General features: G+C 71.6%; 201 protein-coding genes, 3 tRNA genes and 2 pseudogenes (2 of these 206 running past the window's edge). 48 read left to right on the forward strand and 158 right to left on the reverse strand.

Going from position 1 to position 230,686, the window contains the following annotated elements:
• The 7 genes from DEI81_RS03145 to DEI81_RS03175 form a co-directional block, all read right to left on the reverse strand.
• On the reverse strand, positions 1 to 2,121 hold the 5' portion of the coding sequence (locus tag DEI81_RS03145; protein ID WP_111009063.1) for an RNA helicase. 378 nt of this gene lie to the left of the window's left edge; only the first 2,121 of its 2,499 coding nucleotides appear in the window; the start codon lies at positions 2,119 to 2,121; its stop codon lies off the left edge, out of view.
• Positions 2,118 to 2,873, reverse strand: a complete 756-nt coding sequence (gene tatC / locus DEI81_RS03150; RefSeq protein ID WP_111009341.1) for a twin-arginine translocase subunit TatC — start codon at positions 2,871 to 2,873, stop codon at positions 2,118 to 2,120. The genes DEI81_RS03145 and tatC overlap by 4 nt, the downstream gene beginning before the upstream one ends.
• Before the next feature lie 129 nt (positions 2,874 to 3,002).
• A complete protein-coding gene (locus tag DEI81_RS03155) occupies positions 3,003 to 3,971 on the reverse strand; it encodes a YafY family protein (RefSeq protein WP_111009064.1) in 969 nt (322 codons plus the stop codon).
• A complete protein-coding gene (locus DEI81_RS03160) occupies positions 3,964 to 5,010 on the reverse strand; it encodes a YafY family protein (RefSeq protein ID WP_111009065.1) in 1,047 nt (348 codons plus the stop codon). The genes DEI81_RS03155 and DEI81_RS03160 overlap by 8 nt, the downstream gene beginning before the upstream one ends.
• 35 nt (positions 5,011 to 5,045) lie before the next feature.
• Positions 5,046 to 5,957, reverse strand: coding sequence for an FKBP-type peptidyl-prolyl cis-trans isomerase (locus DEI81_RS03165; protein ID WP_111009066.1), 912 nt, complete (start codon positions 5,955 to 5,957; stop codon positions 5,046 to 5,048).
• A gap of 63 nt (positions 5,958 to 6,020) precedes the next feature.
• Complete coding sequence (locus DEI81_RS03170) at positions 6,021 to 7,034, reverse strand: tRNA (adenine-N1)-methyltransferase (protein ID WP_111009067.1); 1,014 nt, start codon at positions 7,032 to 7,034, stop codon at positions 6,021 to 6,023.
• Positions 7,031 to 7,768, reverse strand: coding sequence for an HAD family phosphatase (locus tag DEI81_RS03175; protein WP_111009068.1), 738 nt, complete (start codon positions 7,766 to 7,768; stop codon positions 7,031 to 7,033). The genes DEI81_RS03170 and DEI81_RS03175 overlap by 4 nt, the downstream gene beginning before the upstream one ends.
• Before the next feature lie 158 nt (positions 7,769 to 7,926).
• Here DEI81_RS03175 and DEI81_RS03180 point away from each other — a divergent pair, with 158 nt between their 5' ends.
• Entirely contained in the window at positions 7,927 to 8,862 is a 936-nt protein-coding gene (locus tag DEI81_RS03180) for a proteasome assembly chaperone family protein (RefSeq protein WP_111009342.1), read from the forward strand.
• Between the two features lie 46 nt (positions 8,863 to 8,908).
• Here DEI81_RS03180 and mshC read toward each other — a convergent pair whose 3' ends face one another.
• Both mshC and DEI81_RS03190 read right to left on the reverse strand, forming a co-directional pair.
• Positions 8,909 to 10,174: a cysteine--1-D-myo-inosityl 2-amino-2-deoxy-alpha-D-glucopyranoside ligase gene (gene mshC / locus DEI81_RS03185; protein ID WP_111009069.1), complete on the reverse strand. Its 1,266-nt coding sequence runs from the start codon at positions 10,172 to 10,174 to the stop codon at positions 8,909 to 8,911.
• The gene (locus DEI81_RS03190; protein ID WP_111009070.1) at positions 10,174 to 11,499 is read right to left on the reverse strand and encodes a M20/M25/M40 family metallo-hydrolase; all 1,326 of its coding nucleotides are present in this window, start codon (positions 11,497 to 11,499) and stop codon (positions 10,174 to 10,176) included. Before DEI81_RS03190 ends, mshC begins: the two co-directional genes overlap by 1 nt.
• A 168-nt stretch (positions 11,500 to 11,667) precedes the next feature.
• Here DEI81_RS03190 and DEI81_RS03195 point away from each other — a divergent pair.
• Positions 11,668 to 11,753, forward strand: a tRNA-Leu gene (locus DEI81_RS03195).
• Between the two features lie 99 nt (positions 11,754 to 11,852).
• On the opposite strand, the gene DEI81_RS03200 is transcribed toward DEI81_RS03195, so the two are convergent.
• The 8 genes from DEI81_RS03200 to DEI81_RS03235 form a co-directional block, all read right to left on the reverse strand.
• Positions 11,853 to 12,440, reverse strand: a complete 588-nt coding sequence (locus tag DEI81_RS03200) for a hypothetical protein (RefSeq protein WP_111009071.1) — start codon at positions 12,438 to 12,440, stop codon at positions 11,853 to 11,855.
• A gap of 40 nt (positions 12,441 to 12,480) precedes the next feature.
• A complete protein-coding gene (locus tag DEI81_RS03205; RefSeq protein ID WP_111009072.1) occupies positions 12,481 to 13,629 on the reverse strand; it encodes a zinc-dependent alcohol dehydrogenase in 1,149 nt (382 codons plus the stop codon).
• 257 nt (positions 13,630 to 13,886) lie between these two features.
• On the reverse strand, positions 13,887 to 15,215 hold the full coding sequence (locus DEI81_RS03210; RefSeq protein ID WP_111009073.1) for an NAD(P)/FAD-dependent oxidoreductase: 1,329 nt from the start codon (positions 15,213 to 15,215) through the stop codon (positions 13,887 to 13,889).
• Positions 15,216 to 15,335: 120 nt separating this feature from the next.
• On the reverse strand, positions 15,336 to 15,539 hold the full coding sequence (locus DEI81_RS03215; protein WP_111009074.1) for a hypothetical protein: 204 nt from the start codon (positions 15,537 to 15,539) through the stop codon (positions 15,336 to 15,338).
• The gene (locus DEI81_RS03220; protein WP_111009075.1) at positions 15,536 to 17,341 is read right to left on the reverse strand and encodes a DEAD/DEAH box helicase; all 1,806 of its coding nucleotides are present in this window, start codon (positions 17,339 to 17,341) and stop codon (positions 15,536 to 15,538) included. The genes DEI81_RS03215 and DEI81_RS03220 overlap by 4 nt, the downstream gene beginning before the upstream one ends.
• Before the next feature lie 26 nt (positions 17,342 to 17,367).
• Positions 17,368 to 18,621, reverse strand: coding sequence for a DNA polymerase IV (gene dinB / locus DEI81_RS03225; protein ID WP_111009076.1), 1,254 nt, complete (start codon positions 18,619 to 18,621; stop codon positions 17,368 to 17,370).
• A 90-nt stretch (positions 18,622 to 18,711) separates the two neighbouring features.
• On the reverse strand, positions 18,712 to 21,093 hold the full coding sequence (locus tag DEI81_RS03230) for an FUSC family protein (protein ID WP_111009077.1): 2,382 nt from the start codon (positions 21,091 to 21,093) through the stop codon (positions 18,712 to 18,714).
• 55 nt (positions 21,094 to 21,148) lie between these two features.
• Complete coding sequence (locus DEI81_RS03235; protein ID WP_111009078.1) at positions 21,149 to 22,324, reverse strand: acyl-CoA dehydrogenase family protein; 1,176 nt, start codon at positions 22,322 to 22,324, stop codon at positions 21,149 to 21,151.
• Between the two features lie 23 nt (positions 22,325 to 22,347).
• Here DEI81_RS03235 and DEI81_RS03240 point away from each other — a divergent pair, with 23 nt between their 5' ends.
• Positions 22,348 to 23,142 (forward strand): SGNH/GDSL hydrolase family protein, encoded by a 795-nt coding sequence (locus DEI81_RS03240; protein ID WP_111009343.1) that lies wholly within the window; start codon positions 22,348 to 22,350, stop codon positions 23,140 to 23,142.
• Positions 23,143 to 23,155: 13 nt separating this feature from the next.
• On the opposite strand, the gene DEI81_RS03245 is transcribed toward DEI81_RS03240, so the two are convergent.
• Together DEI81_RS03245 and DEI81_RS03250 are read right to left on the reverse strand one after the other, a co-directional pair.
• The gene (locus tag DEI81_RS03245; protein WP_181435313.1) at positions 23,156 to 24,388 is read right to left on the reverse strand and encodes a D-alanyl-D-alanine carboxypeptidase family protein; all 1,233 of its coding nucleotides are present in this window, start codon (positions 24,386 to 24,388) and stop codon (positions 23,156 to 23,158) included.
• 32 nt (positions 24,389 to 24,420) lie between these two features.
• A complete protein-coding gene (locus DEI81_RS03250) occupies positions 24,421 to 25,242 on the reverse strand; it encodes an RNA methyltransferase (protein WP_111009080.1) in 822 nt (273 codons plus the stop codon).
• 58 nt (positions 25,243 to 25,300) lie between these two features.
• Here DEI81_RS03250 and DEI81_RS03255 point away from each other — a divergent pair, with 58 nt between their 5' ends.
• Both DEI81_RS03255 and DEI81_RS03260 read left to right on the forward strand, forming a co-directional pair.
• Positions 25,301 to 26,161 carry a Sir2 family NAD-dependent protein deacetylase gene (locus DEI81_RS03255; protein ID WP_111009081.1) on the forward strand — a complete coding sequence of 287 codons (861 nt, stop codon included), beginning with the start codon at positions 25,301 to 25,303 and terminating at the stop codon, positions 26,159 to 26,161.
• 52 nt (positions 26,162 to 26,213) lie between these two features.
• A complete protein-coding gene (locus tag DEI81_RS03260; RefSeq protein ID WP_111009082.1) occupies positions 26,214 to 26,855 on the forward strand; it encodes a histidine phosphatase family protein in 642 nt (213 codons plus the stop codon).
• Positions 26,856 to 26,928: 73 nt separating this feature from the next.
• Here the strand turns inward: DEI81_RS03260 and DEI81_RS03265 are convergent, their stop codons facing one another.
• Positions 26,929 to 28,020, reverse strand: coding sequence for a glycosyltransferase family 1 protein (locus tag DEI81_RS03265; protein WP_111009083.1), 1,092 nt, complete (start codon positions 28,018 to 28,020; stop codon positions 26,929 to 26,931).
• Positions 28,017 to 28,934 carry an alpha/beta fold hydrolase gene (locus DEI81_RS03270; RefSeq protein WP_111009344.1) on the reverse strand — a complete coding sequence of 306 codons (918 nt, stop codon included), beginning with the start codon at positions 28,932 to 28,934 and terminating at the stop codon, positions 28,017 to 28,019. Before DEI81_RS03270 ends, DEI81_RS03265 begins: the two co-directional genes overlap by 4 nt.
• A 130-nt stretch (positions 28,935 to 29,064) precedes the next feature.
• On the opposite strand from DEI81_RS03270, the gene treS reads away from it, so the two are divergent.
• Complete coding sequence (gene treS / locus DEI81_RS03275; protein WP_181434796.1) at positions 29,065 to 30,813, forward strand: maltose alpha-D-glucosyltransferase; 1,749 nt, start codon at positions 29,065 to 29,067, stop codon at positions 30,811 to 30,813.
• Between the two features lie 210 nt (positions 30,814 to 31,023).
• Complete coding sequence (locus DEI81_RS03280; protein ID WP_111009345.1) at positions 31,024 to 31,764, forward strand: exonuclease domain-containing protein; 741 nt, start codon at positions 31,024 to 31,026, stop codon at positions 31,762 to 31,764.
• Between the two features lie 217 nt (positions 31,765 to 31,981).
• Here DEI81_RS03280 and DEI81_RS03285 read toward each other — a convergent pair whose 3' ends face one another.
• The 3 genes from DEI81_RS03285 to glgA all read right to left on the reverse strand — a co-directional run bounded on the left by DEI81_RS03285 (position 31,982) and on the right by glgA (position 34,427).
• The gene (locus DEI81_RS03285; RefSeq protein ID WP_111009085.1) at positions 31,982 to 32,230 is read right to left on the reverse strand and encodes a type B 50S ribosomal protein L31; all 249 of its coding nucleotides are present in this window, start codon (positions 32,228 to 32,230) and stop codon (positions 31,982 to 31,984) included.
• 143 nt (positions 32,231 to 32,373) lie between these two features.
• Complete coding sequence (locus tag DEI81_RS03290) at positions 32,374 to 33,156, reverse strand: ABC transporter ATP-binding protein (RefSeq protein ID WP_111009086.1); 783 nt, start codon at positions 33,154 to 33,156, stop codon at positions 32,374 to 32,376.
• A gap of 74 nt (positions 33,157 to 33,230) precedes the next feature.
• Positions 33,231 to 34,427, reverse strand: a complete 1,197-nt coding sequence (gene glgA, locus DEI81_RS03295) for a glycogen synthase (protein ID WP_111009087.1) — start codon at positions 34,425 to 34,427, stop codon at positions 33,231 to 33,233.
• A gap of 47 nt (positions 34,428 to 34,474) precedes the next feature.
• Here glgA and DEI81_RS03300 point away from each other — a divergent pair, with 47 nt between their 5' ends.
• Both DEI81_RS03300 and serB read left to right on the forward strand, forming a co-directional pair.
• The gene (locus DEI81_RS03300; RefSeq protein ID WP_111009088.1) at positions 34,475 to 35,716 is read left to right on the forward strand and encodes a glucose-1-phosphate adenylyltransferase; all 1,242 of its coding nucleotides are present in this window, start codon (positions 34,475 to 34,477) and stop codon (positions 35,714 to 35,716) included.
• A 64-nt stretch (positions 35,717 to 35,780) separates the two neighbouring features.
• Complete coding sequence (gene serB / locus DEI81_RS03305) at positions 35,781 to 36,431, forward strand: phosphoserine phosphatase SerB (protein ID WP_111009089.1); 651 nt, start codon at positions 35,781 to 35,783, stop codon at positions 36,429 to 36,431.
• Between the two features lie 37 nt (positions 36,432 to 36,468).
• On the opposite strand, the gene fabG is transcribed toward serB, so the two are convergent.
• Entirely contained in the window at positions 36,469 to 37,182 is a 714-nt protein-coding gene (gene fabG / locus DEI81_RS03310; protein ID WP_111009090.1) for a 3-oxoacyl-ACP reductase FabG, read from the reverse strand.
• 132 nt (positions 37,183 to 37,314) lie between these two features.
• On the opposite strand from fabG, the gene DEI81_RS03315 reads away from it, so the two are divergent.
• From DEI81_RS03315 to DEI81_RS03325, 3 genes are read left to right on the forward strand one after another with little or no spacing between them, the layout of a single operon-like run.
• Positions 37,315 to 37,716, forward strand: a complete 402-nt coding sequence (locus tag DEI81_RS03315; RefSeq protein WP_111009091.1) for a DUF3099 domain-containing protein — start codon at positions 37,315 to 37,317, stop codon at positions 37,714 to 37,716.
• Positions 37,716 to 38,003: a hypothetical protein gene (locus DEI81_RS03320; protein ID WP_111009092.1), complete on the forward strand. Its 288-nt coding sequence runs from the start codon at positions 37,716 to 37,718 to the stop codon at positions 38,001 to 38,003. The genes DEI81_RS03315 and DEI81_RS03320 overlap by 1 nt, the downstream gene beginning before the upstream one ends.
• Complete coding sequence (locus tag DEI81_RS03325; RefSeq protein WP_111009093.1) at positions 38,000 to 39,052, forward strand: SURF1 family protein; 1,053 nt, start codon at positions 38,000 to 38,002, stop codon at positions 39,050 to 39,052. The genes DEI81_RS03320 and DEI81_RS03325 overlap by 4 nt, the downstream gene beginning before the upstream one ends.
• Positions 39,053 to 39,093: 41 nt before the next feature.
• Here DEI81_RS03325 and DEI81_RS03330 read toward each other — a convergent pair whose 3' ends face one another.
• Complete coding sequence (locus tag DEI81_RS03330) at positions 39,094 to 40,692, reverse strand: ABC-F family ATP-binding cassette domain-containing protein (RefSeq protein WP_111009094.1); 1,599 nt, start codon at positions 40,690 to 40,692, stop codon at positions 39,094 to 39,096.
• A 203-nt stretch (positions 40,693 to 40,895) separates the two neighbouring features.
• Between DEI81_RS03330 and DEI81_RS16370 the strand changes: the two genes are divergently transcribed.
• Entirely contained in the window at positions 40,896 to 41,432 is a 537-nt protein-coding gene (locus tag DEI81_RS16370) for a hypothetical protein (RefSeq protein WP_220035622.1), read from the forward strand.
• Here DEI81_RS16370 and DEI81_RS16480 read toward each other — a convergent pair.
• The 10 genes and pseudogenes from DEI81_RS16480 to DEI81_RS03380 form a co-directional block, all read right to left on the reverse strand.
• Positions 41,401 to 41,595: pseudogene (locus tag DEI81_RS16480) on the reverse strand (IS3 family transposase); the annotation flags it as partial. The gene DEI81_RS16370 and the pseudogene DEI81_RS16480 sit on opposite strands and share 32 nt — an antisense overlap.
• Before the next feature lie 15 nt (positions 41,596 to 41,610).
• Positions 41,611 to 42,453: a LacI family DNA-binding transcriptional regulator gene (locus tag DEI81_RS03340; protein ID WP_181435314.1), complete on the reverse strand. Its 843-nt coding sequence runs from the start codon at positions 42,451 to 42,453 to the stop codon at positions 41,611 to 41,613.
• A 19-nt stretch (positions 42,454 to 42,472) separates the two neighbouring features.
• Complete coding sequence (locus DEI81_RS03345; RefSeq protein ID WP_111009097.1) at positions 42,473 to 44,305, reverse strand: glycoside hydrolase family 2 protein; 1,833 nt, start codon at positions 44,303 to 44,305, stop codon at positions 42,473 to 42,475.
• A complete protein-coding gene (locus DEI81_RS03350; protein WP_111009098.1) occupies positions 44,305 to 45,378 on the reverse strand; it encodes a Gfo/Idh/MocA family protein in 1,074 nt (357 codons plus the stop codon). Before DEI81_RS03350 ends, DEI81_RS03345 begins: the two co-directional genes overlap by 1 nt.
• Entirely contained in the window at positions 45,375 to 46,394 is a 1,020-nt protein-coding gene (locus tag DEI81_RS03355; RefSeq protein WP_111009099.1) for an alcohol dehydrogenase catalytic domain-containing protein, read from the reverse strand. Before DEI81_RS03355 ends, DEI81_RS03350 begins: the two co-directional genes overlap by 4 nt.
• 61 nt (positions 46,395 to 46,455) lie before the next feature.
• Positions 46,456 to 47,361: a carbohydrate ABC transporter permease gene (locus DEI81_RS03360; protein WP_111009100.1), complete on the reverse strand. Its 906-nt coding sequence runs from the start codon at positions 47,359 to 47,361 to the stop codon at positions 46,456 to 46,458.
• A complete protein-coding gene (locus DEI81_RS03365) occupies positions 47,358 to 48,296 on the reverse strand; it encodes a carbohydrate ABC transporter permease (protein WP_111009101.1) in 939 nt (312 codons plus the stop codon). Before DEI81_RS03365 ends, DEI81_RS03360 begins: the two co-directional genes overlap by 4 nt.
• Positions 48,297 to 48,320: 24 nt before the next feature.
• Complete coding sequence (locus tag DEI81_RS03370; protein ID WP_111009346.1) at positions 48,321 to 49,664, reverse strand: extracellular solute-binding protein; 1,344 nt, start codon at positions 49,662 to 49,664, stop codon at positions 48,321 to 48,323.
• Positions 49,665 to 49,793: 129 nt separating this feature from the next.
• The gene (locus tag DEI81_RS03375; RefSeq protein ID WP_220035623.1) at positions 49,794 to 50,789 is read right to left on the reverse strand and encodes a LacI family DNA-binding transcriptional regulator; all 996 of its coding nucleotides are present in this window, start codon (positions 50,787 to 50,789) and stop codon (positions 49,794 to 49,796) included.
• Between the two features lie 340 nt (positions 50,790 to 51,129).
• Positions 51,130 to 51,318 (reverse strand): hypothetical protein, encoded by a 189-nt coding sequence (locus tag DEI81_RS03380; RefSeq protein WP_111009103.1) that lies wholly within the window; start codon positions 51,316 to 51,318, stop codon positions 51,130 to 51,132.
• Between the two features lie 200 nt (positions 51,319 to 51,518).
• Between DEI81_RS03380 and DEI81_RS03385 the strand changes: the two genes are divergently transcribed.
• Positions 51,519 to 52,139 carry a biotin transporter BioY gene (locus tag DEI81_RS03385; RefSeq protein WP_111009104.1) on the forward strand — a complete coding sequence of 207 codons (621 nt, stop codon included), beginning with the start codon at positions 51,519 to 51,521 and terminating at the stop codon, positions 52,137 to 52,139.
• Between the two features lie 77 nt (positions 52,140 to 52,216).
• Here the strand turns inward: DEI81_RS03385 and DEI81_RS03390 are convergent, their stop codons facing one another.
• From DEI81_RS03390 to sufB, 5 genes are read right to left on the reverse strand one after another with little or no spacing between them, the layout of a single operon-like run.
• Entirely contained in the window at positions 52,217 to 52,546 is a 330-nt protein-coding gene (locus DEI81_RS03390) for a metal-sulfur cluster assembly factor (protein ID WP_111009105.1), read from the reverse strand.
• Positions 52,546 to 53,310 carry a Fe-S cluster assembly ATPase SufC gene (gene sufC / locus DEI81_RS03395; RefSeq protein ID WP_111009106.1) on the reverse strand — a complete coding sequence of 255 codons (765 nt, stop codon included), beginning with the start codon at positions 53,308 to 53,310 and terminating at the stop codon, positions 52,546 to 52,548. Before sufC ends, DEI81_RS03390 begins: the two co-directional genes overlap by 1 nt.
• 17 nt (positions 53,311 to 53,327) lie before the next feature.
• Positions 53,328 to 53,654, reverse strand: a complete 327-nt coding sequence (locus tag DEI81_RS03400; protein WP_111009107.1) for a non-heme iron oxygenase ferredoxin subunit — start codon at positions 53,652 to 53,654, stop codon at positions 53,328 to 53,330.
• Positions 53,654 to 54,907, reverse strand: coding sequence for a Fe-S cluster assembly protein SufD (gene sufD, locus DEI81_RS03405; protein WP_111009108.1), 1,254 nt, complete (start codon positions 54,905 to 54,907; stop codon positions 53,654 to 53,656). The genes DEI81_RS03400 and sufD overlap by 1 nt, the downstream gene beginning before the upstream one ends.
• Complete coding sequence (gene sufB, locus DEI81_RS03410; protein WP_111009109.1) at positions 54,908 to 56,326, reverse strand: Fe-S cluster assembly protein SufB; 1,419 nt, start codon at positions 56,324 to 56,326, stop codon at positions 54,908 to 54,910.
• 303 nt (positions 56,327 to 56,629) lie between these two features.
• Between sufB and DEI81_RS03415 the strand changes: the two genes are divergently transcribed.
• Positions 56,630 to 57,589, forward strand: a complete 960-nt coding sequence (locus DEI81_RS03415) for a heme A synthase (protein WP_111009110.1) — start codon at positions 56,630 to 56,632, stop codon at positions 57,587 to 57,589.
• A gap of 269 nt (positions 57,590 to 57,858) precedes the next feature.
• On the opposite strand, the gene DEI81_RS03420 is transcribed toward DEI81_RS03415, so the two are convergent.
• Complete coding sequence (locus DEI81_RS03420) at positions 57,859 to 58,794, reverse strand: heme o synthase (protein ID WP_111009111.1); 936 nt, start codon at positions 58,792 to 58,794, stop codon at positions 57,859 to 57,861.
• A 319-nt stretch (positions 58,795 to 59,113) separates the two neighbouring features.
• Here DEI81_RS03420 and tkt point away from each other — a divergent pair, with 319 nt between their 5' ends.
• The 6 genes from tkt (at position 59,114) to pgl (ending at position 66,492) form a co-directional block, all read left to right on the forward strand.
• Positions 59,114 to 61,207, forward strand: a complete 2,094-nt coding sequence (gene tkt / locus DEI81_RS03425) for a transketolase (RefSeq protein WP_111009112.1) — start codon at positions 59,114 to 59,116, stop codon at positions 61,205 to 61,207.
• A 127-nt stretch (positions 61,208 to 61,334) separates the two neighbouring features.
• The gene (gene tal / locus DEI81_RS03430) at positions 61,335 to 62,447 is read left to right on the forward strand and encodes a transaldolase (protein ID WP_111009113.1); all 1,113 of its coding nucleotides are present in this window, start codon (positions 61,335 to 61,337) and stop codon (positions 62,445 to 62,447) included.
• Positions 62,444 to 63,118, forward strand: a complete 675-nt coding sequence (locus DEI81_RS15940) for a hypothetical protein (protein WP_146244006.1) — start codon at positions 62,444 to 62,446, stop codon at positions 63,116 to 63,118. The genes tal and DEI81_RS15940 overlap by 4 nt, the downstream gene beginning before the upstream one ends.
• A gap of 86 nt (positions 63,119 to 63,204) precedes the next feature.
• A complete protein-coding gene (gene zwf, locus DEI81_RS03440; protein ID WP_111009347.1) occupies positions 63,205 to 64,746 on the forward strand; it encodes a glucose-6-phosphate dehydrogenase in 1,542 nt (513 codons plus the stop codon).
• A complete protein-coding gene (locus DEI81_RS03445; RefSeq protein WP_111009115.1) occupies positions 64,743 to 65,687 on the forward strand; it encodes a glucose-6-phosphate dehydrogenase assembly protein OpcA in 945 nt (314 codons plus the stop codon). Before zwf ends, DEI81_RS03445 begins: the two co-directional genes overlap by 4 nt.
• 34 nt (positions 65,688 to 65,721) lie before the next feature.
• Complete coding sequence (gene pgl, locus DEI81_RS03450; protein WP_111009116.1) at positions 65,722 to 66,492, forward strand: 6-phosphogluconolactonase; 771 nt, start codon at positions 65,722 to 65,724, stop codon at positions 66,490 to 66,492.
• A gap of 199 nt (positions 66,493 to 66,691) precedes the next feature.
• On the opposite strand, the gene DEI81_RS03455 is transcribed toward pgl, so the two are convergent.
• From DEI81_RS03455 to uvrB, 11 genes are all read right to left on the reverse strand, one after another.
• Positions 66,692 to 67,057, reverse strand: coding sequence for an RNA polymerase-binding protein RbpA (locus DEI81_RS03455; protein ID WP_111009117.1), 366 nt, complete (start codon positions 67,055 to 67,057; stop codon positions 66,692 to 66,694).
• Positions 67,058 to 67,061: 4 nt separating this feature from the next.
• The gene (gene secG, locus DEI81_RS03460) at positions 67,062 to 67,313 is read right to left on the reverse strand and encodes a preprotein translocase subunit SecG (protein WP_111009118.1); all 252 of its coding nucleotides are present in this window, start codon (positions 67,311 to 67,313) and stop codon (positions 67,062 to 67,064) included.
• Positions 67,314 to 67,531: 218 nt separating this feature from the next.
• A complete protein-coding gene (gene tpiA, locus DEI81_RS03465) occupies positions 67,532 to 68,311 on the reverse strand; it encodes a triose-phosphate isomerase (protein ID WP_111009348.1) in 780 nt (259 codons plus the stop codon).
• Positions 68,308 to 69,525 carry a phosphoglycerate kinase gene (locus DEI81_RS03470; protein ID WP_111009119.1) on the reverse strand — a complete coding sequence of 406 codons (1,218 nt, stop codon included), beginning with the start codon at positions 69,523 to 69,525 and terminating at the stop codon, positions 68,308 to 68,310. Before DEI81_RS03470 ends, tpiA begins: the two co-directional genes overlap by 4 nt.
• A 3-nt stretch (positions 69,526 to 69,528) precedes the next feature.
• The gene (gene gap / locus DEI81_RS03475) at positions 69,529 to 70,533 is read right to left on the reverse strand and encodes a type I glyceraldehyde-3-phosphate dehydrogenase (RefSeq protein ID WP_111009120.1); all 1,005 of its coding nucleotides are present in this window, start codon (positions 70,531 to 70,533) and stop codon (positions 69,529 to 69,531) included.
• 198 nt (positions 70,534 to 70,731) lie between these two features.
• Entirely contained in the window at positions 70,732 to 71,712 is a 981-nt protein-coding gene (gene whiA / locus DEI81_RS03480; RefSeq protein ID WP_111009121.1) for a DNA-binding protein WhiA, read from the reverse strand.
• Between the two features lie 45 nt (positions 71,713 to 71,757).
• On the reverse strand, positions 71,758 to 72,642 hold the full coding sequence (gene rapZ, locus DEI81_RS03485; protein WP_111009122.1) for an RNase adapter RapZ: 885 nt from the start codon (positions 72,640 to 72,642) through the stop codon (positions 71,758 to 71,760).
• Positions 72,643 to 72,702: 60 nt separating this feature from the next.
• Complete coding sequence (gene uvrC, locus DEI81_RS03490) at positions 72,703 to 74,697, reverse strand: excinuclease ABC subunit UvrC (protein WP_111009123.1); 1,995 nt, start codon at positions 74,695 to 74,697, stop codon at positions 72,703 to 72,705.
• Positions 74,698 to 77,727, reverse strand: coding sequence for an excinuclease ABC subunit UvrA (uvrA, locus tag DEI81_RS03495; protein WP_258368471.1), 3,030 nt, complete (start codon positions 77,725 to 77,727; stop codon positions 74,698 to 74,700). It abuts the gene before it with no gap.
• 103 nt (positions 77,728 to 77,830) lie between these two features.
• Entirely contained in the window at positions 77,831 to 78,745 is a 915-nt protein-coding gene (locus DEI81_RS03500; RefSeq protein ID WP_111009124.1) for an SDR family NAD(P)-dependent oxidoreductase, read from the reverse strand.
• Positions 78,735 to 80,819 carry an excinuclease ABC subunit UvrB gene (gene uvrB / locus DEI81_RS03505; RefSeq protein WP_181434794.1) on the reverse strand — a complete coding sequence of 695 codons (2,085 nt, stop codon included), beginning with the start codon at positions 80,817 to 80,819 and terminating at the stop codon, positions 78,735 to 78,737. Before uvrB ends, DEI81_RS03500 begins: the two co-directional genes overlap by 11 nt.
• Before the next feature lie 193 nt (positions 80,820 to 81,012).
• Between uvrB and DEI81_RS03510 the strand changes: the two genes are divergently transcribed.
• Positions 81,013 to 82,347 (forward strand): MFS transporter, encoded by a 1,335-nt coding sequence (locus DEI81_RS03510; protein WP_111009125.1) that lies wholly within the window; start codon positions 81,013 to 81,015, stop codon positions 82,345 to 82,347.
• A 50-nt stretch (positions 82,348 to 82,397) separates the two neighbouring features.
• Here DEI81_RS03510 and DEI81_RS03515 read toward each other — a convergent pair whose 3' ends face one another.
• The 7 genes from DEI81_RS03515 to polA all read right to left on the reverse strand — a co-directional run bounded on the left by DEI81_RS03515 (position 82,398) and on the right by polA (position 93,324).
• Complete coding sequence (locus DEI81_RS03515) at positions 82,398 to 83,723, reverse strand: acyltransferase (protein WP_111009126.1); 1,326 nt, start codon at positions 83,721 to 83,723, stop codon at positions 82,398 to 82,400.
• A 46-nt stretch (positions 83,724 to 83,769) separates the two neighbouring features.
• Positions 83,770 to 85,248, reverse strand: a complete 1,479-nt coding sequence (locus DEI81_RS03520; protein ID WP_146244007.1) for a class I adenylate-forming enzyme family protein — start codon at positions 85,246 to 85,248, stop codon at positions 83,770 to 83,772.
• A gap of 112 nt (positions 85,249 to 85,360) precedes the next feature.
• Positions 85,361 to 86,452 carry a hypothetical protein gene (locus tag DEI81_RS03525; protein WP_111009128.1) on the reverse strand — a complete coding sequence of 364 codons (1,092 nt, stop codon included), beginning with the start codon at positions 86,450 to 86,452 and terminating at the stop codon, positions 85,361 to 85,363.
• 63 nt (positions 86,453 to 86,515) lie between these two features.
• Positions 86,516 to 87,130 carry a dephospho-CoA kinase gene (gene coaE, locus DEI81_RS03530; protein ID WP_111009351.1) on the reverse strand — a complete coding sequence of 205 codons (615 nt, stop codon included), beginning with the start codon at positions 87,128 to 87,130 and terminating at the stop codon, positions 86,516 to 86,518.
• 69 nt (positions 87,131 to 87,199) lie between these two features.
• Positions 87,200 to 88,657 carry a 30S ribosomal protein S1 gene (gene rpsA / locus DEI81_RS03535; protein ID WP_111009129.1) on the reverse strand — a complete coding sequence of 486 codons (1,458 nt, stop codon included), beginning with the start codon at positions 88,655 to 88,657 and terminating at the stop codon, positions 87,200 to 87,202.
• A 225-nt stretch (positions 88,658 to 88,882) separates the two neighbouring features.
• Complete coding sequence (locus DEI81_RS03540; RefSeq protein WP_111009130.1) at positions 88,883 to 90,571, reverse strand: DUF885 domain-containing protein; 1,689 nt, start codon at positions 90,569 to 90,571, stop codon at positions 88,883 to 88,885.
• Positions 90,572 to 90,654: 83 nt separating this feature from the next.
• Entirely contained in the window at positions 90,655 to 93,324 is a 2,670-nt protein-coding gene (gene polA, locus DEI81_RS03545; protein WP_111009131.1) for a DNA polymerase I, read from the reverse strand.
• A 128-nt stretch (positions 93,325 to 93,452) separates the two neighbouring features.
• Here polA and DEI81_RS03550 point away from each other — a divergent pair, with 128 nt between their 5' ends.
• Complete coding sequence (locus tag DEI81_RS03550; RefSeq protein ID WP_111009352.1) at positions 93,453 to 93,797, forward strand: PaaI family thioesterase; 345 nt, start codon at positions 93,453 to 93,455, stop codon at positions 93,795 to 93,797.
• A gap of 27 nt (positions 93,798 to 93,824) precedes the next feature.
• Here the strand turns inward: DEI81_RS03550 and DEI81_RS03555 are convergent, their stop codons facing one another.
• Positions 93,825 to 94,430 carry an ANTAR domain-containing response regulator gene (locus DEI81_RS03555; protein WP_111009132.1) on the reverse strand — a complete coding sequence of 202 codons (606 nt, stop codon included), beginning with the start codon at positions 94,428 to 94,430 and terminating at the stop codon, positions 93,825 to 93,827.
• Between the two features lie 100 nt (positions 94,431 to 94,530).
• A tRNA-Leu gene (locus DEI81_RS03560) sits at positions 94,531 to 94,612 on the reverse strand.
• A gap of 94 nt (positions 94,613 to 94,706) precedes the next feature.
• Between DEI81_RS03560 and DEI81_RS03565 the strand changes: the two genes are divergently transcribed.
• The gene (locus DEI81_RS03565; protein ID WP_111009353.1) at positions 94,707 to 95,435 is read left to right on the forward strand and encodes a VIT1/CCC1 transporter family protein; all 729 of its coding nucleotides are present in this window, start codon (positions 94,707 to 94,709) and stop codon (positions 95,433 to 95,435) included.
• A gap of 149 nt (positions 95,436 to 95,584) precedes the next feature.
• Positions 95,585 to 96,124: an HdeD family acid-resistance protein gene (locus tag DEI81_RS03570; protein WP_181435315.1), complete on the forward strand. Its 540-nt coding sequence runs from the start codon at positions 95,585 to 95,587 to the stop codon at positions 96,122 to 96,124.
• A 73-nt stretch (positions 96,125 to 96,197) separates the two neighbouring features.
• On the opposite strand, the gene DEI81_RS03575 is transcribed toward DEI81_RS03570, so the two are convergent.
• From DEI81_RS03575 to DEI81_RS03770, 40 genes and pseudogenes are all read right to left on the reverse strand, one after another.
• Positions 96,198 to 97,286 (reverse strand): VIT1/CCC1 family protein, encoded by a 1,089-nt coding sequence (locus DEI81_RS03575; RefSeq protein ID WP_111009134.1) that lies wholly within the window; start codon positions 97,284 to 97,286, stop codon positions 96,198 to 96,200.
• Positions 97,287 to 97,315: 29 nt separating this feature from the next.
• Entirely contained in the window at positions 97,316 to 98,761 is a 1,446-nt protein-coding gene (gene pyk / locus DEI81_RS03580) for a pyruvate kinase (protein ID WP_111009135.1), read from the reverse strand.
• Between the two features lie 102 nt (positions 98,762 to 98,863).
• A complete protein-coding gene (locus DEI81_RS03585; protein WP_111009136.1) occupies positions 98,864 to 100,321 on the reverse strand; it encodes a glutamate synthase subunit beta in 1,458 nt (485 codons plus the stop codon).
• An 80-nt stretch (positions 100,322 to 100,401) separates the two neighbouring features.
• Complete coding sequence (gene gltB / locus DEI81_RS03590; protein WP_111009137.1) at positions 100,402 to 104,976, reverse strand: glutamate synthase large subunit; 4,575 nt, start codon at positions 104,974 to 104,976, stop codon at positions 100,402 to 100,404.
• A 268-nt stretch (positions 104,977 to 105,244) separates the two neighbouring features.
• A complete protein-coding gene (lgt, locus tag DEI81_RS03595; RefSeq protein WP_111009138.1) occupies positions 105,245 to 106,237 on the reverse strand; it encodes a prolipoprotein diacylglyceryl transferase in 993 nt (330 codons plus the stop codon).
• 31 nt (positions 106,238 to 106,268) lie between these two features.
• The gene (gene trpA / locus DEI81_RS03600; RefSeq protein ID WP_111009139.1) at positions 106,269 to 107,099 is read right to left on the reverse strand and encodes a tryptophan synthase subunit alpha; all 831 of its coding nucleotides are present in this window, start codon (positions 107,097 to 107,099) and stop codon (positions 106,269 to 106,271) included.
• On the reverse strand, positions 107,096 to 108,310 hold the full coding sequence (gene trpB / locus DEI81_RS03605; protein ID WP_111009140.1) for a tryptophan synthase subunit beta: 1,215 nt from the start codon (positions 108,308 to 108,310) through the stop codon (positions 107,096 to 107,098). Before trpB ends, trpA begins: the two co-directional genes overlap by 4 nt.
• A gap of 46 nt (positions 108,311 to 108,356) precedes the next feature.
• Positions 108,357 to 109,130: an indole-3-glycerol phosphate synthase TrpC gene (gene trpC / locus DEI81_RS03610; protein ID WP_111009354.1), complete on the reverse strand. Its 774-nt coding sequence runs from the start codon at positions 109,128 to 109,130 to the stop codon at positions 108,357 to 108,359.
• Between the two features lie 28 nt (positions 109,131 to 109,158).
• Positions 109,159 to 109,395, reverse strand: a complete 237-nt coding sequence (locus DEI81_RS03615) for a DUF6704 family protein (protein ID WP_111009141.1) — start codon at positions 109,393 to 109,395, stop codon at positions 109,159 to 109,161.
• Positions 109,382 to 110,092 (reverse strand): Trp biosynthesis-associated membrane protein, encoded by a 711-nt coding sequence (locus DEI81_RS03620; RefSeq protein WP_111009142.1) that lies wholly within the window; start codon positions 110,090 to 110,092, stop codon positions 109,382 to 109,384. The genes DEI81_RS03615 and DEI81_RS03620 overlap by 14 nt, the downstream gene beginning before the upstream one ends.
• On the reverse strand, positions 110,089 to 111,573 hold the full coding sequence (locus DEI81_RS03625) for an anthranilate synthase component I (RefSeq protein ID WP_111009355.1): 1,485 nt from the start codon (positions 111,571 to 111,573) through the stop codon (positions 110,089 to 110,091). The genes DEI81_RS03620 and DEI81_RS03625 overlap by 4 nt, the downstream gene beginning before the upstream one ends.
• A 193-nt stretch (positions 111,574 to 111,766) precedes the next feature.
• A pseudogene (gene hisI, locus DEI81_RS03630) lies at positions 111,767 to 112,150 on the reverse strand (phosphoribosyl-AMP cyclohydrolase); the annotation flags it as partial.
• An 8-nt stretch (positions 112,151 to 112,158) separates the two neighbouring features.
• Positions 112,159 to 112,920: an imidazole glycerol phosphate synthase subunit HisF gene (hisF, locus tag DEI81_RS03635; RefSeq protein WP_111009143.1), complete on the reverse strand. Its 762-nt coding sequence runs from the start codon at positions 112,918 to 112,920 to the stop codon at positions 112,159 to 112,161.
• 14 nt (positions 112,921 to 112,934) lie between these two features.
• Positions 112,935 to 113,774 carry an ATP phosphoribosyltransferase gene (gene hisG, locus DEI81_RS03640; protein WP_111009144.1) on the reverse strand — a complete coding sequence of 280 codons (840 nt, stop codon included), beginning with the start codon at positions 113,772 to 113,774 and terminating at the stop codon, positions 112,935 to 112,937.
• A 66-nt stretch (positions 113,775 to 113,840) separates the two neighbouring features.
• Positions 113,841 to 114,104, reverse strand: a complete 264-nt coding sequence (locus DEI81_RS03645; RefSeq protein ID WP_111009145.1) for a phosphoribosyl-ATP diphosphatase — start codon at positions 114,102 to 114,104, stop codon at positions 113,841 to 113,843.
• A gap of 5 nt (positions 114,105 to 114,109) precedes the next feature.
• Positions 114,110 to 114,766 carry a ribulose-phosphate 3-epimerase gene (rpe, locus tag DEI81_RS03650; RefSeq protein ID WP_111009146.1) on the reverse strand — a complete coding sequence of 219 codons (657 nt, stop codon included), beginning with the start codon at positions 114,764 to 114,766 and terminating at the stop codon, positions 114,110 to 114,112.
• 60 nt (positions 114,767 to 114,826) lie between these two features.
• Positions 114,827 to 116,251, reverse strand: coding sequence for an RsmB/NOP family class I SAM-dependent RNA methyltransferase (locus DEI81_RS03655; RefSeq protein ID WP_258368472.1), 1,425 nt, complete (start codon positions 116,249 to 116,251; stop codon positions 114,827 to 114,829).
• Positions 116,248 to 117,198, reverse strand: coding sequence for a methionyl-tRNA formyltransferase (locus DEI81_RS03660; protein WP_111009148.1), 951 nt, complete (start codon positions 117,196 to 117,198; stop codon positions 116,248 to 116,250). Before DEI81_RS03660 ends, DEI81_RS03655 begins: the two co-directional genes overlap by 4 nt.
• Positions 117,199 to 117,228: 30 nt before the next feature.
• Positions 117,229 to 119,259 (reverse strand): primosomal protein N', encoded by a 2,031-nt coding sequence (locus tag DEI81_RS03665; RefSeq protein WP_111009149.1) that lies wholly within the window; start codon positions 119,257 to 119,259, stop codon positions 117,229 to 117,231.
• 93 nt (positions 119,260 to 119,352) lie between these two features.
• Positions 119,353 to 120,561 carry a methionine adenosyltransferase gene (metK, locus tag DEI81_RS03670; RefSeq protein ID WP_111009150.1) on the reverse strand — a complete coding sequence of 403 codons (1,209 nt, stop codon included), beginning with the start codon at positions 120,559 to 120,561 and terminating at the stop codon, positions 119,353 to 119,355.
• Positions 120,562 to 120,564: 3 nt separating this feature from the next.
• Positions 120,565 to 120,828, reverse strand: a complete 264-nt coding sequence (rpoZ, locus tag DEI81_RS03675; RefSeq protein ID WP_111009151.1) for a DNA-directed RNA polymerase subunit omega — start codon at positions 120,826 to 120,828, stop codon at positions 120,565 to 120,567.
• Positions 120,829 to 120,860: 32 nt separating this feature from the next.
• The gene (gene gmk / locus DEI81_RS03680; RefSeq protein WP_111009357.1) at positions 120,861 to 121,802 is read right to left on the reverse strand and encodes a guanylate kinase; all 942 of its coding nucleotides are present in this window, start codon (positions 121,800 to 121,802) and stop codon (positions 120,861 to 120,863) included.
• A 2-nt stretch (positions 121,803 to 121,804) separates the two neighbouring features.
• Entirely contained in the window at positions 121,805 to 122,716 is a 912-nt protein-coding gene (gene pyrF, locus DEI81_RS03685) for an orotidine-5'-phosphate decarboxylase (protein WP_258368473.1), read from the reverse strand.
• Positions 122,713 to 125,985, reverse strand: coding sequence for a carbamoyl-phosphate synthase large subunit (gene carB, locus DEI81_RS03690; protein WP_111009152.1), 3,273 nt, complete (start codon positions 125,983 to 125,985; stop codon positions 122,713 to 122,715). The genes pyrF and carB overlap by 4 nt, the downstream gene beginning before the upstream one ends.
• Positions 125,985 to 127,226 (reverse strand): glutamine-hydrolyzing carbamoyl-phosphate synthase small subunit, encoded by a 1,242-nt coding sequence (gene carA, locus DEI81_RS03695; protein ID WP_111009153.1) that lies wholly within the window; start codon positions 127,224 to 127,226, stop codon positions 125,985 to 125,987. The genes carB and carA overlap by 1 nt, the downstream gene beginning before the upstream one ends.
• Positions 127,223 to 127,774 (reverse strand): hypothetical protein, encoded by a 552-nt coding sequence (locus DEI81_RS03700; protein ID WP_111009154.1) that lies wholly within the window; start codon positions 127,772 to 127,774, stop codon positions 127,223 to 127,225. The genes carA and DEI81_RS03700 overlap by 4 nt, the downstream gene beginning before the upstream one ends.
• Positions 127,771 to 129,132 (reverse strand): dihydroorotase, encoded by a 1,362-nt coding sequence (locus DEI81_RS03705; protein ID WP_111009155.1) that lies wholly within the window; start codon positions 129,130 to 129,132, stop codon positions 127,771 to 127,773. Before DEI81_RS03705 ends, DEI81_RS03700 begins: the two co-directional genes overlap by 4 nt.
• Complete coding sequence (locus tag DEI81_RS03710) at positions 129,129 to 130,121, reverse strand: aspartate carbamoyltransferase catalytic subunit (RefSeq protein WP_111009156.1); 993 nt, start codon at positions 130,119 to 130,121, stop codon at positions 129,129 to 129,131. The genes DEI81_RS03705 and DEI81_RS03710 overlap by 4 nt, the downstream gene beginning before the upstream one ends.
• Positions 130,118 to 130,678, reverse strand: a complete 561-nt coding sequence (gene pyrR, locus DEI81_RS03715) for a bifunctional pyr operon transcriptional regulator/uracil phosphoribosyltransferase PyrR (protein WP_181434791.1) — start codon at positions 130,676 to 130,678, stop codon at positions 130,118 to 130,120. The genes DEI81_RS03710 and pyrR overlap by 4 nt, the downstream gene beginning before the upstream one ends.
• A 57-nt stretch (positions 130,679 to 130,735) precedes the next feature.
• Entirely contained in the window at positions 130,736 to 131,209 is a 474-nt protein-coding gene (gene nusB / locus DEI81_RS03720; RefSeq protein WP_111009158.1) for a transcription antitermination factor NusB, read from the reverse strand.
• A gap of 12 nt (positions 131,210 to 131,221) precedes the next feature.
• Positions 131,222 to 131,785 carry an elongation factor P gene (efp, locus tag DEI81_RS03725; RefSeq protein ID WP_111009159.1) on the reverse strand — a complete coding sequence of 188 codons (564 nt, stop codon included), beginning with the start codon at positions 131,783 to 131,785 and terminating at the stop codon, positions 131,222 to 131,224.
• A 114-nt stretch (positions 131,786 to 131,899) separates the two neighbouring features.
• Positions 131,900 to 133,000, reverse strand: a complete 1,101-nt coding sequence (aroB, locus tag DEI81_RS03730; RefSeq protein WP_258368474.1) for a 3-dehydroquinate synthase — start codon at positions 132,998 to 133,000, stop codon at positions 131,900 to 131,902.
• Positions 132,997 to 133,554, reverse strand: coding sequence for a shikimate kinase (locus tag DEI81_RS03735; protein ID WP_111009360.1), 558 nt, complete (start codon positions 133,552 to 133,554; stop codon positions 132,997 to 132,999). The genes aroB and DEI81_RS03735 overlap by 4 nt, the downstream gene beginning before the upstream one ends.
• A 77-nt stretch (positions 133,555 to 133,631) precedes the next feature.
• The gene (gene aroC, locus DEI81_RS03740) at positions 133,632 to 134,864 is read right to left on the reverse strand and encodes a chorismate synthase (protein WP_111009160.1); all 1,233 of its coding nucleotides are present in this window, start codon (positions 134,862 to 134,864) and stop codon (positions 133,632 to 133,634) included.
• A 45-nt stretch (positions 134,865 to 134,909) separates the two neighbouring features.
• Positions 134,910 to 136,421 (reverse strand): endolytic transglycosylase MltG, encoded by a 1,512-nt coding sequence (gene mltG / locus DEI81_RS03745; protein ID WP_258368475.1) that lies wholly within the window; start codon positions 136,419 to 136,421, stop codon positions 134,910 to 134,912.
• A 55-nt stretch (positions 136,422 to 136,476) separates the two neighbouring features.
• Positions 136,477 to 136,920 carry a Holliday junction resolvase RuvX gene (gene ruvX, locus DEI81_RS03750; RefSeq protein WP_181435103.1) on the reverse strand — a complete coding sequence of 148 codons (444 nt, stop codon included), beginning with the start codon at positions 136,918 to 136,920 and terminating at the stop codon, positions 136,477 to 136,479.
• Between the two features lie 5 nt (positions 136,921 to 136,925).
• The gene (gene alaS / locus DEI81_RS03755; RefSeq protein ID WP_111009161.1) at positions 136,926 to 139,583 is read right to left on the reverse strand and encodes an alanine--tRNA ligase; all 2,658 of its coding nucleotides are present in this window, start codon (positions 139,581 to 139,583) and stop codon (positions 136,926 to 136,928) included.
• 84 nt (positions 139,584 to 139,667) lie between these two features.
• Entirely contained in the window at positions 139,668 to 139,862 is a 195-nt protein-coding gene (locus tag DEI81_RS03760) for a hypothetical protein (protein WP_111009162.1), read from the reverse strand.
• 117 nt (positions 139,863 to 139,979) lie between these two features.
• Positions 139,980 to 140,609 carry a 30S ribosomal protein S4 gene (gene rpsD, locus DEI81_RS03765; protein WP_111009163.1) on the reverse strand — a complete coding sequence of 210 codons (630 nt, stop codon included), beginning with the start codon at positions 140,607 to 140,609 and terminating at the stop codon, positions 139,980 to 139,982.
• A 257-nt stretch (positions 140,610 to 140,866) separates the two neighbouring features.
• The gene (locus DEI81_RS03770; RefSeq protein WP_111009363.1) at positions 140,867 to 142,228 is read right to left on the reverse strand and encodes a replication-associated recombination protein A; all 1,362 of its coding nucleotides are present in this window, start codon (positions 142,226 to 142,228) and stop codon (positions 140,867 to 140,869) included.
• Positions 142,229 to 142,503: 275 nt separating this feature from the next.
• Here DEI81_RS03770 and DEI81_RS03775 point away from each other — a divergent pair, with 275 nt between their 5' ends.
• Positions 142,504 to 143,205 (forward strand): peptidylprolyl isomerase, encoded by a 702-nt coding sequence (locus DEI81_RS03775; RefSeq protein ID WP_258368476.1) that lies wholly within the window; start codon positions 142,504 to 142,506, stop codon positions 143,203 to 143,205.
• A gap of 170 nt (positions 143,206 to 143,375) precedes the next feature.
• The gene (locus DEI81_RS03780) at positions 143,376 to 144,605 is read left to right on the forward strand and encodes a DUF349 domain-containing protein (RefSeq protein ID WP_181435316.1); all 1,230 of its coding nucleotides are present in this window, start codon (positions 143,376 to 143,378) and stop codon (positions 144,603 to 144,605) included.
• Positions 144,606 to 144,681: 76 nt separating this feature from the next.
• On the opposite strand, the gene DEI81_RS03785 is transcribed toward DEI81_RS03780, so the two are convergent.
• Genes DEI81_RS03785 through DEI81_RS03805 form a run of 5 tightly spaced genes read right to left on the reverse strand, consistent with a single transcriptional unit; the run spans position 144,682 to position 148,020 of the window.
• Positions 144,682 to 145,635 carry a bifunctional riboflavin kinase/FAD synthetase gene (locus tag DEI81_RS03785; protein WP_111009364.1) on the reverse strand — a complete coding sequence of 318 codons (954 nt, stop codon included), beginning with the start codon at positions 145,633 to 145,635 and terminating at the stop codon, positions 144,682 to 144,684.
• Positions 145,636 to 145,637: 2 nt separating this feature from the next.
• Positions 145,638 to 146,141: a hypothetical protein gene (locus tag DEI81_RS03790; protein ID WP_111009166.1), complete on the reverse strand. Its 504-nt coding sequence runs from the start codon at positions 146,139 to 146,141 to the stop codon at positions 145,638 to 145,640.
• 50 nt (positions 146,142 to 146,191) lie between these two features.
• Complete coding sequence (locus tag DEI81_RS03795; protein WP_111009167.1) at positions 146,192 to 146,557, reverse strand: hypothetical protein; 366 nt, start codon at positions 146,555 to 146,557, stop codon at positions 146,192 to 146,194.
• Positions 146,554 to 147,489, reverse strand: coding sequence for a tRNA pseudouridine(55) synthase TruB (gene truB / locus DEI81_RS03800; RefSeq protein ID WP_111009168.1), 936 nt, complete (start codon positions 147,487 to 147,489; stop codon positions 146,554 to 146,556). The genes DEI81_RS03795 and truB overlap by 4 nt, the downstream gene beginning before the upstream one ends.
• Positions 147,490 to 147,543: 54 nt before the next feature.
• Positions 147,544 to 148,020: a hypothetical protein gene (locus tag DEI81_RS03805; protein ID WP_111009169.1), complete on the reverse strand. Its 477-nt coding sequence runs from the start codon at positions 148,018 to 148,020 to the stop codon at positions 147,544 to 147,546.
• A gap of 103 nt (positions 148,021 to 148,123) precedes the next feature.
• Here DEI81_RS03805 and DEI81_RS03810 point away from each other — a divergent pair, with 103 nt between their 5' ends.
• On the forward strand, positions 148,124 to 148,993 hold the full coding sequence (locus DEI81_RS03810; protein WP_220035627.1) for an A/G-specific adenine glycosylase: 870 nt from the start codon (positions 148,124 to 148,126) through the stop codon (positions 148,991 to 148,993).
• Here DEI81_RS03810 and rbfA read toward each other — a convergent pair.
• From rbfA to DEI81_RS03860, 10 genes are all read right to left on the reverse strand, one after another.
• On the reverse strand, positions 148,969 to 149,448 hold the full coding sequence (rbfA, locus tag DEI81_RS03815; RefSeq protein ID WP_111009171.1) for a 30S ribosome-binding factor RbfA: 480 nt from the start codon (positions 149,446 to 149,448) through the stop codon (positions 148,969 to 148,971). The two genes, DEI81_RS03810 and rbfA, sit on opposite strands and share 25 nt — an antisense overlap.
• An 87-nt stretch (positions 149,449 to 149,535) precedes the next feature.
• Positions 149,536 to 152,298 (reverse strand): translation initiation factor IF-2, encoded by a 2,763-nt coding sequence (infB, locus tag DEI81_RS03820; protein ID WP_111009172.1) that lies wholly within the window; start codon positions 152,296 to 152,298, stop codon positions 149,536 to 149,538.
• Positions 152,299 to 152,370: 72 nt separating this feature from the next.
• Positions 152,371 to 152,721: a YlxR family protein gene (locus tag DEI81_RS03825; RefSeq protein ID WP_309146663.1), complete on the reverse strand. Its 351-nt coding sequence runs from the start codon at positions 152,719 to 152,721 to the stop codon at positions 152,371 to 152,373.
• Between the two features lie 53 nt (positions 152,722 to 152,774).
• Positions 152,775 to 153,767: a transcription termination factor NusA gene (nusA, locus tag DEI81_RS03830; protein WP_111009174.1), complete on the reverse strand. Its 993-nt coding sequence runs from the start codon at positions 153,765 to 153,767 to the stop codon at positions 152,775 to 152,777.
• A 170-nt stretch (positions 153,768 to 153,937) separates the two neighbouring features.
• Positions 153,938 to 155,749, reverse strand: a complete 1,812-nt coding sequence (locus tag DEI81_RS03835) for a proline--tRNA ligase (RefSeq protein ID WP_111009175.1) — start codon at positions 155,747 to 155,749, stop codon at positions 153,938 to 153,940.
• Positions 155,750 to 155,827: 78 nt separating this feature from the next.
• Positions 155,828 to 156,976, reverse strand: coding sequence for a flavodoxin-dependent (E)-4-hydroxy-3-methylbut-2-enyl-diphosphate synthase (gene ispG, locus DEI81_RS03840; protein WP_181434785.1), 1,149 nt, complete (start codon positions 156,974 to 156,976; stop codon positions 155,828 to 155,830).
• Positions 156,977 to 157,096: 120 nt separating this feature from the next.
• Entirely contained in the window at positions 157,097 to 158,425 is a 1,329-nt protein-coding gene (locus DEI81_RS03845) for an RIP metalloprotease (protein ID WP_258368477.1), read from the reverse strand.
• A gap of 140 nt (positions 158,426 to 158,565) precedes the next feature.
• Positions 158,566 to 159,678, reverse strand: coding sequence for a 1-deoxy-D-xylulose-5-phosphate reductoisomerase (locus DEI81_RS03850; protein WP_111009178.1), 1,113 nt, complete (start codon positions 159,676 to 159,678; stop codon positions 158,566 to 158,568).
• 2 nt (positions 159,679 to 159,680) lie between these two features.
• Positions 159,681 to 160,637, reverse strand: coding sequence for an FKBP-type peptidyl-prolyl cis-trans isomerase (locus DEI81_RS03855; protein WP_146244008.1), 957 nt, complete (start codon positions 160,635 to 160,637; stop codon positions 159,681 to 159,683).
• 88 nt (positions 160,638 to 160,725) lie between these two features.
• A complete protein-coding gene (locus DEI81_RS03860) occupies positions 160,726 to 161,193 on the reverse strand; it encodes an OsmC family protein (RefSeq protein ID WP_111009180.1) in 468 nt (155 codons plus the stop codon).
• Positions 161,194 to 161,240: 47 nt separating this feature from the next.
• On the opposite strand from DEI81_RS03860, the gene DEI81_RS03865 reads away from it, so the two are divergent.
• Positions 161,241 to 162,236 (forward strand): asparaginase, encoded by a 996-nt coding sequence (locus tag DEI81_RS03865; RefSeq protein ID WP_111009181.1) that lies wholly within the window; start codon positions 161,241 to 161,243, stop codon positions 162,234 to 162,236.
• A gap of 1,385 nt (positions 162,237 to 163,621) precedes the next feature.
• Here the strand turns inward: DEI81_RS03865 and DEI81_RS03870 are convergent.
• The 20 genes from DEI81_RS03870 to DEI81_RS03965 all read right to left on the reverse strand — a co-directional run bounded on the left by DEI81_RS03870 (position 163,622) and on the right by DEI81_RS03965 (position 189,749).
• Positions 163,622 to 165,595, reverse strand: a complete 1,974-nt coding sequence (locus DEI81_RS03870; protein WP_146244009.1) for an FHA domain-containing protein — start codon at positions 165,593 to 165,595, stop codon at positions 163,622 to 163,624.
• A 107-nt stretch (positions 165,596 to 165,702) separates the two neighbouring features.
• Entirely contained in the window at positions 165,703 to 168,087 is a 2,385-nt protein-coding gene (locus DEI81_RS03875; RefSeq protein WP_111009183.1) for a transglutaminase domain-containing protein, read from the reverse strand.
• Positions 168,084 to 169,502 carry a DUF58 domain-containing protein gene (locus tag DEI81_RS03880; protein ID WP_111009184.1) on the reverse strand — a complete coding sequence of 473 codons (1,419 nt, stop codon included), beginning with the start codon at positions 169,500 to 169,502 and terminating at the stop codon, positions 168,084 to 168,086. Before DEI81_RS03880 ends, DEI81_RS03875 begins: the two co-directional genes overlap by 4 nt.
• Positions 169,499 to 170,470 carry a MoxR family ATPase gene (locus DEI81_RS03885; RefSeq protein WP_111009185.1) on the reverse strand — a complete coding sequence of 324 codons (972 nt, stop codon included), beginning with the start codon at positions 170,468 to 170,470 and terminating at the stop codon, positions 169,499 to 169,501. The genes DEI81_RS03880 and DEI81_RS03885 overlap by 4 nt, the downstream gene beginning before the upstream one ends.
• Positions 170,471 to 170,517: 47 nt before the next feature.
• Complete coding sequence (locus DEI81_RS03890) at positions 170,518 to 176,361, reverse strand: Ig-like domain-containing protein (RefSeq protein WP_111009186.1); 5,844 nt, start codon at positions 176,359 to 176,361, stop codon at positions 170,518 to 170,520.
• Positions 176,362 to 177,768, reverse strand: coding sequence for a serine/threonine-protein kinase (locus DEI81_RS03895; protein WP_111009187.1), 1,407 nt, complete (start codon positions 177,766 to 177,768; stop codon positions 176,362 to 176,364).
• Positions 177,769 to 177,913: 145 nt separating this feature from the next.
• Positions 177,914 to 178,741 carry a PP2C family serine/threonine-protein phosphatase gene (locus DEI81_RS03900; protein ID WP_111009188.1) on the reverse strand — a complete coding sequence of 276 codons (828 nt, stop codon included), beginning with the start codon at positions 178,739 to 178,741 and terminating at the stop codon, positions 177,914 to 177,916.
• 13 nt (positions 178,742 to 178,754) lie between these two features.
• Entirely contained in the window at positions 178,755 to 179,336 is a 582-nt protein-coding gene (locus DEI81_RS03905) for an FHA domain-containing protein (RefSeq protein ID WP_111025662.1), read from the reverse strand.
• A 70-nt stretch (positions 179,337 to 179,406) separates the two neighbouring features.
• Positions 179,407 to 180,180, reverse strand: coding sequence for a YaaA family protein (locus DEI81_RS03910; RefSeq protein ID WP_111009365.1), 774 nt, complete (start codon positions 180,178 to 180,180; stop codon positions 179,407 to 179,409).
• Complete coding sequence (locus DEI81_RS03915) at positions 180,177 to 180,455, reverse strand: F0F1 ATP synthase subunit epsilon (RefSeq protein ID WP_111009190.1); 279 nt, start codon at positions 180,453 to 180,455, stop codon at positions 180,177 to 180,179. The genes DEI81_RS03910 and DEI81_RS03915 overlap by 4 nt, the downstream gene beginning before the upstream one ends.
• A gap of 2 nt (positions 180,456 to 180,457) precedes the next feature.
• On the reverse strand, positions 180,458 to 181,918 hold the full coding sequence (atpD, locus tag DEI81_RS03920) for a F0F1 ATP synthase subunit beta (protein WP_111009191.1): 1,461 nt from the start codon (positions 181,916 to 181,918) through the stop codon (positions 180,458 to 180,460).
• 41 nt (positions 181,919 to 181,959) lie between these two features.
• Positions 181,960 to 182,862 (reverse strand): F0F1 ATP synthase subunit gamma, encoded by a 903-nt coding sequence (locus DEI81_RS03925; RefSeq protein WP_111009192.1) that lies wholly within the window; start codon positions 182,860 to 182,862, stop codon positions 181,960 to 181,962.
• A gap of 55 nt (positions 182,863 to 182,917) precedes the next feature.
• Positions 182,918 to 184,555, reverse strand: coding sequence for a F0F1 ATP synthase subunit alpha (gene atpA / locus DEI81_RS03930; RefSeq protein ID WP_111009193.1), 1,638 nt, complete (start codon positions 184,553 to 184,555; stop codon positions 182,918 to 182,920).
• Positions 184,556 to 184,706: 151 nt separating this feature from the next.
• Positions 184,707 to 185,501 (reverse strand): F0F1 ATP synthase subunit delta, encoded by a 795-nt coding sequence (locus tag DEI81_RS03935; protein WP_111009194.1) that lies wholly within the window; start codon positions 185,499 to 185,501, stop codon positions 184,707 to 184,709.
• 2 nt (positions 185,502 to 185,503) lie between these two features.
• Positions 185,504 to 186,064: a F0F1 ATP synthase subunit B gene (locus tag DEI81_RS03940; RefSeq protein ID WP_111009195.1), complete on the reverse strand. Its 561-nt coding sequence runs from the start codon at positions 186,062 to 186,064 to the stop codon at positions 185,504 to 185,506.
• Between the two features lie 8 nt (positions 186,065 to 186,072).
• Positions 186,073 to 186,306, reverse strand: a complete 234-nt coding sequence (gene atpE / locus DEI81_RS03945; RefSeq protein ID WP_092096151.1) for an ATP synthase F0 subunit C — start codon at positions 186,304 to 186,306, stop codon at positions 186,073 to 186,075.
• A 56-nt stretch (positions 186,307 to 186,362) separates the two neighbouring features.
• Positions 186,363 to 187,223 carry a F0F1 ATP synthase subunit A gene (gene atpB / locus DEI81_RS03950; RefSeq protein ID WP_111009366.1) on the reverse strand — a complete coding sequence of 287 codons (861 nt, stop codon included), beginning with the start codon at positions 187,221 to 187,223 and terminating at the stop codon, positions 186,363 to 186,365.
• 104 nt (positions 187,224 to 187,327) lie between these two features.
• Entirely contained in the window at positions 187,328 to 187,807 is a 480-nt protein-coding gene (locus DEI81_RS03955; RefSeq protein WP_111009196.1) for a hypothetical protein, read from the reverse strand.
• Positions 187,807 to 189,078 carry an MraY family glycosyltransferase gene (locus DEI81_RS03960; RefSeq protein WP_111009197.1) on the reverse strand — a complete coding sequence of 424 codons (1,272 nt, stop codon included), beginning with the start codon at positions 189,076 to 189,078 and terminating at the stop codon, positions 187,807 to 187,809. The genes DEI81_RS03955 and DEI81_RS03960 overlap by 1 nt, the downstream gene beginning before the upstream one ends.
• The gene (locus DEI81_RS03965; RefSeq protein WP_111009198.1) at positions 189,075 to 189,749 is read right to left on the reverse strand and encodes an L-threonylcarbamoyladenylate synthase; all 675 of its coding nucleotides are present in this window, start codon (positions 189,747 to 189,749) and stop codon (positions 189,075 to 189,077) included. The genes DEI81_RS03960 and DEI81_RS03965 overlap by 4 nt, the downstream gene beginning before the upstream one ends.
• A 36-nt stretch (positions 189,750 to 189,785) precedes the next feature.
• Between DEI81_RS03965 and DEI81_RS03970 the strand changes: the two genes are divergently transcribed.
• Positions 189,786 to 190,481 (forward strand): HAD family phosphatase, encoded by a 696-nt coding sequence (locus DEI81_RS03970; RefSeq protein WP_258368478.1) that lies wholly within the window; start codon positions 189,786 to 189,788, stop codon positions 190,479 to 190,481.
• Here the strand turns inward: DEI81_RS03970 and prmC are convergent.
• The 9 genes from prmC to argS form a co-directional block, all read right to left on the reverse strand.
• Positions 190,478 to 191,290, reverse strand: coding sequence for a peptide chain release factor N(5)-glutamine methyltransferase (gene prmC, locus DEI81_RS03975; protein ID WP_258368502.1), 813 nt, complete (start codon positions 191,288 to 191,290; stop codon positions 190,478 to 190,480). The two genes, DEI81_RS03970 and prmC, sit on opposite strands and share 4 nt — an antisense overlap.
• A 98-nt stretch (positions 191,291 to 191,388) precedes the next feature.
• Entirely contained in the window at positions 191,389 to 192,471 is a 1,083-nt protein-coding gene (gene prfA / locus DEI81_RS03980) for a peptide chain release factor 1 (protein WP_111009201.1), read from the reverse strand.
• A gap of 3 nt (positions 192,472 to 192,474) precedes the next feature.
• Entirely contained in the window at positions 192,475 to 194,799 is a 2,325-nt protein-coding gene (gene rho / locus DEI81_RS03985) for a transcription termination factor Rho (protein WP_111009202.1), read from the reverse strand.
• 176 nt (positions 194,800 to 194,975) lie between these two features.
• On the reverse strand, positions 194,976 to 196,004 hold the full coding sequence (thrB, locus tag DEI81_RS03990; RefSeq protein ID WP_111009203.1) for a homoserine kinase: 1,029 nt from the start codon (positions 196,002 to 196,004) through the stop codon (positions 194,976 to 194,978).
• Entirely contained in the window at positions 196,001 to 197,083 is a 1,083-nt protein-coding gene (thrC, locus tag DEI81_RS03995; protein ID WP_111009204.1) for a threonine synthase, read from the reverse strand. The genes thrB and thrC overlap by 4 nt, the downstream gene beginning before the upstream one ends.
• Positions 197,083 to 198,414, reverse strand: a complete 1,332-nt coding sequence (locus tag DEI81_RS04000) for a homoserine dehydrogenase (RefSeq protein ID WP_111009205.1) — start codon at positions 198,412 to 198,414, stop codon at positions 197,083 to 197,085. The genes thrC and DEI81_RS04000 overlap by 1 nt, the downstream gene beginning before the upstream one ends.
• A gap of 41 nt (positions 198,415 to 198,455) precedes the next feature.
• The gene (locus tag DEI81_RS04005; RefSeq protein ID WP_111009206.1) at positions 198,456 to 200,006 is read right to left on the reverse strand and encodes an alanine racemase; all 1,551 of its coding nucleotides are present in this window, start codon (positions 200,004 to 200,006) and stop codon (positions 198,456 to 198,458) included.
• A gap of 117 nt (positions 200,007 to 200,123) precedes the next feature.
• Positions 200,124 to 200,894, reverse strand: coding sequence for an LmeA family phospholipid-binding protein (locus DEI81_RS04010; protein ID WP_111009207.1), 771 nt, complete (start codon positions 200,892 to 200,894; stop codon positions 200,124 to 200,126).
• A gap of 3 nt (positions 200,895 to 200,897) precedes the next feature.
• A complete protein-coding gene (gene argS / locus DEI81_RS04015) occupies positions 200,898 to 202,562 on the reverse strand; it encodes an arginine--tRNA ligase (protein ID WP_111009208.1) in 1,665 nt (554 codons plus the stop codon).
• Between the two features lie 115 nt (positions 202,563 to 202,677).
• Between argS and DEI81_RS04020 the strand changes: the two genes are divergently transcribed.
• Positions 202,678 to 203,280 (forward strand): hypothetical protein, encoded by a 603-nt coding sequence (locus tag DEI81_RS04020; protein WP_111009209.1) that lies wholly within the window; start codon positions 202,678 to 202,680, stop codon positions 203,278 to 203,280.
• 219 nt (positions 203,281 to 203,499) lie between these two features.
• A tRNA-Arg gene (locus DEI81_RS04025) sits at positions 203,500 to 203,574 on the forward strand.
• A 70-nt stretch (positions 203,575 to 203,644) separates the two neighbouring features.
• On the opposite strand, the gene DEI81_RS04030 is transcribed toward DEI81_RS04025, so the two are convergent.
• Positions 203,645 to 204,607: a zinc-binding alcohol dehydrogenase family protein gene (locus DEI81_RS04030; RefSeq protein WP_258368480.1), complete on the reverse strand. Its 963-nt coding sequence runs from the start codon at positions 204,605 to 204,607 to the stop codon at positions 203,645 to 203,647.
• An 86-nt stretch (positions 204,608 to 204,693) separates the two neighbouring features.
• On the opposite strand from DEI81_RS04030, the gene DEI81_RS04035 reads away from it, so the two are divergent.
• Together DEI81_RS04035 and DEI81_RS04040 are read left to right on the forward strand one after the other, a co-directional pair.
• Positions 204,694 to 205,164, forward strand: coding sequence for a MarR family winged helix-turn-helix transcriptional regulator (locus tag DEI81_RS04035; RefSeq protein ID WP_111009210.1), 471 nt, complete (start codon positions 204,694 to 204,696; stop codon positions 205,162 to 205,164).
• 9 nt (positions 205,165 to 205,173) lie between these two features.
• Positions 205,174 to 206,196 (forward strand): Gfo/Idh/MocA family protein, encoded by a 1,023-nt coding sequence (locus DEI81_RS04040; protein ID WP_111009211.1) that lies wholly within the window; start codon positions 205,174 to 205,176, stop codon positions 206,194 to 206,196.
• A 189-nt stretch (positions 206,197 to 206,385) separates the two neighbouring features.
• Here the strand turns inward: DEI81_RS04040 and DEI81_RS15945 are convergent, their stop codons facing one another.
• Positions 206,386 to 206,589 carry a hypothetical protein gene (locus DEI81_RS15945; protein ID WP_111013770.1) on the reverse strand — a complete coding sequence of 68 codons (204 nt, stop codon included), beginning with the start codon at positions 206,587 to 206,589 and terminating at the stop codon, positions 206,386 to 206,388.
• Positions 206,590 to 206,834: 245 nt separating this feature from the next.
• On the opposite strand from DEI81_RS15945, the gene DEI81_RS04045 reads away from it, so the two are divergent.
• The 5 genes from DEI81_RS04045 to DEI81_RS04065 all read left to right on the forward strand — a co-directional run bounded on the left by DEI81_RS04045 (position 206,835) and on the right by DEI81_RS04065 (position 212,714).
• A complete protein-coding gene (locus DEI81_RS04045; RefSeq protein WP_111009212.1) occupies positions 206,835 to 208,748 on the forward strand; it encodes a YgcG family protein in 1,914 nt (637 codons plus the stop codon).
• A gap of 65 nt (positions 208,749 to 208,813) precedes the next feature.
• Positions 208,814 to 209,527, forward strand: coding sequence for a PspA/IM30 family protein (locus DEI81_RS04050; RefSeq protein WP_111009213.1), 714 nt, complete (start codon positions 208,814 to 208,816; stop codon positions 209,525 to 209,527).
• A gap of 53 nt (positions 209,528 to 209,580) precedes the next feature.
• Positions 209,581 to 210,402: an arginase family protein gene (locus tag DEI81_RS04055; protein ID WP_111009214.1), complete on the forward strand. Its 822-nt coding sequence runs from the start codon at positions 209,581 to 209,583 to the stop codon at positions 210,400 to 210,402.
• Between the two features lie 64 nt (positions 210,403 to 210,466).
• Complete coding sequence (locus DEI81_RS04060; RefSeq protein WP_111009215.1) at positions 210,467 to 211,867, forward strand: NAD(P)/FAD-dependent oxidoreductase; 1,401 nt, start codon at positions 210,467 to 210,469, stop codon at positions 211,865 to 211,867.
• Positions 211,868 to 211,886: 19 nt separating this feature from the next.
• Complete coding sequence (locus DEI81_RS04065; RefSeq protein WP_111009216.1) at positions 211,887 to 212,714, forward strand: SDR family NAD(P)-dependent oxidoreductase; 828 nt, start codon at positions 211,887 to 211,889, stop codon at positions 212,712 to 212,714.
• Between the two features lie 6 nt (positions 212,715 to 212,720).
• On the opposite strand, the gene DEI81_RS04070 is transcribed toward DEI81_RS04065, so the two are convergent.
• Positions 212,721 to 213,632: an ABC transporter ATP-binding protein gene (locus tag DEI81_RS04070; protein WP_375334758.1), complete on the reverse strand. Its 912-nt coding sequence runs from the start codon at positions 213,630 to 213,632 to the stop codon at positions 212,721 to 212,723.
• Positions 213,629 to 214,552 (reverse strand): siderophore-interacting protein, encoded by a 924-nt coding sequence (locus DEI81_RS04075; protein WP_258368482.1) that lies wholly within the window; start codon positions 214,550 to 214,552, stop codon positions 213,629 to 213,631. The genes DEI81_RS04070 and DEI81_RS04075 overlap by 4 nt, the downstream gene beginning before the upstream one ends.
• A 77-nt stretch (positions 214,553 to 214,629) precedes the next feature.
• Between DEI81_RS04075 and DEI81_RS04080 the strand changes: the two genes are divergently transcribed.
• The 6 genes from DEI81_RS04080 to DEI81_RS04105 all read left to right on the forward strand — a co-directional run bounded on the left by DEI81_RS04080 (position 214,630) and on the right by DEI81_RS04105 (position 220,774).
• Positions 214,630 to 215,547 carry an alpha/beta fold hydrolase gene (locus DEI81_RS04080; protein ID WP_111009219.1) on the forward strand — a complete coding sequence of 306 codons (918 nt, stop codon included), beginning with the start codon at positions 214,630 to 214,632 and terminating at the stop codon, positions 215,545 to 215,547.
• Positions 215,548 to 215,619: 72 nt separating this feature from the next.
• A complete protein-coding gene (locus DEI81_RS04085; RefSeq protein WP_111009220.1) occupies positions 215,620 to 217,137 on the forward strand; it encodes an ABC transporter substrate-binding protein in 1,518 nt (505 codons plus the stop codon).
• A 22-nt stretch (positions 217,138 to 217,159) separates the two neighbouring features.
• Positions 217,160 to 218,110 (forward strand): ABC transporter permease, encoded by a 951-nt coding sequence (locus DEI81_RS04090; protein ID WP_111009221.1) that lies wholly within the window; start codon positions 217,160 to 217,162, stop codon positions 218,108 to 218,110.
• On the forward strand, positions 218,107 to 219,096 hold the full coding sequence (locus tag DEI81_RS04095; RefSeq protein WP_111009222.1) for an ABC transporter permease: 990 nt from the start codon (positions 218,107 to 218,109) through the stop codon (positions 219,094 to 219,096). Before DEI81_RS04090 ends, DEI81_RS04095 begins: the two co-directional genes overlap by 4 nt.
• Positions 219,093 to 219,920, forward strand: a complete 828-nt coding sequence (locus DEI81_RS04100; RefSeq protein WP_111009223.1) for an ABC transporter ATP-binding protein — start codon at positions 219,093 to 219,095, stop codon at positions 219,918 to 219,920. The genes DEI81_RS04095 and DEI81_RS04100 overlap by 4 nt, the downstream gene beginning before the upstream one ends.
• 92 nt (positions 219,921 to 220,012) lie before the next feature.
• Positions 220,013 to 220,774: an ABC transporter ATP-binding protein gene (locus DEI81_RS04105; RefSeq protein ID WP_111009368.1), complete on the forward strand. Its 762-nt coding sequence runs from the start codon at positions 220,013 to 220,015 to the stop codon at positions 220,772 to 220,774.
• A 72-nt stretch (positions 220,775 to 220,846) separates the two neighbouring features.
• On the opposite strand, the gene DEI81_RS04110 is transcribed toward DEI81_RS04105, so the two are convergent.
• From DEI81_RS04110 to DEI81_RS04135, 6 genes are all read right to left on the reverse strand, one after another.
• Positions 220,847 to 222,271, reverse strand: a complete 1,425-nt coding sequence (locus DEI81_RS04110) for an amidase (RefSeq protein ID WP_111009224.1) — start codon at positions 222,269 to 222,271, stop codon at positions 220,847 to 220,849.
• 67 nt (positions 222,272 to 222,338) lie between these two features.
• The gene (locus DEI81_RS04115; RefSeq protein WP_111009225.1) at positions 222,339 to 222,944 is read right to left on the reverse strand and encodes a GNAT family N-acetyltransferase; all 606 of its coding nucleotides are present in this window, start codon (positions 222,942 to 222,944) and stop codon (positions 222,339 to 222,341) included.
• Positions 222,945 to 223,019: 75 nt separating this feature from the next.
• Positions 223,020 to 223,718 (reverse strand): uracil-DNA glycosylase, encoded by a 699-nt coding sequence (locus DEI81_RS04120; protein ID WP_111009226.1) that lies wholly within the window; start codon positions 223,716 to 223,718, stop codon positions 223,020 to 223,022.
• On the reverse strand, positions 223,715 to 224,440 hold the full coding sequence (locus DEI81_RS04125; protein ID WP_111009227.1) for a Type 1 glutamine amidotransferase-like domain-containing protein: 726 nt from the start codon (positions 224,438 to 224,440) through the stop codon (positions 223,715 to 223,717). Before DEI81_RS04125 ends, DEI81_RS04120 begins: the two co-directional genes overlap by 4 nt.
• A complete protein-coding gene (locus DEI81_RS04130) occupies positions 224,437 to 225,000 on the reverse strand; it encodes a phosphoribosyltransferase (RefSeq protein ID WP_111009228.1) in 564 nt (187 codons plus the stop codon). Before DEI81_RS04130 ends, DEI81_RS04125 begins: the two co-directional genes overlap by 4 nt.
• 34 nt (positions 225,001 to 225,034) lie before the next feature.
• On the reverse strand, positions 225,035 to 225,808 hold the full coding sequence (locus DEI81_RS04135) for an SDR family oxidoreductase (protein WP_111009229.1): 774 nt from the start codon (positions 225,806 to 225,808) through the stop codon (positions 225,035 to 225,037).
• Between the two features lie 111 nt (positions 225,809 to 225,919).
• On the opposite strand from DEI81_RS04135, the gene DEI81_RS04140 reads away from it, so the two are divergent.
• Positions 225,920 to 227,047 (forward strand): acyltransferase family protein, encoded by a 1,128-nt coding sequence (locus DEI81_RS04140; protein ID WP_111009230.1) that lies wholly within the window; start codon positions 225,920 to 225,922, stop codon positions 227,045 to 227,047.
• Between the two features lie 193 nt (positions 227,048 to 227,240).
• Complete coding sequence (locus DEI81_RS04145; RefSeq protein ID WP_111009231.1) at positions 227,241 to 228,575, forward strand: bifunctional o-acetylhomoserine/o-acetylserine sulfhydrylase; 1,335 nt, start codon at positions 227,241 to 227,243, stop codon at positions 228,573 to 228,575.
• A gap of 189 nt (positions 228,576 to 228,764) precedes the next feature.
• Here DEI81_RS04145 and DEI81_RS04150 read toward each other — a convergent pair whose 3' ends face one another.
• Together DEI81_RS04150 and DEI81_RS04155 are read right to left on the reverse strand one after the other, a co-directional pair.
• Positions 228,765 to 229,181 (reverse strand): hypothetical protein, encoded by a 417-nt coding sequence (locus DEI81_RS04150; protein ID WP_111009232.1) that lies wholly within the window; start codon positions 229,179 to 229,181, stop codon positions 228,765 to 228,767.
• Complete coding sequence (locus DEI81_RS04155) at positions 229,178 to 230,185, reverse strand: SDR family oxidoreductase (RefSeq protein WP_111009233.1); 1,008 nt, start codon at positions 230,183 to 230,185, stop codon at positions 229,178 to 229,180. Before DEI81_RS04155 ends, DEI81_RS04150 begins: the two co-directional genes overlap by 4 nt.
• Positions 230,186 to 230,416: 231 nt before the next feature.
• On the opposite strand from DEI81_RS04155, the gene DEI81_RS04160 reads away from it, so the two are divergent.
• Positions 230,417 to 230,686: the beginning of a homoserine O-acetyltransferase gene (locus DEI81_RS04160; RefSeq protein ID WP_111009234.1), read on the forward strand. 951 nt of this gene lie beyond the right edge of the window; 270 of the gene's 1,221 nt are visible here — the first part of the coding sequence; its start codon is at positions 230,417 to 230,419; its stop codon lies beyond the right edge, outside the window.

A 230,686-nucleotide genomic window follows, 5' to 3' on the forward strand; every position in this document is an offset into this window, starting at 1 on the left:
CGTCGCCGCCATCGCCGCGAGCTGCGCCGGTGTCAACTCGTCCCAGACGTGCGCCTCGATGCACTCCGCGACGAGCAGGTCGCGGTCGCCGTAGATGCGCTGCAACCGGCGCCCACCGGCGGCGACGCGCACCTCGTCCCGTCGGGCCCCCGCGGACTCGGACGTCGGCACCGGGACGCCGTCCACGTCCTCCGGCGCGTCGCGGGTCAGGTAGCCGAGAGCCAGGAGGACGTCGGTCACCCGGTCGAACACGATCGCCACCGCACCGGTGCGCGAGCGGATCTGCGCGAGCAGCTTGTCGGTGGAGCGGGACAGGCGGTACCAACGCTCGGCCCAGCGCGCGTGCGCCTCGCGGTCGGGACACGCGTGGCAGGGATGCCGCTGCATGCGTCGCCGGACCTCGCTGATCGCGGCCTGCCGCTCCTGGCGTGCACCGTGTGAGGACTCGCGGCCGCCCGGGATCGTCGACCGCTCCAGGTCGGAGAGCTCGCGTCGGAGCGCCGCGTACTCCGTGAAGTCCCCGAGGTGGCACTCCATGGACCGGCGGTAGCCGTCGAGCGACTCCTGCTGCGATCGGGCCTTCCGGGCGAGATCGACGACCGAGCGGTCCGCCTGGAACTGCGCGAACGACGTCTCGAGGACCTCGCGCGTCCGCTCCCGCCCGAACTGCTCGATGAGGTTGACGGCCATGTTGTACGTCGGCTTGAACGCGGAGTTCAGCGGGTAGGTCCGGCGAGAGGCGAGCGACGCCACCGCCTGTGGTTCGAGGCCGTCGGTCCACTGGATGACCGCATGGCCCTCGACGTCGATCCCGCGGCGACCGGCGCGGCCGGTCAGCTGCGTGTACTCCCCCGGCGTGATCGGGACGCGCGCCTCGCCGTTGAACTTCTCGAGCTTCTCGAGCACCACCGTGCGAGCCGGCATGTTGACCCCGAGCGCCAGGGTCTCGGTGGCGAGCACGACCTTGAGCAGCTTGCGCTGGAACAGGTCCTCGACGACCTCCTTGAACGCCGGCAGCAGACCCGCGTGGTGCGCCGCGACGCCCCGCTCGAGGCCCTCGAGCCACTCCCAGTAGCCGAGCACCGCGAGGTCCTCGTCGAGCAGCGTGCGGCAGTGGTACTCGGCGGTCTCGCGGATCTCGCGGCGCTCAGCGGCGGTCGTCAGCGAGATCCCGGAGCGGAGGACCTGGCGCACGCCCTGGTCGCATCCGTTCCGGCTGAACACGAAGAAGATGGCCGGCAGCAACCGCCGCTCGTCGAGCATGTGGACGATGCCCTCGCGGTGCATGCGTTCCTGGCGCGGCCCGCGATGGTCGTACGCCGGACCGCGTCCGCGGCCGCGGCCTCGACCGCCGTTGCGGTCGCCACCCCGCGAGGCCCCACCGACCAGTCGCATGAGCTCCGGGTTGACACGGTTGGTCGCCGCCGCACCCGACGAGTCGAACAGGTCGACGAGCTTCGGACCGACGAGCACGTGCTGCTCGAGCGGCACCGGACGCTCCTCCGACACGATGACGTCCGTGTCCCCGCGCACCGCCTGCAGCCAGTCGCCGAACTCCTCGGCGTTCGACACGGTCGCCGACAGGGAGACGAGCCGGACCTCGCTCGGCAGGTGCAGGATCACCTCTTCCCACACCGGCCCGCGGAACCGGTCGGCGAGGTAGTGGACCTCGTCGAGCACGACGTAGGCCAGGTCGTCGAGCAGGTCGGACTCCGCGTAGATCATGTTGCGGAGCACCTCGGTCGTCATCACGACCACGCGCGCCCTCGGGTTGACGTTGGTGTCGCCCGTGAGCAGCCCGACCTCCGACTCGCCGTACGCGTCGACGAGTTCGCCGTACTTCTGGTTCGACAGCGCCTTGATCGGCGTGGTGTAGAACACCTTCGCCGTCGGGGAACGCATCGCGAGCCACACCGCGAACTCGGCGACGACCGTCTTGCCGGCACCGGTGGGCGCGGCGACGAGCACGCTGCGGCCCTCGTCGAGCGCCAGGCACGACGCCATCTGGAACGGGTCGAGGTCGAATCGGAGCTCGGTGCGGAACAGCTCGAGGTTCCGTGACCGCGCCCGCGCGCGGGCGGCGGCGAACCGGGCGGCCGGGGTCAGTCCCGTGTCGGTCACAGGCCGTACTCCGCGTCCACCGCTGCCTGACGTCGCGCTGCGCGCCGGTCGTGGAACCACGAGACCGCGCAGGCAGCGATGTACAGCACGACCATCGGCACGGCGAGCAGGAACATCGAGATGACGTCGGCCGACGGCGTGACCAGGGCGGTGAACACGAGGATGCAGAGGATCGCGATGCGCCAGGAGCCGATGATGGCCGCGGCGGAGAGCACCCCGACGAAGTTGAGGAGCACGAGGAACACCGGGAGCACGAACGCGATGCCGATGGCGAGGACGAGCTTGATGACGAAGTCGTAGTAGGTCTTGGCGTCCACGATCGAGGCGTCCTCGTGCGACACGAAGCTGCCGAGGATCCCGACGATGTGCGGCAGGACGTACCACCCGCAGAAGCAGCCGCCGAGGAAGAGCGGGATCGCCGAGCCGAAGAAGCCGATGACGTAGAGCTTCTCGCGGCGGACCAGCGCCGGCACGATGAAGGCCCACACCTGGTAGAGCCACACGGGGCTCGAGATGACGATGCCGATCGTGATCGCGATCTGCAGACGGAGGTCGAACGCACCGGTGATCACCGGGAAGTTCAGCTCGGCGACGTGCCCGCCGCCGGCACGGGCCAGGTTGCGGACCGGCGCGCGGAGGGCGTCGAGCACCCACGGCGTGAGGAACCACCCCGCCACGGCACACACGGCGATGGCGAGCACGGCGCGGAACAGGCGCTTGCGGAGCTCGACGAGGTGCTGTCCGAGGGACATCCGCCCCTCGGGGTCCTTCTTCGGCATCCCCGGGCGAGGCTGGCGTCCGCGCGCAGTCGTCGAGGCCATGGCTGTGATCCTACGTCCTCTCCGCCGTGGACCGACATGGCGGACGACGCTGGGGGCGGCTCAGTCCGCGGGGGCGAGCGCTGCCGCGGCGAAGGCGCGGAGGGCCGCGCGCGCGGCGGGTGGGTGCAGCACGACCGCACGGCCGGGCAGCCCGGCGACGAGGCGGACGACGCCGTCGAACCCGGTCGCGGCGAGCCGGATGCGGACGCGGCCCTGGTCGTCCGGGTCGTCCGCGGTGTCGGCGAGGTAATCCGCGACGAGCGGCAGGGACGAGGAGTCGAGCTCCACGGTGACGATCGTGTCCTCGGGCCCACGTTGGAACAACGTGTCGGGGATCTCGACGTCCTCGATCCGTTTCGTCGCCGGACGGTCGTCCACGGCGACGCCCGACATGCGGTCGAGTCGGAAGGTCCGGAGCGCATCGCGATCGAGGTCCCAGGCGCGCAGGTACCAGTCGGTGTCGATGGACTCGACCCGGAGCGGGTCCACGCGGCGTTCACCACGGGGCGCCCGCGGCCCCGCGTAGTCGAACCGGAGGCCCCGACCGGCCGACATCGCCCGCCGGATCACCTCGAGGGTGACGTCGTGCGCGTCCTGCCCGACCGCGACCGAACTGGAGGCGCCACCCGCCCCACGGGACAGCTTCGCGATGAGCGCGTGGATCGCCTCGGGGTCCCCGGCCTCGGGTAGCGCCGACAGGTACTGCAGGCCGGCGATGAGCGCCGAGGCCTCGCGGGCCGAGAGCCGCGGGGAGTCGTCGATCGCGACGAGGTTGGTCAACACGATCATGTCGTTCTGCTCGAAGTCGTCCCAGGCGATGTCGAACAGGTCACCGTGTTGGTACTGCATGGTCTCGCCCGGGACCCCCGACACGGCGATGAGCTCGACGGCGCGGCGGATCCGAGCCGCGGGGACCCCGAAGTGTCGTGCTGCCTCGGTGACCGACACGCGCTCGCGGTCGATGAGGTACGGCACGAGCGACAGGAGGAACGCGAGCTTGTCCTGCGCCTGGAGCGGCTGCTCAGCCACGGGCAGCCTCCCCCGCGGTGTCGTCGTGGTCCTGCACGAGTCGCTCGAGACGGGCACACACGAGGTCCCGCACGGCCGACGGCTCCACGACACGGACCTCCGGCCCGAAGGCGGCGAGCTCCTCGGCCAGGATCTGGGGATCCACGAAGTGCAGGACGAGCCGACCGTCGGCGTCCGTGGTGGTGCCGCGTCGGCGGGCGAGTCGCCGCTCGGCGTCACTGCCCGTGGCGACCTCGATCGTGGCGGTCCGGTTCGCCCAGACCCGGTCGAGTTCCGCGAGGGCACGCTCCCCGGCGTCCGCCGGCGCCTCGTGCTGGCCGACCTCGTACGTCGTGACCGGACCGACGACGCGGGAGAGCAGGTAGTTCTTGTCGGAGTCGGTCGCGAACTCGTGCGCGGCGAGCATCCAGCGTCCGCCGTGCTGCACGAGTGCCAGTGGCGCGACCTGCCGGGTCCGAGCCTTGGTGCTGCCCGGTGTGATGTAGTCGAACCGGACGGCGGCGGCGCGGTCGAGCGCGGCGCGCAGTGGTTCGAACGCGGCGTCCCTGGCCCGGAGCCGAGGAGCGTAGGCGTCCACGGCGCGGCCGTCCGCGAGCGCGTCCTCGCCGTCGTCGTCGGTACCGCCGACGGACCGCAGCTTGAGCAGGGCGCGACGGGAGTCGGCGGAGAGCGCGCCCTCACGCCAGGCCATCGCCGCCAGGGACAGCAGCGCGGACTCGTCCGGGGTGAACCGGACGTCCTCGGGCAGGTCGTACTCGCCCTTCGGGATCCGGTAGCGCAGCGTCTGGTTGTTGCCGGTCGCACCGGGCGTCTCGATGGTCTCGAGCGGGACACCGAGTTCGCGGACGTCGTCCTTGTCGCGCTCGAACTGACGCTCGAGCGAGGCGTTGTCACCACCCGGCGTGTACCGCTGGCGGTATCCCTGCACGTTCGCGAGGATCTCGCCCTTCGTGAGCCCCGACTCCGTCGACAGGAGCGCGAGCACGAGGCTGAACAGCCGTTCCTCCGCCGGGACACGCGGGGATCGGGTCGCTGGCACGCCCCGATCCTACGGCAGCGGGCGTACCCCCGGGATCAGCGTGGCATCACGCCGAGCAGGTCGAACACGTACGCGTACGTCGTGCCGTTCTGCTTGACGACGGCGAGCACCTGGTCGCCGACCTGCTTGCCGATCAGGGCCTTGCGGATCGATGCCGCGATCTGGTTGCCGGGCGCCAGCGGGACCGTCACGGCACCCGATCCGTCGGTCCAGCTCGACCCGGCGACAGTCGAGTTCGTGCCCCAGTTGACCGCGGTGTACTTGACCACTGCCGTGTCCTTCGCGGTGATCTCGCGGCCGGACCCCTTGCGGAGCAGGTGCACCTGGTCAGTCGACGGTGCAGCGGTGGCGGGCACGGTGATCCCGGGCGCACCGTTCGGGGCGAGCACGACGGCCGGCATGCCGTCGGCGGCGACCTGTGGCCGTCCGTCGGCACGCGAGGCGAAGCCGTCCACGACGTCCGCAACGACGACCGCGGCGTCCTGTTGGACCTTCGCCGTGGTGGTGCTGCCGTTCTGGAGCGCCTTCTTCGACACCACGATCGCGAGGCGGTCACCGACCCGCGCGCACTCGAGCGCGTTGCCCAGTGCACCGCCGTTCGTCGACCCGACGGTGATGGGACTCGTCGTCCCCTTGTACCCGCTCGTCTGCAGGGTCTTGCCGGTCGCGCCGTCCACCACCGTGTACTCGATGACCGCCGGGGAACCCTCGCCGAGGACACGGCCGGACCCCTGGTGGAGCACGGAGACCTCGGTCCGCTTCGTGGTGAGCGGCGACGGGACGTGGACCGTCGGCTTCGCACCGATCGCGCCGGACGCCGACACGGCCTCGGACGCGTTGCCGGGCGCGGGTGCCGTGCATCCCCCCGCGGACGCCGAGCCCGACGCGCACGCTGTGAGCGACGCGACGAGGCCGACCGTGACCAGGAGTGCGGGGATGGTGCGCACGGACCCTCTTTCCACTCGTTCGGGGGTTCGCGCCCGGATGACGCCGGACGACTCCGGTAGAGCTTAGCGGTCGTCCGCTGGCGCCTCGTCCGCCCGGGGCCCGTCCGCCGCGGCGACCTTCCGGGCCTGCGCGGCCGCCTGCCGGGCGACCTTCCGGAGCTTCTTGTCGCTCGTCGCCCGCTCGCCCACGGCGCCGGGCGTCCACAGCTCGACGTCCTCGTCGGCGAACTCGGGCTTGCGACGGCGCCGGTGGTCGGGCAGCACGACGCCGTCCGCGAGCCGTCGGGCCGTCACCAGGAACCCGGTGTGGCCGACCATCCGGTGGTCGGGACGCACGGCGAGTCCGTCGACGTGCCAGGTGCGGACGAGCGTCTCGCTCGGCTCCGGCTCGGTGTAGCGGCCGGTGTCGCGGATCGCCTCGCACACGCGGGAGAGCTGCGTCACGGTCGCCACGTAGCAGACGATGAGTCCGCCGGGCACGAGTGCGTCGGCGGCGTCGTCCACGCACTCCCACGGCGCGAGCATGTCGAGCACGACCCGGTCGACGGATCCGGCGTCGACGTGCTGCGCCAACTCCTCGACGAGGTCGCCCACGGTGACGGTCCAGTTGTCCGGATCGGCCCCGAGGAACGTGGCGACGTTGCCGCGGGCGATGTCGGCGAACTCGGAACGACGCTCGAACGAGTGCAGGGTCCCCTCGGCGCCGATCGCCCGGAGCAACCACAGCGAGAGCGCGCCCGAGCCGACGCCGGCCTCGACGACCCGGGCCCCCGGGAACACGTCCGCGAAGGCGACGATCTGGGCCGCGTCCTTCGGGTAGACGATCGCGGCCCCGCGGGGCATGGACATGACGTAGTCGTTCAGCAGGGGGCGGAGGGCCAGGTACTCGTCGCCGCTCGACGAGGCGATCACGGAGCCGTCCTGCTGGCCGATCACGTCGTCGTGGCGGAGGACGCCGCGGTGCGTGTGGTACTCGCCGCCGGTCTCGAGCGAGAGCGTGGTCAGCTTGCCCTTCGGGCCGGTGAGCTGGACGCGGTCGCCGGCACGGAAGGGACCGCGGGCTGGCGCGCCGGTCATCGCGCGCCCTCGCCCGGGAGCTGCGCCGCCGCCGCCCCGGAGGACGCCGTGGTCGCCGCGGCGGCGTGCGCCGAGAACGCGGGCGCCGTCAGTGCGACGAGCCGGTCGACGTCCACGCCGTCCAGCGACTCGAGCCGGACGTCGGCGCTGCCCTCGGCGATCGGCACGACGTGCTCGACCGCGACCGTGACGGCCCCGGAGGCGAGCGCCGCGGCGACACCCGTCGGCGAGTCCTCGATCGCGACGCAGCGGGCCGGGTCGACGCCGAGTTCTGCCGCAGCACGGAGGTACGCCTCGGGGTGCGGCTTGGCGTGCTCCACGTCGTCGCCCGCGACGACCACGCGGAACCCCCTCGCGCCGAGCAACTCGGCCACGTCGACCGCCATCCGTCGCCGGGACATCGTCACGAGTGCGGTCGGGACGCCGCGGTCGTGCAGCTCCTCGACGAGCTCGCGGGCCCCGGGACGCCACGGCATGGCGTCGTGCATGTGCTCGACCACGTAGGTCGTCATCCACTCGACGATCTCCTCCACGGTCAGGTCCACGCCGTGCTCACGGAGGATCTCGCCGGAGCGCTCGAGGCCACTGCCGACGAGGGACAAGCCGTCCTCGTGGGTCCACGGGGCGTCGTACTGCGCGGTCAGCACCATCTGGGACCGCTGCCAGATCGGCTCGGTGTCCACGAGGGTGCCGTCCATGTCCCAGAGGACCGCGGCGGGGAGTTCGGAGGTCACGGCCCCCGAGTGTAGCGGCGGGCACCCGAACGCCCGTTCGCTCCGGGCACGACGCCGGGAGCGCGGGCCGCGGTGCCCGCGAGGACGCACGTCCTATTGTTGGTGTGCAGGTCGCGGCGCCCCGCGTCCCTCGGCAGATCGACCAGGAGGTCCCCTCCGTGCCCCAGCACTCCCCCTTCAGCGACGGGCGCCTGCTCGTCGTCGCGTTCGAGGGATGGAACGACGCGGGCGAGGCCGCGAGCGGACTCGCCCGACGCATCGTCGACGCGCTCGACCTGGAGGAACTCCGGGAGCTCGACGGTGAACGGTACGTCGACTACCAGTTCAACCGCCCGACGATCGGCACCGACGACGACGGCGTGCGCGGCGTCATCTGGCCGCGGATCGTGCTCCACGGTCCGGCGTCCACCGGCACCACGCCCGCCGTCTCCCAGGTCGTCGGTGCCGGCGGCACCACGAGTGAGCGCGGGGTGTACGTGCTCGTCGGTCCCGAGCCGTCGCGGACGTGGCGCGGGTTCGCGGCGGAGATCGTGGACCTGGTGGACGTGCACGCGATCGACGCCGTCGTGTTCGTCGGCGCCATGCTCGCGGACGTCCCGCACACCCGCCCGATCTCGGTATTCGTGTCCAGTGAGGACGAGGACGTCCGCACCGCGCTCGGCGTCGACCACTCGACGTACGAGGGCCCGGTCGGCATCATCAGCGTCTTGTCGGACGCGATGGACACCGCCGGCGTGCCCACGATCTCCCTCTGGGCCTCGGTCCCGCACTACGTCCACAACGCCCCCTCGCCGAAGGCGACCCTCGCGCTCCTCGACCGCATCGAGGACCTCACCGACGTGACGGTGCCGCGCGGGTCCCTGCTCGACGACGCCGCGAACTGGGAGCAGGGCATCGACGCGCTGGCAGCCGACGACGAGGACATGGCGAGCTACATCACGCAGCTCGAACAGGCGCGCGACACGGTCGACTCCCCGGAGGCCAGCGGCGACGCGATCGCCCAGGAGTTCGAGCAGTACCTCCGCCGACGCGACGGCAAGGACGGCGCCCCGGGTGGCCCCGGCGAGGGTCCCTGGCGCCCACCCCAGTCCTGAAGGCGGGACGGCCGACGGACCCCGGACCGCCGGTCCGGGTCCTCCGTCAGTGTCGTCCGATCCGGATCCCGAGCACGGCGTCGACGAGCGCGACGAGCTCGCCCGTGCACGTGCCACCCGCCGCGATCGCGGTGTCCACCGCGGCGACCGCCCCCGGCGTGTCGAGGTCGTCCGCGACCCGCTCGCGGATCCGAGCCATGCTCGCGACGGCCACCGACGTGTCGGCGTCGCCCCGGTCCTCCAGATCGACGCCGCGAGCCCAGGCGTCCCACGAGGCGAGCCGCGTGGTCGCGCTCGTCAGCTCGCTGTCGAACCACTCCCAGTCGTCCGAGTAGCGGTGGGACAACAGCGCGAGGCGGACGACCCGCGGGTCGGCGCCGTCGTCGAGCAGGCCGCGGACGGTCACGAGGTTGCCGAGCGACTTCGAGATCTTCGTGCCCTGGTAGGCGATCATCCCGGTGTGGACGTAGGCGCGTGCGAGTGGTGCGTGCGCGAGCGCCGCCGTGTGGCCCGCGCTCATCTCGTGGTGCGGGAACACGAGGTCGCTCCCCCCGCCCTGCACCGAGACGGGCGCACCGAGGCGGTCGCCCGCGATGACGCTGCACTCGATGTGCCATCCGGGCCGCCCGGTGCCCACAGCGGTGTCCCAGGTCGGTTCGCCGGGTCGTGCCGCACGCCACAGCAGCGGATCGAGCGGGTCACGCTTGCCGGGTCGATCCGGGTCGCCACCGCGCTCTGCCGACAGCGCGAGCATGGTGTCGCGGGCGAGGCCGCTCTCGGCACCGAGCGACCAGGCGTCGGTCGCGCGCTGGACGTCGAAGTACACGTCGTCGCCGTCCGCGCCCTCCGTCGGCACCCGGTACCCGTGGCCGGACTCGAGCAGGAACGCGACGGCCTCGCCGATGCGCTCGACCTCGTCGGTGACCGCGACGTACTCGTCCGGCGGGAGCACCCGCAGCGCCTCCATGTCGCGCCGGAACAACGCGATCTGCGAGGCGGCGAGCTCGCGCCAGTCGACGCCGGTCGCCGCGGCGCGCTCGAGGAGCGGGTCATCGACGTCGGTCGTGTTCTGCACGTACTCGACGTCGAGTCCGGCATCCCGCCAGGCCCGGTTCAGGGTGTCGAAGGCCAGGTAGGTGGCCGCGTGCCCGAGGTGGGTCGCGTCGTACGGCGTGATGCCGCACACGTACATGGTCGCGCGCTCGCCGCCGTCCGTCGGGTCGACCGGGCTGCCGGTGGCGGTGTCGTGCACGCGAGGCCGGCTGCCGACGCCGGAGACCTCGGGGACGTCGGGGTGCTCCCAGGCCCGCATCAGTAGGTCGCCAGGAGGTCGGCGAGGACGCGGCGCCCGAACGCGAGCGACGCCAGCGGGACCCGCTCGTCGACGCCGTGGAACATCGCGGGGAAGTCCATGTCACCGGGGAGCTGCAACGGGACGAACCCGTACCCGGCGATGCCGAGGGTCGACAGCGCTTTGTTGTCGGTCCCGCCGGACAGCAGGTAGGGCAGCACCGGCGCGCCTGGGTCGTGCCGGTCGAGGACCGCGCGGACGGTGTCGACGAGCGGACCGGCGAACGCGGTCTCGAGACCGACGTCCCGGTGCGTCGTCAGCACCTCGACGTCGTCCCCGGCGAGTTCACGGACCTCGGCGAGCACCTGCTCCTCGTCGCCGGGCAGGCACCGGATGTCGACGAGCGCCTCGGCGGTGTCGGGGATCACGTTGTGCTTGTAGCCGGCGTGCAGGAGCGTCGGGTTCGTCGTCGTGTGCAGGGCCGCGTGGATGAAGCGCGAGGCCGAACCGGTCGCCAGCGCGACCTCGTCCGGCCCCGTCCGCGTGGGGTCCACCCCGAGGAACCGGGCGACCTCGCGCACCATCGCGTCGGTCGTGTCGGACATCCGGACCGGCCACTCGCGGCTCCCGATGCGCGCGACGGCCGCGGCGAGCTTCGTCACCGCGTTGTCGCGCATCACGTGCGACCCGTGCGCGGCGGTGCCCCGCGCGACGAGCTTGATCCAGATGAGCGCCTTCTCGCCCGTCTGCAGCAGGTAGGCCCGGCGATCGCCGAGGGTGATCGAGTAACCACCGACCTCGCTGATGGCCTCCGTCGCCCCGGCGAAGACCTCGGGGTGTTCCGCGACGACGTGGTGCGCGCCGAGGACGCCGCCGGCCTCCTCGTCCGCGAAGAAGCCGATCACCAGGTCGCGCTCGGGTGCGCCCTGCCGCTCGATGACGTCCCGCAGGGCGGTGAGCATCATCGCGTCCATGTCCTTCATGTCGACCGCGCCGCGACCCCAGAGCGCGCCGTCCTGGACGACGCCACCGAACGGGTCCACGGACCAGTTCGCGGGATCGGCCGGGACGACGTCGAGGTGCCCGTGCACGACGAGCCCCGGCTTGTCGCGGTCGCGCCCGGGAACCCGTGCGACGACGCTGACCCGGCCCGGCTCCGACTCGAACAACTGCGGCTCCAGCCCGAGGTCCCGGAGATGCGCCTCGACGTACTCGGCCGCGTCGGCCTCGCCGTTCGAACGCCCCTCGCCGTGGTTCGTGGTGTCGAACCGGATGAGGTCACGGGCGATGGCGGCGGTGGCCTCGAGCTCCGTGTCGACGTCCGCCGGTCGCTGCACATCGGTCATGTCCCCAACGGTACCGTCCGCGTACGACCACGGTGCCCGCCGGTGCGGGCAGGCCGGGCGGGCGCGCCCGGGATGCGCGCCCGTGTGCGGTCGCGCCGCCGATCCGTGCTACTGTCGTTCCTCGGCAGCGGGACCGGCCGGAAGGCCCAGGACCCGCGTCGACACCCTGTCCGGGTGGCGGAATTGGTAGACGCGCTAGCTTGAGGTGCTAGTGCCCGTATTAGGGCGTGGGGGTTCAAGTCCCCCCTCGGACACGACGAGCGGCTGGTCCCATCGGGACCAGCCGCTTCTTCGTTCGGTGGCCGTCCCCGCTCGTGCACCGCATCCTGGCTCCGCCGCTGGCGGACCCGGCTTCAGCGCCGACGCACCAGGCCCCGGACCAGCGAGGTCGCGACGAGGCCCACGAGCACGTACGGCCCCATCGTCAGCAGCGGGTCGATCCACGTGTGGTGCGTGTCCGACCGCGACGAGCGCAGTCGTTCGGCGATCCCCCGGCCGCCCCGCTCGGCAGCGATCCCGGTCTCGTGCACGACCCGGTCCGGCGACCCCTGCAGGGCCGCGGCGATCCGCGCCTCCGCGACGTTGACGCGGTCCCCGGCGATGAGGAGCAGCCAGTGCGCCGCACGCCCTTCGCTGAAGAACCCGTACGCAGCGCGGCGGATCAGACCCGAGACACCGGACAGCGGCTGCGCCGTCCCGAACACGGGCGTCACGAAGGCATGCTCGATCGAGCGCTCGCGGCCCTCGGCACCCGGCTGTCGCTCCGGGAACGTCCAGTGCGCACCGGTGGCGGACGGGTCGAACCGGAGGCGCGGCACGGCCGGCCGGTCGGCGGGGTCGAGGTCGGCGCCCCAGCCCGGGATGCGGGCACGCAGTTCCTCGGGCGTGGGGACGTCGCGGGGCTTGTCCGGCAGGTAGGCGAGCGGTTCGTCGTCGGTCATGCGGTCCTCCTCGTGTTCGGCGATGTCCGGTCGCCGCCGGTCACGCGCCCTCCGGCACGATCACGGTCTTGATGCAGTCGTCGAGCTTCGCCGAGAACAGGTGGTAGCCCTCGGCGATGTGCTCGAGCGGGATGCGGTGGGTGATGATCTCGCTCGGCTTGAGGTACCCGGCGCGGATGTGTTCGAGCAGCCGCGGCCACTGGCGGATCACCGGGGTCTGGTTCATGCGCAACGTCAGGCCCTTGTTCATCGCGTCACCGAACTTCACCGCGCTGAAGATCGGCCCGTACGCGCCCATGACCGAGATCGTGCCGCCCTTGCGGACGCCGTCGATCGCCCAGTTGAGCGCGATGGGCGAACCGCCCTGGAGCTTCAGCTTCGTCGCGGTGACGTGCTGCAGCAGGTTGCCGTCGGCTTCGGCTCCGACGGCATCGATGCAGACGTCCGCACCGAGGAAGTCGGTCGTGCGCTTCAGCTCGAGCACGACGTCGGCGACCTCGGCGAAGTTGATGGTCTCGGCCTGCGCGAACGTGCGGGCCTTCTCGAGTCGGTACTCGAGCTGGTCGATGACGATCACCCGGCCGGCACCCATGAGCCAGGCGGACTTCGCGGCGTACAGACCGACCGGGCCCGCACCGAACACGACGACCGTGTCGCCCTCCGCGATGTCGCCGAGTTGTGCACCGAAGTACCCGGTGGCGAGCGCGTCGGTCATCATGAGCGCGTCCTCGTCGTCGAGCCAGTCGGGGATGACCTGCGGACCGACGTCCGCGAAGGGCACCCGGACGTACTCCGCCTGGCCGCCGTCGTAGCCGCCCGTCGTGTGGGAGTACCCGTAGATGCCGCCGACCGCGGTCGCGTTGGGGTTGACGTTGTGGCAGTTCGAGTACAGGCCGCGGGCGCAGTACCAGCAGGTGCCACAGAAGATGTTGAAGGGGACCATCACCCGGTCGCCACGTTGGAGCCGCTCGACCGAGGAGCCGACCTCCTCGACGACGCCGATGAACTCGTGACCGAAGGTGTGCCCGATGCGCGTGTCCGGCATGAGGCCGTGGTACAGGTGCAGATCGGAGCCGCAGATGGCGGCTCGGGTCACGCGGACGATCGCGTCGTTCGGGTGCTCGATCCGAGGGACGTCCTTGTCCTCGACTCGGATCCGGTAGGGCCCCCGGTAGGTCATGGCGCGCATGCGTCTCCTCTCGACGTCCCGAGTCCACCCCACGCCCGCTGGGCGGCGATCCAGGAACGTACCCCGCCCACGCCGGGAGGTGGGCCCCTCCCGCCGGTTCCGGGGCGACGCGCCAGCGGCGTCCCGGCCGTGCCGAGAGGTGGGCCCCTCCCGCCGGTTCCGGGGCGACGCGCCAGCGGCGTCCCGGCCGTGCCGAGAGGGACGGCGCCGACCGGCACCGTCCCTCCCGTCCATCTCCCGCGTCAGCGGAGCGTGACTCAGCTGTTCGCGGCGTCCACGAACTCGCGCCGCGGGTCGGTCTCCTTGATGAGCGACGTCGAGTCGCGACCCGACACGGCGCCGGTGAGCCAGCCGATGACGATGCGCGCCTTCCGGTTCAGGGTCGGCATCGCGTACACGTGGTACGCGCGGTGCGCAGCCCAGGCCGGGAGGTTCGTCATCTTGATGCCCTTGATGTTGGCCGCGCCCTTCGCGATGCCGTACGAGGCGACCGATCCGATCGACACGTGGCGGTACTCGCGGATGGGCTGCCCGGTGATCGTCGCGACGATGTTGTCCGCGACGACGACCGCCTGCCGGACCGCGTTCTGCGCGTTCGGCGGGTAGTACGCCGGCTGCTTCTCCGCCGTCAGGTCGGGCACCTGTGCCGCGTCGCCGAGGCCCCAGGCCCCCTCGACCACCTCGTGGGTTTGCTCGTCCTCGACCTGGAGCTTCGCGTTGCACGCCAGGTGGCCCTTCGGCCCGCGCGGCAGATCGGTGTTGTCGAGCACCGGGTTGGGCTTGACGCCCGCCGTCCAGACGATGAGGCCGGCGGCGAACTCGTCGCCGTCGCTGAGCTTGACGACCCCGCCCTCGCAGCTCGGCATCGTGGTCTTGAGGCGGACGTCGATCCCGCGGGTGCGGAGCGACTCGAGCGTCCACTTCGACAGGTCGGGGCCGACCTCGGGCGCCACGCGGTCGAGCGCGTCGATGAGCACCCATCGGGGCTGCTCGCCGGCGAGCGACGGGTAGGTCGCGATGGCGGCCTGCGAGACGTCGAACAGCTCCCCGATCGCCTCGACACCGGTGTAGCCACCGCCGATGAAGATGCTGGTGAGGAGCTTGCGGCGCTCCTCCTCGTCACGCGTGGCCGCGGCCTTGGCGATGTTGTCGAGGAGCTTGGCACGCACGAACGCGGCCTCCTCGACGCTCTTGAACCCCACGGCGTGCTCCTCGAGACCGGGGGTCGGGAACACGCGGGTGACCGAACCGAGGGCGACGACGACGTGGTCGTAGCCGAGCGTGCGGTCGTCCCCGCCCGCCGTGGCGACCGAGACGGTCTTCGCCGTGCTGTCGATCCCGGTCACCTTGCCCTGGATGACCCGGGTGCGCCGCAGCGCACGGCGGAGCTCCACGGTGACGTCGCGGGGTGCGATGTGCCCGCCGGCGACCTCGGGCAGGAACGGCAGGTACGTGTAGTACGTGTTCTGGTCGACGAGGGTGATCCGCATCGGGACCGTGGTGGCCTGCTTCTGCAGGTGCAGGACGGTGGAGTAACCGCCGGAACCGCCGCCGAGGACGAGGACGTGTGGGATCGAGTCAGCCATGCATACGGTCTACGCCAGATCGGCTCGGACGGTCACCATTTCCGACGGCCCGGCGTGCGTCCCGGGAGGCTCGGATCGCGTCGTCGGCGCGCGTCGCCGCCGACCCGTGATCGACCTGCGTCACCCGCGCCGCTGACGGAGTCGCCACCAGGCCGCTTCGGCGATGTCGAGGCCGGTGTAGACGCCGTGCGCGGTCCGTCGCGCCTCGGTCAGCGAGAAGCGACGGAGTCGGTACCCGCCGCCGAACCGGTCGATGATGGCCTCGGGCGAGGCGTCCGGCTCGCGCTTGACGAACCAGGTGCGCTCGTCGACGGGCTCGATCACCGGCGGTTGCCGATCCGGGACCGGAGGATGTCGATGCGTTTCTGGATCTGCTCGGTGCTCGCCTGGGCCACTGCCGGTCCCCCGCTGATCCGACGGAGCTCGGCGTGCACGGCGCCGTGGGGCTCGTTGCTGTGCCGGGCCCAGATCGACACGAGCCGGTGGAGCTCCGACCGCTGCTCCTTGATCGTCATGTACATCGGACGGTGCTCGGGCTCCGGGGGTCGCGGCTGGCCGTCCTTCCCCCGTCGCGCGCGCTTGGCCTGCGTCGCCTGACGCTGGCGGAGCAGTTCGCGGACCTGGTCCGGCTCGAGGAGCCCGGGGATCCCGATGAAGTCGAGTTCCTCGAGGCTGCCGATCTCACCGCCCGACCCGAACTCGCCGCCGTCGTAGAGGACGCGGTCGAACGACGCCTGCGAGTCGAGGGCCTGGAACGGCTGCAGGTCGAGGAGGCTGTCCGAGGCCTTGGCGTCCTGGTTCGCCTCGGCCACCATGGCGTCCTCGGGGTTGTACATGCCGTCGTCCGTGCCCTTGGGGCGGTCGAGGGCGTGGTCACGCTCGAGTTCGAGGCTCGCCGCGAGGGCCATGAGCCCGGGCACGCTCGGCAGGAACACCGAGGCCGTCTCACCACGACGACGTGCCCGCACGAAACGACCGATCACCTGAGCGAAGAACAGCGGGGTGCTCGCGCTCGTGGCGTACACGCCGACACACAGACGCGGGACGTCGACACCCTCGGAGACCATCCGGACCGCGACCATCCACCGGGTCTCGTCGGCCGCGAACGCGCCGATGCGGCTGGAGGCCGCGGCCTCGTCGGAGAGCACCACGGTGGGTCGCTCGCCGGTGATCCGCTGGAGGATCCGGGCGTAGGCCCGGGCGGTCGTCGTGTCGGTGGCGATGACGAGACCGCCGGCGTCGGGGACCCCACGACGGACCTCGGTGAGCCGCTTGTCGGCGGCCGACAGCACGGCGGTCATCCACTCGCCGTCGGGGGCGAGTGCCGTGCGCCAGGCCTGCGCGGTGATGTCCTTCGTGACCTGCTCGCCGAGCGAGGCCGACATTTCGTCCCCCATGCGGGTCTTCCAGCGCATCTGGCCCGCGTAGGCCATGAACAACACGGGGCGGACGACGCCGTCCTGCAGCGCTCGGCCGTAGCCGTAGCTGTAGTCCGCGATGGAGGTCCGGATGCCCTCGTCGTCCGGTGCGTAGCTCACGAACGGGATCGGGTTGGTGTCCGAGCGGAACGGCGTGCCACTCAACGACAGTCGTCGGGTCGCGGCTCCGAAGGCCTCGCGGATGCCGTCGCCCCAGGTGAGGGCGTCACCGCCGTGGTGGACCTCGTCGAGGACGACGAGCGTGCGCCCACCCTCGGTGATCCGGCGGTGGACCTCGGGGTTCATGCCGACCTGGGCGTAGGTGATCGCGATGCCCTGGTAGTGCCGACCGAACATGCCGTCGCCGTTCTTGAACATCGGGTCGAGCCGGATGCCCACGCGGTCGGCCGCGTCCGCCCACTGCCGTTTCAGGTGCTCCGTCGGGGCGACGACCACGATCCGGTCGACGGTGTTCCGCGCCAGGAGCTCGGTGGCGAGTCGGAGGGCGAAGGTCGTCTTGCCGGCGCCCGGTGTCGCGGCGGCGAGGAAGTCACGCGGCTCGGTCTCGAAGTACTTGGTCAACGCCTCGACCTGCCAGGCGCGGAGCTTCGACGCGGTGCCCCAGGCGGCACGGTCCGGGAACGCCGGCGACAGGTGCTCGGCCGCTGCGTTGCCCGCGGCCTCCTGGCTCGACTCCCCTGCACTCACTCCATGGGAGTCTACCGGCCGTGCCGTCACGCCTCGCCGTCCTGTCGGGCGTGCGGAGCGTGGGGCGCCGCTTGCGGACGCACGAGGGAGGCGGGCCGGACCATCCCCGCGCCGAACCGCGCGGCCACCGCGTCGACGGTCGTCTCGGTCTCGCGCCACGGCGCGTCGTCGTCCCACAGCGCGTTGCTCTCGCCTGCGGGCGCGAGGTTCTCGCCCCGCACACCGATCAGCCGGATCCGGTGTCCGGGCCGGTGCAGGGCGTCGTAGAGGTCGACGGCCTCGCGGTGGATGCGGCGCGCGACGTCCGTGGGCTCGGGCAGCGTGCGCGACCGTGAGAGCGTCGTGAAGTCCGTGTACCGCACCTTGAGCGCGATCGTCCGCGCGCGCAGGCCCGCCGCCCGCAGGCGAGCGGCCACCCGGTCGGCGAGGCGCAGGAGCTCCCGGGCGAGCTCGTCGCGGTCGGTGACGTCGGTCGGGAAGGTGACCTCGTGGCCCACGGACTTCTCGACCGAGCCGCTCTCGACCACCCGCGGGTCGCGTCCCCACGCGAGCTCGTGCAGGCGGTTGCCCATCGCGGGCCCGACGGCGGACACGAGCGACGCGACCGGGGTCGTCGCGAGGTCCCCGACGGTGCGGATGCCACGCCGCTCGAGCACCTCGGCTGTCTTGCCGCCCACACCCCAGAGCGCGGACACCGGCTGCGGGTGCAGGAACGCGACGGTGTCGGCCTCCGGGACCACGAGGATCCCGTCCGGTTTCGCGCGGCTCGACGCGAGCTTCGCCACGAACTTGGTGGCGGCGGCGCCGACGGAGCAGCGCAGGCCGGTCTCGCGGTGGACCTCGGCGCGGATGGCGGTGCCGACCTGCCACGGGGTGCCGTGCAGGCGGAGCGCCCCCCGGACGTCGAGGAATGCCTCGTCGATCCCGAGGCGTTCGACCCGCGGCGTGTAGCGATCGAGGATCTCCATGATGCGTCGCGAGTTCGTCCGGTACTTCTCGAAGTGCGGCTCGACGACGATCGCCTGGGGGCAGCGGCGGCGGGCGATCGCCATCGGCATCGCGGAGTTCACCCCGAACCGACGCGCTTCGTACGTGGCGGCCGTGACGACCGAGCGCTCGGCGTCGTGCCCGACGATGACCGGCTTGCCGACGAGGTCGGGACGGTCCAGCAACTCGACCGAGGCGAAGAAGGCGTCCATGTCGACGTGCAGGACCGACGCGGTCGTGTCGTCGGTCGGGGCCTCCGTGACGAGGCGGGTGCTGCCGTCCTGCTTGCTCACGCCACGTCCTTCCGCGATCGACATCGGCCGAACGCGCGACCATGGTGGCATGCGCCGCCGACAAACACCGGAGCGCTCAGCGCTCAGCGCTCAGCGGTCGGTGGCGAGCAGGTGTCGTTCGACGAGCGCCGCGGCCCGGCGTGCTCGGGCGCTCGTGCTCGTGGCTCCGGAGGCGACGCCGGCGACCGGGAGTCCGCTCCGCTCGGCCAGGACCGCGAGCGCGTCGTCGACACGACCGAGCGCCAGGACCCGGTCGTGCACCCACTCGTGCGCGGTTCCGGGTGGCGTCGCCGCGACGGCGGCGTCGAGCGCGTCGCTCGCACGCACCCACGCGTCGTCGCCGCGTCGGATCTCCCCGCGCTGACGACCGCTGCCCACGGCGCCGGAGAGCGCGTCGATCGAGGTGGCGAGCACCCCCGCGGCGTGCGCGAGGGCCTCGACGACCGGGACGGGTGGTCGCGCGATCGGAGCGGGCCTCCCGGCGAGTTCGCGCGCGAACACGGCGACCGACTGCAGCGCCGCCCGTGTGCGCGCGTCGGTGCGGGCCGCACCACCGGACGGGAACCGCACCATGGGCTTCATGACCGCGTCGAGCTGGTAGGTCGCGGCGTCGACGGCGCGTGACCGGCGCCGCAGGTCGAAGGTATCCGGATCCGAGGGGTCGGCGTCGCGCGGACCGTCCCCACCGACATCGACGAGACCCGCGGACAGGACGAACGAGCGCACGGCCGCGAGCTGGCGTCGCACGGCGCTCCGGACCATCCTGCCCGACGCCACCGGGAGGACGACCACGCTCACGAGGACGGCGACCGCGGCGCCGAGCAGGTTCTCGGCGAGCCGGAACGGGATCAGTGTGTCCGTGAAACTGCCGCCGTACGCGTACACCTGGCAGAGCACGACCACGAGCGCTGTGACCCAGATCGCGTAGACGCCGCCGAAGCCGTAGGTGCCGACCGCGAGGGCGAACACCGCGATGCCGGCGGTCCACCACGGGTGGTGCGTGCCGAGCAGGTGCACGAGCACGATCCCGAGCGCGCCGCCGAGCACCGTCCCGACCCCGCGGTGGAGTGCCTTCCGCACCCGCTCGTGCGTCGAGTTCGTGCCGGCGAGGACGATCATGACGCCGATCACGCCCCAGTAGAACCGGCTGCCGTCGAGCAGGAGCGCGAGCGGCTCCACGACCGCGACCGCGACCGCCGCCTGGATGCCGGTGCGGAGGGACGCCGAGACGTGCCACCGCCGCCAGGGGCCGGTCATGCCGTCGGCGAGTGCGTCGTCGAGGACGGGGACCGCGCCGGACGGACGTCCGCCGACCAGGACGACCGGTGTCCGGAACGGGACCGCGTCGCCCTCACGCGGCAGCGCGGCGCGCAGTGTCCCCCAAGCGCGGGCGGCGGCGGCGAGGTCGGCGAGCTGCAGGGCGGCGCGGTGCACGACGTGCGCCAGCGTCGACCCGTCCGCCCGCGCGGACGGCGTGACCCCGAACCGGGCGAGCATCCCTTCAGCCGCCGTCGCCCCCTGCGCGCCGCCGCCGACGACGACCGTGCGGATCGCCTCCGCGACCGCGGCTCGGACGTCGTCGGGCGCCCCGCTCCCGGCGAGCGTCTCGGCGGTCCGGCCGAGTCCGTCGACGGCGAGGTGGGTGTCGAACAGCAGCCGGTGCAGCGTCTCGGCGGTCGCGCCCGTCGGTCCCGCACCCGGAGCGGCGAGCATGCCGTCGGCGGTGAGCGCGACCTCCTGGAACCGGTCGAGCCGTCGGCGCAGGCGACGGGCGGCCCGGACCCGCTCCCGGGACGCGTCGGGTCCGACCGCGAGCAGGTCGACGGCGGCACGGAGGACGGCGGTCGCCCAGGCGAGCAGGGCACGCCGGGTCCACAGCAGGGACCGGAACGGCATGGGCCGCAGGAACACACCGCGGATCACGACGGTGACCGCGAGGGAACCGGCACCGATGAGTGCCAGACCGGCCACGCTCGCCGCTGGCAACGGGGTCAGGAGCCCGCAGAGGTACCCGGAGAACACCACCGCGGCGGCGTCGGTCGCCCACGGTCCCCAGCCCATCGCGGCGAACTGCACGAACAACAGCACCACGATCAGCGCGAGCTCGAGCACGTGGAACCGATCGAGCGCGACGCTCGCGAACAAGGCGACGACGAACGGCACGACCACCGCACCCGTCCGCGCGGCGATGCGCCCAGCACTGACGTCGTTGATGATGAGGCAGCTGATGAAGGCGGGCATCGCCCCGATGAGCACGCCGAGGACGCCGGGCAGGCCGACCGCGGAGGCGAGGGCGAGACCGACCACCATCCCGGCGGGCACGCACAGCAGGGTCCGCAGCGCGCTCTGGGTCCGGACGAGGCCGACGTCGAGCATGAGGACGCGGTCGACGAACCGCCGTCGGCGACCGGGACGCGCGATCCGCTCGGGTGCGAGCCGGGAGGCCCGGGATCGGTCGGTCGCGCTCGTCACCCGGTGCCGCCTCCTGTCGTGGTCCCCTGGCAATGGTACCGGAGCGGAACGACCTTCAGTGCGGCGCCGGGACCGGCCCGAGCAGGGCCGCCGCGATCGTCCGGGCGGCGGAGTCCCGGGAGGACGGGTGGTACTGCCCCGCGCGGACGTCCCGCGCCAGCCGCGCGAGCTCCGCCCCGGCCCGGTACGCGCCCCCGCCGACGACGCGCATGGCCTCGTCGACGACGTGAGCCGCGGTGTCGACGGAGCGCGCCTTCGTGCCGACGAGCAGCGGGAACCACCGGGGTCCGTGGTCGACGAGGTCGTCGACGTCCCGCGTCAACGCATCGATCTGCAGGACCACCGCGTCCACCGCGCCCTGCGCGTCGGCCAACGCCCGACGGACGTCCGGATCGGACGACCGGGGCGAGCCGTCGAGCGCGGTCCGTCGCCCGACGCCCTCGACGGCGAGGGCCAGCGCCCGCTCGGCGATGCCGGCGTAGACCGCGGCGACGAGCAGTTCGAACGCCGCGAAGATCCCGAAGACCAACGGGTCGGCGGAGGGCCCGACGGGCAGCACGCGGACGATCCGGTCGGCGGGCACGTGGACGCCGTCGAGCTCGGTGGCGTCGCTCCGCGTGGCCCGCATGCCGAGCGTGTCCCAGTCCCCGAGCGCGCGGTGCCCGGGCTGCTCCCGCTCGACGAACCCGTGCACGAGCACCGGGGCGGCCGGGTCGCTGTCGTCCCGGCCGAACACGCTGAGCAGGTCCCACGCCGGCGCGAGGGACACCGTCGACTTCCGACCGGTGAACCGCCATCCCCCGGCACCGTCGGACTCGGCACGCGTCGTCGAGTCGAACAGGACCGCGTCGTTCCCCGCCTCGCTGACGCCGAAGGCGAGCAGCCGGTCGGCGGCCGCCGCGTCCGTCACGATCTGGAGGAACGACTCGCCCCTGGCGCCCACGGCGCGGGCGGCCTGCACCCACACCTGGTGCATGCCGAGCCCCAGCGCGGTGGCCGGTGCCGCCGCGGCGAGCCGTCGTTGGATCCGCGCGGTGTCCCGGAGACCCAGCCCCGCGCCTCCCGAGCCGACCGGCACGCCCACGCGCAGGTACCCCGCGTCGCGGAGCTCGGCCAGGTCCTCCGTGCAGAACCGGCCGTCACGGTCGTACCCGGGAGCGCGGGCGGCGATGCGGGCGAGCAGGGCGTCGTCGAGCTCCCAGCCCGGACTGGACGCGGTGGTGTCGGTCACGAGGACGAGACTATTTTGTGGTCGTGACAGATCGGCATCCGTGGTCCAGGTACGTCGCCATCGGTGACTCGTTCACCGAGGGCATCGGGGATCCTGACCCGAGCGTCCCCGGTGGCCATCGAGGGTGGGCGGATCGCGTCGCCGAGGTGCTCGCGAACCAGACCGTCGACTTCGCGTACGCGAACACGGCGATCCGCGGGCGGCTCCTGCAACAGATCATCGACGAACAGGCCGAACACGCGTTGGCGTTGCGGCCCGGCCTGATCACGGTCTCGGCGGGCGGCAACGACATCATCCGTCCCGGCAGCGACCCGGACGAGGTCGCCGAGCGCTTCGACGGGCTCATCCACACCCTGCGGCGGGACGGCGCGACCGTCGTCCTGTTCACCGGGCCCGACGTCGGGACCACGCCGGTGCTCGGACTCGTCCGCGGCAAGGCGGCGATCTACAACGAGCACCTGCACGCGATCGCGCTCAAGCACGGCGCACTCGTGGCCGACATGTGGGCGCTCCGCGTCCTCCGGGACCCGCGCATGTGGGCGCCCGACCGCCTCCACCACTCCCCCGTCGGGCACGCCACCGTCGCCGCGGCCGTGCTCGACACCCTCGGGGTCGAACACGAGCTGGCGCCGTGGCAGCCGGAGCCCCTGGCGGCCCGGCCGTGGCGCGAGGCGCGGGTCGAGGACCTCGGCTGGGCGCGGGAGTACCTCGTGCCGTGGGTCGTCCGGCGGATCCGGCACACGTCCTCGGGCGACGGAGTCGAGCCGAAGCGGCCCGAACTCCAGACGGTGCTCGAGCACCGCTCCGACACGCCCTGACGCGCTGACGGCCTCAGGCCCCCTGGAACGGGTTCGTCCAGCGCCACCACAGGTCGGGCTCCGTGATGGACGCGTCGAGCTCGAGCGGCACCGTGACGGGGGCGTGGTGGTCGATCGTGAACCGCACGGTGCCCACCCGCTCGCCGCGACGGCCGAAGGTCACCTGCTCGAGGCGAGTGCGTGCCGTCACCGTCGTCCGCCCCCAGACGAGCACCGACCGCGCCGAGGCGGCGACCGCGTCCGTCCGCGGCCGCCAGGGGGTAGCGTAGTGGGCGAACGTCTGCCCGCGGTTCGTCAGGGTCACGACGTGGAAGTTGTCCGCGACCGAGTCGAGCAGCCGCCGCACGTCGACGTCGAGCGAGTCGTGGTCCCTCCCGCCGAGCATCGCTCCCACGACCGTGACGGTGCGTCCGCCGCGCTGGTACGTCGCGGCGAACAGCAAGCACGCACCCGCCTGGTCGAGCGTCCCGGTCTTGATGCCCTCGACACCGTCCATCCCGAGCAGCTTGTTCGAGTTCTCGATCGGACCGACCGTGGGGATGGTCGTGCGCTGCGTGCCGACGATCTGCTTCACCACGGGGTTCGCGATCGCCAGCTCGCCGAGGTGCACGAGGTCCGACGCGGTCGCGGTGTTGTGCGGGTCGAGTCCCGTCGGCTCCTCGATGGTCGTGTGGTCCAGGTCGTGCGCCGACAACCAGGCGTGGACGGCCGTGCGGTACGAGTCCATCGACCCGAACGACCACAGGGCCAGCGCCCCGGCGTAGTTGTTCGCGGACTTCATGAGCATGACCTCGAACGCCTGCCGCTCGCTCAACCGGAGACCGACCGGCATGGCCGCGACCTCGCCGTCCAGGGCGAGGTACTGGTCGTACAGGGCGTGCTGCGCGGCCGTGAACGTGATCGTCGGCCCGTCGTCCGAGGTCGTCAGTGGGTGCGCTTGCAGCACCACGAGGGCCGTCACCACCTTGCTGATGCTCGCGATCGAGCGTTGACCGGTGTCGCCGCTCGTCTGCAGGCTCCCGGCGAAGCCCGGGGCCTCGACCGCGGTCGCCCCGTAGCCCGGGAATGACAGCGCCGGCAGCGTCGCCGCGGGTGCGGCGTACGTCGCGCGCGAGACGGTCGCCGGCGCGAAGGGCACGACGGCCGCCGCGACCAGGTACGCGACCGCGACGAGCACCACGGCGACCACGGTGATCAGGACGGGACGCCGGACCGCGGAGCGGGGCCGGTGGACGACACGTGACACGGCACAGCAGCCTAGGGGTGGGCGGCGATGGATCAGCTGCGCGCCGCGCGCTGGGCGTGTGCGACCGCCCACAGGCCCACGGCGCTCGCCGCCGCCACGTTGAGCGAGTCGACCCCGTGCGCCATCGGGATCCGCACCACGGTGTCGGCGGTGGCCACGGCACGCGCGCTCAGGCCGTCACCCTCGGTGCCCATGACGAGTGCGACGCGCTCGGGCACGTCCTGGACGAACGCGTCGAGTGGGACGGAGTCGTCCGTCAGGGCCATCGCGGCCAGGTGGAACCCCGCGGCCCGGAGCGCGGGCCCGGCGTCCGCCCACTCGCCGATCCGTGTCCACGGGACCTGGAGGACCGTCCCCATGCTCACGCGCACGCTGCGGCGGTAGAGGGGGTCGGCACAGCGCGGCGAGACGAGGACGGCGTCCGCCCCGAGTCCGGCCACCGACCGGAAGACCGCACCGACGTTCGTGTGGTCGACGATGTCCTCGAGCACGACGACGAGACGCGCGTCCCGGACGACGTCCGCCAGTGCGGGCTCGGCGGGTCGCTGCATCGCCGCGAGTGCACCGCGGTGCATGCGGAACCCGGTGAGCTCCTCGAGCAGGGCGTCGGGACCGACGAACACCGGACCGTCGTGCTCGGCCAGCATCGGCAGGACCTTGGGCAGCCACTTCTCCTGCACGAGCACGCTCCGAGGCACGTGCCCAGCGGCGAGGGCACGCTCGATCACGGTGTTCGACTCGGCGATGTACAGCCCACCTTCCGGCTCCCGCACGCGTCGGAGCGCGACGTCGGTCAGGCGGGCGTAGTCGTCGAGTCGCGGGTCGTCGAGGGCGTCGATGCGCACCGTCTGCACGGGATGGTCCTCCGGGAAGCGATCGGGGTCGTGGGCTGTTGAGGGTACCGTGGAGCCGATGGAGCGGGTGGAGGCGGGCGACCTCGAGCGAGGCGCACCCGAGCAGGGTGACGACCTCGACCGCGTCGTCGAGACGCTGCGGGGCAAGCGCATCGCCGTGCTCTCGGGGGCCGGGATCAGCACGGACTCCGGGATCCCCGACTACCGGGGTGCGGGCCGCGTGGCGCGCACGCCGATGACGTTCCAGGAGTTCTCCGCCGACCCGGCGAGGCGCCGGCGGTACTGGGCCGGGAGCCACCTCGGTTGGCGCACGTTCTCGTCCGCCCGGCCGAACGACGGGCACCGGGCGCTCGCCGACCTCGAGGCGGCCGGTGTCGTGAGCGGGATCGTCACGCAGAACGTCGACGGTCTCCATCTCCGCGCCGGGTCTCGCCGCGTGGTCGAGCTCCACGGGTCCATGGACCGCGTCGTGTGCCTGCGCTGCGGGCAGGCGTTCGCACGCTCGGATCTCGCAGCGGTGCTCGACCGGGAGAACGCCTGGATCGACGAACCCGGCACGGTGACGCTCGCGCCGGACGGCGACGTCGACATCACGGGCGCCGACCGGTTCCGTGTCCCCGCGTGCTCGGTGTGCGGCGGCGTGCTCAAGCCCGACGTCGTGTTCTTCGGCGAGTTCGTGCCGGTCGAGAAGTTCCACGAGGCCGTCTCGATCGTCGCCGGCGCGGACGCGCTCCTCGTGGTCGGGTCGTCCCTCGTCGTCAACTCGGGCGTCCGGCTGGTCGACCACGCCGTTCGTCGCCGCAAGCCCGTCGTCATCGTGAACCGGGGTGCCACGCGCAGTGACCGTCGGGCGGTGGCTAGGCTCGACGCAGGCACCACCGAGACATTGACGGCGCTGCGCCACCGACTCCTGCACTGACCGCGTCGCCGACGCCACCACGGACGGCGCATCGCCGCGGAAGGGACGAACGGTGACGACCCTCCTGTACCTCGTGCGGCACGGCGAGACCGACTGGAACAAGCAGCGCCGCATCCAGGGGTCGACCGACATCCCACTGAACGAGACCGGACGCCGACAGGCAGCCGCCGCCGGTGCGTTGCTCGTCCGTCGCCGGTTCGACGCCGTGCTCGCGTCCCCGCTGTCCCGGGCGTTCGAGACGGGCGCGATCATCGCCTCCCGGCTCGGACTGCCCACTCCGTCGACGGACGACGGTCTCGTCGAGCGGTCGTACGGCGAGGCCGAGGGCCTGACGGACGTCGAGATCCGCGAACGGTTCCCGGACGGCTCGGTGCCCGGCCGCGAGTCGCGCTCGGCGTTGCTCGCCCGCGTGCTCGAGTCGCTCGGCGAGATCGCGATCCGGTTCGACGCCGGCGCGGTCGTCGTCGCGACGCACGGAGCGGTGATCCGTGCCGTGGTGAACGAGCTCGCCCCGGGTACCGCCGACTCCTTCACGACGCCGATCCGAAACGGGTCGATCCACTCGTTCCGTTGGGACCCCGAGCGCTTCCGCGGGGAACTCGTCCGGTTCGACGACCCGATCGAGGACCAGTCCGAGGCCCCCGGGCGGTACGAGTTCGCGTACCAGAACCCGCTCGAGGCCGAGGGCGACTGACGGCCGCCGGGCTGGCGCTCCCACCTCGGTCCGGCGGTCCTCCATGTCCGCCGAACGGGGCGACGGGCGTCGGTCAGGCGCGGCGGTCGGCGACGGCGCGCTCGACGGACGCGACGACGCGCTCGGCGGACGTGGTCCAGTCGAAGCGGCGGACCCGCTCGAGGGATGCCCGGTGCAGGTCGTCCCAGCGCGCCTCGACCCGTCGCACCGCGGCCGCGACCGCGGCGGGCGAGGCCGGATCGAAGTACTCGGCGGCCGCGCCGCCGATCTCGCGGAAGATCGGGATGTCGCTCACGGCGACGGGCGTGCCCACGCCCATCGACTCGACGAGCGGGATCCCGAAGCCCTCGTCGTGCGAGGCGCTGACGAGTGCCGTCGCGGTCCGGAGCACCGCGCGGTACTCCTCGTCCGACGCTCCGTCGTGGAACACGAGCGAACCCGCGGGGGCGAGCCGCTCGAGCCGCTCCCGGTCCGCAGCTCGCACGCGCGACATGCAGTGCAGCCGCCAGTCGGCCTCCCCGGGCCCGCGGAGCAGCGGGATCGCGGAGGCGAGGGTCTCGACGTTCTTGTAGGGCATGAACGTGCCCATGTAGACGAGGTCCCGCGTCCGCAGGCCGTCCGCCGCGCGCGGCGCCACCGGGTCCGCGGCGTTGTACGCGACCGTCACGGGCCGACGCGTCAGCCGGTGGTCCCGGATGAGTCCGGCGGTCGTCTCGCTCACCGTGACGACGCCGTCGGCACCATCGAGCAGCATCCGCTGCGGCCACCACGCGAGGTGGAACGCACGCCACCCCAGCCGCAGCGGCCACGAGAACTCACGGGGCGGTGTGCGGTTGCGGTAGTAGATGAGGTCGTGCAGCGTCAGCACGAGCGCGTAGTGGCGTCCGCGGGATCCCATGGTCTGCATCGGCGAGAACACGGCGTCGAGCCCCAGCCGGTTCACCTGCCGCGCGACCAGGGGCTCCCCGGCGCTCGTCGGTGGACTGATGCGCTCCCAGGGCATCCCGTCCGGCAGCGAGTCCCGCTGTCCGTCCTCGCTCACCAGGAGCACGTAGTCGTGCCGGTCCGGCAGATGTGCCGCGACACCGGCCGTGAACCGGCTGATGCCGTCATGGTGCCCCACCCGTACGTAGCGGCAGTCGATGCCGATGCGGAGACGGCTCATCGGCGCATCCCGCCGCGGTCCGGTTCGGGCGTCGCCAGGGAGGCACGGATCGCGTCCGCCGCGGCGGCCGGCGTCTCGTAGTGCACGAGGTGGCCGACGCCGGGGATCACGACGAGGGTCGCGTCGGGCAGCCGGTCCGCCAGCGCTTCCTGTTCCGGCACCGCGGTGATGTCGTCACGTTCGGCGGCGATGAGGAGCACCGGTACGTCGATGCGGTCCGCGTACGCGGCGACGTCGTGCGTCACCGACGTCCGGAACGCGTCGAGGACGACGTGGCGGTCGGCGAACGCCGAGAAGTACCGGTCGTGCTGGTCGTGCACCCATCGGCGCAACCGCGGTTCGCGGGACTTGAGCATCGCGACGCTCATCGCCCGGACGATCCCCCGGTTCCGGAGGAGGGCGAGCCCGAGCGCCCGGGGCAGGACCGCACCCAGCCGGTAGTAGGCGATCGCGATCGCGGTACCCACGGCGCGCGGGCCCTGCAGTGCGGGAGCGGCGATCGGGTTGACCAGGACCAGGCGCCGGGTGTCGAGCCCGTCGGCGACCGCGGCTGCGGTGACGATGCTCCCGAAGGAATGACCGAGCACGACGGCCCGTCGGTCGAGCCCGAGGGCGCGGTGGAACGCTCGGAGCCACCGCACGAAGCCGTCCATGTCGGACCGCGGGAGCGCGTCGGACACCCCGAAGCCCGGGAGGTCCGGCACGATCGTGCGGACCTCGGGCAGGTGCGCGGCGAGCGACTCGAGCCCGTGGTGGTCGCCGCGGAAGCCGTGCACGGCGAGCATGGTGGTGTCCGCGTCCTCGGGGCCGTACACCCAGTAGTGGGTTGCGCGGCCGTCGACGAGGACCGACCGGTGCACCACGGGCAGCCCGGCCATGAGCCGCTGGTACGGGGAGACGATCGGGGCACGCATCCCGCCGAGTCTACGGGCCGGACCCGTCGGGCCGGACGGGTGCCGCGCCTCCCGGTCGGCGGGCCGTGCGGTCGTCCGTTCCCTCCGGACACGGATACCCGGGGCGACATAGAGTGGGCCGACGGGCGCCATGTCGGCCCCGACGCCCGACGGATCCACGAGGAGCACGGTGACGTTCACTGCCCCCATCCAGCTGCCCGGACTGACCCTGGACCCGCTCTGGTACAAGCGGTCGGTGTTCTACGAGTGCATGATCCGCTCGTTCGTCGACTCGAACGGGGACGGCACCGGCGATCTGTCCGGGCTCATCAGCCGCCTGGACTACCTGCAGTGGCTCGGCGTCGACGCGCTGTGGCTGCCGCCGTTCTTCCAGTCGCCGATGCGCGACGGCGGCTACGACATCTCCGACTACAAGGCGATCCTGCCGGAGTTCGGCACCCTGGACGAGTTCCGCGACCTCGTGACGAAGGCGCACGAACGGAACATGCGCATCGTCATCGACATGGTGATCAACCACACCTCCGACGCGCACGAGTGGTTCCAGCAGTCCCGCGAGGACCCGGACGGGCCCTACGGCGACTTCTACGTCTGGAGCGACAGCCCGGACAAGTACGAGAACATCCGCATCATCTTCGTCGACACCGAGGAGTCGAACTGGACGTTCGACCCAATCCGACGGCAGTTCTTCTTCCACCGGTTCTTCTCGCACCAGCCGGACCTCAACTTCGAGAACCCCGCCGTGGTCGAGGCCGTCTACGACGTCGTCCGGCACTGGCTCGACATGGGCGTGGACGGGCTGCGGCTCGACGCGATCCCGTACCTCTTCGAGTCCGAGGAGGGCAACGGCGAGGGCGAGCCCGCGACGCACGAGTTCGTCAAGGGCCTCCGCGCGATGGTCGACGAGGAGTACCCCGGGCGCGTGCTCATCGCCGAGGCGAACCAGTGGCCGCGCGAGACGGCGGCGTTCTTCGGCACCGACGACGAGCCCGAGTGCCACATGGCCTTCGACTTCCCGGTGATGCCCCGCATCTACTACTCGCTCCGCGCGCAGCACGCGACGGAGCTCCAGCGGATCCTCTCGGAGACCACCGAGGTCCCGGAGAGCGCGGCGTGGGGTGTGTTCCTGCGGAACCACGACGAGTTGACGCTCGAGATGGTGAGCGAGGAGTACCGCCAGGCGATGTACGGCTGGTACGCGTACGACCCGCGGATGCGGTCGAACATCGGCATCCGTCGACGCCTCGCGCCGCTCCTCGACAACTCCCGGGCGGAGCTCGAGCTCGTGCACGCGCTGCTGTTCTCGCTCCCCGGCTCGCCGTTCCTGTACTACGGCGACGAGATCGGCATGGGCGACAACATCTGGCTGCCCGACCGCGACTCGTCCCGCACCCCCATGCAGTGGACGCCGGACCGCAACGCCGGGTTCTCGACGGCCGACCCCGGCAAGCTGTACCTGCCGGTCGTGCAGTCCCTCGTCTACAACTACAACCTCGTCAACGTCGAGTCGCAGCTGGCGCAGTCCCGCTCCCTGCTGCACTGGATCCGCAACGTCATCCACGTGCGGAAGGCGCACCCGGTGTTCGGGCTCGGCACGCTCACCGTGCTCGAGAGCGACAACGACTCGGTGCTCACGTTCATGCGGTCGTACGAGGGCACGGGCACCCAGTTCGGTGACTCCGCCGAGGACGTCCTCTGCGTCTTCTCGTTCGCACACAACCCCACCGCGGTCACGATCACGGCGCCCGAGCACGCCGGTCTGCCCCTGTACGACCTCTTCGGCGGCGGGTCGTTCCCGTCGTTCGACGAGGACGGCACGGTGACGATCACCCTCGGGACGCAGGCGTTCTACTGGCTGCACGTGGGACGGCCGCGGGACTGACGGTCCGTAGGGGTCTCGGGATCGGCACCGCGTCACGTCGCTCGGCCCGGCCGCCTCGGGTCGCCCGGACGGCCGCGTCACGTCGCCCGGACGGCCGCGTCGGGTCGCTGGGACGGCCGCCTCGGGTCGCCCGGCCGGCCGTGTCGCGTCCGCGGTGTCGGCGGCCGCCGCTAGCCTGACCGCGTGACCAGCTCTCCGCTCGCAGCGCCGATCGACGCCACCCTCGGAGCCCCCTCGGCGGCACCCCGCTCCCCTGCGGAACGCCCCTGGTGGCACGCGCTCGGCGTGTTCGACCTCGAGACCACGGGGATCGACGTCGAGACAGCACGGATCGTCAGCGCCCATGTCGGGCTCATCGACATGACCGGCGCGAGCATCGCCGCCGGCTCGTGGCTGGCCGACCCGGGCGTCCCCATCCCGGAGCAGGCCGCTGCGGTGCACGGCATCACGACCGAGCGCGCCCGTGCCGAGGGGCGTGCCGCCGACGTCGTCGTCGCCGAGATCATCGCCGCGGTCGAGGCCGTGTTCGCCCGCGGGATCCCGCTCGTGGTCTACAACGCGCCGTACGACCTCACCGTCCTCGACCGCGAGGCCAAGCGCCACGGCCTGGCGGCACCCGTGATCGGGAACGTCGTCGATCCGCTCGTCATCGACAAGGCCGTCGACACCTACCGCAAGGGCAAGCGCACGCTCGAGGTCTGCTCCGCGCTGTACGGCGTGACCCTCGCGGACGCGCACGACGCCGGTGCCGACGCGATCGCCGCCGGACGCGTCGCGCAGGCGATCGCGAGCCGCTACCCGGACCAGCTCGGCATCAGCGCCGAGGAGCTCCACCGACTGCAGGTGGCCTGGTGCTCCGACCAGGCGGCGTCGTTCCAGGACTACATGCGGCGTGAGCGCAATCCGCAGTTCGTCGCGGACGGCCGCTGGCCGCACCGCAACCCCGCCTGATCGTCCCCGGCCCCGGTGTCGGCACGCGCGCACGGGGCATGGCACAGGCACAGGCACAGGCATAGGCACGGGCACACACCTGAACCAGGCGGTCCTCGGCAACGGCTGCCCCGGAGACGCAGCAACGGGCGGCCACCCGGAGGTGGACCGCCCGTTGCTCGCTCGCCGTTCCCGACGAGGTCGCGTCAGCGTTGCCGCCGCGACCGAGGGCTCGGACTTACTTGCCGAAGCCCTTGAAGCGCTGGTTGAACTTCTCGACGCGACCGGCCGAGTCGAGGATGCGCTGCTTGCCCGTGTAGAACGGGTGCGAGGCGCTCGAGATCTCGACGTCGATCACCGGGTAGGTGACACCGTCGAGCTCGATGGTCTTGTCGCTGGTCGCGGTGGAGCGCGTCAGGAACGTCTCACCGGAGGCCAGGTCGCGGAAGACGATGGCGTTGTACTCGGGGTGCGTGTCGGTCTTCATGGTGTTCCTCGTCGTGGATGTGGTGGTTCGGAGTGCGCGAGCGCGCGCAAAACTGTGGCGTACGCCAGCGACCGAGTTTAGCAGACCGTCAGCGCGGACGGGAGGCACCGCTCGTCTCCGGCATCGGCGGCTCGGTCGTCACCTCAGCTGGCGCGGGCGGTGTAGCGACCCGCGTCCGCCGTCACGACGAGGCCGATCCCGAACGCGTCCGAGAGCACCTCGCTCGTCACGACGTCAGCGATCGGTCCGGCGGTGTGCACGCGCCCCTCGGCGAGCACGAGCGCGTGCGTGAAGCCCTTCGGGATCTCCTCCACATGGTGGGTGACGACCACGATGGCAGGAGCCTCGGCGCTCTCGGCATACCCCCCGAGCGTCCGGACCAGACTCTCGCGTGCCCCGAGGTCGAGCGATGCCGCCGGCTCGTCGAGGAACAGGACCTCGGGATCGGTCATGACGGACCGGGCGATCTGGACGCGCTTCTGCTCGCCGTCGCTCAGTTCACCGAAGGTCCGGTCGGCGAAGCCGCCGAGGCCCCACTCGTCGAGGACCCGATGGGCACGTCGGACGTCGATGTCGTCGTACTGCTCGTTCCACCGACCGGTGACCGAGTAGGCGGCCGTGAGCACGACGTCGAGCACCTGCTCGGTGACCGGGATCCGCCGGGCGAGCGCGGTCGACGCGAACCCGATGCGCGGACGGAGTTCGAACAGGTCGGCGCCACCGACCTCCGTGCCGAGGACCTCGACCGTGCCCGAGGTCGGGAACGACTGCGCCCCGGCGACCTGCAGCAGGGTCGTCTTCCCCGCGCCGTTCGCGCCGAGGACGACCCAACGGTCCGCCTCGTCGACCTGCCACGACACCTGGTCGAGGATGCTGACCCCGTTCCGGACGACGGACACGTCTTGCAAGCGCACAACCGAGGGCATGCCCTCAGCCTACGCGGTCGGCCGTCGGCGAGGAGGCGCGGCACACGTCCTGTGGACGGCCGCCGCCGGCGTCCTCAGCGACCGGCGAGGACGGCGTCGTAGACCCGACGGGTCTGGGTCGCGATGGCGGACCAGGTGAACTCGCCCTCGACACGCAGACGCCCGGCCCGACCCATGAGGGCGGCGAGCCCGGGGTCGGCGAGCACCTCGCGCAAGGTCGCGCCGAGGTCCGCCACGAAGCGGTCCGGGTCGACCGGCGTCCCGGACCCGTCCTGCACCTGCTCGATCGGCACGATGCGCCCGGTCAGTCCGTCGGCGACGACCTCGGGGATGCCGCCCGTGGCCGTGCCGACGACCGGCAGCCCGCACGCCATGGCCTCGAGGTTGACGATCCCGAGCGGCTCGTACACCGACGGACACACGAACACGCTCGCCGCCGACAGCACCCGGACGATCTCGTCGTGGGAGAGCATCCGGTCGACCCACACCACGCCCGAGCGGCGGGTCCGGAGGTCCTCGACCAGGCCCGTCACCTCGGCGAGGATCTCCGGGGTGTCCGGCGCTCCGGCGCAGAGGACCACCTGGACGTCCGCCGGCAGCCCGTCGAGCGCACGGAGGAGGTACGGCAGACCCTTCTGGCGGGTGATGCGACCCACGAAGACGACGGTGGGCCGATCGGGGTCGATCCCGAGCGCGCGGACCGCTTCCGGGTCGACCACGCGCTGCCAGGCGTCGATGTCGATGCCGTTGTACACGACGTGCAACCGGTCCTCGGGGATCGACGGGTAGGAGCGGGCGATGTCGGCGCGCATGCCCTTCGACACCGCGATGACCGCGTCGGCGTTCGTGTACGCCTCGCGCTCGATCCAGCTCGACAGCCGGTACCCGCCGCCCAGCTGCTCGGCCTTCCAGGGGCGGAGCGGCTCGAGGCTGTGTGCCGTCACGACGTGCGGCAGGCCGTAGGTGAGCTGCGCGACACGTCCTGCGGCGTTCGCGTACCAGGTGTGGGAGTGCACGAGGTCCGAGCCCTCGATGTCGGGGACCATCTGCAGGTCGGTGGCGAGCGTGGTCACGGCGCCGTTCGCGTGCTCGAACCCCGCGGGGGCGCGGTAGGAGGTCACGCCGTCGGCGTCCCGATCGGCTCCGAACGCGCGGACGCGCACGTCGGTGTCCGTCCCGGATCGGAGCGCCGCCGTCAGTTCCGCGACGTGGACGCCCGCACCTCCGTAGATCTCCGGGGGGAATTCCTTCGTCAGCAGATCGACTCGCACGTCCCCCAACGTAACGAATGGCCCGGTCGCACGCCTACTCTTGGGGCATGCCATCGAAGAAGATCTTCGGCATCGTCCTCGCAGGGGGCGAAGGGAAGCGGCTCATGCCGTTGACCGCCGACCGAGCCAAGCCCGCCGTCCCGTTCGGCGGCAACTTCCGTCTGATCGACTTCGCGTTGAGCAACCTGGTGAACTCCGGACTGCAGCGCATCGTGGTCCTGACCCAGTACAAGTCCCACAGCCTCGACCGCCACGTGTCCCAGACGTGGCGCATGGAGGGGCTGCTGGGCTCGTACGTGGCGTCGGTCCCGGCGCAGCAGCGACTCGGCAAACGGTGGTTCGCCGGGTCCGCCGACGCGATCCTCCAGAGCCTCAACCTCCTCCGGGACGAACGGCCCGACATCGTCGTCGTGGTCGGTGCGGACCACGTGTACCGGATGGACTTCTCCCAGATGGTCGAGGCGCACATCGCGTCGGGCCGCAGCGCGACCGTCGCCGCGATCCGACAGCCCATCGCGCTCGCCGACCAGTTCGGCGTCATCCAGGTCGACGACGAGGACCCGACGAGGATCGGCGCGTTCCTGGAGAAGCCGAAGGACGCGGTGGGACTCCCCGACTCCCCCGGTGAGGTCCTCGCGTCGATGGGCAACTACGTCTTCGACGCGGACGCGCTCATCGACGCGGTCCTGCGCGACGGTCAGATCGAGTCCTCGAACCACGACATGGGCGGTGACATCGTGCCGGACTTCGTGACCCGGGGCGACGCCGGCGTCTACGACCTCAACCGCAACGACGTCCCGGGTGCCACCGAGCGCGACAAGTACTACTGGCGCGACGTGGGGACGATCGACTCGTTCTTCGAGGCGCACCAGGACCTCATCGCAGCGCTGCCGGTCTTCAACCTCTACAACGTCGACTGGCCAATCTTCAACCAGCAGATCAACTCGCCGCCCGCCAAGTTCGTCCGTGACGCCAAGGGCGTCAGCGGTACCGCGGTCGACTCGATCGTCTCGCTCGGGTGTCTGCTGTCCGGGGCACAGGTGGAGCGCAGCGTGATCGGGCCGTGGTGCACCATCGAGTCGGGCGCCCAGGTCGTCGACTCCGTGGTGTTCGACCGGGCGATGGTCGGCCCGGACGCGGTCGTGCGCCGCGCGATCCTCGACAAGGACGTCGTGATCGAGGCCGGCGCTCAGGTCGGGGTGGATCGCGGCGCGGATCTCGCCCGCGGGTTCACGGTCACGGACTCCGGCATCACCGTGGTCGGCAAGGGGGTGCGGGTCGAGGCCTGAGGCCGCGAGGCCCGGTCCGCGTCATCCGCCGTCTCGCGCCCGCGACCGCCACTAGCCTTGGCGCGTGCCGCGTTTCCTCGTCGTCCTCGATGCCGATTCCACACTGCTCGAGGACGAGGTGATCGAGCTGCTCGCCGACGCCGCAGGAGCGCGTGATCGCGTCGCCGCCGTCACCGAGCGGGCGATGCGCGGTGAGACCGACTTCGCCGACAGCCTCCGCGACCGCGTCGCGACACTCGCGGGGTTGCCCGTGAGCGTTCTGGAGGACGTGCGTCGCGCCGTCCGGGTCACGACCGGCGCCGTCGAACTGGTCGAGGGCGTCCACGCCGCCGGCGGCAGCGTCGGCGTCGTGTCCGGCGGCTTCCACGAGGTGCTGGGCCCGATCGCGGCGGCACTCGGGCTCGACCACTGTCGCGCCAACCGACTCGAGGCGTCCGGCGGCGTGCTCACCGGCCGGGTGCTCGGGGACGTGGTCGACGCGGCCGCGAAGGCCGATGCGCTCCGGGCCTGGGCGGCCGCGGACGGCGTGGACGCGCGGCGGCACACCGTGGCGGTGGGCGACGGCGCCAACGACCTGTCCATGATGCGCGAGGCCGCGCTCGCCGTCGCCTTCGTCGCGCGGCCGGGCGTCCGCGACGCCGCGGACGTCGTCGTCGACCGGCGGGACCTCACACCCGTCCTGGCGTGCCTCGGGGTGCCCGTCCGGGCCTCCTGACCGACCGGTACCGGCAGGAGCCGCGTCCGGGATGGGCTCAGTCGCCCATCCCGACGCCGCCGTCCACCGGGATGACCGCCCCGGAGATGTACCCCGCGTCGTCGCCGGCGAGGAACAGGGTGGTCGCGGCGACGTCGTGCACGCTCCCGTACCGACCGGCGGGGATCTGCTTCTTGTACTGCGCCTGGACGTCCTCGGGCAGCGCCGCGGTCATCTCGGTCTCGATGAACCCGGGCGCGATGACGTTCGCCGTGAGGCCGCGGCCCCCGAGCTCACGCGTGAGCGACCGCGCGAACCCGATGAGCCCGGACTTCGACGACGCGTAGTTGACCTGTCCGGCGGAACCGAGCGTCCCGACGACGCTGGAGATCAGGATCACCCGGCCGAACCGGGCACGCAGCATGTTCTTGGAGGCGCGCTTCACGACGCGGAACGCTCCGGTCAGGTTCGTGTCCACGACCGAGGTGAAGTCCTCTTCGCTCATCCGGAGCAGCAGGGTGTCGTGCGTGATGCCGGCGTTCGACACGAGCACCTCGACCGGTCCGAGCGCTGCCTCGACGGCGGTGAACGCGGCGTCGACGCTCGCGGCGTCCGTGACGTCCGCGGCGACGGTGAGTGCGCCTTCGGGGCCGCCGTCGCCGCTGCGCGACGTCACCGCGACCCGGTGCCCGGCGGCGACGAACTCCTGGGCGATGGCGTGGCCGATCCCGCGGTTCCCTCCGGTGACGAGGACGGTACGGGGCGTGGTCATGAGTGCTCCTGGTGCTGAACGGGGGCGGTACGGGGCGCCCGTCGGATCACCGCGGTGCGCCGAACGGACCATGCGAGCCTACCGTCGGTGGTGAGGCTTAGGCTTGAGCCGGGGAAGCGGAGAGACCATCGCATGAAGACGAACAGCATCACCTCGCTGCCGGCATCGCCCGCCGATGACCGGCGCGGCCGCCTCAGGCGGTACGTGTTCACGATGTCCGTGCGCGTGGTGTGCTTCGTCGTGGCGGTCTGCCTCCACGACGTCTGGAGCATCCTCCCGCTCGTGCTCGCCGGCGTCATCCCGTGGGTGGCCGTGGTCGTCGCCAACGCGGGGAACCGCACCGCCGACGACCTCGTCCGACCGGGCGGCGAACTCGTCCGCGTGCTGCCAGACGACGACCGCGAACGCATCGAGCAGGAGCGCGAGGAACGCTACCGCGAAGACCAGCGCGCCCGAGCCGCGTGGGCACACGCCGAGCAGGAGCGTGCGGAGCGCGAACGCGCCGCGGCGAGCGGCGGACGGAGTCGGCGCTGATGGCGACCTTCGACCTCCGCACCGATCCAGGAGCGCCGGTGTGCTCGCGGGCCGGATGCTCGAACAGGGCGTCCTGGCGGGTCAACTGGCGCAACCCGAGGATCCATGCGGTCGACCGCGTCAAGATCTGGGCGGCGTGTGATGACCACTGTGCCTTCCTCGCGGACTACCTGCGGTCCCGGGCCTTCCCGGTGACCGTGACCGGCATCGACGAGGACGTCGAGCGGCTCGAGGACGTCGCGGACTCCCTGACCTCCGGAGGCGCCGAGGGCGGCTCCCTCGGATGACGCTGCACGACCCCCGGACGGACCACGACCGCACCGACGACGAGCCGACGGCCGGCATCCGGGACTTCGACCCGACGGCCCGCTACGGGCGCCGGGGCGCGGAGCGCCTCCGCCGGGCCGAACGCGAGGCCCGCGCGGCCCGGCTCGGCTCCGCCGACGAGCACGAGACCGACCGGGACCCGGACGAACCCTTCGTCGGTTGGGGCTTCGTGATCGGCCGCCGTTGGGTCGGGTACTTCGCGATCGCGGTCGGCTTCGCGATCCTCTGCGCGTTCTTCGGCATGTGGCAGTGGGACCGCCGCAACGAGGCGGTCCGCGAGAACGACCAGATCGCCGAGAACTACGACCACACCCCCGTGCCCGTCGACCGCGCACTCCCGACACGGTCCGCGTTCGACGACGACCAGACGTGGCTCCAGGTCCGCGTGACCGGGCACTACGACTTGGCGGAGCAGCTCCTCGTGCGCAACCGCGTCCACAACGGTCAGCCCGGGTTCGAGGTCCTGACGCCGCTGGTGACGTCGTCGGGGCGCGCGTTCATCGTCGACCGCGGATGGGTCCCGACGGGCAACGACCACGACTACCCCGACTCCGTGCCCGCACCACCGAGGGGCACCGTCGACGTCGTGGTGCGCCTCCAGCAGACCGAGCCGCACATCCCCGGTCGGACCGACCCGGCCCACACCGACGAGATCCAGTCGGTCACCCTGTCGGACGTCGCGGGCCGCGTCGCCCAGCCGATCTGGACCGGTGCGTACGGTCAGCTCAAGAGCGAGGACCCGGCGCCCGCACAGGCCCGGCCCCTTGGTTGGGATCGCCCGTCGGCCGACACCGGCCTCCACCTGTCGTACTTCATCCAGTGGTTCATGTTCGCCGCCGGCGGCTTCGGCTTCCTCGCCTACCTGATGGTCCAGGAGTACCGGAACCTCAACCAGGACGACCCGGAGGAACGCGAGCGCGCGCTCGAACGCAAGCGGCGGCGTGAAGCCCGTCCGAAGACCGACGCGGAGATCGAGGACGGCCTCCTCGACGACGTCCGGGTCGGCTGAGCCGGACAGCGGCCGGACGACGAGCGTCGGCGGCCCCCCGGTCAGGCGAGTTCGATGAGCTCCGCGTAGTCCTTGTTCCAGTGGTCCTCGACGCCGTCGGGCAGCAACAGCACCCGCTCCGGACTGAGGGCCTCGACCGCACCCGCGTCGTGGCTCACGAGCACGACGGCGCCCTCGTACCCCGCCAGTGCGCCGAGGATCTCCTCGCGCGATGCCGGGTCCAGGTTGTTCGTCGGCTCGTCGAGCAGGAGCACGTTCGCCCCGGACACGACGATCATCGCCAGCGACAGACGGGTCTTCTCGCCGCCCGAGAGCACGCCCGCCGGCTTGTAGCCGTCGTCCCCGGTGAACAGGAACGAACCGAGCACGCGTCGGGCCTCGGTCTCGGTGAGCGCCGGTGACGCCGAGACCATGTTCTCGATCACGGTCCGGTTGACGTCGATGTTCTCGTGCTCCTGCGCGTAGTAGCCGATGCGGAGGCCGTGGCCTGGCTGGACCTCGCCCGTGTCCGGGCGGTCGGCGCCCGCGAGGATGCGGAGCAGGGTGGTCTTGCCGGCACCGTTGAGGCCGAGGATGACGACCCGCGATCCCCGGTCGATCGCGAGGTCGACCCCGGCGAAGATCTCGAGCGACCCGTACGACTTCGAGAGCCCTTCGGCCATCAGCGGCGTGCGCCCGCAGGCGACCGGCGTCGGGAACCGCAGCTTCGCCACGCGGTCCTGCTCGCGGACGTCCTCGAGCCCGGCCAGGAGCTTCTCGGCGCGGGCCACCATCTGATGGGCGGCCGCCGCCTTCGTCGCCTTGGCGCCGAACCGGGCGGCCTGCTTCTGCAGCTCCCCCGCTTTCTTCTCGGCGTTGGCGCGTTCCTTGCGGCGCCGTTCCTCGTCCGCGACGCGCTGGCGCTGGTAGTGCTTCCAGCCCATGTTGTAGATGTCGATGACCTGGCGGTTGGCGTCGAGGTAGAAAACGCGGTTCACGACCTCGTCCACCAGTTCGACGTCGTGCGAGATGACGATCACACCGCCCGCGTACGTCTTGAGGTACTCCCGCAGCCAGACGACCGAGTCCGCGTCGAGGTGGTTCGTCGGCTCGTCGAGGATCATCGTGTCGGCCTCGGAGAACAGGATCCGCGCCAGTTCGATGCGCCGCCGCTGCCCGCCGGACAGCGTCTTCAGCTGCTGGTCGAGGATCCGGTCCGGCAGCGCCAGGTTCGACGCGATCGACGCCGCCTCCGCTTCGGCCGCGTACCCACCGAGCGCGGTGAAGCGGTCGTCGAGTCGCGCGTACTTGGCCATCGCCTTCTCGGCGACGGCCGGGTCGCTGCTCCCCATGTCGAGTGAGGCGGCGCGCAGTCCCTCGACGATCTCGCCGAGTCCACGGGCGTCGAGGACCCGCTTGCGCGCCGTGTCCTCGGGGTTGCCGGACCGCGGGTCCTGCGGCAGGTACCCGATCTCGCCCGAGCGGGTGATCTCGCCGCCGGTCGGCATGGTCTCGCCCGCCAGCGCCTTCGTCATCGTGGTCTTGCCGGCACCGTTCCGCCCGACCAACCCGATCTTGTCGCCCTTGTCGACGCGGAAGGTCACGCCCTCCATCAGGAGGCGCGCTCCGACGCGGATCTCGAGATCGTGCACGGCAAGCACAGCGGACGTCCAATCGGTTGGTGGGGTGGTCACAACGGTGTGCAGGCGGGGGTGGCCCGTAGGATCGAGGGGAACCCGGCTCCGGCGCCGCGCTCCCGACACAGGAGCGGACCAAGGACGAGAACGCCCGGAGGCCATGGCGGATTCCGAGCGGCGCCCGCGACCACCGACCCATTCTAGGAGACTCAGCGCTCCTTCCTGACGTGGCAGCCGACACCGGGCCTGCCAGGACTTTCCGTCCCAGAGCCGCGGCGTGTCTCATCAGCTCGGCTTTCGCCGCGTCCTCCGTACAACGTGAGGACGAAGCACTGGCATCGGGGAAGTTCCAGGTGATCCACCTTGTGGACAACAAGCAGGTCAGCGCGGGGGACGTTCCCGACCGAGAAGGGCGCGTGGGCAGCGCTGGCACGTGTTCAGGTGGACATGGAGCAGGGACAGTGGGTTTTGATCCCGCGCTGGGCAAGGTGACGTTCCGGGAGCCCGCTGAGGCTGTCCTGGAGCCCGGTGCCGGTGACCTCTGGGCCAGCACCCTGGTCTCGTACCGGCAGGGATTGAAGTCGCTGGTGTGCCAGACGTTCGCGAACGAGCGCTTGTCGGCCATCACGGTGGAGGACGTGGACCGCTGGTGGAGCAAGCACCAGGACGCCGCTCCGGCCACGAAGAACACGTACATGACGCGTCTGCTGCTGGGAAACGTGACAGTTGTGGTCACGCCGCGAGGGCGACGGTGGTCTTCATGATGGTTTCGAACTCGAGGGCCGTCAATCGGCCGAGGCGGGCCTGTCGTCGTCGGTGGTGGTAGGTCCGCTCGATCCAGGTGATGATCGCGATTCGCAGTTCTTCACGCGTGGCCCACGTGCGTCGGTTCAGGACGTTCTTCTGCAGGCGCGCGAAGAAGCGTTCGGTTCGTTTTGCGCGTCAGGGATTAGTCGCTGGCGCTTTGGGTGTTCCTCCCGGGGTCTGCTGCACGGATGCTGCGGGACTCGGTTGAATACCCACCGAGGCTTGCTCAAGCGTTTCAAGTGCCCAGCGGACGAGCCGCCGCAGCTTCATGGGAGTTGCCATCGAATCTGGTATTGCGCATCCTGATGACTGCGACTCGCGGAACATGATCACAGCGCTGTTCTCGGAAGCTTGTCTGCCTCGCTCAGGAAGCGCAGGAGTTCGGCTCCTCGAGTTCCCGAGAAGGAGATCGTCCACGTCCACCTCCATGTCGACTGCGACACCGACCAACCGAGCCGCTTCCGCCAGAACTGCCCCTCCGGCCACCGCCTGGGGTAGTCGCAGCGTCACCTCCTCGATCCCGTCCTGCGTGGCCGCGATGACCACCGTGGGGATGCCATTTCGTTCAGGGTGACACGGGGCCGTCACCGAGGGTGAGGCCTGGAGGAGGATGCCCTCGACGATGCCGTCACCGCCGGCGGGGAGGACCGCCTTTTCGTCCTCCCGACCATGCGCGGTTTCCTCGATGACCACCCGTGTTCCTCGTTCTTGCGCTACTTCCAACACGGCGTGTGCCAATGCGGACGAGAACGGGACCCGGATGTCGGGGAGGACGAGGGCAATGATTCTCGTTCGTCCCGTCTTGAGACCGCGTGCGAGTGCGTTCGGGTGGTAGCCCAACTCATCGATCGCCCGCTGCACACGTTTTCTGGTCTGCGGACTGACCCCCACCGAACCAGTGACCACGTTGGACACCGTCTTCGCGGAGACTCCAGCCCGGTCGGCGACGTCCCGCAGACGCGGCTGGCCCACGGCCACGTCCCCGCCTCGCTGACCGTCACCGTCCAGTCACGGCCGCCCGGATCCGCTCGATGGCGACTTTCGGGCTTCGGTCGGCGTCGCAGAGTCCGTTGGTCTCCTGCATCGTGTCGGTGAGCTGGGTGTAGCAGGATCCGGCGAGGAACTGGCTCGCGCGGATCGCGTCGTAGAGCGCTGTGATTCGGGTGATCCAGTCGTCGCCGTCCGCTGCGGAGGTGTACCCCCAGGCGTCATCGCGGGGCGCACCGGGTTGGTAGTTGACGCCACCGAACTCGGTGAGCATGACTGGTTGGTCGGCCTCGATCGCACCGCCGACCAGGAGGCGACGTCCTGCGGGTCCCATTCCCCGGAGGAGGCGCGCCCGCGCCGTTTCGTCCGCGTACGTCGCCGCCAACACGCTGCCATCCCCTTCGTAGTCGTGCACCGAGAGGATGTCGGAGTTCTGGTGTTCCCAGCCGTCGTTCGAGACGACGGGGCGTGTGGGGTCGAGAGCGCGTGTGAGGTCGGTGAGCGCCCGCGAATACGCCTGCTGGGCGGTGTCCTCGGCGACGTGTTGGATGCCCCAGGACTCGTTGAACGGCACCCAGGTGACGATGGAGGGGTGCGATGCGTCACGCTCGACGGCGTCGACCCACTCCCGCGTCAGTCGGCCAACTGCCCGTGGAGAGAATTCGTAGGCGCCGGGGGTTTCCGCCCAGACGAGGAGTCCGAGCCGGTCCGCCCAGTACAGGAACCGGGGGTCCTCGATCTTCTGGTGGATGCGGCAGGCCGTGAAGCCGAGGGCCTTGATCAGTTCCACCTCGTCGCGGTGAGCGAGAGGAGTCGGAGCGGCCAGATGGGAGTCTGGCCAGTAGGCCTGGTTCAACACGCTTCGCACGTTGTATGGGTGACCGTTCAGCAAGAACACTCCCCGGTCCACTCCGAGACTGCGAAGACCGAGGTACGAGCTGACAGCGTCGATGATCGTGCCATCCGCGGTGCAGAGGGTGACCTGCGCGTCGATGAGGCGCGGATGCTCAGGCGACCACAGCAGTTCCTGCTCTGCCTGACCGTTTCGCTGACGCGCTACCGGGACCGGCACGACTATCTCCTTGGCTCCCCTCGCAACAGCGGCGCCGCTCCAGCCCAATCCCTCGTCGTACTCATCCGACCGCAACCTGATCTGCACCTGCGTTCCCTCTGGAATTGAACCTCGGAACCTGATGGTCACATCGGTCTGTGCGATGCCGTTGGGAGTCCAGCGTAGGTAGTCGATGGAGGCGCTGGGAACCGCTTCCAACCAGACCGTTTGCCAGATGCCGGTCGTACGGCGATACCAGATGGCATGAGGGTCTTCGTGCCAATCCTGCTTCCCCCGTGGCTGCGTGACATCAACGGGATCGTCCTCGGCGCGGACCACCAATCGGTGCTCGTGCCCGGTGATCAGGTGCGTGATGTCGAAGGAGAAGGGCGTGTGTCCGCCCTCGTGCTCGCCCACGAAGGCGCCGTCAATCCACACCTTTGCTCGGTAGTCCACTGCGCCGAAGTGGAGCAGCAGGCGTGTGCTGCTCGGTGTCCGGCCTGCTGCGTCGAGGTCAGAAGCGCTGATCTTCCGCTCGTACCAGATGACCGGATGGAAGCCGGGTTCGTCGATTCCAGAGGCGACTGATTCTGGTGGGAACGGTACGACGATCGTTCGGTGGGAGTTGATTCCGGACGCCCATCCGCTGCCAAGTCCCTCGTCTTCGTCGTCCGATCTGAAGGACCAGACGCCGGTGAGGTCTGCCCACGCGGCGCGCATGAGCTGAGGGCGTGGGTACCGGCCGTCTTGGCGGGATGCCGTGGGGAGGACGCTCTGGTTCGTCGTGCTCATCAGGCAGGTTCCTGTTCTGTGGGAGAGGTGACCGGTGCATCTGGCTCGACGGCTGTCCGCGCGCCGGTCTCGTGAGATTCGATTGCCCGTTGGGCGATGAGGAGCGCTCGGCGTCCTGCCGATGCGGGGACGGGTGGCGGGGACCCAGCACGGAAGGCGGCGAGCATGTCGTCGACGTAACGGTCGAACGTCGCGTGGAAGCTGCGCGCTTCATCGTCGAAGTAGCCGGGCTGCCAGACGGACGCGGTTTCGTCGCCCACACGAGCGAGTTCAAGTGATCGGACTGTGTCGTGGATCACCGCCCGTCCGGTCGTGCCGTTCACCTCGAGCAAATGGGTGTCTCGGTAGGCGTACGAACTGTCGTACGTGCCCAGCACCGTTCCGACCGCACCGTTGTCGAACTCGAGTGCCAACGCAACCGTGCTCCACGCGCTGTACGTCTTGTTCGTCATCTGCGCGGCGACGGAGGTGATCGGTCCGAGGAGGTGTTCGAGCATGTCGAAGGCGTGGCACTGCGTCTCGATGATGTTCTTGTGCGGCGAATCGCCAGGGTTTGCCTCGCCCCCGAAGCGCCAGGTGGCGAAAACAGGGTCACCGATGCTGCCATTCTCGATCGCTCGTCGGGTGCGGCGGACGGGCTCCGCGTAGCGGTGGTTGAAGTCGATCGCGAAGAACGTGTCCTGCTCCGCCGCGGCAGCCAGCAACGTATCCGCCTGGTGGAGGTCGAACACGAGGGGCTTCTCAACCAGCAACGGGATGCCGTGCTCCAGTAGCCGCATCGTCGGTTCGAAGTGCTCCTCGTTGGGCAACGACACGCTGACCAAGTCGGGTCGTTCCGCTTCGATCATCCGGTCGATGTCCGTGTAGGCCCTCGCACCGAGGGTTGCAGCGGCCTTCGCCGTGCGGTCGGGGTGCCGTCCGACCACGGCGACGAGGTCCGTGTCCGCCCGTGCGGCGAACACGCGAGTGTGCTGGCGCCCCCAGCCCCCCGGTCCCACCACCGCAACTCGGAGCGTGCTGGCGGAGCCGCTGCCACCGCGATCCCGACCCCGATGCGTGGTCTGCGTGTTCACGCCTCCTCCTGTTCGATGACGACCTTGCCGGTCTCGCCGGCCAGGAACAGCTCGAACGCCCTGTCGAGCTCCGTGACCGGCAGCCGGTGGGTGATCACTCGTGCGATGAAGTCCTGGTGTTCGCGGAGGAGTTCCAGGTTGCGCGGCAGGTCATCGAAGCGGAAGTACTCGCTACCGAGCACCGCGTGTTCGGGTGCGAGGAGGTCTCGTGACACGTCGAGCGTGACCGTTTCACCGTGACCGACGCATACGAGCACCCCACGCTTGGCGAGGACGTCGAGCGCAGCGCGGCGAGCGACCTGCTTCCCGGAGGAGTCGAACGCGACGTCCGGCTCACCGACCGTACGCATCGCAGCCGGGTCGGAGGCGTCGACGGGGATGCCGCCGAACGTCGCCGCGAAGTCGCGACGCCACGGGGACACATCGCTGATGTGCACCGGTAAGTCCGGACCGAGCAAAAGCTGTGACATCACCAGCAGGCCGAGTCCGATGGGTCCGGCGCCGGAGATGTAGACGGATTCGATGTCAGGCCGCAGCAGCTGCGCCCGTCCGATCGCGTGTCCGCTGGTGCCCATCACGTCGAGCAACATCGTCGCGGTGGTGAAGTCGATGTCGTCGGTGATGGGGAAGAAGTTGGTTTCGTGGACGATCTCGTACGGGCCGAAGCCCCCGTCGTCTGCAATACCCATGTCCGCCCGTTTGTTCAGACACTGGTTCGTCGCACCGAGGAGGCAGCTTCGGCAGCGGCCGCAGTAGTCCATGAGGAACACGACGCCGCGCGTGCCCAGGGGAACCGTGGTGCCTTCGCCGGTCCCGATGACGACGCCGGCCGTCTCGTGGCCGGGCACATTGTCCGCGCCGCCGTACCAGAAGTTGCGGTCGGTGCCACAGATCGCGTTCGCGCGAGGGGCGATCAGGAGCTCGCCCGCGCGCGGCTCCCGGTACCGATGGTCCACGAACTCGATCCGACCGTCGCCGCGGAAGAGGGGGGCCGGAGCGATGATCTCGCTGGTCATGGAACGTCCTTTCGAGGATGGTGAGGGGTCGCGGAATCAGCTCAGCGAGCGGTTGAGTCACTCACTGGCCGGCGATGCCCGTTGTGGCGATGCCGCGGATGATGTGCCGCTGGAAGAGCACGAACACGAGGATCAGCGGCAGCGCTGCGAGAATCGCCTCGGCCATCTGCAACGCGAAGATCACCCCATAACTCGGTGTTACGGTCTGCAACCCGACCGGCAGGGTCATGAGGTTGGGGTTGTTCGTGACGATGAACGGCAGCAGGAAGTTGTTCCACGCCCCGATGAACACGAAGATCCCGACCGCAGCGATGATGGGGCGACTGAGCGGCAGGATGATCTGGCCGAAGACCCGAAGCCGGCTCGCGCCGTCGACCCGAGCCGCTTCCTCCAGTTCCCGGGGCACGTCATCGAAGAACCGTTTGAGCACGAACACCATGACCGGGGCGATTGTCTGCGGCAGGATGATGCCCCAGTAGGTATCGATCATGTGCATCGACCGCAGCTCGTCGAACAGCGGCACGATGAATATCTGGGTCGGCACCATGATCGACCCGACGGTGATCGCGAACAGGGTTCGACGGAACGGGAAGTCAAGGCGTGAGAACGCATACGCGCACAGTGTCGACACGATCAGGGTGATCACTGTGACACCGATCGACACGATCGCGCTGTTCGCCATCCACAACGGCACGCGCCCCGACTCGAACAGCAGCCGGTAGGAGGAGAAGGTGTAGGCGTGGGCGGGGAACAGTGTCACCGGGCTCGCCGAGGCGTCCGTCTCCGACTTCAGTGAAGTGTTCAGGGCCCAGAACAGCGGCACCAACCACACCAAGGCGAGCACCGCCAGGCCGAGGTACGCGAAGAACGTTCCCGCATCGACTCGCCGGTGACGAGGCCGAGGCCGAACGGTGACGTCGTGGAGGGGGCCCTGATCGGTGCGGTCATTGACGATGACGGCGCTCATTTGGTGGTGCCCCTTCGACTGAAGATACTGAATTGCGCGACACTCAGGACGAGGATGATCGCGAAGAAGATGTAGGAGATCGCGGAGGCGTATCCGAGGCGGTAGTTCGAGAAACCTTCGTCGTACACGTACTCCAAGATGGAACGCGTCGAGTTGTTCGGACCTCCGGACGTCATCTGGTAGATCTGGTCGAAGACCTTCACCGAGGCGAGGATCTGCAGCGCGATGACGAGGGCGGTTGTGCGTCCGAGGAGCGGGAGTGTGATCGACCGCACCTGACGCCAGCGACTCGCGCCGTCCATCGCGGCCGCTTCGTACAGCGTCACCGGGATGTTCTGCAATGCGGAGAGGTACAGCAGGAAATTGAAGCCGATCGTCCACCACACGGTCGCGATCGCCACGCCGTTCATGGCGGGTCCCTCCGTCTGGAGCCAGGCCGGGCCGTGGATGTGCAGCGTTCCCAGCAGCGCGTTCACGAGTCCGAGATCGGGGTTGAGCAGCCACACCCAGATCAAGCTGACCACGGTGGAGGCGAACAAGTACGGCATGAACACGGACAGACGCCAGAACCAGACACCGCGAAGGTTCATGTTGATCAGGAGCGCCACGGCCAGTGCGAGGACTACCAGCGGAACGGTGGTGAGGACGGTGAACCACAGGGTGTTGCCGAGGCTCTTCCACATCAGCGGATCGCCGAAGGCCTCGAGGTAGTTGGCGAACCCGACCAGTGCGGGGCCGGCAGCGGAGGCGAGGTTCCGGTCGGTGAACGACAGGTACAGCCCGTAGATGGTCGGCCAGACGAAGAACAGTGCGAAGAGCACGAAGAACGGTGTGACGTACAGCAAGCCGGTGGCATCCCGCCGGCGGTGCCGTCTTGCTCTTGGCGGTGTCGCCACGGGCACGACAGTTGTTGTGGAACCCTGTGTGGTGGTCATCATTGACCTTTCTCTGTCGGGGTTTCAGACCGCGTGACGGACGTAGTTGTCGCTCATCGAGGCGAACGCCTCGAGCGCGGCCTTGACGGACCCGGTGCCCATCAGGGCGCTTTGGATTGACTGTCCGAAGTCGTTCTGCCAGTTCGACCCTGAGCCAGCGAAGGAGAGCTTCGGGTCGTAGTGCAGGAACGTGGCCGTGGACGCGTAGTGGGCGTTCGGCTCGAGTTTGGTGAACGACGGGCGATGCACGACGGGCTGGTAGGCGGGGGTGTGGCCGCCCTGGGCCCAGGTCAGCGAGTTCTTCAGTACGAGCGCGACGGCCTGGTAGCTCGCCTCGCGTCGTTCCTCGTTCAACGCATCCTGATGCGGCAGGACGAACGAGTGGGAGTCGCCCCACACGGCGTCGATACCGGTTCCGAAGAGGTTGGGGATCGGGGAAGCGTCGAGCGCGATCCCCGAAGCCTTCAGCCCGCTCATGTCCCAGACACCGGTGAACATCTCACCCGACTGTTTGGCGGTGAACGCTGAGAACGAGAACCCGTCATCAGAGCGCTGGTTGGCCACGCCGCTGGCGAGGATCTTCTGCATCGCTCCGAGCGCCGTGGCGAAGGCGTCCCGATCGAACAGGAGTTTGTCTCCGCGTGAGGACATCGTCGCGCCGGCCTGACTGTAGAAGGTCCAGAACAGGCGCCACATGTTCGCCCCGTCGCCGAGGTAGCCGTACGACAAGCCGAGCTTGCCCGTGACGCCCTTGAGCGCTCTCGCCTGCTCGATGAACTCATCCACCGTGCTGACCGCCTGCATCGTGCCATCGGGGTTCAAGACCCTTGCTTTGTCCGCGATGTCCTTGTTGAAGAACCGGACGAACGCATGCGAGTCCAGGGCGATGCCATAGACCTTGCCGTTCACGTGCATGCGCCGGAACGTCGGCTTCGTGAAGTCGTTCTCCGTGACCCCGTACTTCGCGAACCGCTCCATCTCCCACGCATCGAACAGGCCGCCTGGAGCGTAACCCTCGAGGCGTGAAAGGTGGGAGATCGCCAGGTCTGGCGGACGGCCTCCGGCGGCCGCCATGGCGAGCTTCGTGTAGTACGGGCTGCCCCAGGCCAACACCGTTTGCTTCACGGTCGCACCAGGATCGATCCGGTTCACCTTCGTCAGGATCGTGTTCATGTTCTGACCATCAGCTCCGGAGAGCAGGTGCCAGAACTGCAACTGGAGGCGACTGGCGGCCGCCGCGGTCAAGGGGTGGGGGTCAGCCAGCACGCCGAGGGTGAGCGCAGCGGCACCGGCGCCGCCGAGCAAGAACCCTCGCCGACTGACCGCGGGTATGGCCTGGATGCCAGGCACAGTTGAGGGGCGTTGCATCATCCACTCCTTCGTGGGGAAGCGCCGTTGCTACGTGGCATCGGCCCGGTCAGGAGCGAGTGTACGGGCGGATTGCTACGTCGCACAAGTATCAGTTGAAGGCGGAAGTCGCAGCCACGGATTCCGGCGTCAGTTGCGCGCGGCGGTGCTTTCCCGGATCTGGAGGCGGAAGGGCACGTGCCGGTGCTGCGGCGCTCGATGCCCTTGGCTCTCGAACTGCTCACGGAGCATCGTGAGAGCGGTGCGCGCGATGACGTCAAGTGATGGGTCGATCGAGGTCAACGTCGGAAGCGACTGACGTGCTTCGAGGGTGTTGTCGAAGCCGATGACTGCCACATCGTCGGGCACCCGGATGCCACGTCGTTGGTAGGCATCGAGCAGGCCCAGCGCGAGCGCGTCATTCATCGCGAACACTCCGTCGGGCGGGTGCGGCAGCGCTAGCAATTGGGCAACCGCGTCGTGGCCGCCCTCATGACTCCACGCGCACTCGATCATGATTGCGTCATCCGCAGACCTCCCGGCATCCCGCAGTGCCGCCGCGTAGCCCTGCCGCCGGAGGGATGCGCTGTCGGAGGGCTGCCCGAGAGCGCCGACCAATGCCACTCGATCACGTCCGGCCTGGAACAGATGCGCAACTGCGGCGCGCGCGGCCTTCCGGTTCGGTATTCCGACGTGATCGACTGGGCCTTCGAACTCGTGGTCCCCCACGAGAACGAGGGGATACGGGGCGCGGGACACGCTGTCGTCGGCGGAACCGATCGTGATGGCACTCATGATCACGCCATCAGTCAGCAGACCATGTCGTCCGTCCAGGATGGCCAACTCCCGATCATGCTGTCCCCCCGTGGTCTCGACGAGGACATCGGTGCCGATACCGCGCGCCTCTGCGATCACCGCCTCGGCAAGATCGGCAAAGTACCGCTCCGCGAAGCCTGGAATCGCGAGCGTGATCGTCCCAGTACGGCCGCTGCGCAATCGACGGGCCGCAACGTTAGGGCGGTAGCCGAGCTCCAGGAGGCTCGCTTCGACGCGCGCTCGGGTCTCGGGCGCCACGTGAACCGAGTTGTTGACCACGTTCGAGACGGTCCGCTGCGACACCCCCGCGTGCCGGGCAACGTCGTGCATACTTACGGCCAAGACGGCCCTTCCCTCTGCTCCAAGCCAGCAGGACCGCGACCGGCAGCCGCGAACAGCTGATCGTCACGAAGCGCCGGAAGCCTGTCGCCCGCGGCGCACCTCACCCAGCGAAAAGGATACCGGCTACCTCCTTGCCCCCGGACCATCCGGACCACGTCGGAACAGAGGTGAAATCGACCACCCAGAGCTCGTTCGGCCGGTCCGCGCGGAAACAGCGCCGCACGTGACCCGATGGCCGGGTTGCACGCTCGTCCGCCTTCGTCGTCATGAACTGCTCTCCCCGCCGAACGCCGCGCAGACCCTGGTTCCGCATCAGGCGCTTCACCCTTCAGCCGGCAACGGTGATGCCCTCCCGGCGTAGCAACCGCCACACCTTCCGCGCACCGCTGATACCGCGGCCCCGGTTCCGGTCCCAGAACACCCGCTCGATCTCGATCAGCAGCGCCTCGTCCGCGATCGTCCGAGCCGACCGCGGCTGGCTCTTGAACGCGTCGTAACCCAGCACCTGTTCGGGCATGACCCCATCATGGCGCTCACCACTGTCGTGCACGCATCGCACAAGTCCCGGGGGGCATGTCAGTGCGGTGTCATGCCTTGGCTCGTGCCGGATCTCAGGTACCGTGGCCACTGGGTTCGACAAGCGCAGAAGAAGTTTCGGCTGATCAGGCCCGGTTTCACGCCTCAGGCCCAAAGCGGCCGAGAAGTCTAGGAGACTCCATGACGAACGCCGTTCCCGGCCGCGTCCACGCGGGCGCCAGCCGACCCGTGCTCGCGGACCGTATCCGCTCCCGCGGCCTCGCGACCGACGCGGCACTCGTCGCGGGCGGCGCGCTGTTCACCGCGGCCATGGCGCAGGTCGAGGTCCCGATGTGGCCGGTGCCCATCACCGGGCAGACGCTCGCCGTGGTGCTCGTCGGTGCGACCCTCGGCGCCCGCCGCGGTGCGATCTCGATGCTGCTCTACATGGTGGCCGGGCTCGCCGGAGCGCCGTTCTTCGCGGACATGACCGGTGGCCTGCACGCGCTCGCGGTGCCGAGCTTCGGGTACGTCATCGGCTTCGTCCCCAGCGCTGCCGCGATCGGGTGGCTCGCGCGCAGGAACTGGGACCGTCGCTTCGTCCGCGGCGTGATCGCCTTCACGCTCGCGAGCGCCATCCCCTTCGTGACCGGTCTGCCGTACCTGGCGGTGGTCCTCGGCCAGCTGGGTGCGCCGCACGACCTCGCCACCGTGTTCCGCCTCGGACTCGCCCCGTTCGTCGTCGGTGGCATCGCCAAGGCGGTCATCGCCGCCGGCGTCCTCCCCCTGGCGTGGCGCGCCATCGGCCGCCGCTCCCACTGATCGGCCCGACACGGACGGACGGGAGGCCCGGTACCAGCTGGTACCGGGCCTCCCGTCCGTTCGTATGTCGGCTGGCGTCAGATGGCGAAGCCGAGCGCCCGCATCATCTCGCGACCGTCGTCGGTGATGCGCTCCGGCCCCCACGGCGGCATCCAGACCCAGTTGATGCGGAAGGCGTCGACGATGCCGTCGAGCGCGTTCGCGGTGTCGTTCTCGATGACGTCGGTGAGCGGGCACCCGGCGCTCGTGAGCGTCATGCTGATGATGAGGGCGTTCGCGTCATCGTCCCACGCGAGGTCGTAGACCAGACCGAGGTCGACGACGTTGACGCCGAGCTCCGGGTCCGAGACCTCCTTCAGCGCCTCGGCGACCTCGTCGAACTTCTGTGGTGACAGCGTGGTGATCATCAGGCCCTCGCGGCGGCGGCGACGTAGCGGTCGTAGCCCTCGTTCTCGAGGCGCTCAGCGAGCTCCGGCCCGCCCTGCTCAGCCACCCTGCCCGCGACGAACACGTGCACGAAGTCGGGCTTGATGTAGCGGAGGATGCGCGTGTAGTGCGTGATGAGCAGGACGCCCATGTCGGTCGCGGCCTTCGCGCGGTTGACGCCCTCCGAGACGATCTTCAGCGCGTCGACGTCGAGGCCGGAGTCGGTCTCGTCGAGCACGGCGAACTTCGGCTTGAGGAGCTCGAGCTGCATGATCTCGTGGCGCTTCTTCTCGCCGCCCGAGAAGCCCTCGTTCACGTTGCGCTCGGCGAAGGCGCTGTCCATCTTGAGGTCCGCCATGGAGCGACGGAGGTCGGACACCCAGCCGCGGAGCGCCGGAGCCTCACCGTCGATCGCCGTCTTCGCGGTGCGCAGGAAGTTCGACACCGTGACACCGGGGATCTCGACGGGGTACTGCATGGCGAGGAACAGACCGGCGCGGGCACGCTCGTCCACGCTCATCTCGAGGACCTCCTGCCCGTCGAGGAGGATCGAGCCTCCGTCGACGTTGTAGCGGGGGTGGCCGGCGATCGTGTAGGCGAGCGTCGACTTGCCGGATCCGTTCGGACCCATGATCGCGTGGATCTCGCCCTCGTTGATGGTGAGGTCGACGCCCTTGAGGATCTCCTTCTTGCCCTGATCGGTGTCGATCGAGACCTGGAGACCGCGGATTTCGAGAGTGGACATGCGTGTTCCTTCGGTGGTCAGTTGTCGGCGCGGACGTCGGACGTGTCGACGTACACGTCGCCGTCGATGATCGAGACCCGGTAGACGGGCACCGGTTCGTACGCCGGGAAGTTGAGGGGCTTGCCGCTGGTGAGCTCGAACTTCGAGCCATGGGCCCAGCACTCGAGCGCACCGTCCTCGACGAAGCCCTCGGACAGCGAGATGTCGCCGTGCGTGCAGGTGTCACCGATGGCGTGCACGGTGCCCGCCGAGTCCTTGACGACGGCGACGGGAGCGCCGTCGACGACGACCCGCATCGGGCTGTCGACCGCGATCTCCGACTCGGAGCAGACCTTCGTGGCCATCAGGCGAGGTCCCCGTGCTCCGTGCGGCCGCCGGCGAGCTCCTGCTCGATGGCGCGGACGAGGCGTTCCTCCAGGTCGGGGTCCCCGATCTTCTGCACGACGTCGACGAGGAACCCGAGCACGACGAGGCGGCGGGCCTCGTCCTCGGTGATCCCGCGGGACTGCAGGTAGAACAGGTGCTCGTCGTCGAAGCGTCCCGTGGCGCTCGCGTGCCCGGCGCCCTGGATGTCGCCGGTCTCGATCTCGAGGTTCGGGATGCTGTCGGCCCGCGTGCCCTCGGAGAGCACGAGGTTGCGGTTCTGCTCGTAGCTGTCGGTGCCCGCGGCGGGACGCCCGATGAGCACGTCGCCGATCCAGACGGTGTGCGCGCCCTCGCCCTGCAACGCGCCCTTGTAGTTGACGCGGCTCCGGGTGTTCGGGGCGTCGTGGTTGACGTACACCTGCTGCTCGATGTACTGCCCGGCGTCGGCGAAGTAGACGCCGTACATCTCGGTGTCGCCGCCCTGCGCACCGAGGCGCGTCGACGGGTTGATCCGGACCACGTCCCCGCCGAGCGAGACGACCACGTGCTTGAGGAAGGCGTCGCGCCCGACCTGGGCGAAGTGGGTCCCGACGTGGACGGCGTCGTCGTCCCAGTCCTGCACGGCGACGACGGTGAGCCGCGCGCCGTCCTCGACCACGATCTCGACGTTCTCGCTGAGGAGCGCCGAGCCCGTGCTGTTCACGATGACGATGCCCGTGCTGTTCGCCTCGGCGGTGATCACCGTGTGGGCCGCGCGGGGCTCCGAGCCCATCGCCGACCGCGTGATCGTGACGTGCCCCGGCTCGTCGCCACGCACCGTGATCGCGAGCACCGCGTCGCGTGCACTCCACGCCGCCGCGGACGCCCGGTCCTCCGGGAGACCCGCGCTGCCGACCCGCTCGTCGTCGCTCCGGACCCAGTCGATGTGTGTCCCGCCCGACTCGCGGGCGAGGAAGGGGTACGCCGCACCGTCGAGATCACCGTCGAGGAGCGGCCGGATCTTCGCGAGGGGTGCGAACTTCCAGTTGACCTCGCGACCGGTGACCGCCGGGAACGCGTCGACGTCTGCCGACGCGAACCGCTCGGACCGCGTCTGCACCGGGACGCGCGTGTCCCACCCGCCGTCGGAGTGGGCTCGCGCTCCGTGTTGTTCGGTCCCGCCCGCAGGCTCGACCGGCTGGTCGATGCGCGGCTGCACGTCGGTCTGGGGCTGGGGGCTGGTGGCGGACATCTAGCCGACGGATCCTTCCATGCTCATCTCGATGAGCTTGTTGAGTTCGAGCGCGTACTCCATCGGGAGCTCCCGGGCGATCGGTTCGATGAAGCCACGGACGATCATCGCCATCGCCTCGTCCTCGGGCAGGCCCCGCGACATGAGGTAGAACAGCTGCTCCTCGCTGACGCGCGACACCGTGGCCTCGTGACCGAGCTGGACGTCGTCCACCCGGATGTCGATCGCCGGGTACGTATCCGACCGCGACACCGTGTCCACGAGCAGCGCGTCGCAGCGGACCGTGTTGGCGGCGTGATGGGCGTCCGGATCGACCCGGACCTCACCGCGGTAGCCCGCGCGGCCCCCACCGCGGGCGATCGACTTCGAGACGATCGACGACGTGGTGTACGGCGCCATGTGGATCATCTTCGCGCCGGCGTCCTGGTGCTGACCCGGACCCGCGAACGCGACCGAGAGGGTCTCGCCCTTGGCGTGTTCACCGGCCAGGTAGATCGACGGGTACTTCATCGTGACCTTCGAGCCGATGTTCCCGTCGATCCACTCCATCGTCGCGCCCTCGTGGGCGATCGCACGCTTCGTGACGAGGTTGTAGACGTTGCTCGACCAGTTCTGGATCGTCGTGTAGCGCACGCGCGCGTTCTTCTTGACGATGATCTCGACGACCGCCGAGTGCAGCGAGTCCGACTTGTAGATCGGGGCCGTGCAGCCCTCGATGTAGTGCACGTACGAGTCCTCGTCCGCGATGATCAGGGTCCGCTCGAACTGGCCCATGTTCTCGGTGTTGATCCGGAAGTACGCCTGCAGCGGGATCTCGACGTGGACGCCCTTCGGGACGTAGACGAACGAACCGCCCGACCAGACGGCCGTGTTCAGCGCCGCGAACTTGTTGTCGCCGGCCGGGATCACGGTGCCGAAGTACTCCTCGAAGAACTCGGGGTGTTCGCGGAGCGCCGTGTCCGTGTCCATGAAGATCACGCCCTGGGCCTCGAGGTCCTCGCGGATCTGGTGGTAGACGACCTCGGACTCGTACTGAGCCGCGACGCCCGCCACGAGACGCTGCCGCTCGGCCTCGGGGATGCCCAGGCGCTCGTACGTGTTGCGGATGTCCTCGGGGAGGTCCTCCCACGACTGCGCCTGCTTCTCGGTCGAGCGCACGAAGTACTTGATGTTGTCGAAGTCGATCCCGGTGAGGTCCGCGCCCCACGTCGGCATCGGCTTGCGGCCGAAGAGCTGCAGGCCCTTGAGCCGGTTCTTGAGCATCCACTCGGGCTCGGACTTGAGCCGGGAGATGTCGGTGACCACCTCTTCGGAGAGACCACGGCGGGCGGAGGCGCCAGCGGCGTCGGGGTCGGCCCAGCCGAACTCGTACTGGCCGAGCCCTTCGAGCTCGGGACGGTCGATGAGCACGTCGGACATGGTCTCCCTCTATCTCTCTTCGGGCCGTTCGGTCCGTTGGACGACAACGCCGGGGTCTCCGGCACCATTCCTCGGACGCCGTCCGCGGTACCGGCCGTCTGACGATGGTCGCACCGGCTCCGGCCATCAGCGACGATGTGCGGCGGTTTCGAAGCCCGGAGTCAACTTCCAGCGCTCCGCTGAATACACTTGACTGCTCCGTCCCCGTCCGCCGGCCCCTGCGGGCCGACCCGCGGGGCCGTCGTGCCGAACCCGCTGAGTCTACAGGTTCGACCCCCGGAACAACAGGAAGGCACCCACTCCGTGACACGCGTCGGGACCCCGATCGACCGATCCACGCCGACCCGGTGGTGGGGGCTCCCCCGCACGGTCGACGCACGGGTCGTCGTCCTGGCCTGGGCGTCGTTCGTGATCGAGGTCGTGCTCATCGGCACGGGCGGGCTCGTCCGCCTCACCGCGTCCGGACTCGGCTGCCCGACGTGGCCCGAGTGCACGAGCGGCTCCTTCGTCACGACACCCGAGATGGGCCTCCACGGGGTCATCGAGTTCGGCAACCGGCTCCTGACGTTCGTGCTCGTCGTGATCGCGATCGCCATGTTCCTCGCCGTCGTGCGACTCCGACGCACGCGGCCCGAGCTCTTCTGGCTCGCGTTCGCCCAGGGCGCGAGCATCCCCCTCCAGGCCGTGGTCGGCGGCATCAGCGTGCTGACGAACCTCAACCCGTACGTCGTCGGTCTGCACTTCGTCATCTCGACCGCGCTCGTGTCCATCACGGCCCGCCTCGTCTACCGCTCCCTCAACGGTCCGCGGCGCCCCGGCACACTCGTCCCCCGCTGGTACCGGACGGTCGTGGACGCCCTCATGGGCGCCGTCGCGGTGACGGTCCTGCTCGGGATCCTCACGACGGGATCGGGGCCGCACGCCGGCGCGGGCGAGTCGGTGCAGGGCGGCAAGCTCGTCCGGACGGGCTTCGACCCGGCGGTCATCGAGGACCTCCACGCGGTCCCCGCCTTCGCGGTCTTCGCGTTGACGCTGGTCCTGCTCGTCGCCGCGGTGCGACTCCGCATCTCGAGCCGCTGGGTGCTGCTCCTGCTCGTCGTCGAGTTCGTGCAGATCGCCGTCGGCATCACGCAGGCCCGCAGCGCGCTCCCCGTCGGTCTCGTCGGGACCCACATGGTCCTGGCCGGGTTGCTCGTCGGTGCCACGACCGCGGTGTCGCTGTCCTCGCACCCGAGCGCTGGCCGGGACGCCGTCCGGTCCTGAGCGCCGGCACTGGCTGCGCTGCGCCCCGGCCCGGAGGCCCGCTGGCAGCTGAGCGGTGCCAGCGGACGACCCGCCTCCCGGCCGCCACGCCGGACTGGAGGCGCACTGTCAGCCGGTCCCGCGCCTCCCGTCGGCTGCGCCACCCACGCGCGGCGGGACAGGGACTGCCAGCCGGTGGCGGTCCTCCGGATGCACCGACGGCGTCGGGCGCGACCGCGCCCCGCGTCGCCCGGACCGCTACCGCGTCAGGGCGTTCTGCATCCGGACCGCTACCGCGTCAGGGCGTTCTGCAGGAGCGGATCGATGCCCACCGCCAGGAACAGGAGCGTCAGGTAGATGATCGAACTCCGGAACACGCGCATCGGGTGCACCTGCTCGACGTGCTGGATCGCCCGGCCGTACAGCTGGTGGGACTCGACGACGAACCACGCGCCGGCCGCGAGGGCGACGACCGTGTACAGGACGCCCATGTGCGCCACGGGCACGAGCATCACCGAGCAGACGACGGTCGCCCAGGCGTAGAGCACGACCTGCAGCCCGACGACCGTGCGCCCGCGGACGACCGCGAGCATCGGCACGCGCGCCGCGGCGTAGTCGTCGCGGTACTTCATCGAGAGCGGCCAGTAGTGTGGCGGCGTCCAGAGGAAGATGACGCCGAACAGGATGACCGGTGCCCAGCTGAGCGAGTCCGTCACCGCTGCCCAGCCGATGAGCACCGGCATGCAGCCCGCGACGCCGCCCCAGACGATGTTCTGCGGCGTCCGACGCTTGAGCCAGAGCGTGTAGAACACGACGTACAGCAGGATCGCCCCGACGCTGAGCGCCGCCGCGAGCCAGTTCACCAGGAGCCCGAGCTCGAGCGTCGACGCGATCGAGAGCGCCCACGAGAAGACGAGGGCCTCGCGGTCCGAGACCGCACCGGTGACGAGCGGACGGTCGCTCGTGCGCTTCATGACCCTGTCGATGTCGCGGTCGATGTAGCAGTTGAACGCCGAGGCGCCGCCGGCGGACATCGCGCCCCCGATGAGCGTCCACAGGACCAGCCAGAGGTCCGGCACACCGCGAGCCGCCAGGAACATCGTCGGCGCGGTGGTGACGAGCAACAGCTCCATCACGCGCGGCTTGGTCAGGGCGACGTAGGCGCGCAGTTTGCGGACGAGTGTCGGTTGGACGATCTCGGGCCGGGTCACGACGGCTGTCGGCATGGAACCTCTGTCTCGGGGAGTGGGCACCCGCGTCGGAGACCGGGCCGCCTCCCACTTTACGTGATGGTCCCCGCGGGCACGCTCGCGATGGTCCCCGCGGGCACGCTCGCGTCGCACCGGCTCCGCCGACGGCTGAACGCCGACTGAGTGCGTCTTCACTATGCTGGGAGACGCCTGCCCGCAGTGTGCCCGACGTCGTGCGCACCAGCGCACTCAGGGCCGCCGGACCACCCGACGACCACGGGACCCGGGTGGGCGTCATGTCCGTGCGGGAGCACGAGCCCTCGCACATGTCGCATCAAGAAGGGTCAATCCACCAGTGGCTGAATTCACATGGGATTCCATCGACAAGAAGGCCGTCGACACGGCCCGCGTGCTCGCCGCCGACGCCGTCGAGAAGGCGGGCAACGGCCACCCCGGCACCGCGATGAGCCTCGCCCCGCTCGCCTACCTGCTCTTCCAGAAGGTGATGCGGCGCGACCCGAGTGACAGCACCTGGATCGGCCGCGACCGCTTCATCCTGTCGGCCGGACACGCCTCGATCCTCCAGTACGTGCAGTTCTACCTCGGTGGGTACGGCCTCGAGCTCGAGGACCTCGAGCACCTCCGCAAGTGGGGCTCGAAGACCCCGGGTCACCCGGAGTACGGCCACACCGACGGCGTCGAGATCACCACCGGTCCCCTCGGCCAGGGTCTCGCCTCGGCGGTCGGCTTCGCCTACGCGCAGCGCTTCGAGCGGGGCCTGTTCGACCCCGACACCGCGCCCGGTCAGAGCCCGTTCGACCACTTCACCTACGTCGTCAGCGGTGACGGCGACAACCAGGAGGGCGTGACGAACGAGGCCGCCTCGCTCGCCGGCCACCAGGAGCTCGGCAACCTCATCGTCTTCTACGACTCCAACCAGATCTCGATCGAGGACGACACCGACATCGCCTTCACGGAGGACGTCGCGGCACGGTACGAGGCGCTCGGTTGGCACGTGCAGCACGTCGACTGGAAGAAGACCGGCGAGTACTCCGAGGACGTCGAGGCGCTGTACGCCGCCGTCGAGGCCGCCAAGGCCGAGACCGTCAAGCCGTCGCTCATCGTCCTCAAGACGATCATCGGATGGCCCTCGCCGAAGAAGCAGAACACGGGCAAGATCCACGGGTCGGCCCTCGGCGCGGACGAGCTCGCGGGCCTCAAGGAGGTCCTCGGATTCGATCCGGAGAAGACGTTCGAGGTCGCTCCCGAGGTGCTCGAGCACACCCGCGGCGCGGTCGAGCGTGGCCAGGCCGAGCACGCCGAGTGGCAGCAGGCGTTCGACGCCTGGGCCGCGGCGAACGCCGAGAAGAAGGCACTGTTCGACCGGGTCCAGGCGCAGGAGCTGCCCGAGGGCCTCGAGCAGGCGCTCCCGGTGTTCGAGCCGGGCAAGGACGTCTCGACGCGTGCGGCCTCCGGCAAGGTGATCAACGCGATCGCCGCGCTCATGCCCGAGTTCTGGGGTGGCTCGGCCGACCTCGCCGAATCGAACAACACCACGATCGAGGAAGCCAAGTCGTTCGTCCCGACGAAGTTCTCGACCAAGATGTGGAAGGGCGACCCGTACGGTCGCGTCCTGCACTTCGGCATCCGCGAGCACGCCATGGGCTCGATCCTCTCCGGCATCGTGCTGCACGGGAACACCCGCCCCTTCGGCGGCACCTTCCTCATCTTCAGCGACTACATGCGCCCGGCGGTCCGCCTCGCATCCCTCATGAAGGCGCCGGCCATCTACGTGTGGACGCACGACTCCGTGGCCCTCGGTGAGGACGGCCCGACCCACCAGCCGATCGAGCAGCTCACCGCACTCCGCGCGATCCCGGGGCTCGACGTCGTGCGACCGGCCGACGCCAACGAGGTCGCGTACGCCTGGCTCGCGATGCTGTCGCGTCGCGAGGGCCCGGCCGGCATCGCGCTGAGCCGACAGAACCTCCCGGTCTTCGAGCGCGGTGACGGCGACGCCACCGGCGACACCTTCGCCTCGGCGAAGAACGTCGCCAAGGGCGCGTACGTGCTCGCCGAGGCGCCGAACGGGACGCCGGACGTGATCCTCATCGCGACCGGCTCCGAGGTCCAGATCGCGGTCGCGGCTCGGGAGCAGCTCAAGGCCGAGGGCGTGAACGCGCGCGTCGTGTCCGCCCCGAGCCTCGAGTGGTTCATGGCCCAGCCGGAGGAGTACCGCGAGAGCGTGCTCCCGTCGGCGATCACCGCGCGCGTCTCGGTCGAGGCGGGCATCGCGATGAGCTGGCGAGACATCGTCGGCGACAAGGGCCGCAGCGTGTCGATCGAGCACTTCGGCGCCTCGGCGGACTACCAGACGCTCTACAAGGAGTTCGGTCTCACGGCAGAGGCCGTGGTCGCCGCCGCGAAGGAGACCATCGCGGCGTCCTGAGCCAGGAGGGCCGGGTCCGGTTCACCGGACCCGGCCCCTTCCTCGTCGGACGACGACACCACCAGACCGGACCCGCCCCGGCAGCTCGCCAGGGAACGGGTCGATGACGAAAGAGATGAAGCGAGAAATGACTGACACCACCCCCACCGCCGCGCTCTCCGCTGCGGGCGTGAGCATCTGGCTCGACGACCTGTCGCGCGAGCTGCTCCAGACCGGACGACTCGACAAGCTCATCGCCGACCGGAACGTCGTCGGTGTGACGACGAACCCGACGATCTTCGCGTCGGCCCTCGCCAAGGGCGAGCGGTACGACGACCAGGTCAAGGAGCTCGCCGCGGCGGGCACCTCGGTCGTCGACGCGATCTTCGAGATCACGACGCGCGACGTCGCCGACGCCAGCGACAAGTTCCGGTCGATCTACGAGTCGTCGAACGGCTTCGACGGCCGCGTGTCGATCGAGGTCGAGCCCGGTTACGCGCACGACGCGGCCGAGACCATCAAGGAGGCGAAGTTCCTGCACGAGAAGGTCGGCAAGGAGAACGTCCTCATCAAGATCCCGGCGACGATCGAGGGCCTCGAGGCCATCACCGAGGTCATCGGTGCCGGCATCAGCGTCAACGTGACCCTCATCTTCAGCCTCGAGCGCTACCGCGCCGTCATCGACGCCTACCTCGGTGGGCTCGAGAAGGCGAAGGCCGCCGGCCACGACCTCTCGAAGATCCACTCGGTGGCGTCCTTCTTCGTGTCGCGCGTCGACACCGAGATCGACAAGCGCCTCGACGCGATCGGCTCCGACGAGGCGAAGGCGCTCAAGAGCAAGGCCGGCATCGCCAACGCGCAGCTCGCGTACCAGGTGTTCGAGCAGGCGTTCGCTTCCGAGCGCGCCAAGGGCCTGCTCGAGGCCGGTGCGAACCCGCAGCGTCCGCTCTGGGCCTCGACCGGTGTCAAGGACCCGTCGCTCCCCGACACGCTCTACGTCGTCGAGCTCGTCGCACCCCAGACCGTCAACACGATGCCGGGCAAGACCCTCGAGGCCACGTTCGACCACGCCGAGGTCCGCGGTGACACCATCACGGGCTCCTACGACGCGGCCAACCAGGTCATGGACCAGCTCGCGGCGGTCGGCATCGACTACGACGACGTCGTGGCGCTCCTCGAGAAGGAGGGCGTGGACAAGTTCGACGTCTCCTGGGGTGAGCTCGTCGACACCGTGAAGACCGCACTCGAAGGGGCGAAGTGACGGTTTCCATCGCCGCTTCGGGCGACGCAGCGACTGCGATCGAGACCGTGGTGTCCCGAGTCGTCACCGATCAGGTGGCCTCGGGCATCACGGTCGAGGTCGGACCGCTGTGTGGCCCGGAGGCCGAGTCCGAGGCGTCACGGCGCCGCGGCTGGGTCGAGGCGGTCTCGGCGTCGCGCCTGCTCGTGGAGCAGGTCGCGGCACTGAGGTCGGAACTGCAGGACGAGGGCGTCGACCACGTCGTCCTCGAGGGCATGAGCGGTTCGTCGCTCGCGCCCGAGATCATCGAACGGACGAACGACATCGAGCTCGTCGTCCTCGACGCCGGCGATCCCGCGCCGGGGCGATCGGCCGTCGGCGCGGCGCTCGAGCACGGATCGTGGCTCGAGCGGACCCCACGAGGGGCTGTCGACCGCGTCTCCACCGCCGACCCCGAGGTGGGCGGGCAGTACGAGGTGGGCGGGCAGTACTCGAGTGCCGTGCTCGCAGGCACCGATCCCCTCCGGGACGCGACCGAGATCGTCCCGGACGGCACCCGGAGCCGGAAGCCCCGGACTTCGTGGAACTGGGCGTCGCGATCCCGGACCGTCCGTCCACCTTCGGTCAGCTCGTCCAGGCCCAGGCAGCCCGTGACGCGAGCGTGCTCGCGGCACGGGGTCGCCCGGTCCTGACGCTGACCGTCTCCGACGTCGAGGTCGCGGCACCCATCATCGCCGCGGCCCTGCGTCCCCAGAACATCGAAGGAGCTCACCGACACATGTCACCGGTGGCCATCACTCCGGAGCACAATCCGCTCCGACTGCCGTCCGACCGACGCCTGAACCGGATCGCGGGCCCCAGCGCCCTCATCATCTTCGGAGTCACGGGGGACCTCTCCCGCAAGAAGCTGATGCCCGCGGTCTACGACCTCGCGAACCGCGGGCTGCTCCCGCCCGGCTTCGCGTTGGTCGGGTTCGCCCGGCGCGACTGGGAGGACCAGGACTTCTCGCAGGTGGTCCACGACGCCGTGCGGGACTACTCGCGGACGCCGTTCGACGAGGCCGTCTGGCACCAGCTCGCGCAGGGCATCCGGTTCGTCCAGGGGTCGTTCGACGACCCGGAGGCGTTCCGACAGCTCAAGGAGACCGTCGACGAACTCGACGCCGAGCGCGGGACCATGGGCAACCACGCGTTCTACCTATCGATCCCGCCCAAGGCGTTCCCGGTGGTCACGGAGCAGCTCAAGCGCTCCGGCCTCACCGAGAAGCCCGACGAGGCCTGGAGCCGGGTGGTCATCGAGAAGCCGTTCGGCTCGGACCTCACGACGGCGCGGGAACTCAACGCGATCGTCGAGACCGTGTTCGCGCCGGACGACGTCTTCCGGATCGACCACTACCTCGGCAAGGAGACCGTCCAGAACATCCTGACGCTCCGCTTCGCCAACCAGATGTACGAGCCGCTGTGGAACGCGAACTACGTGGACCACGTCCAGATCACCATGGCCGAGGACATCGGCGTGGCGGGTCGGGCTGCGTACTACGACGGCATCGGTGCGGCGCGCGACGTCATCCAGAACCACCTGCTGCAGCTCCTCGCGCTCACGGCGATGGAGGAGCCGGTCTCGTTCAAGGCGGGGGATCTCCGCGCCGAGAAGGAGAAGGTCCTGTCCGCGGTGCGGCTGCCGGCCGACCTCGCGACGGCGACCTCGCGCGGCCAGTACGCCGGCGGGTGGCAGGGTGGCGAGAAGGTGCTCGGGTTCCTCGAGGAGGCCGGGATGAACCCGGAATCCACCACTGAGACCTTCGCGGCGATCAAGCTCGGCATCGCGACGCGCCGGTGGGCCGGAGTCCCGTTCTACCTGCGGGCCGGCAAGCGCCTCGGCCGACGCGTGACCGAGATCGCGATCGTGTTCAAGCGGGTGCCGGAGGAGATCTTCGGCATCGGTGAGCGCTCGCCCCTCGGCCAGAACGCACTGGTCATCCGTGTGCAGCCCGACGAGGGTGTGACGCTGCGGTTCGGTTCGAAGGTCCCGGGCGTCGGTACGCACGTGCGCGACGTGACCATGGACTTCGGCTACGGGCACGCGTTCACCGAGGCGAGCCCCGAGGCGTACGAGCGGCTCATCCTCGACGTGCTCCTCGGCGACCCGCCGCTGTTCCCCCGTCACCAGGAGGTCGAGCTCTCCTGGAAGATCCTCGACCCGATCGAGGAGTTCTGGGCGACCCAGGGTCAGCCCGAGCAGTACCGTCCCGGCACGTGGGGTCCGGCGTCCGCCGATGCCCTGCTCGCCCGCGACGGCCGGAGTTGGAGGCGTCCATGAAGATCGATCTGCCGAACACCACGGTTTCGAAGATCCAGAAGTCCCTCATCCGCATCCGTGAGGAGGGCGGCGCGGTCGCACTCGGACGGGTGCTCACGCTCATCGTCGCGACCTCGCTCGGTCACGAGGAAGAAGCGATCGAGGCGGCCAACGAGGCCTCTCGCGAGCACCCGATGCGAGTCGTGATCGTGTCCCGGAACGAGGGTGACCGGAAGTCCCCGGGGCGCCTCGACGCGCAGATCCGAGTCGGAAGCGACGCCGGTGCGAGCGAGGTCATCGTCCTCCGGGCCTACGGCGAGACGGCGTCGGACGAGGAAGGCCTCGTCACGGGGCTCCTGCTGCCCGACGCGCCGGTCGTCGCCTGGTGGCCGGAGCGCGCTCCGGAGACCCCCGCGGACTCCGCACTCGGCCGGATCGCCCAGCGCCGGATCACCGACGCCGCCAACCAGCCGGACCCGCGGGTCGCGATCGAGGCGCTCGGGGCCTCGTACACGCCCGGTGACACCGACTTCGCGTGGACACGCTTGACCCTCTGGCGGAACCAGCTGGCTGCCGTGCTCGACCAGCCACCCTACGAGCCGGTGACCGCCGTGGAGGTCTCGGGTGCCAGCGACTCACCCTCCACCCACCTGCTCGCCGGATGGCTGCAGCTGCAGCTCCAGGTCCCCGTCACCCAGGTGACCTCGCCGCGGGCCACGGGCTCGAGCGGGATCCACGGTGTGACGTTGACGCGCGAGTCGGGGGACATCGTCCTCGAGCGGTCACTCGTCGATGTCGCGACGCTGTCGCAGCCGGGACAGCCGGTCCACGACCTGTCGCTGCCGCGCCGGAGTCTCCGGGACTGTCTCGCGGAGGAACTCCGTAGACTCGATCCCGACGTGCTCTTCGGAGACGTCGTCAAGCACGGAGTCCGCCAGCTCGGCGACACCGTCGCCGGCTGATCGACCGCGTCAGTCGCAATCGAAACGGAGTCACGTGACCAACGAACGACGGGTGCTGGTGCACCCGGACAAGCAGGCCCTCGGCGCGTCGGTCGCCGCTCGCTTCATCACGAAGATCATCGACGTCATCGACGACCAGGGGCAGGCGTCCATCGCCATCTCGGGTGGTTCGGTGTCGACGCTGGTCCTCGCAGCGATCGGGCAGTCTCCCGCCCGCGAGAGCGTGGACTGGGCGAAGGTCCACGTCTGGTGGGTCGACGAGCGATGGGTCCCGAAGGGCGACGCCGACCGGAACGACACCGGCACGGAGTCGGACTTCTTCGCCCACGTGTCCATCCCGGACGACAACATCCACCGGATGCCGTCGAGCGATGAGGGCCTGACGATCGACGAGGCCGCAGCCAAGTACGCCGAGGAGCTGGCCGGTTCGGCATCGTCCGACGCGATGGCGCCGAGCTTCGACATCACCCTCCTCGGTGTCGGGCCCGACGGCCACACGGCGTCGCTGTTCCCGGAGTTCCCGCAGCTGGCCATCACCGACCGCAGCGTCGTTCCCGTCGACGACTCCCCCAAGCCGCCGCCGCAGCGGCTCACCCTCACCTACCCGGTGATCAACGCGTCGCAGCGCGTCTGGGTGGTCTTGTCCGGCGCCGAGAAGGCTTCGGTGCTGGGTCTCGCCCTGGCCGGCGCCTCGGTCGAGGACGTCCCCGTCGGCGGTGTGCAGGGTCGGAAGCGGACCGTGTTCTTCATCGATCAGGACGCCGCGCGCGACGTGCCAGAGAACCTCATCGCGTCGACGTACTGACGTCCGCACAGCGTCGTCCGACGGCCCCGGTGCTCCCTCGAGGAGCACCGGGGCCGTCCTCGTTCCCCGAGCGCCAAGCTCCGCCCGAGGCCGCCGGATGGTCGCCCATGGGCGAGACGGACCCGGCGATCGCCGGGACGACGAAGCCCCGGCCTCCCGCGATGGGAGCCGGGGCTTCGTCGACGGGCGACGCCGCGGGCTATTCCGACTTGAGCGTCCCGCGACGAGCTCGGAGCTGCTGGAGCGCTTCCTCCAGGAGCTGCGCAGCTTCCTCTTCGGTACGACGCTCCTTGACGTACGCGAGGTGCGTCTTGTACGGCTCGGTCTTGGTCACGAGGGGTGGGTTGTCCTTGTCACGCCCGGCCGGGAGACCCGACGACGGTGAGTCGATGACCTCGGGGATCTCCTCGTCCGGCAGACCGGCGGCGAAGTACCGCACGGTCTCGTTGCCGAGCGCGTCCCAGTACGAGATCGCCACTCGGTCCGCCTGGATGCCGCGGTCCTGCTCCCCCATCGGGCCCGCGCCGACGCGTGACCCTCGGATTGCACTGCCTCCGGATGCCATGTATTCAGCTCCCCGCCGTGAACTTGCTGATGAGACCGAGCACGATGATGCAGACGATCCACACCAGCCCGAGGATCACCGTGATCCTGTTGAGGTTCCGCTCTGCGACGCCGGACGCTCCGAGATTGCTCGTCACGCCACCGCCGAACATGTCGGAGAGACCGCCGCCGCGACCGCGGTGCAGGAGGATGAGCAGCGTCAGCAGGAGGCTCGTGATGGCGAGCAGCACCTGGAGGACGACCTGGAGGATGACCACGCGGACCCTTTCGTGTCAGTCAGCTGTACGAGTATAACGGCACGGCCACGCCGAACAGCGCGCCGGACCGGGAACGTGAGGCACGGTACCGGCCGGAGTCGAGCCTCCCGGGCGGTGCCGGGCCGGCTGCCACGGCATGCGGAGGAACGCGTCCGGCACCGAGGTGTGGCCCGAGGCGAGACGTGCGGCCCGAGACGTGCGGCCCGCACCGACGGTGGTCAGAGGCCGACGTGCTGCCGGAAGCGGCAGATGGCCGCGAACTCGGCGACGTCGAGGCTCGCGCCGCCGACGAGGGCGCCGTCGATGTCGGGCTCCCGCATGAACCCCGCGATGTTGCCGGACTTCACGGAACCGCCGTAGAGCACCCGAGTGCTCGCGGCGATGTCGTCGCCCCATGCGGTCGCGATCGCACGACGGAGCGCGGCGCAGTCGTCCTGCGCCTGCTCGGGCGTCGCGGCCTGACCGGACCCGATGGCCCACACGGGCTCGTACGCCACCACGATCTCGGCGGCGGGCACGGCGCGGAGCACCACCTCGAGCTGCTCGACCGGTACCTTGCCGGCACCGTGGGACTCCCGGTCCTCGGCGGTCTCACCCACGCACACGACCGGAACCAGGCCGTGCCGGAGCGCCGCGGCCGTCTTCTCCGCGACGATCTCGTCGGTCTCCCCGTGTTCGGTCCGCCGCTCCGAATGCCCCACGATCACGTACGTCGCGTCGAGGGCGGCGAGGAACGCCCCGCTGACCTCGCCCGTGTGCGCGCCGGACGAGTGCCGTGAAAGGTCCTGTCCGCCGAAGCGGATGCGCAGCTTGTCCGCCGAGACGAGCGTCTGCACGCTCCGCAGGTCCGTGAACGGCGGGAACACCGCGACCTCGACGTCGTCGTGGTCGTGTCGGGCGTCCTTGAGCGTCCAGGCGAGCTTCTGCACCGTGGCGATGGCCTGGAGGTGGTCCAGGTTCATCTTCCAGTTGCCCGCGATGAGCGGCGAGCGGGTCATGCGCTCCACCCGAGGGCTTCGAGGCCGGGCAGGCTCTTCCCCTCGAGGAACTCGAGGCTCGCCCCGCCACCGGTCGAGATGTGACCGAACTGGTCGTCGTCGAAGCCGAGTGAGCGGACCGCGGCCGCGGAGTCACCGCCACCGACGACCCCGAGGCCCTCGACCTCGGTGAGCGCCTGGGCGACCGTCTTGGTCCCAGCGGCGAACGCCGGGAACTCGAACACACCCATCGGGCCGTTCCAGAACACCGTCCGCGAGCCGCGCACCGCGTCCGCGAACCGCGCCGCGGTCTCCGGCCCGATGTCGAGACCGATGCCGTCCGGGCCGAAGCGGGCGGACTCGATCGCGTCCGCCGCGACGACCTCGTGCTCGGCGTCGGCCGCGAATCCGGACGCCACCACGACGTCGGTGGGCAGGTCGATGGTGACGCCGCGCTGCGCTGCCTCGTCGAGGTAGCCCCGCACGGTGTCGAGCTGGTCGCGTTCGAGGAGCGACGACCCGACACCGTGGCCCTGCGCCGCGAGGAACGTGAACAGCATGCCGCCCCCGATGCACAGGGTGTCCACTCGCGGGAGCAGGTGCGCGATCACGCCGAGCTTGTCACTGACCTTCGAGCCGCCGAGCACCACGGTGTAGGGGCGCTCCGGTTCGCTGGTCAGGCGTTCGAGGACACCGAGCTCCTGTTCGATCAGGAGTCCGGCCGCGCTCGGCAACGCTCCCGCCAACTCGTAGACGCTCGCTTGCTTGCGGTGCACGACGCCGAATCCGTCGGAGACGAACGCCTCGCCCATGGCGGCGATGCGGTCCGCGAAGTCGCCGCGCACGCCGGCGTCCTTCGCGGTCTCCTCGCTGTTGAACCGGAGGTTCTCCAGTACCAGGACGTCGCCGTCCTCGAGGGCCCCGGCGGCTGCGGTGGCGGCGTCACCGACGGTCTCGTCGCAGAAGGCGACCGGCTTGCCGAGCAGTTCGGAGAGCCGCTGCGCGACGGGTGCGAGGCTGAACTCGGCCTTGCGTTCGCCGTCGGGCCGCCCGAGGTGCGAGATCACGATGACCCGTGCGCCGACTCCGATGAGTCGATTCAGGGTGCCGAGCGACGCGCGCACGCGGCCGTCGTCCGTGATGGTGCCGTCGGCCAGCGGGACGTTCAGGTCACACCGGACGACGACGCGCTTGCCCGCCAGGTCGCCGAGGTCCTCGAGGGTACGGAGTGCCATGGGTTACAGGCGCTCCCCGACGTACTCCGTCAGGTCGACCAGGCGGTTTGAGTAGCCCCACTCGTTGTCGTACCACGAGGTGATCTTGACCAGGTTGCCCATGACCTTCGTCAGGCCCGAGTCGTAGATCGACGAGTGCGGGTTCGTCGTGATGTCGCTCGACACGAGCGGCTCGTCGCTGTACTCGAGGATGCCCTTGAGCGGCCCCTCCGCGGCGGCCTTGTACGCCGCGTTGATGTCGTCGATCGTCACGTCGGAGGAGGTCTCGAGCGTGAGGTCGGTGATCGACCCGGTCGGCACCGGCACGCGGAGCGCGAATCCGTCCAGCTTGCCCGCGAGCTCCGGGAGCACGAGACCGATGGCCTTGGCGGCGCCGGTCGAGGTCGGCACGATGTTGAGCGCGGCGGCGCGGGCGCGGCGGAGGTCCTTGTGCGGGCCGTCCTGGAGGTTCTGGTCCGCGGTGTAGGCGTGCACCGTCGTCATGAGACCGCGCTCGATGCCGAACGCGTCGTTGAACACCTTGGCGAGCGGCGCGAGGCTGTTCGTCGTGCAGGACGCGTTCGAGATGATGTGGTGCGACGCCGGGTCGTAGGTGCCCTCGTTCACGCCGAGCACGATCGTGACGTCGTCGCCCGTGGCCGGCGCCGAGATGATGACCTTCTTGGCGCCCGCCTCGATGTGCTTCCGCGCGTCCTCGGCCTTCGTGAAGAACCCGGTCGACTCGATGACGATGTCGACACCGAGCTCGCCCCACGGCAGCTTGGCGGGGTCGCGCTCGGCCAGGACCTTGATCGGCTTGCCGTCGACGACGATGCTGTCGCCCTCGAGCCCGACCTCAGCCGGGAGCTTGCCCGTGATCGAGTCGTACTTCAGGAGCTGAGCGAGCGCCTTGTTGTCGGTGAGGTCGTTCACCGCGACGACCTCGAGCTCGCTGCCCTTGGCCAGGGCGGCCCGGAAGAAGTTGCGGCCGATCCGGCCGAAGCCGTTGATGCCGATCTTGACGGTCAATGGAACTCCTGTGTCTGTCGAGCGTGCTTTCGACGCTGGTGTTCGGAGTGCAGGTCGGGGCCTGCGCCTGAGGCTGACGATACGCCCGAGACGTCGTCGGGACGACAGTAGCAGTCGGCACAGACCCCTCGACGCACGCCGTCGAGCGACGTCATGGACGGGCTCGGGAGACGCGTCCGCGGGTCCGTGGCCGAGCGCTCAGGCCTCGTCGAGGTCGTCCGGCAGGTTCGCCTCGGTGCCCGGGACACCCAGGTCGAGCGCCTTCTTGTCGGCCATCGCGAGCAGGCGCCGGATGCGTCCGGCGATGGCGTCCTTCGTCATGGGAGGCTCAGCGTGCTGCCCGAGCTCGTCGAGGCTCGCATCGCGGTGGGTGAGCCGCAGTGCCCCTGCGTACTTCAGGTGGTCCGGGACGTCGTCGCCCAGGATCTCGAGCGCTCGCTCGACCCGGGCGCACGCGGCGACCGCCGCCTGCGCCGAGCGACGGAGGTTCGCGTCGTCGAAGTTCACGAGCCGGTTCGCGGTCGCGCGGACCTCGCGACGCTGACGGAGCTCCTCCCACTCCGCGCTGCACCGCGCTGCGCCCATGACGGTGAGCATCTGGCCGATCGCCTCACCGTCACGGATCACGACGCGGTGGACGCCCCGGACCTCCCGGCCCTTCGCGGCGACACCGAGGCGGGACGCCGCTCCGACGAGCGCCATCGCAGCCTCGTTCCCGGGGCAGGTGACCTCGAGCGCGGCAGCGCGCCCCGGGTCGGTCAGCGTGCCGGTGGCGAGGAAGGCGCCACGCCAGATGGCGGCGAGGTCGTCACGGTTGCCGGTCGTCAGTCGGTTCGGGAGGCCCCGAACCGGGCGACGACGGGCGTCCATGAGACCGGTCTGGCGCGCCAGGGTCTCGCCCGCCTCGAGCACGCGGACCAGGTAGCGGGTCCCGCGCCGCGCGGATGCGGACGAGCCGACGCTCGCCTCGCTCCGCACGCCGTACAACTCAGCGAGGTCCTTCCGCACGCGGTGCACGATGATCCGGGTGTCGAGTTCGACCTCGACCGCGATCCTGCCCGAGATGACGTGCAGGCCACCCGCGAACCGCAGCACCGTCGCGAGTTCCGCGGCGCGGACCGTGTTGCGGTTCACGGCCACGCGGGCCAGTTCGTCCTTGACCTCGGCAGTCAACGGCAATGCATCATTCCTTACGTTCGGGGGCACGCGGGAAGGGAGGGTCGGTCACTCCCTACCGAGGTCGCGGTTCTTGACGCGCACGGCCACGTTCGGCATCCCGCGGATGAGACTCGCCAGCTCGGCGACGATGGCGACGGACCGGTGCTTGCCGCCCGTGCAGCCAATGGCGATCGTAGCGTGTCTCTTGTTCTCTCGCTGGTACCCGGCCAGCACCGGCTCGACCGCCGCCGCGTAGCGGTCGATGAACGGACGTGCTCCGTCCTGGCCCAGGACGTAGTCCGCGACGTCGGCGTCGAGGCCCGTGTGCTCGCGGAGTTCCGGCACCCAGTAGGGGTTCGGGAGGAAGCGGACGTCCGCCACCATGTCCGCATCGGCGGGCAGTCCGTACTTGAACCCGAAACTCATCAGGGTCACCTGCACGCCCACGAACCGGTCCTCGGCGAACTGCTCCGCGACCCGGGCGGCGAGCTGGTGGATGTTGAGGTCCGACGTGTCGATCACGACGTCCGAGGCTTCACGGAGTCCGAGCAGACGCGACCGCTCTCGACCGATGCCGTCGAGGAGCGTGTCCTCGCCCTGCAAGGGGTGGGGCCGCCGCACCTGCTCGAACCGCCGGACGAGGACGGCGTCGGTCGCCTCGAGGAAGAGCACCCGGACCCGTGCGGTGGTGCTGTCCCGGAGTCGTCGGACGGCCCCCTCGGGGTCGGTGAAGAACCTCCCACCGCGGACGTCCACGACGGTCGCGATCTTCGGCAGCGACTCCCCCGCCCGCTCGGCCAGGTCGGTCAACGGACCGAGCATCTGCGTCGGCAGGTTGTCGACGACGTACCAGCCGAGGTCCTCCAGCGCCTTCCCGACGGTGGACCGCCCCGCGCCGGACATGCCGGTCACGATGAGCACGTCGTGCGAGGGACTACTGAGGTCGGTCATTCGTGAGCGCGCTCCGTGGTCACCGTGCGGTGTGGTCGTCATCGGACTGGTCCGCCCAGGCTAGCGGCTCACCGAATGGAGCGCGGGCAGATCCGGCGCTTCGGGCGCTGACCCGGGTTCGGGCGCTTCGGGCGCTGACCCGGGTTCGGGCGCTGACGTCGGTGCCGACGCGTCGAGCTGTCTCCGGACGGCAGCGGCCGTCGCCGGACCGATGCCGGGGACCTCGGCGATCTCCTCCGGTGTCGCATCGCGCAGCCGAGCCACGGACCCGAAGTGCTTGAGGAGACCGTTGACGCGCGTCGGACCGAGGCCGGGGATCTCGGCGAGCCGACTCCGGACATCGCGCTTGCGCCGTGTCCGCTGGTGGGTGATCGCGAACCGGTGCGCCTCGTCACGGATCCGCTGGATCAGGAACAACGCCTCGGAGTTCCGCGGCAGGATCACCGGGAAGTCATCGCCCGGTAACCAGATTTCCTCCAGGCGCTTGGCGATCCCGCACAGCGCGATGTCCGTGACGCCGGCGTCGGCCATCGCCCGGGCAGCGGCCTCGACCTGCGGCTGACCGCCGTCGACGATGAGCAGCTGCGGTCGGTACGCGAACCGCTTGGTGCGTGCGCCCTGCTCGACGACCTCGTCGCTGGTCGGGTCCGCCACGGTCGGGAGGTCGGCGTCCTCGTCAAGCCGCGCGAGGCGTCGTGACAGCACCTGGTACATGCTGTCCGTGTCGTCACGGGACTCGGCGATCGTGTAGCGCCGGTACTGGTCCTTCCGTGGCAGGCCGTCCTCGAAGACGACCATCGACGCGACGATGTTCGTGCCCTGCAGGTGGGAGATGTCGTAGCACTCCATCCGCAGCGGCGCGTCGGTCATCCCGAGGGCGTCCTGGATGTCGGCGAGCGCGGCGGAGCGGGTCGTGTAGTCGGCCGACCGCTTGGTCTTGTACAGCCTCAGGGCCTGGGCCGCGTTGACCGTCGCGGTCTTCGCCAGGCCGGCACGGTCACCACGCTGGGCTGTGCTGAGTCGTACCGCGCGGCCACCACGCTGTTCGGACAGCCAGGTCTCGAGGGCGTCGGCGTCCTCGGGCAGCGCCGGGACGACGACCTCGCGCGGCGGCTCCTCGGCTCCCGCGTACACGCTCTGCACGATCTGCTCGACGAGCTCGCCGGTGCTGATGTCGAGCTCCTTGTCGACCACCCAGCCCCGCACGCCTCGGATCCGGCCACCCCGCACCGTGAACTGCTGGACCGCGGCCGCGAGTTCGTCCTCGGCGACACCGAACAGGTCGAGGTCGACCGAGTCGCGGAGCACGACCGCGCTCTTCTCGAGCACCGCCTCGAGCGCCTCGACCTGGTCGCGGTAGCGGGCCGCTTCCTCGTAGTGCATGGCGTCGGCGGCGGCTGCCATCCGTGCACGACGTTCGCTGATGACCCGCCGGTCGTAGCTGCCCATGAAGCGGACGAACTCCTCGACGATCGCCCGGTGCTCCTCGATCGACACCCGACCGGAGCACGGACCGCCGCACTTGCCGATCTGCCCCGGGAAACAGGGCCGCCCGGTCTGCATCGCGCGCTTGTAGCTCGAGTCCGAACAGGTGCGGATCGGGAACACCTTGATCATCAGGTCGATCGTGTCGTGCACCGCCCAGATCTTCGGGTACGGCCCGAAGTACTTGGCGCCCCGGATCTTCCGGTTCCGCGTGACCATGACCCGAGGGGCTTCGTCCCCGAGGGTGATCGCCATGTACGGGTACGACTTGTCGTCCCGGAACTTGACGTTGAAGGGCGGATCGAACTCCTTGATCCACGTGTACTCGAGCTGGAGGGCCTCGATCTCGCTCCCCACCACGGTCCACTCGACGCTCGCCGCCGTGAGGACCATCCGCCGGGTCCGCTCGTGCAGGGTCGGCAGCGGTGCGAAGTAGTTGCTGAGGCGAGCACGGAGGTTCTTCGCCTTGCCGACGTACAACACGCGCCCGTCGGCGTCACGCCACCGGTACACGCCCGGGTCGGTCGGGATCTCGCTCGCTCTCGGTCGCCACGGGACGGTGTCCGCCACCTACCGGACCTCCGCCGCGACCCGACTGCGTCCGGCCACGTGGTCCGCCGACCGACGGTCGACCGCACGCTGCGCGCCCACTCGGGCGTCCTGGGCATCGAAGATCTCGCGGAGGAACACGCCCGTGTGACTCTCCGGCACGTCCGCGACGTGTTCCGGCGTCCCCGTGGCGAGCACCGTGCCACCACCCGACCCGCCCTCAGGGCCCATGTCGACGATCCAGTCCGCCGACTTGATGACGTCGAGGTTGTGCTCGATCGTGATGACCGTGTTGCCCTTGTCGACGAGCCCCTGCAGCACGAGCAGGAGCTTGCGGACGTCCTCGAAGTGGAGTCCGGTCGTCGGCTCGTCGAGCACGTACACGGTCCGCCCGTTCGAGCGACGCTGCAGTTCGGTCGCGAGCTTGACGCGCTGGGCCTCACCACCGGAGAGCGTCGTGGCACTCTGACCGAGACGCACGTACCCGAGTCCGACGTCGACGAGGGTCTTCATGTAGCGGTGGATCGCCGAGATCGGCTCGAAGAACTCGGCCGCCTCGCTGATCGGCATCTCGAGCACCTCGGAGATGTTCTTGCCCTTGTAGTGGACCTGCAGGGTCTCGCGGTTGTAGCGCGCACCGCCACAGACCTCGCACGTCACGTAGACGTCCGGCAGGAAGTTCATCTCGATCTTGATCGTGCCGTCGCCCGCGCAGTTCTCGCAGCGCCCGCCCTTGACGTTGAAGCTGAAGCGACCGGGCCCGTAGCCGCGGGTCTTGGCCTCTTGCGTCTCGGCGAACAGGTTCCGGATCCGGTCGAACACACCGGTGTACGTCGCGGGGTTCGACCGCGGGGTCCGGCCGATGGGCGCCTGGTCGACGTGCACGACCTTGTCGAGCTGGTCGAGGCCCTTCACGCGGGTGTGCTTGCCCGGGATGTGTCGAGCACCGTTGAGCTGGTTGGCAAGCACCTTGTAGAGGATGTCGTTGACGAGCGTCGACTTGCCGGAACCACTGACCCCGGTGACGGCCGTGAACACCCCGAGGGGGAACTGCACCTCGACGTCCTTCAGGTTGTTCGCCCGCGCCCCCTGGACGGTGATGACGCGCTTCCGGTCGACGCGACGACGCTCTGCAGGGAGCTCGATGGCACGACGCCCCGCGAGGTAGTCCCCGGTCGTCGAACCGCGGTTGTCGAGCAGCTCCTGGTACGGCCCCGAGTGCACGATCCGACCGCCGTTCACGCCCGCACCCGGGCCGACGTCGACGATCCAGTCGGCCGTCCGGATCGTGTCCTCGTCGTGCTCCACGACGATCAGCGTGTTCCCGAGGTCGCGCAGCTTGACCAGGGTGTCGATGAGACGCCGGTTGTCCCGCTGGTGCAGGCCGATGCTCGGCTCGTCGAGCACGTACAGCACGCCGGTCAGGCCCGAGCCGATCTGCGTCGCCAAGCGGATCCGCTGGGCCTCCCCGCCGGAGAGCGACCCTGCACCACGAGACAGGGTCAGGTACGACAGCCCCACCTCGAGCAGGAACTCGAGGCGCGCGCGGATCTCGCGCAGCACGGCGGCCGCGATGTGGGCCTCCCGAGGGGTGAGGGCGAGCGACTCCATGAAGGCGTGGGAGTCCTCCAGGCTGAGGTCGCAGACGTCGGCGATGCTCCGGTCCGCGACCGTCACGGCGAGCACCTCGGGCTTGAGGCGCGTGCCGTCGCAGACGGGACACGAGACCTCGCGGAGGTACCCCTGGAACCGCTGGCGCTGCGCGTCGGTCTCGGCCTCGCCGTACTTGCGCTCGATGTAGGGCATCACGCCCTCGAAACCACTGGTGTAGCGCATCTCACGGCCGAACCGGTTGCGCCAGGACACCGACACCTCGAAGTCCTTGCCCGTCAGGATGGCTGCCTGGACGGTGGGGTCGAGCTGGTTCCACGGGGTGTCGAGCCGGAACCCGAGCTCCTTGCCGAGTCCCTGCAGGAGCTTCTCGAAGTAGCTGTAGAGGCCGCCCGTCCCCGTCCACGGCAGGACGACGCCGTCGGCGAGGCTCGCCTCGGGGTCGCCGAGCACGAGGTCCGGATCGACCGACATCCGTGTACCGAGGCCGGAGCACTCGGGGCATGCTCCGAACGGCGCGTTGAACGAGAACGTCCGGGGCTCGATCTCGGTGAGGGCGAGCGGGTGGTTGTTCGGGCACGAGAGGTTCTCGGAGTAGGTCCGAACCGCACCGGGGCCCTCGTGGTCGACGAGGTCGATCGAGACGGTGCCGCCGGTGAGCCGGAGTGCGGTCTCGAGGGAGTCGGTCAGGCGCCCGAGGACGTCGTCCGACGCGACGAGGCGGTCGACGATGACCGCGATGTCGTGCTTGACCTGCTTCTTCAACGTGGGCGGTGTGCTCAGTTGCACGCGCTCGCCGTCGACGATGGCCCGCGCGTACCCGGAGGCCGCGAGTTCCTGGAAGAGGTCGACGAACTCGCCCTTCTTCTTCGACACGATGGGTGCCAGCACCTGGAACCGCGTACCGGTCTCGAGCGTCATCAACTGGTCGGCGATCTGCTGCACCGACTGCTTGCTGATCACCTCGCCACACACCGGGCAGTGCGGAATGCCGATGCGCGCCCACAGCAGCCGCATGTAGTCGTAGACCTCGGTGATCGTCCCGACCGTCGAGCGCGGGTTGCGGTTCGTCGACTTCTGGTCGATCGACACGGCGGGGCTGAGTCCCTCGATGAAATCCACGTCGGGACGATCCACCTGCCCGAGGAACTGGCGCGCGTACGCCGACAGCGACTCGACGTACCGACGCTGCCCCTCGGCGAAGATCGTGTCGAACGCGAGCGAGGACTTGCCCGAGCCGGACAGACCCGTGAACACGACGAGGGAGTCCCGCGGGATCTCGAGGTCGACGTCCCGCAGGTTGTGCACGCGCGCACCCCGGACGCTGAGCGTCGAGGTCGAGGTCCCGGAGATGCTGGCGCCGGGGACGTGCGGCTCGCCGGGCTGCCCGAAGGCCGCCAGATCGGAGGAAGGAGTACCGCGGTCGGAGGTGATGGTCATCACCTCGATTCTACGAAGCCCGTCTGACATCCGGCCCGCCCCGCGCGTCCCACGGGGTTCGCCCCTCGCGGACAGCGGCGGCCGGCCCGGCACACGTCCGGGGTCAGACCGACGTGACGGCGGGCTCGCGACCCACGACCGCCGCCGAGGCCTCCCAGAGGCGCGCCGCCGCGGTGCGATCGTGGGCATGGGGTTCCGCGGGGACGACGGTCGCCCCTCCGCGCAACTGGAACCATCCGTCCGGGCCCCAGTACGCGCCGGATCGGACGTCATCGCCCACCGCGGCGTGCACGAGCGGTACGGCCCCTGCGTCCTTGCCCTGCGCGACCAGACGGCCCCCGACGCGGAGCCACGGTGCTCCGGGTCCGGACGGCACGACCCCCGGACGCGACGGCGACAGCGAGTCGAGCGCGAGACCCGGGTGCGCCACGACGCTCCGCACGGAGGAGCCGCTGTCCGCGAGACGCTGGGCGAGCTCGAACCCGAACAGCATCACGGCGAGCTTGCTCCGCGCGTACTGGAGGTAGTTCACGTAGGGATCCGCCCGGAAGGGGTCCCGCCCGTCGAGCCGGACCCAGCGGTGGCTGATGCTCCCGACGTGCACCACGCGACCCGCCGTCCGCTCGAGCAGCGGCAGCACCTGCGCCGTCAAGGCGAAGTGCCCGAGGTGGTTCGTCCCGATCTGCAGCTCGATCCCCTGGGCGGTGCGACGTTCCCGGCGCGACCCCACGACCCCCGCGTTGTTCACGAGGGCGTCGACCGGTCCGAGACCGGCGATGGCGTCGGCCGCCTCCGTGACGCTCCTGAGGTCGGCCAGGTCGACGAGGACCTGCGCGATCGATGCGTCCGGTGCCGCGCGACGGATCGCCTGCTCGGCTCGCGCAGCGCGCTCCCGGTCGCGGCACGCGAGCACGACGCGGTGCCCCGCCACGGCGAGCTGCTCGGCCGTGAAGTACCCGAGGCCCGCACTCGCCCCCGTCACGACGACGGTGCGCCGGACCGCCGGATCACCGGACATGTCCGGCGGCCTCCATCTGTCGCAGGGCCTTCTTCAGGTCCTGGACCTCGTCACGGAGCCGCGCTGCCAGCTCGAACTTCAGCTCGCCGGCCGCCTGCAGCATCTGCTCGTTGAGGTCCGCGATCGTCGACTCCAGTTGGCTCGCACCCTCCGCCGCGAGGCCTTCGCGGCGGAGGTTCGGCGTGGGCGAGCGACGGGCGTCGCCGGCCCCGCGGCGCTCCAGGAGCTCGCGGGTGTCGGCGCCCTCGCGCGCGAGGACCTCGGTGATGTCCGCGATCTTCTTGCGGAGCGGCTGCGGGTCGATCCCACGCTCGGTGTTGTAGGCGATCTGCTTCTCGCGACGCCGCTCGGTCTCGTCGAGCGCCTGCCGCATCGAGTCCGTGATCTTGTCGGCGTACATGTGGACCTCACCGCTGACGTTGCGGGCGGCACGACCGATCGTCTGGATGAGCGAGGTGGACGACCGGAGGAAGCCCTCTTTGTCGGCGTCGAGGATCGCGACGAGCGACACCTCGGGCAGGTCGAGCCCCTCGCGCAGCAAGTTGATGCCGACGAGCACGTCGTACACGCCCTGCCGCAGTTCGGTCAGCAGCTCGACACGCTTCAGCGTGTCGACGTCCGAGTGCAGGTAGCGGACACGCACGCCCGCGTTCCCGAGGAAGTCCGTGAGCTCCTCGGCCATGCGCTTGGTCAGGGTGGTCACGAGGACGCGTTCGTCCCGGTCCACACGGATGCGGATCTCCTCGAGCAGGTCGTCGATCTGCCCCTCGCTCGGTTTGATCACGATCTGCGGGTCGACGAGCCCCGTCGGCCGGATGATCTGCTCCACCACGCTGTCGGTCACACCCAGCTCGTAGCGGCCGGGCGTCGCCGACAGGTAGACCTTCTGACCGACGCGGTCGAGGAACTCCTCCCACGTCAGCGGGCGGTTGTCCATCGCGCTCGGCAGCCGGAACCCGTGCTCCACGAGCGTGCGCTTGCGTGACGCGTCGCCTTCGTACATGGCGCCGATCTGCGGCACGGTGACGTGCGACTCGTCGATGACGACGAGGAAGTCGTCCGGGAAGTAGTCGATCAGGCAGTGGGGCGCCTCGCCGGGGGCGCGGCCGTCGATGTGACGCGAGTAGTTCTCGATGCCGCTGCAGAACCCGATCTGCTCCATCATCTCGATGTCGAACGTCGTGCGCATGCGCAGCCGCTGGGCCTCGAGCAGCTTGCCCTGCTGCTCGAGTTCGGCCAGGCGCTCTGCCAGTTCCTCCTTGATGGTGCCGATCGCGCGGTGCATCACGTCGGTGGCGGCGACGTAGTGCGAGCCGGGGAACACGGTCACCGCGGGCAGCTCCTTCACGACATTGCCCGTGAGCGGGTGCAGCGCCGTCAGGGCCTCGATCTCGTCGCCGAACATCTCGATGCGGATCGCGAGTTCCTCGTACACGGGGATGATCTCGATCGTGTCGCCACGCACGCGGAACGTGCCCCGGGCGAAGTCGACATCGTTGCGCTGGTACTGCATGGCCACGAAGCGGCGCACGAGCGTGTCCCGCGAGATCTGCTGTCCCACCTGCAGCGCGAGGGACGCGTTCATGTACTGCTCCGGCGTACCGAGGCCGTAGATGCAGGACACCGTCGAGACGACCACGGTGTCCCTGCGGCTCAGCAGGGAGTTCGTCGTCGAGTGCCGGAGCCGCTCGACCTCGGCGTTGATCGACGAGTCCTTCTCGATGAAGGTGTCGGTCTGCGGGACGTACGCCTCGGGCTGGTAGTAGTCGTAGTACGAGACGAAGTACTCGACCGCGTTGTTCGGGAGCAGACCGCGGAACTCGTTGGCGAGCTGCGCGGCGAGCGTCTTGTTGTGGGCGAGCACCAGGGTCGGCCGTTGCACCTGCTCGATGAGCCACGCGGTGGTCGCCGACTTGCCCGTCCCCGTGGCGCCGAGCAGGACCACGTCCGTCTCGCCCGCGTTGATCCGCCCCGCGAGTTCCGCGATGGCGGCCGGCTGGTCACCGCTGGGCTCGTACTCGGAGATGACCTCGAACCGACGGAGGGCTCGGGTGGGTTCGATCATCGTGGTCATGCCGTCGATGCTAAGCGCGACGACCGACAGCGGCCCGACTGGTTCGCGGCAGGCTGATCGCTCGCGCGTATCCTGGGGTGATCACGCTCCAAGATGGCTGATAGGGACCGGCGATACCGTGATCGACCGTGGGGAGGCGCTCAGGTCGTCGGCTCCACCGCTCCCCCGCTCACTCCGAAGAACAGGACCCGCGATGACCACCGCAGCGAAACCGGCCGCGGCCCCCGTACCCGTCAAGGCGAGCCCCTTCCGCGGACGCCTCCGCGGACGGGTCCTGCTCCTGCTCTGCGTCATGTACGCGATCTCGTACGTCGACCGGACGAACATCTCGACCGCCCTCCCCGAGATGGCGAAGGACCTGGACCTGTCGACGACGGCGCAGGGTGCGATCGTGTCCGCGTTCGCGCTCCCCTACGCCTTCGTCCAGATGGGCGGCGGCTGGCTCGGCGAGAAGATCGGTCCGCGCCGCTCGCTCCTCGCCATCGGTGTCCTCTGGGGCGTCGCGACGATCTGGACGGGCCTCGCGGGCGGCGTCCTCAGTCTCTTCCTCGCTCGCGCACTCCTCGGCCTCACCGAGGGATCCGCGTTCCCCACCGCGACGCAGGCGATGAGCCGGTGGATCCCCCGGGACCGCAACGGGTTCGCCCAGGGGATCGTGCACTCCGCCTCACGGCTCGGCAACGCCCTCGCCCCACTCCTCGTCGCGGCGATCATCGCCGCCGCCGGCTGGCGCGAGTCCTTCATCTACGTCGGCCTGCTCAGCGCCATCTGGGCGGGATTCTGGTGGTTCCTCTTCCGCGATCGTCCGGAGACCGCACCCGGCATCTCGCAGCGGGAGCTGGACGAACTCCCGCCCGCCCAGGTCCGCGCCACGCGTCCGCCGGTCCCGTGGCGCCAGCTCATCAAGCAGATCCTGCCGGTCTCGTTCGTCGACTTCGGCTACGGCTGGACGCTCTGGGTGTTCCTCACCTGGATCCCGTCGTTCCTCGCCGACTCCTACCACCTCCCGCTCACGACGTACGCCGGCTACACGTCGGTGATCCTCCTCGCCGGCGTCATCGGCGACACCGTCGGTGGCATCGTCTCGGACCGACTCATCCGTCGTGCCGGCGACGCGCGCAAGGCCCGTCGCACGGTCCTCCTGATCGGGCTCGTGGGTTCCGCGGTGTGCCTGCTCCCGCTGCTGTTCTCACACCACCTCTGGCTCGCGTCCGCCTCGCTCATGCTCTCGTTCTTCTTCCTCGAGCTGACGAACGCGAACCTGTGGGCGATCCCGATGGACGTCGCCCCCCAGTGGTCGGGCACCGCGAGCGGCATGATGAACACCGGCTACGGCTTCGCCGGCGTGTTCTCCCCCATCGTGTTCGGGTGGCTCGTCGGGGTGTCCGGGTGGCAGTGGCCGTTCGCCCTGTCCGTCGCACTCCTCCTCGGCGCCGCGATCGTCGCCTGGTTCATGAACCCGAGGCGCCTGACGGTCACCGACGGCGTGCTCGAGATCGGCGTCCCGGCGGCGGAACGCAGCGCCTGAGACCACGACGGACGGGCCGTCCCACCTGGGTGGGACGGCCCGTTCGCGGATCACCGCTCGGCGTGCGACCCGCCGACGTCGTCGGTCTCGCCGACGAGCGCGTCGTCCGGTTCGACTGCCTCGCTCGAGGGCTCGCGTTCCGCGTCGCGGACGGCACGAGCCGTCGTCGTGGTCGTACCGCCAGCGGACGCGAGCCGCTCTCGTCCGCGGCGCCGGGCCTCCCGGGCGCCCCGGGACCCGAGCGACGGACGCCCGGTGAGCGGGATGCTGAGCGGCGTCCAGCGGAACAGTTCGGTGATCGCGACGGCGAGCACGATGACGAGCACGTACGTGACCGGCGTGAGCCACGGCTGCGCGACATGCCGCTCCAGCCAGCTGTCGCCGTAGAGCAGCAGGAAGATCACGAACGGGTGGCTCAGGAAGATGCCGAACGACCGGTCGGACCCGTAGTCGATGACGCGCGCCAGGAGGGTCGAGGGGTCGCGTCGGTCGGCCCACGCCGCGCCGAGCGCGAGGAAGCCCATCCCGATCGCGGCGCTCCAGACGACCTCGATCGGCTGCAGCGGGGTGCCGGCCGCGTACAGGGACTGGCCGAGGAGCACCTGCCCCGCCCACACGGCGAGGGTGAGCACGCCGACCCCGGTGACCCCCCAGCCGATGAGTCGCCGACGCACCCGGATCCAGGTGAGGAACGCCTCCGCGTGGTCCGCGGCGACGGCACCCGAGACGATGAAGAAGACGTACATGAAGAAGAACTGCTTGCTGTACCCGTGCATCCAGTCGAACGAGTGCGGCCAGTACTTGTACGCGCCGTAGACGACCAGGTTGACCACGAGCGCGACGACCGTCAGCAGCACGTGGTGACGGCGCGTGCGTCGGACCAGCCACATGATCGCCGGGAGCAGCAGGTACACCTGCATGGTCACGAGCAGGAAGTACAGGTGGTACATCGCCGTGCCGGTCACGATCCCGTGCGCGAGGTCCGTCACCAGGAGCGGGACGTCCCCGCGCTCGGTCGCGCTGAGGAGCCACGCCGACCCGACGTACACGAGGGACCACGCCAGGTACGGCACACCGACGAGCAGGAACCGCTTCGGCCAGAACTGCGACATCGGCTTGGGTCGCAGTGTGTAGCTGTAGACGAGGACGAACGCCGTCAGCGAGAAGAACACGAGGCGGGTGAAGTGCAACAGCGCGAGCAGGGCGTAATAGAAGTGGTTGTCCGACGCGGTCGTGTGGCTCGTCGTGTGGACGCCGATCACACACGCGAAGGTCAGGATCCGCAGGACGTCGACCTCGTACAGGTGACGCGGGCGGCCGTTCTGCCGTGTCGGTGTGGTGACGTTCGTGTCGGTGGCGGCGGGGGCGGATTGCACCGCTCAAGGCTACGGCGTGATCCGATGAAGGTCCCGCAGGCGGTGACTACTCCACCGAGGCCATCGCCCGCACGCGCGCGCGCTGCACCTTGCCGGTCGGCGCCCGGGGCAGGTCCGGGACGACGATGATCTCGACCGGCCGGCGGAACCGGGTCAGCTGCGCCGCGCAGCGGGCGGTCAGGTCGGCAACGAGCGACGCGGCCGCCGTGTCCTCGCTCGGTTGCGGGATGACGTAGGCGACCGGAACGTGCCCGAGGATCGGGTCGGGGCGCCCGACGACCACGGCCTCGAGCACGCGCGCGTCGCCGAGCAGGACGTCCTCGACCTCGGACGGGTAGACCTTCTCGCCTCCGCGGTTGATGACGTCGTCCGATCGACCGGCGAGCGACACCCACCCGTCTGCGGAGATCGAGCCGAGGTCGCCGGTGGACAACCAGCCCTCGGCGTCGAACCGCTCGGAGGCCCGGCCGAACAGGTACCGGCTCACGACCCCGGGTCCGCGGATCCACAGCGCACCGACCTCGCCGGCCGGGAGGAGCGCGCCGTCCTCTCCACGGACCTGGACCTCGGAGCCGACGGGGACGCCGACGGAACCGGGTCGGGGCGCTGAACCGAGGGGGGTCGCGGTGATCTGGCTGGCACCCTCGGTCATCCCCCAGCTGACGACGAGCGGCGTCGCACCGAGGGCCGCTCGGACCGGGTCGGGAAGTGGGGCGGAGGCGCTCCGGACGAACCGGAGACCCGCGGGGAGGTCGAGCGGCCCCGTCTTCGCGAGGACGGCGAGGACCGCCGGCACGGCGTTGAGCCAGGTGATGCGACGCTCGGCCAGGAGCTCCCAGAAGCCGGTGCGCCGGAACCGCTTGTCGAGCACGAGCGTCGAACCGGCCACCATGGTGGCGAGCAGCCCGACGACCTCGGCGTTGACGTGGAACAGCGGGAGCGAGTTGAAGCCCCGGTCCTCCCGGGTGAGCTCGTTGTGGTCGGCGACCGCTCGTGCCACGAACACGAGCTGGGGTTCGGGCAGTTCGACGCCCTTCGGCGTGCCCGTCGAACCGGACGTGAACAGCACGACGGACCCGGTGTCGAGCGCGTCGGGAGCGCTCGACGGGACGGTGCCGGCCACGACGTCGGTCGGGTGACCGGTGGCGGGGTCGATGTGCGCTGCCGCGGTCCCGGCGATCGTGGCATCGTCTGCACGGTCGGAGACGACGAGGGAGGCGCCATGGAGCAGGTCCGCGAGGCGCAGGGGCTCGGAGGTCGGCTGCCCGGTGTCCACCGGGACCGCACGACGGCCGGAGGACAGCGCTGCGAGGTGCACGACCGCGAACGACAGCGGGTCCCCGAGATCCACGAGGACCGCGCCGGAGGGGGCGATCCCGAGGTCGTCGAACACCGAGGTCCAGGCCTGGACCGCTTCGGCGAAGGCCCGGTACGTCAGCACCCGGTCGGACCGGGCGTCCTCCAGGTAGTGGTGGTCCGGGTCGTCGGTTCCCCGACGTCGGATCAGGGCGGCGAGGGTGTCCACTGACCTGCCCCCGGAGCCTTCCGGATGCCGGTCTCCGCTGACGTCGTCCACTCCACGTTGCACTCGCCCATGGTATTGCGGCTCCCTATGAACGTGCAGAGGCGCTGGATCCTCACCCCTGCGAGGGCGTCGGTGCCGCGGAGCGCGTGGGGTTCGGCTCGTGGGTCTGCGGGAGCGGGACCCGCGTCAGCATCCAGTGCCACAGCGGGAGCATGCGCGGGGTCCCGTTCGCCTGGAGCGGAGTGGCGTCGTCGATGATGAGCGAGTGCGCCTGGTCGGGGTCACCGACGTCCAACCGGGTGAGGATCGCGTGCGGGTCGCCGGATGGAGGCCGCGTCGTCGTGACCGACGGGCCGTGCGGACCGTCGAGACCGAGCACGCGCCACGAGCCGCGGATGCGCGGCCCGAACACGTCACGCACGTCGTCGATCGCGTACTCGCGGGTGATCGGCGTGACACCCGGGCGGTCCATCCACGCCGCGTGCGCCGCCCCGTCGGACTCGACGGGCGACGAGAACATGAGCGCACCGAGCACCGGTCGGATGTGCGCGATGAAGGCCGCCTCGCCGCCGCCCTGGGAGTGGCCGGCCACCACGATGTGATCCCAGGCGATGTGACCCGAACCGTCCACGAAGCGGTTCCATCCGCCCGCGGGGTCCGCGCTCGACAGGTGCGCCACGGCGTCCCGGAGGCGAGCGGTGATCGACCCGGCAGGTCCGACGTCGCTGAACTGGGAGGCATCGGTGCCGTCGAACCGGTTCCGCTGGACCTGCGTGTAGCAGCGGGGGTTGTTCTCGCACGTCCCGGACAGCGTCGTCCCGAGGTTCCAGTAGTCGAGGCCGAGCACGTTGTACCCGGCCTGGGACGCGACCGACAGGAACGTCCGGTAGTCCGCGGGGCGCGCCCGCGTGGCGGGCAGGAACAGCAGCAGGGGGCCGTCGCCGACCGATCGGGACGCGAAGTCCGTCGCGTTCGGCGTGAGGCGCTGCCCGTCGACGGCACCGATCCGGAACCGACGGAAGTCTTGCGTCTCCGCGGGCGGGCCGACGTGGCCGAGCGACCCCGACGGGCCCCGGGGAGCCTCGGCGGTGGCCTGCTGGTGCTCGGAGGCCGTGTCGACCACGACCACGACCGCGACCACGACGGTGACGGCGAGTACGACCACGAGCAGGGCATGGAGGGCGTGACGCGCGGCCGAGGACACGTGCGGGGACGTTACCGGACGTCGCCGCGCGCAGGCTGCTTGCTCCCTGACGGGTCAGAAGAACTACTCAGGTTGAGACGCGACGATGCGGTCCCACACCTCGTCCGCAGAGCGGATCGTGTCGGCTGGCGAACCGGTCGCGTCGACGACCAGGTCCGCGAGCGCGAGCCGCTCCTCGTCGCTCGCCTGTGCCGCGACCCGACGTTCCGCGTCCCCGCGCTCCATGCCACGGTGGCGCACCAGGCGCTCGATCCGGTCCGGAGCGGGCGCGTGCACGACGACCACGGTGTCGAAGCGGAGCGGCCGTCCCTCCTGGGCCTCGGCCAGCAGCGGCACGTCGTAGACCACCACGGCGTCGGGATCGGCCCGCTCGGCCTCGGCGAAGCGCTCCTTCGCGATGCGCCACACCTCGGGGTGGGTGATCGCGTTGAGGGCGGCGCGCGCCTCCGCGTCGCGGAAGACGACCGCGCCGAGGGCTGGGCGATCGAGGGACCCGTCCGGCGCGATCACCGACGGACCGAACCGCTCACGGATCGCCGCGAGCCCCGGGCTCCCGGGCGCGACCGCCTCGCGCGCCAGGAGGTCGGCGTCCACGACCACCGCACCGCGCTCCGCCCAGCGCGCGGACACCGTCGACTTGCCCGCCGCGATGCCACCCGTCAGTCCGATGATCCGCACGTCCACCACCTTAACGGGCGAGAGCCCGGCACCCTCGTGGGTACCGGGCTCTCGGGACGCGTCGGGCGGTCAGCTGTTCGAGCTGAGCCGCTCGCGCAGCGCCGCGAGCGAGGCGTCGTCGGCCAGGGTGCCCTGACCAGCCGTCTCGCTCGAGAACGACGACCCAGCGGACGCGGCGGGCGCGTCGAAGGGCGTGGATTCCTCGGCGATCGACGCGGCGACCTGCTTCTTGTGCGCTTCCCAGCGAGCCTGGGCAGCCGCGTACTCCTTCTCCCACGCGTCGCGCTGGGTCTCGAAGCCCTCGCGCCACTCGTTGGTCTCCGGGTCGAAGCCCTCGGGGTACTTGTAGTTGCCCTGCTCGTCGTACTCGGTCGGCATGCCGTAGAGCGCCGGGTCGAACTCGTCGCCCTCGGGGTCGACGCCCTCGTTCGCCTGCTTGAGGCTGAGCGAGATGCGACGACGGTCGAGGTCGATGTCGATGATCTTGACGAAGACCTCGTCACCGACGGACACGACCTGCTCCGCGAGCTCGACGTGCTTGTTCGACAGCTCCGAGATGTGCACGAGGCCCTCGATGCCGTCGGCCACACGGACGAACGCACCGAACGGCACGAGCTTCGTGACCTTGCCCGGCGCGACCTGACCGATCGCGTGGGTGCGGGCGAAGACCTGCCACGGGTCCTCCTGCGTCGCCTTGAGCGAGAGCGACACGCGCTCGCGGTCGAGGTCGACCTCGAGGATCTCGACGGTGACCTCCTGGCCCACCTCGACGACCTCGCTGGCGTGCTCGATGTGCTTCCAGGAGAGCTCGGACACGTGGACGAGACCGTCGACGCCGCCGAGGTCGACGAACGCACCGAAGTTGACGATCGACGAGACGATGCCCTTGCGGACCTGGCCCTTGTGGAGGTTGTTGAGGAACGTCGTGCGCGACTCGGACTGCGTCTGCTCGAGCAGGGCGCGGCGCGACAGGACCACGTTGTTGCGGTTCTTGTCGAGTTCGAGGATCTTCGCTTCGATCTCCTGGCCGAGGTACGGCGTGAGGTCACGGACGCGACGGAGCTCGATGAGCGAGGCCGGGAGGAAGCCACGGAGGCCGATGTCGACGATGAGACCGCCCTTGACGACCTCGATGACCGTGCCGGTCACCACGCCGTCGGACTCCTTGATCTTCTCGACGTCGCCCCACGCACGCTCGTACTGCGCGCGCTTCTTCGACAGGATGAGACGGCCTTCCTTGTCCTCCTTCTGGAGGACGAGGGCCTCGACGTCGTCGCCGACCTCGACGACCTCGTTGGGGTCGACGTCGTGCTTGATCGAGAGCTCGCGGGAGGGGATCACACCCTCCGTCTTGTAACCGACGTCGAGGAGGACCTCGTCGCGGTCGATCTTCACGACGGTCCCGGAGATCAGGTCGCCGTCGTTGAAGAACTTCAGGGTCTTCTCGACCTCGGCCAGGAAGTCATCAGCCGAACCGATGTCGTTGATGGCGACCTGCTTAGGAGCCTTGGTCGTGGTGGTTGTCATGTAGAGATTGCTCCGAACGGGCATTGATCGGGCCATGACGATCGGGGTCCCCCTGGCGAGCACGGGAGGTCCGTGCACGCTTCGGCATGGCGAAGTGGATGCTTGACGCGGATTGCGCCGCACCAGTCTAGCCGGGCCTCCCCCACGGTCACAACCGCGAGCGGGACCCGCGACGGCTCCGTCCCGGGACCCCCGACAGGGGGTGTAACCGCCCCGGGGCGGGGGTCATTCCCGCTCGGGGAGCAGCGCCGACCGGAGCGTGTCGAGTCCGACCCCGCCGAGGGCCAGGGCGTCGCGGTGGAAGGCCCGCAGGTCGAAGTCGGCACCGGCACGCGCCGCGGCCTCGTCGCGGATGGACTCCCACACACGCTGACCCACCTTGTACGACGGGGCCTGTCCCGGCCAGCCGAAGTAGCGGTCGACCTCGAACCGGACGAACGCGTCGTCCATGTTCACGTTCTGTCGCATGAAGTCGAGCGCGTACTCGTGCGTCCAACCACCGCCGTCGGGGTTCGTCTTCTGCAGGTGCACCCCGATGTCGAGGACGACGCGGGCCGCCCGCATCCGCTGGCCGTCGAGCATGCCGAGGCGGTCGCCGTCGTCGTCGAGGTGGCCGAGCTGCTCCATGAGCCGTTCCGCGTAGAGCGCCCAACCCTCGACGTGTCCCGAGGGGCCGGCGAGCTGACGCCGCCACGTGTTGAGCTCGCCGCGGTTGTAGACCGCCTGGCTGATCTGCAGGTGGTGGCCCGGGACGCCTTCGTGGAACACCGTCGTCTTCTCGCGCCAGGTCGCGAACTCGGTCACGCCGTCGGGCACGGACCACCACATGCGGCCCGGCCGGCTGAAGTCGTCGCTCGGGCCCGAGTAGTAGATCCCGCCGTCGTGGGTGGGGGCGATCCGGCACTCGAGGCGACGGATGGGGTCCGGGATGTCGAAGTACGTCCCCGCCAGGGCCTCGACCGAGGCGTCCGAGGTCTCCTGCATCCAGGCGCGGAGTGCGTCGGTGCCGTGGAGCTTCCGGGCCGGGTCCTCGTCGAGCACCGCGATCGCCCGGGCGACGCTGGCCCCGGACTCGATGCGGTCGGCGATGCGCTCCTGCTCGGACCGCATCCGCGCGAGCTCCTCGAGCCCCCACGCGTAGGTCTCGTCCAGGTCGACGACCGCGCCGAGGAACCGACGGGAGTGCAGCTCGTAGTCCTCGCGTCCGACCGCGTCCACCGGGGTGGCGAGCGGCATCAGCTCGTGCTCGAGGAACCGACCGAGCGATCGGTACGCGGCAGCCGCGACGGCGGCGCCACGGGTGAGATCGGCACGGACCGACTCCGGCAGCGCACCACCGTCGTCGAGGGCGGCGCCGGCGGCCAGCTCGTCGAAGAACCCGCCGTCGCGGGCGTTCCGGAGGGCCTGCTGCGCCACGGCGGCGACCTGTCGCTTCGCGGGGGTCACGCCCTCGCGCGTCCCCTGCAGCAGGGTCTCGCGGTACCCCTCGAGCGCGTCGGGGAGCGCGGACAGCCGGTTCGCGATGTCCGACCAGTCGTTCGCCGTCGCCGTCGGCATGAGGTCGAGGACGTCCCGCAGGTGCTGCGCCGGGCTCGCGATGACGTTGAGGTCCCGGAGGTGGAGTCGCCGGTCGTACGACTCGACGACCAGGTCGAGTTCCGCGCCGAGGTCCGTCTTCGTCACGCGGTCGATCGCGTCGACGGGCTCCGCGGCGTCGAGGCTCCGGCGGGCCGCGCGTGCGGCGTCCGCGAGGGCGTCCGCTCCCGCGGGCGACGTGTCACCGTACTCACCCTGCCGACCGCCCACACCGATGTAGGTCCCGATCGTCGGGTCGAGGTCGACGAGTGTCGTCACCCAGTCCTCCGCGACACGGTCGACGGCGGACGGCTTGCGGACAGGACGCTCGGAGCTCATGGTGCGACCATACCGACTCCGCGATCCGGGAGGCCCGGAGCGACCCCGGCGGACCGTCCGACCGGGCGATCGCGCCTGGTCGCTCAGTGCGCCGCTGCCTCCCAGTTCGGCCCCGTGCCGACCTGGACGTCGAGGGGCACGCTCAGGTCCGCGGCACCGCCCATGCGCCGACGCACGATCTCCTCGACCGCGTCCTGTTCGCCCGGAGCGACCTCGAGGATGAGTTCGTCGTGCACCTGCAGCAACAGGTGCGAGTCGTGGCCACCCGCGTCGAGGTCCGCCGCGACGCCGAGCATCGCGATCTTCATGATGTCCGCGGCCGAACCCTGGATCGGCGCATTGAGCGCGGCCCGCTCGGCGTTCTCCCGGAGCACACGGTTCGGGCTCTTGAGGTCGCCGAACGGACGCCGGCGACCGAAGATGGTCTCGGTGTAGCCGTCCTCGCGCGCCTGTTCCACGACGTTGCGGAGGTAGTCGCGCACCGCTCCGAAGCGCGCGAAGTACTCCGCCATGAGGCCGCGTGCCTCTTTCTGGTCGATCCGGAGCTGCTTCGACAGGCCGAACGCGCTCAGTCCGTAGGCGAGTCCGTACGACATCGCCTTGACCTTCGTGCGCATCTCCGGGGAGACGTCGGCGGGCTCGACCCCGAACACGCGGGCACCGACGAACCGGTGCAGGTCCTCGCCCTCCTTGAACGCCTGGATGAGTCCCGGGTCCCCCGACAGGTGCGCCATGATGCGCATCTCGATCTGGGAGTAGTCGGCGGTGAGCAGGGTCGTGTACGGAGCGGCCACCGTGAACGCGGACCGGATCCGACGGCCGACCGCGGTCTTGACGGGGATGTTCTGGAGGTTCGGGTCGGTCGACGAGATGCGTCCGGTGCTCGTCCCGGTCTGTTCGTAGGTCGTGTGCACGCGACCGTCGACCACGGCGGCGTCGAGGGTGTCGACGATCTGCCGCAGCTTGGTCGCGTCGCGGTGCTGCAGCAGCAGGCCGAGGAACGGGTGCGGGTGCTGCTCCTGGAGGTCCGCGAGCGACGCGGCGTCGGTCGAGAAGCCCGTCTTGGTCTTGCGGGTCTTCGGCATCGCGAGCTCGGTGAACAGGACCTCTTGGAGCTGCTTCGGCGACCCGAGGTTGACCTCGTGCCCGATCTCCGCGAACGCCTGCTGTGCGAGCTCCGAGGCGCGCTCCCCGAGTTCGCCGGACAGGTCGGCGAGGACCGCGTGGTCCATCGCGACGCCCCGGGACTCCATGTCGGCGAGGACGGACACGAGCGGGAGCTCGATGTCGTCGAGCACGCGCAACGACCCGGGGTCGATCCGGGCGCGGAGCGCGGTCTCGACCCGGAGGGTGTACCAGGCTCGTGTCGCCGCGCTCGCCGGCTCCGACTCGGGGACGAGCTGGTTCGGGTCGGCCGTGGGCATGGTCTCGCGGAGCTCGCCGTAGACGAGGTCCTCGAGCGACTGCCCCTGCCGGGCCGGGTTCGCGAGCCACCCCGTCACGCGGGGGTCGCCCGCGAGGCCGCCGAGCGTGAACCCCGCCGTCGCGAGCGCCTGGACCGCCGCCTTCGCGTCGTGCAGGTGCTTCGGCGCGTCCCCGGCGAGCCAGGTCTGCAACTGCTCGTAGTCACGCGCTCCACTGCCCCCGGGCACGAGCACGGCGTCGTCGTGCGTCGCGATGCCGATCGCGCTGAGACGCCCGTCGACGGTCTCGACCGACACCCCGAAGCCGTTGTCCGCGTCGTGCTCGGTCTTGGTGCGGAGCCAGTGTCCCAGCTCCTCGTCGATCAGGGTCCGCGCGGCCGGCGGCGTCGGAGCACCGTCGTCCACCCCGCCCTCGGTCGCGGCGTCGCCGCCGTCACCGGTTCCCGCGACCTTGAACACGCGGTCGAGGAGCGTGCGGAACTGCAGGCGGTCGAACAGCTCACGCACCGCGGCCTCGTCGACCGGACGGATGACGACGTCGGCCGGCCCCACCGGCAGCTCGACGTCGCGCACGAGACGGTTCAGGCGGCGGTTCCGCACCGCGCGGTCCTTCTGTTCGCGGAGGTTGGCGCCCACGACGCCCTTGATCTCGTCGGCGTGCTCGAGGACACCGTCGAGCGAGCCGTACTGGGTGATCCACTTGACGGCGGTCTTCTCGCCCACCTTGTCGATCCCGACGAGGTTGTCGCTGGTCTCGCCCACGAGCGCCGCGATGTCCGGGTACTGGTGCGGTTCGATGCCGTACCGCTCGTACACCTTGTCGCGGTCGTAGCGGGTCAGTTCGGACACGCCGCGCACCGACGGGTAGAGCAGCGTCACGTCGTCGTCGACGAGCTGGATGGCGTCGCGGTCACCCGAGACGACGTACACGCGGTACCCCTGCTGCGCGCCCTGCAGCGACAGCGTGGCGAGGATGTCGTCGGCCTCGTAGTCCTCTTTCGTGACCGTGGTGATGCCCATGGCGTGCAGGGCCTCTTGCAGGAGCGGGATCTGCCCCTTGAACTCCTCGGGGGTCTCGGAGCGGGTGCCCTTGTAGTCCTCGTACTCACGGGTGCGGAACGAGAACCGCGAGATGTCGAACGCCACGGCGATGTGGGTCGGTCGTTCGCGCTGCAAGAGCATGAGCAGCATCGAGATGAAGCCGTGGATCGCGTTCGTGTGCTGGCCTTCGCGGTTCACGAAGCTGTCGACCGGCAACGCGTAGAACGCCCGGAACGCCAGCGAGTGTCCGTCGATGACCAGGAGGGTAGGCTTTTCCGCGTCCGACACCCGGACAGCCTATCCACGGCCGGTGACAACCCCGGAGGCCACGAGTGACCGACAGCCCGACCATCACCGGCTCCCCCGAGGGCGTCGAGCGGTACGAACAGCGCGGGATCGGTGAACTCGCCGAGAAGATGGGCATGCAGATCCTCGAGCTGAGCGCCGAGCGCGCCGTCGGCACGATCCCGGTCGAGGGCAACCGTCAGCCGGTCGGGCTGCTGCACGGCGGGGCGTTCGTGGTCCTCGCCGAGAGCCTGGGCTCGATGGCGGCGACCGTCCACGCCGGCCCCGGGCGCATCGCGGTCGGCATCGAGCTGAACGCGTCACACAGCCGGAGCGCCACGACGGGCGTCGTCACGGGTACGTGCACCGCGATCCACCTCGGCCGCACCCTGTGCACGCACGAGATCGTGCTCACCGACGACGAGGGGCGACGCTGCTCGACGGTCCGCATCACCAACCTGCTCCGCGACGCCTGACCGACGCCGCGCCGCTGGCCGGTCGCGCTACTTCTTGACGCTGAGCTGCTCGATGATCGCCTTGGCGACGTCGTGCATGGTGAGCCGCCGGTCCATCGAGGCCTTCTGGATCCACCGGAAGGCCTCGGGCTCCGTCAGGCCCATCTTCTCGTTGAGGAGCCCCTTCGCGCGGTCGACGAGCTTGCGGGTCTCGAACCGCTCGACGAGGTCGGCGACCTCGGCCTCGAGCGTGATGATCTGCTGGTGCCGAGAGAGCGCGATCTCGATCGCGGGCAGCAGGTCGTTCGGCGTGAACGGCTTCACGACGTATGCGAGGGCACCGGCCTCGGTCGCACGCTCGACGAGCTCCTTCTGACTGAAGGCCGTCAGCAGCACGACCGGCGCGATGTGGTTCTTCGACAGCCGCTCGGCCGCGGAGATCCCGTCGAGCTGCGGCATCTTGACGTCCATGATCACGAGGTCGGGCCGCAGGTCCGTGGCGAGCGCGACAGCGGTCTCGCCGTCGCCGGCCTCGCCGACCACGTCGAAGCCGTTGTCCCGGAGGATCTCGACGATGTCGAGGCGGATGAGCGACTCGTCCTCCGCGACGACGACGCGACGGGGTGCGGTGGGGGTTGCTTCTGTGTCACTCACGCGGCAATCCTACTATGCGCATCCCGGCCCTCCCGGAGTCCCGGGACGGTCAGCAGGCGACGTCGTTCCGGCGACCGGTGATCCTGCCGGGCGCCGTCGGTACGAGTGGCGGGACTCGAACCCGCACGCCGTGAGGCAGAGCATTTTGAGTGCCCCGTGTCTGCCGATTCCACCACACTCGCGTCCTGCTCAGGCTAGCAGGAGGGCCGGACCGCACCAGGTGAGGCAAGCCTGTCCATGCTGGCGGCGCAGGTCCGGTGGTGGTTCCATTCCTGCATGTCGCACGCAACGGACCTCGCCCTGCCGGAGACGAGCGCCGTCGGCGACGCGACGAGCGCCGGTCGACTCAACTGGCTCCGGGCGGGCCTCCTCGGTGCGAACGACGGGATCGTGTCCGTCGCGGCGATCGTCGTCGGCGTGGCGGGTGCCGGCGCGTCGACCGGAGCGATCGCCGCCGCCGGCACGGCCGGACTCGTCGGAGGCGCCATCTCGATGGCCCTCGGCGAGTACGTCTCGGTCAGCGGCCAGCGGGACGCACAGCGCACCGGACTGGCCGCACGCCAAGCGGAGCGCGCGGCAGAGGCCGAGGACGCCGGCGCGATCGCCGGTCACTACGCCGCCCTCGGCGTCGACCCCGACACCGCCGCGTCGATCGCGGCCGAGCTCGTGCGTCCCGAGGTGCGACGTCGACGCGCCGCCATCGCCCTCGCGGACGAGGAAGCCGACATGGTCAGCCCGTGGCGCGCCGCGTGGGTCTCGGCGGCGACGTTCACGGTCGGCGCCCTGTTGCCCCTGTTCGCCATCCTGATCCCGCCAGCCGGTGCTCGGGTGCCCGCGACGATCGTCGCCGTGCTCCTCGCCCTCGCCGTGACCGGCGCGACCGGGGCGACCCTCGGCGGCGCGGCCCGCGGCCGCGCGACGGTGCGGGTGGTGGTCGGCGGGGCCCTCGCACTCGCGGCGACCTACGCCGCCGGACTGCTCCTCGGCGCGCACGTCGGCGGATGATCGCGAGGTCCTCCGTCGGCTCGCTGAACACCCGCTGAGCGCGGCACCCGCCCGATCGGTACCGTCTGCCCGGAACCCGGAACCTGGATCCGACCCCGAGCCCGGGATCCGACCTCGAGCCCGGGACCCGACGGAGAGGGACAGCCAACGTGGACACGCGTGCGGTCCGGACCTTCCGCGTGTTCGTGGTGACCACCGCGGTCGTCGCGATCGTGCTCGGCGGTGTCGGCATCCTGTGGCCACACCCGACGCTCGTCGTGCTCGCACTCCTGTTCGGCGTCGATCTCGTCGTCGCCGGGGTCCTGCGGGTGGCCTCGGCGGCGATCGGCCGGGGCACGCATCGGGTCTGGCGCTGGGTGTCGATCGTCGGTGGCGTGTTCGTGGCAGCCGCCGGGCTCGTCTGCCTGCTCGACCCGGCGGCCCCGCTCGTCGTCCTGGCGACGCTCGGCGGGATCGGGTTCATCGTCGAGGGCGTCGCGGCACTCGTCGGCGCGGTCGTCGGTCACCCGGGCTCGTCGCGCGGACCGAGTGCGGTGAGCGGTGCGCTGTCGATCCTCGCCGGTGTGGCGGTCCTGGTCGCACCCGGACTCGCGTTGGCGGCGTTCGTCGTCCTCGCCGGCATCGTCCTCGTCGTCGTCGGCATCGCGGCGCTGCTGCTCGTCCCGCCCCGCGCCGCCATCCGCGGATGACGCCACGGCGCCGTGCGTCCCGCTCCGGAACGTGCCGGCGGGAGGACGGCCGGGGACCGAACCACCCGGACGGTCAGATGCCGGCGGTCCCGAACAGCAACCCGAGCAGGTAGGTCACCGCCGCCGCACCGTACCCGATCGCGAGCTGCCGCAGTGCCCGCCGTGCGGGGGACGCACCCGAGAGCACACCGACGACCGCCCCGGACACGAGCAGCGCGATGCCGACCAGCACCGCGGCGACCGCGACGGCGGACCACTCCCCGAGTCCGAACAGGTACGGGAGGACGGGGACCACGGCCCCCGACGCGAAGAACAGGAAACTCGAGATCGCGGCGCTCAGCCCGCTCCCGACCGCCTCGTGCTCCACCGTGCCGACGGCCCCCGTCTCCGACGTCTGCCGGAGTCCGGTGAGCACCTCGTGGGCGTGCTGCGCCGCCGCGGCCTCGTCCATCCCGCGCGCTCGGTAGACGAGCGCGAGTTCGTTCTGGTCGACGTCGAGGTCGACCACGGCCTGGCCGGCCTCGGGATGCGGAGCGGAGGCGTCGAGCAGCTCGCGCTGCGACCGCACGGACACGTACTCCCCCGCCCCCATGGAGAGTGCACCGGCGAGCAGCCCCGCCACGCCGCTCAACAACACGACGTGCTGGTCGGCGCCGGACGCGCCGATGCCGATGATGAGCGCCAGGTTCGACACCAGGCCGTCGTTCGCGCCGAACACCGCGGCCCGGAAGGTGCCGGACAGGCGGAGTCGCCCCCGGTTCGCCAGACCGCGCACGACCTCGCCGTGGATGCGCTCGTCCGCCGCCATCGCCGCCGAGGCGTCGACGTCCGCCCCGTACGGAGACCGGTCCTCGGTGCGCTGCATCAGCGCGAGCACGAACACCGAACCGAAGCGCTTCGCGAGGCCCGCGAGGATCCGTGTCCGCAGATCGCCACGGAGGGGACGCCCCACGTCGTCGCCGAGCAGCTCGAGCCAGTGCTGCTCGTGGCGCCCCTCGGCCTCGGCGAGGGCGAGCAGGATGTCCCGCTCCTCACCGGACCGCCGCGCGGCCAGGTTCCGGTAGACCGACGCCTCGGCGCGTTCGTCGGCGAGGTACCGGCGCCAGCGCCGGAGCTCGGTCGGCGGACGTCGCGCGCGACCGTCGGTCGACGTCGAGACCACGCCCCGTGCCTCCTGTTCGGATCCGGCGGTCAGTTGCGGACGTAGGCCGGAGCAGCCTCCGCGTGGGCGTCGCCGACGCGGTGCACGCGGAGGTCGTTCGTCGACCCCGGCAGCCCGGGAGGCGAACCGGCCGTGACGACGACGCGGTCGCCGGGCTTGGCGAGGCCGTGCCCGATGAGGAGGTCGTCGACCTGCGGGAAGAGCTCGTCGGTGTGCGTCATGCGCTCGACCAGGAACGAGCGGACGCCCCACGTCAGCGCCATGCGGCGTCGCGTCGCCTCGTTCGGGGTGAAGGCGATGATCGGCAGACCGTGGCGGAGCCGGGACATGCGGCGAGCCGAGTCGCCGGACTCCGTGAAGACGCAGAGGTACGACGCCTCGGTGAACTCCGCGATCTCGACGGCGGCGAGGGTGATCGCACCGCCGAGGGTGCGGGGCTTCGTGCCGAGCGGCGCGATCCGCTCGAGGCCGTGGTCCTCGGTCGACTCGACGATGCGGGCCATGGTGCGGACCGTCTCCACCGGGTACTCGCCGACGCTCGTCTCGCCCGAGAGCATGACCGCGTCCGCGCCGTCGAGGACCGCGTTCGCGACGTCCGAGGTCTCGGCGCGCGTCGGGATGGGGCTCGAGATCATCGACTCGAGCATCTGCGTGGCGACGATGACGGGCTTCGCCATGCGGCGGGACAGCTCGACGGCGCGCTTCTGCACGATCGGCACGGCCTCGAGCGGCAGCTCGACACCCAGGTCACCGCGCGCGACCATGATCGCGTCGAAGGCGTCGATGATCTCCTCGAGCGCGTCCACGGCCTGCGGCTTCTCGACCTTCGCGATGACCGGGAGCCGCTTGCCCTCCTCGTCCATGATCTCGTGGGCGCGCTCGACGTCGGCGGCGTTGCGGACGAACGAGAGCGCGATGAGGTCGGCGCCCTGCCGGATCGCCCAGCGGAGGTCGGCCTCGTCCTTCTCGCTCAGCGCGGGGACGTTCACGGCGACGCCGGGGAGGTTGATGCCCTTGTTGTTCGACACCGTCCCGGGCACGACGACCTCGGTGCGCACGCGGACGCCGTCCGAGTCGAGCACCCGGAGGCGGACACGGCCGTCGTCGATGAGGAGCGGGTCGCCGGGCTTGACGTCCTGTGGGAGCCCCTTGAACGTCGTCCCGCACACGTCCTTCGAGCCGGGGACGTCCTCGGTGGTGATCGTGAAGACGTCGCCGGCCGCGAGCTCGTGGGGGCCGTCCGCGAACCGCGCGAGGCGGATCTTCGGGCCCTGCAGGTCGACGAGGACCGCGACGGGCTTGCCGAGGTCGTCCGCCGCACGTCGGACGTTCTCGTAGTTCGCCTCGTGCACGCTGTAGTCACCGTGGCTGAGGTTCAGCCGGGCCACGTCGACGCCCGCCTGGATGATGTCCTTGACGGTCTCGTAGTCCGAGGTCGCCGGTCCGAGCGTCGAAACGATCTTTGCGCGTCTCAATGGTGTCCTTCGTGTGGTGGATGTCGTGCTGCGGTGGCGCCCGCACGGGCGGTCCCGGCCGGACGACCGGCCACCGGCAGCCTACCGGCCGGTGCCGCTCCGTCAGACGCTGATCGCGCGGTCGGTCGCACGGACCGGGGCCGGGAGGCGAGTGGACCCCTCGAGATAGCGGTCCACCTCGGCGGCCGCCGCGCGGCCCTCCGCGATCGCCCAGACGATGAGGGACTGCCCGCGACCGGCGTCACCCGCGACGAACACCCCGGGCTCGTTGGTCGTGTAGTCGGCACCCCGCTCGAGGGCGCCGGACGGCGCGAACGGGAGGCCCAGCTGCGGCTCGAGCGTGTCGCGTTCCGGTCCGGTGAAGCCCATCGCGATGAGCACGAGGTCCGCGGGGATCTCACGCTCGGTCCCCGACTTCGGCACACGGCGGCCGTCGAGGTACTCGGTCTCCGCGACCCGGAGCGCCCGCACCTCGCCGGCCTCGTTCGCCAGGAACTCGACGGTCGAGGCGAGGTACCGACGCTCGCCTCCCTCTTCGTGCGCGCTCGAGACCTCGAACACCGTCGGGAACATCGGCCAGGGCTGGTCCGACGGACGCTCGAGCGGCGGCTGCTTGCCGATCGCCAGGTTCGTCACACTGATGGCGCCCTGCCGGTGCGCGGTGCCGATGCAGTCCGCGCCCGTGTCACCGCCACCGATCACGACGACGTGCTTGCCCTCCGCCGTGATCTGGTTGTCGACCACCGTGCCGGCACCGGTGCGGTTCTGCTGCACGAGGTACTCCATGGCGAAGTGGACGCCGGACAGGTCCCGGCCCGGGATCGGCAGGTCGCGCGGGACCGTCGCGCCCGTGGCGACCACGACGGCGTCGTACCGGCTCTTCAGGTCGGACCAGCTGATGTCCACGCCGATCTCCACGCCCGCGCGGAACCGGGTGCCCTCGGCCTGCATCTGCTGCAGACGGAGGTCGATCTGGCGCTTCTCCATCTTGAAGTCGGGGATGCCGTAGCGCAGGAGGCCGCCGATCCGGTCGTCGCGCTCGTACACCGCGACGGTGTGCCCGGCGCGGGTGAGCTGCTGCGCGGCGGCGAGTCCCGCGGGACCCGACCCGACGACCGCGACCGTCTTGCCCGTGAGTCGCTCGGGCGGGTGCGGCGTCACCCAGCCGTTCTGGAACGCCTGGTCGATGATCGAGACCTCGACCTGCTTGATCGTCACCGGTGGCTGGTTGATGCCGAGCACGCACGCGGCCTCGCACGGCGCCGGGCACAGCCGCCCGGTGAACTCCGGGAAGTTGTTCGTCGCGTGCAGGCGCTCGATCGCCTGTCGGCCCTCGCCGCGCCACATGAGGTCGTTCCACTCGGGGATGAGGTTCCCGAGGGGGCAGCCCTGGTGGCAGAACGGCACGCCGCAGTCCATGCAGCGCCCGGCCTGGCGCCGGAGCGCACCCGGTTCCTGCTGCTCGTAGACCTCTTTCCAGTCCATGAGCCGCACCGGCACGGGCCGGCGGGGCGGCAGTTCGCGTTCCTGGACCTTGAGGAAGCCCTTCGGGTCAGCCACGGGTCATCACCTCCGGTGACGTGCGGGTCGATCGGGGTCGGACGGACCCCGTGGGTGGGACGGATCGGATCCGGGTGCGCTCAACCACCGGTGACCTCCAGGATGCGGTTCCAGACGACGTCGCCGTCGGGGTCGAGCCCCTCGTCGACCGCGGTCTGGCGGGTCTTGAGGACGGCAGCGTAGTCGCGCGGGAGCACCTTGACGAACGCGGTGAGGTCCGGGTCCTCGGCCAGGATCGACCGGGCCAGCCCGGAATCGGTCTCGGCCACGTGACGCTCGAGCAGATCGGTGACGATCTCGGCGTCCGCGCTGTCGAGTGACGACAGGACGAGCTCGCCGGACGCGAGGGCGTCCTGGTTGACGTCCTCCGGTCGGAGCCCGCGGACGTACGCCGTGCCGCCCGACATGCCGGCGCCGAGGTTGCGGCCGGTCGCGCCGAGGATCAGTGCGAGACCGCCGGTCATGTACTCGAGCGCGTGGTCGCCCACGCCCTCGACCACGGCCGTGGCGCCCGAGTTCCGGACGAGGAACCGCTCGCCGACGATCCCGCGGATGAACATCGACCCCTGCGTGGCGCCGTATCCGATGACGTTGCCGGCGATGACGTTCTCCTCGGCCGCGAACCCGGCACCCTCGGTGGGGCGGACGACGATCTCACCGCCGGAGAGCCCCTTGCCGACGTAGTCGTTGCTGTCGCCGAAGAGCCGGATGCGGACGCCCGAGGGCAGGAACGCGCCGAGCGACTGCCCGGCGGATCCGCGGAGCGTCACCTCGATCGCGCCGGCCGGGAGGCCGTTCTCACCGTGTCGCACCGTCACCTCGTGCCCGAGCATGGTCCCGACCGCGCGCTCGGTGTTCCGGACCGGCAGGTCGAGCGCGACGTGGCCGCCGTGCTCGAGGACGTCGGTCGCGGCGTGGATGAGCCCGTTGTCGAAGTGGGCGTCCAGCTCGTGGTCCTGCTCGCGCAGGTTCCGGCGCGGCTCGTCGTCGGCGAACTCCGGCCCGCGCAGGACCGGGGCGAGGTCGAGCCCGGAGGCCTTCCAGTGCTCGACGGCGCGGTCGACGTCGAGGACCTCGGTGTGCCCGATCGCCTCCTCGAGGCTGCGGAACCCGAGCTCGGCGAGGTACTCGCGGACCTCCTGTGCCAGGAACTCGAAGAAGTTCACGACGAACTCCGGCTTGCCCGTGAAGCGCTTGCGGAGCTCCGGGTTCTGCGTCGCGACGCCGACCGGGCACGTGTCGAGGTGGCACACCCGCATGAGGATGCAGCCCTCGACGACGAGCGGTGCCGTCGCGAACCCGTACTCCTCGCCCCCGAGCAGTGCGGCCACCACGACGTCACGCCCGGTCTTCATCTGACCGTCGACCTGGACCACGACGCGGTCGCGCATCTTGTTGAGCATGAGCGTCTGCTGGGTCTCGGCCAGGCCGATCTCCCACGGCGTCCCCGCGTGCTTGAGCGAGTTGAGCGGGCTCGCGCCGGTGCCGCCGTCGTGGCCCGAGACGAGCACGACGTCGGCGAGTGCCTTCGTGACCCCCGCCGCGACCGCACCGATGCCCGACTGGCTCACGAGCTTGACGTGCACGCGCGCGGACGGGTTCGCTCGCTTGACGTCGAAGATGAGCTGCTTGAGGTCCTCGATCGAGTAGATGTCGTGGTGCGGCGGCGGTGAGATGAGGCCGACACCGGCGGTGGCGTGGCGGGTGCGCGCCACCCAGGGGTAGACCTTGGCCGGCGGGAGCTGGCCACCCTCGCCCGGCTTCGCACCCTGCGCCATCTTGAGCTGGATGTCCGTCGCGTGTGTCAGGTACATGCTCGTCACGCCGAAGCGCCCCGAGGCGACCTGCTTGATCGCGCTCCGGCGCTCGGGGTCGAGCAGTCGTTCGACGTCCTCCCCGCCCTCACCCGTGTTCGAGCGTCCGCCGAGCCGGTTCATGGCGATCGCGAGTGTCTCGTGGGCCTCCCGGGAGATGGAGCCGTAGCTCATCGCACCCGTGTTGAACCGCTTGACGATCGACTCGATGGGCTCGACCTCGTCGAGGGGCACCGGCGGGCGGAGTCCCTTGTGGAACGAGAAGAGTCCGCGCAGGGTCATGAGCTGCTCGGCCTGGTCGTCGACCGCGGACGAGTACTCGCGGAAGATGTCGTACCGGCGGGCGCGCGTGGCGTGCTGCAGCCGGAACACCGTCTCGGGGTTGAACAGGTGCGGCGGTCCCTCGCGGCGCCACTGGTACTCACCACCGGTGGCCAGGCGCTCGTGTGCGCTGACCGCACCGTCCTGCGGGTAGGCGCTCGCGTGCCGTTCGGCGTTCTCGCGGGCGATGACCTCGATGCCGACCCCGCCCAGGATCGACGACGTGCCGGTGAAGTACTCGTCGACGAACTCCTGGCTCAGTCCGACGGCCTCGAACGCCTGCGCCGCAGCGTAGCTCGACACCGTCGAGATGCCCATCTTCGACATGATCTTGAGCACGCCCTTGCCGAGCGCCTTGATGACGTTCTTGACGGCCTGTTCTGGCGTCATGCCGGGGAGCATCCCCGACCGGACGAGGTTCTCGCAGGTCTCCATCGCGAGGTACGGGTTGATCGCGGACGCGCCGTACCCGATGAGGGTCGCGACGTGGTGGACTTCGCGGACGTCGCCGGCCTCGACGATCAGACCGACCTTCATCCGCTGCTCGGTCCGGATGAGGTGGTGGTGCACGGCCGCGAGCATGAGCAGGCTCGGAACGGGCGCGAGGTCCACGGTGCCGTCACGGTCGGAGAGCACGATGAACTGCTTGCCGGCCTCGATCGCGGCGTCGACCTCGTCGAGCATCGCGCGGATCCGCGTCTGCATCGCCTGCTCGCCCGCGTCGACGCGGTAGAGCCCCTTGACCGTGACGGTGAGCTGCCGTCCGGACTCGGTCTCGAAGTGCTCGATCTTGGCGAGCTGGTCGTTGTCGATCACCGGGAAGTCCAGGACGATCTGCTTCGCGTGCTCCGGCGTCGCGTCGAGGAGGTTGCGCTCCGGGCCCAGCCCGAGTCCCATGCTCGTCACGACGGACTCGCGGATCGAGTCGAGCGGCGGGTTCGTCACCTGCGCGAACTGCTGGGTGAAGTAGTCGAACAGCAACCGGGGCCGCTCCGACAGCACCGCGATGGGCGTGTCCGACCCCATGGCGCCGAGGGGTTCGGCTCCCGTCTGCGCCATCGGACGCAGCAGGATCCGGACTTCCTCCTCCGTGTACCCGAAGGCACGCTGCCGTCGGGTCACGGACGCCGGGGTGTGTACGACGTGCTCGCGGTCCGGCAGGTCCTCGAGGTTGATCCGGCCCGCGGCCAGCCACGCGGCCCACGGCCCGGAGGCGGCCAGCTCACGCTTGACCTCGTCGTCCTCGATGATGCGCCCGGCCTCGGTGTCGACGAGGAACATGCGGCCCGGCCGCAGGCGCCCCTTCCGGACGACCCGCTCGGCCGGGACGTCGATGACACCCGTCTCGCTCGCGAGCACGACGAGGCCCTCGTCGGTCACGAGGAAGCGACCCGGCCGGAGGCCGTTGCGGTCCAGCGTCGCACCGACCAGCGAGCCGTCGGTGAACGTGATGGCGGCGGGGCCGTCCCACGGCTCCATGAGCATCGAGTGGTACTCGTAGAACGCCCGGAGGTCGGGATCCATGTCCGCGCGGTTCTCCCACGCCTCGGGCACCATCATCGACACGGCGTGCGGCAGCGATCGGCCCGACAGGCTGAGGAGTTCGACGACCTCGTCGAACGACGCCGAGTCGCTCGCGGCCGGACTGACGATCGGCAGCAACGGCGCCATGTCGCCGAGGAGCTCGTTCTCGAGCTGCGACTGCCGTGCGCGCATCCAGTTGCGGTTGCCGCGCACCGTGTTGATCTCGCCGTTGTGCGCGATCATCCGGAACGGCTGCGCCAGTGGCCAGGACGGGAAGGTGTTCGTCGAGTAGCGCGAGTGCACGATCGCGAGCTTCGAGGCGAACCGTTCGTCGCTCAGGTCCGGGTAGAACGGCTCGAGCTGGAGGGTCGTGACCATGCCCTTGTAGACGATGGTCCGACTCGACAGCGACATGAAGTACACGTCCTGGTCGCGCTCGATCCGCTTGCGGAGGCGGAAGGTCTGTCGGTCGAGCGCGATGCCCGACCGCGGCGTGCCGTCCTCGTCGTGGCGCTCGCTCGCGACGAAGCACTGCTCGAACGCCGGCATGGCAGCTCGCGCGAGCGTGCCGAGCTCGTCCGGGCGCACGGGCACCTCGCGCCAACCGAGGACCCGGAGCCCCTCGTCCGCCGCGACGGCCTCGATCGCCGCCTTGACGGCGGCGCGCGCGTCCACGTTGGTCGGGAGGTACGCCGTACCCACCGCGTACCCGCCCGCGTCGGGCAGCGCGAACGGCACGACCTCGCGGAGGAAGGCGTCCGGGACCTGGCAGAGGATCCCCGCGCCGTCACCCGTGCCGGCGTCGCTGCCGATGGCACCGCGGTGTTCGAGGTGACGGAGGGCACCGAGCGCCGCGTCGACGATGTCGTGACCGGGCGTTCCGCAGAGCGTGGCGACCATGGCCAGACCGCAGGCGTCCTTCTCGTTCGCCGGGTCGTACGCGCCGACGGCGGCCGGGACCGCGCTGAAACGCTGGTGGGGTGGCAGGAGCGCCATGGGAACCGTCCTCACGAGGAGATGGGGAACTGGGACGTCGAGCGGTCGACTGGACCCGGTGGTACGTCGCCGAGCGGCGAGGCGTGTGCCCGGGCACAGCCGCCCGTGACGGTGCTCCGGGCGGCGTGCGAGGTGTCGGGCCACTTGTGGTGACCCTACGACGGTCGGGTCCCGCGCGGGACCCGGACGACATCACGAGTTGCTGTGGACGTGCTGTCGTCGGACCGCGGCTCTGCCGCGGTCGGTCGGAGTTCAGCTCGGGTGTGCCCTAGCTGCGGTCGGCGGCGGTGGCGACCGGTTCCGGATCGGTGACGACGAGCGGTTCGTCGTCGGACTCCGAGTAGGTGTCGTCAGATCCTACACTGCTGGCCGCGCGCGGACCGCGACCGGGCAGGTACCCGCTGGGCTCGGTACCCGGGTGTCGCCGGGTCTGCACGACGAAGATGACGATGCCGAGCACGATCGCCGCGAGTGCGGCCCAGACGTTCGTGCGGACTCCGAAGAAGGTCTCGCTCGTGTCGACCCGGATCGACTCGAGCACGGACCGCCCCGCGCCGTACCAGATCAGGTAGAGCGCGAGGACGCGGCCCCACTGCAGGTGGAAGCGCCGGTCGATGAGCACGATGACCGCGAACCCGACGAGGTTCCAGATGATCTCGTAGAGGAACGTCGGGTGGAACAGCGTCCCGGCCGGCAGACCGACCGGGTACGCGGGGTTCGACTGCTCGATCTGGAGCCCCCAGGGCAGGTTCGTCGGCATGCCGAAGAGCTCGTGGTTGAAGTAGTTGCCGAGCCGGCCGAACGCCTGAGCGACGAGCAGCCCGGGCGCGACGGCGTCGACGAAGGTGGTGAACCGGAGCCCGACGTACCGGCAGGCCCACCAGGCACCGAGGGCGCCGGCGATCAGGGCGCCGAAGATGGCGAGCCCGCCCTCCCAGATGGCGAACGGTTCCCACCATGCGATGCCCGGCCCGAAGTAGTCCCCGACGTGGGTGAACACGTGGTAGGCGCGTCCGCCGATGATGCCGAGCGGGACCGCGCCGATCGCGATGTCGACGATGACCCACTTCTCGACGCCGCGACGCACCAGCCGACGGTCGGTGATGACGACGCAGGCGACGATCCCGAGCAGGATGCAGATGGCGTAGGCGTGGATCCGGAAGTCGAGTGGGAAGGACCACCCGAAGACCCGGTCCAGCCAGTTCGTCAGATCGAAGTACTGCCAGGCCGTGCTCGGGCTCGGGATGCTCAGGGGAAGCATGGAGGGGCGTACGCCTTTCGTCGCTGTTCCGTCAGACGACCGGCGAGGCCGGGCCGTCGTCGGAGATCACTGTAGCGCCACGGGTCAGGTCGGCAGCGCGGCGGCCGACGCCGCGGACGCCCTCGTCCTGCAGGGCCCGGACGAACGCCGAACCGATGATCGCGCCGTCCGCGTAGGCGAGGATCTCCGACACCTGCTCCGCGGTCGAGATCCCGAGACCGACGCAGGTGCGCTCGACCCCCGCGGAGCGCAGGCGCGACACGACCGAGCGCGCAGCGGCGTCGACGCCCGAACGAGCCCCCGTCACGCCCATGGTGGACACGGCGTACACGAAGCCCCGGCTCGCCTCGACGGCCTGGCGCATGCGGTCGTCGGACGAGGACGGCGCGGCGAGGAACACGCGGTCGGCGCCGGTGCGCTCGGACGCGGCGATCCACTCGCCTGCTTCGTCCGGGATGAGGTCGGGCGTGATGAGCCCGGACCCGCCCGCGGCGGCGAGGTCGTCCGCGAACCGGTCGACGCCGTAGCGCAGCACCGGGTTCCAGTACGTCATGACGAGGACCGGGACGTCGGCCCGCTCGGTGATCGCGTGCACGGCGTCGAAGACGTGCGCCACGCGGAAGCCGTTCGCGAGACTCGTCTCGGTCGCGCGCTGGATGACCGGGCCGTCCATGACCGGGTCGGAGTACGGCAGGCCGAGCTCGATCGCGTCGACCCCGTTCTCGGCGAGGGCCACCGCGGCCGCCACACTCGTGGGCAGGTCCGGGAACCCCGCGGGGAGGTAGCCGACGACCGCCCCGGCACGCTCGGCGTTCGCGGTGTCGATGGCGGCGCGCACGGACCGCGACGTCGTGGTGCTCACAGCTGCTCCGCTCCCTCGTCGATGAGCCCGAACCAGCGGCTGGCGGTCGCGACGTCCTTGTCCCCGCGCCCGGACAGCGACACCAGGACGATGGCGTCGGGGCCGAGCCGCGCCCCCAGCTTCACCGCGCCCGCGAGCGCGTGGGCCGACTCGATCGCCGGGATGATCCCCTCCGTGCGCGTCAGCAGCCGGAAGGCGTCCATGGCCTCGACGTCGGTGATCGGCTCGTAGGTGGCGCGCCCGATCGCGGCGAGGTGAGCGTGCTCCGGGCCGACGCTCGGGTAGTCGAGGCCGGCGGACACCGAGTGGCTCTCGATCGTCTGCCCGTCGTCGTCCTGCATGAGGTAGGACTTCGCTCCGTGGAGGACCCCCGACCGGCCGAGGGTGATGCTCGCCGCGTGCCGTCCGCTCTGCACGCCCTCGCCACCCGCCTCGAAGCCGTACAGCGCCACGGACTCGTCGTCGAGGAACGCCTCGAAGATGCCCATCGCGTTCGACCCGCCACCGACGCACGCCGCGACCGCGTCGGGCAGGCGCCCGGTGAGCTCGAGGACCTGGGCACGGGCCTCCTCGCCGATCACCTTGTGGAACTCACGGACCATCTCGGGGAACGGGTGCGGGCCGGCGACCGTGCCGAGCAGGTAATGCGTGGTGTCGACGTTCGCCACCCAGTCCCGCAGGGCCTCGTTGATGGCGTCCTTGAGCGTGCGCGAACCGGTCTCGACGGCGACGACCTGGGCCCCGAGCAACCGCATACGCGCGACGTTGAGCGCCTGGCGCTCCGTGTCGACGGCACCCATGTAGACCACGCACTCCATGCCGAACAGCGCCGCGGCGGTGGCGGTGGCGACGCCGTGCTGCCCCGCCCCGGTCTCGGCGATCAGCCGGGTCTTGCCGAGCCGCTTGGCCACGAGCGCCTGCCCGAGCACGTTGTTGATCTTGTGCGACCCGGTGTGGTTGAGGTCCTCGCGCTTGAGGACCACCCGGGCACCACCGGCGTGTTCGGCGAACCGCGGGACCTCGGTGATGATCGACGGGCGGCCGGTGTAGTCGCGCTGCAGGGCGTCGAGTTCGGCGTGGAACGCCGGATCCGCCCAGGCGGCGCGGAAGGCCTGCTCGAGTTCGTCGAGCGCCAACACGAGCGACTCGGGGACGAACCGTCCGCCGAAGTCGCCGAAGTACGGACCATGGAGGTCGCGGAGGTGGGTCACGTGGTGCTCCGGTGAGGAGGGTCCGGGCGGGCCCGGCGGATGGGTTCTAGACGACGCGGAACGCGGCGAGCGTCGCCGCCGGGTCGTCACCGGTCACGAGGGCCTCGCCGACGAGCACGGCATCGGCGCCCGCGGCGCGGTAGTGGGCGACGTCGGCGGGCGACGACACGGCGGACTCGGCCACGCGGACCACGCCATCCGGCACCGCACCGACGAGGCGCCCGAAGAGGTCGCGGTCGAGCGAGAAGTCGGTCAGGTCGCGGGCGTTGACACCGAGGATGCGCGCCCCGGCGTCGAGCCCGCGGCTGACCTCGTCCGCTGAGTGGGCCTCGACCAGTGCCCGCATCCCGAGCTGCTCGACGAGCGTGTGGAGTTCGACGAGCCGGGGCTGGTCCAGCGCGGCGACGATGAGCAACACGATGTCGGCGCCCGACGCCCGCGCCTCGAGCACCTGGTAGGGATCGGCGATGAAGTCCTTGCGCAGCACCGGGACGGCCACCCGGGCCCGGACGGCCTCGAGGTCGGCGAGGCTCCCCCGGAACCGGCGCCCCTCGGTCAGGACGCTGATCGCGCTGGCGCCGCCGGCCTCGTACCGGCTCGCGAGCTCGGCTGGATCGGCGATCTCGGCGAGCGGCCCGCGCGAGGGGCTGGCCCGCTTGACCTCCGCGATGACGTGCACGCGGTCACCGGGAGCGAGGAACGCGAGCGCGTCGCGCGGCGAGGACACGCGGTCGAGGTCGCGCTCGACGTCCGCCGCGGGACGGTCGAGCCGTCGCGCCGCGGCGTCCTCCAGCGCTCCCGCGACGAGACCCGCGAGCAGATCCGTGGTCGGCTCGGCCGTCATCGGGTCACTCGTGGGTGCGCGTGACGTACTTCGGGCCGTTGACGCCGTACCCGAGCTTGGCGAGCACGCCGCCGAGGATGAGCCCGACGACGAGGAGTCCGGCGGACGCCCAGACCGCCCACGCGATGCTGAACCAGAAGCAGATGACGCCGATGGCGAAGGCGACCAGCATGATGATCACGGCCGTCCAGGCGGCGGGCGAGTGTCCCTCGCCGAGTTCTGCGGGCTCAGTGTTGCTCACGGTGCTCCTCGTGGTCCGGTGCGTCGTCCTCGGTGCGACGCTCCCCCGATCCTACCGTGCGGTCCTCCGCCGTCCCGTCAGCGGCGGCCACCCCGTCTACCCCGGCGGTGGAGGTCCCGGCAGCCGTGGGGTCGACGCCCGCGCTGAGGTCGTCCCAGTCGACGATGGCATCCCGCGGCGCGTCGGCCGCCGGCACCCGTCCAGTGCCCCCGTACCGGCGACTCGGGCCGGGCCAGGACCGCTGGGCGACGAGCACGAGCAGGCCGAGCGCCACGGCGAGCACGCCACCCGCGATGCCGACGTACGGCCACGGGGTGACGTCGATGCTCCGTACGATCGAGCGGATCGCGGGGACGTCCTGCACGCCGGTGACGCCACTGATCGCCGACTGCGCGGCGACCACGGGATCGGTCAGACGGCCGATCCCCGTCACGACGACCGCGATCCCGAGCAGCACCTCGACGACCGCGAGCACGACGCGGAGCACGCGCCCCGCGATGGTCAGGGCGATCGACAGCGCCAACATGGCGATCGCGAGGGCTGAGTAGGGCACGACGGAGCCGTCCGCCGTCACCGTGCTCGCCGTCGCGCTCGTGGCGTCGAGGTGCGCCGTGAACCAGGTCTGCGTCCAGGACAGGAGCACGATGCCCGCGACCGCGAGACCGGCGAGGACGACGAGCGGGCGTGAGCGCCTCACGACCGGACCGCCCGCATGGCGTTCGCGGTCGCGACGGCGCGCAGCGGCGCCGCGGCCTTGTTCTGGGCCTCCACGTGCTCCGTGGCCGGGTCGGAGTCGGCGACGAGCCCTGCACCCGCCTGCACGCGGGCGACCCCGCCCTGGATCAGCGCCGTACGGATGGCGATCGCCACGTCCGCCGAGCCCGCGAAGTCGAAGTAGCCGACGACGCCGCCGTACACGCCCCGCTGGGCGGGTTCGAGCTCGTCGATGATCGCGAGCGCACGCGGCTTCGGCGCACCCGACAACGTGCCTGCCGGGAACGTCGCGCGGAACACGTCGATCGCGCTCGCCCCGGGGCGGATCGTCCCCTCGACACTCGACACGAGGTGCATGATGTGACTGAAGCGCTCGACCTGCATGAACTCGGTGACGGCGACGGTGCCGGGCAGGCACACCTTCTGGAGGTCGTTCCGCGCGAGGTCGACGAGCATGAGGTGCTCGGCCCGTTCCTTCGGGTCGAGGAGCAGTTCGTCGGCGAGACGCACGTCCTCCTCGGTGGTGCGACCGCGAGGCCGGGAGCCGGCGATGGGGTGGGTCATGGCGCGACCGTCCTCGACCCGCACCAGGGCCTCCGGCGAGGCACCGACGATCCAGTACGGCTCGTCGCTCGTGTCCGCGAGACTGAGGAAGTACATGTACGGGCTCGGGTTGAGCGTCCGGAGCACGCGGTAGACGTCGAGCGGGTCGGCCGTGACGGGCTGGTCGAACCGCTGCGAGATGACGACCTGGAACACGTCGCCGTCCCGGATGAAGCGCTTCGAACGCTCGATCGCCGCCGCGTACTCCTCGGGGGTCGAGCGAGCGGACGGGGACGGCGCCGCCACGTCGAAGGCCTCGGCGACCGTGGCCGCCGACGGCTGTACGAGGTCGCGCTGGAGACGGTCGAGGCGCGCCTGTGCGTCCGCCCACATGGCGTCGGGGTCGTCCGCGCCGTCGTTGAGGGCGCTCGCCACGAGGAGCACGAGTCCGGTCCGGTGGTCGATCGCCGCGAGCTCGGAGACGAACGCCATCGCTTGGCCCGGCACCGTGAACTCGGCCGGTGGCGCGTCCGGGAGGTGCTCGAGCTGACGGACGGCCTCCCATCCGATGAACCCGACGGTGCCCCCGACGAGCGGCGGCATGCCCGCGAGCCGCGGGGTCGCCCACCGCTCGTGCAGTCGTGCGAGCACGTCGAGCGGCGCGCCCTCGAGCGATCCGACCGCGCGCTCCGCGTCGATGCCCGTGTCGATCCACCGCGCCTCGGTACCGTCCTGCGTCAGGACGCCGAAGCTGCGGACCCCGACGAACGACCAGCGCGACCAGAGTCCGCCCTGGCCCGCGGACTCGAGCAGGAAGCTCCCCGGACGCCCCGCTGCCAGTTTCCGGTAGACGCCCACGGGCGTCTCGCTGTCCGCGAAGAGCGCTCGTACGACCGGGACGACGCGGTGGCCGTCGAGCATGGCCTCGAACTCCGCTCGCGCGGTCGTGTGCGGGTGGTCCACGGGTGCCGCTTCGGTGCCCGGGATGGTCGCCTCAGGCACCGGTCGCCTCCCTCGCGTCGACGTCGGCCGCGTCGCCACCGGCTGCGGCGGTGCCGGGCACGGCGGTGCCGGCCACGGCGGTGCCGGCCACGGCGGTGCCGGCCGTGCCCTCGGCGCTGCCCACGACCGGTGCGAGCGGGTCGACGTCGAAGCACCGGTGCGCACCGGTGTGGCACGCGGCGCCGATCTGGTCGACGGTGACGAGGATCGTGTCGGCGTCGCAGTCGAACGCCGCCGCTCGGACGAACTGCGCGTGCCCCGAGGTGTCGCCCTTGCGCCAGTACTCCTGCCGGGACCGCGACCAGAAGGTGACGCGACCCTCCGTCAGGGTCCGGCGGAGGGCCTCCCGGTCCATGTACCCGAGCATGAGGACGTCCTTGGTGGCGGCTTCCTGGATGACGGCGGGCAGGAGGCCGTCGGCCCCGAAGCGGGCGCGGTCGAGGACCGCCTCGGTGGACGAGGGGGACGGTACTGCGGTGCTGGTGCTGTCGGCCATGTCGTCCATCAGCGTACGGCGTGTCCGGCCGCGCGCAGGGCGTCCTTGACGTCGCCGATCGTCATCTCGGCTCGGTGGAACACGCTGGCCGCGAGGACCGCGTCGGCCCCGGCGTCGATCGCGGGCGCGAAGTGCTCGAGCGCGCCCGCGCCTCCCGACGCGATCACCGGCACCGAGGCGACGGCGCGCATGGCGGCGACGAGCTCGAGGTCGAAGCCCGCCTTCGTGCCGTCGGCGTCGATCGAGTTGACGAGCAGCTCGCCCGCGCCACGCTCCACGGCCTCCCGCGCCCAGGCGAGGGCGTCGATGTCGGTCTCGCGCCGACCGCCGTGCGTGGTCACGACGAACCCCGAGGGCATGCGATCGGCGCGCTTGACGTCGAGCGACAGCACGACGGCCTGCGCTCCGAAGCGGTCCGCGATCTCGCCGACGAGTGCCGGTCGGGCGATCGCCGCGCTGTTGACGCCGATCTTGTCCGCGCCGCACTGCTGGAGACGGGCGACGTCGTCGACGCTGCGGACGCCACCACCCACGGTGAGCGGGATGAACACCTGCTCGGCCGTCCGGGTGACGGTCTCGTACATGGTCGCGCGACCCTCGACGGTCGCCGACACGTCGAGGAACGTGAGCTCGTCCGCGCCCTGCTCGTAGTACCGCGCCGCCAGCTCGACCGGATCGCCGGCGTCCTGCAGGTCGAGGAAGTTGACGCCCTTGACGACCCGGCCCGCCGAGACGTCGAGGCACGGGATCACCCGGACCGCGACCGACATGCCCGTGCTCCCGCTCACAGTCGCGCGGCGTGGATCGCGCTGACGAGGATCGCGCGCGCACCGAGTTCGTAGAGGGCGTCCATGATCGGGTTCGTGTCGGCCCGCGGGATCATGACGCGCACCGCGGACCATTCGGGGTCGTGCAGGGGCGACACGGTCGGTGACTCGATCCCGGTCGCGATCGCCGTGGCCTGGGGCAGCAGCACGGACGGGATGTCGTAGTCGAGCATCACGTAGCTCCGGGCCACCAGCACACCGTGGAGCCGTCGTCGCAGCACGGAGATGCCCTCGATCGACTCGTCCGTCGTCACGAGCACGGCGGTGGACTCGAGGATCACCGGCCCGAAGATCTCGAGTCCCGCGGCGCGCAGCGTGCTCCCCGTCGAGACGACGTCGGCCACCGCGTCGGCGACACCGAGCCGCACGGCGCTCTCGACCGCGCCGTCCAGCTTCACGAGGACGGCGGTCACCCCGTGCCGAGCGAGGAAGTCGCCGACGAGCCCCGGGTAGCTCGTCGCCAGACGCACGCCCTCGAGGTCCGTCAACTCCGTGAAGCGTCCGGGCGGCCCGGCGAACCGGAACGTGGAATCCGCGAAGTCGAGCTCCTCGATCTCCGAGGCCGTCGAACCGCTGTCGAGCAGCAGATCGCGTCCCGTGATCCCGACGTCGAGCGCGCCGGAGCCGACGTAGGTCGCGATGTCACGTGGGCGGAGGAAGAAGAACTCGACCCCGTTGCGCTCGTCGACGAGGTGGAGCGCCTTCGGGTCACGCCGCCCGGCGTAGCCCGCCTCGCGCAGCATGTCGGTCGCGGTCTCGGACAGGGATCCCTTGTTGGGCACGGCGACGCGGAGCATCGGGTCTCGCTTTCTGGAGGAGCGGCTCGGGTGATCGGGGAGGCCGCCGGTGGTCACCGGCGCGGCTCACAGATGCTCGTAGACGTCCTCGGGGGTCAGGCCCTTCGCGACGAGCAGGACCTGCAGGTGGTACAGGAGCTGGGAGATCTCCTCGGCGGTCCGTGCGTCACCCTCGTACTCCGCGGCCATCCACACCTCGGCGGCCTCCTCGACGATCTTCTTGCCGATCTGGTGGACGCCGGCGTCGAGCTCGGCGACCGTCCCCGACCCCGCGGGACGCGTCCGTGCCTTCTCGGACAGCTCGGCGAACAGGTCATCGAACGTCTTCACGGCGATCAGGCTACCCGGCTCGCAGCCGCCCGCAGGCCCGCGATCCGCTCAGCCGGGTCCCCGCCGTAGACGGCCGAGCCGGCGACGAGGGTGTCGGCGCCGTTCGACACGGCCTCCTCGACCGTGTCGAGCGCGATGCCGCCGTCGACCTCGAGCCACACGTCGAGACCGGACGCCGCGACCGCCGCGCGGGCGGCGGCGAGCTTCGGCATGACCTGCGGCATGAACGCCTGACCGCCGAATCCCGGCTCGACGGTCATGAGCAACACCATGTCGTACGCGTCGAGGTGGTCGAGCACGGGCGCGATGTCCGTCCCGGGCTTGACCGCCACGGCCGCGCGAGCGCCGTTGCTCCGGATCGCCGCCGCGGTGGCCACGGGATCCGTCGCGGCCTCGATGTGGAACGTCACGCTGGCCGCCCCCGTCTCGGCGTACTTCGGTGCGTTGCTGTCGGCGTCGGAGACCATGAGGTGCACGTCGAGCGGGACGGGCGAGACCTGCTGCAGCCGCGTCACGACGGGCAGACCGATCGTCAGGTTCGGCACGAAGTGGTTGTCCATGACGTCCACGTGCACCATGTCCGCCGTCGCGATCCGCCCGAGCTCCCGCTCCAGGTTGGCGAAGTCGGCGGACAGGATGCTGGGCGCGATGCGGATCGTCACGCGACGAGCGTACCGGGAGCGCCCGGAGCGCGACGACGGGGCGGAGCCGCTCCCGCCCCGTCAGCGCCGACGCAGGAGGGCGATGAACATCGCGTCCGTGCCGATGCGGTGCGGCCAGAGCTGGACGGTGGCGCCGTCGGCGACCTGCGGGTCCCGAGCGGCGATGCTCCGCACCACGGAGGCCGTGTCGACCTGCTCGAGGACGTCGCCGTGCCGGGCGAGGAGCGCGTCCACCTGCCCACGGGTCTCGGCGAGGTGTGGCGAGCACGTCACGTACGCGAGCGTGCCGCCCGGTGCGAGCGACGCGACGGCGGCGTCCAGCAGTTCCGCCTGCACCACCGCGAGCTCCGAGACGTCCTCCGGGTCCTTCCGCCATCGCGCCTCCGGTCGACGACGGAGGGCGCCGAGGCCCGTGCACGGCGCGTCGAGCAGGACGCGGTCGTAGCTGCCCGGCGCGGTCGGTCCGGCCTCCCCCGGGCGTCCGAACCGGCGGCCGTCGCCTTCGGTGACCGTCACGGTCTCGGTGAAGCGTTCGAGCGCCGATCGGACGAGTCCCGCACGCGCCGGGACGAGCTCGTTGGCGACGAGCGTGGCGCCGGCGACCCGGGCCTCCGCGGCGAGCAGCGCGGCCTTGCCGCCCGGGCCGGCGCAGAGGTCGAGCCAACGCTCCCCCGGAGCGATGGCCGACGAGCGGGTCAACGCGAGCGCCGCGAGCTGCGACCCCTCGTCCTGCACCCGCGCTCGGCCGTCGGCGACCGCAGGGACCCGCGACGGGTCCCCGGCGACTCCGCGGACCCCGACCGGCGAGACGGGAGGCTCCGCCTCGGCATCCGGCAACACGTCGCCGGGTTCGACGAGCCCGGGCAGCGCCGCCAGGGTCACACCGGCCGGCACGTTGTCGGCCGCGAGCAGGGCGACGAGCTCGTCGCGGGCGCGCTCGGCGGCGAGGGCGTCGCGGAGGGCACCGACGACCCAGCGCGGGTGTGACCAGCGCCTCGCGAGCAGGTCGTCGCCCGTCAGGCCGCGGGTGATCTCGGCGTCCCAGCCGTCCGCGTCGCGCCCACCGACCTTCCGGAGCACGGCGTTGACGAACCCGCTCGCCCGACGCGCTCCGATCGCCCGGGTGAGGTCGACCGTCTGCGACACGGCCGCGTGGGACGGCACGCGCATCCCGACGAGCTGGTGGACGCCGAGGCGGAGGACGTCGAGCACGTCGGCCTCGATGTTCGCGACCTGGCGCCCGGACGCCGCCTCGATGATCGCGTCGTACGTGCCGATCATCCGGATGGTGCCGTACGTCAGCTCCGTCGCGAAGCCGGCGTCCCGGGCGGAGAGCCCCGCGCGTCGGATGCGGACCGGGAGCAACAGGTTCGCGTACGCGTCGTCCGCCTGGACCGCACGGAGCACGTCGAGCGCCACGCGCCGGGCACTCGTCCCCGCACCGCGGTTCCCCCAGCCGCTGCCCTCGGGCGTCGTGGGTGTCACGCGAGCACCGCCGACGTGAGGTCCCCGAGACCGCGGGCCCACGACGCGCCGGGCATCGGACGCCCACCGGCCGGCTGCACCTCGAGGAGCTCGAGCGGCTCGGTCGCGGTGCCCACACGGAGCGCGCCGCCGACCAGCCCGAGCGCACCGGGTGCGAGGTCCTCGGTCGTCGTCACCAGGCCTGCCGGCCGTGTCGTCGGTGTCGTGCGGGCGGTCCGGAGCAGCTTGACCCGCGTGGCACCGAGGTAGGCGTACGCGCCCGGTTCCGGCGTCACCCCGCGCACGTGGGCGTGCACGACCGCAGCCGGACGGTCGAAGGCGACGTGGCCGTCGGCGGAGGTCGTCTTCGGAGCCGTGGTGGGTTCGCCCACCTGCGCGACGCCGACCGCACGGCCCGCCGCGACGTCGTCGACGACGCGCGCGACGAGCTCGGCGCCCGTCTCGGCCATGGCGGCGAGGACCTCGCCGGCCGTCGCGTCGGGCCCGATCGGGAACGGCTCGGAGGCGTACACCGGTCCGGCGTCGAGCTCCTCGACGAGGCGGAACACGGTCGCCGCGGTCGACCGCTCGCCCGCCATGACGGCGCGCTGGACGGGCGCAGCGCCCCGGAAGGCCGGGAGCGACGAGAAGTGCAGGTTGAGCCAGCCGTGTCGCGGGACGTCGAGCGCGGCACGACGGAGCAACGCACCGTACGCGACGATGACGCCGAGGTCCGGTCCGAGGAGACGGAGTCGCTCCGTGACGTCGGCGTCCACGCGGGACGCCGTGATCACGGGGAGCCCGAGTTCCTCGGCGGCGACCGCGACCGGGGTCGGGGTGAGCACGCGCTTGCGGCCCTGCGGCGTCGGAGGCCGGGTCAGGACGGCGACGATCTCGTGGTCCGTCGCGGCGAGGCGACGGAGAGTGGGGACGGCGGCTGCGGGGCTGCCCGCGACGACGAGACGCATGGACTCCGGGTGGTGGTCGGTGGAGGGGGCTCAGGGGCCCTCGGAGAACGGTTCGACGTCGTCGAGCCGCACCCTGAGTGTAGGTGCGGCGCGGCGACGGTTGCCCCCGGGCAGCACCCGACGGGTCGACGACCGCCGGATCACCTCGGCCTTGAGCGTCGCCGCGACCTCGGTGCCGTGCGCGTACGGGAACCGCACGATCGTCCGGACCGTCCCGGGTACGGGGTCGTCGACGGCCACCGGACCGAGCACGGGCCCGACGAGGGCGTCGCCGAGCGCCTCGACCGCGGCGGCCACCGCCTCGTCCGTCCCGGTCAGCGTCGCCACGCGGACGGCGGGCGGGAAGTGCAGGACCCGGCGGTCGGCGAGCTCGTCGTGCGCCGGGACCTCGAGCCGCCACGTGGCCATCGCCGTCGCCAGCCGTCCGCCGACGCCGACGAGGAACGTCGTGCCACCGCGCGCCGTCCGGGCCGCCGCGTTCGCCCAGACCCGGAGGACGTCCTCGGCGACGCGCAGGCCCTCGCGGGCGAGCATGCGCTCGCCGTCGAGCAGGAGGACGCACGCGTACCCGCCGGGCGTCGACGGTTCGGCGCCGCGGGTCGCGACCACGACGGCGGGTCGGTCGTCGACCTCGTCCACCGGACGGGCGCCGTCGGCGACGACGATCCGCGTCCCGGGGAACGCCCGTCCCAGCTCGTCCGCGGTGCGCTGCGCGCCGTGGCCGACCGGACGGAGCGTGGACCCCTGGCAGGTGGGACACCGGTACCCGACCGCCAGGGCCCCGCACCAGCGACACTGCGGCACGCCGGACGACGTCGCCCGGCCGAGGGGTCCCCCGCACCGCGGACAGCGGGCCCGGTCGCCGCAGTCGGCACACACGAGCCCCGTCGCGAACCCCGGACTCGCCACCTGCACGAGCACGGGACCGGTACGGCTGGCCTCGCGTGCCGCACGCCAGGCCGCGGACGGGATCCGGGCGTGCGCGGCCCAGCCCTCCGCGGACGTCTGCTGCGCGGTCGGCACCACGCGCGGGACGACCGCGCGGACGGGCCGGACGTCGTCGAGCCACCCGAGTTCGACCAGACGCTGGACGTCGGTGCTCCGCGCGTGCGCTGCGAGCAGCAGGGCCGCCCCCGACTGCGCGGTCCGGAGCAGCACGGCGTCACGGGTGTGCACGTAGGGAGCGCGTTGCTCGACGAACGAGGGGTCGCCGTCGTCCCAGACGGCGAGCAACCCGAGGCGCTCGGCCGGTGCGTACACCGCCGCGCGGTTGCCGACCACGACGACCGGACCCGACCGGGCCGTCAGGAGTGCGCGGGCGCGCTGCCCGTTCGTCTGCCGCGCGTCGAACCGCACCACACGCTCCGCGGGGACGAAGGCGGCGACGGCGCGCTCGACCTCGGCGAGATCCCGGAAGTCCGGCACCACGAGGATCGCGGTCCGCTCCGACGCGAGCACCCGGGCCGCCGCCTCGGCGAAGGTGCGCGCCCACCCGTCCACCCAGGAGTCGTCCGGCAGCCGCACCGGATGCGCGATCGCGGTCATCGCGGCGCGACCGCCGTCCTCGAGCAGGGCCTCCACGCGGCCCTCCGGGTACGCCGTCACCACCGGCGCGGTGACGACCGGCGGCACCGTCGTGGTGTCCCGTGCGAGGAACGCCTTCTCGGCGCGGACCTGACGCGGTGGCACCGCCAACCGGAGGACGTCGCTCGCCACCCCCGCCGCGCGGTCCGCGACGGCGCGCGCCAGCCGCCAGACCTCCGGCGCCAGGACGGGGACGGGCGACACGACCTCCTCGAGCGGACTAAGGTCGCCGGGGAACGAGCCCTCGGTGGCGACCTCGACGACGAAGGCGTCCGCGATCCGGGCGCCCGTGCGGAGCGGGACGCGCACCCGGACACCCGGGAGGCACGCCTCGCGCATCGCGTCCGGGATGCGGTAGTCGAACAACCGGTCGAGCTGCGGGAGCGGTGAGTCGAGGACGACGCGTGCGATCCGCGGGGTCGCGGACGCGGGCGAGGCCGCGCCCGCGGGCGCCGCCGCGGCCTCGACCGTCGGCACCGTTGGGGGGCCGGGCAGGGGCGGCCGCGCGTCCGCGCGCGGGGACCGCGCCGCTTCAGCGGGCGCTGGCGCGTCCTCCGGCACGACGGACCGTCAGACCCCGGCCGTCACGAGGCCGGCGGCGACCCGCAGCGCCTCGACACGGTCGAGGGCCTCCCAGGTGAACCCGGGGAGCTCCCGACCGAAGTGTCCGTAGGTCGCCGTCGCGGCGTACGTGGGGCGGAGCAGGTCGAGGTCGCGGATGATCGCCGCGGGCCGCAGGTCGAAGACCGCCCGGATGGCGTCGACGATCACGGCGTCGTCCACGTGGCCGGTCCCGAAGGACTCGACGTACAGCCCGACCGGGGCGGCGCGGCCGATCGCGTAGGCGACCTGGACCTCGAGCCGGTCGGCGAGACCGGCGGCCACCGCGTTCTTCGCGACCCACCGCAGGGCGTACGCGGCCGAACGGTCCACCTTCGACGGGTCCTTGCCGCTGAAGGCACCACCACCGTGCCGCGAGGCGCCGCCGTAGGTGTCCACGATGACCTTGCGACCCGTCAGCCCCGCGTCGCCCTGGGGACCGCCGATCTCGAAGCGGCCGGTCGGGTTCACGATGACGTCCACGGCGCTCGAGTCCAGCGCGACCGTGTCGAGCACGGGGCGGATCACCCGGGCCGTGATGTCGACGGTGAGTTGCTCGAGCGACACGGTCGGCGCGTGCTGGGTCGACAGCACGACGGTCTCGACGGTCCGCGGGGTCACGCCGTCGTACCCGATCGTGACCTGCGTCTTGCCGTCGGGTCGGAGGTACGGCAGCTCGCCCGACTTGCGGACCGCGGCGAGGCGCTCGGCGAGCCGGTGTGCGATCCAGATGGCGACCGGCATGTACTCGGGCGTCTCGTTCGTCGCGTAGCCGAACATGATGCCCTGGTCACCGGCACCCTGGCGATCGAGCGGATCCGTCGCGCCCGTCCGGGCCTCGAGCGCGTCGTCGACGCCCTGCGCGATGTCGGGCGACTGCGAGCCGATCGAGACCTCGACCCCGCAGGTGTGGCCGTCGAAGCTGACCTCGGACGAGTCGTACCCGATGCCGGTGATGACGTCGCGCACGATCGTGGGGATGTCGACGTAGCCGGCAGTCGTGACCTCGCCCGCGACGTGCACGAGACCGGTCGTCACGAGGGTCTCCACCGCGACTCGGGCGTGGGGGTCGACGGTCAGGAGCGCGTCGAGGATGCGGTCCGAGATCTGGTCACAGATCTTGTCCGGGTGCCCCTCGGTGACCGACTCGGAGGTGAAGAGGCGGAGTGCGGACGTCACGGATCAGGCGTCGGGCGTCTGCGGCGTGGCAGTCAGCTTGTTCTCGTTGATCTCGTGGAGCGCCACCGACAGCGGCTTGTCGTCGATGGTCGAGTCGACGAGCGGGCCGACGTTGTCGAACAGGCTGCCTTCGTGCAGGTCGGCGTAGTAGTCGTTGATCTGCCGCGCACGCTTCGACGCGAAGATGACGAGCGCGTACTTCGACTCGACCTTGGCGAGCAGGTCGTCGATGGGCGGATCGATGATGCCCTGGGAACGGTCGGCCATGGGAGCTCCTCGGTAGGTTGACGAGCGCCGGGTCACGGCGCGGAGAACAAGTCTACGACCTCCTGCGCAGCGGTACGGACATCGGAGTTCACGATCCGGACGTCGAACTCGTCCTGGGCGGCGAGCTCCACCTTCGCCGTGTCGAGCCGCCGTTGCTGCTCCGCGGGGCTCTCGGTCCCCCGCCCGATGAGCCGCCGGACGAGTTCCTCCCACGTCGGCGGGAGCAGGAACACCAGGAGCGCCTCGGGCATCGCGGCGCGGACCTGCCGCGCACCCTGCAGGTCGATCTCGAGCAGCACGCTGCGCCCCTGGTCGAGCGCGCGGTCGATGGGCGGTCGGGGCGTGCCGTATCGGTAGGAGTTGTGGACCGTCGCCCACTCCAGGAGCTCGCGCTCGCGGACCATCCGGTCGAACTCGGCGTCGTCGACGAAGTAGTAGTGGACGCCGTCGACCTCGCCCGGGCGCGGTGCCCGGGTCGTCGCGGAGACGCTGAGGAGCACCTCCGGGTGGTGTTCCCGGATGTACGCCGAGACCGTGCCCTTGCCGACCGCGGTGGGCCCGGCGAGCACGACGAGCCGCGAGGCGCGTCGGCGACGACCGGACCGCGACGCCAGCCAGTCCGCGAGTTCCCCGCGCTGCCGCGTGCCGAGGCCGCCCAGCCGCTTCGTCGGCGCGATGCGGAGCGTGGCCATGACGCTCTCGGCACGCGCCGGACCGATGCCCGGGAGGCTCGTCAGGAGGTCGCGGACGCGGAGCGACTGCTCCGCGGTGGCCGCGTCGCTCCCCCAGGCAGCCCGCGCGACGTCGAGCCCGGACCGGGCACCGGAGGCCACGTCGGCCTTCACGGCCGCCCGCGCCCGGCGTGCAGCGACGGCGGCCCGGGCGGCCGCGGCGCGGTCGACCTCGGGCGGCCGGGACCCGCGAGGGCCGGACGCCCCGCCCGGGGGGACGTCCTCGTTGCCCGTGCCGTCCACGTTCACGCGAGCGCCGCCGCGATGCGGTCGACCCGCGCGGCGACCTCGTCCTCGACCCCGTCGGGACCGGACGCCAGCAGGCCACGCGACTCGTTCACGAGGACCTGGTCGGCGACGGCGCCGAAGCGCTTCCGGAGGTCCTCGATCCGGGCCCCCTGCGCGCCGAACCCCGGCGCGAGCACCGGTGCCGACCCCACGGCGTCCCTGCGGAGACCGAAGTCGGCGAGGTCGAGCGTCGCGCCGATGACCAGTCCGACCGAGCCGAGCTCCCCCGGCCCGCCCGTGTGCTCCCCTGCCCTGCGTCGGTTCTCGTCTGCCACGTCCAGAACGATACCGGCGGCGACGGACGACCCGGAACGGGGCCCCTCCTGCACCACGGCGGTCTGCAGGACCCGGCCCTCGGGGTTGCTCGTGGCGGCCAGGACGAACACGCCCGCCCCCGCCGCCGCCGCGACGTCGAGCGTCCCGGCGAGGGCGCCGAACCCGAGGTACGGGGACACCGTCAGGGCGTCGGACGCGAGCGGCGAGGAGGGGTCGAGCCACGCGGCGGCGTAGTCGTCCCCCGTCGACCCGATGTCCCCGCGTTTCGCGTCCGCGATGACGAGGAGGCCGGCGTCCCGTGCGCGCCGGACCGTGGCCTCGAGCGCCCGGTAGCCGGCGGCGCCGGCGACCTCGAAGAACGCGACCTGGGGCTTCACCGCGGCGGCGCGGCCCACGGCGGCGTCGACGAGCACCGCGCCGAACGCGGTCAGACCGGCCTCGTTCCGCGGGAGTCCCCAGGCGCGGAGCGTCGCGGCATGCGGGTCGATCCCCACGCACAGCGGCGACCGCTCCCCCATGGCGGACCGGAGGCGCGCACCGAACCGTGTCGCGCCTCCCGTCCGAGCCGACGGAGCGGTCGCCTCGTCGGTCACCAGGTCGCCCGCTCGAGGGCGTAGTCCTGGAGGCTGCGCACGCTGTGCGGGGTGCCGATCGTCTCGATCGCCGCGACCGCCGCACCGAGCTGCGCGATGGTCGTGAAGAGCGGCTTGTCCGCCGCCACGGTCGCGGCGCGGATCTCGTACCCGTCCGCGCGACCGGCCGCCCCGCTCGGCGTGTTGATGACGATGTCGACCTCGTCGCGGGCCAGGAGGTCGACGACGTTCTCGCCACCCTGGCTGTACTTGCCGACCACGCGGACGTCGATCCCGTTGCGGCGCAGGATCTCGGCGGTGCCCTCGGTCGCGATGATCGTGAACCCGAGCTGCTGGAGGCGGTGCACGGGCAGGACGATGGCCCGCTTGTCCGTGTCCGCGACGCTGACGAACACGGTGCCCGAGGTGGGCAGACCGCCGTACGCGGCGATCTGGCTCTTGAGGAACGCCCGCGGGAAGTCGCGGTCGATGCCCATGACCTCGCCGGTGGACCGCATCTCGGGGCTGAGCACGCTGTCCACGACCTGACCGTCGCGGGTCCGGAACCGGCGGAAGGGCAGCACGGCCTCCTTGACCGCGATCGGGGCCTCCATCGGGACGACCGAGCCGTCACGCTCGGGGAGGAGACCCTCGGCGACGAGGTCGTCGATCGAGCTGCCGGTCATGACGCGCGCCGCCGCCTTGGCCAGCGGGATGCCGAGCGCCTTCGACACGAAGGGGACGGTCCGGCTCGCACGGGGGTTCGCCTCGATGACGTGGAGCACACCGGCCGCGATCGCGAACTGCACGTTGAGGAGACCCGCCACGCCGACCCCGCGGGCGATCCGCTCGGTCGCCGCGCGGACCGCGTCGATCTCGGCACGACCGAGGCCCACCGGCGGCAGGGTGCAGCTCGAGTCGCCGGAGTGGATCCCGGCCTCCTCGATGTGCTCCATCACGCCGCCGATGTAGAGCCGCTGGCCGTCGAACAACGCGTCGACGTCGATCTCCACGGCGTCGTCCAGGAACCGGTCCACGAGCAACGGCAGATCCGGGCCGATGATCGCCTGGTCGGCGACGCGGTCGAAGTAGTCGACGAGCGAGGGGCTGTCGTACACGATCTCCATGCCGCGACCACCGAGGACGAACGACGGACGGACGAGCACGGGGTAGCCGATCTCCTCGGCCACGGCGGTCGCGCTCTCGAGGTCGTGCGCCGTGCCGTTCCGCGGGGCCACCAGCCCGGCCTCGTCGAGGATGCCGGAGAACAGCCCCCGCTCCTCGGCCAGGTCGATCGACCGCGGGCTCGTGCCGAGGATCGGGATGCCGGCGGCCTCGAGCGGCTTCGCGAGCCCGAGCGCGGTCTGCCCGCCGAGCTGCACGACGACGCCGACCAGCTCGCCCGACGCCGCCTCGGCCTCGATGACCTCGAGGACGTCCTCGGCGGTCAACGGCTCGAAGTAGAGGCGGTCCGAGGTGTCGTAGTCGGTCGACACGGTCTCGGGGTTGCAGTTCACCATGATCGTCTCGAAGCCGGCGGCCGCGAGTGCGAAGGACGCGTGCACGCACGAGTAGTCGAACTCGACGCCCTGCCCGATCCGGTTCGGACCGGAACCGAGGATGACGACCTTCTTGCGGTCGCTCGGCGCGACCTCGGTCTCGGCGTCGTAGCTCGAGTAGTGGTACGGCGTCAGGGCCGGGAACTCCCCGGCGCAGGTGTCGACGGTCTTGAACACGGGGCGGATCCCGAGCTCGTGGCGGGTCGCCCGCACGGACTGCTCGTCGGTCCCGCGGAGCTCCGCGATCTGGGCGTCGCTGAAGCCGTGCTGCTTGGCCCACCGGACCGTGCCCGCGTCGAGCGTCGACGCCCCGCGGACCTCGGCAGCGACCTCGTTGATGAGCACGATCTGGTCGACGAACCACGGGTCGATCCCCGTCGCCGCGAAGACCTCCCCGGCCGTGGCACCCGCGAGGAGCGCCTGCTGCACCGTCACGATGCGACCGTCGGTCGGCACCCGGGAGGCCGCGAGCAGGACGTCCTTGTCGCCCGGCTCCGCAGGCCAGTGGAAGCTCGATCCGCGCTTCTCGAGGCTGCGCAGCGCCTTCTGCAATGCCTGCGCGTAGTTGCGTCCGATCGCCATGGCCTCGCCGACGCTCTTCATCGTCGTCGTGAGCGTCGCGTCGGCCGCGGGGAACTTCTCGAACGCGAACCGCGGCACCTTGACCACGACGTAGTCGAGCGTCGGCTCGAAGCTCGCCGGCGTCTTCTGGGTGATGTCGTTCGGGATCTCGTCGAGGCGGTACCCGATGGCGAGCTTCGCCGCGATCTTCGCGATCGGGAACCCGGTCGCCTTCGACGCGAGCGCGCTCGAGCGGGACACCCGCGGGTTCATCTCGATCACGATGACCCGGCCGGTCGCCGGGTCGACCGCGAACTGGATGTTGCAGCCGCCGGTGTCGACCCCGACCCGACGGATGATGTCGATGCCGATGTTCCGCAGGTTCTGGAACTCGCGGTCGGTCAGCGTCAGGGCGGGCGCGACGGTGATGGAGTCGCCGGTGTGCACGCCGACGGGGTCGACGTTCTCGATCGAGCAGACGACGACCGTGTTGTCGGCGTGGTCGCGCATGAGCTCGAGCTCGTACTCCTTCCAGCCCAGGATCGACTCCTCGAGCAGGACCTCGGTCGTGGGGCTCGCGTGGAGGCCGTCCCCCACCATGCGGACGAGCTCGTCCTCGGTGTAGGCGAACCCGGAACCGAGACCACCCATCGTGAAGGACGGGCGGATGACGAGCGGGTAGCCGAGATCGAGCGCGAACGCCTTGGCCTCGTCGACGGTGTGGGCGATGTGGCTCCGGGCCACGTCGGCACCGGACTCGAGCACGAGCTGCTTGAAGAGCTGCCGGTCCTCACCGCGCTGGATCGCGTCGACCTTGGCGCCGATGAGCTCGACGCCGTAGCGCTCGAGGATGCCGGCCTCGTCGAGCGCGATCGCCGCGTTGAGGGCCGTCTGTCCGCCGAGCGTCGGGAGCACGGCGTCCGGGCGCTCGATCTTGATGATCTCCTCGAGCGAGTCGTTCGTGATCGGCTCGATGTACGTGGCGTCGGCGAAGTCCGGGTCGGTCATGATCGTCGCCGGGTTGGGGTTGACGAGGACGACCCGGACGCCCTCGGCGCGCAGGACGCGGCACGCCTGGGTGCCGGAGTAGTCGAACTCGGCGGCCTGCCCGATGACGATCGGCCCGGAGCCGATGACGAGGACGGATGTGATGTCGGGGCGCTTGGGCATCAGTCGTTGCTGCTTCCGGTCGTGGTGGCCGAGCTGTCGCTCGGCCGGTCGTGCGTCGGGTCGGCGGCGGGCGTGGTGGCGGCGGCCGTGGCGGCGTCGAGCGGACGCCCCTCGCGCCGGGCGATCACCATGTCCCGGAACCGGTCGAACAGGTACATGCTGTCGTGCGGGCCCGCCGCGGCCTCGGGGTGGTACTGCACGCTGAACGCGGGGATGTCGAGCGCGCGCAGGCCCTCGACGACGTTGTCGTTGAGGCTGAAGTGGCTCACCTCGACCCGTCCGAAGCCGATCGGCGACTCGAGCACCTCGCCGACGGGTGCGTCCACCGCGAAGCCGTGGTTCTGGCTCGTGATCTCGACCCGCCCGGTCGTCGTGTCGAGGACGGGCTGGTTGATGCCGCGGTGCCCGAACGGGAGCTTGTACGTCCCGAACCCGAGCGCCCGACCGAGCAGCTGGTTGCCGAAGCAGATGCCGAAGAACGGCCGGCCGTCACGCAGGGTCTCACGGAGGAGCTCGACCTGGGCGTCCGAGGCCGCCGGGTCGCCGGGGCCGTTCGAGTAGAACAGGGCGTCGGGGTCGAGTTCGCGCAGCCGGTCGATCGAGACGTCCTGCGGCAGCACGTGGACCTCGAACCCGCGCGCCGCCAGGTACCGCAGTGTCGAGGTCTTCACCCCGAGGTCGAGCACCGCGAGGGTCCCGATGCGGTCGCCCTCCGGCTCGAGCACGTACTCCTCGCGGGTCGAGACGGCCGCGGAGAGGTTCTGGCCCGTCATGTCGGTCTGCTCGCGCACGACACGGAGCTGCTCGTCGGGTCCGAGGTCCGCGTCCGCGCCGCTGAACACGCCGCCCTTCATGGCCCCGGCGTCGCGGATCCGGCGGGTGACCGCGCGCGTGTCGATGCCGGAGATCCCGACGATGCCGTCACGCTCGAGGTGGTCGTCGAGGCTCGCGTTCGCGCGGTGGTTCGACACGATGCGGCTCGGGTCCCGCACCACGTAGCCCGCCACCCAGATCCGACCGGACTCGGGGTCCTCGTCGTTCACACCCGTGTTGCCGATGTGCGGTGCCGTCTGCACGACGATCTGGCCGGCGTACGACGGGTCCGTCAGGGTCTCCTGGTACCCCGTCATGCCGGTGGCGAACACGACCTCGCCGAGCGTGCGGCCGCGGGCGCCGTAGGCCCAGCCCTCGTAGCGGGTGCCGTCCTCGAGGACGAGCAGTGCCCGTTCGCGTGTTGTCATCGTGTCGGTTCTCCTCCGTCGCCCGTGTCCGGGCCTCGCTCGCCCGTCACCGGGCTGGTCGTCTGGGTCAGTTCCCGCAGGGCCGCGAGCGGAGCCGCATCACCCGAGGGGAACCGGAAGTAGCTGTCGAGGTCCGTCGCACCCGCGGCGCCGGTCGCCCGCCATCGCAGTCGGACGAGTCCGCCGCGCTCGACGACGCGGTCGATCGTCCAGGTGGCGCGGTCCGCCCCACGGACTGCACGACGATCCACGAACCGCTCGGGTTCGCCGGCGATCGAGAGCACGACGCCCTCGTCGTGGACCCTGAGCGCGGCGCGCCCACGGAACCCGAGGCCTCCGCCGACGATCCGCTCGAGCGGCTGGTCGGCGCGGGTCGTCGCCACGTACAGGCCGTCCCAGGAGCCGAGCGCCGGGTGCAGTCCCGGGGGCACCGGGACGGGAGGCACGACCGCGTCCTGCCCGCGTCCTCGCCGCCGCCACGTCCGCGCCATCACGACGAGCAGCGCGACGATCACGAGGAGGATCACGGCCTCGGTGGACCAGGTCATGCCGACACCGCCGTCGCGGCGCGCGCCGCTGCCGCGACGCGCTCGGCGTCGACCGCACGGCCGTCGAGGACCGTCGCGTAGCCGTGGTGGAACGTCGCCACCACCCGTCCGGGCAGGCGCATGCCGAGGTACGGGGAGTTCGTCGACTGGCCCGCCAGGTCCTGCCGCTGGAACGTCCGCGACGCTGCGGGGTCGTAGAGCAGTACCTCGGCCGGTGCGCCCGCCGTGATCGCCTGCCCCTGGCCGGCCACCTGCCCGATCCGCGCGGGCGCCGAGGACAACACGCGCGTCACGTCCGCCCAGTCGAGACCACCCGTGGCGACCACGGACTCGTGCACGACGCTGAGCGCGGACTCGAGCCCGACCATGCCGTTCGCCGCGGCCGGCCACTCGCAGCACTTCGCCTCGTCGGTGTGCGGAGCGTGGTCGGTGGCCACGATGTCGATCGTGCCGTCGGCCAGCGCGGATCGCAGCGCCTCGACGTCCTCGCGACGGCGCAGCGGCGGGTTCACCTTGTACCGGGCGTCGTAGCCGTCGACGCCGTCCGGGCCCCCGGCGATGAGGTCCTCGGTGAGGAGGAGGTGGTGCGGTGTGACCTCGGCCGTCACGGCGATCCCGCGGGACTTCGCCCACCGGATGACCTCGACGCTGCCGGCGGTCGACACGTGGCAGACGTGCAGACGCGCGCCGACGTGGTCCGCGAGGAGGACGTCGCGGGCGATGATCGCCTCCTCGGCGACCGCGGGCCACCCGGCGAGCCCGAGCTCGGACGAGAGCGCGCCCTCGTTCATCTGCGCGCCGATCGTCAGACGCGGTTCCTGGGCGTGCTGCGCCAGGACGCCGCCGAAGCCCGTGATGTACTCGAGCGCCCGACGCATGAGGAGCGGATCCGAGACGCACGAGCCGTCGTCGGAGAACACCCGCACCCGCGCTCGGGACGTCGCCATCGCGCCGATCTCGGACAGCTGCGCGCCCTGGAGCCCCTGGGACACGGCTCCGATCGGGCGGACGGTCACGTAGCCGGCGGCGTCGCCGAGCGCCTGCACCTGCTCCACCACGCCGGCGGTGTCGGCGACGGGCGAGGAGTTCGCCATGGCGTTGACCGCGGTGAACCCACCGACGGCCGCCGCGCGCGACCCGGTCAGGACCGTCTCGGACTCCTCGAAGCCCGGCTCGCGGAGGTGCGTGTGCAGGTCGACGAGCCCGGGCAGGACGAGCAGGCCGTCGGCGTCCACGACCTGCGCCGACCCTGCGTCGACCCGCGGGCCGACCTCCGCGATGCGGCCAGCGCGCAGGAGGACGTCGGCTCGGGTTCCGTCGGCGAGGGTGCCGCCGCGGATCAGGTGGGTGGTCGTCATGCCGTCGCCTCCTCGGCGGTCGGGGTGCTCGTCGTCGGGGCACCCGTGCGGTCCCCTCCGGTGAGGCAGAGGTAGAGCACCGCCATCCGGACCGACACACCGTTCGCGACCTGCTCGACGACGGTCGACCGGGGGTCGTCGGCCACGATGCCCGCGATCTCGAGACCGCGGTTCATCGGCCCGGGGTGCATGACGATGGTCCGATCCGGCAGCGCTGCGAAGCGTCCCGCGGTGAGGCCGTAGTGCCGGGTGTACTCGCGGGGGTTCGGGAAGAACGCGTCGTGCATGCGCTCCTGCTGCACCCGGAGCATCATGACGACGTCCGGGGCCTCCGCCAGCGCGGCGTCGAGGTCGTGGTGCACCGCGGCACCGAACGGCCGTGGCGTGACCGGCAGGAGCGTGGGCGGTGCCGCGAAGGTCACGTGCGCACCGAGCGTGCGGAGCAGCCACGCGTTCGAGCGGGCGACCCGGGAGTGCAGCACGTCGCCGACGATGAGGACCCGCACCCCGTCGAGGTCCCGGCCCCGCGAGTCGGCGCCGTGGATCCGACGGCGCATGGTGAACGCGTCGAGGAGGGCCTGTGTCGGGTGCTCGTGGGTGCCGTCCCCGGCGTTCACGACGGCCGCGTCGACCCAGGCGCTGTCGGCGAGCACGCGCGGGGCGCCCGACGCTCCGTGGCGGATGACGATGCCGTCGACCCCCATCGCTCCGAGCGTCTGCACGGTGTCCTTGAGCGACTCCCCCTTCGAGACGCTCGATCCCTTCGCCGCGAAGTTGATGACGTCGGCGGACAGTCGCTTGGCGGCCGCCTCGAACGAGATGCGCGTCCGGGTGGAGTCCTCGAAGAACAGGTTCACGACCGTCTTGCCGCGGAGCGCCGGGAGCTTGCGGACCTCGCGGGTGCCGGTGTCGGCCATCTCCTCGGCGACGTCGAGCACCTCGATGGCCTCGGCACGCGGGAGGTCCCGGGTGGACAGCAGGTGCCTCATCGGACGGTGACCTCGGGTGCGGTCCGGGCACCCTCGATGACGACCTCGTCGACACCGTCGGTCTCGGCGAGGTGGAGCGAGATGCGCTCGTCCGCCGCGGTCGGCAGGTTCTTGCCCACGTGGTCGGCCCGGATCGGGAGTTCCCGGTGCCCCCGGTCCACCAGGACAGCGAGGCGGACGGCCCTGGGCCTCCCGATCGTCTGCAGCGCGTCGAGCGCGGCGCGCACGGTCCGGCCGCTGTAGAGCACGTCGTCGACGAGCACCACGACCTTGCCGTCGATGCCGCTCGCCGGGATGACGGTCCGGTGCGGCGCGCGACCGATGCCCCGGCCGAGGTCGTCACGGTGCATGGTGACGTCGAGGGTGCCGACCGTGCCGGCGCCCGTCTCGATCGACTCGAGCACCCGTGCGAGGCGCTCGGCGAGGACGGCGCCGCGCGTCGGGATGCCGAGCAGGACGAGGTCCGAGCCGCCGTGGTTCGCCTCGAGGACCTCGTGGGCGATGCGCGTCATCGCGCGCGTGATGTCAGCGGACTGCAGCACCGTGCGGGCGCCCATGCCGACCTCCTTCCCCGCCTCACAGGACGGCATTAAAGGACTCGATCGCCAGCAACCCTACCGACCCGGATCGGGCTCCGCCACCACACCGGCGTCGTCGACCGTCGTGGCCGTCCGGGCCCGCGCGCGGCCGGCGACCGCCCCGAGGACCCCGTTCACGAAGCCGGCGGAGTCGTCGGTGGACAGCGACTGGGCGAGTTCGACGGCCTCGGCGATCGCGACCGCGTCGGGGACCTCGTCGTTCCAGCGGATCTCCCACACCCCCATGCGGAGGATGCAGCGGTCGAGCACGGGCATCCGCGCGATCGTCCAGCCCTGGGCGTGGTCCACGATGATCCGGTCGATCTCCGCGCGGTCGTCGTCCACTCCCGTGACGATCTGGCGTGCGTAGTCCCAGCTCGAGGCCCGCTCGGGCTGGTCGAGGTGGCGGACGGTCTCGGTCGCGAGGACCTCGGCGATGGGCAGGCCGCGGACCTCGGCGACGTAGAGCATGTCGAGTGCGCGTTTCCGCGCCTTCGAACGGGCGCTCATCGAACCCCCGCCTCAGTCGTTGACGCGGCCGAGGTAGTCACCCGTGCGGGTGTCGACCTTGACCTTCGTGCCGGTCTCGAGGAAGAGCGGCACCTGGATCTGGTAGCCGGTCTCGACGGTGGCGGGCTTCGTGCCGCCCGTCGAGCGGTCGCCCTGGAGGCCCGGCTCGGTGTACGTGACCTCGAGCACCACGCTGGCGGGGAGCTCGACGTACAGCGGGTTGCCCTCGTTCATCGCGATGGTGGCCATCGACGACTCGAGCAGGAAGTTCTTGGCGTCACCGACGATCTCGCTCGGGATCGTGACCTGGTCGTAGGTGTCGGTGTCCATGAACACGTAGCCGTCGCCATCCGTGTACAGGTACTGGAAGTCGCGTCGGTCCACCGTCGCGAACTCGAGCTTCGCGCCCGCGTTGAACGTGCGGTCGACGACCTTGCCGGACGTGACGTTCTTCATCTTGGTGCGGACGAACGCGCCGCCCTTGCCCGGCTTGACGTGCTGGAACTCGATGACGGACCAGAGCTGGCCGTCCATGTTGAGAACGGCGCCGTTCTTGATGTCCGTGGTGCTCGCCATGCGCGTGTGTTCCGTTCGATGTGGAGATGGTGGTGTTCGTCGGGTGGCCGGAGGCCTCGGACAAGTGTAGCGGAGCCGACCCGGTGCCCCTCCGGGCCGCCTGGGGAGGAGGGGCTAGACCCCGACCTCCTGGTAGGCGGTGAACAGGAGGGCCGGTTCCGGCCCCTCGAGCACGATCGGCTTCGCGAGGCCGTCCAGCACGATGAACCGCAGCATGCCGGCCCGTGCCTTCTTGTCGCGGCGCATCGTCGCGAGCAGGCCCTCCCATCGGCCGAGGGGGTAGGTCGTCGGCAACGAGAGCGACTCGAGCACGGTCCGGTGGCGGTCCACCGTCGCGTCGTCCAGGTGACCGGTCAGCCGCGCGAGTTCGGCCGCGAACACCATGCCCACGGCGACCGCAGCTCCGTGCCGCCACTGGTAGCGCTCCGCGTGCTCGATGGCGTGCCCGAGCGTGTGCCCGTAGTTCAGGATCTCGCGCTTGCCCTGCTCGGTGAAGTCCGACGAGACGACCCGCGCCTTGAGGTCGATCGCGAGCTCGACCACGCGACGGAACTCCGGGGTGGTCGGATCGGTGACGCGGTCGACGTCGCGCTCGATCGTGTCGAGGATCTCGGGCACGGCGATGAACCCGGCCTTCACGATCTCGGCGAAGCCCGTGAGGATCTCGTTCCTCGGCAGCGTCGTGGCCAGGTCGAGGTCGACGACGACGGCCCGGGGCGCGTAGAAGGCACCGACGAGGTTCTTGCCCTCGTTCGTGTTGATCCCCGTCTTGCCGCCGACGCTCGCGTCGACCATGCCGAGCACGCTCGTCGGCACCTGCACGAGCGCGACCCCGCGGAGCCACGTCGCGGCCACGAACCCGGCGAGGTCGGTGACCGCACCACCCCCGAGCCCCACCACGGCGTCGGTCCGCGTGAAGTCGGCCTGCCCGAGGATCTGCCAGCAGAAGGCCGCGACCTCGACCCGCTTGGCGGACTCGGCGTCGGGCACCTCGGCGATGAGGGCCTCCAGACCGGCGTCGACGAGACGCGCGCGGAGCACCTCGGCCTGCTCCGCGAGCGGCGCAGCGTGCACGATGAGCACCTTCGCGACGCCGCGCGGCAGGACCGTCGGCACCGCCTCGAGGAGACCGTGCCCGACGGCCACGACGTACCCGTCGTCCCCGCCCACCCGGATCTGCGTCGTGCCGTCCGGCAGCGCCGTGCTCGTCGTCATGGTTCCTCCTCTGGTGCCGGCGCGCCAGCGGCCGCCACTGGTGCCGATGCTGGTCCTGGTGTCTCGGCGGCGCGGACCCAGGCGACGACGTCGTCGACCACGCGGCTCATCGGACGCCGTGAGGTGTCCACGACCACGTGCGCGAGGGACGCGTACGTCGCTGCGCGCGCATCCGCGATCGCGGTCCACGCGTCGATGCCGCCGACGGCCAGGAGCGGGCGGTCGGTCCCGACGATGCGCTCGGCGACGGCGTCGGCCGAGACGGTGAGCAGCACCACCCGGCACGTCGCGATGGCCGCGCGGGTGGCGGCGTGCGTGACGGCGCCGCCACCCACCGCGACGACGCCGCCCGTGTCGAGCGCGGCGTCGACCGCGGCCCGCTCGAGGTCGCGGAACGCCGCCTCGCCGCGTTCGGCGAAGATGCGGTCGATGGGTCCGTGTTCCCGCACGATCTCACGGTCCGTGTCGGTGAAGGGCACGCCGAGTGCCTTCGCCGCGCGCTTGCCCACGGTGGACTTGCCTGCGCCCATCGGACCGATGAGCACCACGGGCACCGCCAGCCGATGCGGCCGGGTCCACGTGTCGTCGTGGCGAGCGACGCCCGACGGTCCGGAGCCCGGCGGCGTCGCGCTCACAGGGACGGTGTGGGCTGCTGAACGTCGGCGGACGACGTCACGCCACGCGTCCGCAACGACGCCGGGATCGCCGCGAGGTACGCGTCGAGGTTCCGCCTGGTCTCGCCGACGGAGTCGCCGCCGAACTTCTCGAGCACGGCGTCGGCCAGGACGAGCGCCACCATCGCCTCGGCGACGACGCCCGCGGCCGGAACGGCACAGACGTCCGAGCGCTGGTGGTGCGCCGAGGCGTCCTCGCCGGTCGCGACGTCGACCGTGTGCAGCGCGTGGGGCACCGTCGCGATCGGCTTCATCCCGGCACGGACGCGGAGGACCGTGCCCGTGGACATGCCGCCCTCGGTGCCGCCGGCGCGGTCGGACGTGCGGTAGATCTCGCCGTCGGCCTGGAACAGCTCGTCGTGGGCCGCGGAACCCCGCCGCGCCGCCGTCGCGAAGCCGTCACCGACCTCGACGCCCTTGATCGCCTGGATGCCCATGATCGCGGCGGCGAGCCGGGCGTCGAGACGCCGGTCCCACTGCACGTGGGACCCGAGCCCCGGCGGGAGACCGTAGAACAGCACCTCCACGACGCCGCCGAGCGTGTCGCCGTCCTTCTTGGCGGCCTCGACCTCGGTGACCATGCGCGCGCTCGTGGCGGCGTCGAAGCACCGCAGCTGGTCGTCGTCGAGCCGGTCGACGTCCGTGGGCACGGGCAGCGGCGCGTCGTCCGGTACCCGAACCGTGCCGACCTGCAGCGTGTGGCTCACCGACGTGATGCCGAGTTCCGCCAGGAACGACTTGGCGACGGCGCCGAGTGCGACTCGCGCCGCGGTCTCGCGCGCCGACGCGCGCTCGAGGATCGGACGCGCCTCGTCGAACGCGTACTTCTGCATGCCCACGAGGTCGGCGTGGCCCGGTCGGGGTCGGGTGAGCGGCGCGTTGCGACCGCGGGAGGCGTCCGTCGTCTCGACCGGCTCGGCGTTCATCACCTCGACCCACTTGGGCCACTCGGTGTTCCCGACGCGGATCGCGATCGGGCTGCCGAGGGAGGAACCGTGGCGGACACCGCTCGAGATGTGCAGCTCGTCCTGCTCGAACTTCATGCGGGAACCACGACCGTACCCGAGCTTGCGGCGCGCGAGGTCGGCGCGGATCTGCTCGTACGACACCGGGACGCCGGCCGGCAGCCCCTCGAGCACGGCGATGAGTTCGGGTCCGTGGGACTCACCTGCGGTCAACCAGCGAAGCATGGTGTCCATCCTCCCACAGCCCGAACGGCCGGCCGCCGCCCGGGATCACTTGTAATCGGGGTGGGCCTTCATCCACGCCTGCCACTGGGCGACCGCGGCCTCGTGTTCCGCGTAGGTCGTCGAGAACACGGTCGCTCCGGTCTGCAGGTCGACCGTCACGAAGTACAGCCAGCTGCCGGCCGCGGGATGCATGACCGCGTTGATGGCGATGTCGCCCGGGTTCGAGATCGGACCGGGCGGGAGCCCCTTGTGCTGGTACGTGTTGTACGGGTTGCCGGCGTCCGCGCGTTCGGCGTCGGTCGTGGTCACCCGGTCGGTGTGCCCGGTGCCGTACGCGACCGTCGCGTCCGACTGGAGCGGCATGCCCTGGTCGATGCGGTTCTGGAACACCCGGGCCACCTTCGGGTAGTCGGCGGCGAGTCCGGCTTCCTTCTGCACGACCGAGGCGAACGTCACGACGTGCGCGCGTTCGGCCACCGGCACCCCCGCGTCGTCGAGGTGCTGGTTCATGGTGTCGACCATCGACTGGAAGTACTGCGTTGCCGTCCACGACGGGTTGATCGGGTACGTGGCGGGGAACAGGTAGCCCTCGAGGCTCGTCACGCCCGCAGGGAGGCCGTAACCCGAGACGTCCGCGGCGGCGGCGGCCACCGACGCCTGGGTGAGGCCGGCCTTGCTCACGAGTGACGCCTCGACGTCCTTGAGCACCGCGCCCTCGGGGATCAGGACCGTCGCGGTCACCTTGTTCGCGCTGTCCTGCAGCGCCGCGAGGGCCGCCTTCGCGCTCATGTGGTGCTTGAGCTGGTACGAACCCGGCTGGAACTGGACGTCCTGCTTGGTGAGGAGGAGCTGGTAGAACGCGGTCGAGGTCTTGACGACACCGCTCCGGTGCAGGGTCTTCGCGACGTCGCTGCCGATGTCGCCCTCTTTGATGGTGACCGTCACCTTGCCCGTGCCGCTCCCCGTGTAGTCGGTGGGTTCCTGCTTCTTCGTCAGGCTCGCGACGACCGACTGGACCTTCGGCACCACGAACAGGGTGGCGCCGGCACCCCCCGCGAGCACGATGGCGACGATCACGATGCCCGCGACGACCGCGCCCCGCGAGCGACGGCGGCGCGGCGGCTGCGGACGCCGGGAGGCCCCACCGCGACGCCCGGAGCGACGCCCGTCGCCGACTCCCCCGTCGCGGCCCGCCGCGGCTCCGACGGCGACCGCGGCGGAATCCTGCTCGGCCCGACCGGGCGCATCTCGGTCGGCGGTCTCGTCGTCGTGGTGGCCGAACAGCGCACGGACGTCGCTGTGGTGGTGGTCCTGTGGGTCGGTGACGACGTCGTCGCCCCCGCTGCTGCGGTCGGCCCGGGCCGCGGCCTCTCGAGCTGCGCGGCGGGTCAGGTGGGGAGGACGAGCATCGGCGGCGCTGGGTTCGAGCGGAGCTCCGGCTCGGTCCGGAGCGGAAGGTGCCCGGTCGTCGGCGGCCCCGACGGCGCGGTCGTCACGCTGCTGGTCGGCATCGTCGCCGGGCGCGATGATCGCACGCCAATCAAGGTCGTCTGCCACGCTGCTCGATGTTCCTCGGGTCGGTGTTGCTCGGATCGGGTCGCTCTCGCACGAGTCACGGGATCAGTGACCCCGGCGGAGTGCCTCCCGAGCGCTCTCGGTCGAGCGCATGTTGCAGAATGATAACAGCGGCGGCTTGATCGATGACGGCTCGCGATCTCCGGCTGTCCCGGCCCGCCTCGCGCATGCCCCGCTGGGCGCTTACGGTCGACAGCCGTTCGTCCACGAGGCGCACCGGGACCCGGGTCGCGATCCGTGCGGCGAAGGCCCGCGCGTCCGTGGTCGACGGGGTGTCGTCCCCGGACAGCGACAACGGGAGCCCGACGATCACCTCGATCGCGTCGTACTCCGCCGCGAGCTCGAGGATCCGGGGCACGTCTCGCCGGTCATCGCGACGGACGGTCTCGACCGGGGTGGCGAGCAGGCCGTCGCGGTCCGACACCGCCACCCCGATGCGCGCCCGTCCGACGTCGACGCCGAGGCGCCTCCCGGTGCGCACGCCGGTCAGGCGCCGAGACGATCGGTGACCGCACGGAGCGCTGCGGGGAGCGCCGCCACGTCGGTGCCGCCGCCCTGGGCGAGGTCCGGCTTGCCGCCGCCGCCCCCGCCGAGGACGCCGGCGGCCTCCTTCGCGAGGGGGCCCGCCTGGACGCCGTGCTGTCGAGCGGCGTCGTTGGTGGCGACGATGACGGCCGGTTTGCCGTTCACGACCGCACCGAGCACGACGACGGCCGCGTCCGTGCCGAGCTGCCCGCGCACGGCGGTCGCGAGGGACCGGAGGTCGTCCGACGAGTTCAGGCCCTCGACCGTCTGCGCGACGACGGTGGTGTCGCCGACCTTGCCAGCGGTCCGAGCGATGCCCGGGACGCGCTGCTGCAGGTTCGCCGACTCGAACTCGGCGATCCGCTTCTCGGCGCTCTTGAGGTCGGCCATCAGTCCGGCGACACGGGCGGGGAGGTCCTCGCGCGGCGCCTTCAACGCGCTCGACAGCTGCGACACGATGGTCCGCTCGACGGCGAGGTCGCGGAAACCCTCGAGCCCGACGAGCGCCTCGACACGGCGGTTCGTCGACCCGACGCTGCTCTCGCCCACGAGGTTGACGAGCCCGACCTGGGCGCTCGACGCCACGTGCGTGCCACCACACAGCTCGCGCGACCAGGGTCCGCCGATGTCGACCATCCGGACCTCGGACCCGTACTTCTCGCCGAAGAGTGCCTGCGCCCCGAGCGCCTTCGCCTCGTCGAGCGGCAGGACACGGGTCGTGACGTCGAGGTCGGACCGGATGGCGCCGTTCACGACGTCCTCGATCTCGGTCCGCGTCGCGAGGGACACGGGCTGGCTCCACGAGAAGTCGAGCCGCATGTACCCGGCCTTGTTGTACGAGCCGGCCTGCAGCGCGTCGGGCCCGAGGATCTCGCGCAGTGCCGCGTTCACCAGGTGCGTCGCGGAGTGGGCCTGGGTCGCACCGCGCCGGTACTCGGCGTCGACCACCGTGGTCGCGGCGTCACCGACCCCGACCTCGCCCGACCGCACCTGCACCGTGTGGCTGTACAGGCCCGCGACCGGCTTCTGCACATCGAGCACCTCGAGGTCGAAACCGTTGCCGACGATCGATCCCTGGTCGGCGTCCTGTCCGCCCGACTCCGCGTACAGCGAGGTCTCGGCGAGGACGATCTCGGCGATGTCGCCCGCCACCGCGCGGTCCACGCCCCGGCCGTCGACGATGATCCCGAGCACACGGGTCTCGGTCTCGAGGGTGTCGTACCCCGTGAACACGGTCTCGCCCTGGGCACGGAAGGCGCTGTAGACGCTGAGGTCCGCCAGCGCGCGCTTCTTGCTCTTGGCGTCGGCCTTGGCACGAGCACGCTGGTCCGCCATGAGGGTGTCGAACGCCGCGCGGTCGACACGCAGGCCGGCTTCCTCGGCCATCTCGAGCGTGAGGTCGATCGGGAACCCGAACGTGTCGTGCAGGAGGAACGCGGTGTCGCCGCCGATCGGGGCACCCCCGTCCTGCTTGGCGCGGTCGACGGCGACGTCGAGGATGGTCGTGCCCTGCTCGAGCGTGCGGAGGAACGCGTCCTCCTCGGCGAAGGCGAGCCGCGCGATGCGGTCGAAGTCGTCGTGGACCTCGGGGTACGCGGCCTTCATGGCGTCGCGGGACGCCGGGAAGAGCTCCGGGAAGGTGGCGTCCTGGACCCCGAGGAGTCGCATCGCGCGGACCGAACGCCGGAGCAGCCGCCGGAGGATGTACCCGCGGCCCTCGTTCGACGGCTGGACACCGTCCGACATGAGCATCAGCGACGACCGGACGTGGTCCGCGATGACGCGCATGCGGACGTCGTCGCCGTGGTCGGCGCCGTACCGACGACCGGAGAGCTCCGCGGCGCGGTCGAGCACCGGGCGGACCTGGTCGATCTCGTACATGTTGTCGACGCCCTGCTTGAGGAAGGCGACGCGCTCGAGACCCATGCCCGTGTCGATGTTCTTGCTCGGGAGCTCCCCGACGATCTCGAAGTCGTACTTCGAGCGGACGTCCTGGATCTGGTACTGCATGAACACGAGGTTCCAGATCTCGACGTAGCGGTCGTCGTCGGTCGCGGGGCCGCCGTCGGCGCCGTAGGCAGGACCGCGGTCGAAGAAGATCTCGGAGCAGGGGCCCGCCGGGCCGGGTTGACCGGTCGACCAGTAGTTCGTGTCCTTGTCGAGCCGCTGGATGCGCTCGTCCGGCAGCCCGGCGATCTGCTTCCAGTACCGGATGGCCTCGTCGTCGTCCTTGTACACGGTGACCCAGAGGTCCTTCGGGTCGAACCCGAGACCCCCGTCCGACTCGTTCGACGTGAGCAGCTCCCACGCGTACGTGATCGCCTGCTCCTTGAAGTAGTCGCCGAACGAGAAGTTCCCGTTCATCTGGAAGAAGGTGCCGTGCCGCGGCGTCCGCCCGACCTCTTCGATGTCGTTCGTGCGGATGCACTTCTGCACGCTCGTGGCCCTGGGGAACGGCGCCGGCACCAGACCGGACAGGTACGGGATGAACGGGACCATCCCCGCGACGGTGAACAGCAGCGAGGGGTCGTCCGACACGAGCGAGGCGGAGGGGACGACGGTGTGGCCACGGTCCCCGAAGTACTCGAGCCAGCGGCGGCGGATGTCAGCGGTCTGCATGGTGCTTCCTGGTCGTGACGGTGGACTGGCGGGGTGACGGAACGGGCCCCCGGGCGGAGACCGGGGCCGGCCGCACCGATGGGGTCAGGCGTGGTCGCCGGGGCGTGCCCGCAACTCGGCCTCGCGCGAGCGGTAGCCATCGGCGACGGCGGATGCGAAGGCCTTCGCGGCCGATCCGGCCCGGACCACGGGGCGCTGGGCAGCCTGCGACCGGTCGACCCGCCGCGCGAGGACGAACCCCACCACGAGACCGACGGCGACGAAGAACAGCTGCTTCACGTCCGGCTCCCTCCCACACCCGCAGGCGTGCCCTGCCCAGCTTAGTGCGGTCCGCCGGAACGCCGGAGGGCGGGCCGTCCGCTGTGGACGACCCGCCCTCGGCGGTGGTGCTGTGGATCAGCGGGCGGCGTAGTACTCGACGACCAGCTGGACCTCGCAGGTCACGGGGACCTCGGCGCGCTTCGGGCGACGCACGAGGCGGGCCTGGAGCTTGTCGATCTCGACCTCGAGGTACCCGGGCACCTTCGGGAGGACGTCCAGGTGACCACCGGCGGCGGCGACCTGGAACGGCTCGAGCGACTCGGAGCGCTGCTTGACGTGGATCAGCTGCCCCGGCTTGACGCGGAACGAGGGACGGTCGACGAGCTTGCCGTCGACCAGGATGTGGCGGTGCACGACGAGCTGGCGTGCCTGCGCGGTGGTCCGGGCGAAGCCGGCGCGGAGGACGAGCGCGTCGAGACGCTCCTCGAGGAGCTCGACCAGGCTCTCACCCGTCAGGCCCTTCGACTTGCGGGCCTCTTCGAAGACGATGCGGAGCTGCTTCTCGCGGATGCCGTACTGGGCACGGAGACGCTGCTTCTCACGGAGGCGGACGGCGTAGTCGCTGTCGGCCTTGCGGCGGGTGCGACCGTGCTCACCCGGCCCGTAGGGGCGCTTCTCGAGGTAACGGGCCGCCTTCGGCGTCAGCGGGATGCCGAGCGCGCGCGACAGGCGGGTCTTGCTGCGGGAACGTGACTTGGTAGACACAGGGTCCTTTTCTGTACTGAACGAACGGATCACGGTGGCCCCGCCGTGCGCACACGACGATCACCTGCGGCGCTCCGCTGACGCGGAGCGGATCGCCCGTGACGGGATCCAGAGGGATGAGCCTGTGGGATCGGACGGCTACAGTCCGAACCGCGGTCACTGCGGTCCTCGACGCAGCCGCACGCGAGGACCCGGACGTGGGCGCGAACAGCATAGCAGGGCGGCCGCGGCCGTCGGAAGCAGCGAGGCCGTGCGTGTCAGGATCCGCGGATGATGCGCCGCAGTCGGTCGAGTCGCGGTCCGACCTCGCGCTCGTTCCCGTTCGTCGTGGGGCTGTAGTACTCGGTGCCCTCGAGGACGTCGGGGAGGTACTGCTGTCGCGCCACCCCGTGCTCGGCGTCGTGCGCGTAGACGTACCCCTTGCCGTGGCCGAGCCGCTTCGCACCGGGGTAGTGCGCGTCGCGCAGGTGGGTGGGGACGACTCCCATCCGGCCCGCCCGGACATCGGCGATCGCCGCGTCGATGCCGGTGTACGCGGCGTTCGACTTGGGTGCGGTGGCGAGGTAGACCACCGCCTCGGCGAGGGGGATGCGGCCCTCGGGCATCCCGATCAGCTGCACGGCCTGGGCTGCGGCGACCGCGATCGGGAGCGCCTGGGGATCGGCCATCCCGATGTCCTCGGACGCCGAGATGATCACCCGGCGCGCGATGAACCGCGGGTCCTCGCCCGCCTCGATCATGCGGGCCAGGTAGTGCAGCGCGGCATCGACGTCGCTGCCACGGATCGACTTGATGAACGCGCTGATGACGTCGTAGTGCTCGTCCCCCTGCCGGTCGTACCGCAGGAGCGCGCGGTCCACCGCGGCCGCGATCGTCTCGGCCGTGACGACCGGCACGGTCTCGTGGTCGTCCGACGCCGCGATCGCCGACTGCGCGGCCGCCTCGAGGGCGGTCAGGGCACGGCGGGCGTCACCCGAGGCGAGTCGGACGAGCGCCGCACGGGCCTCGTCACCGAGGACGACGGTCCCGGCCAGTCCACGAGGATCCTCCACGGCGCGGTCGACCAGGGTCCCGAGGTCCGCGTCGGACAGCGGGCGCAGTGTCAGGAGCAACGACCGGGAGAGCAGGGGCGCGATGACCGAGAACGAGGGGTTCTCGGTCGTCGCGGCGATGAGGACGACCCAGCCGTTCTCGACCCCCGGCAGCAGGGCGTCCTGCTGGGCCTTGCTGAACCGGTGGATCTCGTCGAGGAACAGGACGGTGGTCGAGCCGTAGAGATCGCGGTGGGCGAGGGCGCGCTCCATCACCTCACGCACGTCCTTGACGCCTGCGGTGACGGCGCTCAGTTCGACGAAGGCCCGACCGGAAGAACGGGCGATGGCCTGCGCGATGGTGGTCTTGCCGGTGCCCGGTGGACCCCAGAGGATGACCGAGACGCCACCGGGACGGTCGTCCGCTCCGGACGCCAGGGACACGAGTGGTGATCCGCGCCCGAGCAGGTGCCCCTGCCCGGCGACCTCGTCGAGGCTCGTCGGCCGCATGCGCACGGCGAGCGGCGCCGCGCCCTGACCGACGCCCGGCGCGCTCTGCACGCCCGTCACCGACCGGTCCGCTGCCATGTCCCCCATGGTAAGCGGCGGCACCGACACGATGCGCGGGACCGGGAGGACGCCACCACCGCAGGCCGCGGCGATCGGTCATCGGGTCGTCCACTACGATCCTCCCTGGCACCGGGGCGGCCGGGACGCGGGACCAGGGCGGAGGACACGTGGCACCGAGGAACCAGGGCAGGGATGCCAGGGAGGCGCGCGACCGCCTCCGTCTGTACCAGGCGCGCCAGGGCCTCCACGACCGGCGACGCCGGAGGCGGCGGCGGGACGACCTCGTCGCAATCGTGGCACTCGTCGTCGTCGCGGCACTCGCCACGGGCTCACAGCTCGTGCACGACGGGCGGGCGACGGCCTCCGCATCCGCATCGGCATCGGCATCCGCGTCCGCGTCCGCGACGAGCACGCCGACCCCGTCCGCCAGCGCCACCGCGGCGGACACCGGGAACGTGCCGAGCGCGTCCATCGCGAAGGCCTCGACCTGGACGGGCAGGCTCACGCTCAACAAGACGGTCACGTTGGACATCGAACTCGACGGGAAGGCGGCACCCCAGTCGACGAGCGTCCTGGTCGACCTCATCCGCAAGCAGTTCTACGACGGCACGTCCTGCCACCGGCTCAGCGTCACGAAGGGGGCACAGTTCATCCAGTGCGGCTCCGCCAACGGCGACGGCACCGGGGACGCCGGGTTCGAGTACGGACCGCTCGAGAACGTGCCCGCGGACGGCGACTACCCGACCGGCACGATCGCCATGGCCAGGAGCAGCTCGCAGTACTCCCAGAACACGCAGTTCTTCATCACCTACGGCGACACGCACCTCGACGGCTCGACCGGTGGCTACACGGTCGTCGGCAAGGTGACCGCGGGGCTCCCCCGGCTCCGGAAGACGATCACGTCGAAGGGGATCGGCACCGCCGGCAGCGACGGTACCGGTGCGCCGAAGGTCCCCACGACCATCACGGGCGCGACCATCGCCATCGAGCGGTGACCCACGGCCTCCCCGGCGGAACGGTTGGTCCTGTGTCGGAGGTGCCGCCGCCACCGGCCGCCCACGCCCCTGGCAAGTGACCCGTCGCCATCACAGCCCGTGCAATAGGCTGGCGTCCTGACCGGCCGACGGTGACGTCGGCGAGCACGACCACGATCGAGGCGAGACCTGTGGGACCTGACGAAGCAACGAGCTGGGGGCGAGTCGACGAGACCGGGACGGTGTACGTCCGGTACGGCGACGACGAGCGTGCGGTCGGTGAGTACCCCGACGCCGCCCCGGAGGAAGCCCTCGCCTACTACGCCCGCAAGTACGCCGACCTCGAGGGTCAGGTGCGGATCGCCGAGCAGCGCGCGCAGCGCGGCGCTTCGGCGTCGGACATCGGCCGGACGGTCGAGCATCTACGCACGGCGCTCGCCGACGCTCGGGTGGTCGGCGACATCCAGGCCCTCGAGCGGCGCGTGGACGTCCTCGGCGAGCAGGTCGGCTCCCTCGGTCGTGAGCAGGCCGAACAGGCCGAGCAGGCCCTGACCGACGCGCTGGCGTACCGACGGGGCCTCGTCGAGGAAGCCGAGGCACTGGCGGCGGTGGATCCGGCACGGGCGCAGTGGAAGCAGATCACCACGCAGCTCGACGACGTCTTCGCCCGGTGGCAGCGGCACCAGCACGATGGTCCGCGGATCCCGAAGAACGAGGGCAACGAGCTGTGGAAGCGGTTCCGCACCGCCCGTTCCACCGTCGACCAGCACCGCCGTGCCTTCTACGCCGACCTCGACGCGCAGCACCGCGAGGCACGGTCCCGCAAGCAGGAGCTCGTCGACCAGGCCGAGGCGCTCGCGACCCGCGGCTCGGACGGCATCCCCGCGTACCGCCAACTGCTCGAGGACTGGAAGCACGCCGGCCGCGCGGGCAAGCGGTACGACGACGCACTGTGGAGCCGGTTCAAGGCCGCGGGTGACGTCCTCTTCGCGCAGAAGCACGACGAGGTCGCCCGCGAGTCCGAGGAGTACACGGCGAACCTCGACGCGAAGCTCGCGCTGCTGACCGAGGCCGAGCCCCTGCTGCAGGAGACCGACCGGGTCGCGGCACGCCGACGCCTGACCGACATCCAGCGCCGGTGGGACGAGATCGGTCGCGTGCCGCGCGACCGCGTCCGCAGTGTCGAGGACCGCATGCGTGCGATCGAGTCGCACGTCCGCGGGCTCGAGGACGAGCACTGGCGCGAGTCGGACCCCGAGCGCAAGGCCCGGTCCGCCGGGCTCGCGAGCCAGCTCGAGGACGCCATCGGCAAGCTCCAGGCCGAGCTGAACGACGCCGAGGCCTCGGGTGACACCGCTCGGATCAAGGCCGCGCAGGAGGCCCTGGACGCCAGGAGGATCTGGCTGGACGCACTGGGATAGTGACGTCGTCGGCGACCCGCTCGTCGGACGTGCCCGGGTCGCGCCGCCGGCCGCCGGCCGCTGGTCGCCCCAGCAGCTAGTCGACGCCGAGGATCACCCGGATCTCGCGGTCGTCCTGCCGCATCTGCGCCGCGAGCGCGTCCATGCCGTCGAACGCGACCATGCCGCGCACGTAGGCGACGAACATCACCGTGATGACGTCGTCGTACAGGTCGATGTCGACGTCGAGCAGGTGCGCTTCGATCTGCTTCTCGGGGACGCCCTCGAACGTCGGGTTGTTCCCGACGGAGACCGCGGCCGGGTAGGTCCGGCCCCGATGCAGCACCCGCGCGGCGTACACGCCGTCCGCGGGCACGAACCCCTCGCAGTCGGGATCGAGGTTGGCGGTCGGGTAGCCCATCTCGCGCCCGCGCTCGTTGCCGTGCACGACCGTGCTCCGCACGGCGTGGTCGCGGCCGAGCAGCCGCGCGGCCTCCGCGACGCGACCGACGGACAGCAGCTCGCGGATCCAGGTCGACGAGACGCGCCGTTCCCCCGCGGACCGGCCGTCGTCGACGAGGTCCACGTCATCGATCAACCGGACGGAGAACCCGTGCTGCTCGCCGAGGCGCCGGAGCAGGTCGACGTCGCCGGCACCGCGGGCGCCGAACCGGAAGTCGCTCCCGACGAGCACGACCCGTGCGTGGAGGGCACCCACGAGGACGCGCGCGACGAACTCGGCGGCGGGCAGCGACTGCAGGGACTGGTCGAACGGCAGCAAGAGGGTCGCGTCCACCCCGGCCGCCTCGAGCAGCTCGCGCCGCTGCCGGATGCTCGTGAGCGCCGGTGGCACGTGCCCGGGATCGAGCACCGACAGCGGGTGACGGTCGAAGGTCACGACGGTGGACACGAGGTCGTGTTCACGCGCGGCGTCCTCGAGCTGCGCGATGACGGCGCGGTGCCCGACGTGGACGCCGTCGAACTTGCCGATCGTGACCGCGCTCGGACCGAAGCCCGCCGGGACCTCGGCGAGGTCGGCGAAGTACTGCATCGTCACTCCCCCGAGGTCGCGGCGTCGGCACGACCGGCCGCGGCCCGCTCCGCGTCCGGCTCGGGCGCGACGCGCGACGACGGCGGGTCCGCCGCGATGGCCTGCACAGCGGCGCGGTGGTGGGTCCGCAACCACCACAGCCCGGCGACCGGCAGGACGAGGGGCACCCAGTAGTACCCGGCTCCGAAGCCCGACCACACGGTGTCGTCGGGGAACAGGGCGTGGTCGAACAGCGACAGGAACCCGATGACGACGACCCCGACCATCTCGAACCCGATCGTCACCCAAGCGACGCGGTACCAGGTGCGGCCCGGGGCGATGAGCGCGACCATCGCGACGATGTAGACCACGGCGGACAGGGCACTCAACGTGTAGGCGAACGGCGCGTGGTGGAACTTCTCGATGATCTGCACGACGCTGCGTCCGGTCGCCGCGAGGGCGAGGATGCCGTAGACGGCGATGAGGACGCGACCGATGCCGGTCGCGCGAGAGGACTTGGTCGGCATCGCCCCGATTCTAGCGGCCGGGAGGCGCGGCTCGGTCTGGCGCCGACCGGTCACGCCTGGGCGAACCAGATCTGGGACATCCGGTAGACCATGACCGCGACGGTGAAGGCTCCCGCTCCGAGCACCACGGTGCTCCACCGGGTGCGGTCGATGAGGGCCCAGACGATCGCCGCAGGTGGGACGAGCAGCACCGACACCGCGTACACCCCGAACTCGAGCGCGTTTCCCCTCGGCGGGTTGCCCACCGCGGGTTGCACGATCGCGACGACACCCTGGGCGATGAGCAGGAGCTCGATGAGCACGAGCGCGCCGACGGTCGGGTCGTTCGGCTTCCAACCGATCAGGCCGACCACGACACAGAAGAGGCCGGTGAGGGCCGCGAAGCCGACCTGGACCCAGGTGAACCAGTCGATCATGCGTCCGCTCCTGTCGGGAAGTTCGTGATGACCCGCAGCGCGCCACGTCGGACGGACACGAGTCCGACGAGGCGGTCGTCCGCCGCGGCGACGGCCGCGACCGGACCGTCGGTGTCGGCCAGGTCGGTCGGCACCCGTTTGCCGTCGCTGAGGTCCCGTGCCGCTGCGGAGTCGAGCACGACCTCCCGGAACAGGACGCGGGCGACGTCCGCCGGACGGCGCAGCCGGGCCCGGACGTCGACGTCGTCGTCCTCGAGCACGACGGCGTCGGCGACGGCGAACGGTCCGATCCGGGTCCTGCGCAGTGCGGTGAGGTGGCCGCCGGTCTCGAGGGCCACCGCGACGTCACGGGCGAGGGCGCGGACGTATGTGCCGGAGGAACACTCGACGTCGACGTCGAGGTCGACGACCGGGGTCTCCACGCCCTCCACGGCCACGACCAGGTCACGCCGGGCCAGGACGTCGAAGCGCGCCACCGTCACACGTCGCGGTTCCAGCTCGACGGTCTCGCCCGCGCGCACCCGGGCGTACGCCCGTCGGCCGTCGACCTTGATGGCGCTGACCGTGCTCGGCACCTGCTCGATGGTCCCCCGCTGCGCGCCCACGGCCTCCTCGAGCCGGACGTCGTCGAGCGCGTCCGGGAGCAGTCCGGGGGACGCGACCACGGCACCGTCGGCGTCGTCGGAGTCGGTCGCGACACCGAGCCGGATCGTCGCGGTGTACCGCTTGTCGAGGCCGACCAGGTGCGTCAGCAGACGCGTCGACGGCCCGACACCGAGGACGAGCAGACCCGTCGCCATCGGGTCGAGGGTCCCGGCGTGCCCGATCTTGCGGATGCCGAAGCGTCGGCGCGCGATCGAGACCGACCGGTGGCTGGAGATGCCGCCCGGCTTGTCGACGAGGAGGATCCCGTTGGGGGCCGGTTCGAGCACCGGGAAAGGGTAGCAGCGCCGGCGCTCAGCCGACGTCGCGCGGGTCGCCTCCGGCTAGCACGCGTCCGCCCAGTTCCGCCGCGGGTGCTCGGGGTCCGTCACGTCGAGGACGGCCGACGCAGCACCCTTCGGGTCGTCCTGACGGACGTACGTGGTGAACGGGTCCTCGGCGCGCGGCTCGGACCGATCGTCGCGCTCGACCCACAGGGACCAGCGCCAGAGGGACCGCACGGAGCGCGACAGCAGACGCTTCCCCGTGACGACGAGGATCCCGGGGTCGGTGCCGATCGTCCGGAAGGGATCGACGACCTCGGCTCGGAGGCCATCGGCATCCGTCGAGGACGCCGCGGCGTGCATGGCCTTGACCCCCTGCTGCTCGAGTGCCGCGACGAGGCCCGCTGCGACGCGCTCCAGGTCGACGCCCGGCCCGCCGTCGACCGCGATCACCGTCCGAGCGGCGCCCGCGTTGTGCGCGACCTCCGTCGCGATCGCCTGCATGGTGTCGGTCTCCTGCGGTGCCCATCGTGCCATCGCTCCACCGTAGGCTCTCCTGGTGGTCCCCGTTCCGCGCCCCGAGCACCCCTCGGACGTCTCCCCAGACGTCGCCGCCCGGGAGGCCCGACCCGGCCCCGACATCGCGACCCCGCTCATCGCGTGGTTCCGCCAGCACGGCCGCGACCTCCCGTGGCGACGACCCGGGTTCCCCGCCTGGGGCACGATGGTGAGCGAGATCATGCTCCAGCAGACACAGGTCGCACGGGTCGTCCCACGGCTCGAGGCGTGGCTCGCGCGCTGGCCGACGCCAGCCGCCCTCGCCGCCGACCCGCCGTCCGAGGCGGTCCGTGCCTGGGACCGGCTGGGCTACCCGCGACGCGCGCTCGCGCTGCACGCCGCGGCGACCGCCATCGTCGACCGACACGAGGGCGTCGTCCCATCGGACGTCGACGCCCTCCTCGCGCTCCCCGGCATCGGCGACTACACGGCGCGGGCGATCGCGGTGTTCGCCTTCGGGCTGCGCCACCCGGTCGTCGACGTCAACGTCCGCCGGGTCCTCGCCCGGGCGCTGCTCGGGCAGGCCGAGCCGGGGCCGGCGAACGCTCGACGTGACCTGCCGCTGATGGCTGCGGTGCTGCCTCCCGATCTCGAGGACGCGGCTGCGACGAACGCGGCGGTCATGGAGCTCGGCGCGCTCGTGTGCGTCGCGAAGCGGCCCGCATGCGACGTGTGCCCGATCTCCGATCGATGCCGGTGGCGCGCGCAGGGGCACCCCGCGCACGACGGCCCGCGGGCGCCCCGGCAGTCGCGGTTCGCCGGGAGCGACCGACAGGTCCGCGGGCTGATCATGGCCGAACTCCGGGCCAGCGACGTCCCGGTGACCCTGGACGAGATCGCGATGGTGTGGCCCGACGCCGAGCAGCGCGACCGCGCGCTCCGATCGCTGGTGCGGGACGGGCTCGCCGTCGGGTCCGACGCCGTCGGCTACTCGCTGCCCGGGTCCGCCTGACGGGTGACGACGTCGGCCGAGTCCTCGTCGTCGTCCTCGTCGTCGTGTCGGTACGGGTCGGCGTCGCCCGCGTAGGACGCGGCGGACGCCTGTGCCCGCGCCGCGGCGTCGCGGTCACGCGCCTCGGCGAGCAACGCGTCGATGTGCGCAGCGTTCTCCGGCACGGCGTCGGCGATGAACTCGAGGGTCGGGGTCAGCCGAGCGGTGATGTTCTTGCCGACCTCGCTGCGGAGCATGCCGGTCGCGGACTTCAGCGCCGCCGCGGTGTCCTGCCGCTCCTCGTCCGAGCCGTACACGGTGTAGAAGACGGACGCGTGCTGCAGGTCGCCGGTCACCTGGACGTCCGTGATCGTGACGAATCCGAGACGCGGGTCACGGATGCCCTTGTCCAGCCGCCTGGCGACGATCTCCTGGATGCGGTCCGCCATCTTGCGGGCGCGCTGTGGGTCGGCCATGGGGTCCTCCTGGTGGTGTGGGAACGAGGGCGGGGCCCCGCCGGGACGCGGTGTGCGTCCCGGCGCGGCCCCGCCGGACGAGCGGACTCAGCCGCGCGGCTTCTCGACCATCTCGATGGTCTCGATCTCGTCGCCGATCTGGATGTCGTTGTACTTGCCGAGACCGACGCCCGCCTCGAAGTCCGTCCGGACCTCGGTGACGTCGTCCTTGAACCGGCGCAGCGACTCGATGGCGAGACCGTCGGCGAGCACGACGCCGTCACGGATGACGCGCGCCTTGGCGTTGCGCGTGATCGTGCCGGACCGGACCACCACACCGGCGATGTTGCCGAACTTCGACGAACGGAACACCTCGCGGATCTCCGCCACACCCGACTGGACCTCTTCGAACTCGGGCTTGAGCATGCCCCGCAGGGACTGCTCGATGTCCTCGAGTGCCGAGTAGATGACCGAGTAGAAGCGGATGTCCACACCCTCGCGAGCGGCACGTTCCCGTGCCTTCGTGTCGGGGCGGACGTTGAACCCGATGATGATCGCGTTGTCGACCGTCGCGAGGTTGACGTCCGACTCCGTGACCGCACCGACACCGCGGTGGATGATCCGGAGCTGGACGCTCTCGTCGACCTCGATCTTGAGCAGCGACTCCTCGAGCGCCTCGACGGCACCGGAGACGTCACCCTTGATGATGAGGTTGAGCGCGTCGACCTTGCCCTCTTCGAGTGCACGGGTGAAGTCCTCGAGCGAGATGCGCTTGCGGGCCTTGGCCAGCTGGGCGTTGCGCTCGACGGCCTCGCGCTTCTCGGCGATCTGGCGGGCCGTGCGGTCCTCCTCCGTCACCAGGAAGGTGTCACCGGCACGCGGCACGCTCGACAGACCCTGCACCTGCACGGGACGACTCGGCGTCGCGGCCTCGACCGCGTTGCCGTTCTCGTCCATCATCGCGCGGACGCGGCCGTAGGCGGTGCCCGCGACGATCGCGTCGCCGACGTGCAGCGTCCCGGACTGGATGAGCACGGTCGCGACCGCACCGCGTCCCTTGTCGAGACGCGCCTCGATGGCGACACCGCGGGCGTCCTTGTCGGGGTTGGCACGGAGATCGAGTCCCGCGTCGGCCGTGAGCAGCACGGCCTCGAGCAGGGCGTCGATGTTCGTGTTGTTCCGCGCGGACACGTCGACGAACATGACGTCGCCGCCGTACTCCTCGGCCACGAGCCCGTACTCGGTGAGCTGCTGGCGGACCTTGGCGGGGTTCGCGCCTTCCTTGTCGATCTTGTTCACCGCGACCACGATCGGGACGTTCGCCGCCTGCGCGTGGTTCAGGGCCTCGACCGTCTGCGGCATGATGCCGTCGTCGGCCGCGACCACGAGGATCGCGATGTCCGTCACCTGGGCACCACGGGCACGCATGGCGGTGAACGCCTCGTGACCCGGGGTGTCGATGAACGTGATCGGGCGCTCGATGCCCTCGTGCTCGGAGATGACCTGGTACGCACCGATGTGCTGCGTGATGCCGCCGGCCTCACCCGCGACGACGTTCGCGTTCCGGATCGCGTCGAGCAGGCGGGTCTTGCCGTGGTCGACGTGACCCATGACCGTGACGACCGGCGGACGGGCGACGAGGACCGAGTCGTCCTCGTCGTCGAGCTCGGCGTCGAGGTCGATGTCGAAGCCCTCCAGGAGCTCCTTGTCCTCGTCCTCCGGGGAGACGATCTGGATCTTGTAACCGAGCTCCTCGCCGAGGACCTCGAAGGTCGCCTCGTCCAGCGACTCAGTCGCGGTCGCCATCTCACCGAGGTGGAACAGCACCGTCACGAGGTTGCCGGGGCTCGCGTCGATCTTGTCCGCGAAGTCCGAGATGCTCGCACCACGACGCAGCCGGACGACCGTGTTGCCGTCACCGCGCGGGACCTGCACGCCGCCGATCGACGGCGCCTGCCGCATCTCGTACTCGGCGCGCTTCGTCCGCTTCGACTTGCGAGCGCGGCTCTTGCCGCCACCACGACCGAACGCACCAGCGGTGCCACCACCCGGACCACGGCCACGACCGCCACCGCCGGCCGGACGCGCGGGTCCGAAGCCAGGGCGTTGGAATCCGCCACCGGCACCGGCTCCCGCACCACCGGGACGCTGGAAGCCACCGCCCTGGCCGCCACGGCCGGGCCCACCCGGACGCTGGCCGAAGCCGTTCGGACGCGCACCCTGACCGGGCCCACCCGGACGCGGAGCACCGGGCCGGGGAGCGCCCGGACGCGGCGGCTGCGGACGCGGGATGCCACCCGTACCGCCACCCGGACGCGGCATGCCCTGGTTCTGCGAGAACGGGTTGTTGCCGGGGCGGGGCGGACGCGAGCCCATGCCCTGACTCGACGAGTAGGGGTTGTTGCCCGGGCGCGCGCCGCCCGGCTTCGGGCCGGGGCGTGCGGCGCCCGGCTTCGGCGCCGTCGACGATGCGGCACCGTCGACCTTGTCGGCCTGGTTCTTCTGCGCCTGGGCCTTCTGGGCGGCCTCGGCCTGCGCCTGCCGCTCGGCCACCGACATGGGGGCGGCCGGACGCGGCGCGTCGTTCACCGAGGGCTGCTCCGCTTCGACGGGCGCGGCGGGCGCGGGTGCCGGTGCAGCGGGGCGCGGTGCCTGCGGGCGCGGCGCGGCCTTCGGTGCCGCCGGCTTGGTCGCCGACGACGACGTCGCGCCGGATGCCTCGAGCGCCGCGCGGAGCTTGCGGGCGACGGGCGGCTCAATGCTCGAGCTCGGGCCCTTGACGAACTCGCCGAGCTCCTTGAGCTTCTCGAGCGCGGTCTTGCTGTCGACACCGAGCTCGCTGGCGATCTCGTGTACGCGTGGTTTTGCCACTGTTCTCCTTCTCGGGTCCCACCCGAGAAGGGTGGGACTCACTGAGTGATGGGTCTCATTTCGAGCCGCTCATCAGTTGTCCATAAGCCGTTCAGCCTGTTCTGTCGTGTCGAGGTCCCGTGCCGGGTCCTGGCCCGACCGGAGTCGTTCCAGGTACTCGCGGACCGCCGACGTGTCCGGTTCACGATCCAGCCGCAGCGCGCGTCGGAAGGCCCGACGCGAGACGGCCAGCTCGTACGCATCGACCGTCGGGGTGATCCACGCGCCCCGGCCTGGCATGACTGCCTTCGGATCCACCACGACGCGGTCGCCACGGGCGACGACTCGGAGGAGGGAGGATCGGGGTGCACGGCGACGACTGCCGATGCACGTTCTGACGGGTCCCACTCTACTCCCTGCCTCGGACGGACGCGATCCCGGCACGCCAACGAGGCGGTGCGGTCAGCGAACGACCGCGCGCGCTCCGCATCCGGCGCTCAGTCGCCCTCGAGGATGGAGTCCGGCTGGATGTCGATCCGGGCACCGGTCAGCTTCGCCGCGAGGCGGGCGTTCTGCCCCTCTTTCCCGATGGCGAGCGAGAGCTGGTAATCCGGGACGAGGGCGCGGACCGCCTTGGTGGACTTGTCGATCACGAACGAACTCGTGACCTTCGCCGGGGACAGGGCGTTGCCCACGAAGGTCGCGAGGTCCGGCGAGTAATCGACGATGTCGATCTTCTCGGCCCCGAGCTCGTTCGTGACCGAACGGACGCGCTGGCCGAGCTCCCCGATGCACGCACCCTTGGCGTTGACGCCGGGCTCGTTCGCCTTGACCGCGATCTTCGTGCGGTGACCTGCCTCGCGCGCCATGGACACGATCTCGACCACGCCCGACGCGATCTCGGGGACCTCGAGCGCGAAGAGCTTGCGGACGAGACCCGGATGCGTCCGGGACACGGTGATCTGGGGGCCCTTGTGTCCCTTGCCGACACTCGTCACGTACACGCGGAGCCGCTGACCGTGCGGGTAGGTCTCGCCAGGGACCTGCTCCTCGGGCGGGAGGATGGCCTCGATCGTGCCGAGGTCGACGTGCACCATGCGTGGGTTCGGCCCCTGCTGCACGACGCCGGCGACGATGTCACCCTCTTTGCCACGGAACTCGCCGAGGACCTTGTCGTCGCCGATGTCCCGGAGCCGCTGGTTGATGACCTGCTTGGCCGCGAACGCCGCGATGCGACCGAAGTCGTTCGTCTCGTCGACGGACTCACCGACGACGGTGCCGTCGTCGTCACGCTCGGGGACGTAGACACGCACCTGGCCCGACTTGCGGTCGAGCTCCACCCGCGCCTGCGGGTCGGCCGGCTCACCGTTCTCGGCTGCGTGCTTCTGGTACGCGGTGAGGATGGCCTGCTCGATGATGGTGACGAGTTCGTCGAACGGGATCTCCCGCTCCCGTTCCATGAGCCGCAGCACCGCGAGATCGATCTGCATCGAGGGCCTCCAGTATTCAGATGATGGGAAACCCGCGCTCGGACACCGCGCGGAAGGCGGCGTCCAGGATAGCGCACGTCGACCGCCCGCCGGCGCCGCACTTCCTGTCCGACGACCGGGAGGCACGACGCAGGCCCGTCGATCCGGACCGGATCGAGTGGACGGCGCGATCAGATCGCGCGCACGGCCGCGAGCACCTCGGCGACCGGGACCTCGCGACGCTCCCCCGCCGCACGGTCCCACAGCTCCACCACGCCGTCGCCCGCGTTCCGGCCCGCGACGACGACCACCGGGACACCGATGAGCTCGGCGTCACCGAACTTGACACCCGGCGACACCTTCGGCCGGTCGTCGTACAGGACGTCCATCCCGGCGCGCTCGAGCTCGGCGATGATGCCCGACGCGACGTCGTAGGCCACCTGGTCCTTGCCCGTGGCCACGACGTGGACATCGAAGGGGGCGACGTCCTTCGGCCAGACGAGCCCACGGTCGTCGTTGTGCGCCTCGGCGAGGATCGCCATGATGCGCGTGATGCCGATCCCGTAGGAGCCCATCGTCACCGTGGCGAGCTTGCCCCGCTCGTCCTGCACCTTGAGACCGAGCGCCTCGGCGTACTTGCGTCCGAGCTGGAACACGTGCCCGATCTCCATGCCGCGCGCCGTCTCGAGCGGACCCGAGCCGTCGGGAGCGGGGTCCCCCGGTCGCACGTCCGCGACCTCGACGACGCCGTCGGCCACGAAGTCGCGCCCGGCGACGAGCCCCGAGACGTGACGCCCGGCGGTGTTCGCGCCCGTGATCCACGTGGTGCCGTCGACGACCCGCGGATCGAGGAAGTACCGGAGTCCGGTCTCGCTGTCCGCGCCGAGGAACTGCCGCACCGAGCCCTCGGTCCCGTGCCCCGCAGCGGCCTCCTCGATGAACGACGCGGCCGTCGGACCGATGTACCCCTTGACGAGCGACCGGTGCTTCGCGAAGTCCGCGTCCGTCGCGGGCTCCACCTCGGCCGGGGCGAAGGCGACCTCCGCACGCTTCAACTCGACCTCGCGGTCGCCGGGGAGCCCGACGACGACGATCTCGCGCGTGCCGTCGAGGTGGGTGAGCGCGAGCACCACGTTCTTCAGCGTGTCCGATGCGCTCCAGCCGCTTCCGTCGCGCGGCGCCACCGCGTTCGCGTGCTCCACGAGGCTCGCGATCGTCGGCGTCTCGGCCACGGGCAGGAGGACGGGTGCCGGGAGTCCGGTCGTGGGCGACGCCTCGGGCACCGGGGTCGTGTACGCCTCGATGTTCGCCGCGTACCCGCCCGCACTCCGCACGAACGTGTCCTCGCCGACGGCGATCGGGTGCAGGAACTCCTCGCTCCGGCTCCCACCCATCGCGCCGGCGTCCGCCTGCACGATCACGTACTCCAGGCCGAGGCGCGTGAAGATCCGCTCGTAGGCGTCGCGCATGACCTGGTAGCTGGCGTCGAGCCCGGCGTCGTCGATGTCGAACGAGTATGCGTCCTTCATCGTGAACTCGCGCCCGCGGAGCAGACCGGCACGAGGCCGGGCCTCGTCGCGGTACTTGTCCTGGATCTGGAACAGCGTGACCGGCAGGTCCTTGTACGACGAGTACAGGTCCTTGACGATGAGCGCGAACATCTCCTCGTGCGTGGGCGCCAGCAGGTAGTCCGCACCCTTGCGGTCCTGGAGGCGGAAGATCCCGTCCCCGTACTCCGTCCAGCGGTTCGTCGCCTCGTACGGCTCGCGCGGGAGCAGTGCCGGGAAGTGGACCTCTTGTGCGCCTGCGGCGGTCATCTCCTGGCGCACGATGGCCTCGATCCGGCCCTTGACCCGCAGCCCGAGCGGCAGCCAGGCGAAGATGCCGGGCGCCTGCCGACGGATGTAGCCCGCGCGGACGAGCAGCTTGTGGCTCCTCACCTCGGCGTCCGAGGGATCGTCGCGGAGCGTGCGGAGGAAGAGGTGCGAGAGCCGTGTGACCACGCGGAAAGCCTACCGGCCGCGCAGGACGCCCGAGGGGCCCGCAGCAGGACCACCCGCGCGCCGTCCGGTCCGACGCATCTACGCGGTGACGACCTCGGGGCTGCCGACCTCTCCGGCGGGCATCTCGGCCGCGAGGCGGTTCGCCTCGGCGATCAGGGTCTCGACGATCTCGGCCTCGGGCACGGTCTTGATGACCTCGCCCTTGACGAAGATCTGGCCCTTCCCGTTGCCCGACGCCACGCCGAGATCGGCCTCGCGCGCCTCACCCGGTCCGTTGACGACGCAGCCCATGACCGCGACGCGGAGCGGGACCGTCATGCCCTGCAGGCCCTCGGTGACGTCGTTCGCCAGCGTGTAGACGTCGACCTGTGCCCGGCCGCAACTCGGGCACGAGACGATCTCGAGCTTGCGCTCGCGCAGGTTGAGCGACTGCAGGATCTGCAGGCCGACCTTGACCTCTTGCGCGGGCGGTGCGGACAGCGACACGCGGATGGTGTCGCCGATGCCTTCACCGAGGAGGATGCCGAAGGCGGTCGCGCTCTTGATCGTGCCCTGGAACTCCGGTCCGGCCTCGGTGACGCCGAGGTGGAGCGGCCAGTCCCCCCGCTGCGCGAGCAGTCGGTATGCCTGGACCATGACGACCGGGTCGTTGTGCTTGACGGAGATCTTGAAGTCGTGGAAGTCGTGCTCCTCGAACAGCGAGGCCTCCCACACCGCCGACTCGACGAGGGCCTCCGGCGTGGCCTTGCCGTACTTCTGCAGGATGCTGGGCTCGAGCGACCCGGCGTTCACACCGATGCGCAGCGAGACGCCGGCGTCCTTGGCTGCCTTGGCGATCGCACCGACCTGGTCGTCGAACTTGCGGATGTTGCCCGGGTTGACCCGGACGGCCGCGCAGCCCGCGTCGATCGCCTGGAACACGTACTTCGGCTGGAAGTGGATGTCCGCGATCACCGGGATCTGGGACTTCTTCGCGATGATCGGGAGCGCGTCGGCGTCGTCCTGGCTCGGGACCGCCACGCGCACGATGTCGCAGCCGGACGCGGTGAGTTCCGCGATCTGCTGCAGGGTGGCGTTGATGTTCGTGGTCGGCGTCGTGGTCATCGACTGCACACTCACGGGTGCGTCGCCGCCGACGAGGACCTTGCCCACCTTGATCTGGCGCGACTTGCGGCGCGGAGCGAGGGTGACGGGGGCCTTGGGCATACCGAGATTGACTGCTGGCACGGTCGGCAGCCTACGCGTTCCCGGTGACAGCCCGGTGACCGGCGGCCGACAGTCCGCTGTCGGCGTGCCTCCCGGGCCGGGGCGACGGGCGGGGCCGACGGCGGGGCCTCCCGGTCGACCTCAGCCGAACACTCGGACCGGACGCACGATGTCCGCGTAGATGAGGAGCAGGCTCATGCCCCCGAGCAGGACGACGACGGCGAACGTGAGCGGCATCGTCTTGGCCAGGTCGATCGGGCCCGGGTCCCCGCGGCCGAGGAGCTTGGCCGTTCGACGCTTGACGGCCTCCCACAGTGCGCCCGCGACGTGCCCGCCGTCGAGCGGCAGCAGCGGCACGAGGTTGAGCACGAAGAGACCGATGTTGAGCGCGCCGAGCAGCGACAGGATCGTGTAGATCTTGTCGACGACCGGGACGCCGCTCGCCGACGCCACGGTCCCGATGGCGCGGCCGACGCCCACGACGCTCACCGGGCTGTCCTGCGCGCGCTGTTGCGATCCGAACGCGGCGTTCCACACCGCGACGAGTCGCTGCGGCAAGTCGAGGATGAGCGACGCCGACGCCTCGGTCTGTGCCCAGACCGCGGGCAGGACCGCCGCCGGCGACTGCCGGACGAGCGTCTGTCCGATCGAGACGCCGACGACGCCGACGCGTTCCGTCTTCGTGCTGCCGTCCTGCTCCTTCGCCACCGTGCCGTCGGCGCGGTAGACGTCGCGCGTCGCCAGCCGGGGCGTCACGGTGATCGTGCGCCGCTGCCCGTCGCGGAGGACCGTGAGTCGCACGGGCGAGCCGGCCGACCGCTGCAGGATCGTCGTCAGCTCGGTCGTCGAGACATCCGACCGGCCGTCGACCGCGAGCACCGCGTCGCCGGCACGCAGTCCTGCCCGCTTCGCCGGGGACACCGGATCGTCACTCGTGCACCGGGTCGACTGCGACGTCGGCAACACGCACGCGGTCGTGCCCGCGATGCTCGTCGTCGGCGCGCCGAAGCCGCACAGCAGGACCGCGAACAGCACGATGCCGATGACGAGGTTCATGGCCGGGCCCGCGATCATGACGATGATCCGCTTCCACGGTGTCAGTCGGTAGAACGCCCGCTCGTCCCCCTGCTCGGCGATCTGCTCCGCGCTGGCGTCTCGGGCGTCCTGCACCATCGCGCTGTAGAACCCGGTGTTCGTGATCGGTGCGGGTTTGCCGGACGCCCGCGGGGCGAGCATCCCGACCATCGAGATGTAGCCGCCCAGGAGGATCGGCTTGACCCCGTACTCCGTGTCGCCGCGGCGGAACGACCACAGCGTCCGCCCGAACCCGAGCATGTACTGCGTCACCTTGACGCCGAAGAGCTTGGCGAAGAACAGGTGTCCGAGCTCGTGGAGGCCGATCGAGACCAGCAGGCCGACGACGAACACGACGACGCCGAGGACGAACAGGAGCACGGATCCGGGGGTCACCGGGGTAGCGTACGGGACCCTCGCCAAGCAGCAGCCGAGGGACCGCTGAGCGGCGACTGCTCATCGCGGAGTCACCGTGCCGTGTCGGGCATCGACGACGGGTCGGGAGACGGGCGTCCCGCCGGGAGGCGCGGTGTGCGTCAGCGACGCAGCAGACGATCCGCCTCGGCGCGCGCCCACCGCTCGGCCGCGAGCACGCCCTCGAGCGAGGACTCCCCCGCGTCGTGTGCGTCGACGACCCGCTCCACGGTGTCGACGATGTCGAGGAACCCGATCGCGCCCGCGTGGAACGCCCCGACCGCCTGTTCGTTCGCGGCGTTGAACACCGCCGGGTAGGTCCCGCCGCGCTCCCCCACGTGCTTCGCCAGCCGGACGGCGCCGAAGGCGTCCTGGTCGAGCGGCTCGAAGGTCCAGGCGGACGACCGTGTCCAGTCGAGTGGCACGCCGACGCCCGCGACACGGTCGGGCCACCCCAGACCGAGCGCGATCGGCAACCGCATGTCGGGCGGGGAGGCCTGCGCGATCGTCGAGCCGTCGACGAACTCGACCATCGAGTGCACGATCGACTGCGCGTGGACCGTCACGTCGATGCGGTCGTACGGGACCCCGAACAGCAGGTGCGCCTCGATCACCTCGAGGCCCTTGTTGACGAGCGTCGCCGAGTTCGTCGTGACGACGAGACCCATGTCCCACGTCGGGTGCGCGAGTGCCGCGGCCGGGGTCACGTCGGCGAGCTCCGCCCGTGAGCGTCCGCGGAACGGGCCTCCCGAAGCGGTCAGCACGAGCCGGCGGACCTCGGTGGCGGACCCCGCGCGGAGTGCCTGCGCGATCGCGGAGTGCTCGCTGTCGACCGGCACGATCTGACCGGGTGCCGCCGCCGCCTGCACGAGCGGACCCCCGACGATGAGGCTCTCCTTGTTCGCGAGCGCGAGCAGGGCGCCCGTCTCGAGGACCGCGAGCGTCGGGCCGAGCCCGACCGACCCGGTGATGCCGTTGAGCACGACGTCCGCCTCGACGGCACGAACCAGCCGTTGGGCGTCGGCCGCGCCGAACGCGACCTCGGTCACGCCGAACCGCTCGGCCTGCTCGGACGCCAGTGCGCGGTTGGTGCCGGCCACGAGGCCGACGACCTCGAACCGATCCGGGTTGCGTGCGACCACGTCGAGGGCCTGGGTGCCGATCGACCCCGTGCTCCCGAGGACGACGACCCGACGCTTGCCGTCCGGGTGCGCGCTCGATCCGGCGCTCGTCACGCTCAGCCCTTGGCGAGGATGTCGACGACGAACACGAGGGGCGCGTTCTTCGGGATGTTCGATCCCTCGGGCGGGTTCGCACCGTACGCGTCCGCGGCCGGGATGGCGATCATCACCTGGGAGCCGACCTTCTGGCCGACGAGGCCGGTCACGAACCCCGCGATGAGCTGGCCGTCCTGCACGGTGAAGCTCGCCGGCTGTCCGCGCTTCCAGGTGGAGTCGAAGACCTTGCCGGTCGCGTAGACCTCGCCCTTGTACTGCACGAGCACGGTGTCACCCTTGGCGACCGTGTCACCCGAGCCGAGCTTGATCACCTCGGTCGTCGTCTTGGCGGGCGCAGCCGTCTTCGGGATCGTGATGGTCGGCTCGCCGCTCGAGGCGTCCTTGACGGTGGGGAGGGAGGGGTCCTGCGTCTGCGGGTGCCCGGTCGACTTCTTGGCGGTCGTGCCGATGACGTCCGCCACCACGACGATCTGGCCGGTGGTGCCGAACCCGAGCGCCTTGCTCGAACCCACCATGGCCAGGCGCGACCCCGCGTTCGCGCAGCCGAGGACCTGACCGAACCCGGTGCCACCGACCGAGAGCACCTGTGGGTCGCCCTGATCGAACCCGACGGAGCCGAGCTTCTTCGCCGTCTTCGCCTGGTACACGGAGTACGAGACCTTGATGAAGTCGCCGTCGGCGAGCGCCTTGCCGCCACCCTTGACGACGCGCGACGCCTGCGTGGGGCTCGCCGACAGACCCTTGGCGAACGTGACCTTCGGCGCGGTCGTCCCGCCGAAGTCCCCCGAGACCCGGATGCTGCGCGACGCGGAGCCGGGCGACGGGCAGGCCGCCGACGACGAGCTCGCGCTGGCCGAGCTGGAGGCACCACCACCCGACCCGGACGAGGAACACGCGGCGAGGCCGAGGACGACCGCCGGGACGATCAGGAACGGGACGAGACGGAGACGCTTCACGAGGACCTTCGGTTGGGGTTGAGGTGCGTTCGGGCGGACGACGACCGCTTCGACCGGACCAGTCTGCCGCACCGTTCCCGTGTGCTCGTCAGCGCACGCGGATCACGGGCTCGTGCCGGACCGGGAACGAAACGGACCGGGCGATGAAGCACAGGGACGAGGCCCGGGCGTGCGCGGCGGTCGCGTCGGCCACGCGGTCCGGCTCGAGGATGGTGACCACGGGTCGGAGCAGCGCGTCGGTGAGCTCGCCGGAACCGTCGGGGTGGACGTCGAGGTGCCCGGTGGCGCGGTCCTCGTACTCGACGACGGTGATCCCGGCGAGCGCGGCGACGTGGAGATAGCTCAGCATGTGGCACTGGGCGAGCGCCGCCACGAGGAGGTCTTCGGGGTTCCAGCGGTCCGCATCGCCGCGGAAGGGCTGCGCCGCCGAGCCGGGAAGGTCCGGTTTGCCCGCCGCGGACACCACGTGGTCGCGGCCGTAGGCACGGTGGTCGGACGTGCCGGTCCCCCGGTCGCCGGTCCACCGGACCTCGACGGTGTGGTCGTGGTCGAGCATGGAGCCTCCTGCCGAGGGGGTGTGACACCGCGGTTACACTCCCCATCATGCCGGGAACCGCCGACGTCCGCTCCGACCGCCACCCCCTCACCGCGGACGGGTCGGTCGAGCTGGCCGTCGTGTCCCGCTCGGGCTTCGACGAGAGCCGGCACGTCGGCGTCGGCGTGGTCGTCGACGCGGACGGGCGGATGGTGGACGTGGTGGGCGACGCAGCCGCGAGCGTCTGGACGCGGAGCACGCTGAAGCCGTTCCAGGCGATCGCGGTCCGTCGGACGGGCGCGCGGTTCGAGGGAGCGCAGCTCGTGCTCAGCACCGCGAGCCACGCCGGTACGCCCGCGCACCAGGAGGTCGCCGCGGCGATGCTCGCCGCATGGGGTCACGACGAGGACACGTTGGGATGCCCCCCGGACTTCCCCTTCGACGGCGCGACCGCACGACGGATGACCGCACCCCGTCGTCTGGCGATGAACTGCTCCGGCAAGCACGCGGCGATGCTGGCCGCCTGCGCACTGAACGGATGGGACCGGTCGACCTACCTCGCCGTGGACCACCCGCTGCAGCGCGTGGTGGTCGACACGGTGGAGGACCTGACCCGTGAGTCGGTCGACGTCGTCGGCGTGGACGGCTGCGGTGCGCCCGTCGTCCCGCTGACCCTGCACGGCCTGGCCCGCGGCATCGCGACCGTCGTCGGCCCGACGGACGCGGACGGTCGGGCGTTGACGACGGCCGTGCTCGCGGAGCCGTGGGCGATCGACGGGCCGGGTCGCGCCAACACCCTCACCATCGAGCGTCTCGGGGTGTTGGCGAAGCTCGGTGCCGAGGGCGTCATGGTCATGGGGGTACCCGGCTCCGGTGCGGTCGCCGTGAAGGTGCTCGACGGATCACAGCGCGCCGGCACGCTCGCGGCGCTGACGCTGCTCGCCCGTTCCGGCATGGTCGACCCCGACGACGCGCGCGCCGTCATCGCGGCGTCCGTCCCGTCGGTCCTCGGTGGTGGGCAGCGCGTCGGGGGCGTGCGGCCCGGGCGCGGCCTCGTGGCCTGAGGTCGCGGGCGACGGACGGGGCTCGACCGGCGGTCGGCCTGGGACCGGCGGCAACACCGGCACGATGCCATCGGCACCGTCCGCCACGAGGTCGGTCGGCTCGACGGACCCGCCGGGCAGCAGACGGCAGCCCCCGGCGTCCACGAGCAGCCGGGTCCGGACGGCGGGCGGCACGTCGGCGCGCGTCGGGGCGAGGACGACCCAGCCGAGCGCGCCCGGCGGACCGTGCCTGGGGTGCACGACGGCCACCGCGGTCCCGTCCGGCGTCCAGCCGAGCGCACCGGCGGGCGGCCGCCCGGCGGCCGGCAGGCCCGACACCACGTCGTCGCCCACGCTCCGGATCTCGACGTGCTCGCCTCCGGCGCCGTCGGCCAGCGCCGTCACGACCGCACGGAACACGGCGCGTGCGGCGACGCCCCGGCCGACGACCGCGAGGCCGCCGGCCACGTCGGCGACGACGGCGGACCAGCCGATGACCTCGTCAGGCACGCCGTCGACGCGGTCCCGCATCGCACCGATCCGGGGCGCTGCCCCGCTTCGCTCCGGCCGGTGACCGAGGAGCACGGGCAACCGACCGAGGTCCTGAGCATGCTGGGCACGGTCGATGTCGAGGCCGGGTGCGCCATCGGGAGTGGACGGTGCCGGACCCGCCCGCCCCGTCGGAGACGGTCCGCCACCCGGCCGACGCGACGCCCAGCGGACGGCCACGAGCGCGGCTGTGGAGGCGATGACACCGACGATGCGGGAGACGGCGGCATCAGCCGTCCCCGAGAGCGCGGACACGGCGCTGCCCAGGGCGACCACCGCCGTGGCGAGGGCCAGGACGGCGCGGCCACGGCCCTCCTGACCGTTCTGCATGGCACGAGCGTGACGCACACCGGACGCGACCCCGGCACCGAGGGGGGCGCGCGGTGTGGGACCTCCGGATCCCCGCCGTCTGTGGAGGAGGAGCGTCGCGGGTCCTGACCTCGCGTGTTCTCGGATCCGGTCGTCGGCAGGGTCGACACCGCGACCCGTACGTGGACGCCGAGCCGCGTCGGGAGGGTTCAGGCCGCGTGCCCCTGGTCCCCGGTAGTGGGGCTCGACGATCGCGCGCGAGGCCGCGCCGACGTGCTCGTGTGCGACCATCGCGGCATCGACGCCCTCGACGCCCTCGGCGCCCTCGACGGACGAGCTCTTGTACAGGGTCGGCTGATGCGCCCGCGACGAACGCCCCGCCGATCGGGAGCCCTCGAGCGCGCGATGGCGGAAGCGCGGATCGACCGCTCGGTGGAACCGACCGCGGATCGCCGGGACGAAGGCCGAGTCGAGGGACACCACGACGCCAGCACGTCATCCCGGCCCCCGAAGGCCCCGTCCGCTCCGCCCGACGCGGCGCCGTCCGCCTACTGCACCAGGAAGAACTGCTCGCCGATGTCGACCCGCGCCCCGCGCTCGACTCGGTAGCGGCGTCCGGGCTCACACCGGCGGATGCTGCCGTCGATGTGCCGGATCACCGTGCCGTTGCCGGAGAACCGGTCGGACACCCACAGGTCGTCGCCCTCCCGCCCCAACTCGAGGTGCGTCTTCGACACCGACTTGCCGGGGTCGACGATCGTGATGACCTCGTCGATCCGCTCACCCGGCTCGGGCCGCGGGAGGCGTCCGAGCAGCCCGGAACCGACGAGTCCGACCCGCTCGCCCGTGCTGAAGTGCAGGACGACGGGAGCGCGCTGGGGCGAACGGGCGACGATGCGTGTCGCCTCGACGTCCTCGCCGTCATCGTCCTGCCGCCGTCGGCTCCACGTGCGGAGGGTGTCCTCGGCGACGGGCGACGGTGGGATGGGCGGGAGCGTCGGGCGCAGCGGTGCGGCCGCGGGCGGCTCGTCGAGGCGACCCGGCATCGGCGGGAGGTCGTCCGACGGCGCTGAGGCGGCGTGTCCGGCACGCATCCGGGACGCCGGATCCGGCACGTCAAGGGGTGCTGCGTCTCCGGAGTCGGCCTGCGGCAGCGGCTGCGCGTCAGCCACGTGGTCCGCGTCGGCGACCTGGTCCGGGTCGGTGACCTGGTCCGGGTCGCCCTGGTCCGCCTCGGCGTCCTGGTCCGCCTCGGCGTCCTGGGGCGCGTCGGCCTGGGACGCGTCGGTGTCCTGGTCGGGGTCGGGAGCGTCTACAGCGTCGGACCCGGCGTCGGTACTGGCCTCGTCCGCGCTCCCGGACACGGGGTCCGAGTCGTCCACGATCGACCAGTCGGGTCGCTCCATCGGGAGCGGCACCACGGGGCCCGTGTACGCCGCGGTCACGGCCGGCACGACGGCGCCGCACTCCTCGCAGAAGATGTCGTCCGGCTCGAGGGGGTGCCCGCACACGTGGCACGTCGCTCCCTGCGCTCCCGGCGCCACGAGCGGCACGGGGCGTGGCGCGACGCGCCGCTCCGGGAAGGGCATGATGACCGCGGTGTCGCCCGGTCCCGGGACGTCCGTGGTGACGCGGGCTGCCCGGGATCGCGAGTCGTCGTCCCGGGTGCGATCGTCCTGGCCACGGGCGTTCCCGCGGCCCTCGAGTCCGTCGTGACCCTCTGCATGGCCGTGCCCCTCGGATCCGTCCTGACCCGCGGCCGCGTCATGACCGCTCGCGGCTGCGTCATGACCGCGCCCGGCGTCGTCCGCACGGCCGTCCACGGCGGCGGGAGCGTCTCCCGCGTTCGAGCGCTCCCCCGGCACCGCGTCGTCGTCTCGGTCCACCGGGTCGGCTTCGGTGCCGGAAACGGCTGCGGTGTCGGCATCGTGGCCCGCATCAGCCGCTGCGGTGGGCCGGTTCCGCCCGACCCACCACGTGGGAGCGGCGGGTTCGGGAACGACCGGATCGGGGACGCGGCGCTGCGGCGTGGGCGGCGCGACGAGCGTCACCTCGGGGTCCTCGTCGAGCTGATCCGCCCGGGTGGCCGCACCGGGTGCGTCCACCGGAGCGCCGTCGCCGACCCGACCGGCCCGGTCGTCCGGGCGGTCGTCGACCGGAACGGGCCGGATGCGGTCCGGGTCGAGCGAGGGTTCCGTGGGTCGGCCGGCCCAGCTCGCGAGACCGCTGTCCGAGCCGTTCACATGGCTCGGTGCGCTCCGCGGCGCGAACCGACGGTCGCCGTCGTCGTCCGGGTCGTGCGGGCGCCGGATCTCGTCCCCACCGCGACCGGACTCGTCGCGCCGGTCGGACGCGCCCGTGAGCCAGGCACGCGTCGCGGGGTCGAGCGTGGTCTCCGGCAGCCAGGCATCGGCCGCGGGGTCCGGTCGCCCGGCCGAGGGGGCCGGCGGACGGAGCGGCGGTGGTTGCGGGGCGCGTCCGGGCTCCGGTTCGACGGAGCGACGTGCCGTCGCCACCGACACCGACCGACCACACTCACCGCAGATGATGGCCCCGTCCGGGAGCGGCGATCCGCAGTGCTCACATCTGATCACTCGTGACCTCTGTCCTCGTTCGAACTCCCGCCATGCTACCCAGCGGAACCCGGCGTCGAGGACGACCGAGCCGGAGCGGACGCGCGCGGCGACCGTGGCCGACGGAGGGAACGGAGCGACGTGGCGGCCCGGAACCGCTGCCACCGCGTCCGGCCGTCCTGCAGCGCCCGCACCGCGGTGTCGGTCGCGGACCACATGCGGTCCGCCGTGGCACCGTCCGCGTCGGCGGGGCCGAACACGACCCGGTCGGCGAGCGCGGCCAATCCCGCTGCCGCCGGGTCCGGTGCCATGCCCGCGACGTCCCGCCGTGTGGCCGCACGTCCGATCGGGACGCCTCGGTCGGTCAGGGCGTCGCGGTACTCGTCCCAGGCGCCGACGACCCGTGCGCGGCCCGTGGGAGCACGGCGGCGGCGACGTCGACGCAGGCGTTTGCGGGCGACGACCACGGCGAACGGCAGTGCGACGAGCGCCGCGACGGCCAGCACCCCGATGACCCAGGGCAGCGCCGCCAGCAGGATCCGGAGCCACAGCGGCGCCTCCGGCGGGGTACCGCGGTCGCTCTGTGGCGGGGTCTGGGTGTCCTGGTCCTCCTGTGCCGCGGGCGGTGGCGGGACGACCGTCTCGGGTCGCGTGACGGGCTGCGGGGTCTGGTCCTGGTCCTCGGGGATCGCCCGGACGGGCGGGTTCGGGTCGATCATGACCCAGCCGTACTGGGCGGTGTCGACCTCGATCCGAGCAGTGACGTCCGAACCGCGGAAGGTCATCCGACCGGTGTCGACGCGGTCGGCCCCGGAACCGCCCGACGGGAACCCGAGGACCACCCGTGCCGGGAACCCGAGGTCCTGCGCCATGAGGGACGCGGCGACGGCGTACTGTTCGCCGTCCCCGATCATGAGCGGCGCGGTGAGGAGCTCGGTGATGCGGTCGGCACCATGGCCCGAACGGCTCGGTCGGTCGTCGCCCACACCGTGGCTGACGTACCCGTGCGTGCGCAGCGCCGCGATCACCGCTGCGAGCTTGCGACCCGTGCCGGTGACGCCCTTCGTCGTCGCGGCGACGGTGTCCGACACGGCCTCGGGGACCTGTGTCGGGGTCGGGACCCGAGCAGCACCGGGGCGCGCGCCGGCGAGCTCCGCTGCGGACGGTCGGGCGGGGACCACCGCGGTCAGCGAGTAGGCGGTCCCGCGGCCCACTCCGCCGATGACGGCCGCGGTGCCGGTGCTCCGGTCGTAGTAGAACGCGTTCCGTTCGGCATCGGCGTGGGAGCCGGTGAACCGGATCTGTTCGAGGTCACCGACCGTGGGCACCCAGACCCCGCCGTACCCGCGTACCTGCACGTCGACGTGCACCCGGCGGCCTCGGACACCGCTCGTGTCGACGGACGTCGGGACCCGACTGAACGTGCCGGACGCGGAGGCACCCGACGGCCCGCCGACGGAGTACACGACGCCGTCGTAGGTGTCGAGCGTCGCGATCCGGACGAAACCGTCGGCCGGGAGCCCGGTGACGGTGAGCTGCGGGGCGTCCGCGGTTCCCGCCTCCTCGTACGCGCGGAACCCGCTCAACGGGCTGACGTAGTCGCGGGGGTCGAACGGCGGGACGACGCTGCTCCGTGCGACGCGGCGGTCGGCGTGCGGGGTCGCGAGCACCCCGACCCCACTCGCGAGGACCCCGGCGGCGACGATGGTCGCGAGTCCCACGAGCGACGGGCGCACGATCGACCGACCGACGTGGACCCGGCTCCCGGCGGTCCCCGCGACCGCGACCGCGCGACGCACCCGCCGGGACACGAGCGCCCACGCCAGGGCCGCCCCCACGAGCACGACGCCGGACACCACGGGGTAGGCGAGCCGCGTGGGGCCGACGAGGACGCCGACCGCGAAGAACGCGAGCGGTGGGAGCGCCGCGATCTCCGGACGGGGCGTCCGGACGGCGATGGTCACGCCGACGACGACGACGACGAGCGCGGACGCGAAGTAGGGCACGAGGAGCGCCTCGTAGTCGCCCACCGGCGGCCCGATGGTGAGCAGGCGCTTCCACCCGAGGGCGACCGATGAGAACAGGTCCACGAGACCGGCCGGAGTCGGCAGGACCCCGGCTGCCTCGGTCGGGACCGCGGCGGGCACGCCGACGAGGGTGAACGCCGCCACCGTCAGCGCCAGGAGCACCGGGCCGGGGAGGCGCCACCACGAGCCCGCCAGCGCGATCAGCGCCCCGGCGACCACCGCCGCGACGCCGGCCCCCACCATGGCGGACGACCGGTAGAGCGGCCACCACGCGACACTCGCGAGGCCCACGAGCAGCACGACCACGAGCGTGCCGCCGACGACGCGCAGGACCGCGGGGCGCCGCTGCCGGCGCTCGCGCTCCGCCCGGCGCGAGGAGACGTCGGCGGCGGCCGCGACCGGCTGGGCGCTCACGCCGCTGCCGATCGTCGCAGGGCGTGCCGGAGGTCTTCGAGGTACCCGATCGTGATGACGGTGAGTCCGGGCACCCGGACGACACGGGGCGGCGACTCGGTCTCGCAGATCACCGCGACGACCTCGACGCCGACGGGGAACCGGGTCGCGGCGAGCCGCAGCGCACCGAGTCCGACGGCGGAGCCCACGACGAGGAAGGCGACGGACGTCCCGACGCTGTCGTCACCGACGATCCGGGCCACCTCGCTGGTGGGCAGGGAGGCATCGGAGGCCGCGACGCGCGCGAAGTCGTCGAGCAGCAGCGACGGCGATCGTGTCGTCAGCGGGTGCACCGCGTACACCCGACGCCGCGCGAACTCCGGTGTCCGCGCTGACACGACCACGGTGACCTCGCGACCGTCGCGGATGGCGCGGTCGCCGAGGGACGCCGCAGCGCTCACGGCGAGCTCGAACTCGTCGTCGTCGCCGAACTCGCTCCGGGCCGTCCCGAGCGCGACCACGAGGTGCGATCGGCGTGTCTCCTCGAACTGACGGACCATGAGCGCGCCGGTCTTGGCGGTCGACTTCCAGTGCACCGTGCGCGGGTCGTCGCCCGGCTGGTACTCGCGGATGGCGTGGAACGCGATGTCCGCGGGCGACAGGTCGCGCGTGACCTGCCCTTCGAGGTCGCGGACGAGACCGGTGCTGGTGGACGGGATCGCGATCGTGCGCGGGTGCACGATCACCTGCTCCCGCTGCGTCCAGACGACCTCGCGTCGGACGAGGCCGACCGGGTCGGCACGGACGCCCCGGACGGGCCCGACGTCGAGGACGCCGCGGCGGAGGGTCGGGACCGGGACCTCCCGCTCGACCGTGTCCTGCGGGGCGATGCCCGGCAACGCGACGTCGACGAGTCCGGGTCCGACGGGGACCTCGACGCTCGTGGCGATCGTGGGCACGCGGCCCGGGTTCTCCGCCGTGATCCGGACCGTGGCCGTGCCCCCCACCGCGACCCTGCGGGTGGGCAGGTGCATCCGGACGGCCAGGCGCGACCGCCCGACCAACGCGACGAGCGCCACGACCGCGAGCACGACACCGGTCCAGCCGACGGCGACGACCTCACGCAGCCCGTACCGGTACCCGAGGACGAGCGCGACCGCCGTGAGCACCGCCACGGTCCAGCCGAGTCCGGTGACGACCGACGCGACCTGCCCCCCGACCCGCGCGCCGAGCCTCCCGACCGCTCGTGCGAGACGCGCCGCGCCCGCCACGGCGTCCGCCACCCCGCCTCGGGAGCCGCCGACCAGGTGGGTGCGCGCGTTCGTCGCGCCGAGCGTCGCGGTCCGTTCGACGCCCGGGCGACGCGACCGGGTCCCTCCCGGTCGACGGGACGCCGTCCCGGTCGGGGCCCGGTCGCGGGTGGCGCGGTCGGTCACGGAGCCACCCGGTCCACGGGCGGCGGTGTCTCGACCACGAGCTGCGCGACGACGCTCGTCGTGCTGACACCGTCGAACTCCGCCTCGGCGTCGAGCACGATCCGGTGTGCCAGGACCGGCTCGGCCAGCGCCTTGACGTCGTCGGGGGTCACGTAGTGCCGTCCGCTGAGCGCGGCGAAGACGCGGGCTGCTCGCATGAGCCCCATCGCGCCCCGCACGCTGACGCCGAGACGCACCTCACTCGCCGCTCGGGTCCCGTCGACGAGTCGCGCGACGTAGTCCGCGATGACGGGGTCGACGTGGACGGTGCGGGCGAGCGCGGCCATCTCGGTGATCGTGGCGGCGGGCACGACGCTCGCGAGCGGCACCGACGCGGAGGGTGCGGACGGGGTCTCGAGGATCCGCACGGTCGCCGCGTGGTCCGGGTACCCGATCGACGTCTTCATGAGGAAGCGGTCGAGCTGTGCCTCGGGCAGACGGTAGGTTCCCGCCTGTTCGATCGGGTTCTGCGTGGCGATGACCATGAACGGTGCGGCGAGACGATGCGTCACCCCGTCCACGGTCACGGCGGACTCCTCCATCGCCTCGAGGAGCGCGGACTGTGTCTTCGGGCTCGCCCGGTTGATCTCGTCGGCGAGCACGACGTTGGCGAACACCGGACCGCGGTGGAACTCGAACTCGCTCGTGCGCTGGTCGTACACGCTGATGCCCGTGATGTCGCCCGGCAGCAGGTCGGGCGTGAACTGGATCCGGGCAGTCGAACCCTGCACGCTCTGCGCGAGCGCTCGGGCCATGCTCGTCTTGCCCGTGCCCGGGACGTCCTCGAGCAGCAGGTGCCCCTCGCTCAGCATCGCCGTCACCGCGAGTCGGATCACGAAGGTCTTGCCGAGCAGCACCTGCTCGACGTTCGTGACGATGCGGCCGGCGACGTCGGCGAACCAGGTCGCCTGCTCGGGGGTCATGCTCATGCGGATGTCGTTCCTCTGCGGTGGTGGTGACGTCGGTCACGCGCCGTTCAGCCGTCGGTCGATTGTGGAACGGCCGGCGTGGTGATCGGCGCCGACGCGCCAGTGGGGTCCTGCTGTCCGTTGACGGTCGCCCGGACGCGGATGGTGTCGTACGCCGCCGGCACCGGATCCGTCGTGGTGAACGGCTCGCCCGACACCGGGTCCGTGTCGGTGCACAGCCCCGAGGCGCCACCGATGCAGTAGCTGACGTCGTAGCCGCTGGGCGCGAGCCGACCGTCGTTGTCCGGGGCGTTCACGACGGGCGCCTGGCCCTGCACGGCGCTCGCGATGGTCGCACGCGTGGTGAAGGGCTGGACGGACACGGGGCCGCTCGTGCTGCAGTAGTCGTCCGACGCCGTCGCGCAGGCCACCAACCGGATGGCCGCCTGGTCACCGTACCCGGTGCCGGTCGACCACGTGTCCCCGGTCAGCGGCACCGCCGAGCCACCGTTCACGGTGTAGGCGTAGTGGTCCACGCGACTGCTGGCCGAGGACACCCCGCTGATCCGGATCTGCCAGTTCGGCGAGGTCGGGTCCACCTGCTCGACGTCGACGCTGCCCGTCGGCGTCGCCGGCGGCGCGTAGCTCGTGACGCTCGTCGGGGCGCTGGCGCTGCAGAAACGGCCGTTGTCGGCGTACGCGACGTACTGGTAGTCGCCGTCGCCGCTGATCGTGTCGGTGTCGGTGGCTCCGAACGTCGCACCAGCTCCCGTCGGCGGGCAACCGGACGGGATCGCGGCGCCCGGATCGAACCGGGCGATCGTCAGGCGCGTGGCCGTGCCTCCGGCCCAGTCGGCCTCCGCGGAGGACAGCCGCACCGTGGTCCGTCCTTGGCCGTCGGGGCTGCCCGTGGCCGAGAGCGACGGGGTTGCCGGCTGACCGACGGCCGTCGCGGCGGCGGACGTCCGCTCGTTCCAGTCCGCGGTCGAGAGGACGAGGGCCGCGTTCCGCGCCGACACGGTGGCGGTGTACTGGCCGCCCGGCTGCAGGCCGTCGAACGAGGTGGACGTGGTCGCCGCGCCGACCGTCTGCGCCTGCGTGCCGGACGGCCCCTCGAGGGTGACGACGTAGTTCGCGACCGCGGACCCCGTGCCCGGTCGTGGGACGGCCGCCCACTGCACGATGAGCCGACGTGGCGTCTCCTTGGCTGGCGTGACCGTCACCGAGGCCGGGGCCGCCGGGATGAAGTCGTCGCTCATCACGGCGCTCGCCCCGGACGGCTTCGAGCTGCCGGCCGCGTTCACCGCGGTGACGGTGAACGTGTACCGCTCCTGCGGATCGAGGTCGGTGAGCGTGCAGACGGTGCTCGCACCGCAGTCGTGCGTCGCGGTGCGGCCACCCGAGGTCCGGCTGGTCACGCGGTAGTCCGAGATGGCGGCGTTGTTGGCCGCCGGTGCGTTCCAGGCGAGCGACAACGACCCACCCTGGTACGTCCCCGTCCTGGTGGGCACGGAGGGCTGCTCCGGGACGTCCTGGACCGACACGGTGACGTCGCCCCAGACGTACCGGTCGCGGTCGTTCGTCGCGTCCGCGACCTCGTACTGCAGGTGGGTGTCGACGGGGCGAGCGGACGCGGCCACCCGGACCGTCAGGCGCGCACGGTCGGCGCTCGGGGTGATCGACACGCCCGCGGGGACGCCGCCGGACAGTCCGCGGATCGCGACCACCCGCAGGGGCCGACCGGGGAACGGGTTGGTCGCGGCGTCGTTCGCCAGGACGTCGACGTCGGCGGTCTGTCCACGCTTGACGACGGCGCGGTCCGCGGCCGGCTGCACGAGCGGACGGGTCGACGCCACGACCTCCACCGCGATCGTGCCGCTGCGACCCGCCGCACTCCGGTCGGCGACGCCGACGCCGACGGACGCCGTCGAGCCCTTGGTCGCGTCGTCGTCGACCGCGAGCGTCATCCGCTGCCCGCTGATCGTCGCCGTGACGCCGCTGGCGGGGCGGCTCACGACGTCGTAGCGCAGCTCACCGAGGTCCTTCGGGTAGGGGTAGTCCGTCAGCCTCGTGAGGTCCACCGTCCGGCGGTCACCCGGCTGCAGCTCGATCGTGCTCCCGGTGAACGACGGCGGCTGGTTGGTGCGCGGGGTCACCTTGATCGGCAGGACGAGCGTCGCCACGCGGCCCTTGCCTCCGTTCGCGTCGGAACCGTCGGTGACCTCGAACGAGATCGAGGCGTTCCCGTAGTAGAGCTTGGCGGAGGTGAACGACAGGGTGGTCGGGTCGACGACGAGGTCGGCCCCGTTCGCATGGGTCGCCTTGACGGTGCTCGGGTCGGTCACGTGCGCGACGGCGCCGTTGGCCGTCACCACGTACTTCGACAGCGGGATCTGGACCGTCGACTCGCTTCGCACCGTGATCGCCGGGGCGGTGCGGTCGATCTGCGGCAGCGCGTCGTCGAGTCCGGGCACGTGCACGAACGCGTACGAGACGACGTCCGGATGGTCGCGACGCGCGACGGAGAACGGGATGATCCGGGACCGGGCCGTCACCGGGACCACGATCCGGCCCGACCGCGTGACCCGCGCGCCGTCCGCGTAGCCGCGGACGAGCCCGACGCGGAGGTCCGCGGTCGAGCCCTCGGCGAAGAACGTGTTCGCGAGGACGTCGACGGAGACCGCCTTGCGATGGAGGATGTCGACGAGGTCGAGGGTGGAGTCCGAGACCTCCGGCCGGAGCGGTGCGGCGTCCCGGTCGACGGTGACGATGAGGAAGGCCGTGCTCGCACCGCCGTCGTCGTTCGCGACGGTGTAGAGGACCGCGAAGTCGCCGCGTCGGGCCGACGGCGGGGGCGTGACCTTGACCTCCTGGTGCCGCAACACACGGGCCTCGAGACCGGGACCGTTCGGCTCGGCTCGCGTGACCCGCAGGTCACCGCCGTCCGGATCGGAGTCGTTCTCGAGGACCCGGACGGTCACGCTGCCGCCCGGCCGGATGGTGACGTGGTCCGCCTGGGCGACCGGGTTCGACGCCTGGTCCGCCCGCGGCGCGATGCCGACGCGGATGGTCCCGGTCGCACGGGCGCCCAGGGCGTCGACCACCGTGTAGGTGAACTGGTCCGTCCCTGCGGAGTAGTCCCCCGCCGCGTAGTCGAGCGTGGACGCGGTGACGTCGCTGACGGAGCCCTTGTCCGGATTCGACGCGACTCCGACGAGCTGGACGGAGTCGCCGTCCGGGTCGATCCCCGACAACGGCACGGTCACCCGCACCGTCTGCCCCGCCACCGCCCGGGCCGTGATCGTGTCCGGGACCGGTGCGGCGTTCGTGGCGGCGTCCCGCTCGCGCACGGCGATCGAGACGACGGCGTCCGCGTGTTGGCCGTCCGGTCCGTCCACGCGGTACACCGCCGTGTAGTTGCCAGGGGTGTCGGGGGCGAGGTACCGGAGGGTGTCTCCCGACACGAACAGCAGACCGGCACCGGCCGGCAGGTTCTGCACCAGGTCCGGCTCGAGCGTCAACGGCTCTCCGTACGGCTGCGTGTCGTTCGCGAGCACGTCGATCGTCGCCACGTCGCCGACGCGGACGGTCGCGCTGTCGGGCTGGGCGACGGGTGGTTGGACGTGGTCCGGCTCGGGGACCTCGATGACGGTCACCGTGCCGGTGCTCGACGCGAGCCCGTTGGTCTCGGTGTAGGTGAAGGTCACGGGCCCGGAGAGCGGAGCGATCAGCGTCACCCGGACGGTGTGCTGGTCGAGCACGGTGGCCTGCACGCCGCTGCCGCCGTCGACCCCGCTGAGTCCCGTGACGAGCAGGACGCCCCCCGCCGGGTCGATGTCGGTGGCCGTGACGTCCGTGTCCTTCGTGGAGAGCGTGTCCACGAAGACCGTCTTCGGCGTCGTGATGGGCGCGGTCGAGGCGTCCGGCGCCGCCTCGACGGTGACGCGGACGACTCCGGTGGCGGTCTTGGTGCCGTCGGTCACGGTGTAGGCGAGCAGGTGGTCGCCCGGTACGGCGCTCGACACGACGAAGGTGCCCGCGTCGTAGCTCGGCGTCAGCGTGGTCCTGGCCACCACCGGGACGCTGGTCAGGGTCACCGTGCCGTTGCCGCCGCGCACGTGGTCGAGCGGGTGCACCGTCAGGGGCTCACCCGCGTACGCCTGCACCGCGAACGAATCCGCGGACAGGGGCGCCTTGCCCTGTGCGTCCACGTCGACCGTGAGGGTCCCCCGTCCTTGCAGGCGCCCGTCGCTCACGACCAGCTGCACGGTGCGCTCGCCGGTGCGACCGGAGTGGTCGGTCACGTCCACGACCCCGTCGGGCGTCGTGGTCACGGTGTCGCCGTCCGGCGCGGAGGCAGAGGCCAGGTAGACGGGGTCGCCGTCGGGGTCGACCCAGTCCGACAGCACGTTCGTCGAGACCGTGCCGGCACGGACGACGACGGCGTGGGTGTCGCGGACCTGCACGGGAGCGCCGTTCTGCGCGGGGGTCTTCACGGTGACGCTCACGGTCGCCGAGGCGGTGCCGCCGTTGCCGTCGCTGATCTCGTAGCGGAAGCGGACCGTGCCCGTCGCTCGCGGCGACAGGGTGATCTGGAGCTGTTGCCGCTCGTCGATGCGGGCGACTGTCCCCGTCGTACGATCGATGCTGCCGAGGTCCTCGATGACGATCGGGTCCCCGTTGGGGTCGTAGTCGTTGAGGAGCACCGGCAGGACCGTCGTCCGGCCCGGCCGCGCACCGAGGACGTCGTCGGTGGCGACAGGCGGCTTCTGCTCGGTGTCCGCGGTCGCGTCGTCGGACGAGGCCTGTCGTTGCTGCCGGTCGTCCTGCTTCTGGATCAGGTCGCCCCAGTTGTCGATGAGCTGCCCGCTCCGGTCGATCGCCCAGGTGCGCCCGGACTCCGGGTCGTTGGCCACGACCGTGTCGCCGTTGTGCTGCACGGTGAGTGCCGCCCCCGACGGCACCGCGTCGAGTCGTTGCACGGCTCGACCGTCGCACGTGTCCACGGCCTGGCCCCCGCTCCACGCGCCGAACGTGCACGAGCCGTCGACGTAGGGGCGCGCGGGCGTGCCGGAGACGCCGAGGCGCACCGCCGTCACCCCGCCCGAGGGTGAGACCCGCAGGAGCCCGGCAGCACTCGCCACGGTCACCGCGGTTCCGGACGACGAGGACCGTTGGAGGGTCGCCCGACCGCTCACCCGGTCGCCGAGAGCGACGCGCCGGCCGTCGATCGCGAGCACGGAACTCGTGCGGTCCAACACGGCCAGGTGGTCGCCCACCACCGCGGTCTGGAGGTCGTGCTTCCGGGACATCGCGACGTCGAACGTCCGTCGGACGCTCAGGGACGTCCCCACCGCGACGAGCGACGCGGTGCCGGTGCGTGGCGAGTAGACGGCCACGTCCGAGTCATCGGCATCGAACACGGCGTCGGCACCGAGGGTGAGGTCGGCCTTCGTGGCGGTGTCGAACGCACCGATCGCGTCGGCGGGGGTCGCCCACAACTGCCCGGTGTCACCGTTGCCGATCACCCCCGTGCCGCCGGCCAGGAACACCTGCGGGGACCCCGAGGGCAACGTGACCGGATCCCCGAGGGTGGCGTCGGCGACGTCCACCCGCGTGAGCGTGCCCTTCGTCTCGTCGACACTCCACACCCGGTGGCCTCGCTGCACCACCGCGAGGGTGTCCGAGGCGGCCGCGACCGCCGTGTTGAGCTGGAGCACGCCGGTGTTCGCGCGGCCGACCGCTCCGTACTGTCCGCTCGGGACCCACACGGTCCCGTCGCCGAGGTCCACCCGCTGCGTGTGGTAGCCGCTCGAAACGATCGCGGTGGTGGCGACGACGACCATCACCACGAACGCGACGATCGTGGTGATGAGCACCGAGCGGTGCCGTCGCAGTACGACGCGCAGCACCTAGTCGTCCCCGATGGTGACGCACTTCTGGGCGCTCTGGTCGCCGTTCTTGCCGTCCCGGTTGACCGCGACGGCGACGCATTCCTCGTCGCCCCGCTTGCCCGAGACGACGAAGCTCCGCCCGGTCTGCTGGCTCGTGCCGCCGTTCGAACTGATGACGTACGTGTCACCGGCGCGTGTGCCCGGGTCACCCCAGCGGAACGTGACGGTCGTGCCGACGGTCGTCGCCCGGATGTCCGACACGGTCGGGATCGATCCCGAGCCGGTCCGGGTCAGCACCAGCGTCGCCGACACGGCGACCACGGCGACCACGACGGCGGCCAGGGCCGCCCACAGCAGGGTCGACCGCGACCGCCGGCCGACCCGGGCCGTCGACGCGCTGCGGTGCACCGTGCCGACGCTCCGGGACGCCGTGGTCGTGAGCCCGCCGCGCGGGGACTGCCGCGCACGGCGCCGACGGCCACCGGCGACCGGCGCGGCGACGTTGCGGAGCATGGTGCGGTCCGTGGCGTCACCGACCGACGCCATCGCCCAGTTCTCGACCTCGACCTCGGCCGGGGTCTCCGGGAGACCGAGTTCTGCCTCCACCTGTTGGAGTCCGCGGACGAACTCGATCGCCGTCGCGGGCCGCTGTTCCGGGCGTCGGGACATCGCCGCGGCGAGGAGCCGCTCGAGCGACGGGGGGACGTCGGGCCGCCCGGTCGGCTTCGGCGTGCCCTTGTCGATGCGGCCCATGAGGTCGTCCGCACCGTTCGCGCCACCAGGTACCTCGAAGGGGCTCCGGCCGGCGAGCAACGAGTACACCGTCGCGGCGAGCGAGTAGACCTCGGACTGCACCGAACCGCGGGACTCGTCCATGAGCACCTCCGGCGCGGACCAGGGGATCGACATCCCGATCGGTTCGTCCGGGTCGGCCTCGCCGATGGAAGCGGCGATACCGAAGTCCGACAGCACCGGGCTGCCGTACGCGGTGCGGAGGATGTTGGAGGGCTTGACGTCGCGGTGCAGGACGCCCTCGCGGTGCGCGGTCTCGAGGGCGGACCCGACGCGGACACCGATCGCGAGGACCTCGGACACCGGGACCGGGTCCCGACGGTAGCGCTCGCTCAACGACGCCGAGCAGAGCTCCATCACGAGGTACGGCCGACCGTCGGCCGCCACGCTGGCCTGGAGCACCGTCAGGATCGACGGGTGGGTGCTGAGCCGCGCCATGAGGTTCGCCTCGGACTGGAACGACTGCCGCACCCGGTCGTCGACGACCTCGTCGAGGAGGACCTTGACCGCGACCTGGCGACGCGGCATGTTCTGCTCGTACAGGAACACGTCGGCGAACCCGCCCGATCCCAGGACGTGCACGTACGTGAAGCCGGGGAGCACGGGTGGCGTGGACGGCAGGCGGCGGGCCATGACCTCTCCTTACGACCACGTGCTCCGAGCGCGACCGCGATCCGGCCCGCAACCCCTCGATTCTACGGAGCGGTCCCGGCGTCGTCGGTCGGTCTGTGGACAACTGCACGGCGTCGGCACCCCAGTTCGGGGGTGGTGACGGACCTCAGGCGGACCGGTGGCGGGGCAGGGTGTCCTCGACGTCGTCGGCGTGCGGCGCGGCGTCGACCTGCAGGACCACGACCGTCACGTTGTCGCGGCCACCGGCGACGATCGCGTCACCCACCAGGCGCTCGGCGAGCTGCTGCGGGTCGTCCACCTTCGCCGCGATCCGGGAGATCCCCACGTCGCCGATCTCCTTCGTGAGACCGTCGGAGCAGATGATGTAGCGGTCACCCGCGTGCAGCGGCAGCGTCCAGAAGTCGGGCTCCGGCGTCTCGCCGAACCCGACCGCGCGCGTGATGACGTTGCTGTCCGGGTGGGACTCGGCGTCCTCGGCGCGGAGCAGCCCGGCATCCACCATCTCCTGGACCACCGAGTGGTCGACGGTCACCCGTCGCATCGCGCCGTTCTCGACGCGGTAGGTCCGCGAGTCCCCGACGTTGAACACGAGCGCCGCGGGGACGCCCCCTGCCGCGATGATCGCGACGCCCGTCACGGTGGTGCCGGCACCGATCGCGTTGCCCCCGGCCGCGCGCTCGATGTCCGAGGTCGCGCGCACGAGCGCGGCCTGGATCGCGTCCTCCGAGGCGAAGACGTCGCGGAGCGCACCGAGACGACGGACCACCGCGTCGCTCGCCCGGTCCCCCGCGAGGTGGCCGCCCATGCCGTCCGCCACGACGAAGAACGGCGACTCGACGAGGTAGCTGTCCTCGTTGTGGTCGCGACGCCGACCGACGTCGGTCGCGGCCCCCCACGAGAGCGTGAGGGCACCGCCGTCCGCACCGGGCAGGGCCAGGGAGTGCGCCGACGTCGGTCGGCCGAGTTCCGTCACGGGTGGGTCGCTCTCAGTCGTGGTGTCGTGGGATCGGTGGGAGGTCGAGGGGGTCACCGGCCAGACCGCCGCGGGTCGCTTCCGGGATGCGGAGGTGACGGGACAGGATCTCGACGGTGTTGCCGTCCCCGATGTCCACCACCGTACCGGTGAGCACGACGATCGCGGCACCGGAGGGCATGCGGAACGGACGGGCACCGGGGGCACGCACGACCGTGCCGTTCGTGGACGCGAGGTCCTCCACGACGACGGCGGTTCCCTCAGCGCGGACGGCGAGGTGCGAGCCCGAGACCTCACCGTGCCGGGAGGGCACGGTGACGAGCAGCGGCCGTGCGGTGAGCGGCACCCGCGGTGGTGCGGGACGACGACCGATGACCACCGGCCGGTCGAGCCGGACGACCTGTTCGCCGACCCGGATCGCCGGGACGCGCCCGGACTCGACGCCGTCGGTGCCCGGATGCGGCGACCCGGTCGTGGTCGACCCTGCCGTGGGCCGCGCCGGACCGCCGTCGTCACGGGCGTGCCGCACGTGGGGATGCGGCGGGGACGGCCGCGTCACCGGACGTCCGAGGATGGTGTCGTCGTCCTCGCCCATGTCCACCTCCCCGGATCGGTCGTTCCACCGTAGTCGACCGTGCTCCCCTGCCCGCGAGGGGCGGCACTCGTCACACTGTCGCGGGTTCGAGAGTCTCCGCCACGAGGTCCCATCCGTCGGACGTCCGATCGAGCCCGATCCCGACCGTCCGACCCCAGTCGGCGAGGTCCGACATGGACCCCGGCTCGATCTGAGCCCGACCGAGTGCGGAGACGAGCCGGCCCTTCGCGGTCTTGTTCCAGTGGTTCAGCGCGCGGCGACGGCCGTCCGTCCCCTCCGACACGACGCGGAGCCGGACCGATCCGGACACCGGCCCGAGCGCACGGTACCCCTCGGAACGGAGGTCGAGCACGACGCCGTCGACTCCGCGCGATCCGAGCGCCCGCGCGGTCGACCCGGGCCACACGCTCCCCAGGCGGAGGTTCCCCAGCCGCGCGTCGTGGGACAGGCGGTAGGCCGGGATCGGATCACCAGCCGCGATGGGACCGAACATCGCGGACTGCACGATCACGTGTCGGTGCCACCACTCGCGGACCGCCGGCGGCGCGGAGGACGCGTCGAGTGGGTCGTACAGGACACCCGTGTACCGCTCCACGGCCGGGAGGGTCGGCGCACCCTCCAGGGAGAGGTTGCGGAGACGCTCCCCCACGGATCGCGGACCGAGTCGCAGCGCGTACCGCGCCGACTCGTCGTCAGAACTGACGGAGCGGGCCGCGGCGATCACCGCGACCCGCTCACTGGTCAGTTCCGGGAACGACAGCGCACCGAGGTCGAAGGGGCGCGTGTCGTCACCGCCCTCCCGCTTGGTCTCCGACGGCGGGAGGAGGATCGTCAGTCCGCTCAGGCCCGTCCTCCGGTGGACGCGAGGGCGGCCTGGCGCGCCACGATCGTGACGGTGTCGTGTTCGACCGACAGGAAGCCGTCTTCGGCGTCCGCGTGGACGGTGCTCCCGTCGGCGCGCGAGATCCGCACCTGCCCCTGCGCGAGGATGGCGAGCATGGGCTCGTGCCCCGCGAGGACACCGATCTGCCCCTCGGTCGTCCGGGCCACGACCATGGTGGCGTCGCCCGTCCAGACCTCTTGGTCGGCCGACACGACGCTCACGGTGAGACCGGCCATGATCAGCGGTTCTCCTTCTGGATCTGCGCCCACTTCTCCTCGACGTCGGAGATCGCACCGACGTTGAAGAACGCCTGCACGGCGACGTGGTCGAACTCGCCGTCCGCGATGGCGCGGAACGACTCGATCGTGTCCTTGAGCGGGACGGTGGAGCCCTCGACGCCCGTGAACTTCTTCGCCATGTAGGTGTTCTGCGAGAGGAACTGCTGGATCCGACGAGCACGCTCGACGGTGATCTTGTCCTCTTCGGAGAGCTCGTCCACACCGAGGATCGCGATGATCTCCTGCAGCTCCTTGTTCTTCTGGAGGATCTGCTTGACGCGGGTCGCGGTCTCGTAGTGGTCCTGGCCCAGGTAGCGCGGGTCGAGGATGCGCGAGGTCGACGCGAGCGGGTCGACCGCCGGGTACAGGCCCTGCGACGCGATCTCACGCGAGAGCTCCGTCGTCGCGTCGAGGTGTGCGAACGTCGTGGCCGGCGCCGGGTCGGTGTAGTCGTCGGCCGGCACGTAGATCGCCTGGAGCGAGGTGATCGAATGGCCCCGCGTCGAGGTGATGCGCTCCTGGAGCACACCCATCTCGTCGGCGAGGTTCGGCTGGTAGCCCACCGCGGACGGCATGCGACCGAGCAGCGTCGAGACCTCGGAGCCCGCCTGCGTGAAGCGGAAGATGTTGTCGATGAACAGCAGCACGTCCTGCCGCTGGACGTCGCGGAAGTACTCGGCCATGGTCAGGGCCGACAGCGCCACGCGGAGGCGCGTTCCCGGCGGCTCGTCCATCTGGCCGAACACCAGGGCGGTCTTGTCGAAGACCCCGGCCTCGTCCATCTCGCCGATGAGGTCGTTGCCCTCACGGGTGCGCTCACCGACGCCTGCGAACACCGACACACCGCCGTGGTCCTGGGCGACGCGCTGGATCATCTCCTGGATGAGGACGGTCTTGCCGACACCCGCACCACCGAACAGGCCGATCTTGCCACCCTGCACGTACGGGGTGAGGAGGTCGATGACCTTGATGCCCGTCTCGAACATCGTGGTCTTCGACTCGAGCTGGTCGAACGCCGGGGCCTTGCGGTGGATGGGCCAGCGCTCGGTGATCTCGATGTGCTCACCGGGCTGGGCGTTGAGGATGTTCCCCGTGACGTCGAACACCTTGCCCTTGGTGACGTCACCGACCGGCACCGAGATCGGCGCACCGGTGTCGCGGACCTCCTGGCCGCGGACGAGGCCGTCCGTCGGCTTGAGGGCGATCGCGCGCACCAGGTCGTCGCCGAGGTGCTGGGCGACCTCGAGCGTGATCTCCTGCTGGTTCTCGCCGAGCGTGATCGTCGTGTGGAGCGCGTTGTAGATGTCGGGGATCGCGTCGTGCGGGAACTCGATGTCGACGACGGGGCCCGTGACGCGGGCGATCCGGCCGACGCCGGGTGCCGACGACGACTCGACCGCGATGGTGGCGGTGTCGGTCATGGCTGGTGCCTTCCTGGGGGTGGTTTCTGACCCTGGTGGGGTTACTTCTTGGTGCCGGAGAGCGCGTCGGCACCGCCGACGATCTCGGAGATCTGCTGCGTGATCTCGGCCTGACGCGCGTTGTTCGCGAGCCGCGTGAAGTCGCGGATCAGCGAGTCCGCGTTGTCACTGGCGGACTTCATCGCGCGCTGGCGAGCAGCGTGCTCCGAGGCGGCGGACTGCAGCATCGCGTTGAAGATGCGGCTTTCGATGTAGACGGGCAACAGGGCGTCGAGGACTGCGTCCGCGTCCGGCTCGAACTCGTACAGCGGGAGCGGAGCGTCGTCCGCCGGAGCGTCGACTCCCTCGACCACCTCGAGCGGCAGCAGTCGCACGACCTGCGGCTCCTGGGTCACGAGGCTCACGAACCGGTTGAACACGATGTGGATCTCGTCCACACCGCCCTCGGACGTCTCCTGCAGGAACTTGCCGACGACCGCGTCGCCGATCTGCTTGGCCGTCGAGAAGGACGGCTGGTCCGTCCCGCCGATCCACTGCCGCTCCGAGTCACGCTGGCGGAACGAGAAGTACCCGACCGACTTCCGGCCCACGAGGTAGTAGACGACGTCCTTGCCCTCGCTGCGCAGCAGCGACGCGAGCTCCTCGGTCTGCTTCAGCACGTTCGAGCTGAACGCGCCGTTCAGCCCGCGGTCCGACGTGAACACGACGATCGCGGCACGCGTCGAGCTGGCCGGTTCGGTCGTCAGCACGTGCTCGACGTTCGAGAAGGTGGCCACGGCGGACACGGCACGCGTCACGGCCCGCGAGTACGGGCCGGACGCGGCCATGCGGGCCTGCGCCTTCTGGATCCGCGACGCGGAGATCAGCTCCATGGCGCGGGTGACCTTCTTGGTCGTCTGCGCCGAGCGGATGCGCTGCCGGTAGACCCGGAGTTGTGCTCCCATTGCTGTCCGTTCTTGTTCGGGAGGTGGAGTTCGTCAGGACGCGCGGACCCGGAGGTCAGCGGCGTCCGCGGACGATCTGCTCCTGATCGACGTCGTCGGCGTCCGCAGCGGCGAACTGCTCGTTCCCGACCGAGGCGAGCGTCTTGCCCTCGCCCGTCTGGAACCCCTTCTTGAAGTCGTCGATCGCGGCACCGAGCGCCGAGATCGTGTCGTCGTCGAGGACGTTCGTCTCGCGCAGCGTGTCGAGGATCGACGTGTTGCGCTTCAGGTGGTCGAGCAACTCGGCCTCGAACCGGAGGACGTCCGACACCGGGACCTCGTCGAGCTTGCCGTTGGTGCCGGCCCAGATCGAGACGACCTGGTCCTCGACGGGGTACGGCGAGTACTGCGGCTGCTTGAGGAGCTCGGTGAGCCGGGCTCCGCGGTCGAGCTGACGACGCGAGGCCTGGTCGAGGTCCGAAGCGAACATCGCGAAGGCCTCGAGCGCCCGGTACTGGGCGAGTTCGAGCTTGAGCGTCCCGGAGACCTTCTTGATCGACTTGACCTGGGCGTCGCCCCCGACGCGCGACACCGAGATGCCCACGTCGACCGCCGGACGCTGGTTCGCGTTGAACAGGTCCGACTGCAGGAAGATCTGCCCGTCCGTGATCGAGATCACGTTCGTCGGGATGTAGGCCGAGACGTCGTTGGCACGGGTTTCGATGATGGGCAGGCCCGTCATCGAACCGGCACCGAGCTCGTCGGACAGCTTCGCGCAACGCTCGAGGAGCCGGGAGTGCAGGTAGAAGACGTCACCCGGGTAGGCCTCGCGCCCCGGCGGACGACGGAGGAGGAGGGACACCGCGCGGTAGGCCTCGGCCTGCTTCGACAGGTCGTCGAAGATGATGAGGACGTGCTTGCCGCCGTACATCCAGTGCTGACCGATGGCCGAGCCGGTGTACGGGGCGAGGTACTTGAAGCCCGCGGGGTCGGAGGCGGGGGCGGCGACGATGGTGGTGTACTCCATCGCGCCGGCGTCCTCGAGCGCACCCTTGACGGAGGCGATCGTCGAACCCTTCTGGCCGATCGCGACGTAGATGCAGCGCACCTGCTTGTCGACGTCGCCGGACTCCCAGTTGGCCTTCTGGTTGATGATCGTGTCGATCGCGATGGCCGTCTTGCCGGTCTGGCGGTCGCCGATGATGAGCTGACGCTGACCGCGGCCGATCGGGATCATGGCGTCGATGGCCTTGATGCCGGTCTGCATCGGCTCGTGCACCGACTTGCGGGCCATGACGCCCGGAGCCTGGAGCTCGAGGGCGCGGCGGCCCTCCGACGCGATCTCGCCGAGGCCGTCGAGCGGCGTGCCGAGCGGGTCCACGACGCGCCCGAGGTACCCGTCGCCGACGGGGACGGAGAGCACCTCGCCGGTGCGGGTGACTTCCTGGCCCTCTTCGACGCCGGCGAACTCGCCGAGCACGATGACGCCGATCTCGTCCTCGTCGAGGTTCTGCGCGAGGCCGAGCGTGCCGTCCGCGAAGCGGATCAGCTCGTTGGCCATGACGCCGGGGAGGCCCTCGACGTGGGCGATGCCGTCGGCTGCGTCGATCACGTGACCGACCTCGGCCGTGGAGGCCTTCGTCGGCTCGTAGTTCGAGACGAAGTCCTTCAGGGCATCACGGATCTCATCGGGGCTGATGGTGATGTCTGCCATGGGGATATTCCTTGTTGGTTTTCGAGACCGGTGGCCCCGAGGTGTGTGTGCCCGTTCGAGTCGGACCTCGACGGCCCCACCCTGGTTCATCTCGGACGCGTTGCTGCTGACCGTGTGGTGTCGAGGGTACGTCCTGCCCCCGACCTCGTGCTCAACCGGCGAACTCGAGGCGCAACTGCTGGAGCCGCGTGTTGACGGTGCCGTCGATGACGTCGCCGCCGACCTGGACCCGGATGCCGCCGACGACGGTGGGGTCCACGACCTCGTTCAAGTTGATCGTGCGCCCGTACCGGTTGGCGAGCGTCCGGCCGAGGCGATCCCGCTGCTCGTGCTCGAGCGGTGCGGCGCTGATCACCACGGCGACGACCTGGTCCGCCTCCGCGGCGACGATGTCGGACGCGGCCCGCACGATCTCACCGATCCGGCGACCGCGCGGCTGCTGCACGAGGGCCGACAGGATCGCGATGGTCTGCGCCGAGGCCTTGCCGTCGAGCAGTCGCTCCACCAGTGCCGCCTTCTGCTCGGGGCTCCCGAGCTTCGTGCCGAGTGCGAGCTCGAGGTCGGCATCGGAACGGACGGCGGTCTCGAACGTGAAGAGCTCGCGCTCGATCGACGTCTCGGGTCCGGCACTGCGCGCGAGAGCGCGGATGCCCGCGTCCTCGATGCCCGCGAGGAGGTCCCGGTGCGACGACCACCGCTCCGCGACGACCGCCGAGAGCACCGCGCGGACCGCGTCCGAGCGCGACGCGAACACCCGCTGGACGAGCGCACGCTTGCCGTCGGCGTCCGCCGTGGCGTCGCCGAACACACCGAGGAGCTGGGGAGCGCCGGCGATGGTCCGGCCCGCCGAGAGGATCTCGACACCGGCGGACAGGTCCGCGGCGTCTCCGAGCTCCGCGAGGGTCTCGCGGACGGCCTCGAGTGCGGTCCTGGTGGCGCTGCGCATCCTCAGTGCTCCGTTCCGGCCTCGGACCGCGCGGACGACGCCTCGAGGTCGGCGAGGAACCGATCGACCACCGCAGCGGCCTTCGCGTCGTCCTTGAGGGACTCGCCGATGACACCGGACGCGAGGTCGATCGCGAGCGACCCGACCTCGGAGCGCAGCGACTGCACGGCGCTCGCACGCTCGGCCTCGATCTGGGCCTGCGCGTTCGCGGTGATACGCGCGGCGTCGGCCGCGGCCTGCTCGCGGACCTCGTTGCCGATCGCGGTCGCGTCGGCACGGGCCTGCTCACGGATGCGCGCGGCCTCGGCACGGGCGTCGGCGAGCTGCTTGTTGTACTCGTCGAGCGCGGCGACGGCCTGCTGCTGGGCTGCCTCGGCCTTCTTGATGCCGCCCTCGATGGCCTCCGTGCGCTCGTCGAGCATCTTCGTGATGCGCGGCGTGACGACACGCCAGAACACGATGAAGATGATGATGAACGCGACGAGCGACCAGAGGATGTCATACGTCTCGGGGAGGAGCGGGTTGTGCGTCTCCCCGGCCGCGGTAATCAGTGCGTTCTGCATCGGGAGCCTTACGCGAAGATGTAGTACGTGGCGATGCCGATGAAGGCGAGCGCCTCGGTGAAGGCGATACCGATGTACATCAGGGTCGTCAGGCGGCCCTGGAGCTCGGGCTGGCGGGCGACCGACTCGATCGTCTTGCCCACCACGATGCCGACGCCGATGGCCGGGCCGATCGCCGCGAGGCCGTAGCCAACCGTCGCGATGTTGCCGTTGATTGCCGCGAGAACGGTCGTTGCGTCCACGTGTTTTCCTTCCTGGGGGTCGGTCCCGGCGGACGCCGGGACCGGAGTGAGGTTCGTTAGTGCTCGTCAGCCAGCGCGAGCTGGATGTACACAGCGGTGAGGAGCATGAAGACGTAGGCCTGGAGGAGCGCCACCAGGATCTCGAAGAAGCTGAACGCGATCCCGAACGCGAGCGTCCCGATCCCGAAGACCTTGAACAGGCCGTGCGACTCCGTGAAGAAGAACCAGGTCGCCGAGAAGAACAGGACGAGCAGGAGGTGCCCGACGACCATGTTCATGAGGAGTCGCAGCGTGAGCGTGATCGGCCGGAGCACGAACGTCGAGACGAACTCGATCGGCGTCACGATGATGTACAGGTACCAGGGCACACCGGGCGGGAACAGCGAGTTCCGGAGGAACGTCCCGGCGTGCTTCCGGAGTCCGGCGTAGATGAACGCGATGTAGGCGATCACCGCGAGCAATGCCGGCATCGCGATGCGGCTGGTGCCCTGCAGGTTGAGACCCGGGATGAGTCCGCTGAGGTTCATGAACAGCACGCCGAAGAAGATCGAGGCGAGCAGCGGCAGGTAACGCCGACCCTCGCGCTCGCCCAGGTTGTCGAACGCGTTGCGCCGCACGACGTCGAAGCCGTACTCGATCATCGCCTGCCCACGGTTCGGGACGAGCTTGAGCGCCCGGGTCCCGGCGAAGGCGAACACGATCAGCACAGCGACCGCGATGAACCGGATGATGACGAGCCGGTCGATCTCGATCGGGGTCCCCGCGAAGAAGATCGGGTCGGGGAAGAACTCGTTGATCGAGGGACCCTGGAACGTCGCGGCGTCACTGCTCCCCGCCGCGACGGTCGAACCCGCAGCGGTGAGGGACAGGGGAAGAGCGTGGGATAGCAGCGCTGTCTCCTGTGTCGAGCGCGCAATGAGCACGCGGAGGTGGACTGAGTGGAGGCGATCCGATCGGAGCAACGGGGCTCGGCGACACGGACTTCCAGAAGCCTATCAGGTGTGGGAGCCTTCTCGGTCTCTCAGGCGCGAGGGTCCGACCGGCCGTCGCGGTCTCCCGGTAGCGGCACGTCGATGGGCACACGAGCGCGCGCGACCGCCGAGACGTCGATGACGAGGCTCCCGACGATGCCGACGATGATCGCGACCGCCATGACGACGCGGTCCACCCAGTCCTGGTCCCGCAGGACGGCGAGGATCACCACGAACAGGATGAACTTGACGAGCCAGGTGCCCATCACGATGCCGAAGAAGGCACCGCTGATCATCTGCCCGCGGGAGACCCGGAGCGCGACGAGCACGCTCGCGGCCGTCAGGCCCAGGAACACCACGCTCATCACGGCGCCGACGAGACCACCGGCCAGGCCGGGACCACCCGCGACGAGGAGCCCGACGACGCCGCCGACGACGGCGAGGACGACCGCGAGCACGGCTCCCTGGACGAGGATCCGGCGGAAGACCGGGCGGACGTGGTCGAGCGCGTTCGGCGCGGGGGTGCTCATCAGCGGGACTCTCCGGTGGTCGGTCGGCGCGGCGCTGGCGCCGCGTCCGGGATGGTGCGGGCGCCGTCGCGGCGGGACGCGGCGCGGTCGAGGGGATCGAGGGCCGGGTCGACCGGGACCTCGCCACCCGCCGCGCTCTGGGCGACGATCTCGGCGCGTTTCCTGCCGAGGGGCGCGAACGTGACGACGGCGCACACGAGGAAACCGACCGTCACGAACGCGAGCACCCAGTACCAGGGCAGGAACAGGAACAGCAGGCCCCCGACGGCCACGACGGCGGTCCAGCCGTAGAAGATGAGCACCGCGTGGAAGTGCGAGTGTCCCATGTCGAGCAGCCGGTGGTGGAGGTGCTTGCGGTCGGCCGAGAACGGGGACTTCCCCGCGCTCACCCGGCGGAACACCGCGAGTCCGAAGTCGAGCATGGGCACGACGAGGATCGCGAACGGCAGCAGGATCGGGATGAACACCGGGAGCAGCTGCGTCCGCGTGTGCACCGCCGCGGGGTCGATGTTGCCCGTGAGCGACACCGCGCTCGTCGCCATGAGGAACCCGACGAGCAGCGCTCCGGCGTCACCCATGAACAGCTTGGCGGGATGCCAGTTGAGCAGCAGGAAGCCGAAGCAGGCACCGACGAGGACCGCGGTCAGGAGGGACGGCAGGTTGAAGAAGAACTCGGTCTGGACGACGATGCGGTTCACGAAGAAGCTGTACAGGAAGAACACGCCGCCGCCGATGATCGCGACGCCCGCGACCAGCCCGTCGAGACCGTCGATGAAGTTGACGGCGTTCATGACGAGGACCACCGCGAGCACCGTGAAGATGAGCGACATGTAGCTCGAGCCGACCGTGAGCGAGTTGCCGATCGGGAGCGACACGATCGCGACGCCCTGCCAGGCGAGGATGCCCGCCGCGATGATCTGGCCGGCGAGCTTCGTCATCCAGTCGAGGTCCCAGATGTCGTCGGCGACCCCGAGCACGACGATGATCGTGGCGCCCGCCAGGACCGCCAGGACACGACCGGGCTCGGCGAACACGAGCCGGAAGTAGTCGACGCCCGCGATGTGCGGGAACACGAACCACGCGCACAGCAGCGACACGATGATCCCGAGGAACATCGCGATCCCGCCGAGGCGCGGGGTCGGCGTCCGGTGCACGTCACGCTCGCGGACCTTCGGGTACCACCGGTACCGCATCCCGAGCTTCCACACGACCCAGCTCAGCCCGAAGCTCACGGCGGCCGCGATGGCGCCGGCGAGCAGGTAGTACCTCATGTGACGAGGTCGCCACCGGCGACGCGCTCGATCTCGGCGTCGGGGATCACCCCGTGCCGGACGATGCGGAGCCCGCCCCCGGTCGCGAGACCGGTCGCGTCGACGATGGTCGAGCCGGTCGAGGCCGCGACGCCCTCGTGCGGGGCGAGCCGGCCACCGTCCAGGTACACCGCGACGCTGTCCCCGAGCATGGCCTCGGCCTCGTCGACGTCCATCGCGGCGGGCACGCCCGTGGCGTTGGCGCTCGACACCGCGAGCGGACCGACCTCGTGCAGGAGCTCGAGCGCGATGCGCTGGTCCGGCATGCGCAACGCGACGGTGCCCCGGGTCTCGCCGAGGTCCCAGTCGAGCGACGGCTGCGCCGGGAGGATGACCGTGAGGCCGCCCGGCCAGAACTCCGCGACGAGGTCACGCACGACCTCCGGGACCTCGGCTGCGAGGGCGTCGAGCGTGGCGATCCCCGGGATGAGGACGGGTGGCGGCGACTGCCGCGTGCGGCCCTTGGCGTCGAGCAGGCGCTGCACGGCCTTCGCCGAGAAGGCGTCGGCCGCGAGACCGTAGACGGTGTCGGTGGGGACGACGACGAGCTCCCCGCGACCGAGCGCGGCCCGTGCGAGCCGCATGCCGGTCAGGAGTCCGTCAGCATCGGAGCAGTCGTGTCGGGAGGCCATGGCCCGCCCATGATAGTGCGGGAGGATGGAGGCATCGTGGACCACCAACACCCTGTCTCCGGCGCGTCCTCGCACGCGACCGCCCCGGCACCGTCGCTCCTGTTCCTGTTCGACATGGACGACGTCCTCTACCGGTACGACTGGCGCACCCGCATGGCGGGCATGACGGCGCTCACCGGGCACGACCTCGACGAGCTGCGCCGACGGTGGTGGAACGACGAGGGTGAGTGGCGGGCCGAGGCAGGACACTGGCCGGACGGCGACTCGTACCTCGCGGCGCTCGAGACCGCGCTCGGGTGCCGCGTCCCCGAGCAGGAGTGGTCACGGATCCGCGGCTCGGCGATGACCCCGATCCCCCGCGCCCTCGACGCCGTCCGGATCGCCGCCCAGGCCGGGCGCGTCGCGCTGCTCACGAACAACGGCCCTCTCGCGGCCCGGCACATCGCGCGTTGGGCACCCGAACTGCCCGCGCTGTTCGGCGAGCACCTGAACACCTCGAGCGACTTCGGTGCCCGCAAGCCCGACCCCGAGGTCTTCCGCAGCGCCCTCCGTCACCACGGCGTGCCCGCCGTCCGCACGTTCTTCGCCGACGACCGGGTCGAGAACGTCGAGGGCGCGCGGCACGTCGGCATCACGGCCGTCCACGTCACGCCCGAGACGGACCTCGTCGCCGCCGTCGCCGCGTTCGTCGCCGGGCACGGCCGGCGGGGAGGCCCGGAGCAGCAGGACTAACGGGTCGCGGTGGTCGTGCGGTCCCGCCCGGTGAGGTCCTGGTGGGTCTCCGGACGCCGGAACCCCTCGGCAGCGAGCACGTCGCGCACCGCCGCCCCCTGGTGCTCCGCGTGTTCGACGACGAGTGCGCCGCCGGACACGAGCAACCGGCGGGCCGTCCGGGCGAGCGCACGGACGGCGTCGAGACCGTCCGGGCCTCCGTAGAGCGCGACCGCCGGGTCGTGGTCCCGGACCTCGGGATCACGAGGCACGGCGTCGTCCGGCACGTAGGGCGGGTTCGACACGACGACGTGCACGGTCCCGTCGAGGTCGGGCACCGCGTCGGCGAGGTCGCCCTCGACGAGCCGGACCGCCCCGCCGTGGGCGTCGATGTTCCGACGCGTCCAGGGCAGCGCCTCGGGTGACCGCTCGACGGCGACGACCCGGGCGGTCGGGACCTCGGTGGCGACCGCGAGGGCGATGGCGCCGCTCCCCGACCCGAGGTCGACCACGACGGGCTCCGCGACGGCCGTGGCCCGCACCGCGTCGATCGCGAACTGCGCGACGGACTCGGTCTCCGGACGGGGCACGAACACCCCCGGGCCGACCGCGAGCGTCAGCGCACGGAAGTGGGCCTCGCCCGTGATGTGCTGCAGCGGTTCGCGGGTCCGTCGACGCGCCACGGCCAGCCGGAAGGCCGCGACGTGCGCCGGCTGGACGAGACCGCCGGTGACCGCGCGGGCGAGCACCGCCCCGCGCGACGTCGTGGTCGCCCACGCGAGCAGCAGCTCGGCGTCGACGTCCGGGGACGGCACACCGGCCGCGGCCAACGCGGCCGCCGCTTCCCGGAGGAGGCGATCCGCCGGGAACGCGCCGTCGGCCTCGGTCGACTGCCGGGCCTCCCCGTCGGAGCGCCCGCCCGGGGTGCTCACGCCGTCTGGTCCCCGATGTCGGCCAGGCGCGCCTCCTCGTCCATGCGGATGCAGGACTCGATCACGGGCTCGAGGGCGCCGTCCATGACCCGGTCGAGGTCGTACGACTTGTACCCGGTGCGGTGGTCCGCGATCCGGTTCTCGGGGAAGTTGTACGTCCGGATGCGCTCGGAGCGGTCCATGCCGCGGATCTGCGACCGACGGGCGTCGGAGGCCGCGGCGTCGAGTTCCTCCTGCTGCCGCGCGAGGATCCGCGCGCGGAGGACGCGCATGGCGGCCTCGCGGTTCTGCAGCTGCGACTTCTCGTTCTGCATCGACACGACGATGCCCGTCGGCAGGTGCGTGATGCGGACCGCGGAGTCCGTCGTGTTCACGGACTGACCGCCGGGGCCGGAGGACCGGTACACGTCGATCTTGAGGTCGTTCTGGTTGATCTCGACCTCTTCGGGCTCGTCGACCTCGGGGAACACGAGCACCCCGGTCGTCGACGTGTGGATGCGGCCCTGCGACTCGGTCGCCGGCACGCGCTGCACGCGGTGCACGCCGCCCTCGTACTTGAGGTGCGCCCAGACGCCCTGGGACGGGTCCGTCGCGTTCGACTTGATCGCCACCTGGACGTCCTTGAACCCACCGAGGTCGGACTCGGTGCGTTCGAGGAGCTCCGTCTTCCAGCCCTTGGACTCGGCGTAATGGGTGTACATGCGCAGGAGGTCGGCCGCGAACAGCGCGCTCTCGGCGCCGCCCTCGCCGCCCTTGATCTCCATGATGACGTCACGGCCGTCGTCCGGGTCGCGCGGGATGAGGAGCCGCCGCAGACGCTCCTGCGTCGCCTGCAGGTGCTCCTCGAGCGCGGGGACCTCCTCGGCGAACGCGTCGTCCTCGCGCGCGAGCTCGCGGGCGGCGGCGAGGTCCTCCCCCGCCGCCTCCCACGCCTCGTACGCCGACGTGATCTGGCTGAGCTCCGCGTACCGACGGTTGATCTTCTTGGCCCTGGCCGCGTCCGCGTGGACGGCGGGATCCGACAGCTGACGCGTCAGGTCCTCGTGTTCGGCCAGCAGCACCGCCACCGACTCGAACACCCGTTACTCCTGGTGGCCGTTGTGGCCGCTCGTCGCGGGCACCGACTTCTGGACCTGGACGAGGAACTCGACGTTCGACTGCGTCTCACGCAGGTTCCGCAGCACGATCTCGAGCGCCTGCTGCGGATCGAGACCGGCGAGCGCCCGACGGAGCCGCCAGGTGATCTTGACCTCGTCGTTCGAGAGCAGCATCTCCTCGCGACGCGTGCCCGACGCGTTCACGTCGACCGCAGGGAAGATCCGCTTGTCCGCCAGGTGGCGGTTCAGCCGGAGCTCCATGTTGCCGGTGCCCTTGAACTCCTCGAAGATCACCTCGTCCATCTTCGACCCCGTCTCGACGAGCGCGGTGGCGAGGATGGTGAGCGAGCCGCCGTTCTCGATGTTCCGTGCCGCGCCGAAGAACCGCTTGGGCGGGTACAGCGCCGACGAGTCGACACCGCCGGAGAGGATCCGGCCCGACGCCGGGGTCGCGAGGTTGTACGCGCGGCCGAGGCGGGTGATCGAGTCGAGCAGCACGACGACGTCGTGACCGAGCTCCACGAGCCGCTTCGCCCGCTCGATGGCGAGCTCGGCGACGGTCGTGTGGTCCTCGGCGGGACGGTCGAACGTCGAGGCGATGACCTCGCCCTTGACCGTGCGCTGCATGTCGGTGACCTCTTCGGGACGCTCGTCGACGAGCACGACCATGAGGTGGACCTCGGGGTTGTTCTTCGAGATGGCGTTCGCGATGGCCTGCAGCGCGACCGTCTTACCGGCCTTCGGCGGCGAGACGATGAGGCCGCGCTGGCCCTTGCCGATCGGCGACACGAGGTCGATGATCCGGGTCGAGAGCTTGCCCGGCTCGGTCTCGAGGCGCAGGCGCTCCTGCGGGTAGAGCGGGGTGAGGTCCCCGAACTCGACCCGCGCGGCGGCCTCGTCGACCGTCTGGCCGTTCACGGAGTCGACCTTGACGAGCGCGTTGTACTTCTGGCGGCCCTGGTGGTCGTTCTCGCGCGGCTGCTTGATCGCGCCCACGACGGCGTCGCCCTTGCGCAGGTGGTACTTCTTCACCTGTCCGAGGGACACGTACACGTCGCTCGGCCCGGCGAGGTACCCCGTGGTCCGCACGAACGCGTAGTTGTCGAGGACGTCGAGGATGCCCGCGATCGGGATGAGGACGTCGTCCTCGGTGATCTCCGGCTCGAAGTCGTCGCCCTGACCGCCGCGCCCGCGCTTGCGGTCGCGCTGGCGTCGGGAGCGGGACTCCTCCTGCTGCTGCTCCTGCTGGCTGCCGCGACCGTTGCCGCCCTGGCCCTTGGCCTGGTCGCGCTGGCCGTTCTGCTGCCCCTGGTCACCCTGGGAACGGGCCTGCTCCTGCTGGCCCCGGCCCTGCTGCTGCTCCGCACCCCGGCCGACACCGTTCTGGCCGCCACCGTTCTGGCCGGCACCGTTCTGGCCGCCACCGTTCTGGCCGGCCGCGTTCTGGCCGGCGGTGTTCTGGGCCGCGCCGTTCTGGCCCGCCGTCGTGCCGCCGTTCTGCGCGTCGGCATTCTGGCCGCCACCGTTCTGGCCCTCTGCGCCGTTGCGGTCACGGTTGCGCCCACGACCACGGCTGCGGCGACCGCGGCGTTCGCCCTGCCCCTCACCCTGACCGTCGGCCTGAGCGTCGGCGCCGGCCTGTTCCGACGGCTGGCGGTCGGTGCCCTGCGGCTCAGCCGGCGAGCCGGTGCCGCCCTGCTCGACGATGTCGGCGGTGTCGGCCTCCACCGCGGATCCGGCGTCGGCCGGGGCGGTCGTCGTCGGGGCCTCGGTCCCAGCGGCCGGGTCCTGGCTGGTGGCACGGCGGCGACGCCGCGGCGTGCCCTCCTGCTGGGCGTCGCGCTCCGCGCGGACGGCGTCGAGTCCGGCGAGGAGGTCCTCGGTGCCGGTGTGGCCGGCGTTGGCGTGGGTGCCGGCGGGCGTGGGCTCGGTCGAGACCGTGCCGCCGCTCGTGGCTCGACGCGACCGCCCGCGACCGGTGGCGACGGCACCGGCCGGGGCGAGGTCGGCGCTGTCCGTGACCTCGGCGCCCGCGTCGTGGTGCTCGTGGCGGGCCGGCGCGGCGGTCTCGGAGACGGCGGCGGCCTCGCTGCCGGTGGCCGACTCGGGCTCGCCCGTCGGGTGCACCTCGGTCGGTGCCGACTCGGCGCGCTTGTCCTCGATCGCGGCAATGAGGTCGCCCTTGCGGAGCTTGGAGAGGCCGCCGATGCCGAGGCCGGCGGCGATGCGCTGGAGCTCCGGGAGGCGGAGTGCCCGCAGGTCGGCTGTGGTGTCCGCCGCGGAGCCCGCAGCGGTGGTGACGTCGGTCAAGATGGATTTCCTTTCGGACCGCAGAACGCGGAGAAATTCGCCGTCCCCCGCGCGGGTACGCCACGACCGCCGTTCAGACGACGATCGGGAGACGGCTTCTGAAAGAGATGGTTCCCGATGCACCGGGCCCTGGGGATCCGCAGGACGTCAGACGCGGGCGATCGGGTTGTTCGCGATCACTTCGAGACGGGTACGACGAGCGGCACATTCGCCCCTGGGGCCGGGTGCGGCACCACTGTAGCACCTCCGAGGTCGACGGCGAGCATGAGCGGCGTCCAGGACGTGTGCGCGTGTCGCGCCACGAGATCGGCCGCCCGGAGGCGCTGCGCCGGGTCGCTCCCGAGCACGAGGAGGCTCGGTCCGGCCCCGCTGACGACCGCCGCGAGCTCGTGCTCGCGGAGCATCCGGATCAGCCCGTCGGTCTCGGGCATGGCGCTCGCGCGGTAGCTCTGGTGGAGGCGGTCCTCCGTCGCCGCGAGCAGCAGCTCCGGGCTCTGGATGAGGGCGGCGACGAGCAACGCCGACCGCGACACGTTGAAGGCAGCGTCGGCATGGGGCACGGATGCGGGCTGGAGGCTCCTCGCCAGCTTGGTCGAGAGCGTCGACGTGGGGACGAACACCACCGGTGACACCCCGCGGTGCACGAGGAGGCGCTTGTACGCCGGCCCGTCGGGTGTCATCCACGCGATCGTGAGACCACCGAAGAGCGCCGGGGCGACGTTGTCCGGATGCCCCTCCATCTCGGTCGCGACGGCGAGCATCGTGGACGCGGAGAGCTCGGTGAGGCCGTCGAGCAGGCCCCGCGCCGCCATGAGCCCGGCGACGATCGCGGCCGCCGACGAACCGAGCCCGCGACCGTGCGGGATCGCGTTCGTGGCGCGGAGTTCGAGTCCGGGCTGCTCGACGCCGGCTGCCGCGAACCCGTGACGGACCGCTCGCACGACCAGGTTCGTCTCGTCCTCCGGTACCTCGCCGGCGCCGACGCCCGACACCGACACGACGAGCCCCGGCTCGGGCAGCACCCGGACCGTGACCTCGTCGTACAACGACAGGGCGAGCCCGAGCGAGTCGAACCCGGGCCCGAGGTTCGCCGTGGTGGCGGGGACACGGACGACGACGGTCCGTCCGGCCGGTGCAGTTCGGAGACCGCCGCCGGACCGGGACGGCGTCTCCTGCCGATCGTGTCCGGGGCGGTCCGCGCTCACCGAGGCGCCCCGACCAGGCCGAGCACGTCCGCCACGGCCGCGGTGTCCACGGGCACGGTCGTCGGCGTGACGTCGGTGCCCTCGGGGCCGCGCAACGCCCACTGCGGGTCCTTGAGACCGTGGCCGGTCACGGTGAGGACGACGCGCGCGCCACGCGGGACCGCGCCGGCCTCGGCCTGCTGGAGCAGTCCGGCGACGCTGATGGCGGACGCCGGCTCCACGAACACGCCGACCTCGGCGGACAGGATCCGCTGCGCGGCGAGGATCGCGTCGTCCTCGATCGCGCCGAAGTGTCCGTCGGTCTCCTCGCGGGCCTCCAGCGCGAACTGCCAGGAGGCCGGGTTCCCGATCCGGATCGCGCTCGCGACGGTCTCCGGGTGCTTGACGACCTCACCACGGACGATCGGCGCGGCGCCTGCCGCCTGGAAACCGAACATGCGCGGCAGCCGGGTCGTCCGTCCGGCGGCCAGGTCCTCGCGGTAGCCGCGCGCGTAGGCGGTGTAGTTGCCCGCGTTGCCCACCGGCAGGAAGTGGAAGTCGGGCGCGTCCCCGAGGACGTCGACGACCTCGAACGCGGCGGTCTTCTGTCCCTCGATGCGGTCGTTGTTGACCGAGTTGACGAGGTGCACGGGGTAGTTCGCCGCGAGGTCCCGGGCGATGTCGAGGCAGTCGTCGAAGTTCCCCTGCACCTGCAGCAACTGCGCGTCGTGCGCGACCGCCTGGCTCAACTTGCCCATCGCGATCTTGCCCTCGGGCACGAGCACGGCGGCGGTGATGCCGGCATGTGCGGCGTACGCGGCTGCCGAGGCGCTCGTGTTGCCCGTCGAAGCGCAGATGACGGCCTCGGCGCCGTGCTCGACGGCCTTCGAGATGGCCATGGTCATCCCGCGGTCCTTGAAGGACCCGGTCGGGTTCATCCCCTCGAACTTGACGTACACGTCGGCGCCCGTCCGCTCCGACAGCGCGCGGGCCCGGATGAGCGGGGTGCCGCCCTCGCCGAGGCTCACGACGGGGGTCGCGTCCGTGACGTCGAGACGGTCGGCGTACTCGCGCAGGACACCCTGCCACTGGTGGGCCATCAGGCTCCCTCTACTCTCAGGACACTCGTGACCGCGGCCACGACGGGTTCGGCTCGGAGTGCCACCACGGTCGCCGCGAGGTCGTGCTCGCGGGCCCGGTGCGTGCCGATCACCAATGTAGCGGTGGCCCCGGGGGTGCCCGCGTCCGACGCCGGGGCAGCCCCGGCCACGGTCTGCTCGACGGTCTCGACGCTGACCGAGTGCCGCGCGAGGACCCCCGCCACGGTGGACAACACGCCAGGGGCGTCCGTGACGCGCATCGTGATCTGGTACCGGGTCGAGACGACGCCGATCGGGAACACCGGCAGGTTCGACTGCGTCGACTCCGCCACACCGGGTCCGCCGATCACGTGCCGCCGTGCCGCCGACACGAGGTCGCCGAGCACGGCCGACGCGGTCTCGACGCCGCCCGCGCCGGCCCCGTAGAACATGAGGTCGCCGGCGGCCTCGGCCTCGACGAAGACGGCGTTCTTCGGGCCGTGCACGGCTGCCAGGGGGTGCCCCTCGGGCACGAGCGCCGGGTACACGCGTGCGCTCACGCCCTCGCGGCCGTCCGCGTCGGTCAGGCGCTCGCACAGCGCGAGGATCTTGACCACGTAGCCGGCCTTGCGGGCCGCGCGGACCTGCTCGATCGTGACGCTGGTGATGCCCTCGCGGTGCACGGCGGCCAGCGGCACGGTGGTGTGGAAGGCCAGGGACGCCAGGATCGCGGCCTTCTGGGCCGCGTCGTAGCCCTCGACGTCCGCCGTGGGGTCGGCCTCCGCGTAGCCGAGCCGGGTGGCGGTGGCGAGGGCGTCCTCGAAGCTCTCGCCCTCGCGGTCCATCCGGTCGAGGATGAAGTTCGTCGTGCCGTTGACGATGCCCATGATGCGGTCGATGCGGTCCCCGGCGAGCGAGTCGTGCAGCGGCCGGATGATCGGGATGGCCCCCGCGACCGCCGCTTCGTAGTAGAGCTGTGCGCCCACCTGCTCGGCGGCCGTGAAGAGCTCGGGCCCGTGGGTCGCGAGCAACGCCTTGTTGCCGGTGACGACGTCGGCGCCGGAACCGAGTGCCTGCAGCACGAGGGTCCGGGCCGGTTCGATGCCGCCGATGAGCTCGACGACGATGTCCGCGCCGAGGATGAGCGACTCGGCGTCCGTCGTGTACAGCGACCGCGGCAGGTCGACGTCACGGGGCGCGTCCACGTCGCGGACCGCGATCCCGACGAGTTCGAGCCCCGCTCCCGCCCGTGACGCGAGCTCGTCGCCGTGCTCGAGCAGGAGTCGCGCCACCTGGGCGCCGACGGAGCCGGCCCCGAGGAGCGCGACGCGGACGTTGCGGTATTCGATCATGGGGGTTCGTGTACCTCGTGCGGGTCGGGCGCGGACGGTGGTCAGGATGCGTCGCCGCGGACGCCGTGGGCGGTCGGGCCGCCGAAGGCGCCGCCGCTCGGGACGAGGCCGGCGTCGCGGGCGAGCAGGTCGTCGACCGTTTCGCCCCGCACGAGGATACGGGCGACGCCGTCGGCCACCGCCACCACCGCCGGGCGCGCCACGTGGTTGTAGTTGCTCGAGAGGCTCCAGCAGTAGGCGCCGGTCGCCGCCACCGCGAGCAGGTCACCCCGGTGGACGTCACCCGGCAGGTAGTCGTCCCGCACCACGACGTCGCCGCTCTCGCAGTGCTTGCCGACGACGCGCACGAGGACCGGGGCGGCGTCGGAGGTGCGGGCGAGCCGGGCCGTGTAGTCCGCGTCGTAGAGCGCGGGCCGCGCGTTGTCGCTCATGCCCCCGTCGACGCTCACGTACGTCCGGACGGCGGTCGGTCCGAGGGGACGGTGCTCGGCGGTCTCGACCGGCCCGTGCGGCGCCTCCTCGGCACGCACCGGGTCCTCCGCTCCGGACCCGTCGCCCGGTGCAGCGGTCGAGGCGTCGAGTGCGAGTTCGACGGGCTTGACGGTACCGACGCGGTAGAGCGTGATGCCGGGCGGCCCGACGATGTACCGCCCGGGTTCGACGGCGACGACCGGCACGGGGACGTCCCGTGCCGCGCAGGCGTCCGCGATGATCCGTGCGAGGGCCTCGGCGATGTCCTCCGGCTCGAACGCCCGGTCCGACTCGGTGTAGTCGATGCCCCAGCCACCACCGAGGTTGAGCTCCGGCACGGGCCCCTCGGCGGCGAGGGCGGCGTGGACCTCGACGAGGCGACGGGCGGCCTCGCGGAACCCGCCCTCGTCGAAGATCTGCGACCCGATGTGCGAGTGGAGCCCGACGAACGCCAACGCCGGCTCCGCCCGGACCGCCCGGCCCGCGGCGACCGCCTCGGTCAGGGGGATGCCGAACTTCTGGTCCTCGCGAGCGGTGGCGAGGTACTCGTGCGTCGAGGCGTGCACGCCGCTGTTGATCCGGATGCGGACGCGCTGGACCGCTCCTGCGCTCTCGGCGATCCGCGCGACGCGGCCGATCTCCTCGACGCTGTCGAGCACGATCGTGCCGAGTCCGACCTCGACGGCACGCTCGATCTCGGCGTCGGACTTGTCGTTGCCGTGGAACCCGAGCCGTCCGGGATCGACGCCGCCCGCGAGCGCCACGGCGAGCTCACCGCCCGTGCAGACGTCCACGCGGAGGCCGGCTTCGGCCATCCACGCGGCGACCTGGGTCGTCAGGAAGGCCTTCCCGGCGTAGTAGACGTGCGCCGTCGAACCCACGCGGGCGAAGGCGTCCTCGAACGCGTCGCGCACGCGCGCCGCGCGGGCGCGGACGTCGGAGGCGTCGACGACGTACAGGGGGGAACCGTGGCGCGCCACGAGATCGGACGCGGTGACCCCGCCGACGACGAGGTCACCGTCGTCCGTCCGTGTCGCGGAGGCCGGCCAGATGCGGGCGACCAGGGCGTTCGGGTCGTGGGGGACGGACAGACGTGCGGGGGCGAGGGGGTTGCCGGTCACGGGGGCCTTCCGGGGTGGTACGGGGCCCGGGACCACCGGGCCGGTCCAGCCTACCGAGCCGCGCCGGGCGTCCCGGCCGGGTGGACGCGGGGCGTCACGACGGGCCGACCCGTGGGATCAGGAGCACGACCCGGTCGTGCGGAGCGCGTCGTCCGACAGCGGCACGTGCGCGGCGTCGATGCGGATCGTGGCGGCCGAGGCCGTGATCGCGATCGACCGCAGACGCAGCGCGGCCGGGAGGTACCGGGCCGTGCACACGTCGACCGGCGTCCCGGAGACGCCGGGGATGCGGCCGCCGACGTCGATGCCGAGCGCGCTGTTCGTGACGCGCACCTGGTGCGGGGTGATCGTCACGCCCCGCCCGCTCGCCGCCGCGGCGACCGCGGCCGTGACCTGGTACCGGATGTCGGTGCCCAGGAAGCGGGTGCGCCCGGCGTACGCGACGCCGCCGTCGCGGAGACGGACGTCCCCCGCCACCTGGTCGAGCACGCCGGCCTGCCGCACCGCGGACGCGGTGAGACGCACCGTGCCGTCGGCGCGACCCGTCCGTCCCGTCCCCCGCACGGGCACGTCGTGCACCGTGGCGTCGACCGCGAGCGGGACGCCGCGCACGGTCAGGTCGTGCGTCGTGATGTCGACGTCGTCGAGTCGCCCGGCGACGAGCTGCGGGATGACCACGCCGTGCGCGTCGGCGACGACGTGGCCGGCCGTGCCGGGCGGGAGGGACGACTCGACCCGGTCGGCGATCGTCCGGTCGACGACGTGCCGCAGGACGAGCTCGGCGACGACCGCCAGGACGGCGAGGACCAGCACGAGGACGACCAGGACGACGACGCCGCGGCGCCCGCGGCGCCGGCCTGCGCCGGGGACCGCCGTCGCTGCCGACACGCGCTACATCCGCTCGGGTGCGGTGACCCCGAGCATCGTCAGGCCGTTGCGGACGACCTGCCCCGTGGCGTCGTTGAGCCAGAGGCGCGTCCGGTGCAGGTCCGTCACGGGTTCGTCGCCGAGCGGCGTCACGCGGCAGGCGTCGTACCAGCGGTGGTACAGACCGGCCAGCTGCTCGACGTACCGGGCGACGCGGTGCGGCTCCCGGAGTTCCGCCGCCTGGCGCACGACGCGCGGGAACTCGGCGAGCGCGCCGAGCAGTGCGCTCTCGGTCTCGTGGGTGAGCAGCGAGCCGTCGAAGACCGACCGGTCCACGCCGCTCGCCGCGGCGTTGCGGTCCACGGCGCACGTCCGGGCGTGGGCGTACTGGACGTAGAACACCGGGTTGTCGTTCGTGCGCTTGACGAGGAGGTCGAGGTCGATGTCGATCGCCGTGTCGGATGCGAAGCGGACGAGGGCGTACCGGGCGGCGTCGACGCCGACCGCGTCGACGAGGTCCTCCATCGTGACGACGTTGCCGGCCCGCTTCGACATGCGCACGGGCTCGCCGTCCTTGAGCAGGTTGACGAGCTGGCCGATGAGGATCTCGAGGTTGACGCCGGGTTCGTCGCCGAAGGCGGCGCACATCGCCATCATCCGGCCGATGTAGCCGTGGTGGTCGGCGCCGAGCATGATGAGGTTCCGCTCGAACCCGCGTTCGCGCTTGTCGAGGTAGTACGCGATGTCGCCCGCGATGTACGCGGGCTCGCCGTCGGACTTGATCACGACGCGGTCGCGGTCGTCACCGAACGTGGTCGTGCGGAGCCACAGGGCGCCGTCTGCCTCGTACATGTGCCCGAGTTCGCGGAGGCGGGCGATGGCGCGCTCGACGGCCTTCGACTCGTGCAGCGAGTTCTCGTGGAAGTAGACGTCGAAGTCGACGCCGAATTCGTGCAGGGACGCCTTGATGTCGGCGAACATGAACTCGACGCCCTCGCGCCGGAAGAGCTCCTGCGCCTCGTCCCGCGGGAGGTCGGCGACGTCGCCGTCGAAGGTGGCGAGGACCCGGGCGGCGATCTCGGTGATGTAGGCACCGCCGTAGCCGTCCTCGGGGGTGGGCTCGCCGAGGGCGCTCGCGAGCAGGCTGCGGGCGAAGCGGTCGATCTGGCCGCCGTGGTCGTTGAAGTAGTACTCACGGGTGACGAGCCCGCCCTGCGCCGTGAACACGCGCGCGAGGCTGTCGCCGACCGCGGCCCAGCGGACGCCGCCCATGTGGATCGGGCCGGTCGGGTTCGCGGAGACGAACTCGAGGTCGATCCGGACGCCGTCGTAGAGGTCGCCGCGCCCGAACGCACCGCCCTCCTCGACGATGGTCCGCGCGATCGCTCCGGCGGCGGCGGCCTCGAGCGTGATGTTGATGAAGCCGGGGCCGGCGACGTCCACCGCGTCGACGCCGTCGAGCTCGGTGAGCTCCCCGGCGATCTCGGTGGCCAGCTCACGCGGGTTCGTCCCGAGGCGCTTGGCGAGCTGCATGGCTGCGTTCGAGGACCAGTCCCCGTGTGCCCGGTTGCGGGGGCGTTCGAGGGCCGCGTGGGACTCCCCCACCACGACGGTGTCGGCGGCGCCCCGTCGCTCGACGATCCCGGCGAGGATCGACAGGTACGCGGCGGAGAGTTCGGCTGGGGTCACGGCGGTCGAGTCTACCGGGGCGTCGTCGCACGGTCCGCGCCGCGGCGACGGCTCGTGCGCGCCGCGCTGCGAGCGGGGTTCGCGCGTCGGGGACGGGGTGCGTCATCATGGTCGGATGACCTCCCGCACCCTCGTCCGGGCGATCACCACGGTCGCGATCGCCGCTGCGAGCGTGCTCGCCGTCAGCGGGTGCACCGGTGGCCACGCGTCCTCCGCCGGACGGAGCGGGACGACGTCCTCCTCGGCACCCCCGGCGCCGATCGGCACCCGCGTCGACGTCCCCTGCGCGGCCCTGGTGCCCGAGCAGGTGCTCGCCACGTACGGCCGGACCTTCACGCTCGACGCGGACGCGACACCGGCGCACGGCAGCACGGCGGCCGGCATCGCGGCCGAGCGCGGGGACGTCTGCACCTGGCGGGACGCCAGCGGCGGCGCTCGTCTGACGCTGGCGGTCGCCTCGCTGCCGGAGTCGACCCTGACGAAGCTCAAGGACACCCTGTACGAGGACAGCAACAGCGTGCCGACGTACACCGTCGAGGGCTACTTCGAGGCGCGGAAGGGCATCGGGCGGGCCGATGCGTTCACGGATCCGTACTGGATCCACGTGGAGTCGACGGTGTTCGGTGAGCCGGGCGACGCGCAGCCGGTCGTCGACGCGGTCCGCACGGCCCTCTCGTCCGCCACGGCGAGCGCGTCCGCGACGCCGCAGGCCGGGTAGCGCGGTTCAGAGGCCGATGTGGCCCGTGCCCTCCGGTGCCGTGCACGGGACAGTCCGTCGACCGCCTCGTGGCGCGCAGTGGTGGCCCGACCCCGGCGCTGACGTCGACGACGGCGAGCAGCGGGCGACGGATCGGAGCGGGTCGTCCATCCGCTGCCCGGGCACCGTCACCGGTGTCCGGGAGCGGTCGTGGGACCTGCTACGGTGGGAGCACCCCGGGCCCCCATAGCTCAGGGGATAGAGCACTGCCCTCCGGAGGCAGGGGCGGAGGTTCGAATCCTCCTGGGGGCACCATCGGTCGCTCAGGCCGTCCGTCGCTAGGCCGTCCGTCGCTAGGCCGTCCGTCGCTCAGGCCGTCCGTCGTTCACGGCACGACCACGATCCGCTGCCCCGGCTCCTCGTCCCGACCCCACGCCTGCTCGATCTCGCCGAGCGCGACGGGAACGGGCTCGACCACGATGCCGCCCGCGTCGATCTCCGCGACGAGGGACGGCAGCTCGGCCAGGTAGCCCGCCGGCGAGACGGCACCCTGCCCGTTGCCGAGCAGCCGGAGGTCCGCGCCGCGGAGCACGGCCGACGGCAGCGAGATGTCGGGACCGGCCACGGACCCGATCTGGATCCAGTGGAGCGCGGCGCTCCGGTCCCTCCTGGCGGTGAGGACGGCGCGGATCGCCTGTTCGGTCGGCGCGCCCCAGAGGTAGTCGAGCACGATGTCGACGTCGGCGGCCGCCGCACCGAGCGCGGCGTCGGCGGCCGGTACTCCGAGCTGCACGAGGCTGTCGGCGCCGACCTCGGCGAGGGCGTCGAGGCGCCGCCGGTCCCGACCCGCCGCGACGACCCGCCCCGCGCCGAGGTGCTTCGCGATGCGGACCGCCATGGAGCCCGCGCTGCCGGTGGCGCCGAGCACGAGCACGGACTGTCCCGGGCGGACGGGGACGCGGCGGCGGAGCGCGACCCACGACGACATCGCGGGGTTCATGGTGGCGGCGACGCGGAGCGGGTCGATGCCGTCCGGCAGGACGACGGAGCGACGACGGTCGACGACGGCTCGCTCGGACATCGTCCCGATCACGTCGTCGTCCGCGACGAAGTACACGAGCGCCCCGTCCGCGCGCCGTCCGACGGCGTCGACGCCGGGGACCATCGGCAGGACGCCGGTGCTCGTGTAGTGGGCACCCGCCGCACCCGAGCGGGTGCGCGGATGGAGGCCGACGGCGACCACGTCGACGAGTTCCTCGTGGCCGGAGCGCGGTTCGGGGACCGGGACCGCACCGCTCCGGGGTGGCTCGCCGAACGCGGTGACGACAGCGGCGTGCATGGTGGGCATCGGTTCCTCCTCGCGCCACACCAATTTGGTACGTGGCACAAACCAGTTTAGTTGGTGCCACGTACCACCACAAGTACGATGTCCGTGTGACCACTGCTCCGGACCCCGACCTCGGGATCGTCGACGCACTCGCACAGCTGTCGTTCCTCGTCCAGAACACGCTCGCCCGCACCGCGGACGCCGACGACCTGTCGCTCGTGCAGACCCGCCTGCTCGGCGTGCTCCGCGACCGGGAACCGGGCATGCGAGAACTCGCGGCCCTGCTCGACCTCGACAAGTCGAGCGTGACCGGACTCGTCGACCGAGCGGAGCGGCGCGGCCTGGTCCAGCGCGTGCCGTCCCGGGAGGACCGACGCATGGCCCACGTGCGACTCACCACCGCCGGACGCGACGTCGTCGACCGCGTCACGGCCGCCTTCGGTCGGGAGGTCGAGGACATCGTCGCTCCGCTCGGACGGGACGACCGCGACGTACTCCGAACGCTCGCCACCCGGGTGCTCGCCGCTCGGGCGGAGACGACCGGCGTCGAGCTGGTGCCGACCGCACCGCGTCCCTAGGCTCGGCATGTGTTCACGTTCCCCGAGCCCGACGTCCCTCCGCTCCGCGGTGGCCCCGCCCTCCGGTGGGGCGTGATCGGGCCCGGGGAGATCGCGAACGACTTCACCGCCGCCCTGCACGCGGCCACCGACCAGCGCGTCGTCGCCGTCGGATCACGATCGCCTGACCGGGCCGCGGCCTTCGCCGACCGGCACGGCGTGCCCCGGGCCCACACCTCGTACGAGGACCTCGTCGGCGACCCCGAGGTGGACGTCGTCTACGTGGCGACCCCGCACGTGCACCACGCCGAACAGGCACTCCTCGCGATCCGCGCCGGCAAGCACGTGCTCGTCGAGAAGCCGTTCACGACCTCCGCCGCAGACGCCGTCCGGGTCGCGGACGCCGCACGAGCGGCAGGGGTGCTCGCGATGGAGGCGATGTGGACGCGGTACCTGCCGCAGTCGGCCGTCCTCCGGGCCTGTATCGACCGTGGCGACCTCGGCGAGGTCCACCTCGCGCTCGTCGACGTCGGCTGGCCGCACGACCTCGGCGGCCTCGACCGCATCACGGACCCGGCGCTCGGCGGCGGCGCGCTGCTCGACGCGGGCGTGTACGGCCTGTGGTTCGCGCAGTTCGCGACGGGGGCACCGGTGCGCATCGACGCGACGGGACGGACCAGCCGAAGCGGGGTGGACCTCCAGTCCGTCGCCGTGCTGACCGGCGCGACCGGCGCTCAGGCGTCGGTGACGACCACCATGCTCGCCTCGACCGACGGGCTCCCGACCATCGCGGGCACCGAGGGCACGGTCCGGTTCACGGAGCACTTCGTGTTCCCGGCCGCGTTCACGCTCCGCCGCGGGGACACCGTGCACGCCTGGCGCGACCGCTCGGGCCTCCGCGGCCGGCAGGGACTCGTCTGGCAGGCCGTCGCCCTGGCGGCGTGGGCCACCGAGGGCCGCACGGACTCCCCCGTCCACTCACTCGACGACTCGATCACGCTCATGCGCACACTCGACGAGGTCCGACGACAGGTCGCGCTCGCGCGCACGTGATCCCGCCGCGCGCCACACCGTCGCCCGCGCCGATGCCCCTGACGACGGGCCCGGACGGCGTCGGCCCACCACCGCACGAAGCGGGGCGGGCCGACGACGGGGCTGCTGATCAGGCGTGGGTCAGCCCGATCAGGCGTGGGTCAGCCCGATCAGGCGTGGGTCAGCCCGATCAGGCGTGGGTCAGCCCGATCAGGCGTGGGTCAGGGCGATGAGCGCGACGTTCATGGTGGAGTACATCCCCTCGGACCGCGTCGCCTGGCGCACCCGTCCTCGGAGGACCTCGTACCGCCCGTCGCGCTCGCGCACGAACCCGATGACACCGCTCGCCGGTGTCGACACCCTGTGGAACCCGTCCTCGAGGGGGACGACTTCTGTCCTGGTCGCTCGCTCCATTGCCCGCTCCCTTCGTCGCCGATGCCGGTCCATGCTACTCCCAACTCGGGGGACATGGACGCCGGCCCCGGAGGTCCTGCGCGGGACCCGCGGGAGGAGCGACGCGCCCCGACGGGGTACGAACGCCACCCCGCGCGGACGCGGTCCACCGACCGCCCGGCGACACGGCCACCCCGCGGTGCGGCTCGCTAGACTCCGGGGTCCCAGGGTCCTGCGGCCCACCGCCCGCGGCACGAGGAGGACGGATGCGCGGAACCCGCGACGGCAGCACACGACGAGGACGACACCCGTACGCTCGTCGGGCCGCCGGGCTCGTCACCGTGCTGCTCGCGGCGCTCACCGTCCTCGGGCCGGCCGCCGGCGCGTCGGCCACCGCACCGGTCGACCTCGACGGCGCCTACGTCGTCGACGACGCGAACGCCCTGAGCACCGCCCAGGAGCACCGGGTCCGGAAAGCGCTCGACGACCTCTACGACCAGACCCACACCCGGCTGTTCGTGGTCTACGTGCCGCGGTTCACGGACCCGTCCGACCAGGCGGCGTGGGGACGCGCGACGCTCGAACGGAACCAGCTCGACACCGACAGCGTGCTGCTCTCCGTCGCGGTCGACGATCGCGTGTACAACGTCACGCAGTCGGACACGTCCACGACCCTCTCGAAGGACGACGTCCGGACGGCCACCGACGACGACCTCGTCCCGAGACTGCGCGCCGACGACTGGGACGGCGCCGCGACCGCGTTCGCGCAGGGACTGGCGGCCACCCAGGCACCGCCCGACCTGACGTGGCTCTGGGTCGTGCTCGCGGTGGTCGTGGTCGGTCTCGTCGTCCTCGTGCTCGTCATCCGGGGCCGGAACCACCGCCGCGCTGCCCGTGCCGCCGCTGCCGAGGCCGCGGACCTCGCCGCCCTCGAGCGTCGTGCCGGTGTGGCCCTCGTCACCATCGACGACGAGATCCGCAGCGCCGACCAAGAGGTCGGGTTCGCGGTCGCACAGTTCGGCACCGACGCCGCCGCACCGTTCACCGCAGCACTCGACCGCGCCCGACGCGCGGTGCGCGAGGCCTTCACGCTCCGCCAGCAGCTCGACGACGAGGTCCCGGACTCCCCCGCCGACCGTGCCGCGTGGTCGCGGCGCATCGTCGAGATCTGCTCCCGCGTGCACGGGGAGCTCGCCGAGCAGACGGCGGCGTTCGACGCGCTGCGCGCACTGGAGGACGGCGTCGAGGCGAACGCGGCCCAGGTGACCGCCGCGCTGCCCACGGCGAGACGGCAGGTCGCCGACGCGGACGTCACGCTCACCACGCTGCGCGGCCGGTGGACCGGACGCACCATCGCGACGGTCGACGGCAACGTCGACCAAGCACGCGACGTCCTCGCGTACGCGGACGAGCGCGCACGCGCCGCGACGGACGCCATCGCGAGCGGCGACCGTGGTCAGGCGGTGATCGCCGTCCGCGACGCGCAGCACGCCCTCGCCCAGGTCGCCCAGCTCGCCGGGGCCGTCGCGAGCGCACCCCGGACCTTCGACGAGACCGCCGGTCGTGTCGAGGCCCTCCGTGCCGATGTCGAGGCCGACGTCGCAGCCGGTCGATCGCTCCGCGACCCCGGTCCGGACGTCACGACCGCCGTCGCGCGCGCCGCGACCGTGCTCCGCCAAGACCTCGACCCCCGCGATCCGATCAGTGCGCTCGACCGCCTCACGCAGGTCAACGCCGCCATCGACACCGCGCTCGCTGCCGCCCGGTCGCGCGAGGAACGCCGCCAGCGGGCCGCGGCCGCGCTCGACGCCGCACTCCGTGACGCCCGGGCCCGGATCGACCAGGCACGGGACTTCATCTCGATGCGGCGTGGCGGCATCGGCCCCCGCGCCCGGACCCGCCTGTCCGAGGCCGAGCGCGCCTTCGACGACGCCGTGCGCGCCGCCACCTCCGACCCCGACACGGCGATCCGCGCAGCGCGCGCCGCCGAGCAGTACGCCGCCGCGGCGATGGACGAGGCCGACCAGGACATGGGCGGTTGGCCGGGCGGCGGCGGCTCGAACGGCGCGCAGCTCGGCGGGCTCGTGACCGGGCTCGTGCTCGGCGGCATGTTCGGCGGTCGCGGCGGGGGCTTCGGCGGCGGGGACGGCGGCGGCTTCTCCGGCGGCGGCCGGTTCTGATGACCAACCGGACGCACGGGCGTTCCGGGGCCAGTGACGACACCACCACCAGAAAGGACACGACCGTGGCGAAGCAGACCATCTTCGGACGGATCGCGCAGCTCGCGAAGGCGAACATCAACGCGATCATCGACAACGCGGAGGACCCCAGGCTGGCGCTCGACCAGCTCGTCCGCGACTTCACGAACAACATCGCCGACGCCGAGAGCGCGATCGCCCAGACGATCGGGAATCTCCGTCTCCTCGAGCAGGACCACGCGGAGGACGTCGCCGCCGCCGCCGACTGGGGCCAGAAGGCAGCGAGCGCGAGTGCCGCAGCGGACCGCTACCGCGCCGAGGGCAAGACCGCGGACGCCGACAAGTTCGACGACCTGGCCAAGATCGCGCTCGGTCGGCAGATCAGGAGCGAGCAGGAGGCGAAGGACGCCGAACCGCAGATCGCCGCGCAGACGGAGGTCGTCGATCGGCTCAAGTCCGGACTCGAGCAGCTCAAGCAGAAGCTGGTCGACCTCAAGGCGAAGCGCGACCAGCTCGTCGCGCGGCAGAAGACCGCCGAGGCGCAGTCGCGCGTCAACGAGGCCATCGGCAGCATCGACGTCATGGACCCGACGAGCGATCTCGCCCGGTTCGAGGACAAGATCCGCCGCGAGGAGGCCCGGGTGCTCGGGCAGCAGGAGCTCCAGGCCTCGAGCCTCGACGCGCAGTTCCAGAGCCTCGACGACCTCGGCAAGGACGCCGAGGTCGAGGCGCGACTGGCGGCCCTGAAGAACGGACACTGAGCCGCACCGCCCCGCTCGGCGACGACGCCGAACCGAACTGACAGGATGGGGACGTGCAGTTCCTCGTGGTCGGTCAGTGGCAGGGTTCGGCGTCGTCCCGCGCGATGCGACTCGCCGACGGCGCGAGCGCGATCGCCGCGGACCTCCCACGGTCGGCCACCACGACCGTTCCGGTCCCGGCGGGCGCCGGCGACCGGCTCGAGACGGCCGTCGCCCGCTACACCGCGGTCCGCTCCGTCGCCGAGGCGGTGAGCGAAGAGGTCCGGGTGGCCACCGAGCCGGTCCTCACGATCGGTGGGGACGGCGCCGTGGTGCTCGGCGCGACCGCCGTGTGCACGCCGACCACCGCCCTGGTCCGCCTGTCCGGGTCGAGCGGGTTCCGGCCCCTGAACCGCGCGCAGCCCGTCGCCGCCGAGACCGCCGCGGTCCGCCTGCTGGTCGACCGCCCCGACGACCTGTTCCCGGAGGCGGTGACGTTCGCCGCGCCGATGGTCGTCATCGCGGGCACCCGCGGCCTCGACGACGTCGAACGTGCGGCGCTCGCCCGTGCCGACGTGCGCGCCCTCGACGCGGACGACACCGACACGGCCTCCCTCCGCGCGGCTGTCGCGGCCACCGGGGCCGACAGCGTCTTCGTGCACGTCGACCTCGACGTCCTCGACCCGTCCGAGGTGGACGGCCTGCTCGAACCCGTGCCGTTCGGTCTGGGCGGGGGGACGCTCGTCGACCTCATCGCCGCCGCGACGGACGGCCCACGCCTCGTGGGCGCCGCGCTGACCGGCTTCGCGCCGGTGGATCCCGACCGGGCCGTCGACGACCTCGGTGTGATCCTCCGGGTCGTCGGGGCGTTGTCCGCCGCCGCACGCATCTCCTGACCCGTCCGCACCAGCCGGGAGCCCGCCCGGAGCGGAGCGCCCCGTCTCGCGTACGCTCAGCGGCATGACGGACTACGACCTCATCGTGATCGGCGCCGGCGCGGTCGGCGAGAACGTGGCGGACTACGCCCACAAGCGTGGCCTGTCCACCGCCATCGTCGAAGCGGAACTCGTCGGGGGTGAGTGCTCGTACTGGGCCTGCATGCCGTCCAAGGCACTCCTCCGCAGCGGGCACGCGGTCCGCGCCGCCCAGCGGCTCGGCGGCGCGGCGGAGGCCGTCACCGGGACGGTCGACCCCGCGGCCACGTTCGCGCGCCGCAACGGGTTCACGAGCAACTGGCAGGACGACAGCCAGGTGTCGTGGCTCGACTCGGCCGACATCGCCCTCATCCGCGGCCACGCCCGCATCACCGGACCGCGCACCATCGAGGTCGACGGCGTCGAGCACCGGGCGCGTGCCGCCGTCGCCGTCGCCACGGGCTCCCTCCCGCAGCTCCCCGACATCCCGGGGCTCGCCGACGCGGCGCCGTGGGGCACCCGCGAGGCCACGAGCGCCCAGTCAGCGCCGGACAGCTTGCTCGTCATCGGCGGCGGGGTCGCCGGCTGCGAGCTCGCCACCGCGTACGCGTCGTTCGGCACCACCGTGACCCTCGTGGCCCGCGGCGGCCTCCTCGGTGCGATGGAGCCCTTCGCGGGCGAGATGGTCACCGACGCACTCCGCGAGCTCGGAGTCGACGTCCGCATCGGCGCGACGCCCGTCCGGGTGGATCGCGACGAGCACGGGCTCGTCACCGCCACGTTCGAGGACGGCTCGACGCTCGTCACGAGCGAGGTCCTCGTGGCGACCGGACGGACCGCGCACACCGCGGAGCTCGGCCTCGATACGGTGGGCCTGACCCCCGGCGCGTGGCTCGACGTCGACGACACGATGCTCGTGCACGGGACCGACTGGCTGTACGGCGTCGGTGACGTCAACCACCGCGCGCTCCTCACGCACCAGGGCAAGTACCAGGCCCGGGCCGCGGGCGAGGCGATCGCCGCCCGGTTCCAGGGGACGCCCCTCCAGACCGCTCCGTGGGGCGCGCACGTCGCGACCGCCGACCACGCCGCGGTCCCCCAGGTCACGTTCACCGACCCGGAGGTCGCGAGCGTCGGACTGACCGAGGCGGCCGCCCGGCAGCAGGGCCTGAACGTCCGCGCGGTCGAGTACGACCTCGGTGCCGTCGCCGGCTCGGCGCTGCAGGCGGACGGCTACACCGGACGGGCGAAGGCCGTCGTCGACGAGGACCGCCATGTGCTCGTCGGCGTCACGTTCGTGGGGCAGGACGTCGCCGAGATGCTGCAGGCCGCGACGGTCGCCGTGGTCGGGGAGGTCCCGATCGACCGGCTCTGGCACGCGGTCCCGGCGTACCCGACGATGAGCGAGATCTGGCTCCGACTGCTCGAGACCCTCGGCCGACCGTAGTCGGAACGGAGACGACGCCATGCGGACCGACCACCCCCGTACCATCGCCCTCACCGGCGCCAGCTCCGGCATCGGTGCCGCCGCGGCGCGCGCCCTCGTCGCCGACGGCCATCGCGTCGTCGTCATCGGGCGCGACCCGGATCGCACGGCCCGGATCGCGGACGAACTCGGGATGCCGCGGTTCGTCGCGGACCTCGACCGCCTGGAGGCCGTGCACGGCCTCGCGGCGGACCTGCGGCGGGAGGTCCCGGACCTCGACACCCTCGTCAACAACGCCGGTGGCCTCGTGTCCCACCGCTCGCGGACCGTCGACGGGTTCGAGACGACGCTGCAGCGCAACGTGATCGCGCCGTTCGTGCTCGCGAACGCACTCGCGGACGTGCTCACCGCGGCACAGGACGGTCGGATGGTGGTCACCGCGAGCCTCGCGCACCGCTTCGGGCACGTGGTGCTCGACGACCTCGACGGCGCGCGGCGACCCTGGTTCGGCGGCTGGCGCGCGTACGGCACCGCCAAGCTCGCAGCCGTCCTCCTGACCCGGCAGTGGACCCAGCGCACCGGCGTCCCGGCGTACTCGTACCACCCGGGGCTCGTCGCGACGGGCTTCGGGGCCGACTCCCCTTCGATGCGGCTCATGTCGTTCGCGACGGGTGGGAACTACGGTCTCTCGCCGGAGGCGGGTGCGGTCGGACTCGTCCGGCTCGCCGGCGACGACGTGGTCGAGGAGCGGCCCGGCACGTACCTCGACGGGCTCAACGCCGGGACGCTGTCCCGCGAGGCCCGGGACGACCGCGTGGGTGCCGCGCTCTGGGAGCGACTCGCGGCCGTGGTACCCGGCTGGAACTGAGGCGGGTCAGTCCGCCTCGCGGACCGTCGCCGACTCGGCGTCCCCACGGACGGTCGACGCGGCGCGCCCGCCGGTGCCGTCAGCGCCCCGTGCGGCCGAGCGCGCGGCCGCGGCGGCGCCCGCGCGCGGGACGACGAGCGGCGTGCCGGTCTCCGGGTCCGGGACGACGACGCACGGCAGACCGAAGACCCGTTCGACGAGGTCGGCCGTGAGCACCCCGGCGGGCGGCCCCTGCGCGACGATCCGCCCGCGGTCCATGGCCACGAGGTGCGTCGCGTACCGGGCGGCCTGGTTGAGGTCGTGCAGCACGGCGACGACGGTGCGCCCCGCCGCGTGCAGCGAGGCCGCGAGCTCGAGGACGTCGTACTGGTGTGCGATGTCGAGGAACGTCGTCGGTTCGTCGAGGAGCACGACGTCGGTCTGCTGGGCGAGGACCATCGCGATCCACACCCGCTGGCGCTGGCCGCCCGAGAGCTCGTCCACGCTCCGGTCGGCGAGCGCCGCGGTGCTCGTCTGCTCGAGCGCCGCGTCCACCGCCGCGCGGTCGTCCGCGGACATCGGGTGCCAGAGGTCCTGGTGCGGGTAACGACCGCGGGAGACGAGGTCGCGCACCGTGATGCCGGCCGGCGCGACGGGGGTCTGCGGGAGCATCGCCACGCGTCGGGCGACGGCCTTCGACCGGTACGAGCGGATCGGCCGGCCGTCGAGGGACACCGTGCCCGCGGTCGGCGTGAGCGTGCGCGCGAGCGCCTTGAGCAGCGTCGACTTGCCGCAGGCGTTCGGCCCGACGATGACGGTGAGCTCCCGGTCCGGGACGTCGATGTCGAGCGACTCGACGACGACGCGGTCGTCGTACGCGAGGGTGAGCCCCCGCGCCGCGAGCACCGGGCTCGGTGTGCCGGTCGTGGTCCCGCTCAGCACTCGGCGCGCCCGCGGCGCCAGTACCCCATGAAGGCCACGGAGCGCCGGTCCATGCCGGCACCACGGACGAGGTGGCGGCGGATCTCCTTGACACATCCGGCCTCGCCCGCGATCCACGCGTAGACGCTGTCGTCGGCACGGTCGTCGTCCGGGACCTCCCAGAGGATCCCGTTGTCGACGTCGACGTCCGCCAGGACCGGTGCCGCGGCCGCGGCAGCCCGGGAGGCCCGGTGTGCGAGCGCCCACGACCGCACCTGCTCCGTCATGTGGAGGCCGTGGTCCGCGCCGTTCCGCGGGAGCCAGGTGACCTCGACCCCGCGCGGTGCGGCCACCGGGAGCCGGTCGGCCTCGGTCGGGACCTCGATGAAGACGTGCCCGACGGTCCCTGCGTCGAGGGCTTCGAGGATCGCGCAGATGGCCGGGGCGGCGGTCTCGTCGCCCGCGATCATGACGCGCTGCGCGCTCCCGGGTGCGAACTCGGCGGCGCCCCGTCCGGAGTCGGCCTCGGCGCGGGTCCCCCGCGCGACGACCGGTCCGACGACGCGGAGCTCGTCACCGACCGTGGCGCCACCGACCCAGCGCGACGCCGGTCCGATGTCGCCGTGGTCGACGAAGTCGATGTCGAGCTCGCGCACGGCCGGCCGGAACGACCGGACCGTGTAGGTGCGGATCGGGTTGCGGCGCTCGTCGGGCAGCGCACGCCAGGCGGTGAACCAGTCCCCGGCGTCGTCGCCCGGGACGCTCTCGTAGCCACGGTGCGGCAGCGGCAGCGGCAGGACGACCTTGATGCGCTGGTCGAGACCGACGGCGGCGAAGTCGGCGAGTTCGTCACCCGTCAGCGTCACGCGGACGAAGTGCGGCGTGAGGGGCGTGATGCGCAGGACGCGCACCGCGAAGGTCCTGTACCGGGTCGACACCATCCGAGTATGGCATGCCTTACCTAAATCACCGCAGCCGGTCCAGCAGGTGATCGGCGGACTGCCAGGATGTCGGGGTGACCGAGCCCGACCCCGACGAGTTCAGCGACCTTCCCGCACTCGCGGCGCACCTCGGCGTGACGGAGCCGCTCCGGGCCTCCCGGCTGACCGCGACCGTCGGCGACGGTGCCACGGTGAGCGCCGTCCGCTGGCGCGCCACCGCCGCGGCGACCCGGGATGCCCACGACGTCCGCGTCGTGTTCCTGCACGGCGTCGGACTCGAGGCGCACACGTTCGACGCGACCGCGCTGCTGCTCGGCGTACCGGCACTCGCGGTCGACCTGCCCGGACACGGCCGGTCCTCGTGGCGGGCGGACGCCGTCTACTCGGCGGACACCGTCGCGCCGGCCGTCGTCGACGCGCTCGACGCGCTCGGCACGCCCCCCGTGGTGCTCGTCGGCCACTCGCTCGGTGCGATCGTCGCCGCCCGCGTCGCCGCGATCGCGCCGGGCCGCGTGACCGGTCTCGTGTTGCTCGACATGTCACCGGACTTCACCCAGCGCGCCGTGGACCGCATCGTCCGCGCCCTCGAGGAGGAACCCGACTTCGCCGACCTCGACGAGGTGGTCGTGCGGGCCCTGGCACTCCGGCTCGGCGACGACCCCGTCGCGCTCGCCCGGGAGGCCCGCCACGCCACCCGGCGCGCCCCCGACGGCCGGTGGGTGCGGCGGCACCACTTCCCGCACCTCGAACCGGGGGCGGCGCACATCGGTCGGTTCGCCGACGCGTGGGACGACCTCGAGTCCCTCCCAGTACCCGTCCTGCTCGTGCGCGGGGACCGCGGCTACGTGTCCCAGGCCCTCGCCCGTCGGTTCGCGGAGCGGTTGCCGTCGGCCCGGATCGTCACGGTCCCCGCGCGACACACGGTGCAGACCCAGGCGCCGCGGGAACTCGCGGACGTGCTCCGGCGTTGGGAGCCATCGAACCCCCGGTGACCGCCTGCCGGTACGCTCGTCCGAGCGCACCGCGGCGACCGCCGCCGTCCGCACGGAAGGAACCCCCACGACATGCGTCCGCTCCGCAGCTCCGGGCCGCGCCGCTCCGGCCTCATCGCCGCCGCACTCGCCGTCACCGCGGCACTCGCCCTGACCGGCTGCTCCGGCGCGTCGGACGACACCTCGGGCGGCCGGGACGCCACCGTCCGGGTGGGCCTGGTGCTCGAGCCCACGAGCCTCGACATCCGGAAGCAGTCGGGCGCCGCGCTCGACCAGGTGCTCATCGACAACGTGTACCAGGGCCTCGTCGGACGCACGCAGGACGGGGGCATCCGGAACGTGCTCGCGTCGAAGCGGTCGGTGTCGGCGGACGGTCGCACGTACACGTTCACGCTGCGCGACGGCATCCGGTTCCAGGACGGCACCCCACTCACCGCATCGGACGTCGCGTGGTCGCTCGACGACTTCCGCGCGAGCTCGACCTACGTCGACGCGGGTGACCTCGCGTCGGTCTCGGACGTCACGGCACCGGACGACCACACCGTGGTGGTGCGGCTCGCCCGTCCCGACTCGAACCTGCTGTTCGCGCTGACCGGTCGCGCGGGCGTCGTCCTCGAGCGTGGCGCCCACAACGACCGCTCGGACAGCGCGATCGGCACGGGGCCGTTCCGGGTCAGCAGCTGGAAGCAGGGTGACTCGCTGACGTTCACCCGCTGGAAGGGCTACTGGGGCGCGAAGGCGAAGGTGGCCAAGGTCGTCTTCCGCTACATCACCGAGGCGTCGACCGCCGTCAACGCCATGGCGAACGGCGACCTCGACGTGGAGACCGCGGTGGACGGCACCCTGAAGGGCCAGCTCCAGGGCGCCTCGGGCATCACGCTGCACACCGGCGAGACGACCGACAAGTACACCCTCGCCTTCAACGACCGCGAGGCGCCGTTCACGGACGTGCGGGTCCGGCGGGCCATCCGCGAGGCCATCGACCCGAAGGCGCTCATCAAGGCCATCGGCGGCACGGGCGTCGAACAGGGCGGACCGATCCCGGCGCTCGACCCGGGGTACCAGGACCTGACGGACATCGACGCGTACGACCCCGCCGACGCGCGGAAGCTCCTGCAGCAGGCGGGGAAGCACGACCTCGACCTCACGCTCACGTACGCGAACATCTACCCGTCGACGATCGGCGACGTCCTCACCTCGCAGCTCGCGAAGGTCGGGATCACCCTGCACGTCAAGCGCGTCGACTTCACCACCTGGCTCGACCAGGTGTTCGGGAAGCACGACTTCCAGCTGAGCATGGTCGACCACACCGAGTCGCGCGACTTCGGCAACTGGGCGAACCCGGACTACTACTTCGGGTACGACAACCCACAGGTGCAGCAGCTCTACGCCGACTCCCTCGCCACCACGGACACGAGCGAACGGGACGCCGACCTGCGGAAGGCCGCCCGCATCGTCAGCGAGGACGCCGCGGGCGAGTGGCTCTACACCGCGACGACGATCACCGCCATCCGCCAGGGCGTGACCGGCTTCCCCACGAACTCGACGAGCACGCGACTGGACCTGTCGAAGCTCGCCGTCACGGGGTGACGCCGCTCGTAGGCTTGACCCCGTGACCCGATTCCTCGTCGGGCGGCTGCTCCTGCTCGCCGTCGGCCTCCTCGTCGCGAGCGTCATCGTCTTCGCCGCGCTGCGGGTCCTGCCCGGCGACGTCGCACAGGTCGTCGCCGGGACGCAGGCGTCGGCCGCGCAGGTGTCCGCCGTCCGTCGGCAACTCGGGCTCGACCGTCCGCTCGTCGTGCAGTACCTCAGCTGGATCGGTGGGGTCCTGCACGGCGACCTCGGCCGTTCCCTCGTCACGGGTGGCGCGGTGGCACCGCAGATCGCGCAGAAGCTCGCCGTCACCCTGCCGCTCGCGGGCCTGTCCCTGCTCTTCGCCCTCGTGCTCGGGGTGCCGCTCGGCGTGGTCGCCGCGGTCCTCCGACGTCGACCCGCCGGCGTGGTCATCTCGATCGTGGCGCAGGCCGTCGCCGCGATCCCGGTCGTCTGGGCCGCCATGCTCCTGGTCGCCGTGTTCGCGGTGCGGCTCCGGCTCCTGCCGACCCAGGGGTTCCCGCTCGACGGCTGGCACGAACCGGGGCGCGCGTTCGCCGCCCTCGTCCTGCCGGCGCTGACGATCGGCGCGGTCGAGGGTGCGGTCGTCCTCCGGTTCACGCGCTCCGCGACGCTCGGCGTCCTCGGGGCCGACCATCTGCGCACCGCGGCGGCGGTCGGGCTCACCCGACGGGCAGCGCTCCTGCGACATGGGCTGCCGTCGGTCGCGCTCACCGTGCTCGCGGTCCTCGGCGTGCAGATCGCGGGGCTGCTCGTCGGCGCTGTCCTCGTGGAACAGGTGTTCGCGCTGCCGGGCGTCGGACGCATGCTCGTCACGGACGTCGGCCGCCGGGACCTGACGAAGGTGCAGTCCGAGCTCCTCGTGCTCACCGGCCTCGTGCTCGTCGTGGGCTTCGCGGTCGACGTGGCGCACCGCCTCCTCGACCCCCGTCTCCGGGAGGCAGCGTGACCGCCCGGGCCGCGGGACGGGGCGAGCGCGGCTTCCTCCGACGGCTCGTCACCCGGCCGTCCGGCGCGGTGGCGGTCGTCGTGCTCGGGCTCCTCGTGGTGGCCGCGGTCGTCGCGTCGTTCTGGACGCCGTACGACCCGTTCGACACCGACCCGTTCCACCAGTGGCGAGCGCCGAGCGCCGCCCACTGGTTCGGCACCGACGCCGTCGGCCGCGACATCGCGAGCTACGTGCTCGCGGGCGCGCGGACGACGGTCCTGGTCGCCGTGGGGTCCGGCGTCATCGCCTCGGTGGTCGGGATGCTGCTGACCGCCGTCGGGTCGTTGACGAGCCGGTGGGTCCGCGAGGGCATGGCCGTGCTCCTCGACGTGCTCGTCGCGTTCCCGACGCTCCTCACGGCGATGCTCCTGACGGCCGTGTTCGGCGGCTCGCTCGGCGTCGTCGTCGTGTCGGTCGGCCTGAGCTTCGGCGTGACGATCGCCCGGGTCGCCCGCGGCGAGATCCGCCGCATCGCACGGAGCGACTACGTGACCGCGGCACGCGCCGCCGGCGTCGGACCGGTCGGCGTGCTCCTCCGCCACCTCGTGCCGAACGCGGCACCGCTGTTCACCGTGCAGCTGTCGCTCGCCATGGCGACGGCCGTGCTCGCCGAGGCCGGGTTGTCGTACCTCGGGTACGGCGCGTCGTCGTCCACCGCCTCGTGGGGCAGTCTCCTCGCCGACCTGCAGACCTACATCGGCGTGCACCCGTGGAGCGCGGCCTGGCCGGGGGCGGCGATCGCCCTCGTCGTCGTCGCGCTGTCCCTGCTCGGCGATGCCGTGCGCGACGCGTCGGACCCGCGGCTGACCGGACGACGGCGCGACCTCGATGCCGACACCGGCGCGACCGCCGGTTCGGCCGACGCCCGGGAGGCCCGTCCTGCGCCCGCAGTGATGCCCGCCACCGCCGCCGACGCCACGGTCGAGGTCCACGGAGGGACCGCATGACCGCCGTCGACCGCGCCGAGCACGCCGGCGGTCCCGGTCGTGGCGCGACGACGGACCTCACCGTGCGCGGCCTCACCGTGCGGATCGGCGGGCGGAGCGTGCTCGACGACGTCTCGTTCGCCGTCCCCGCCGGGGCCCGTGTCGGTGTGATCGGCGCGTCGGGGTCGGGCAAGTCGATGACCGCGTTGGCGGTGATGGGCCTGACGCCCCCGGATGCCGCCGTCTCGGGCAGCGTGCGCCTCGGCCCCGACGAGCTCGTCGGTCTGTCGGACCGCGAGCACGCGCGCTTCCGCGGTCGTCGGATCGGCATGGTGTTCCAGGAGCCCGGGACGGCACTCGATCCGATCCGGCGGGTCGGGTCGCAGATCGCGGAGCCGCTGCGGCTGCACCGCGGACTCGACCGCCGCGCCGCCGCCCAGGCCGCCGTGGACCTGGCGGTCGCGGTCGACCTGCCCGACCCGGAGCGCCTGCTGCGGCAGTACCCGCACCAGCTGTCCGGCGGCCAACGGCAGCGCGTGTGCATCGCCATGGCCCTCGCGGGCGAGCCGGCCTTCCTCCTCGCGGACGAACCGACGACGGCGCTCGACGTGACGACGCAGGCCCGGGTCCTCGAGCTGTTCGCCCGCACCGCCGACGAGCGGGGCACCGGTCTGGTGTTCGTCACGCACGACCTCGCCGTCCTCGCGCGCATCGCCGACACCGCGGTCGTGCTCGACGCCGGACGAGTGGTCGAGTCGGGTCCGGTGACGGGCCTCCTGGCCGCGCCGCGGCACCCCGCGACCGCCGCGCTCGTCGCTGCCGCCGCCGCTAGGAGGACCCCGTGAGCGAGGACACCACGAGCGGCGGGAGGGGGGTCGGGACCGCCGCGGCGGGGCACACCCAGCACGAGGACTCGCCCGCGCTCGAGGCGCGCGGACTGTCACGGACCTACCGGCTCCCGCGTCGCGGCCCGTTCGAGCCCGGCGCCACGCGGACCGCCGTCGACGCCGTCGACCTCACCGTCCCCGCGGGTGCGCGCCTCGGCGTCCTCGGCGCGTCGGGCTCGGGCAAGTCGACGCTCGTCCGCCTCCTCACCGCGCTCGAGGCCCCGACGTCCGGGAGCGTCAGCGCCTGGGGTCGCCCCGTGTCGGCAGCCGCCTCCGCGCGCACGACGCGCTGGTTCCGGCGCCGCACGGGCATCGTGTTCCAGGACCCGTACGCGTCGCTCGACCCGCGCATGCGCATCGGTCGGACCGTCGGTGAGCCGTTGCGCGCCCTCCGCGTGCCGGGCGACCACGCGACGCTCGTCGCCGAGGCCCTGCACCGGGTCGACCTGCCGGACGACGCCGCCGACCGGTTCCCCCACGAGTTCTCCGGCGGTCAACGCCAGCGCATCGCGATCGCCCGCGCGGTGGTGCACCGGCCCGCGCTGCTCGTCGGCGACGAACCGATGAGCGCGCTCGACGTCGTCGTTCGTGCCCGGGTGATCGACCTGCTCGACCGCCTGACCGAGGACCTCGGGATGACGCTCGTGCTCGTGTCGCACGACGTCGGCGTCGTGCAGCGGCTGTGCGACCGGGTCGCGGTGATGGACGCCGGGCGGATCGTCGAGCAGGGCCCGGCGACCCTGCTCGACGACCCGCGGCACGACGTCACGCGGGCACTCGTCGCGGCCGCGCCGACGCTCCCGCCGGTCTGAGGTCCGGCCCGACCGCCGCGCCGGACGGGAGGCCGTCGCCCTGCACCTCGGACGGCGTCCGGCCCACCGACCTCACCACTGCGGCGGGTGCCGCCGCTGCCATCGCACCCGACGCTCGAGCTGGGCGCCGAGGGCGAGGACCGTGCGCTCCCCACCGGGGCGGCCGATGAGCTGCACGCCCATGGGGAGGCCGGCGTCCGTGGTCGACACCGGCAGCGTGATCGCCGGCAGCCCGGCGACGTTGCACATCGAGGTCCACGGCGAGTACCGGCACTGGTCCGCGAAGTTCTCCTCGGGGTCGTCCGAGTACCAGCCGAGCGGTCGCGGCGGGAGCGCGAGCGTCGGGGTGAGCACGGCGTCGTACGACGCGAACGCCTGCACCAGGGCGACCGAGAACGCATCGAGTCCGGCCATGGCCTCGAGCACCGCCACGCCCGAGAGCTCCCGTCCGCGTTCGACGAGCCACGCGGTGAGCGGTTCCAGGCGTGACGGGTCGAGACCGGGCACGTCCGGGATGCGTGCCGCGGAGGCCTGCCAGGCGACACGGAACCACCGGGCGTACTCCACCCGCGGCATCGCGACGTCCTCGACGCCGTGCCCGAGCGCGTCGAGGAGCACCAGGGTGTCCGCGACCGCCGCGGCGGCCTCGCGACTCGTCCGCACGTCGACGGCGTCGTCCCACGGTGACCCCTGCAGGAGCCCGACCGTGAATCGGCCCTCGCCGCGGGTCGCCGCGGCCGTGAACGGACCCTCGCCCTCGTCCGGCGTGCGGAGCGCGAACGGCTCCGGGACCGCGCGACCGGTCGGCGCCACGAGGGCGTCGAGCAGCATCCCGGCGTCCGCGACCGACCGCGTGATCGGCCCGGCCACCACGAGTCCGCCGAGTCCGGCGCGCCCGGGCATCGCCGGCACCCGCCCGCGGGACGGCTTGAGCCCGACGAGGCCCGTCGCGGCGGCCGGGATCCGCACCGACCCGCCGCCGTCGGACCCGACCGCGGCGGGCAGCAACCCGGCCGCGACCGCCACCGCCGCACCACCGCTCGACCCACCCGGGCTCACCGCTGTGTCCCACGGGTTCCGCGTCGCACCGGTCGCGAGCGACTCGGTCGTCGACGACAAGCCGAACTCCGGGGTCGCGGTGCGGCCGAGGGACACCGTCCCGGCGTCGTCGAGCGCCCGCACGAGCGGGCTGTCCGCGGCCGCCGGCGTCGCGGCGACCGCTCGGGAGCCCGCCCGCGTCACGAATCCGGTTCGGTCCACGAGGTCCTTGTCACCGCTCGGGAGGCCCCACAGCGGCCTGGACGTCGGCACCCGTTCGGCGAGGTGGGCAGCACGATCACGGGCGGCGTCGGCGGTCACCGCGGTGAACGCCCCGAGTCCCGGGTCGATGCGCTCGATCCGGCCGAGGTAGTGCTCCGCGACCTCGAGCGGGGAGGCCTCGCCCCGACGGATCCAGTCCCACAGGTCCTGCGCGCTGAGGTGGTGGAGTTCGAACACGGCTCCCGAGCCTAGCCAGCGGCGCCGGCGGCGGCGCGGAGGCGGAGGCTCCCGGCGGTGCGGACGATCATGCGAGCGTGCGTCGGCCCCGGCCGCCCCGCAACCGGAGCTGCATGGTGACCGTGCCGAGCCACCGTTCGTACTTGTAGCCGACGCGCGCCATCCGTCCGGTCTCGGTGAAGCCGAGCGACGCGTGCAGCCGGATCGACGCCTCGGCGGCCCGGTCGGCGATCACCGCGACGACCTCGCGCACCCCGGCGACCGCACTCTCCTCGAGCAGCGCGGTCAGCAGGGCACGTCCGAGCCCCTTGCCACCCGACGCCGGGCGGAGGTAGATCGAGTCCTCCACCACGCGGTTCGAGCGGTCCCGGGGGTTCCACGGCGTCACGAGCGCGTACCCGAGGATCTGCCCCGAGGGGTTCTCGGCCACGAGGAACGGCAACCCGCGGCGGCGCACGTCGTCGTAGCGCTGCTTCCAGGCCGCGAACGAGAACGCCGACGCGTCGAACGTGACCGACGAGTTCCGGACGTAGTGGCCGTGGATGTCACGGACGTCGGGCAGGTCGCTCGGCTCGGCCGCCCGGATCACGTAGGTGAACGCCGGTTCGGGTGTGGTCGCGGGCCGGAGGTGCCGGGGCAACCGCCGACGCGGCTGGTATTCCTCTTCGAGCACCGCACCCGTCCCTCCCGGCCGCGGTGGCCGCGACGCCCGCCAGCCTACGGACCGGCGAGGCGGGGCGTCCGGCGCTCACACCGTGTCGGGGAGGGTCCAGTCCATCGGCCCCGCGCCCTGTGCCTCGAGCAGCGCGTTCACGCGCGAGAACGGGCGCGAGCCGAAGAAGCCGCGTGCGGCCGACAGCGGACTCGGGTGGGCCGACGCCACCACCGGTGTGTCCCCGAGGAACGGTCGCACCGCCGCCGCCTGCGCACCCCACAGCACCGCGACCAGGGGCGCCTCGCGGGCGGCGAGCGCCCGCACGGCCTGCTCGGTCACGCGCTCCCAGCCCCGCCCGCGGTGCGACGCCGGCGCACCGACCCCGACCGTGAGCACGCGGTTGAGGAGCAGGACGCCGCGCGACGACCAGGCTCGGAGGTCGCCGTGCACCGGCGGCTCGACGCCGAGGTCGTCCCGGAGCTCCCGGTACACGTTCGCGAGGCTCCGCGGGACCGGCCGGACGTGCGGGTCGACGGCGAACGACAGACCGATGGGGTGCCCCGGCGTCGGGTACGGGTCCTGACCGAGCACGAGCACGCGGACGTCGTCGAACGGGTCGGCGAAGGCCCGCAGGACGGACGGGCCCGCCGGCAGGTACGGACGTCCGGCGCGGACCTCCTCCCGGAGCCACGCCCCGATCGCGTGGACGTCGTCCTCCACGGGTGCGAGCGCCCGCGCCCAGCCGGGGTCGACGAGCTCGGCGAGGGGGTGCACCGCGACGCCGTCGGTCATGCGCCGATCGTCGCCACCGAGACGAACTGGTCGCCATCGCCGTCCTCCGATGCGATGACCCGCCAGACGCTGCCCGAGCCACGGACCTCGAGCGCGCCCTCGCCGACGATGAGGACGGTGTCCTCGTCGATGGCGACACCACCCGCCACGACGCCGGCCTCGGCGGCGGCGACGAGCCGCGAGAGCGTGCCTGCCTGCGCCGCGTGGACGTCGATCGCGAGGTCGACGAGGCCGAGGCCCTCCTGCAGCGTGACCTCGTCGAGGCCCTCGCCGGTCCACTCCGGCGAGACGTCCACCCCGCCGATGCGGAACCCGCCGACGAGCGCTCGGTCCGCCGCGATCATCGCGCCCGCCGAGTACCCGAGGTACGGCAGCGAGTCGGCCACGAGCAACCGGATCTGGTCGACGAGCGGCACCGTCGCCGTCACGTAGTCCGGCGTGCGACCACCTGCGATCACGAGGCCGTCGACGTCGTTGAGCACGCGGGTGTCGAACGTGGCGCCGGCAGCGACGACGTCGGGGAGGAGGTCGCCACCGCCCGCCTCGCCCAGCAGCGCGACCAGGGTGTCGGCCGCGTCGGGTGCGCCGACCGCGAGGACGGCGACCCGCGGCGCGGACCGGCCGACGATCGTGCCGCGCTGTGTCGCCTCGGCGAGGAACCGTCCGTACACGTCGGAGGCCTGGGTGGCGTCGGTGCCGCCACCGACCAGGTGGACGCTCACGATTCGGCCGTCACGGGTGCGAGGGCGCTCCACGGGAACGTGATCCACCCGGAGACGCGCCGCCACACGTGGTCGGGCTCGAGGACGGTTCCGGGCTTGGAGTAGAGGCAGGCGCTCCGGACGTCCGCCCCCGCCTGCCGGACGATGTCGACGACGAGCGCGAGGGTGCGGCCGCTGTCCGACACGTCGTCGACGACGAGCACGCGCTTGCCGGCCAGGCTCGGCGCGTCGAGTGCCGGGGGCAGGACGATCGGCGCGGCGAGCCGTTGCTCGACGTCGGTGTAGAACTCGACGTTGATCGACCCGCACATCTTCGTGCCGAGGGCGTAGGCGACGGCACCGCCGATGAGGAGTCCGCCGCGGGCGACCGCGACGACGACGTCCGGCACGAACCCCGCGTCGAGGACGTCCTTGGCGAGGTGCCGCGCGGCGTCCCCGAACTCGAGCCACCCGAGCACCTCGGCGTGGGACGGGGGTGCGTCGGCACCCGCGGACGTGACGGTGGCGGGCGCCGGATCGGCGGGCGCTGCCGCGGGGACGGCGTCGGCGGGGCAGGTCATCCCGCCACGCTATCGCCCTCACGGTCCGCGGGCGCTACCGGGTGCGGAGTTCGCCCCGGGCGACCTTGTGCTGCGCGGACTGGGCGACCGGCTTGATCGTCACGAGGTCGAGGTTGACGTGCGCGGGGAGCTCGACCGCGTGCACGATGGCGGCGGCGACGTCCTCGGCGACGAGCGGGTCGGCGACGCCCTGGTAGACGGCGTCCGCGCGGTCCTGGTCGCCGCCGAACCGCACGAGCGAGAACTCCTCGGTGCGGACCATCCCCGGGGCGATCTCGACGACCCGGATCGGCTCGCCGCTCAGCTCGAGGCGGAGGACCGCGACGAGCGCGTGCTCCGCGGCCTTCGCGGCGTTGTAGCCCGCGCCGCCCTCGTACGGCACCGTCGCCGCGGTCGACGTGACCGTCACGACGTCCGCGCCGCCCGTGACGTCGGCCCGGGTCCGGAGGTGGGGCAGCAGCGCGCTCGTCACCTGCTTCGTGCCGATGACGTTGACCTCGAACATGGCACGCCAGTCGTCGACGCTCGAGGTCTCCACCGGCTCGAGCCCGAACGCGCCACCCGCGTTGTTGACGAGGGCGTCCACGCCGCCCAGCTCCCCGACCCGTGCGGCGAGCGCCGCGACGGCCGATGCGTCGGTGACGTCGGCGACGAACGCCTCGCAGTCGGTCTCCTCGGCGAGCGCCGTCAGCCGGTCCTCGCGCCGGGCGACCGCCACGACCTCCCATCCGTGCGCGCGGAACAGGCGGACCGTCGCCGCTCCGATGCCCGAACTCGCTCCCGTGACGACCGCGCGTCGTGCTGCCATGTGCTGTGTCCTCCTGTGCCGACTCCGGTGCCGACTCCTGTCGTCCAACGGTACCGGGGCGACCCCGAGGGGGCGGTCATCATGGTGCGCGTTCGGGTAGCGTGGCGGGGCATGAGCACGGACGTCCTCTCGACCGCGCCCTCGGCTCCTCCGGTCGCTCCCGACGGGCCTGCACCAGCGCGGGTGCGGGTGCCGTTGTGGGACACCGCGCGGTTCCTCGCGGTGACGCTGGTCGTCATCGGGCACGCGATCCAGCGGCAGACGACCGCGAGCGACCACGCGATGGCGCTCTACACGTTCATCTACGCGTTCCACATCCCGGCGTTCGGTGTGATCAGCGGGTACTTCTCGTCGTCCGCGACCCCGACCGCCGTGCGGATGCGACGCACGATCGCCGAGATCGTCGTGCCGTACATCGTCATGCAGACGATCTGGACGGTGGTGGAGTCGATCGTCGAGGGCCGGAAGCAGTTCAACCCGACGCAGCCGACGTGGACGCTCTGGTTCCTGCTCGCGCTCGGGATCTTCCGACTCGTGCTCCCCTACCTGGCGCAGCTCCGGTGGCCGCTGCTGTGGACGGTCGCCGCGAGCATCGGCGTCGGGTACCTCGACAACGTCGACTCCACCCTGTCGCTGTCCCGTGCGATCGGACTCATGCCGTTCTTCGTCCTCGGCTGGCAGCTCAAGGGCTGGGGGGTGATGGACCGGTGGGCCGGCGCGCCGCGGCGGGTGGTCGTGTGGGTGCGGTCGGCCGCGGTCGTGGTGCTCGCGGCGTGGGGCTCGGCGTGCGTCGTGTTCGTCCGGCCGTTCCGCTCGTTCGAACTGCACCACTGGTTCTTCTACGACGACTCGTACTCGGGGCTCGGACAGGACGCCTGGTGGGCCGGGTTCCTGCGACTGGGGCTCATGGTGCTGGCGAGCGCCCTCACGGCGTCGTTCCTGCTGCTCGTCCCGCGGCGGCGGGTGTGGTTGTCGGCCTTCGGGCAGGCGACGATGTACGTGTACCTGCTGCACACCTTCGTGCTCTACCCGATCCGGGAGTCCGGGGTGCTGTCGGGTCCGCACTCGGCCTGGCCGTACCTGCTGCTCATGGTGGCGCTCGCGATCACGGTGGCCGTGCTGCTCGCGACGCCACCGGTCCGGGCCGCGACCCGGTGGCTGCTCGAGCCGCGGGTGCCGCTGCTGTTCCGGCGCGACCCGGACCAGGAGCCGACGTCGGAGGCGACGCGCGCCTCCTGACCCGACCCGCGCCTCCCGACCCGACCCGCGCTCCCCGGAGCGGGTCGCCGACGAGTCCCGACGCCGCCGTGTTACGCGCGCTGACGCCCGACGTTGCCGCGGGTGGAGGGCGGTCCTAGCCTGGCCGGACCGCGAGGGTGCGCCGTCCCTCCCGACGTCACCACGGCGCGTGCGGACTGCGAGGACGGACACCATGACCGAGACCACCGACCCGACGACCTGGCGTTTCGAGACGACGCAGGTGCACGCGGGTGCCCGACCGGACCCGACGACGGGGGCGCGCGCGACGCCGATCTACAAGACGACGTCGTACGTCTTCGAGAGCTCGGACCACGCCCGCGACCTGTTCGCCCTGGCCGCGCCGGGCAACATCTACTCGCGGATCATGAACCCGACGAACGACGTCGTCGAGCAGCGCATCGCGGCGCTCGAGGGTGGTACGGGCGCCCTGCTCGTGTCCTCCGGGCAGGCGGCCGAGACGTACGCCGTGCTCAACATCGCGGGCGCCGGCGACCACATCGTGTCCTCGTCGTCGATCTACGGCGGCACGTACAACCTGTTCAAGTACACGCTCGCCAAGCTCGGCATCGAGACGACGTTCGTCGAGGACCAGGACGACCCGGACGAGTGGCGCCGGGCCGTGCGGCCGAACACGAAGCTCTTCTTCGCCGAGACGATCGGCAACCCGAAGATCAACGTGCTCGACATCGCGACGGTGTCCGGCGTCGCCCACGACGCCGGTGTGCCCCTCATCGTCGACAACACCATCGCGACGCCGTACCTCATCCGTCCGTTCGAGCACGGCGCCGACATCGTGGTGCACTCGGCGACGAAGTTCCTCGGCGGCCACGGCACCGTGATCGGCGGCGTGCTCGTGGACGGCGGCCGGTTCCCGTGGTCACAGCACGCCGAGCGGTTCCCGGAGCTGAACCAGCCCGACCCGTCATACCACGGCGCCGTGTTCACGCAGGCGGTCGGCGACGGCCTCGCGTACGTCGTCAAGGCGCGGGTGCAGCTCCTCCGCGACCTCGGTGCTTCGAACTCGCCGGACACCGCGTTCGCGCTGCTCCAGGGCATCGAGACGCTGAGCCTGCGGATCGAGCGGCACGTGCAGAACGCGCAGGAGATCGCGGAGTGGCTCGACCGTCACCCGGACGTGGCGACGGTCGCGTACGCCGGACTGCCGACGAGCCCCTGGTACGCCGCGGCCACGAAGTACGCCCCGAAGGGCGTCGGCGCGGTGCTGTCGTTCGAGCTCAAGGGCGGCGTCGACGCCGGCCGGGCGTTGGTCGACAACCTGTCGCTGTTCAGTCACCTGGCGAACATCGGTGACGTGCGGTCCCTCGTGATCCACCCGGCGTCGACGACGCACTCGCAGCTCACGCCCGAGCAGCAGCTCACCACGGGCGTGACGCCGGGTCTCGTCCGCCTGTCGGTGGGCATCGAGAACGTCGCGGACCTCATCGCCGACCTGGAGGCCGGGCTCGCCGCCGCGCGTCGGGTCGCCGAGGCGGGCCTCACCGCCTGACGACCGACCGGGCCCGGCTCGACGCCCTCCCGCCGAGATCGCGCAACACGCCGCTTCGACCGCTGTGACAACGGCGTGTTCTGCGATCTCGGCTGAGGAGGGCGAGCGGCGGCGGCCCGGCCGAGGAGGGCGAGCGGCGGCGGCCCCCGGCCGACGAGGGCGAGCGGCGGCGGCCCCGGCCGACGAGGGCTAGCGGCGGCGGCCCCGGCCGACGAGGAGCGCCTCGGCGACGCCGAGCCCCACCGCGATCACGAGCTGGGACGCGCCGAGGCGTCGCCACCGACCGCCGACGAGCAGCAGCGGCAGCATCGAGACCGCGTGGGTCGCATCGACCACGGCGGCGACCGTGTGCGCGTCGGGGGTGTCGACCCGGCGCAGCACCACGGCCTCGACGAGTTGCCGCAGCCCGAGCACCCGGTGGAACGCGGCGACCCCGCCCCGACGCGCACCCGTTGCCCGGTTGGGTGCACCTCCTCGCGCCGCGAGGAGGTGCAGGACGCCCAGGCCGCCCCGCATCACCTCCACCGCGGCGGCGGAACCGGGCCGTGCGGACGGGTGCCGGGCCTCCCGACCGGTGCGGCGCCCGGGTGCTGCACCGAGACTCATCGGCCGCGACCCACGGAACGGGTGGCGGTGGCGACGACGCCGGCCACGCCGATCGCGCCCGCGAGGATCGCGGACCCGAGGCGGCGGTGCTCGACGAACCAGGTCTGCGGCGACCACGCGTGGGCGGTGTCGTCGAAGATCCCGTGCGCACCGTGGTCCCCCGGCACCGGCTCGTAGAGGTTGTCGGGCAGCATCGGCTCGTCCTTCTGTGGCGCCTGCTGGCCGTCGACGAGCGTGCGGGCGGCGTACCAGTCCGCGAACCGGCCGCTGATCCGGTTCCCGATGATCGTGTAGACGGTCGACTCTCCGACCCACGTCCGCGGGCGTGGCCGCTCGGCGACCGTCGCGATGGCGCGGGCCCCGACCTCGGGCTGGTAGATCGGCGCCACGGGCTGCGGGTGGTGTGGCAACTTCGACTTCACCCAGTTGAACTGGATCGTGTTGAGCGCGGGCATGTCGACCCGCGAGACCGTGACGTTGCTGCCCTCGTTGCGCAGCTCGCTGACGACCGACTCGGTGAACCCGACGATCGCGTGCTTCGCGCCGCAGTACGCCGCTTGCAGTGGGATCCCGCGGAACCCGAGCGCGGAGCCGACCTGGATCACCTGTCCGCGGTCCCGCGGCCGCATGTGACGCAGTGCGGCACGGGTCCCGTTGACGAACCCGAAGTACGTCACCTGGTTCGCCCGCGCGAAGTCGTCCGGGTCGGTGTCCATGAACGAGCCGAACACGCCGACCATGACCCCGTTGACCCACAGGTCGATCGGCCCGAGCTCGGCCTCGACGCGGTCGGCGGCGGCCTCGACGGCCTCGCGATCCGCGACGTCCGCGACGAGCGCGAGGCCGCGCCTCCCGGCTCGCCGCACCTCGGCGACCGCCGCGTCGACGCCCTCCTGCCCGCGGGCGAGGACGGCGACGTCCCAGCCCCGTGCGGCGAGTTCCCGCACCGTCGCCCGGCCGAGTCCGGCCGAGCCTCCCGTCACCACGGCGATCCCACGAGCCATCCGGTCCTCCTCGCGTCCTGCCGTCGCCCGAGCGGCGCGGCCCTCCACGTCTACCGGACGGCCGTCGGCGGCGCTCAGCGAGCGTGGGGCGGCGCACGTCCGATCGCCCCGCTCCCTCAGACGGACGTGGATCCCGGCCGGGTCCGGCCGGGAGGCCCGGAGCCCGCCCGCCACGCCCCTCGCGTAACAAAGCACCCACGCCGTCCGCGACCCCGGGAGAATGGGCGGACGATGGACTGGCAGACGACCCCGGAGGACTCGGTCCCCTCGACCCTGGTCCCCGGTCCCGCCCTGCTCGGTGGCGGCCTCGGGATCGTCGGCAAGCCACCGGTGACGGGCGCCTGGCGACCCGGCGACCCGGCGGGCTCCCGCCGGTTCCTGGACCTCGGCGCCGTGACCGTCCGCGGCGGGGTGCTCCCGTCGACCCGCGTCGCCTACGAGACCTGGGGCGAACTCGACGCCGAGCGCTCGAACGCCGTGCTCGTGTTCCACGCGCTCACC

Source organism: Curtobacterium sp. MCBD17_013, from assembly GCF_003234565.1.
Taxonomy (GTDB): domain Bacteria; phylum Actinomycetota; class Actinomycetes; order Actinomycetales; family Microbacteriaceae; genus Curtobacterium.

Bases quoted from the DNA above. Each gene is read 5' to 3' on its own strand.
- tatC (WP_111009341.1), bottom strand. From the start codon at position 2,873: ATGTCCCTCGGACAGCACCTCGTCGAGCTCCGCAAGCGCCTGTTCCGC.
- DEI81_RS03170 (WP_111009067.1), bottom strand. From the start codon at position 7,034: ATGACCGGCGCGCCAGCCCGCGGTCCCTTCCGTGCCGGCGACCGCGTC.
- mshC (WP_111009069.1), bottom strand. From the start codon at position 10,174: ATGCGGGCCTGGGAGCACCCCGACGTCCCCGAGGTCTCCGGCGTCGGC.
- DEI81_RS03190 (WP_111009070.1), bottom strand. From the start codon at position 11,499: ATGACCGATGTGCAGCGACCGGCGGACGTCGACACGGAGCTCGAGGCC.
- DEI81_RS03200 (WP_111009071.1), bottom strand. From the start codon at position 12,440: ATGACCGACGACGAACCGCTCGCCTACCTGCCGGACAAGCCCCGCGAC.
- DEI81_RS03205 (WP_111009072.1), bottom strand. From the start codon at position 13,629: ATGCGCGCCATGACCTACCGGGGGCCCTACCGGATCCGAGTCGAGGAC.
- DEI81_RS03210 (WP_111009073.1), bottom strand. From the start codon at position 15,215: ATGGCTGACTCGATCCCACACGTCCTCGTCCTCGGCGGCGGTTCCGGC.
- DEI81_RS03255 (WP_111009081.1), top strand. From the start codon at position 25,301: ATGGAGCGGGTGGAGGCGGGCGACCTCGAGCGAGGCGCACCCGAGCAG.
- DEI81_RS03265 (WP_111009083.1), bottom strand. From the start codon at position 28,020: ATGAGCCGTCTCCGCATCGGCATCGACTGCCGCTACGTACGGGTGGGG.
- DEI81_RS03270 (WP_111009344.1), bottom strand. From the start codon at position 28,934: ATGCGTGCCCCGATCGTCTCCCCGTACCAGCGGCTCATGGCCGGGCTG.
- treS (WP_181434796.1), top strand. From the start codon at position 29,065: ATGTCGGCCCCGACGCCCGACGGATCCACGAGGAGCACGGTGACGTTC.
- DEI81_RS03285 (WP_111009085.1), bottom strand. From the start codon at position 32,230: ATGAAGACCGACACGCACCCCGAGTACAACGCCATCGTCTTCCGCGAC.
- DEI81_RS03290 (WP_111009086.1), bottom strand. From the start codon at position 33,156: ATGCCCTCGGTTGTGCGCTTGCAAGACGTGTCCGTCGTCCGGAACGGG.
- DEI81_RS03300 (WP_111009088.1), top strand. From the start codon at position 34,475: ATGCCATCGAAGAAGATCTTCGGCATCGTCCTCGCAGGGGGCGAAGGG.
- fabG (WP_111009090.1), bottom strand. From the start codon at position 37,182: ATGACCACGCCCCGTACCGTCCTCGTCACCGGAGGGAACCGCGGGATC.
- DEI81_RS03315 (WP_111009091.1), top strand. From the start codon at position 37,315: ATGAAGACGAACAGCATCACCTCGCTGCCGGCATCGCCCGCCGATGAC.
- DEI81_RS03320 (WP_111009092.1), top strand. From the start codon at position 37,716: ATGGCGACCTTCGACCTCCGCACCGATCCAGGAGCGCCGGTGTGCTCG.
- DEI81_RS03325 (WP_111009093.1), top strand. From the start codon at position 38,000: ATGACGCTGCACGACCCCCGGACGGACCACGACCGCACCGACGACGAG.
- DEI81_RS03345 (WP_111009097.1), bottom strand. From the start codon at position 44,305: ATGAGCACGACGAACCAGAGCGTCCTCCCCACGGCATCCCGCCAAGAC.
- DEI81_RS03355 (WP_111009099.1), bottom strand. From the start codon at position 46,394: ATGACCAGCGAGATCATCGCTCCGGCCCCCCTCTTCCGCGGCGACGGT.
- DEI81_RS03360 (WP_111009100.1), bottom strand. From the start codon at position 47,361: ATGAGCGCCGTCATCGTCAATGACCGCACCGATCAGGGCCCCCTCCAC.
- DEI81_RS03365 (WP_111009101.1), bottom strand. From the start codon at position 48,296: ATGACCACCACACAGGGTTCCACAACAACTGTCGTGCCCGTGGCGACA.
- DEI81_RS03370 (WP_111009346.1), bottom strand. From the start codon at position 49,664: ATGCAACGCCCCTCAACTGTGCCTGGCATCCAGGCCATACCCGCGGTC.
- DEI81_RS03375 (WP_220035623.1), bottom strand. From the start codon at position 50,789: ATGCACGACGTTGCCCGGCACGCGGGGGTGTCGCAGCGGACCGTCTCG.
- DEI81_RS03380 (WP_111009103.1), bottom strand. From the start codon at position 51,318: ATGCCCGAACAGGTGCTGGGTTACGACGCGTTCAAGAGCCAGCCGCGG.
- DEI81_RS03385 (WP_111009104.1), top strand. From the start codon at position 51,519: ATGACGAACGCCGTTCCCGGCCGCGTCCACGCGGGCGCCAGCCGACCC.
- DEI81_RS03390 (WP_111009105.1), bottom strand. From the start codon at position 52,546: ATGATCACCACGCTGTCACCACAGAAGTTCGACGAGGTCGCCGAGGCG.
- sufC (WP_111009106.1), bottom strand. From the start codon at position 53,310: ATGTCCACTCTCGAAATCCGCGGTCTCCAGGTCTCGATCGACACCGAT.
- DEI81_RS03400 (WP_111009107.1), bottom strand. From the start codon at position 53,654: ATGGCCACGAAGGTCTGCTCCGAGTCGGAGATCGCGGTCGACAGCCCG.
- sufD (WP_111009108.1), bottom strand. From the start codon at position 54,907: ATGTCCGCCACCAGCCCCCAGCCCCAGACCGACGTGCAGCCGCGCATC.
- sufB (WP_111009109.1), bottom strand. From the start codon at position 56,326: ATGTCCGACGTGCTCATCGACCGTCCCGAGCTCGAAGGGCTCGGCCAG.
- DEI81_RS03420 (WP_111009111.1), bottom strand. From the start codon at position 58,794: ATGCCGACAGCCGTCGTGACCCGGCCCGAGATCGTCCAACCGACACTC.
- tal (WP_111009113.1), top strand. From the start codon at position 61,335: ATGACTGACACCACCCCCACCGCCGCGCTCTCCGCTGCGGGCGTGAGC.
- zwf (WP_111009347.1), top strand. From the start codon at position 63,205: ATGTCACCGGTGGCCATCACTCCGGAGCACAATCCGCTCCGACTGCCG.
- DEI81_RS03445 (WP_111009115.1), top strand. From the start codon at position 64,743: ATGAAGATCGATCTGCCGAACACCACGGTTTCGAAGATCCAGAAGTCC.
- DEI81_RS03455 (WP_111009117.1), bottom strand. From the start codon at position 67,057: ATGGCATCCGGAGGCAGTGCAATCCGAGGGTCACGCGTCGGCGCGGGC.
- tpiA (WP_111009348.1), bottom strand. From the start codon at position 68,311: ATGACCCGCTCGCCGCTCATCGCGGGCAACTGGAAGATGAACCTGGAC.
- DEI81_RS03470 (WP_111009119.1), bottom strand. From the start codon at position 69,525: ATGGCACTCCGTACCCTCGAGGACCTCGGCGACCTGGCGGGCAAGCGC.
- rapZ (WP_111009122.1), bottom strand. From the start codon at position 72,642: ATGACCGACCTCAGTAGTCCCTCGCACGACGTGCTCATCGTGACCGGC.
- uvrA (WP_258368471.1), bottom strand. From the start codon at position 77,727: ATGACCATCACCTCCGACCGCGGTACTCCTTCCTCCGATCTGGCGGCC.
- DEI81_RS03500 (WP_111009124.1), bottom strand. From the start codon at position 78,745: ATGTCCGGTGATCCGGCGGTCCGGCGCACCGTCGTCGTGACGGGGGCG.
- uvrB (WP_181434794.1), bottom strand. From the start codon at position 80,819: ATGACCACGATGATCGAACCCACCCGAGCCCTCCGTCGGTTCGAGGTC.
- DEI81_RS03510 (WP_111009125.1), top strand. From the start codon at position 81,013: ATGACCACCGCAGCGAAACCGGCCGCGGCCCCCGTACCCGTCAAGGCG.
- rpsA (WP_111009129.1), bottom strand. From the start codon at position 88,657: ATGACAACCACCACGACCAAGGCTCCTAAGCAGGTCGCCATCAACGAC.
- DEI81_RS03540 (WP_111009130.1), bottom strand. From the start codon at position 90,571: ATGAGCTCCGAGCGTCCTGTCCGCAAGCCGTCCGCCGTCGACCGTGTC.
- DEI81_RS03550 (WP_111009352.1), top strand. From the start codon at position 93,453: ATGGGCATGCAGATCCTCGAGCTGAGCGCCGAGCGCGCCGTCGGCACG.
- DEI81_RS03565 (WP_111009353.1), top strand. From the start codon at position 94,707: ATGTCGCACGCAACGGACCTCGCCCTGCCGGAGACGAGCGCCGTCGGC.
- gltB (WP_111009137.1), bottom strand. From the start codon at position 104,976: ATGGCGCTCCTGCCACCCCACCAGCGTTTCAGCGCGGTCCCGGCCGCC.
- lgt (WP_111009138.1), bottom strand. From the start codon at position 106,237: ATGCTTCCCCTGAGCATCCCGAGCCCGAGCACGGCCTGGCAGTACTTC.
- DEI81_RS03625 (WP_111009355.1), bottom strand. From the start codon at position 111,573: ATGCTCGACGGCCACCGCGTCGTCCCGGTCGTACGAGCGCTCTTCGCG.
- hisF (WP_111009143.1), bottom strand. From the start codon at position 112,920: ATGTCGGTCGCGGTCCGGGTGATCCCGTGCCTCGACGTCTCGGCGGGC.
- hisG (WP_111009144.1), bottom strand. From the start codon at position 113,774: ATGCTCCGCGTCGCCGTGCCCAACAAGGGATCCCTGTCCGAGACCGCG.
- DEI81_RS03660 (WP_111009148.1), bottom strand. From the start codon at position 117,198: ATGCGTCTCGTCGTCGCGGGCAGCCCCGCAGCCGCCGTCCCCACTCTC.
- rpoZ (WP_111009151.1), bottom strand. From the start codon at position 120,828: ATGGCCGACCGTTCCCAGGGCATCATCGATCCGCCCATCGACGACCTG.
- carB (WP_111009152.1), bottom strand. From the start codon at position 125,985: ATGCCCAAGCGCCCCGACATCACATCCGTCCTCGTCATCGGCTCCGGG.
- carA (WP_111009153.1), bottom strand. From the start codon at position 127,226: ATGACAACACGCGAACGGGCACTGCTCGTCCTCGAGGACGGCACCCGC.
- DEI81_RS03700 (WP_111009154.1), bottom strand. From the start codon at position 127,774: ATGACCTGGTCCACCGAGGCCGTGATCCTCCTCGTGATCGTCGCGCTG.
- DEI81_RS03705 (WP_111009155.1), bottom strand. From the start codon at position 129,132: ATGACGACCACCCACCTGATCCGCGGCGGCACCCTCGCCGACGGAACC.
- DEI81_RS03710 (WP_111009156.1), bottom strand. From the start codon at position 130,121: ATGAGGCACCTGCTGTCCACCCGGGACCTCCCGCGTGCCGAGGCCATC.
- pyrR (WP_181434791.1), bottom strand. From the start codon at position 130,678: ATGGGCGCCCGCACGGTGCTGCAGTCCGCTGACATCACGCGCGCGATG.
- nusB (WP_111009158.1), bottom strand. From the start codon at position 131,209: ATGAGCGCCCGTTCGAAGGCGCGGAAACGCGCACTCGACATGCTCTAC.
- efp (WP_111009159.1), bottom strand. From the start codon at position 131,785: ATGGCGAGCACCACGGACATCAAGAACGGCGCCGTTCTCAACATGGAC.
- aroB (WP_258368474.1), bottom strand. From the start codon at position 133,000: ATGACGACGAGCACGGCGCTGCCGGACGGCACGACGCAGATCCGGGTG.
- aroC (WP_111009160.1), bottom strand. From the start codon at position 134,864: ATGCTTCGCTGGTTGACCGCAGGTGAGTCCCACGGACCCGAACTCATC.
- alaS (WP_111009161.1), bottom strand. From the start codon at position 139,583: ATGCAGACCGCTGACATCCGCCGCCGCTGGCTCGAGTACTTCGGGGAC.
- DEI81_RS03770 (WP_111009363.1), bottom strand. From the start codon at position 142,228: ATGGCAGCGGACCGGTCGGTGACGGGCGTGCAGAGCGCGCCGGGCGTC.
- DEI81_RS03785 (WP_111009364.1), bottom strand. From the start codon at position 145,635: ATGCAGTACTTCGCCGACCTCGCCGAGGTCCCGGCGGGCTTCGGTCCG.
- DEI81_RS03790 (WP_111009166.1), bottom strand. From the start codon at position 146,141: ATGCCGACCAAGTCCTCTCGCGCGACCGGCATCGGTCGCGTCCTCATC.
- DEI81_RS03795 (WP_111009167.1), bottom strand. From the start codon at position 146,557: ATGATCGACTGGTTCACCTGGGTCCAGGTCGGCTTCGCGGCCCTCACC.
- DEI81_RS03805 (WP_111009169.1), bottom strand. From the start codon at position 148,020: ATGGCACGATGGGCACCGCAGGAGACCGACACCATGCAGGCGATCGCG.
- rbfA (WP_111009171.1), bottom strand. From the start codon at position 149,448: ATGGCCGACCCACAGCGCGCCCGCAAGATGGCGGACCGCATCCAGGAG.
- nusA (WP_111009174.1), bottom strand. From the start codon at position 153,767: ATGCAGATCGATCTCGCGGTGCTGCGGCTCATGGAACGGGAGCGGGAG.
- DEI81_RS03860 (WP_111009180.1), bottom strand. From the start codon at position 161,193: ATGCTCGACCACGACCACACCGTCGAGGTCCGGTGGACCGGCGACCGG.
- DEI81_RS03865 (WP_111009181.1), top strand. From the start codon at position 161,241: ATGCCGGGAACCGCCGACGTCCGCTCCGACCGCCACCCCCTCACCGCG.
- DEI81_RS03885 (WP_111009185.1), bottom strand. From the start codon at position 170,470: ATGAGCATGACCCCCGAGCAGGCGACCTGGTTCGCCGACGTCGCCGGC.
- DEI81_RS03895 (WP_111009187.1), bottom strand. From the start codon at position 177,768: ATGGCCCGCCGCCTGCCGTCCACGCCACCCGTGCTCCCCGGCTTCACG.
- DEI81_RS03905 (WP_111025662.1), bottom strand. From the start codon at position 179,336: ATGGGCGAGGACGACGACACCATCCTCGGACGTCCGGTGACGCGGCCG.
- DEI81_RS03915 (WP_111009190.1), bottom strand. From the start codon at position 180,455: ATGGCCGGTCTCACCGTGAGCGTCGTGTCGGCCGACCAAGAGGTCTGG.
- atpD (WP_111009191.1), bottom strand. From the start codon at position 181,918: ATGACCGACACCGCCACCATCGCGGTCGAGTCGTCGTCGGCACCCGGC.
- DEI81_RS03925 (WP_111009192.1), bottom strand. From the start codon at position 182,862: ATGGGAGCACAACTCCGGGTCTACCGGCAGCGCATCCGCTCGGCGCAG.
- atpA (WP_111009193.1), bottom strand. From the start codon at position 184,555: ATGGCAGACATCACCATCAGCCCCGATGAGATCCGTGATGCCCTGAAG.
- DEI81_RS03935 (WP_111009194.1), bottom strand. From the start codon at position 185,501: ATGCGCAGCGCCACCAGGACCGCACTCGAGGCCGTCCGCGAGACCCTC.
- DEI81_RS03940 (WP_111009195.1), bottom strand. From the start codon at position 186,064: ATGCAGAACGCACTGATTACCGCGGCCGGGGAGACGCACAACCCGCTC.
- DEI81_RS03955 (WP_111009196.1), bottom strand. From the start codon at position 187,807: ATGAGCACCCCCGCGCCGAACGCGCTCGACCACGTCCGCCCGGTCTTC.
- DEI81_RS03960 (WP_111009197.1), bottom strand. From the start codon at position 189,078: ATGAGGTACTACCTGCTCGCCGGCGCCATCGCGGCCGCCGTGAGCTTC.
- DEI81_RS03965 (WP_111009198.1), bottom strand. From the start codon at position 189,749: ATGGCCTCCCGACACGACTGCTCCGATGCTGACGGACTCCTGACCGGC.
- thrC (WP_111009204.1), bottom strand. From the start codon at position 197,083: ATGGCCCACCAGTGGCAGGGTGTCCTGCGCGAGTACGCCGACCGTCTC.
- DEI81_RS04000 (WP_111009205.1), bottom strand. From the start codon at position 198,414: ATGATCGAATACCGCAACGTCCGCGTCGCGCTCCTCGGGGCCGGCTCC.
- DEI81_RS04020 (WP_111009209.1), top strand. From the start codon at position 202,678: ATGACCTCCCGCACCCTCGTCCGGGCGATCACCACGGTCGCGATCGCC.
- DEI81_RS04030 (WP_258368480.1), bottom strand. From the start codon at position 204,607: ATGCCCACCATGCACGCCGCTGTCGTCACCGCGTTCGGCGAGCCACCC.
- DEI81_RS15945 (WP_111013770.1), bottom strand. From the start codon at position 206,589: ATGGAGCGAGCGACCAGGACAGAAGTCGTCCCCCTCGAGGACGGGTTC.
- DEI81_RS04045 (WP_111009212.1), top strand. From the start codon at position 206,835: ATGCGCGGAACCCGCGACGGCAGCACACGACGAGGACGACACCCGTAC.
- DEI81_RS04060 (WP_111009215.1), top strand. From the start codon at position 210,467: ATGACGGACTACGACCTCATCGTGATCGGCGCCGGCGCGGTCGGCGAG.
- DEI81_RS04065 (WP_111009216.1), top strand. From the start codon at position 211,887: ATGCGGACCGACCACCCCCGTACCATCGCCCTCACCGGCGCCAGCTCC.
- DEI81_RS04085 (WP_111009220.1), top strand. From the start codon at position 215,620: ATGCGTCCGCTCCGCAGCTCCGGGCCGCGCCGCTCCGGCCTCATCGCC.
- DEI81_RS04100 (WP_111009223.1), top strand. From the start codon at position 219,093: ATGACCGCCGTCGACCGCGCCGAGCACGCCGGCGGTCCCGGTCGTGGC.
- DEI81_RS04120 (WP_111009226.1), bottom strand. From the start codon at position 223,718: ATGACCGACGGCGTCGCGGTGCACCCCCTCGCCGAGCTCGTCGACCCC.
- DEI81_RS04130 (WP_111009228.1), bottom strand. From the start codon at position 225,000: ATGACCTGCCCCGCCGACGCCGTCCCCGCGGCAGCGCCCGCCGATCCG.
- DEI81_RS04135 (WP_111009229.1), bottom strand. From the start codon at position 225,808: ATGGCAGCACGACGCGCGGTCGTCACGGGAGCGAGTTCGGGCATCGGA.
- DEI81_RS04140 (WP_111009230.1), top strand. From the start codon at position 225,920: ATGAGCACGGACGTCCTCTCGACCGCGCCCTCGGCTCCTCCGGTCGCT.
- DEI81_RS04145 (WP_111009231.1), top strand. From the start codon at position 227,241: ATGACCGAGACCACCGACCCGACGACCTGGCGTTTCGAGACGACGCAG.
- DEI81_RS04150 (WP_111009232.1), bottom strand. From the start codon at position 229,181: ATGAGTCTCGGTGCAGCACCCGGGCGCCGCACCGGTCGGGAGGCCCGG.
- DEI81_RS04155 (WP_111009233.1), bottom strand. From the start codon at position 230,185: ATGGCTCGTGGGATCGCCGTGGTGACGGGAGGCTCGGCCGGACTCGGC.